Origin of the sequence: Dyadobacter sp. BE31 (assembly GCF_031457695.1) — a bacterium.
In the GTDB taxonomy this organism is placed as follows: Bacteria; Bacteroidota; Bacteroidia; order Cytophagales; family Spirosomataceae; genus Dyadobacter.
Genome location: NZ_JAVDXA010000002.1, coordinates 1326442 through 1557127, shown reverse-complemented (window position 1 = coordinate 1557127; position 230686 = coordinate 1326442). Strand labels below are relative to the sequence as shown.

The following is a 230686-nucleotide window of genomic DNA, read 5'->3' as shown; positions in this document are numbered from 1 at the left end:
GTCACGCTTTAATGCGGGGAGATCGGGATGGCTTGCGATTTTCCATGGCGTCACGTTTCAAACGGTAAAGTGACGGTCATAGTCATACGTTCCGAATTTTCGATGCCGCTGGCCGGCATCGAAACGAACATGAGCCTAAAATGACAGCGGAGAGCTGTTCTTACTGATTATTGAATTTTATATTCGCCTTTTTTATCCCTGTTTAAATTCCTGAAAAGTGCCGTCAGAATAAAAAATAAGCACTTTTTCGATCTTTTTCTCCGGCAAAACGACCGGCTTCTCTTTGGCGACAATCGGCTGTGCGGGCTGCGGAACGGAAACTACCTTTTTACGCGATTCTAAGACGGGTTCCGGAATCGCCACGGGAGTCGTTACCGGCAGCGGCTCGTCATCGAGGATCCAACTGATGCCCAGGTCGGGAAAACGCTTTACTATTTTCTGCACCATATCCAGACTTGGCTTGTTTCTCCCGGCAAGTATATGCGACATACTGGATCGCTGTATCCCTATTTCGTCAGCAAAGAGCGACGGGGTTATATTTTTGTCAACTAGTATCTGTTTTATCTTATCGGTGAGATCCATATGGTTGTTTACAAATGTGATTACAAAAGTAAATCGCGTAAACCAAAATTGCAATATAAATATGTAAACCATCGCAGCGATATGATTTAAATAAGTGAATTTGTTAAATTTATATAACTAAATAATTGCAACTAACACATATTTACATTCTTAAATACCTAATTCCGGGCAAAAAAATAAGTGCGGCACAAAGATTTCATGCCGCACTTAGATTGCGTTATTCGGATGTATTTCCCGGGAGCTACACCGCTACGCTATTGTCGCGAAGCGCGTCGTTCAGGGAAGTTTTGAGATCTGTGCTTGGTTTACGCTTGCCGATGATCAATGCACACGGCACGTGATAAGTACCCGCCGCGAATTCCTTAGGCAGTGTTCCAGGGATTACAACTGAGTCTTCTGGTACATATCCTTTATATTCGACAGGCTCGCTGCCGGTAACATCGATGATTTTCGAACTTCCTGTAATCGTTACCCCTGCGCCCAAAACGGCCCTTTTTCCTACACGGGCACCTTCTACCACGATACAACGAGAGCCAATGAATGCACCATCTTCAATAATTACAGGAGCCGCCTGGACTGGTTCGAGCACCCCTCCTATTCCTACCCCGCCACTCAGGTGAACGTTCTTGCCGATCTGTGCGCAGCTTCCTACGGTAGCCCAGGTATCAACCATTGTACCTTCATCTATGTAGGCGCCAATGTTAACGTACGATGGCATAAGCACCACGCCTTTGGAAATATAAGCACCATAGCGAGCCACAGCAGGCGGAACAACTCTTACGCCAAGCTGCTCGTAGCCGGATTTTAGTTTCATTTTATCATGGTATTCGAAAATCCCAACTTCGCTCACGTGCATTTGTTGGATTGGGAAGTAAAGAATGATCGCTTTTTTTAGCGCTTCATTAACAATCCATCCTCCATTAGCATCGGGTTCTGCCACGCGCAGTCTGCCTTTATCAACCTCCTCTATGATATCGCGAATAAAATTCTTTGCCGATTCTTCTTTCAGTAATTCCCGGTTTGCCCAGTAATTTTCAATTTGTTCAGTAAAATTCATGTTAAAGTATAGAGTTAATAATAATCATTTAATTGTATGTAAATCAATGAGTTATGAAGAATGGTGAAATAAAAATAACGAATTGATTTATCGTGCAAAAAGTAGCCTTGCGAGCAGGAACTACAACGCAATATTATAGGTTAATAACATAGAATCAAAGCAAAACAAATAGAATAAAACCGTGCTATATACTATTGTATTTAGTAAAATGAAACATAAAAATGCTAAATTTTCATGTAATCCAATACTAATTTACTAATTTGAATATCTTTTCTGCGAAGGCAGTCTAATTTGTTATATTTCCCGTATATACTTTTCATCCGCATACATTTTTATTAATATTGCGGCTGAAATAACCAATCTACCTCGATATGTCAAAAGTAAAAGTTGCAATCAACGGATTTGGCCGCATCGGTCGCCTTGTTTACCGTCAAATCTATAACATGGAGGGCATCGATATCGTAGCCATCAATGATTTGACAAGTCCAAAAGTGTTAGCACACCTCCTCAAATACGATACTGCACAAGGACGTTTCGATGCAGATGTTAAGTCTACCGACAATTCAGTTGTCGTAAATGGCGAAAACATCGTTATCTATGCACAACGCGATCCTTCGCAAATTCCCTGGGCTCAGCACGATGTTGATGTAGTTCTTGAATGTACTGGCTTCTTCACCAGCGCAGAATCTGCAAGCGCACACATCAAAGCGGGTGCTAAAAAAGTGGTTATCTCCGCTCCTGCTACCGGCGACCTGAAAACAATCGTTTTCAACGTAAACCACAACATCCTTGATGGATCTGAAACGATCATCAGCGGTGCTTCTTGTACAACCAACTGCCTTGCGCCGATGGCACAGGTGCTGGAAGAGAAATTTGGTATCGTAAACGGTTTGATGACTACCATCCACGCCTATACCAACGACCAGAACACCCAGGATGCTCCACACCCGAAAGGTGATTTGAGAAGAGCGAGAGCTGCTGCTCAGAACATTGTTCCTAACAGCACCGGTGCTGCAAAAGCGATCGGTCTTGTATTGCCTTCATTGAAAGGTAAACTCGACGGTTCTGCTCAGCGCGTTCCAACACTGACAGGTTCATTGACTGAATTAACAGTTGTTTTGGGTCGCGAAACCAGCGTTGAAGAAATCAATGCTGCCATGAAAGAAGCTGCCAACGAAAGCTACGGCTATACAGAGGACGAAATCGTGAGCAGCGATATCATCGGTATCAACTACGGTTCATTGTTCGACGCAACTCAGACTCGCGTACAGAAAGTAGGTGACGTTCAGCTTGTTAGAACTGTTTCATGGTACGACAACGAAATGTCTTACGTGTCTCAGCTTGTAAGAACTGTTTACTACTTCGCTGGCTTGATCCAGAAGTAATAACATACTTAATATGAAATGGCCCGTTCCGGCAAATGCTGGAACGGGCCATTTTCTTTATTGCTCACACTATACGAGCTCTGCTTTGATGTACTTAATGGTATATCCTTTTGCCGTGAAAATGCCTTCATAATGCGTGCGCACCCCATGATGCTCATCCAGCAAATGCGACTGGTACAAGTCGTACGTATGCTCTACAATACGGAAGTTGGGCGCCTCTGCGAGCGTCTGCAATGTGTATTCGTAAAGGAAATCGCTGTCGGTTTTGAGGAAGAACATGCCTCCTTCTTTCAAAAATGCCGCGTATTTGGCCAGGAAACTGGGGTTGGTGAGCCGGTATTTCTCGTTCCGGTCACGCACCTGAGGATCGGGATGAATGAGCCAAATCTCACTTAATTCTCCTTCCCCGAAAAACTCCTCCGAATATTGAATACCCGCCCGAAGAAACGCCACGTTCGACAAATTCTGTTCGGTAGCCAATGCACTCCCACGCGCGATCCGGTCACCCTTGATATCGACGCCGATGAAGTTCTTGTCCGGGAATTTCTTGCCCAATCCAATCGTGTATTCCCCCTTACCGCACGCCAGTTCCGCTACAATCGGGCTTTCGTTGTTAAAATATAGCTTATTCCAATTGCCTTTTATTTCCGAGTAGAGCGGTTTGCCCGCCTGAACTACATTTTCTGCCTGCTCACTAAACCTGTAATGATGTAACTTTCTTCTTGCCATTATACTTGTATGCTCTATAAACTTTCAATATCTGCGACTACAAAGGTACTACCACCGACGTAAATTGCATCAGTCGGCGACGAATCCCTGACAGCTTCTTCCAGCGCTTCGTTCACATTTCCGAAGGTCTTTCCCACCAAACCCTGTTCGAGGGCCCTGGATTGCAGTTCTTCCGCCTTTAATGCACGCATATTGGAAGGTTCGCAGAAGTAATAATCCGCATCCTTCGGAAACAGCGACAACATAGTCGAAATGTCCTTATCGCCCACAAAACCTACCACAAACCGCTTCCTTCCCTTGCAAACAGATTCAAATTGGGCCAAAGTCATGGTAAGACCGGCGGTATTGTGTGCCGTATCACAATAAACGTCAGGGTTTTGGCGCAATTGCTGCCATCGTCCTTTCAGACCGGTGATCGCGCTTACGGCTTGCAGCGCCCTTTTTACCGAATCGTCGGTTATTTTCCAGCCTTTTGAAACAAGCACATCTTTGGCAGCCCATACTCCGGCAATGTTCTTCAACTGGTACGAGCCGGTCAGGTCAGTCGCCAGGCCTTCCGAAACAATCCTTCGGGAAGCCTTTTCTACCACATCGACGAGCATTTTCCCCCCGGAGACTTTATCAAACTTCACTTCGAATGCATTGGACGCAAACGTCAACGGCGCATTCGCCGCCTCGGCAGCCGCAGTCATTACGTCACCAATCTCTGCATTCTGGTATTCACTGACTACCACCGGGATACCGTTCTTGATAATCCCTGCCTTTTCGCCGGCAATTTTGCCCAGCGTGTCGCCCAGGAATTGCATGTGGTCGAAACTGATATTGGTAATAACCGACAATTCCGGTGTGATCACATTCGTCGAATCCAGCCGCCCGCCCATACCCACCTCAATCACCGCTACGTCTACACGAGCTCTCTGGAAATAGGAAAAAGCCATAGCCACAGTCACTTCAAAGAAGGAAGGAGATAATCTATCAATGTTAGATTTCTGATCGGCAACAAACTCAACAATGAATTCTTCGGGTATACAGGCGCCATTTACACGTATGCGCTCGCGAAAATCCTTTAAATGAGGTGAAGTGTACAGTCCTACGCGGTATCCCGACTCTTGCAGGATCGCTGCAAGCATATGGGACGTGCTTCCCTTGCCGTTCGTGCCGGCGATATGGATGGTGGGATATTTATCCTGCGGATCGCCCAGGGCCTTACACAATTCCCTGGTAGTATGAAGGCCCGGCTTGAAAGCACGGGCCCCGATATTCTGAAAAACCGGCAATCTGTCGTACAGATATCCGATCGTTTCCTGATATGTCATTTAATTATTAACGTGAACGTATTTTAAAAGTGATAGTACCGATCGACTCATCCGGTACATTGGCCGATTTCGGCACGAAAGTGAGGTCTCTGACGGCGCTCTTGTATTTGTTGACGACCGCATAATCCGTAACGGTTGTCGCCTGCGTAATCACGCTTTTTACACGGCCATTTCTGTCGACCGTAATTTTGAAGGTAATATCGCCCGTAGCATCCGAATTATCGTCTACAACCGGTCTTCTGGACCAGCTCCAACCCGAGAGGTTAAGTCCCACGTTGGTTCCGCCGCCACCGCCTTCGCCTTTGTAGGTTTTGGCAAAGAGGCTGCCGGTTTTGGATCCTTTGTCGCCTACTCCTTCTGCGTCGTCGCCATTGTTGTTACCTCCAATACCGGTTTTCGTGCCATTGGTACCGTTGCTCCCCGACTTGCTACCGGATGATTTGCTGAATAATGCATCCTTGTTAACAGCCTTTTCAGGAGCTGGTTTTGACACTGGTGCGGAAGCATTCTCGCTACCCGTCGATTTTTTCACGTCAGTCTTCTCCGGGGCCTCCACCGGGCTCTCTACCTTCGAAGTGATCGCGGGCTTCTCAGCAACCGTTTTTGTGGGCTTTGGCGACTCTATTTTAGGCGGTGTAGGAGGTGTCGGCTTCGGTGTAGCAACCGATTTCACTTTTTTGACTTCTTCTGCATCCGCTTTCATGTTCTCTCTTACCTTGCTGTCATTGGGCTTATTGTACGTCTGCACGTCCCCTCTACCCACTTTGCTGGTTCCGTAGTTCACTTCCACAAACAACTCCATGGGTTCGACTTTCGGAAGTGATGAGCTAAGACGGATGAAAAAGAATATACCCAGCATAGCCGCGGTAATCCCAAAGGACCACGCCCATGATATTGCGATTCGTTGCCGGTCTTCTGCCTGTAATGTGATCATTTATCAAAAAATGGGTTTTCTTTCGGAAAACGTAAAAGTAGTAAAAAACGTATGCAACAAAAAAGGAGGCCAACTGACCTCCTTTCTGTATTTCCAGGTTTAGAACCTTATTTTTTCTTGAAAACCCAACCTGCTTCGCCGATAACTTTTTTCAGCTCGTTGGAAGCGCGGTAGGCATCCGATTCATTGTCAAACCCATCCACTGCAACCTTTACTTTCTTGCTGCGCTCGTCTCCGGGGATGATCAATGCTTTTGTAAATCCTTTCTCTGTGAGCTGCGCGAGCAAAACATTTGCCTGTTTGGTGCCTTTGAACGCACCGGCGATCACGTAAAACTTCGCCGACGATACTTCCACAGGTTTCGGCTCCGCAACGGCAGGCAACGTAGTCGGTACGGTTGTGGCGGTCTCTACTGTATTGGCAGGTGCTGAATCTACCGGCATTGAATCGACTTTCGCGGCAACCGCTTCGGTAACCGGCTCTGGTCTCGGTGACTCAACTTCCTCGTTCTTCACGATGGTCGTTTCAGCGGCCTCTTTACGGCTAAACATTTCCGAGAACGGGTTCAGCGTGCTCTTGATGTATTCATTCTCTGTATTGACCAGAAAAAAGCTCAATCCGCAAAGCAAACCCGCGATAACCGCTGCTGCCGCCCAGCCTGTCCAGCGACGTGGCCGTGCTTCGGTTTCCAGCTCAACCACTTCAACGTCGTCGTTGATGTATTGTGCCGAGTTTAATGCAGCTACCGGACGGGCCTGTGCCACAACTGCTTTGATCTTCTCAAAGCCATACCACTCGTCTTTAAAGTACTTACCGGTGTTAGGTTCGAACACCAGCTTGCCTTCAACATTCTGTTTGAACTCACCAATACCCGCAATGCTGGCTGCACCGTTGATGTCAAGGCCGGATCTCAGGCGATCGGTATACGCCCTGATATACTCCACTGCATCTGCATGCGTCACTTTCTCATGGCGCGAAATGTAGTTCGCCAGCAGGCCATCATCCAGTTTCAGATACTCATTAAACGCCAGTCTTTTGACAGGCGGCGCGAAAATACCCGAATTACCATCATAAACCGCTGGTACCTGATGCGAGAGCAAGGCACCGAAGCCGGGAATGATCACGAATTCGTATTCGCCTATGAGTTTCCGGATGACTGTTTCGACTGCTATCATGAAGCAAAGTTTGGTGTTAACTGAGCGAAGTTAAAAAGAAAAAGACAATCCCGCAATAAAGTTCAGGCCCTGCTGAGGGTAGTATTGATACCGCTGGTAACGTTTACCTAATACGTTGTTCAGGTTCACAAATGCAGAGAAGTTCCTGGTTAACAGGTAATCAATTTTAAGATTCAGATCTGCGATCACCGGTAGTTTGGTCACTTCTCCGGTCTGAAAATTTTTCGCTTTCAGGCCTCTCAGCATATAAAAATCCGCCGTTACAAAGAGCTTTTTACTGATCGTAAGAGCATTGAACCAGTTCAAAGTAAGGTCGGGGCGATGCCAAGGTTCTTCCACCTTATCCACGGCGTAGTCGAAGAAATTGGCTTTCAACGACGTTTTGAACAACTCATTGAAATTATAGCCGGCTTGCGCGGAAATCGTCAGCACTTTGGTTTTACCCGGATCGAAAATCGCCGAGAAACGGGAGGTATCGGACAGCGAGTTATTGTACGAATAGAAGTTTCGGTAAGAAGTGTAAGCCACCTTACCCTCGTAGTTGATACCTGTGCCGGTTTCGCCTTTAACACCTGCGCTGATATCCGAAGTCTTTTCGGTATTCATCACGAGCACGTTCGGCCCCAGCCATTGGTTTTCACTCAGCATGCTTTTTAGCGTATTCCGTACGATATCCCCATTCCAGCCTGCAAAAATATGCACACCCGAAATAGGGGTTACATCCAGATTTACAGCCGGAAACGCCTTTGTGCGATTAATGTCCAGCTGGCTATCCGTCTCGTTAACAGCGTTAATACCCGCCGAAACCGAGAACATATCGTTCACATACTTGAACGTAGGTTTAACACGGAAGAGGTTACGGTTGTAGGTAAAATAGTCGACACGTTGCGATACGTAAGCGTCGGCTTCCAGCAATGCAAAGAACGTTTCCGAAATGGGTACGGAAGCAGTTAGGTTAGTGCCCCAATCGATTTCCGACGCATTATAGCGGTCTTTCAGGCTGTTCAGGCTCGTTTTAACGGAGTAATCCACGAGTACAGAGGCGTCCGTATTCTCAAAGCCCAGGTTGAACCCAAACTGGTTGAGCGTCTGCCGGATCGTGTCCCGGTCCACTACCACACCTTCGGGCTGCGGCTTGTAGCCGTAGAAGTAGTAGTTTTTGCGGTCAAAGTTGAAGCCTGCATCGACTTTATACTTCTCGCGGATATACTTCCCGCCGATTTTAAAACCAGTGGCTGCATTAGCCGAATTTTTACCATCCACAGGACCATTAGCTGCCGAAAGGTGTTTCAGCTGCACGGTATAAGCGAGATCTTCCTTGGGCCTTCCACCCACAAACAACTCCCCCAGAAAACGGCCGTAGTTGCCACCGCCGGCCTTCACGTAGTTATTCAGCACATCGGGCTCGTCCTTGCGGCTCTGTTCGTCCGAAGATGCGGCTACCGCCGGTGTCAGTTTCGGGGAAGCGATATTGATTTCCGGGTCAATGATCTGGTAAGAAACCTTCTTTTTCCCGGTTTCGCCCTTTACAGGCTGCACTTTGTCGAAAACCCGGTCGGCCGGGGCAAATTCTATGCTTTTGTCTTTTAGAATCTCGTATGTCTGACTTTCAATCTCTCCTTTTTGCGCAACCGCGAACTGGGAAGAGAAGCCCAGCGCCAGCAAAAACAGGGAGGAACGTAATATCTTGGAATGCGTCATGGTAACGGGTTTTTCTGTTTAATGAAACCGTAATTCACGGGTTACTTTTCAATTTTGTTCAACTTCTCCTTGGCCATTTCAACCGCCTCCTTATCATCGGAATTCTCAATAATGGAGTTAAGCGTCGCCTTCGCCTGAACCTTCTCGTTCATGCCCACGTACACATCCGCAAGCAGAATGAACGAGCGTGCGCGCCAGAAGTCGTATCCCTCGAAATTTTTACCCATATCAATGATGGCAGTCTCCGCTTCCTTGTATTTCTTCTCTTTGTAGAGCACCATGGCCGACCAATAGGCTGCTTCCGCACCAAATTCATCCTTCGACGACGTCGACACTTTCTTAAACTCCTCACCGGCCTTTTTCAAATCACCTTTTTCATAAGGTACCTTTCCGAGGTAAAGGTGCGCCTTACCGAGACTGGCCGGAACGATATTACCCATATTGATGATCTCTTTCGCGTAGTAGAGCGTCGAGTCGTAGCTTTTCAGGGTGAAATAGGTGTCCATCAGGCCCGTCCATGCAGTTGCCTGGTCCTTCTTGTTTTCGGCATTGCGCGAAAGCACACGGAAGCTTGTTACCGCATTGTTGAAGTTACCGCGACCAATTTCCAGCTCAGCCGAACGCTGCGCCGCTGCTCCTACGAACTGCGAGCGATTTTGTTGAACCACTTTAGCGTAATACTGAAGTGCTTCATTCACGCGGTTAGTCTTGTCATACGATGACGCAATGAAGTACGTAGCATCGTACTGGTGCTTGCTGGCCGGGTAACTTTGCAGGAAAGCCTGCAATGCAGTAATCGCATTGTCGTATTTCTCTGCATAGTACAGGTTGCGCACGTTATCGAACTCCACACCTTCCAGTTTCTCGTTGCCCGGGTTATTTTTACGCACAACGCCCAGCACCTGGTTGAACTCTTCCGGACGCCCTACCGCCGAATAGCTCTCCTGGATACCTTCCAATGCACTTTCCGCAGATGGTGAATCGGAGTATTCGGTCAGGATCTTGCGAAAATCGACGATCGCCTGTTCGTACACCTGCAAGTTGTAATACGACTGCGCCCGACGCAGCAATGCAGCCGGAATGAGCGTACTTTTAGGCTTCTCGTTGATCATCCGGGTAAAGCCCTTCACCGCCGCCGAATAGCTCTGGTTCTGGAAATCGATGTCGGCGAGCTGGAAATAGGCATTGTCCAGGTGCTTCGACTGCGGATATTGGCTGATCAGCAATTCAAACTGCCGTTTCGCTTCTGCCTCGCGGTTCATGTACACATATGCGCGGGCCTTTTGAAACAATGCATAGTCCTTGTCTACCTTACCTTTCGCTGCTACCTGCTCATACGTGCGGATGGCCTCGTTGTAGTTTTTGGCAGCCAGGTAGCAGTCCGCGAGCCTTGCGTGCGCATCTTCGATCATATCTGCTTCCATTCCTTCGATGTTGTTGGTAAAATCGCGGAAATAGGGCAGCGCCTGGCTGTATTTTTTCTGGTTATAATAAATATAGCCCAAGGCATACAGGCTCTTCTTTGCATAAATACCTGCTTTCGGGTTCTTGGCGATCTGATTGTACAAGGTGGCCGCTTCGTCCACTCGCTTCAAACCGTATACCGACTCTGCCTTATAAAATGATGCCGAGTTGAAGAGCTCCACATCGATCGGGTATTTCAGCGACTTCTCGAACATCTCGATTGCCGGCTCAAAGCGTCCGGCATTGAAATCTGTCACACCCTGGTTGTACGTAAGCCTCTGATAGGTACTATTTATTTTAGTATTACGCGATTTCAGCCCCTCAATGTACTTTATAGCCGCCGAACTATTGCTGGCACTGGCATATCCTTCGGCCACCAACTCAGTCGCTTCTTCGGTATGCTTGCTTTCCGGGTACTTCGCCATGTAATTATTCAGCTCTTTTACGGCATCGGTGTTATTACCGAGTTCCAACTGCACTTTTGCATGGTTGTAGGTCGCTTCTTCCTTCACTACCTGGTTGAAGTCCAATGATGCAGCATTGCCAAACGACGTTAAAGCATTACTTAAATTAGTCGTCTTTAAGTTGCTGATTCCCAGTATATATGAAGCATATTGCGAAACAGAGTCCTTGCCATTCCCGATTGGCTTTAATGAGGCAATTGCGCCCTCAAAGTTATTATTTCGGAACTGCGCGTGACCGTAATGCAAAGCGACTGTCGGCGGTACTGCCCCCGGTTTCATGCGCTTGTAACGCTCGTACGCCTTTACCGCATTAGCATAATCTCCCTTCTCGTAATACACCTCTGCCACATACAATGCGACATCGTCCAATTTGGTGTTGCCCCGCTGTGCACCGAGAATCCGCTCGCCATAGGCAAGGAGCTCATCAAACTTTTTAAGCTGGTACAGCGAAGAAATGATCCAGTTAGGGGCCTCATTCTTATAATAGGGATGCTCCTCGATCCGCTTGAAATCCTGATAGGCTTCCTCGAAGTTATTTTTCTGGTAATTGATGACGCCGGCATAAAAGGAAGCATCACCCGCATTCTCAAAACCCGCCTCCGTCTTCACTTGATTGAACAATGGCAAAGCCAGATCGGGCTGCTTGCTATTATAATAGGACATCGCAAGCCGGTAGGTACTTTCAAGCTTCCCCGCCCCTGCCCCGGGCAGATTTACCGCCTTTTCGAGGTAGGTAATGGCCTTTTCGTAATTACCGCTTTCGTAATAATATTTACCCAAATCACTGTAAATAAGCTGCGCTTTGGGATGTTCCGCATGGTTCTTGACAAACCTGTCAACCTGCACTTCGGCCTCGGGGTAGTTCAGATAAAGGCCTGTTACAGCCACGTAATACTCGGCCGTAACCTTGTTGTAATCGCTCGTGCTGAGCAACTTATCCTGCGAATTCAGAAATTCGCCGAATTCCTGTCTCGCAGCCACGTAATTGGACTTTGCGTAATATTCGAGGCCGTTGCGAAAGTGTGCTTCCGGCTCCGTAATACTAAGCGTATTCTGGGCTACTACGGAAGACGCGCCTACACATACAAACATGCCGATGGTGGAGGCGCTGCGTTTAAAAACCATAGATACTGAGTTGGTGGAGTTTTGAATTAAGTTTTTGTGGTCTGCCATATCCTGATAAAAGAATATTTTGGTCCTCACTTACCGCTTAAAATTGTTTGCTATCTAACGAAAAGCGCTTTAAAACCGTATACGTCTGCTTGTCAGAAATACGCCGGAAGCGCTAAAAAAGCACATTATTCCGGATGAGTGTGCCATTGAAATCGTCGTGCATGGCGTCGAAACGGGAAGCGACGGCTTTCGTGAAAGCCTCGTCCATACAAGCTTCAAGCTCGTCGGTGGACGCAACTTCATAATCGTCGATTTTGTAAGTTTGCTCATACATTCCCGATTCGATCTTAATAATGTACTTGCTGTTCCATTGGTAAAGACCGATTTTGTAGCGAGGGTTAGGGATGTCCTTGATGTACCTCATAACTGGTGTTCTTACTATTACTAATTATATGTTATTCAAATTCAATAATTTAATACAGCTACTTTTTTTAGTACTAATATTACTAAACTGTACAAGCCAGAGCAAAAAAGATGCCGCTGATTTTTTCCTGAAAGGCAATCAGGCTCTCGGGCAAAAGAACTATGCCGAGGCATTGAGGCTGTACGACGAAGCGATTGCCAAAAATGCAGATTTTTCAGACGCCTATCTCAACAAGGGGATAACTTTGTTGAAATTGGGCCGGGTTGAAGATGCCTACGAGGTTTTGACAGAAGCGATCCGCATCGACCCTACGTTGACACAGGCAAATCTCGTGCGGTCGGAATCAGCACTCGATTTGGGGCGTTTGAAAGAAGCTCGGGAAGATTTATCGCAAATAGAAAAGCAATACCAGGACTCTACCCGCTTCCATCTGGTAAAAGGCAACCTGCTCGACGCCCAGGGTAACCCGTCACTTGCCATTCCTGAGTACGATGCTGCGCTCCGGTTAAGCAAAACCAATGTGGAAGCTTATGTGAACCGCGGTGCCGTGTATTACCGAATGGGATCCTATGCCGAGGCCCAGTCGGATTTTGAAACCGCCGTGGCCCTCGACCCCGCACAACCCCAGGCACTGAATAACCTCGGGCTTATTGCCTCAAAAAACAAGCGCTGGCCGCAAGCCATCGGATACTTCGATCAGGTGCTGAGCCGCGACCCAGCCGAGCCGTATTCACTCAATAACAAGGCTTACGCATTGCTGCAAACCGGCAAGGGAGAAGATGCACGTATATTGATCGAAAAGTCGCTGGATAAGCTGCCAAAGAACGGTTATGCGCTGCGCAACCTGGGAATCTATTATCAGCAGAAAGGAAATACCTCGGAGGCGCTGAATGCCTTCAATAAGGCTATTGAAATTGCCGAGCCTGTGGAAATGCTCTACGGATTGACCGGGCAGGCTTATATGGCACAAAAAAACACCTCAGAAGCTTGTAAAATATGGAAGCAGGGAGTCGTCTTGAAAGACTCCCTGGCGATGGCAGAGGCCGCTAAATATTGCCGCTAAACGAAACTGGCAGCTGTTTAATGTGCCGCACGTTTGAGCACCTTCCAGGCCTTCGTATTTTCGACGGGATCTGTAAACCCTTCCAGCAGGGCGATCCCGCCGAAATCCAGAAACTCCTTCACAATCGCTTCCGTACCCGCGAGGTCTGAAACCCGGAAATATGCAATCCCGGAATCTTCGCAGGTACGCCGTGCAGAGAACGCATGCCGCGTCTCAAAGAAAGTTTCGAGCTCCGGCAAACTTCCCGGGCCGTCGATCATCCGGAATATGTTCCCACCCGCATTGTTCAACACAACGATTTTCAGGTTCTGCGGCAAGTTGTCGATCAGCAGGCCATTCCGGTCGTAGAGAAACGCAACATCGCCCACTATCAGCAAGGTCGGTTGACCATTCAGTCTGGCCGCTCCAATGGCCGTACTCACACATCCATCGATCCCGCTCGTCCCTCTATTCGCAAACACGCCCGACCATTCATTTTCCGTCGCTAAAACATTGGCGTACCGCACAGACATACTGTTGGCTATATGTATCTGATATTCTATTCTTATATACTTAAACATCGTGTCTAACAAAGTTAAGTCATTGAACATTGATAGATTTTCAAGTGTTTCGTGCTTTTTTTGACGCGCTTTTCGCTCATTTTGAACCCAAAAACTGTAATATGAGGTGTCGTGCCCCAAGTCAGTATTCTCGACAAAAGACTGATAATCAAGTTTTTCGAACAAATTCTCAAAAAATGCGGTCGCTTTCCCGGGAATGTCCCTCGTTACCGACTGAAATGGATCCGCCAGGAATGCATCCTCGCTGATGTTCCAGTGGTATCTCGGCGGATTTTTCCGAATAAACTGCTTGAACTCCTTCGAAAGAAACGACATTCCGAACGTGATCAGCAAATCGGGCCGGAGATTTTCGGCGCCGTCAGCTCCCAGGAACAAATCGTGGTGGCGTATGATTTCTTTTCCGGATAGGTTGGCAATGCAGTCGCCGAGCACCGGGATTTGCCATTCTTCGGTAATCCGGTCCAGCACCGCATTCAACGCAGCATCAGGCTTGCCCTGGCCGCCTGCTATCAGGATTTTGGGAGCACTCTCCCATTCGTCGAGCAGCTCTTCCCAGACCGCCTGCGGCCACACCACTTCGTTTTCCTGCCTTTGGATAACCCTGACCTCACCGGAAGCGTTGAAAACCTCATCGGCAGCCGGATAGAATGGCTCGCGGATCGGCACATTGATATGCACTGGCCCATTCGGAGCCATTGACGCCAGGTTAATGGCCTCGTTCGTAACCCGGTTTATCGCCCATTTTACGTCGGAATGCTGATAATCAGGCGAAACTTCGAAAGAACGCTTCACATGCTGGCCGAAAATGCCTGTCTGGTAGATCGTCTGACCGTCATATTGGTGCTGCCACTCTTTCGGCCGGTCGGCGGTGAGTATCAGCAGCGGAATTTGCTGAAAAAATGCCTCAGAAACGGCCGGAGCGAAGTTATAGGCCGCGCTGCCCGAGGTACATATTAAAACCACCGGAGAATCGATTTGCTGGGCCATTCCGAGGGCGATGAAGCCCGCTGAGCGCTCGTCCATACACACATGCGCCCGAAAGCCCCCGTGACGCGCGAATGCGAGCGTGAGCGCGGCGCTGCGCGAGCCTGGTGAAATAACCACATGCCGGATGCCCTGCCGGTAGCAGATCTCGGCCATGTCGATCAAAGGTTGTAAAATAGCCATGAAAAAACGCCTGGTCTGAAAATGAAAATAGCCTCCCGAAAGAGGCTATTAAAGTAATTAGAAGGTTTGCATTGAAATATGCATTAACCCAAATAGGTTTTCAAAGCTTTGCTTCTGGAAACGTGGCGCAATCTGCGGATCGCTTTTTCCTTGATCTGGCGCACGCGCTCACGGGTGAGGTTAAACTTCTCCCCGATCTCTTCCAAAGTCATCGCATGCTCGCCATTCAGGCCGAAATACAGGGCGATTACGTCTGCTTCACGTTGTGTAAGCGTGCACAATGCACGTTGTACCTCTTTGCGGAGCGATTCATTTACCAGTCCTGAATCCGGTTTGTCTTCCAGGTCGTTTTCCAGAACGTCCAAAAGGCTGTTTTCCTCCCCTTGTACGAATGGCGCGTCCATGGACACGTGGCGACCGGAGATCTTCATGGTATCCACTACTTCGGAAGAAGATATTTCCAGTACTTCGGCCAACTCCTCAGGTGATGGTTCGCGTTCGAAACGCTGTTCCAGCTCAGAGAAAGTTTTTGAAATTTTATTCAGTGAACCTACACGGTTGAGGGGTAAACGTACGATACGTGACTGCTCAGCCAAAGCTTGCAGGATCGACTGACGAATCCACCAAACCGCATATGAAATGAATTTAAAACCCCTTGTTTCGTCAAAACGCTGTGCTGCCTTGATCAGACCGAGGTTTCCCTCGTTGATCAGGTCACCCAACGACAAGCCTTGATTTTGATATTGCTTTGCAACGGACACCACGAAACGGAGGTTCGCTTTGGTCAAACGTTCCAAAGCCAACTGATCCCCATCCCTGATTTTCTGAGCTAACGTCACCTCCTCATCCGGCGTTAGCAAATCCACCTTACCGATCTCCTGCAAATATTTATCTAATGACTGACTTTCACGGTTGGTAATTTGCTTACTGATCTTTAGCTGTCTCATCTATGTCTTTATTAAGTATGTTATATAACGACGTTTTTACCGTTCCTACCTGTTAGAACACTCAATTAATCTTTTTTGTTCTCAGGCTTTGGTAACAATACTTTGCGTGAAAGGCGGTATTTGCCGGTTTTCTTGTCGATTTCGACGAGCTTCACCTGCACCTCTTCTCCTACTTCCAGAACGCCGTCCATTTTTTCGAGGCGTTCCCACTTGATCTCGGAAATGTGCAACAAACCGTCTTTGCCTGGGAGGAATTCTACGAACGCTCCGAAAGGCATGATCGACTTAACTTTACCGGTATAGATTTCACCGATTTCAGGGACCAGAATGATGCCTTTAACCCGTGCAACTGCCTTATCCATGGAAGACTTATCGGCAGAGAATATACTTACGAAGCCTGCGCCATCTTTCTCTTCGATAGAGATCGTTGCGCCGGATTCTTTTTGAATGTCCTGAACCACTTTTCCGCCTGGTCCGATCACCGCACCGATCATCTCACGATCGATTTTGATCACGATCGCACGTGGTGTATGAGGTTTCAGGTCAGGACGGCTCTCGGTGATGGTTTTGTTCATTTCGCCGAGGATGTGCAGGCGGCCCGCTTTGGCTTGCATCAATGCTTCTGTCAACACTTCGAATGAAAGACCGTTCACTTTCATGTCCATCTGGCAGGCAGTGATACCTTCCGATGTTCCGGTTACTTTGAAGTCCATATCACCCAGGTGATCTTCGTCGCCGAGGATATCGGAAAGCACCGCGTATTTGCCGGTCGCCTCGTCGGAGATAAGGCCCATGGCGATACCCGATACAGGCGCTTTGATTTTCAGACCTGAGTCCATCAATGCAAGCGATCCTGCACAAACCGTCGCCATGGACGACGAACCGTTGGATTCGAGGATATCGGAAACGATACGGATCGTATATGGATTGTCTGCCTCAGGAGGAAGCACTTTTTTCAATGCGCGCAATGCAAGGTTACCGTGACCTACTTCACGACGGCCTGGACCACGGTTAGGTTTCACTTCGCCGGTTGAGAAGCCTGGGAAGTTATAATGCAAAAGGAATTTGCTGTAACCATATTTCAATGGGGTATCGACGATCTGCTCGTCCTGCTTGGTACCAAGCGTTACAGTGGTCAGAGATTGTGTTTCACCACGTGTAAACAATGCGGAGCCATGTGCATTCGGCAAATAATCCACTTCCGAAGCAATAGGTCTTACCTGATCAAGCTTACGGCCGTCGAGGCGGATCCTTTCGTCCAATACGAGGCGACGTGAAGCTTCCCAAACGAGGTCGTTGAAATAACGTTTCGCAAGGCCTTCATTGAACTCTGCCGCTTCTTCTTCGGTGATCGTAGTTTTGAATTCTTCCCAAACCGCTTTGAAACCGTCTTTTCTTACGTTTTTGTTGGTAGAACCCTGCTGCGCAACAGCATATATCTTAGGATAAGCAAATGCGCGAACGCGTGCTTCGAGCGCTTCGTCCGCAGGATCGCCTACGTATTCTCTTTTTTCTGTTTTGCCAACGGCCGCTTCGAATTCTTTCAAAGCAAGGCATTGGGTTTTGATAGCTTCGTGTGCGATTTTCAATGCTTCGATCACTTCCTCTTCGGAAACTTCGCTCATTTCACCTTCCACCATCGCGATGTCGTTATACGTCGCTCCTACCATCAGGTCGAGGGTTGCGTTCGCCAATGCAGTCGTTCCCGGGTTGATCACATATTCGCCGTCGATTTTCGCAACGCGAACTTCTGAAACCGGACCACCGAAAGGAATATCCGACGCCGCCAATGCAGCAGATGCCGCCAATGCAGCCAATGCGTCAGGCATTGCTTCTGCGTCGGCAGAGATCAAAAGAATGTTTACCTGTACTTCTGCGTGGTAATCGTCCGGGAACAATGGGCGCAATACACGGTCAACCAGGCGGCTTGTCAATACTTCGTGGTCGGACAATTTGCCCTCGCGGCGCTGGAAGCTTCCGGGGATACGTCCCGCAGAAGCGAATTTTTCCTGATAGTCGACAGACAATGGAAGGAAGTCGAGTCCTTCTTTAATATCCTTGTTAGCAACCACTGTCGCCAACAACATGGTGTTACCCAGTCTGACAACCACCGATCCGTCGGCTTGCTTCGCTAATTTTCCTGTTTCAATTGTGATTTCCCTGCCGTCCGGTAAGGTTATAGTCTTGGTAACTATATTAAAGAGCATAGAATATTTGATTTTTGTAGCTGTGAAACGCCATCCTGACGTCCCGGTAAGTTCTTGTTTTTTCCGCAAAAAATCAGGGAACTTTCACATATGTCAAGTTCCCTGATTTTGAAATTACTTACGTATGTTCAATTCGGCGATGATCGCACGGTAGCGATTGATGTCTTTTTTGTAAAGATAATCCAACAATCTTCTGCGCTTTCCTACCATTTTGAGGAGGCCCAGACGTGTATCATTATCTTTCTTGTGCGTTTTGAGGTGCTCGTTCAGATAATTGATACGGTACGTAAATAAAGCAATTTGTGATTCAGCAGAGCCGGTGTCACCGCTCTCCTTTTTAAAACCTTTCGATTCGAAGATCTCGCTCTTCTTTTCCGCGGTTAAATACATGATTGTAACAACAGATTAAAGTGATATGTAGTAATTACGGCACCTTGCCGCAAATAAGGTTGCAAAAGTAGGCTTTTTTAACCGCTTTTTAAAATAATTTAAATTAAATATCAGTGATAAGCTCCCTTTTGCCAAATCTACTTGCCCATTTGGACTTAATTCTTTTGAAGAACATCTGGTAAACGTCCTTATCGAACAGCCGCGAGTCGCTTCGGGCACGGTCGATGAAGTACATACCGGCCGCAAAAAGTGTGGTATTGGCCATCCATGCCCCTATCGGTACGGCTACTAACCCCTCCTTCACCCATTTATCCCCTTGGTTAGTCAATACGTACAATAGGATAAAAAACAGTATCGAAACCAGCACAGGTACCCCGAATCCGCCTTTCTTGATAATAGCCCCCAGCGGCGCACCGATCAGGAACATGATCAGGCAGGAAATTGCATTGGTGAACTTATGATGCCTTTCCAGTTCATATTTGCTCGCATCCTTCAATTTTGCCTGCAGGTAATCCTGCTGCGACTTGATGTAGCTCAGCATGCTGTTCGAGGCCGCTTTGGTATTCATCAGGATATCCTTTTTCAAACTGTCGGAAACAGGCTTCCCCAGCAGCGAGTCGATCCATTTCCCTGGCTTGATCGTCTTATCTGTGCCTTCGCGGTAATTGTAAGAATAATACTGCTGACTACCCGCTACGAGGTTCTTTTTGGTCTCCTCGTAGGAGGTACGCAATGAATCCGCCGTGGAGGTCAGGTCACTGATGTTCTTCATAAACTCGTGGTATTTGAACTGCCCCTCATCCGTACGCTTCATACCAAACGACGCAAGACTTTCTGTAAGGCGATAATGTCTGAACGATTGGCGGTTGAAATTGGAATAAGGCGTTTGCGTACCGGCAGGCGACGAAATGTATACAGGCCGTGAACTCCCGGATCCGTATTCGTCGGTATACCGTGTACCGTTGTACAATTCAATTACCAGGTAACGGTTCTCATTAATGGCATACATCCTTCCCGAATCGGCCAGGATAATCTCCGTATTACCCAGCTCATACGACCGGCTGTTGTGCTTGTAAATCACCATGCCGATCATCTTGCCGTTTTCGTGCTTTTCATCGACTTTGATGCTATACCCCGGCAAATCATTGTAGAAAATGCCTTCTTTGATCTTCAAAGTGGCCTTCGTTGTCTTAATATCATACAGCAGGCTATACCCTTTCAAGTTAGCCCAGGGCGAAACACGGTCGTTGAAAAAGAAGGAGAAAACGCTGATCCCGATCGCGACGATGAACATCGGCAACATGGCCCGTACAACAGAAATACCGGCACTTTTAATGGCCGTGAGCTCAAAAAATTCGCCCAGGTTCCCGAATGCCATCAGCGAGGACAGCAGCATGGCCAGCGGCAATGCCGTAGGCACTGTAATGAGGCTAAAAAAGAAGAATAGCTGTGCATAGTCTGTGACGTTCAGGTCCTTGGACACGAAGTCATCTATATAAAAGATCATGATCCGCATCAGGAAGACGAACACCACGACCGACATTGTAATCACAAATGGTCCCCAAAAGGACGTTAAAATAAGCTTGTCCAGCTTTTTCATCAACTACCTACTATTTCTCTTAAATTATCAATAAAACCCTCCCACAAAGAAGTCAGCTCATCACGGTCCTTATTGGACGAGTAGTCGATTATCCGCAAAAAGGTTGTCTGGGTTAACTCGCTTACTTCTAATTTTAGTTCCAGATGGTTATTGTCCAGATTATCTTCACTGGTATCCTCAAAATCGAAACGCACTGCTTTATTAATTCTCAGTCCTGTCTGCCGGGCAATGTGGCTGTCGCCGTCCCATTGGAAATCGAACCGGTGGTCGGGCAGCACAGTGACCTTCTCGGCAAACCATTGTTGGAGGCCCGAGGGCGTGGAAATATATGGAAAGAGAACTTTTGGGGAGGATCGCAATTCAAATTCTGTAACAAATTTATATTTTTCCATATGTGCTGAAATTAAAGGAGCCGCCTCGTTAGCGATCGCCTTATGTGCTGATTTAAAAGTTGTAATATAACATAAATCGACAATAAAAGCGTGCAAATTTAAATTTGTTGTTTTAAAAATATGCGAAATTTACGTTAAAAATGGGCAAATGGGTTGCATTGTAATATTCTTTAACATACTTTTGCACCACAATACGACGGCGGGGTAGCTCAGATGGTTAGAGCGTAGGATTCATAACCCTAAGGTCGGCAGTTCGATCCTGCTCCCCGCTACATTGTTGAAGACATCCTTCCGGATGTCTTTTTTCATTTCCGCACATTTTGCGCATTCTGCGAGAATTAAAATCGACGCGTTTGGGTTTACAGTAATTGGTAACACCACCGAATCACCTCAGAACTGTATGAAATTATTGATCCAATACCTGAGCAGGTACAAGGCCCTTATATTCCTGGCCCTGCTGATGGCCGCCATCAACCAAACTTTCTCCCTTCTTAACCCCTACATCCTCGGTAACTACCTCATTGACCCATACGCCAACAAGGCGGTAGAATTTCGTAACAAAGGGCTTGATAACGAGTTCTTCAAGGGCGTACTCATGGGCCTGCTGATGATCATCGGTGTAGCGATGGTATCCCGCATTGCCAAGGCGTTTCAGGATTACCTGGTGAATGTCGTGATCCAGAAATTCGGCGCTGCACTCTATACGGACGGGCTGCGGCATGCATTAAGGCTCCCTTTCCAGGATTTTGAGGACCAGCGCTCCGGCGAAACTCTTTCAGTGCTTCTGAAGGTCCGTGCCGATTGCGAGAAATTCATTCTGAACTTCGTTAACGTACTATTTTTCACGTCAGTAGGTATTGTTTTCGTAGTGGTAGTCGCATTCAGGCTCAGCCCCTGGCTCCCGCTGATCTACCTCATCGGTTCGGTGATACTGGCATTTCTGACGAGCGTGCTAAGCCGGAAGATCAAAACGATCCAGAAAAATATCGTGAAGGAAACGACCGCATTGGCCGGCTCCACGACCGAATCCCTGCGCAATATCGAGCTGGTGAAAAGCCTCGGACTCACCCAACAGGAAATCGGCCGGTTGAATACAACCACTTACAAAATCCTGAAACTGGAACTGAAAAAGGTAAAAAGTATCCGTTCGGTAAGTTTCATTCAGGGCACGTTCGTTAACTTTCTACAACAATGCGTGATGTTCGCGCTGCTGTTTTTCGTGTTCCGGGATAAAATTACCGTGGGACAAATGATGATGATGCAGTTCTACTCCTTCTTCATTTTCGGGCCGTTGCAGGAATTGGGCAATGTAATCCTCTCCTACCGCGAAGCCGAGGCGTCGCTCAACAACTTGCAAACGTTGCTGGCCCGCCCGGTAGAACACAAACCGGCTAATCCTGAGAGCATTAACGACATTAAAGATTTGCAGTTCGATCACGTGAAATTCCAGCACCAGTCGGCGAAACGGCCCGCTTTGGAGGACATTTCATTCGGCGTGAAGCGCGGTGAAACCATCGCATTCGTTGGACCATCGGGTTCCGGCAAAACCACTTTGGTGAAGCTGCTTGTGGGCTTGTACCAACCCATTGAAGGAAACGTGCTGTATAATGGTGTGAATGGAAAAGAAATCGATTTTGACGAAATCAGGCACAAAATTGGCTTTGTGACGCAGGATACGCAGCTTTTCTCGGGTACGATCAAGGAAAACCTGCTTTTCGTGAACCCGGAAGCGACGGACGAGATGATCAACGATGTGCTCATGAAGGCCGCTTGCTACAACTTGCTAGCCCGTGCGGAGAACGGCATCGACACCGTGATCGGCGAGGGCGGCTTGAAATTATCAGGCGGCGAACGCCAGCGCCTTTCGATCGCCCGTGCGCTCCTGCGTAACCCGCACCTGATCATTTTCGACGAAGCCACTTCTGCCCTGGATTCGCTCACCGAAGAAGAGATATCAAACACGATCCGCGACATCACCGACCAACGCCAGCATATCACCGTGATGATCGCACACAGGCTCTCGACGATCATGTACGCCGACCGCATTTACGTGCTCGAAAAAGGCCGCATCGTCGAAACCGGCAGCCACCACGCACTACTGGAAGAAAAAGGCCTCTACTACGCAATGTGGCGCCAGCAAATCGGCGAACGCAAAGACGAGACGGTACTTTCGGCGTGATAATGCGAAGCTCCTGCTTCGCACACACCATTTGAAGGCCTCCGGCCGGTCAGCACCCCGATAACGTCTCACGGTTCCGATCGGCCTAATTTTGAATGATTGAATAAATAGTCATGTTTTGTCAGATGTTGTCAAGTATTGCTTTAATTATTTTATCGAACAACTCCTGACCACTAATGACCTCCTGACTAATTTCATTCAATCATTCACTCATTCATCTACGCAAGAATCGGGTTTCAACAGGCTTTTCGGCAAGGTAATTTTGGTTTAAAAAATCAAAATACCCCTTGCAATGATCAACATCGAAAACCTTGACTGGCCTTCCATTCGCGAAAACCTTCACCGGCGCGGCTACGTGCAACTTACCAACGTCCTGGATGCCGGCGAATGCGACCAACTGATTGAGCAATACGATAATCCGACGCATTACCGCAAGACGATCGTCATGGAACGCTACCGGTTTGGGCTGGGTGAATACAAATACCTTTCCTATCCATTACCGGCAATTATCCAACGGCTACGCGAAAGCATATTTCCCAAACTGGTACCGGTGGCTAATCAATGGATGGAAGTCTTAAAAATGGGGAGTCCCTACCCCGCTGGTTTTGAAGATTTTCAGGACCTCTGTCGCGCCCAAGGACAAACCAAGCCGACCGTGCTGATTCTGAAATACGGCAAGGGAGGCCACAATACGCTGCATCAGGACCTTTACGGCGAATTATTCTTCCCCATACAAATGGTACTGTTCCTCAACGAGCCGGGCGAGGATTATACCGGCGGCGAGTTCGTGATGACCGAGCAAATTCCCCGCGCACAATCCAAAGCCATCGTTTTGAAACCACGAAAGGGCGATGCATTGCTTTTCACAACGAATTTCAGGCCTGTGAAAGGAAGCAAAGGCTATTACCGCGTTAATATGAAACACGGCGTGAGTGAAGTGCATAACGGGCAACGTTACACGCTGGGCATCATTTTCCACGATGCATTGAACTGAGCAAAGCGTGTGAATGCGCTATTTAACAATAACATTTTCAGCCAATCGCCCATTTGTAAATGATTCAGCACAGCGAAATAGGCCCGGAAAGCTTTGCGACAAGCCGGAAATTGAAAACGATGATTATCAGCCGGCAGATAACCTTTGCCGGCAATCGTAACCTGAAAATATACGGGTTATTATCCTGCGGTTCGGGAAAGCGGATGAAGCGCAGCAATCGGGTATTCTTCGCGGACGAGCGCGACGCGCTCACGCACGGGTACCGCCCGTGCGGGCATTGCATGCGCGAGGCTTATTGGAAATGGAAATCAGGCTAATGGTTTCACGGCAAGGCTGCGCCATAAATAGAAGGTAACGTACGTTTCCCAACCTGCATAGTCCCGGAAAAAGGCCTCTATTTTGTCCTTTTCACTACGTTCAGCAATGATACCGTGTCCTACGAGCGCATTCAGCAATCCCACATCGCCGTGCGGAATGCCTTCCGGCGCCCGAAACGACTTCATCAGCACATAATTCGCTGTCCAGACGCCAATACCCTTGTGCGCCACCAAAACCTTTTGCCGTGATTCAAAATCAGGCAGAGCCTCGATTAGCGAACGGCTGAGCGTACCCTCCACAAATGCACGGGCCGCGCCGATCACATACTCCGCTTTTTTCTGCGAAAACTGCATTTCACGCAGCACTCCCACCTCCGCATTAGCCAAAACTTCGGGCTCGGGAAAAATATGAAAAACCTGATTGTTCCATTCCATGTGCCGGCCATAGTACTCCACCATCCGCCGTTTCATTTTGTAAGCGAAAGTGAGGTTGATCTGCTGACCGATAATGGACCAGCAAAGCGCTTCAAACATGTCCGCAATCCCCATCAGCCGCAAGCCGGAGAAATCTTCCGTCATATAAGCCAGGCGACTGTCCTGCTTTAAATGCGTGTAAAACGGGGTGATATCACGGTCCATATCGAACCATTCGCGGACATAAGCGGTAACAAAATCACGGCATTCCGGATTTGAAACTCCTTCCAGCAGATCTATTTGCATAAAACAGTCACGTTCGCTTACCCGGAAAAGCACATCACCGTAGGGCGTCGCAATTGCTTTGAAAACTGTGGTGTCTGTCACCAAATGCAGGCAGTCATCATAATTGCGATTGAGAAACCACAGGCATTCCTGAAAGCTGAAAAGCGGGGCGATTGGAATTAAAATAGTTTGTTGATGCATGTCAAGCTTCATTTTGAATAGAATCGCGTAGCGATGTAATATTTGATAGAATCAAAGACGTACCACAACGCTACAATCCCGTCAGGGATGAATGATCGAATAAGGTTCTATTCAATCATTCAATGTACGATCTTGAAAACCAGTTCCCGTAGCAGCTCGCCTTCGGGAATATTGGTACCATCAAGTCCTTTCAAACGCCCGTCGCATTCGCGCAGGTAATGGATAATATTGGCCACTTTACCCATTGGGTAATTTCGCGCAGCCAGCAGATAATCTTTTACAAAATAGGGATTTACACCCAGCTCGGCGGCCAGGCCTTTTTCCGACTTGTCGCGTGCGGCGTGCGTGAGGAGCAGTTTGGAGAAAAAACCGAAAAGAATGATCAGCACCGGCGCCAGCGGATTATCCTTCGAATTGGAGGCAAAAAAAGCAGCTATCTGGTTCGCTTTCAGCACATCGCGGTGCATTAATGCCTTTTGAAATTCAAATACATTATATTCCTTACTGATCCCGACAAACTTCTCGACCGCCGCCGCATCGATACCCTCGTCCACGCGCAGGTTCACCATGATCTTCCGAATCTCGTTCGAAAGCCGTTTCAGATCGTTACCGATGTTATCTACAAGCATCTGAACCGCTTTCGGGCTGATTTTCACGCCCTCGTGCTGGCAGAATGCCCCTACCCAGTCGGGCAGCTTGTTGTCGTACATTTTTTTAGATTGCACCACCACTCCATTGGCATTGCAGGCTTTCAGGTAGGATTTCCGCTCGTCGGCATTGGCGTGGTAACAGAATACCAGCACCGTACTCGGCACGGGGTTCAATGCATAGTCTTCGAGGCGCTGCTGCTGTTCCTTCTGCTCAATGCCGTTCAGCCGATGCGCTTCTTTCACCAACACCAGCTGGCGCTCGGCCATGAATGGAAAGCGGCGCGCATAGCTCAGCACACCCGCCACATCGGTGTCTTTCCCGTAAAGCACGAACTGATTAAAACCCCGCTCAGACTCCGGAACTACCTTGTTTTCAAGTTCTTCGGCAATCGAATCGATGTAGTAAGGTTCATCTCCGTGCAGAAAATACAACGGACGAAACTTCTTGCTTCTGAGCTCTTTAAGGATAATATCGGGTGTTTGTGCCATGGATTTGCAGATTGGGACCTGAATAGCGTCCGGACGTCAAATTTACCGTTCCGCGTCGATTTATGCCGCGTTTTCAGCGATAAATTGACCAGCCTGCCGACGTAATTCCGGAAAGAAGGATAGGAATTTGGTGTAATAAAACGCTTCATTCGCCCGCAAATCGCTCACAGCCGCGGAGATAGGCACCAGAAATTCCGCGCGGCGTGATAGCCTCTTAAATGTAGTATCGATCCCGTCGAGCGTCGCATAAGTATTCAGCCAGTCCTGACGGATCATGGAGCGCACCATGGGCACCATCGTTTCCGGGATCAGGTGCTGGTTCCTTTCGATAACCGAGTACATCCGGTGGGCGTATATAAAAAGGGGTTCCTTATGGTAATGCTCGAAGTTTTTAGCCAGGAAGTAATCGAAGTAAATGTCCATTACAATGCCCGCCAATTTTCCCTGGGTAACAGCTGCTACATCTTTGGCTTCTGAAACTTCGGGATGGGTATCCGTAAACGAATCGATAAAACGGTGCAGTTTCAATCCGACCACATAGTCGGGGTTCCAGGTAGCGGTTTTTTCTTTGCTCAAACGCCCTTTTATGAAATCCCCGACATAATTGCCCATCATCACTCCCTCGTTCTCTCCCGACAGCAAAATATGCGCTAAAAAATTCATCTAAATGACATTTTGACAAAATTCCCGTACGTTTGTTCCCATACTCTTCCGGGGAACAATTCTTTTACAACAACCATTATTTTAATCAAACTAGCAAATGAAAGTCGAAAAAAATAGCGTTGTAGCGCTTACATATAGCCTCAGCATTCCGGACTCGGAAGGCGAAACGGATGTGGTGGAAGTGGTCACCGAAAACGACCCGATGTACTTTATCCACGGTATCAGCGGTTTGCCGGAAGGTTTCGAAAATCAAATCGAAGGCCTGTCGGCCGGCGATACTTTTGAATTTACCGTAGCTCCTGAAGAAGGTTATGGCGAATATGATGAAGAAGCGGTTGTAGACCTGCCTAAATCGGTATTCCAGAACAGCGAGGTGGACGAGAACGAACTGCTGCAAGTGGGCAACATCATTCCGATGACCAACGAAGAAGGCGAAAGACTTCACGGCCAGATCGTCGAGATCCACGACGACGTGGTGATCATGAATTTCAACCACCCGCTCGCGGGCAAAGAAATGCATTTTGCTGGCAAAATCCTGAGCGTCCGCGCGGCTACGCCTGAGGAGCTCGACCACGGGCATGTGCACGGGACCGGCGGGGTGCATCACCACTAATAATTTTGAATGATTGAATGACTGAATGACCGAATAACGTCTATTCAATCATTCAATCATTCAGTTATTCCCTTATACTGCTCCACCTCCACGCCGAATCTCCTCAGAAACTCCACGCCCTCTTCTACGGCAATGCCTTTATAGGCGGCATAGGAATGCAGAAAAATCACTTTTTTGATCTTCATCGTGTAAATCACCCGCGCGCAGGCAATGCAGGGTGCTAGCGTTACGAAAAGCGTTGATCCTTCGATATTTGAGCCGTTTTTTACAGCAAAAAGAATGGCGTTCTGCTCGGCGTGCAAGGCCAGAGAACAGCTGCCCTTCGCGTCGCGAGGACACCCTACTCCTGGAAATTCCTCATCGCAGTTGTGCGTACCCGCGGGGGGACCGTTATAACCGATAGAAATAATCCGTGTGTCCTTCGTTAGCACTGCACCGACCTGCGCTTTTATACAATGTGAACGCTTGGCAAGATTTTTTGCCAGGTCCATGTAAATGTCATCAAATTCCGGCCGCAAATTCGTTGTAGGTATTGTCATTCTCTTTTCAATCCAAATTTCAGGGTACAAACTTAGGGAAATGGCGGCTGGATTCAACGTAGTTTGAGAAGTATGACCCGAAGCATTGCCCTTCTTTTTTTAATGACCATGTTCCTTAGCCCGCTTTTCGCGCAGCAGGACAGGTCGGTTGTTACCCTTTCCAAAGATCCCGCCGGCCTTTTCAAGTCTTATAAATTCTTCATTCAGAACGTCGAAGACCAACGCCCGCAACCGGGTGCGTCACTGGGTAAGGTAATCGCACTGGGCAAGGAAATTCCGGCTGTACTGCCCGGAAAGGCTGAAAATGAGCTGTTCAGCTACTGGTCATACCTGGCGCCGAAGAAAGAGCAATCCTATTTACCGCTTTATATTACCATTAAAGAGCTGTCCGTGAATGAAAAGCGCATAGGCCCCAACCGGGTCACGGGGGAGGTTCGCCTGAATGTGCGGTTCCGATGGTACCGCGACATGCAACCTGTGGAGCTTACAGGTTATCAAACGGCAGCCAACTATACGCGGCCAGAAACAGCATTCACCCACGACAAACTGATCAAACAACTCGTAGATCAGGCATTAGGCCATTTTCAGAAGTGGATGGCCGCGAATGCGGGCAAAACACCGGCATTGGCTCGAAACCTGGTGCTCACATTTAAGGAAATTAACAATACCGCTTCGGAAGATACTGTCTTCTATTCGCCAAAACGGCCGCTGATCTGGGACGATTTCAAGGTGAGAAGCGCCAAACCCGGCAGCCGGTATGCGGCAGCGGTGTTTACGAGTTTCGGTTACGAAGGCCGCTCCTATCCGAAAGACGATGATCTGGTGGTGGAAATCGGGTTGAAAATATTTATGGTCAAAAGCATGTCGTGGGGTCGGCCCGAGTCGCGTAATGCGGGCACACTGCGTCATGAGCAGATCCATTTCGATATCACGAGGCTGGTGGTCGAAAAGTTTAAAGAACGCCTCAAAAAGGCTGAATTGACCATTGAAGACTACGACAGCGAGATCCAGTACCAGTTTCTCGAAGCATTCCGGGAAATGAACCGGGACCAGGAACGGTATGACGGCGAAACCGGCCACGGCCTGAATGACGGCATGCAAGCCGTCTGGGACAAAAAAATCGCACAACAGATTGAGGCGCTCTACTCCGTGCAATAGCATTTACGGCGCAGTAATGCGGATAATCTGCTGAATTTCGTGGCTTACCGCGTAATTTTTTACATTGAAATCAAATGCACGGGTATCCGCTGTAAAAGCCTTATCGCTCAAAAGATAAAGTCTGTTTCCCGATTTAAAGCTCAGTACCCGATGCTTCGGAACCTGAAAAACGACCGGACCAGTATTCCAATATACACTCAAACTACCTGCTATTGAAAAAGTTGCAAAAATAGTTACACCCACAACCGAAACCTTTAACCAACGCAGCGAACGTCCATGCCAGGCATACCAGATTGCGAAGAGAATCGAATACAGCAAAACAACCTCCAACTTGTTCAAATGCAGGTTTTCCAGCAAATGCCCCGGCAACACGCGCGGAATCGAGGCCGACCAGTCGGTAAGCTGAGCTGAGAAAGTTACTACATGCCCTACCAGCCAGCCCAGCCACGAAATTCCTGTAAGACTGATCAGCAGCAGCACCAGCGCGGCAGGCAGCAGAATATTCGTAAACACGACGACAAGCGGGTTTACAAGCCAGAAATAGGTCGGGAATTGATGAAAATAGAAAATACCGAGTGGAAATGTGGCGATCTGTGCCGCGAATGCCAGTGCAGTAACCTGCCAGATAAATTTTAAAACCCGGTTAGCAGGTTTCAAAATGCCGTAAATAGGCTCGAAAAAGAGAAAAATACCCGCCATGGCCAGATACGACAGCTGAAATCCGACGTCGTACAACGCGCACGGATCGAGCAGCAGGATAATCAACGCCGAAAACGCCAGTGTATTCATCGGGTTATGCGTTCTTTCGGAAACTTCGGCAATCACCAGCACCAGGCACATGAGCGCGGCACGCTGCACCGACGGTGGTAAGCCCGTCACCAGTGCATAAAAACCCAACAATGCAGCCATCAGAAACAGATAAAGCCATTTCCCAAACCGCCAACGTTTCACCCAGCCCAAAGCCATGCCGATCGCCAGAAAAATAATCGCCACGTGCATTCCGGAAACGGAAAGAATATGTACGGCGCCTGAAATCACGTAATCACCCACTTGTTCCGCTCCCAGGTCGTCGCGCCGCCCCAACAACATGGCCTTCACGAGCCCGTACGCGCTCTCATCGACCACGTACGCACGGAATTGATCATCCGCCCATGCCGATACGGCCTCGGGCCAATAAGCAGGGCTATTCCGCGAACTGGCGGAAATCCGTTTGTACGAACGATCATTTACAAATGCGGTGAAAAGAATGCCCCTGTTGCGCAAATATTGCGCATAATCAAACTGTCCGGGGTTTACCGGCGAAGCGGGGCGCTCCAGCCGTCCCCTCACGAGCAGCAAGTCGCCGGGCTGCGGAATGTCAGAAAGGCTATCCGGCAGATAAATCAACGCTTTCGCAGGGTAATTGATCCAATGATTTCCCAGCCCGAATTGTTTGGTATGAACTTCAAAACGAATGGAATTACTGCGTTTCTCGGGTATGGTGGTTACTTCGGCAGTATAAGTGTTGTATTCCAATGCATCAACCGAAGCAATTTGAGCATCCCTTTCCGCTTCGGCCCTTATTTTAAGTCCGGCTCCGAGCAGCAACATCCATGCTGCCAATCCGACTGCAAAACCGGTCGATCGGCCAAACCGGTACAGCAAAATACATCCAATCGTTACCAATACCAGCGCTGTTGAAACAAAAACAACCGGCGATATGCCGGTTGTACGCAATGCGTCGCCCGCCAATATGCCGGTTGCTAGGAATATTACTACGCTGACAAACGGAGCGCGTGATAGCATGGATGTTTATCGTACAACAAAACGTTTCGTAATGGTCTTATTAGCAGTCGTTACCTTAAAATAGTACAAACCGCTAGGAAAGTTTTTAACGTTGAGATAAGTACGGTTGACGGCGTCTTCCGTCACTTTTTGGCCCTTTTGGTTGTAAACGGACACGGTATAATTCTCGAAATTCGGCGTAAATATGTTGGTAGTGAGCGTTTCCCTAACCGGATTCGGATAAATCTCTACCAACAGCTCGTTGGTCGAAATCTTCGAATACTCTACCATCTTCGCGCGTCTCGGGCTGAGGGCCATTACCGCGTGCATCCGCTCCTTCTGGTCGTTGGTAAAAATGCTCATACAAACGTCGGGCGAGTAATCCATGTAATTTTCGATCATGTTACGCGTCACGAGTGTACCGCGGCATTGCGAATACACCGGCGAGCATGAAACATCCGTGGTTTCATTTTTGGTGTTGGCCGTAGGCGTATCATCGCAGTAATCGGTGCCGCAAGTGGCATCGCCCCAGATGTGGATCAGCCCCAGCCAGTGCCCTACCTCGTGCGTGGTAGTCCGGCCCAGGTTGTATATCCGGCTTGTGATTGCATCGGAATTGCGTCCGAAATAGCGGAAATCAATGATAACACCGTCGGTCAACGCATCGGTTTCTGTGTTTTCAGAAGTAGCAAGACCTGCCGTGCGGCTATTGATTTCCGTTACAACCGGAAACTGCGAAGTTCCCAGGTAGCGGTCGTTCAGCCGTGTTACCCAGATATTCAGGTAACGATTGGTAAACCAGGCAGGCGAAATGTTCGCCAGATCATCCGCATCGGTGATCGGGCTGAACTGCGACGTGGTATTATAGGTGCGCACCACCGACACCAGCCTGAAACGGATGCCCGTATCAACACCCAATGAATCGGTATAGAAGCCTTTGTAGCCGGATGTGTTGCCATAATCTTCGTTCAGCACGTCGATCTGGCTCTGTATCTGGGCATCGGAGATATTCCCGTTCCCAGCGCCCCCGATCACGTTGTCGGCCCGGTTGTGAACGACATGCACCACGACCGGAATCGTGATCACCTCGCTGGCGCTCGTACGTGCGCCAGCAGCGGAGCGTATGTAGTTTTGGATCGCCTGTTCCGATTGGATCCGCAGGTTTCTCAGGGCAGGATTTTGCAACAGCCGTACTGAGTCGCGTTCTGTGCTGGCACAGCGCGTAACGAGGGAATCCTGCGCCTTTCCGAGCGCAGAAACCAGCAACAGGCCGGCCAGCAACAGGCTACTTTTCCGATTTTTCATAAGCAGCAAGAATGTCCTTCACCAAACGGTGGCGTACGACGTCAGAACCGTCCAGTTCTACGAAACTGATCCCCTTAATCCCCTTCAAAACCGTCAGAGAGTCGATCAGACCCGATTTAAGGTTTTTCGGAAGGTCAATCTGCGACTTGTCACCGGTAATGATCGCCTTGGAGCTCGGGCCCATCCGGGTCAGGAACATCTTCATCTGCATCGGCGTGGTGTTCTGTGCCTCGTCGAGCAGGATGAATGCGTTGTTCAGTGTACGACCGCGCATGTAAGCAAGCGGCGCGATTTCGATTACCCGGCTTTCGAGGTACAATTTCAGCTTTTCCGGCGCAATCATATCATCGAGCGCGTCGTAGATCGGGCGCAGGTAAGGATCGATCTTCTCTTTCAAATCACCCGGCAAAAAACCCAGGTTTTCACCCGCTTCTACCGCCGGGCGCGTGATGATGATCTTGCGTACTTCCTTGTTTTTCAATGCCCGCACCGCAATGGCAACCGCGGTATAGGTTTTCCCGGTACCGGCCGGACCAATCGCGAATACGAGGTCGTATTTGCCGGCCTGCTCCACCAGCAGCTTCTGGTTGGGCGTTTTGGCTTTCACGACAAGCCCCTTGTTACCATAGAGGATCACGTCATCGTCGTCCTCGCCCGTAGCAACAGGCATTTTAGCGATGCCGTTCAGGTAGCCTTTGACGTTGTCGTTGGTTATCTTTCCATACTTCTGGTAATGCGCCAGAAGCGAGTCAATTACATCTGTGATTCGGATAATTTCGGGGGCAGTCCCCTGGATGCGGATCTCGTTTCCGCGTGAAATGATTTTACTTTCGGGGAAAGCAGCGGCAACTTCCTTGATATTCGAATTGTGAATGCCCAGAAAATCGACCATGGATACGTCTTCGAGTGTGATGATTTTTTCCAGCAAATGAGTCAGTGTTTAATGTTTCTCTATCGTTTGTAAAATTTAGTAATAATAACCAACATTTGTAAAACATAATCGTCGAAAAAACAATTAACCACCCAAATCCCGGGCGAAAAAATTAGCGTTTCCCGACCAAGTCTTTCATTATCAGACACGCACAAAAAAGTCGTGTGGCAGAAAAAAAATTATTGCGCCAAACTCCCCGCCACCGCTTTCGTTGAAGGCCTCCAATGATTAACTTTGTCTTAATATGGAAAACGAAAAGGCATCTAATAGCTACCCCAGGAGCGGCTCCAAAACCGGTAACGGCACCAAGCGGGCTTTTGCTCCGAGAACGCCATCCAACGATCAGAATTTCAGCAAATTACCACCCCAGGCCATCGACCTGGAAGAGGCGGTTTTGGGCGCTCTGATGATCGAAAAGGATGCTCTCACGGCGGTGGCGGATATCCTCCGCCCGGATAGTTTTTATAAGGAGTCGCACGTGCGCATTTACAGCGCGATCGTCACGCTCTTCGCCGACTCCGAGCCCATTGATATGCTCACGGTTACGGCCAAATTGCGCAGCACCGGAGAGCTGGAACTGGTCGGCGGGGCGTCGTACATTATGGAGCTGACGAGCAAAGTCAACTCCGCGGCCAACATCGAATTCCACGCCCGCATTATCTCGCAGGCTTATATCAAACGGGAGCTCATCAAAGTATCTTCCGAGATTCAGCGCGAGGCTTACGAAGATACAACCGACGTGTTCCGGTTGCTGGACAAAACGGAACAATCGCTTTTCGCGATTTCAGAGTCCAATATCAAGAAAAATTACGCCGACATGGGTGCGCTCATGCGCCAGGCGCTGGCCGAACTCGACCAGAAAAAGAATAATAAGGACGGTCTTACGGGTGTGCCATCCGGTTTCAGCGCGCTCGACAGGCTGACTTCCGGCTGGCAAAAGACGGAATTGATGATCCTCGCGGCACGTCCCGGTATGGGTAAAACGGCATTCGTCGTTTCCTCGCTGCGGAATGCGGCTGTGGATTTCAATATTCCGGTGGCGATATTCTCTTTGGAGATGTCCTCCGTGCAGCTCGTCAATCGTTTGATATCCGCGGAGGCCGAGATCGATAGTGAGAAAATCCGTAAAGGAAGCCTCGCGCCGCACGAATGGGAGCAGCTGCACCACCGTATTCACCGGCTTACCAATGCACCCATTTACATTGACGATACCCCTGCCCTTTCAGTCCTCGAACTGCGTGCCAAATGTCGCCGTCTGAAAGCGCAGCATGACATTCAGATGATCGTAATCGACTACTTGCAGCTCATGACCGGCGATACAGGCGGTAAAAGCCCGGGTAACCGTGAACAGGAAATTGCGATGATCTCACGATCGTTGAAAAACCTGGCGAAAGAGCTCGACGTGCCGGTCATCGCGCTGTCGCAGCTGAGCCGGGCCGTTGAAACGCGTGGCGGTGAAAAACGCCCGCAACTCTCCGATTTGAGGGAATCCGGTTCCATCGAGCAGGATGCGGATATGGTAATATTCCTTTACCGTCCTGAATATTACGGTATTACGGAAGACGAAGCAGGTAACTCGGTAGCGGGTGTAGGCGAGGTAATCCTGGCTAAAAACCGGGCGGGTTCGCTGGATACGATCCAGCTTCGCTTTATTGGTAAATACACCAAATTTGCCGATCTCGATTCAGGCTTCACGCCTGCCCCATTCTCGATCGACCGCCCGATCCAGACCTCGAACCCGATATCCTCTTTCGAAAGCCAGGCCAAGCCTACCGCACCAGCCATGGGCGGAACGCTCCGCAGCCGGGCAAATGACCTGAGCAATTTCGATTACAAGGGGCCGGATTCGGAGCCACCATTTTAGTAAGCTTTAAGCTGTAAGCGGTAGGCTATAAGCTTAGAGCTCATTCCTTACAGCTTACTGCTTATAGCTTAAAGCCCACCTCTTACCGCCCCTTCTTCACCAAAAGCGCCACATTCTCCACATGGTGCGTATTCGGGAACATATCTACGGGTTGTACGCGTGTTACTTCATAATCTTCCGCCATTAACGCCAGATCGCGCGCCTGTGTGGCTGTGTTGCAGCTCACGTACACGACGCGGTCGGGAGCGGCTTTCAGGATCGTTTCGATTACCGGCACGTCCATTCCGGCACGTGGCGGGTCGGTAATGATCACGTCCGGGCGCCCGTGCGTATGCAGGAAGCTCTCGTTCATAATCGCGCGCATATCGCCTGCGAAGAATGAGGTGTTGGTAATGCCGTTCAATTGGGAGTTGATGCGGGCGTCCTGCACGGCTGCCTCCACATATTCCACCCCTACCACTTTCTTCGCGCTGCGGGCTACAAAATTGGCAATAGTGCCTGTACCCGTATAAAGGTCATAAACCGATTCACTACCCGTGAGCTGCGCATACTCCCGCGCCACGCTGAACAGCTTGTAAGCCTGCTCCGAGTTCGTCTGATAGAAGGATTTCGGTCCGACAAGAAACGTGAGGTCCTCCATCGTTTCGCGGATTACCTTTTCACCTGCGTAATGGATCACTTCCTGGTCCTGGTAAGAGTCATTCCCTTTCAGGTTCACGATATAGTTCAGCGAAGTGATTTCAGGATGGTTTTGATGGAGAAATTCCATCACTTCCGTGATAATCTCATCGTTTTGCTCCCCGAATTGCACAATCACCATCACGTCGCCAGAATTGGCTGTACGGATGATCACGTTACGCATGACGCCTACATTAAAACGTACGTCGTAATAAGGGTACCCTTTTTCCTCCGAAAACCGGTGCAGCGAGTTCCGGATCGCGTTCGACGGGTCCGGTTGCAGGTGGCAATGGTCTACGGTAAATATTTTATCGAAACGCTTCGGTACGTGAAAGCCCAGTGCGGTTTTGGCAAAAGGCTGTCCCGAATCGAGCTGCTCCTTGGTTAGCCAGCGCCAATTTGAGAAAGTGAATTCCAACTTATTGCGGTAGTATTCGGTCTTAGGGGCAGCGATAATCTCGTTAATCTCAACATTCCTGATCTTTCCTATCCTTTCAAAATGATCCACTACCTGCTGCCTTTTGAACCTGAGCTGATGCTCGTAGCTGATATGCTGCCACTTACAGCCCCCGCACACCCCGAAATGTTCGCAATAGGGTTCCGTACGTAAAGCCGATTGGGAATGGATTTTGGTGACGATGGCCTCCTTCAACTTTTTCTTGGTACGAACCACCTGAAGATCGACGATGTCACCGGGAGCCACATTACCTTCCACAAAGATTACGCCGTCTTCCGATTTAAATATACATTTGCCTTCTGCCGCAAAATCGGTAATTTCAACGTACTCGTACTTGTTACTCTTAGACATTATTTCCTGTTTTAATTACTAATCCCAATATCCTATCGGATCAATTTTACTGCCGCATCATTCTCATGAAAAAACGGTTCATCTTATTTATTCTGATGCTGTTTGCCATTTGCGACGCCAGCGCCACACACATCGTTGGCGGGCAGCTCTTCATCACGCAAACCCAGGATCCCCGGTACAACTACAACATGGGCCTCACGATGTACTTCGATGCCCTCAATGGTAATCCCGGCGCAGAAGACCCGTTCGTCACAATTTATGTGTTCAGAAAGCGCGACAATGTGCTCATAGGCTCTCTTGAAGCCCCAAAAATAGAACGAAAATCGGTCAACTACGCAAACCCGCTCTGCGGAATCTCCACACTCCAGACGTGGCAGATCACTTACAGCGCCGCTGTACGACTTTTGCCGACTGATTTTGACGACGCCCAGGGCTATTATATGGTGTGGGACCGATGCTGTCGCAACGGTACCATTACGAACATTCAGGCACCCGGTGATGCCGGCAGCCTTTTCTACCTCGAATTCCCGCCGCTCTTCAAGAATAATGCCAATTTCAAAAACTCTTCCCCTGTTTTCCCTGAAATCCAGGGCGATTATGCCTGCGTAAATTCGCCGTTTCTGTTCAATTTCGGGGGTACCGACGCCGATGGTGACAGCCTGGTGTATTCGCTGATCACGCCCATGCAGGGTTTTGCCGACAAATCCAACCCCAGCGCTCCCGCCCGCGGCTCATCCAACTACCCGCGCCTGACGTGGATCGACGGTATTTCGGTGAGTAACATGATCCCGGGCCCTGATCCGCTGAAAGTCAACAAATCGACGGGGATGTTGTCGGTAACGGCCGGTTCTGTGGGCTTGTATGTGTTTGCCGTCCAGGTCGAAGAATATCGTAACGGCGTGAAAATCGGAATGCTTACCCGTGATTTTCAGCTCAAAGTGGTCGACTGCCCTAAAATGGATCCGCCGAAACTGTTGTTCAAACCCAAAGGAAAGAACACTTACTATACCGAAAACGAGATCATCACGATCAAAAAAGGTGATCCGGAGTGCTTTGAAGTAATGGTTACCGACCCAACCGTGAACCAGGTCGTAGCCGTGGATGGCCATGCGGTGAACAATTCGAAGGACTATTTTACGCTGCTACCTGCCCAATTCACTACCAGGGTCCCGAACGACACCCTGAAATTCCAGGTTTGTCTCGAAGAATGCTTCGTCACCTACGATAACCGCCCGATCAAGATCCAGCTCATCGCGCAGGACGGCAGCTGCCCGTTCCCGCTGACCGACACGCTGAATATCTACATTCGCCGCGAGAGCAGCGGAAATAATGCGCCTACCGTCACGACCTCGCTCGCTAGCGACTACGTACACGTGACCGCGGGCGTACCCGTGACGTTCGATGTCTACGGAAAAGATCCCGACAAGGATAACCTGGCGCTTTCCGGCCGCGGTCAGGATTTCAATATGAATGACCTGGGGATGGATTTCAAGCCAGCCAGCGGCCAGGCCAGCGTGCAGCAGAAATTCACCTGGATACCTCCCTGCAACGCCAAAAAGGGAGATACCCTCGCTGTGGATTTCAAGGTGGAAGATATGCGCTGCGAAGGTAATCCGATGCCCGTCTCAAAACCGGTGTATTTCATCGTCGATGAATCACCCAACCGGGCCCCGTCCGTGAAAACATCCCTGCCCGTTCAGGAAATCACTTACCAGATCGGCAGTTCGCAGGGCATTACCTTCGATGTGCTGGCAAGCGACCCCGACACGAATATGATCGTTCTGACGGCCGCCGGGCGTGGATTTGACATGAAGGATGCCGGAATGATTTTCGAGGCCAAAACGGGCGTAAAATCGGTCACTTCTCCTTACGCCTGGAATCCTGAATGCTCGGTGCTCAACGGCCAGCCCGAACAGACCTTCATGGTCGATTTCGTTACCCAGGACAAAAGCTGTGCTGCGGCCACCGACACCACTACGGTGAAGGTTACTATCAAGGATAATGGCACTACCCCATTCCCCGAGTTCCCGAATGTCATCACCCCGAATGGCGACGGCAAGAACGACTGCCTCGTGTTCGAGGAATTGCCGGCCGACAATTGCGATGACTATTTCAAAGACATCACCGTATTCAACCGCTGGGGCAAGCAGGTCTATTATTCCAAAGTAAGACCGAACAACTGGTGCCCCGATAAGATCTCCGGCGGCTACTATTACTTCCTCATACAGTACACCAAACGCTCTTACAAAGGAGGACTCACAGTACTTAAATAATTATTAATCAAGCAAATAGCCCGTAACATCTAATATGAATGTTACGGGCTATTTGTTTTAAATGATATGTACTAACAATACAAACTATAAGGATTTTATGTATTAAAAGCTATATACTTTTAATATTATTTAATTATATGAAAAGGGCGATGTTAGTTTTATACTTTTAGTACATTTCATAATAACACAGCATATGTAACATTAGATATGTATAATACTTTCAGTATTGAAAGTTAATACCATACGTTCCCCACTTTTAAAACTTTCCCCGCCCAAATGCAACGCTCACTCAATCCACTCGTCTTTTAAAAAGATAAATAAATGACAGTAAGTTAATAAAAAATCTTATTAATTTACCTGCCTCGTTGTCGCGTAGTATTTCTATCGATCTACTAATGTCTTCTACATTATTACAATAATTGCTCGTATCTCTAAATCTCTTTTGTATGAAGAAAATGTACCTTCTGCACAGCGCGTACTTGTTGCGCCTGCTGTGCCTGATCCTTGGGAGTTGTCTCACCCTCCATGCCCAAAACGTAAGGGTTACCGGGACGGTCACCTCCGCCTCCGACAACTTGGCGCTCGTGGGGATATCCGTCCTCGTAAAAGGCACTAATAACGGCACTACGTCCAATGCTACGGGTGAATACGCGATCAATGCGCCCACGGGCGGAACGCTTGTTTTCTCGTTCGTTGGTTTTGAAAAACAGGAAGTACAAGTCAACAACCAGAGCGTAATCAACGTGGTGCTGAAAGAAGATAATCAGCAGCTGAACGAAGTGGTGGTTACTGCGTTGGGTGTTAAACGTGAGAAAAAGCAGCTGGGCTACACCGTTTCCGAGATCGCCGGTGCAAAAATGGCCGCCACGAACGAATTGAGCCCCATCAGCGCATTGCAGGGACGCATCCCCGGCGTGCAGATCGACCAGGGCGCGGGCGGGCTAATGGGTAATACCAAAATCCTGATCCGCGGAAACTCTACGCTCGGCGTCAACAACCAGCCTATTTTCGTGGTCGACGGCGTGATCCTCGACAACGATGTGTACGACGGCAGCAGCGGCCCCCGCGACTTTGGTAATTCGCTTAAAAACCTCAATATGGAGGATTTTGAGAGCGTTTCGGTCTTGAAAGGTTCAGCCGCCGCCGCATTGTACGGCACCCGGGCGATTAACGGGGTGATCCTGATCACCACCAAAAAAGGCGCTCAGCGCAAAGGAATCGGTGTGAGCGTTTCGCAGACGTTCAATATGCAGAAACCCTACCGCGGCCCCGATTTCCAGAACGAGTACGGCGGTGGTACGGTAGGCGCATTCTTCACCGATACCCGCGACCCGAACTACAAACCGGACGAAAGCTGGACTACCAAGGTATTCCCTACCAACGCGCAGGGCCAACCATACATCGACCGGCAAATGAACCGTGAGCTGGAAAACTGGGGCCCGCGCTTCAACAATCAGCAAGTGGTTGATTATGACGGCAAAATGACGACATACCAGGCCTATCCGAACAACTACCTGGATGCATTCCAGACCGGAAAAGGCAGCCTGACGAACGTAGCGATCGACGGCGGCAACGAACGGTCGACGTTCCGGTTCTCCTACAACCGCGTGGACAGCCGTGGGATCAATTTCAAAAACAACCTCGATAAGAATGCATTTAACCTGCGCGCGACCCAGAACCTGAACAAATTCCTCGTCGCCGACGTCACCGCCGACTACACCACCACGGAGGGCACCAACCCGCCGTCGCTCAGCCTGAATAACTACATCTGGACTTTCCCGCGCAACTACGACACCCGATACTGGATGCAGCGCCAGAATTACATCGGCTACAAAGGTGGCCTGCGGAACGTGAGCGACGTGAGCGAGCCCAACCTAGTCCCCGGCGCCGATTACTGGTTTAATATCTTTGAAAACAATTACAGCCAGCGCGAACAAATGGTGCGCGGGCGCCTTGCATTGACCGCTACCGTTACGGACTGGCTCAAATTGCAGATAGAAGGCAATTTCAACAACCTGTACACCAAGAGCGAAATCAAGGAGCTGGGCCAGGGCGTAAACTTCACGGGCGGCCGCTACGCGCTCGGGCACTCGACGAAGCAAACGAATTTCATGAAATGGCTCGCAATTTTTAACAAACCCATCACGAAAGACCTGGATTTCAACGGCTACGTGGGCGGCGAGTCGCAGCAGTACAGCCTGTCGTTCAACAATGCGGAGACGGTTGGCGGGCTTTCCTACCCCGGCAATTTCTTCCTGGCCAACTCAGTACAATCGCAAAAATCGGAAGGCGGAATCAAAACGCGCCGCTCCTACAAGTCGCTGTATGCTAGTGCAGATTTTGCCTGGTGCGACCAGCTTTTCCTGCAAACTACCTGGCGCGGCGACTGGTCCTCGGCATTGACTTATTCCAACGGCTCCGGAAACAACTTTTACAATTATCCTTCGGCAAGCTTGTCCTGGATTTTTACGCAGTCGTTCCATTCTTCACTACCTAACTGGCTCAGTTATGGAAAGTTGAGGGGAAATCTGGCTGCATTGGGTGGCGATATCGAGCCATTCCTGCTCAATCCGGGCTTCAAATTCGGCGGGTATACCAATGCCGGCGGCTTCGGTGACCAGGCATTGTCGACATTCAGTGCCCAGTCGACCCTGCAAACCAACATCAAGCCGTTGCGGAAGATCGCCAAGGAAATTGGTTTGGAGGTGAAAGTGCTCAACAACCGCCTCGGGCTCGATTTGTCGGTATACCGCGATAATTCCCGCAACCAGCCTATCCCCATTTCAGCGGCCATTGAGACCGGCGTGAACAGCATTCTCATCAATGCGGGTAACATCCAGAACACCGGTATCGAGATCGCGCTTGATGCAACACCCATTAAAATCGGCGCTTTTTCCTGGAACAGCACGGTAACATTTTCACGTAACCGAAACAAAATCATAGAGTTGTACGGTAACCGCGAATACTACGCCCTGGCCGACGAATCGGGAGGCGGCAACGACCTGATCCCCTATGCCAAAGTGGGCGGCGCTTATGGTGTAATCCGCACCAAAATTGCCGCTGCGCGCTTCCAGGGTACCGATGCCGGCGACCCGCGTAATGGATTGCCGATCCTCTCGTGGCGGGGCGATGCGCGCGCGGCTTTTCCGGCACGCAGCAATGAATGGAAAGATGTGGGTGATATCAATGCAAAATTCCGCGGAGGATGGGATAATACATTCTCTTACAAAAGATTATCCCTTAATGTGTTGTTCGATGCCAAGATCGGCGGGGATATGATCATCACTTCGCTCCGTTACGGAACGCACACGGGCGTTTTCAAAAATTCGCTGCAAGGCCGCGATGCAGACCACGGCGGGATCGTGTTCCAAAGCAAGTTTGATGGTAAAACTTACGACGACGGCATTCTGCCCGAGGGCGTTTTTGCGGCAGGCCAGACCATCACGCAGCCCGACGGCTCGAATGTGAATGTGGGCGGAATGACTTTCAAGGAGGCTTACGACAAAGGACTGGTTGAACCCACCCATTTACCGCAATACAATTACCGCTACGGCTCGTTCTCGACCGCCGTCGGCGATTACTGGATTTCGGAAAACTCGTGGATTTCGCTGCGCCAGGTTTCGCTCAGCTACCAGGTCCCGCAATCGGTTTGCGAGAAAATCAAGCTCAATGCGTTGTCAATCAACCTTGTAGGGCGCGATTTACTTTACCTGTACAACACGTTACCGCTGAACTTCAACCCCGCATCAAACTTCTCGAACAGCACCGCCGTGCAGAAGGAAGTCGGTTTTATCCCGCCTATGACCCGCGCCCTGGGCGTTACCCTGCGCGCTGCATTCTGATGTAACCGGTTCATGTTCAGCCATTTTTAAAAGATATTCCCAATGAAAAATATATTAACAAAATGCGCCGCCGGTACCGTTCTCGCCACCGGCCTCCTGTGGGCGACTTCCTGCGAGAAGGATTTCGGCGATATCAATACCGACCCGAGCATTGTGATCACGCCCGATCCCAAGTTTCTTTTCACCCACTCGCTCAATAGTCTGGAATCGTACCAGGGTACCGAATGGATCTGGGAAAATCTGGAACAGCTCCTGCGCTTTTCGCAACACCTTACCACCGATCCCTATGAGCTTTCGACCAACATCAATTCCCGGTATTCGGCTTACTATTCGAATATTTTGCCGAATCTGGTCGAAATCCGCAAGCAAATAGACCTGAAACCCAACAAAGAACGGTTTCAGAAAATGCGCGCCGCTACGTACGTGGTGGGCGTGCTGCACGGGCTGCGCGTGACGGACATGAACGGATCTATCCCTTACACCCAGGCCATTAAAGCCCGCGATGAACAGAACTATACGCCTGAATATGACACGCAGAAGACCCTGTACGACACCTGGCTGGCCGAATTGAACGACGCGATTACCGCATTGAGCGCCAGCTCTGAGGACCAGGAAGGCTTCGGCAATGCGGACATTATCTACCACAGCGACTGGGTGAAGTGGGTGAAAGCGGCCAACACGCTCAAATTGCGTATTGCATTGCGCTATGAGGGCCAGGATAAGGCTAAAACGCAGCAGATTTACAAGGAAGTGGCCGATAATGCCATCGGTCCCATCGTGGAGGACGCCGACCAGTTTGCCTACCTCGACCCGGACTGGGGGCCGGTTGGCGGTGATGTCGATTACCGGAGCACACGTTTCGCTACGAAGTCGATTATAACGTTCCTGAAACAGACCAAAGACCCGCGGCTGGCTATCTATTTCAGCCCGAATGACCTAAGTAAGAACGCATTGGATTCACTCAAAAAGTACAACCAGGCTTTGCCGGCATTCATCGACCCGGCCGACCCGCAAATCCGTTTCCAGGGTGGCCCGGCCGATTGGACCACCAATCCGACCGTCGCGCAGTATTATAAAAACCCGCTCAACGCAGGTAGCAACAAATACGTGGTGATGTCGACGATCAACAAGGTATTCTTCGCGCCGACCCGCAACGGCGGCAAAGGGACCTTCCAGGACTACATGATCACGAGCGCAGAAGGCTGTTTTTACATCGCCGAATTGATTCAGAAAGGCTATGGTACGGGCTCGAAAATCACGGGAACGGCCGAGGATTGGTACAAAAAGGGCATTGCGTCGTCGATGCGTACGATGAACTCCATCGCGCAAGCGGCATTGTCCACCACCGGCTTGTCGGCCAACGCAGATGCTGAAATCGCCGCCTACCTCGCCCTACCACAGGTGAAACTGAACGGTACCAACGACCTGGAACGCATTTACATCCAGGAGTACCTGAACTTCATGCGCCTGCCTACGGAGGCGTTTACGTTCGTGCGCAGGACGGGTTATCCCAAAAACAACTCGACATATTACCCACGAGACGCGTTTAATGAGGCCATTCCGCGCCGCTACTGGGTCGACGAGCCCCCGCTGGGCACCAACAACGCGAACTGGCTCAAAGCGCAGACAGAGCAAGGATTTACGCCCAACGACCGCACCGCCGCCACACTGAACAGCCAACGTCTATGGTTTGACAAGAATAACCCGGCTTTCGGGCAGGGAATTTAGAGGGAGAAGGGAGGAAAGGGAGAAGGGAGGAAGGAGGATGGAGGCAGTGCGAGTAATGACAACAGAAGGCCCCGCTGGGGCCTTTTGTTGTGTTATAGCCTGTGCTGCTACAAACAGGGCATGCCTCCGGCATCTTGCGTCGCTCTCTGACAGTAACGTCGATTACTCATTATCAGCCGCAGAGCGGCTTCCTGTTTGTAGCAAACATACACCGAACCTAATGCCCGATCCCTGCGGATTCTCCCGCATCAGATGCCAATTTTTCTCCCCCATCCTCCCTTTCCTCCATCTTCCCTTTCCTCCATCCTCCCCCAAAAAATCCCCCCGCCACTTGCATTTCTCCCAAACGTTCCGCACCTTTGTACTGTAATAATAAAAGTTACAGTATGAATAGCGGTCGCTTTGCCATTTCGGTGCATATTCTGACATTATTGACCTTCGCGGAGGACGAGTGGACGTCGTCGGAATACCTGGCAGGGAGCATCAATATCAACCCGGTGCTCGTGCGGAAAGAGCTTAGCAACCTCCGCGAACGTGGCCTGGTGCTCAGTAAGGAAGGAAAATCAGGCGGAAGCAAGCTGGCCAAACCTGCTGATCAGATCTTCATGTCGGAAGTGTATGAGGCTGTGAAACAGAAAGATCTGCTTGGAAAGGGCATCAACTCCCCTAACCCGGCCTGCCCCGTGGGCCGCAATATCAACGACCACCTCGATAGCCTCTATGACGATGCGGAAAAGACTTTGCTCGCCAGCCTGGGAAAAGTATCGCTGGCTGAATTTTGCGGAAAGTTCAATTAATTTTTTTGCTCAAAACTGTAACATTTGTTATTTCAGAATAAAATATCCATCTCAAAAACAAATACTTATGAAAATCGCATTGATCGGCGCCACCGGATTTGTAGGCACCCACGTTTTGAAAGAACTTGTTTCACGCGGTCACCAGGTAACTGCTATTGCCCGCAATACCGGTAAAATCGACGCCAGCAACGAGCTCGTTACCGCCCAAGCCGCTGACGTCATGAATGCCGACGAAGTTGCCGCAGCCGTAAAAGGCCACGACGCGGTAATCAGTACGTTCAACGCAGGTTGGACGAACCCCAACATCTACAACGACTTCATCGCCGGCGCCAAAGCCATTCAGGCAGGCGTGAAGCAGGCGGGCGTAAAACGTTTCCTCACCGTGGGCGGCGCAGGAAGTCTGGAAATCAAGCCGGGATTGCAGCTGGTGGACACACCTACCTTCCCTGAGGCGTACAAGGCAGGTGCCACCGCCGCCCGCGATTACCTCAATTTACTCAAAACTGAAACCGAGCTGGATTGGACTTTTCTAAGTCCGGCCATCGAAATGTCCCCCGCACACCCAGGCGAGCGCACTGGTAAATACCGCACCGCACTCGACACTCCGGTGTTCGACGAGCAACATCACAGCAGGTTGTCGGTAGACGATACCGCAGTCGCTATTGTCGATGAGGTCGAGCAAGGAAACTTCATCCGCAAGCGATTTACAGCGGCTTATTAGGAGCGTACTTATAATAGGGTACTTTCGTATAGTACATATTATTAGTTAGACGCTAACGCTCCTGTTTATACATATTTAAAGTATCAAAAGTATAATTAATAGGATACATTAAAATTGTTATCACAAGTAACAAGGCTGATACTTTTCATACAAATGTAAAGTATCAGCCTTTTTACTTGTATGATTAATACTTCATCACATTGCCATTTAGTACTTTTATTACATATTATATTTTAAAAAGTATTATACATTCGATACGTACCTAATGTTTTCAAGTATAATTCTTTTAATACTTTCAATACTTGTTATATTTACAAGCATATTATAAGTATTAAAAGTCTAAAATATATCATCTAAACAGCCGTTGATTAACAGCTACTTAAACCGGAAAATAATTAATACCAGCCGATAGGTGCCACTGCTACTATTGCCACTCATTTTTCCATCCTCCCAGGCCACCGACAGCCCGCTGTCAGCATTAGCACCGATTTTTGACTAATTTTGCATTCCTAAAACCTGTCAAAATCATGGCTATAAATGAGACATTGTCAGCGGCAGACGAACTTGCCAAGCTGTCATCACACACATTAAAAGAAAAGACCGGGCGCAACTGGCCGGAATGGATCGAATGGCTCGACAACCTCAAATCCGACGGAAGGGCCCACAAGGACATCGTCACATTGCTCGAAGATCACGTTGAAAACGGCTGGTACCGGCAGAAAATCGCGCTGGGTTACCGGGAGGCGATCGGGCAGCGGCAGTTAGGGGAGCTCCTGTCCGGTTATGAAGTAGGCGTCTCCCGTACCTTCCCGATCCCCGTTCATAAAGCCTGGGAACTGATCGCCTCGGAAGAAGGGCTTTCGACCTGGCTCGGGCTGCTCGTCGACGGCTGCATAGGCATGGGCGAATCGTTCAAAACGCAGGACGGCATCATCGGCACCATTACCATCCTGGCCCCGGGCTCACATTTCCGGGTGGCGTGGAAACCCGAATACTGGCGATATAACTCAACATTACAAGTACGCGTAGTGGGTAGCAAAAGCAAGAGCGCCGGCAAAAGCGTCATCAGTTTTCATCATGAAAAACTGCCGAGGGCAGCCGACCGTGACGCGATGAAAAGGCACTGGCAAGAAAAACTATCCGATCTGGCTGAAATAATTAAGGGAAAATAAGGTTCTTTGTACCCCGATTTTACAGCCACCAATTATATAACCTAGATGAAGTTCCGTGTTGCCGGCCTATTATTACTTTTTATACTTTTAAGCCATTCTAACCTTTTCGCCCAGCGCTTCCTTATGGACCTTGTGGATACCACAAACCAAATGGGAAAAGGTATGCTTTCCATTTATGAGCGCTATAACCGAGTGAGAATCAGTGGCTACATCCAACCACAGTTCCAGGTTATTTCCAAAGAAGGCGCCGAGACATTTGCGGGTGGTAACTTCTCCGGCCTCTCGAATAACCGCTTCATGCTCCGCCGCGGGCGCCTGCGTGTAGACTACGCGCACCTGAACAAGAACAATGACCCTACCTCGTATTTCGTATTCCAGTTCGACGGAACCGAACGCGGCGTAGCGATCCGCGATTTTTGGGGCCGGTTTTATGAAAACAAGTTCAAGATATTTGCATTGACTACCGGGATGTTCGCGCGGCCATTCGGGCATGAGGTGAACCTTTCGTCAGCGAACCGCGAGTCGCCCGAGCGTGGACGCATGTCGCAGATCCTGATGAAGACCGAGCGCGACATCGGTGTAATGCTTACCGTTACCAGCCGCAAAACACAGGCTTGGCACCAGAAACTGAAATTCGACGTGGGCGTGTTCAATGGCCAGGGCATGTCGGGCCCGATGGATTACGACAGTCACAAGGATGTGATCAGCCGGCTGAGCCTCAAACCGACCACCATCCGCGCGTTGGGTCATGCGACCTTGTCGGCGGCAGTGTCGGGCTACGCAGGCGGCATTGTAAGCCAGTCCGATGTCCTCTACAAAACGGAACGCCGGGGCGGTGAATATCAGGCAGTACGAGACTCGGCGGCTGTAAACCTGCACAAGACCCGGCCCCGCAACTACGCCGGTGCAGATTTCCAGCTATCGTTCCCCAACAGGAAGGGAGAAACCGAATTCCGCGCAGAGTACATCAAAGGCCAGCAGACGGCGACTTTCGCCACCAGTGAGACGCCCGGCACTTATCCGGTCACCAACGGCCTGAAAGACCCGCTTTATTCCCGCAGCTTCGACGGTGCCTATTTCTATTTCCTGCAACACCTTGGCAGCCTGGACCACCAGTTTGTGGTGAAATACGACTGGTACGATCCCAATACCAAGATTTCGGGCAAGCAAATCTCGGCCGACAAGGGTTTCGGCAAGGCTGATCTTCGGTATAACACCCTGGGCATGGGATATGTGTATACGGCAAACGAATCACTGAAATTCGTATTCTACTATGAGTTCGTGCGGAATGAAAAGTCGGCGCTGGCGGGTTACGAAAGCGATGTATCCGATGATGTTTTCACAGCCCGCGTCCAGTACAATTTCTAAGCGCCGAATCGCTCCGACAGAATTTTCCTGCGGTAGGCAAAAATCGTATTCACTTCCCGGTTCACGATCATCCGGTCTACCAACCTTCCCAAAATGCCGAACGGCACCTTGTAATGCAGAATATCCTCCATCAGTACCCCGCCGTTTTGCTCGGTGAAGCGGTGCTGATGGTGCCAGAATGCGTACGGCCCGAAGCGCTGCTCATCTACAAAATATTGCTTGTCAACCACATGTGTAATTTCGGTGCACCATTTCAGGGGTATACCGAACAGCGGCCGTACAATGTACCGGATAATCTGTCCCGCATACATTTCCCCGCTGTGGTGTGACGAGGTCACTACGAATCCCATTTGTGAAGGGGTGATTTCCTTCAAATTGGCAGGGTTCGAGAAAAAAGCCCATGCCTCATCGAGGCTAATGGGCATCCATTGTTTAAAATATAGCTCGCGCATGTCAACTCATTTGACCTAATATACGTTAAATATGCAGCCAGCGATCAAAATCCGGGCCGGGCCGCGGCCGGGTCCTTTGGCATAGTTTTCTCAGCATTTATCACAGTACTAACTCCGAATAACATGAACAGAAAACAGCTCGCAACCACAACCATTTCTATCCATGCAAGCCCTTCTGCGGTTTGGAAGGCATTGGTAGAACCCGAACTCGTCAAAAAGTATTTTCATGGCACAGAAATGCGCTCGGATTTTGAGATTGGAAGCCCTATCACCTTCGAAGGCGAATGGCATGGCCAGCATTATGTTGATAAGGGCGAAATCCTGAGGATCACGCCCGAACGCGAGCTAAGCTACTCGTTCTGGAGTCCGCTATCGGGTACTGAGGATTTTGAGGATAATTATACTCACGTGACCTTCCATTTGTCCGACTATCACGAACACACGACGCTGGTGGTAACTCAGGACAACCTGGAAGACGACGATGCCGTCGTGAAAGCGGAGGGTAACTGGTTGAACGTGCTGCACGATCTGAAAAGGGTTGTGGAGGAAGAAAGGCTGCACGTCCTTTAAGGGCATTTCAATACAAAACCCGTTGGAGCTCGTCCAACGGGTTTTGTATTTTTCAAAGTTTCATCGACAAGGCGATCCGCTTTCTGCTAAGGTCTACCTCGGTCACCTTAACGGTGACGTGCTGCTGTAACTTCACCACTTCGTTCGGGTCCTTCACAAATTTGTCGGCCATCTGCGAAACGTGGACGAGGCCATCCTGTTTCACGCCCACATCGACAAACGCTCCGAATGCCGTAATGTTCGTCACGATTCCGGGCAGGATCATCCCGACCTTCAAATCTTCCGGCTTCCTTACAGAGGCATCGAACTCAAACTTCTTCATTTCCGCACGCGGGTCACGCGAGGGTTTTTCGAGCTCGGCGAGGATATCCTTCAAAGTGGGCAAGCCCACCGAGGCCGATACATACTTTTCAATTTTAACCTGGCGCCGCAAATCGGGTTTCTGCATTAAATCCTTCACCGTAGCACCCGCATCTTTGGCCATTTGCTCTACCAATTCGTAACGTTCCGGGTGTACTGCACTGTTATCCAACGGATTAGTGCCATTCTCAATGCGCAGAAAGCCTGCCGCCTGCTCAAATGCTTTCGCTCCGAGCCGCGGAACTTTCAATAATTGCTGCCTCGATTTGAAATTCCCATTTTTAGCCCGAAAATCCACGATATTCTGCGCCAGAGCCGGTCCAAGGCCGGAAACATAGCGCAACAAATGCTTGCTCGACGTGTTGAGATTTACGCCTACGGAATTCACGCAGCTTTCCACGACTACATCCAAAGCATTTCGCAATGAATTTTGGTCCACATCGTGCTGATACTGGCCTACACCGATTGACTTCGGATCGATCTTCACCAACTCTGCCAGCGGGTCCATCAGCCTCCGCCCGATCGATATCGAACCGCGGACAGTCACATCCTTGTCGGGGAACTCCTCGCGTGCGACCTCCGAAGCGGAATAAATAGACGCCCCCTGCTCGGATACCATAAACAACCCGATCTCCGCCGACTGTCCGGAACCATCCAGCAGCTTCTTGACAAAATCTTCCGTCTCGCGACCGGCAGTACCATTACCCACGGCGATCGCCTCGACTTTGAACTTCCTGATGAGCTCACTGATCCTGGCGCCTGCTTCTGAAGGTTTATCGAATGGATAAATGACATGATCGGCGATGAGGTTACCCTGGCTGTCGAGCACCACTACTTTGCAGCCCGTGCGGTAACCGGGGTCTATGGCCAGTACTGTTTTCTGGCCCAGGGGCGAAGCCAGCAGGAGCTGCCGGAGGTTCTCGGTGAACACCTGTATCGCGGCCACATCTGCTTTTTCCTTAGACAAGTTGGCAAATTCCGTTTCGATCGACGGTTTCAACAGCCGTTTGTAGCTGTCGCCGATCGCCAGTTCGAGCTGGTCCTTACAAGCCTCCGTACCGAACATAAACAGCCTGTCCAATGCTTCGAGCGCCGCATCTTCATCCGGCGAAATATCCACGCTCAGAATGCCCTCTTCTTCGCCTCTGCGCAGCGCGAGCAGCCTGTGCGAGGGTATTTTGGCCAAAGGCTCCGAAAACTCGAAATAATCGCGGTATTTAGCCCCTTCTTCCTCTTTCTTCTTCTTGACCTTGGAAGTAATAATGGCACCGCGCTGGAAAGTGTACCGCACTTTCGTCCGCGCTTCCTGGTTTTCGTTGATCCATTCGGCGATAATATCCCGGGCCCCTTGCAATGCGTCGCCGGCATTCGCCACCTGATCGTTCAGGAAGCTGGCTGCCTTGCCTTCGGGATCGCGCTCCTTGCCTTCGAAAATAAGCCTGGCAAGTGGTTCCAGCCCTTTCTCGATGGCGATCGTCGCGCGGGTTTTTCTCTTTTGTTTATAGGGAAGATAAAGGTCTTCCAGCTCGGTCATCGAAAACACGCCCTCGATCTTCTTTTTCAGCTCCGGCGTGAGTTTGCCTTGCTCTTCAATGCTCTTCAAAATGGCCTCCCGGCGCTTTTCGACTTCCTGCTGCTTCTGCCATGCCTCTTTGACGGCGCCTATCTGGACTTCGTCCAGCCCGCCGGTGGCTTCCTTGCGGTACCGCGCGATAAACGGCACCGTGGCGCCTTCCTCGAATAACGCGATGGTGTTCCTCGCCTGCTTGTCGCTGACGCCCGCCTGTTGTGCAATAAGGGTGTAGTTCATGTTTACTAATGAAATTGGAAACGGCAAATAAAGCGGATATTCACGGTTTTCAAAACTAAAATTAGCGACGAGGCCACGTACGCATTTTACCGTTTATATTTGGTGTAATTTAATCCTCATACCTAACCCCTTATCAAATGAAGTATCTATTCGGAAAGCCATTGGCTATCCTGGCCGTCGTGCTGAGCCTGCTCTCTGGCACACTTCCGGCATTCTCGCAACAAAAGCCCGCAATCAAAGTCATTGCTTTTTTTACGGGTAAAAATGACCGGGCACACATCAGTTTTGTAGGTGAAGCCCACAAACGTTTACCCCAACTCGGTGAAAAAAACGGGTTTACCTACGATTCGACGAGCAAGTGGGATAACCTCAACGCCGCGTTCCTGTCGAAATACCAGGTGGTGCTTTTCCTCGATACACGCCCAGAAAAACCCGAGCAGCGTGCAGCTTTCCAGAAATATATGGAAAACGGCGGCGGCTGGATCGGCTTTCATTTCGCCGCATTTGCATTGACGCCCTCCGCTTTCCCGCAAAACTGGGACTGGTACCATGATCAATTCCTCGGCTCGGGGCAGTACAAAAGCAACACCTGGCGCCCTACTTCGGCCATTTTGAAAGTTGAGAATCCCAAAAGCCCGGCTACCAAAGGATTAGGCAGCACCTTCAAAGCATCGCCCAACGAATGGTACCGATGGGAAAAGGATTTAACCCAAAATCCCGATATTGAAATACTCCTTTCGATCGATCCGGCGAGCTTTCCGCTCGGTACCGGGCCAAAACAGCACGAAATCTGGCACAGTGGTTATTACCCCGTCGCGTGGACCAATAAAAAGTACAAAATGCTCTACATGAATATGGGGCATAACGATATCGATTACGAGAATAAAACGAACAAGGAATTATCGTTTACCTTTGATAATGACGCACAGAATCAGTTCCTGGTGAACTCGATCCTCTGGCTCGCCAACCGCAAAAAGTAACCGACTATGGAAGACAGGCAGACCCGCAGTTTCGACAAAGGCCAAATGACCGGCACCACCTGGCAATGCGACGGCATCTTGCTGGGGCATGCCGTTTCGCGGTTCACGGAATTGTCGGGTTTTCACTCCAAAAGCGCCAATACCGACGTGGTACGCATGCATTTCGGCTTGAAAGGGGATTACATGTTTACCTACGATCAGCTTGGGAAGACATTCGACCTTGTCGGCGGACACCATAACATCATGTATTCCAGGGAGTTTGAAATGACCGTTCAGGCGAAGACGCTTGAAATTGAGACTTTCGGCATTCAGTTTCCCAAAGAAGTCTTTATTCAGTTCACCCAAAATGCCAGTGATGCGCTGAAACGCTTTTCAGAGGCGATAGTTATGGGCAAAAGTGCGATCTTGACCGAAAATTGGGGTACGATCGATTCGCCAATTCAGCAGGTAATCCAGCAAATTATCCACTGCAAGTATTCCGAAAACCTCAAAAAGCTGTTTCTGCTTTCCAAAAGCATTGAGCTGCTCGTGCTATGCGCGGACGCGTGCGAGGCTTCGGAACGCAAAACGGAGACATTTATCAAAACCAAAACCGACAAGGAGAAGATTATCGCTGTCCGCGATCTGATCAACGAACGCGTGCATTGCCCGCCTAATCTCTCCGAAATCGCACATCACGTGGGTTTGAACGAATACAAGCTGAAAAAAGGCTTCAAGGAGACGTTCAACAATACTATTTTCGGGTACCTCACCGACCAGCGCCTGCAACTCGCGAAGCAATACCTGCTCGACACCCAGCAAACGGCCGCGGAAATATCGACGCAGCTGGGCTACGCAACGCCGCAGCACTTCAACAATGCTTTCAAAAAGAAATTCGGCATCACTCCCTTTTCGGTTAGAAATAATCCGTAAAACGCAATCCAGTACGATACGGATGGGCGTAATATTGCCATTGTAAAATTTAGTCAGGCATGGTCAGGTGTTGTCAGGTGTGGTTACGTGTAGTTAGGAGTAGTCAGGAGTGGTCAAGTGTAGTCAGGGATAGTCAGGATTGGCGAGGCATGGTTGGAAGTAGTCAGGTACGGTCAGCATCCCTCAAATATAGTCAGGTGATCACTCCTAGCGAAGTCTGGTGTGGTCAGTACAATCACTAGCCATTTTCTAAAAGAATACCCGACAACACTTCACTTGACTACTTCTAAGCATTCTTGACCACTCCTGACTAAACCTGACAATACTTGACTATCACCTGACTACACTCGACAACACCTGACTACGCTTGACAATACCTGACTACACCTGACAACACCTGGCCAGACCTGAAAACACCTAACATTAAAAGTCATTCAAACAATGGAACCGCTATTCATTCAAAACGAAATTACCATCGATGCACCTGCTCCACGGGTGTGGGATGCGCTTGTGAATCCTGAGCAGACAAAACAGTATATGTTTGGTTGTGAGGCACTTTCCGACTGGAATGTCGGCAGCGAGCTGCTTTGGAAAGGCGAGCACGAAGGAAAAGAGATTATCTGGGTCAAGGGGGAAGTGCTGGAAATCGAGCCGGGAAAGTTTCTCCGCTACACGACCATAGATCCGCATTCCAACATCGACGATATTTCCGAAAATTACCTGCAAGTCACCTACGACCTCATTCCGCAGGGTGAAAAGACGCTTTTGAAAGTGTCGCAGGGCGATTACAGCATCGTTGCCGAAGGAGAGCGGCGTTATCAGGACTCGTACAACAACGGCGAAGGCTGGAATCCGATCCTGGTGGAAATTAAGAAACTCGTCGAGGCCCAGTAGCCGGCCTTTTCACGAAGAAAGGGTTGCCAGATACAGGCAACCCTTTCTTATTCAAGGATTTTGAGATTCTATTTCCCCAACTTCATCTTCACTAGTAGGCTCAGCGGGCGTCTTTTCGTCGATCCTAGATCCCGTATTGACCTCCGGAGCGTCGGTACCCGGCACATCGGGCGTCGGGTTCAACGGACCTGTATCGCGTGGCTTCTCCGGATAACTGGTTGCTGGTGGCTGGTCGTCAGGCATTTCCGCAATGGGAAATACTCCTGTATAATGTTCTTGAAAGTCCATGGTTTTGTTTGTTGTTTTTTGCGACCTGGAAAAAACCATGCCTTACACGGTTAGCGGAACTTGTTCGGGCCATTCTCGCTTCTTCCGTGAAAAGCGTCTTCATCAACCATGGCAGTACTGATTATTCTGATTGTCACATTTTTGGTAAGCCTGGGCATTACCTGGGCCGGTTCGGGCGAACCTGCCTACATTTTAAGCGGGAACATCGCCATGTGTGCAATGCTGCAATTCACGGCGTTGGGGCATTTCAAGTTTCCCGAGGGCATGAAAATGATGATTCCCCCATTTGTTCCTTTCAAAAAAGCGTTGGTTTTGATCACCGGCCTGATGGAAATCGCGGCGGGTGTCGCGCTCCTTTTTCCGGCGACGCGTTATGCGGCAGGCATCTTCCTGATCCTGTTTTTTATCGCATTGCTTCCTGCGAATATTTACGCAGCCAACCGTCACCTCGACTACCAGAAAGGCACCTACGACGGCAAAGGACCGGCCTATTTGTGGTTCCGCATTCCGATGCAGGTCTTTCTGATCGCCTGGGTCTGGTATTTTGCCGTTCAACCGGCAGTGTAATGCTATTTCCGTTCAAGTAGTGCCATGTAGAAGCCGTCGAAACCGTCGCGCGCAGGCGAGGTGCGATGTTCGGAAACAAACTGCCAGTCGGCCTTGTGGCGCTTCGTGAATGCCCGTACCTGCTCCTCCGACTCCGATGGCAGGATGCTGCATGTCGCGTACACCATTTTCCCGCCTTTCTTGACCATTTTCGAGTAGTTTTCCAGGATATCCGCCTGCACTTTGCGGATTTTGTCCAGAAATTCCGGTTTGAGTTTCCATTTGCTGTCGGGGTTTCTCCTTAAAACACCTAGTCCGGAACATGGGACGTCGAGCAGCAGGCGATCGGCGGTACCCGACAGATGGGCAATGGTTTTCTCGGAACTAATGAGCATCGTCGTCAGGTTGGTAACGCCATTTCGTGAAGCCCTCCGTTCCAACTCCTGCAATTTATGGTGCTCGATGTCCATGGAAAGGATAGAGCCGGTATTGCCGAGCAATGCAGCCAGGTGCAGGCTCTTACCACCCGCGCCAGCGCACGCATCGATCACGGACATGCCCGCGTGCACGTCCAGGTAAGGCCCAATGAGCTGCGATCCCGCGTCCTGAACCTCAAAAAAGCCATTTTTGAAGCTATCCAGCCCCGATATGTTCATGCGCTTTTTCAGCAGCAATGCCTCGGGCACGCCGGAGACGGTTTCGGTGATATCGAAGCCGAGTTGCTCCCTCACCGTGGCAATATCCGTTTTCAGCGAATTGACACGTAAAACCACCGGAGCCGTCTTGTTAAGCGCCGCCAGTTCGGCAGCCCATTCCTCCCCGACTTCCGATTCACCGATCTGGTCGATCCAGTCAGGCATCGACTGCGCAATCCTGCGGGTTTTTAGCCCTTCCTGATATCGCTCTCTCACCGATTGCGGGTTCAAACCTTCAAACTCGGGCCATTCTGGCAGGCTTTCCAGTACCTCGTGCCCGCCCAATTGCAAAGGTTTGATGAGCTGCCATGCGCCTGCCAGATGCCAGAAATCCTCACTTTCAGTCGCCTTCTCCACATGGGCAGCGTATTTCACCAGCCGCCACCAGCGCACGATTTCATACACGTTTTCGGCGATGAAAGCACGGTCGCGGGCACCCCATTTTTTATTGGATTTCAGCAATTGCTCAACGACGCGGTCGGCCTGCCGGTTTTTCACGAAAATATCCTGCAATGCCTCAACGGTGGCCGCAACAAGTCCTTTATAGAGTTTCAAAATTTCAGTTTCCAGGTAAAACAAGGAGACAAAATTGGTGAGGGATCGGCTAGAATGCAAATGCATGGCCCGCGGAACTGCAAACCGGGATCAATAGATGTTCTGAGGCAGATTGATCTCAAAATTGGTCCCGACACCCGGTTCCGAAGTAATATTGATCCGCCCGCCCAGGCTATCCACCAGGTGTTTTACCAGCGCCAATCCGAACCCGAAGCCTTGCTCGCCGCCTGTTCCGTCGGTCGACGACGCACTACCCGACAAGATCGCCCGAATGTTTTCTTCACTGATTCCCACGCCCGTGTCGCGCACCGAAATTTGCAGCACTGGTCTCGCCTGGTCGATCAGCAGGTGCAGGTCCACAGCTACTTCGCCGCCCGGCGGCGTGAATTTCATGGAATTGGATATGAGGTTACCCGTAATTTGAAGCAATTTGCTTTTTGAAAAATGGATATTCTCGGTCAATGGGCTCGTTTCCACCCGAAAACGGATGTTTTTGTGCTTGCCTTGTGGTCCGTAGAGCTTTTCGAGCTTGTCCTTGAAGATCATCAGCGTAAAGCCTTGCCCATTCGAAGCCGGCGGCACGTTGGCACCCGTTGCTTTTTCCCTGTGGGAATCCAGTATTTCTTCGGCCAGGTCGAGGATAGAATTGCCGCTTTTGTGAATGAGGTTAATGAATTCGAGAACCTCATCCATCCGGTTATGTTCTCCCTGATCACGGATAATCTGCGCGAGCCCAACGATCCCGCCCAGCGGCCCGCGTATGTCGTGTGCCACCTTTTTCTGTGTCTGCCCCGCTTCCAATAGCCTTGATTTCAGGTTTTCCAGCACCTTATGCGTTTTCAGACGGGCGACTATCTCGTCGGCAATGATTTTCAGCAGTTCTATCTTCTCCGGTTCGAGCGTTTTGCGTTCCTGGTCGAGTACGCACAATGCTCCGATTTGCAAGCCTTCGCTCGTTTTCAGCGGTATGCCATAATAATACTTCACATTGGGTTCGCTGGTCACATATATTTTATCCTTAAAGCGCTCATCCGCGCTCAAATCACCCACTTCAAAATGGTCGGACTCCATAATGGTATACTGGCAGACCGAATCTTCCCGGAGCATTTGCTCTATATCGAAGCCATAATTCGAAATCGTCCATTGGGTAAGTGAGTCGAGCAGGTTGACCAGCGATATTCTGGTGCCCGTAACCTTGGCGGCCAGCTTGGCCAAATCCTGGAATGTGATCTGATGATCCGAATAGTCGATATCCAACTCGGAGAGCGCCAGGAGACGCTCCATTTCATTGGCTGGTACAGGCGCATTGGGAGTACTCATAGATAAATGCAGTTTATATCCAATTCTACAAACATTAATGCAAAAAAGGGAACTAATTCTATAAAAAAACAATGCCGAAAACCGGTTGCGCCCATTGTTGCAGGCAGACAAAATCACCGCCGGATACAAATTTCCGGTCGGAACAACTTTTGCTGTATTCAACCGGAAACCCCGGATAGTGCCCGGCCGGCCAACGAGTGCCACCATGAGCCGGCCCGACGTATCTTGGAATAATTCTGTTTCGTAATTTGAGGAACTGTCGTATATTGTCACACCAACAATCGGAAATAATTGGACTCAACACCGCACGTCAATATAAGCAAGAATACATTAACAGTGTTAAGTACAAAATCTATCATTGTTAAATATAAAATCACTGATAGAAATATTTGATTTTACGGAAATTTGGCATTTTTGATTTTTACAATACTTAACACCGTAAAATTCTAGAAATTTTAAACTTGCATATTTTCAAGGCCTGTAAAACAGAAATAAACAACCCGACGGACGTCATCAGAATGTATAAAATACTTTTTACTATATTTTTTTTCGTGAGTTTCAACCCTGCCGGATCGCAAATTATTGTCGCAGATAAGATCGTTGGCGAGTGGATCAATGAAGAAAAAGATACCCGCATAGAGATTTATAAAAACGGGGAGGAATATTTCGGTCGCCTGCTGTGGTCGGAAGATCTCTTCGAAGCCGACGGAAAAACCTCCCGGAAGGACGTTCGCAATTCCAACGGAAAACTCCGCACCCGGAACCTGCTCCATGTGAACCTGCTAAACAACTTCGTCTTTAGCGAAGACCTTTGGGACGACGGCAAAATGTACGACCCCAAGAGCGGTAAGACCTATAACTGCCTGATCAAGCTACGCAAGGGAAAACTCGAAGTGCGAAGCTACGTGGGCATACCGCTGCTGGGCAGAAGTACCTACTGGGATCGCATTCCCTGACCCCCTACCCTGCCGGCGAACGTTACTATACTCGCAGAAAGGACATTTAAGGCCTCCAAAATGAATACAAACGGGCCTGCCTGTGTTATGCTTCAAATCACGTATTTATCGTATGAAGCATTTCAAACTGGGCATTCTCGATCAATCCGTCGTCAGACACGGGTCAACGGTCAGTGAAGCCATACAGGAAACCATAGCCACAGCAAAACTGGCCGAAGAACTTGGTTACAGCCGTTTCTGGGTTTCCGAGCACCACAATTCCACCTTTATTGCCGGCTCCACCCCGGAAGTCCTCATGGTCAAGCTGGCGGATGTAACGAGCCATATCCGCGTCGGATCGGGCGGGATTATGCTGCCCAACCACAGCGCATTGAAAGTGGCGGAGAACTTCCGCATGCTCGAAACGCTTTACCCAGGCCGCATTGACCTCGGCATGGGCCGTGCACCCGGCACCGACCGCATTACCTCCTCGCTCCTGAACCCATCCAACGATTTCAGCGAAACCAGCTACCTGCGCCAGCTCGAACATTTGCAGCATTTTTTCAGGGATACGGCCGGCACCGAGCGCGGGTTCATCTACGCCACGCCGCAGTCCACCACGATTCCCGAGCAGTGGATTCTTAGTTCCAGCGGCGGCAGCAGTAACATCGCCGCCCGTTTCGGAATGGGCCTGGCCGTAGCCAAGTTCATTAATGGCTTTGTGAAGCCGGATGTAGTAGAAGAATACAAATGCAATTTCCGCCCGTCGGACCAGCTCGAAAAACCCAAAGTGATCATTTCCGCATTCACCTTATGCGCCGAAACGGAAGAAAAGGCCGCCTTGATGCGTAAGATGATGGATTACGTACTGGTGGAGTTCGAACGCGGCAAATTCGGGCCATTCCCCGACCCTGAGATGGTACGCAAATACCAGTTCAATTTCGGCGAGCTGGACCGGATCCGATACAACAGCGGCCGGATCGTTTCCGGCACGCCGGAGTCGGTGAAAGAGCAACTGACAAAACTCGCGGTGGACTTTGAAGCGGACGAGATCATGGTATCGACCATGGCCGATACTTTTGAAAACCGTATCAAATCCTTTCAATTGATTTCGGAAGCATTTAATTTGAGAGAACCGGTTCTTTAAACTTAATTTGTGCCGGACATTCCTTCACCGACACTCATGAACCGTTTCGACCGCATTACAGCTATCCTGATCCAGCTTCAATCTCGTAAAATTGTCAAAGCCCAGGACCTGGCCGAACGCTTCGAGATCAGTTTGCGGACGGTGTACCGTGACATTAATTCGCTCGCGGAAGCGGGCGTACCCATCATAGGCGAGGCAGGCGTGGGCTATTCCATTATGGATGGCTACCGCCTGCCTCCCGTTATGTTCACCAAGGAAGAGGCACGTACATTCATTACCGCTGAGAAGCTAATGGAGAAGTTCACCGATTTTTCGACACAATCGCATTACCAGGCGGCGATGTACAAGATCAAGGCCGTGCTGAGAAGTACCGAAAAATCGATGGTGGAGAACCTCGAAAACCACATTGAAGTACGAAGCAGGCCGCGGGCATTTCACCAGCCCAACAGCAATACGCTCGACATCCTGCTCAATAGTATTTCGGAACGCAAGATTGCCAAAATCCTCTACGTGGCGTTAAGCGCCACCGAACCGGTGGAGCGGGTGATCGAGCCGGTGGGTATTTACCATGAAAACAATTATTGGTATACCATCGCCTTCTGCCACCTCCGTAACGATTACCGCAATTTCCGCTCCGACCGCATCCTGCAATGCGACATTACCGAGCGTCCGTTCCAGCACAAGCATGCCCCGCTGAAAGACTTCATGCACGATAGCTGGGAGAACGACAACATGCGCCTCGTGCGCGTGCGCGTGGACAAACGCGTGGCGCGCTACATTCGCGAGCAGCGCAACTACTACGGCTTCGCCTCCGAAATCGAGCATGACGATTACACAGAAATGACTTTCCTCAGCGCATCGCTCGAAGGCTTCGCCAGGTGGTACATGATGATTGCCCCGGAGGCATGCATTCTCGAACCCGAGGCGCTGAAAACGATCGTAAGACAGCTTTCCGAAAAAATTCTGGAAAATCTGAACCATTGATAAGAGCTGCTGACATAGGGCTGTCATAAGCATCGGTTTTCTTTGTATTGTACTTAAACAAAGAAGATATGTCAGCCACAATTGAAATTCCGACCGCAGAAAAAAGTTTGGCTTATGCGATGAAAAATTTCGCAGATTACAACCACTGGGCTAACTGCACTTTGGTGAACTGGTTGCGTACAAAACCGGCCGAAATCCTCGAAACTGAGCTGAAATCAAGCTTTACGACCATCCGGCTGACACTCATCCATATCCTTGAAACGCAGCGTTACTGGTACTCGATCCTGCATCCGGAGAGCCATTATAGCGGCCAGGATTTCGATGGAGACCTCGACTCGACATTTGATACGCTTATAGCGCAATCTCAGGAGCTTGCGGAATACGTTGAAACCCTCACTGCCGAACAAATCCAGAGCGAGACACTCGTGGAGAGTCCCTGGTTCCAATGCAACTTCCCCAACTTCGAATACATTATGCACGTCGTGAACCATACCACCTATCACCGCGGGCAGATCATCACCATGGGCCGCAACCTGGGTTTCACCGACGCCCCGATGACCGATTACAATTTTTATAATGTCATGGCTAAATAAATTGGCAGCACCGGAAACCCGCAGCGCCCGGTTTTTGTAATGCTGTTTATGAAACACATTCACATACTGGGCATTTCAGGCAGCCTGCGCGCCGACTCCACCAATACCATCATCCTAAAAACCTTGGGAAGCATCCTGCCTTCCGACATCACATTTGAAATTTTCGAAGGCCTGGACGAAATCGCGCATTTCTCTCCGGGCCTTTCTGATGCTGAGCCGGTGACCCGCTTCAAGGCCGCCATTGCCAAAGCCGACGCGGTGGTGATCTGCACGCCGGAATACGCGTTCGGCGTACCGGGCACGCTCAAAAATGCCCTGGACTGGACTGTCGGCACAGGCGACCTGAACGACAAGCCGGTGTCGGCCATCAGTGCCTCTCCGCTCAATTCCGGCGGTAACAATGCCCTGGCGTCGCTATTACTTACCCTGACCGCGCTTGGCACGAAAAAAAATGACGCTTCTGCGCTGTCCATTCCGAACGTCAAAGGGAAAATTACGGAAGGCCGTGTAACAGACGCACATACGCTCAACGAGCTCAGAATACAATGCACTAATCTGCTAGGCTTGATCGGGAGTTAGTGTCTCCTTATCAAAATCCAATTTATTATCCGGCAAGCAAAAGACTATAAATATCATAGAGTAATATCATTTAGTTTGATACATTTGGGTTTTATCCACCTTAAACGTTCTAACCAAATGAAATTTGAGACCTTGCAGCTTCATGCCGGACAACAGCCCGACCCAGTTACCAATTCACGGGCGGTGCCTTTGTACCAAACTACTTCCTACGTGTTTAACAATGCAGAGCATGCCGCTAACCTGTTCGCACTGAAAGAGTTTGGTAACATATACTCCCGCATTATGAACCCGACCAACGACGTTTTCGAGAAACGCGTGGCCGCGTTGGAAGGCGGCGTAGCTGCATTGGCCACCGCTTCGGGGCATTCGGCGCAGTTCCTGGCGATCAACAACATCACGACCGTCGGCGATAACTTCGTAACTACCTCGTTCCTGTACGGCGGTTCTTATAACCAGTTCAAAAATTCCTTCAAAAACATCGGCGTCGAAGCGCGTTTCGCCGATGGCGACGATGTGAGCAGCTTCGAAAAGCTCATCGACGACAAAACCAAGTTCATTTACCTCGAAACAATCGGTAACCCGAGCTATTCCGTACCCGATTTTGAGGCATTCTCGGCACTTGCAACGAAATACGACCTCCCGCTGATCGTCGATAACACATTCGGGGCAGCAGGCGCCATTTTTCAGCCCATTAAGCACGGTGCGCACGTGGTAGTGCAGTCGGCCACGAAATGGATCGGCGGCCATGGTACTTCCATTGGCGGGGTGATTGTCGATGCGGGTACCTACAACTGGGGTAACGGCAAGTTCCCGCAGTTCACAGAGCCTTCGCCGAGCTACCACGGCCTTGTTCTAAACGATGTTTTCGGTATCGGCGGACCATTCGGCAACATCCAGTTCATCATCCGCGCCCGGGTGGAAGGCTTGCGCGACTGGGGCCCATCTCTATCGCCATTCAACGGGTTTCTGTTCCTGCAAGGGCTTGAAACACTGTCGCTGAGGGTGGAACGTATTGCCGAAAACGCCTTGAAACTCGCGCAATGGCTGGAAAAACATCCGAAAGTGGAGAGTGTGAACTACATTGGTCTGGAAGGTAACAAGTACCACCAGCTGGCTAAAAAGTACCTCACACGTGGTTTTGGAGGGGTATTGTCGTTCTCGCTCAAAGGCGACAGGAAGACCGCCGAGCGCTTTGTCGATAACCTGCAACTGATCAGCAACCTGGCCAACGTAGGCGACGCCAAAACGCTGATCATCCACCCGGCATCTACTACGCACTCGCAATTATCCGATGCAGAACAGCTTTCAGCAGGCGTATTACCTACCCAGCTGCGTATTTCCGTAGGTATCGAGCATATCGACGATATCATCGCGGATGTGGAGCAGGCGATTGCTACGCTATAATGATTGAATGACCGAATGATTGAATGACTGAATGATTGAATAAATCGCGTAGCGATGTAATATTGGTAGTAAAAACGTTGAAGAAGGTTAGTCAAAATCCCGTTAGGGATGTAACAACAATGCTGGCGACGTCGCTAACCATTCGTTGTTGTTACATGCCCAATGGCATTTCCCGCAAAAAACAATCTCGCTTTTTGCTACCAATATTACAAGCCTAACGGCATTCCTCATGCAACCGCCTCCATTCAAAACCCATTCAATCATCCAATCATTCAATCATTCGGTCATTCAAAATTCACACCTTCACTCCATAATCCCCTCCAACGCGAACATAAACGCGAACTGCAAGGCGATCTCCTTCAAATAATCGAAGCGTCCCGAAGCGCCGCCGTGGCCGGCTTCCATATTCGTTTTGAGCAGCAGCACATTGTTGTCGGTTTTATGGGTTCGCAGGCGGGCTACCCATTTGGCAGGCTCGAAATACTGCACCTGACTGTCGTGCAAGCCAGTGGTAATGAGCATGTTGGGATATGCTTTTTTCTCCACGTTGTCATACGGGGAATAGGACTTCATATAGTCGTAGGCGTCCTTGTTTTTAGGGTTACCCCATTCATCAAACTCATTGGTTGTCAACGGAATGCTCTCGTCCAGCATGGTCGTTACCACATCCACAAACGGCACGTCGGCAATGATACCGCGCCACAGGTCGGGACGCATGTTGCTGATCGCCCCCATGAGCAAGCCGCCCGCACTGCCGCCTTCTGCGAACAAATGCTCCTTAGAAGTGTAATTTTCCTTAATCAGGTGTTCGGCACAGTCGATGAAATCGTTGAATGTGTTCTTTTTCTTGAACATTTTACCGTCCTCGTACCATTGCCGCCCCATTTCCTGCCCGCCGCGTATGTGTGCGATCGCGTATATGAACCCGCGGTTGAGCAGGCTCAGGCGCGTGCTGCTGAATGCGGCATCCATGCTGTTGCCATAAGAGCCATATGCGTAGAGCAAAAGCGGCGTTTCGGCGCTTTTTGGCGTACCTTTTTTGTACACCACCGAAATAGGTACCTTCACACCGTCGCGTACCGTCGCATACAAGCGTTCCGTCACATATTCCTCCGGATTGTAGCCTCCTACCACTTCCTGGCGCTTTTTCAGCTCCTTGTCGCGCGTTTCCATGTTGTAGTCGTACACCGAGCTCGGCGTGGTGAGCGAAGTGTAGATGTAACGCAGGTTCGAGCTGTTGTATTCCGGGTTCGAGCCGGCATATGCCGTGTAGGCGGGCTCGCCGAAATCCACGTAATGTTCCTTATTGGTATTGATATTGCGGATACGAAGCTGCAAAAGACCGTTTTTACGCTCGGTAATCACCAGATGGTCCTTGAAAACATCGATGCCTTCCAGCAGCACATCCGCGCGGTTGGGGATCACTTCTTTCCAGTTTTCGACACCCGTTTTACCTACCGGCGTTTCCATTAGTCTGAAATTCAGTGCATCCTTATTGGTCACGATCAGGAACTTATCACCCTGATGATCAACGTCATATAACACATCCTTCATCCGCGGCTGGAACACTTCGAACTTGCCTTCCGGCTTGTCGGCATCGAGGATCAGGTATTCCGACGACATGGTAGCCGAGGACGCGATCACAATGTATTTATCCGATTTCGTCTTCCCTACCCCTATATAATTGCTCTTGTCCTTCTCATTGTAAACCACCACGTCCTTTTTCGAATCCGTTCCGAGCGTGTGCCGCTTGATTTTCTCGCTCAGGAGCGTTTTGGGATTGGTGGCTGTGTAAAACAGGGTTTTGTTATCATTTCCCCATTCCGAGCCGCCACTGGCAGGGTAAATCTTGTCGGCAAAATGCTCGCCGGTTTCGAGGTTCTTAATGTAAAGCGTGTATTGCCTTCTGGAAACAGTGTCGACGCCGTAAGCCAGCAGCTTGTTATCCGGACTTACATTGAAACCGACCGCTGAATAATACGGATGCCCCTCCGCCATTTTATCGACGTCGAGCAGGATCTCTTCCGCGGCTTCGAGTGAACCTTTCTTGCGGCAATATTTAAAATACTGCTCCCCTTCCTCACTGCGGGTGTAGTACCAATACCCATTGCTGAACACCGGCACCGACTCGTCCTTCTCCTTGATCCGCCCCTTCATTTCCGAGAACAGTGCTTCCTGGAATTTCGCGGTACCCGCCATCATCGTGTCGGTATAGGCATTCTCGGCTTTCAGGTATTCCACGACTTTGTCGCTATCGGGGCCTTCCCGAAAGAAGTCGCCCATCCAGTAATATTCGTCATTTCGCTTGTCGCCATGCATTCCGGTTTCATGGTCTTTCATTGTTGCTACGGGAGGTGTGGCTCCCGGCCATTGATATGCTTGTTTCACGGGTTTGTTTTGGTTACACGAAAAAATGATAACAGCTAAAAGTAAGAAATTTTTCCTCATATGCAGGATTGGGTTATGGATGGCTGATTTTCAATTATTTACACATTTGATTAATGACCTGGTTAGTTTAATTAGTATAATACTTTTAATATGAATAGATTTTTTATAAGTACATATCTTTCAATTCTTTTCATACTTTTAAAAATACGATAGTACAGTACTTATAAAATGTTAAGTAATTATTTTAAATACTTACCTAATAATACTTTTAATAAGTAAAGTAATAATTTAAACCGTCTATCTTTTGATACTTTTTATATGTTTAGAAAATACTTACAGTATTAAACTTTCGATATGCCTGCATGGTGTGCGGATGAATAAATAGTATCATTCTTTTAAATTGTATAAAACATTTAATTAATACCATTAGTAACTACCTTTCTGTACTTCTCCTGTAAATCCATAAAAAAGCGCCTGCAAACCCCTTCCGTGGCGGTAGTTGCATTATATTTGAGTTTCGATCATAAACTTACCTCATGGAAAAACCCGTTCACAAGCTATTCCTTCTGGACGCTATGGCCTTGATTTACAGGGCGCATTTCGCGTTCATCAAGGCGCCACGCATCACTTCAAAAGGACTGAATACCAGCGCCGTTTTCGGCTTCACCAACACACTGCTCGAAGTACTGCAAAAAGAGAAACCCACCCACATCGGCGTTGCATTTGATACCGCCGCGCCTACCTTCCGCCATGTGCAGTTCGAGGCATATAAAGCCCAGCGCGAGGCACAGCCGGAGGATATTACCGTGGCGATCCCGCTCGTGAAGCGGCTGCTCCGCGGCATGTGCATTCCCATTCTCGAAATGGACGGGTACGAGGCCGACGATATCATCGGTACCATTGCCAAGGAAGCGTCGCGGGAAGGTTTCGAGGTTTTCATGATGACGCCTGATAAGGATTACGGGCAATTGGTCGAACAATACATACACATTTACAAGCCCGCATTCCTCGGCAAAGGCGCCGAAGTGCTCGGGGTTCAGGAAATACTCGACCGCTGGCAAATCCAGCGCATCGACCAGGTCATCGATATTCTCGGTTTGATGGGCGACGCCGTCGACAATATCCCGGGCATTCCGGGCGTGGGCGAAAAAACGGCCCAGAAACTCATCCAGGAGTATGATACGATCGAAAATCTGATCACACACGCCGATGAAATTAAGGGAAAACTCGGAGAAAAAGTACGCGAGAACTTCGATAAGGCCATTCTTAGCAAGCAACTTGCGACGATCGACTGCAAAGTACCTGTGCCATTCGACGCCGAAGACCTGACCGTCTGTGCGCCGAATGCAGAGCTCATCGCAGAACTGTTCGACGAACTGGAATTCAAAACGCTGAAAACCCGCATCCTGGGTGGTTCGGGCGGAACTCCTGCCGGATCCCTCGGAGCTCCCACTCCGGGCGCACGCACAGGCGCTACGCAAGCCCGCAAAGCCGCTTCCAAAGGTCAGCTCGACATTTTCGGCAATCCTACCGAAGAAATCGGCCAGCAGCCCGCAGTCGTCAGCAGTGATCTGGCCGACGGCGAGCTCACCGAAGACACCGAGGGAGTTCGTATTCCGACGTCGAAAAGGACTATCGACAATACTTTCCACCGGTACCACACCGTGGATACGCCCGAGCTCATGACGAGCCTCGCACATTACCTGGGCTTGCAGGAGGCATTTTGCTTCGATACCGAAACCACTTCCCTCGATACGACCGATGCCGAGCTCGTGGGCCTGTCGTTCTCCTACCTTGCCGGTGAGGCTTTTTACATTCCCGTACCGGCCGACCAGGCCAAAGCACAGGAAATTGTGGAGCATTTCCGCGGTGTTTTTGAGAACGAAAACATTGAAAAAATTGGTCAGAACATCAAGTATGACCTCCTTGTACTGAAAAATTACGGCATCGATGTCCGCGGGAAATTGAGCGACACCATGCTCGCGCATTATTTACTGCAACCGGATAAGCGCCACGGAATGGATATCCTGGCCGCTTCCTACCTCAACTACGAACCGGTGTCGATCACCGAACTGATCGGTAAAAAGGGCGGAAAACAGGGCAATATGCGCGATGTGGCGATCCCCGAAATCACGCAGTACGCGGGAGAAGACGCAGATATAACGTTCCAGCTCAACGCGATTTTCAGCAAAGAGCTGCCGAAAGTAAATGCGGCGAAGCTTTTCCATGAAGTGGAAATGCCGCTCACGAAGGTGCTGGCTTCCATGGAAAATACCGGTGTGAGGCTCGACATCAATGCATTAAGGGAAATGTCGGCCGTGCTGGAATCCGATCTACGCCAAACCGAATCGGAGATTTACGAAGCCGCGGGCCAGTCGTTCAATATCAGCTCTCCGAAGCAGCTTGGCGAGATACTGTTCGAGAAAATGAAGCTGATCGAAAAGCCTAAAAAGACTAAAACCGGGCAGTACGCCACAGGCGAAGAGATTCTCTCCGACCTGGAAGCGAACCATCTCATTGCCCGTAAAATACTGGATTACCGCGAGTTGCAGAAACTCAAATCGACCTACGTGGATGCATTACCGACGATGGTAAGCAGCCGCACAGGTCGCATTCACACCTCTTACAACCAGGCAGTTGCCGCAACCGGGCGTTTAAGCTCCACCAACCCGAACCTGCAAAACATCCCGATCCGCACGCCGCGCGGACGTGAGATCCGCAAGGCATTCGTACCCGATTCGGACGACTTCCAGATCCTTTCCGCGGATTATTCGCAGATCGAGCTGCGCATTATGGCGGCGTTTAGCGGCGATGCGAGTATGACGGAGGCCTTCAACCAGGGCCGCGATATTCACGCTACCACCGCCAGCAAGGTGTTTTCGGTGCCGCTGGATGAAGTGACGTCGGATATGCGCCGGAAGTCCAAAATGGTCAATTTCGGTATCATTTACGGCATTTCGGCATTCGGTCTCGCGCAGCGCCTGGGTATCCCGCGCGGGGAAGCGAGCGAAATCATCCGCGCCTATTTCGAGGAATTCCCGGCCGTGAAGGGCTATATGGATAAGGTCGTGAACGATGCCCGCGAGCGTGAATATGTGGAGACTATCCTCGGCCGCCGCCGGTACCTGCCCGATATCAATTCCCGCAACCAGACCAATCGCGGCTATGCCGAACGAAACGCGATCAACGCCCCGATCCAGGGCTCTGCGGCCGATATGATCAAGGTTGCGATGATCAACATCCACGATTTCATGGCGCAGGAAAAGCTCAAATCCCGCATGATCCTGCAAGTGCATGACGAATTGGTCTTCGACGCGCATTATAGCGAAATCGATTTACTGAAAGAGAAAGTGGACGAACTAATGCGCAATGCAATACCAATGGCCGTGAGAATGGAGACGGGAATTGGAGTTGGCGCCAACTGGCTGGAAGCGCATTGATTTTTGGGAGGAACGGAGGAAGGAGGAAAGGGAGGATGGAGGAAAGGGAGGATGGAGAAAAAGAAACCATAAAAAACTCTGAAGGGGAAGAAAGAGCGGATTAAATCCCCCTTTCCTCCCCTTTCTCCCTTTCCTCCCTTTCCTCCTTATTTCGCCACCCAAGTCCTAGTATTCAAATCATCCGTACCCTGGCGTTTCACCGCTTCTTCACGGTTGGCGCCGTTCAGTGATTGTTCCGACAATGGGTAAATGAAGCGCACCGGTACGCGGTTCTGGTTCAGGTTATCAGGGCCTGGTTTGATCTCCGGCATGCCTGTGCGGCGCCAGTCGAACCATGCTTCGAGGCCGTTGAAATAGTAAGCAATCCATTTTTGCAGGGCAATTTTGCCCAGTTTCTCTGCGCTCGTACCGGTATAAGCCACAGCAGGTTGTGTGAAATAAGACGCATCCGGTGTTACATTAATGCCGTACGACGACGGTACCACGCTTTTCCAGTAATCGAAATTGCTCTGGATGCCTTTGGTATAATAACCCTCCGCGGTACCCGTGGTAATCCAGCCCTTTTCACGCGCTTCGGCGAGGATAAACTGCAACTCCGAGTAGTTCATGATGATTCCGCGCGGTGCTGCGGGATCCGGCGGCGCCTGGCCGGGATCGTTGCACACAAGGCATGCGAATGTATACCCCACGCGCGAAACGCCCTGTGGACCACCGTTGTAGTTCAATGCAGGCACATCTCCGAGGCCATTGGGTACCCCCTCAATCACCGGTTTCCCTGCCGTTACCGACGATTGCGACGGGCGACCGAAAACCATCAGACGCGGGTCCTTCAATGCGGTAAGGCGGTCGCTGAGCGTCTTGCTCACCCGAAACTCGTCGAACGAACCTACACGTGCTCCGTAGAGCGTCCACTGGTTCGGGGCGGCGGCCAGGTATTTCAGTTCCGCATTGTCCTGGATTCCCTCGAATACCGGGTTTTTCGACGGATCAGCGAGGATCGCCTGCATATCGGCTTTCACGTCCTTCTGCTTTGAGATACGCATCAGGTAGCGCAGTCGAAGCGAGTTCGCGAGTTTCCGCCATTTAATCAGCGAACCTGTACCACCTCCGAATAGAATATCGCCTGAAACCGCCGTTGAGCTGTTTGCGAGGATATCGTTGGCGGCTTTGAGATCGGCCAGCACTCCGGCATAAACGCTCTCCTGTGTGTCGTATTTGGGCAAATAAACACCGTCCGTCTTGCCTTTGGTCGCCTCGGTGTAAGGAATATCGCCGTAAGCATCGGTTGCGAGGGCAAACATCCACGATTTCAGAATGAGCGCGATGCCCTTGTAGGCATTGGCGTCGTCGGTACCGACCCGGTCGAGGATGTTTTTAACATTGCGCATATTGCCGTACACGTTGTCCCAGATGCTGTTTTGCTGGCCCCACAGGTAGCGGTCCTCGTTCACGAACTGGATTTTGGCGTGGTGCTGCACCACGATGTTCCCGATGCCCCAGGCATCGTTCACCTGGCTGTTCACCATGTTCCGGATCACGCCGGCCAGGAGCAGGTCGGGCGTGACGTCGTTGGGAACATTGTTGTTGGTATTTACTTCCTCAAAGTCGTTGGTACATGCCCCCGCCGACAAGGTCAGCGCTGCCATGATGTATATCGGAATAAGCTTTTTCATTGTTTTCCAATTGAAATTTTACAGTTTGAAACTAACATTGAAACCATAGCTGCGGCTGGAAGGGATCGACATGTATTCGATACCCGGCAATGCAGTTCCGCCGTTGTAGGCCATTGTTTCGGGATCCACGTGGGGTACTTTCGACCACAATGCAAGGTTGCGCGCCACGAATGAAACCGTGATGTTTTTGAGCGGTGAATTGCCTAGCAGGCGGTTCGGGATCGAATAGCCCAGCTGCACTTCGCGCAATTTCACGAACGAGGCGTCATACATCACCCCTTCGGCAATATTGCGGCCGCCGGTGAAGGCAGTGTGCCACGCGCGGGCAGTCAGTTTCACATCGTTTTTGCTGAAAGAACCATCTGCATTCTGCACCACGCCGTCGCCGATCACCCCGTTGCCGGGTTTGCTCAGGTCATAGCCGTCTGCACGGCCTTCGAGCGTTTCTTTAATGATACCGCCTTCACGGCCAACTACTTGTGTTTCAGAGAAAATCTTACCTCCGTGGCGAACGTCAAACAAGAAGCTGAATTTCACATTCTTGTAATTGAACTGATTGGAAATACCTGCAAGCCAGTCGGGATTGTAGTTACCCATTTTCTGAACGTTGGTAGTGGGCACCGGGCGACCATCTTTGTAAACGATCTGTCCGACGTTCTGGCCGGTTGCGTCGTAATACGGCAACGAAGCGCTGGTGTTTTGTACACGCGCAAACGCGATCCCGTACATATCGCCCATGCGCTCGTTCACGCGTGCCTCGATGCTCACGCCCTTACTCGCCATCACGAAGTTGGTAATGCCGTCGGACAATTCGAGCACTTTGCTGCGGTTAGCCGAGAAGTTAATGCCGATATTCCATTTGAAATCATTGATTTCGACCGGAGTAACGTTCAACATTGTTTCAAAACCCCAGTTTTTGATCTCGCCCGCATTGAAGAAACGGCCATTGTAGCCCGTCGTTTGCGAAAGTGGTATTTGCAGGATCTGGTTTTTGGTTTTGCTTTGATAGTAGGTAAAATCCAGACCGACCCTATTCTTGAAAAAACGCAGGTCTGCACCGATTTCATAAGCAGTACTGATCTCCGGTTTCAGGTTCAGGTTGGCCAAACGATCTGTTTCACCGTAAATCTGCGAGCTTCCGAAAGGGGTGCTCGGGTTGAATGCCTGAGTAAATGTAAAGGGATCGGTATCATTACCTACCTGCGCGAAGCTGGCGCGGGCTTTGGCAAAAGAAATCACTTCCGGAAGCTTCACCATATCGCTCACTACGGCACTCAAAGCTACCGACGGATAGAAATACGAGTTGTTTTCGGTTCCGAACGCTTTCAACGCCGTAGGGAGCGTCAATGCGCTACTCCAGTCGTTACGCGCTGTGATGTCGAGGAACAGGTAATTGCGGAATGACACCGATGCCGAACCATACAAGCTGTTGATCCGCTTGCCCACCTTGCTTTGCGACGCCACCAGCGCGATGCGCGAGTTGGTAAGGTTGTAAATGCCCGGCAAGTTCAGCTGGCCTGCATTCTCCTCGTCATAAATCGAGCTCTGGCGGTTCTGGTTGCCGCCGAACGTCGCTGATACATTGAAATCCTTGTTAATATCTTTGTTGAACGACAACAGGAAGTCGGTGTTACGCTCCTCCGTATTCACTTTCACCTCGCGGTACTGTCCGAACGGGAAACGCTGCGTACTGAATGCGCGGCGATATTCGCGGCGCTCGTTGCCCCAGTCGGTGGCGGTGCGCACTTGCAGGCTCAGCCAGTCGGTGAAATCATATTTCAGGATTACGTTACCGATAATGCGGTTCACATCCTGTCCGTTGGTGTTTTCGTAAACCGTCAGGTACGGGTTGTCGTGGTAGTTGTAGTTCCATCCAAACTGGCGCCTGCCTTCCAGCCCGTTCATCCATAAACGTTCCATATCCGAAACCTTCACCGAGCGCGGCAGCCAGCAGTTGAATAGGTACATAATGCTCTCGGTACCGTAGCTGATCGACGGGCGGTTGCCGCTTGCGCTTTTGATGTAGCTCACGAATGTCTTCGCCGAAAACTTCTTCGTCAGGTTGTAACCCGCACTCAATGAGACAGTATGGCGTTTCAGATCCGTATTAGGTACGATACCCGTCTGGTCGAGATTGGTATACGACAAGCGGAAGCTGCCCTGGTCGTTGTTCCCGATCAGCGCGATATTGTTAGTCAGCGTACGACCGGTGCGGAGGAAGTTTTTCAATCCGTCTACGTCTGGTAACCAGGGAGTTGGAGTAATCACGCTTCCGGCAGGCGCATTCAGGTCACCGCCGAGGAAAGGAATTACCTGGCCGTTCAGCGTGCGCGGCGAGTTGTATTGCGGGTAGCTCTGGCCTTTGAATTCCGGTCCCCAGCCTTCGTCGGTACCATCCGTAAGACCGCCACCGGCTCCGTTCACAAATGCGAAATCGCCTCCGTTACCGTTGCCCTGGCCGTATTTGTTTTGATACTCAGGCAGTTTCAATGCGCGCTCGAAAGTAGTGTTGCTGTTTACTTCCACGCCGATACCCTTGTTGCCTTTGCCTGATTTGGTGGTGATGAGGATCACCCCGTTGGCAGCCCGCGAACCATAGAGCGCCGCGGCCGCTGGTCCTTTCAGTACGCTCATCGTTTCCACGTCGTCGGGATTAATGAAGCTCGCTCCATTCCCGAAATCGACTTCGAGGTTACCCTGGCCCGAACCGCCCGTGATGGAGTTGCTGATAGGCACCCCGTCGATCACGTACAGCGGCTGGTTTTTATTCAAATCCACAGACCGCTCACCCCGGATCGTCACGCGGGCGGAGCCGCCGATACCCGAAGGGCTCCCCACGACTGTTACACCGGCTACTTTACCGGCCAACTGGTTCACGATGTTGGTCTCACGTGCCGTCACAATGCTTTCGCCTTTCAGCTCCTGCACGGCGTAACCGAGCTTACGGACGTCTTTTTTGATACCCAAAGCCGTTACAACTACTTCCTGCAACTGCTTTTGATCGGCGTAAAGCGTCACATCCGCCACGGCGCGGCCGCCGACAGTCAGCTCATGCGAAACATAGCCCAGGAACGAAAACGTCAGCACTGCGCTGCTGCTTTTTACGGTGATCTGGTACTTCCCGTTCGAATCGGTGACCGTACCGTTGTTGGTCCCTTTTTCGATCACACTCACACCGGCGAGAGGCAGCTTGTCATCGTCGGAAGTTACCTGCCCGGTAACCACCGACTGGGCGACGCCTGCGTGGCAGTAGAGCAGCCCCGAGAGCATAAGCCCGGTGTACGCGCTTCTTCTGAAAATACTCAGCCGGAAGCATAAGTAGAATTTTTTGATCATGAGCACTTAGGTTGTTATAGGTGAGAAAAGAATGCAAGAGGCAAAATCCGCCTTGGAAAACGCAAAAATCCGCTTAAATACAATCCGTTATGTTAAGTATTTATTAACATAACATCAACAAATCCAGCGGCTTGGGTTACATCCCAAATAGCCTGTACCGGTTACTGATCAATGCTTGGAAATCTCACTAATTATCACTCCTGTCACGCCCTCCACACAAGCGCCGCGCCGTGCGCCCACATCGTGTCCCTTTAAATTTACAAAATCGCATTTATAAAAAAAGCAACCGCTCTTCGCCTTACCCGACTGTTCCTAAGCATTTTACGGAAATAGGGCTTGGAAACAGCTGCTGGCATGTTGTACTTTGAAATAATACATAAAAACCTTTGAAGAGAACTATTCGATCGGAACACATTGCGCAATTCGCACCGTCACTTCTCGAACCAGCAACAACCCTGGTCGCTATACGCCAGATAGTGCATATTCATCGCTGTTAAACTTTTGAGCACCTCCGGATGAAGCGTTTCCTATGCCCCAAACCCCTTCAAAAAATTCATACTATTTCCGGATATAATAGAACAAAAATACCGAACTTCGCTTTTTAATTGTAAACAATACACTTAATCGATTCCAATGCATCAATTGTTTCAGAAAGTCTCCCTGCTGTTCCTGGCTTGTCCGGCGATGGTGATGGGCCAGACAGCGAAGGGAAATTATTCTCCGCTTCCCCTCAAAGACCTCAGCGCATTTGAAAGCGCCTCCCCCAACTGGTCGATTCAAGGTGGCATTTCCATTCACCCTTCCGGCACAGCAAAGCCCAAAACACTGGCAGGTGACGGCGTACTCATCGGAAACGCCGGGACGGTGCTCACTACCAAACTGAAAGCAAGCGACCTGCGGCTCTACGTGGAGTTCAATGTCTCGCCCGGTGCCGAGGGGAATGTCATCCTGCCGGGCGGACAGAAAGTCAAGATTTCCGATAGCAGCAAGCAAAAAACCGCAGACGCATCGACATCCGGCTACATTGGCCAGTTCCCAAACCAGAACGCAGCTAAATCGGCCGGTCTCTGGCAGACGCTCGAAATCTCGTATGATGCATCCGTACAACACATTCCTAACTCCGCCCGCCTGAACACGCTTTCACTAAACGGCGTGACAGTGCTAGAAACAGTTTATCTTCCCAACTCCAAAGCGGCCACCGACGGCCAACCTATCGCATTCGAAGTTACCAAAGGCAGCATCGCTTTCCGTAATGTGGGTTACCAACTCCTTGCTAACCGCAAACCACTGTCGCTCAGCAACCTGAACTACAAGGTGTATGCCGATAAATGGGATGCCAAAGAATATAGCAAGCTCGATCACCAGGGCCAATCGCCCGTGCTAACACAGGAAGTCACCAACGGCATGCGTGAATTCCACCTCGTATACGAAGGCGATATCGACGTAACCGAGGCCGGAGACTATATTTTTACGACCATTTATTCCGGTCCTGTCCTTTCGCTCGATATCGACGGCAAAAACGTGGTATCATCGGGCGAAGCCACTTCGCAGGAAACGCACACGGGCTCTATTAACCTCACGCAGGGCAAACACAAATTAAAGGTCTACTACTCGCGCTTCCCGTGGCGCCAGCCTGCATTGGGGGTGCGCGTGGAGAAATCGGGCGTGCGTCCTTACGACCTGCACGCGCTGTCGTCCCTACCCGAGCCCGAACCTAAGCCATACATCAGCGTAACGCCCGAAATGCGGCCGGAAATGGTACGTTCGTTCATTCAGGTTGACGGCGAAAAAAACAAGCGTACGCACTGTATCTCCGTAGGAAGCCCCGATGGCTGGAACTACACCGTCGATTTGAACCGTGGCGCGCTGCTACAAGCATGGCGCGGGCAATTTGCCGACGTAACCGAAATGTGGTATGAGCGCGGCGAGCCGCAATTGCTTTTCCCGGCTGGCTTGAAGGTTCACGTTTCAGGTCGCAGCAGCGTGGCGGTACTTGACAATGCCAATGCAGCCTGGCCCGATTCTTCCAATATCAATTTCCTGGGTTACAAGATCGATCAGAAAGGTTACCCTGTGTTCCGCTATGCAATCGGCTCGGCTACCGTGAGTGATGAACTGGTGTCCGGCGGCAACAGCCTCTCGCGTACATTCCGCCTGGAAGGCACGCCCACCGGCACCCTGTACTCGCTGCTCGCGAGCGGAAAGCAGATCACCGAAATAGAGAAAGGACTTTACCAGATCGACGACCGCTTTTTTGTACAGGTTGATAAAAAGGCCAAAGCGGTAGTGCGCCCGGCTGGCGAGATGAAGGAGCTGATCCTTCCCGTTTCCAACGCGACGAGCTATTCAATGTTTTGGTAAAAACCTCATTATCTGATTTGTATCGATGAAAAATATTCTTTTAACTACCCTGATTACCGCCGGCTGCACCAGTGCATTTGCGCAGTCGAAGCCCAATAAAATCGACGATTACTACCGCATTATCACCATTCCCATTCCCGAGGACATCAAAATGGAAATCGGTGGTATGCAAGTACTGCCCGACGGCCGCCTGGCTACTTCTACCCGCCGCGGCGAAGTCTGGATGATCGGCAACCCGTACCTGAAAGGTGACGGAAAACCTTCATTCCACCGTTTCGCATCGGGCCTGCATGAGCCGCTCGGCTTGTACTACCGCGGAAAAGACTTCCTGGTGTCGCAGCGCGGCGAGGTTACCCGGCTGGAAGACACCGATAACGACGGCGTAGCGGACGTTTACGATTCATTCTCGAAGTGGCCGTTATCAGGTAACTACCACCAGTATTCCTACGGCCCGGTACCGATGCCGAACGGCGAAATGCTCGTTACCCTCAACCTCGACTGGGTTGGCCGCGGTGCGAGCCAGTCGAAATGGCGCGGATGGATGCTGAAACTGGGCCAGGATGGCAAGCTGACGCCCTGGGCGACAGGTTTGCGCTCCCCTTCCGGCTTCGGCTCGTATAAAGGCGATATTTTCTATACCGAAAACCAGGGCGACTGGGTAGGTTCCGGCCGCATGACGCACCTTGAAAAAGGCGATTTTGCGGGTAACCCGGCGGGCTTGCGTTGGAGTAAGGAAGAAGGATCGCCCGTGAAACTGACTCCCGAAGACGTACCGAGCACTGGCGAACCGCTTTACGATGTGGCTAAGAAGGTCCCCGGCCTGAAACCACCGGCTGTATGGTTCCCGCACACCCTGGTGGGCATCTCCACCTCGGATTTCAAAGAAGATATCACCAACGGCGCATTCGGGCCGTTTGCAGGGCAAATGTTCGTAGGTGACCAGGGCCATAGCATTATCACCCGTGTAGACCTCGAAAAAGTGAATGGCGTGTGGCAGGGAGCCGTTTTCCCCTTCCGTGAAGGGTTCATGTCGGGCATCCTGCGCCTCGAATGGGGCCTCGACGGCTCGATGTTCGTAGGCCAGACGAGCCGCGGGTGGTCGGCCACGGGTAAGGAAGAATTTGGTATCCAAAGACTCGTATGGACCGGCAAAATGCCGTTCGAAATGAAGACTGTACGCTCTACGCCCGACGGTTTTGAGATCACATTCACCAGCCCTGTCGATAAAAAGGCCGCTGCTGACCAGGATGCGTATAAAATGAACAGCTTCACCTACCGTTACCACCGCACCTACGGCAGCCCGATCATCAATACGGAGGAGGTGCCCATCAAAGGCATTATCGTGTCGGAAGACGGCCTTCGCGTACGCCTCGTGGTTGATCCTGCTTCATTGCGCAAAGGCTACATTCACGAAATCAAAACAGAAGGTGTAAAATCCCCGGATGGTAACAACCTGCTGCATACGACCGCCTATTACACGCTGAACGAGATCGCGAGCGGACAAACTGCCAATCCTTCACAATTCACCACCACCGTGAAAGCAGCGAATGCTGCCGCAATGGACCACAGTGCCCACACCATGCCCGCAACTGAAGCCGCCGCCAGCACATCGGCATCGGCCAAGCGTGTTACCGAAATGCCCGCCAGCTGGACCGACGGTCCCGACCAGGTGGTAACCATCGGTACGGTACCGGGTTTGAAATTCGATATTTCGGAAATCCAGGTGAAGGCGGGAAGCAAAATCAAAGTTGTGTTCAACAACAACGACGATATGCTGCATAACCTCGTCATTACCAAGCCCGGAGCGGCCAATGCAGTGGGTGAAGCAGGCTTGAACCTTGGTCTCAAAGGATCAGAACTGAATTACGTACCCAAAACCAATGACGTGCTCTTCCATACCAATATCGTGGAGCCTGAAAAATCGGAAGCGATCTATTTCACAGCTCCCAAACAGGCTGGCACCTACCAGTACGTCTGCACTTTCCCCGGCCATTACTCACTGATGCAGGGGAAACTGAAAGTTGTAAAATAATCCGCAACGCAACTGGCGCAAGCGGACTTCCAAAGGGGCGGTGTTTCGCCGCCCCTCTTTTGACTCCCCTAATATTTCCGAAACCGAATAATTACCGCCATTTCGCAAGGAGAATGCCACAAGCAGCCGCTTTGATTGGTATAATTCATTGATTTAATACAACATTGCCGTTACATTAAAGATTTGAATCAGGAAGAACACATATCGGATACCAACGAGCTGAATATCAGGCTCTGGCAGCGGTTTAAAGCCGGCGACGCGGAGGCGCTCGGGCAGCTCGCCCAAACGCATTACCGGGCACTGTACAACTATGCGACCAAGTTTTCGTCCGACCCCGACTTCATCCGCGATTCCATTCAGGAACTTTACCTCGAACTCTGGGAACGACGCAATTTTCTCTCTGAAACCGCATTTGTCAAATCCTACCTGCTCAAAGCACTCCGTCACAAGCTCATCAAGGAAAGCATACGCCTCAAACGCTTCCACGAGCCGCAAGTAGCCATTTTCGACACCGACCCGTCGGATCCGTCCATCGAAACGAACATCATCGAAGCGGAGCATATCCACTTTCAGAACGGCCACCTCAAACGCATCATTTCCCTCCTCTCTAAACGCCAGCAGGAGATCATCTACCTCCGTTTCTACCAAAACCTCGACAACGAAGACATCGCCAGCATTATGGGCCTCGGCCGCCAGAGCGTGTCCAACCTGCTCTACCGGACGCTGAAAGAGATCAAGGAGATATGGGCGCCTGCGGAGTTTTTTTGGTTGTTGCTGATATCCATTATTCATTGAGAGAATATGCGCGCTACATCCGAGTGCAAACGGGAAAACGCCATCTATCCGCTCGGCTATCTAACCATAGCTATCGCCATGCTATTTCCGGCACATTGCCGCGCTCAAACAACTGTCGGCCGTTTCGTGCGTGAAAATGCCCAGGCGGTGCACTCACTCAATTTCGATGAACCGTTCGCCGATCTCGAATCCGTTGGCAAAGCGATAGGAGACACAAGCATAGTAATGCTCGGCGAGCAGGCACATGGGGATGGCAGTACATTCCTCGCCAAATCGCGACTGATCAAATACCTGCACGTATGTGCTGGGTTTTACCTCATTGACCGGCTACTCCCAAACCATTTACCAAAAAACGCCATTCAGTATACCTATGCCTAAAAATGGGTTCGAATCATGGTTTGATCCCGGGATGAAATACGGGTTTCTCGATCTGAAAGCAGAAAACGCAGACTCCATGAAGAATACATTCTTCAACATGAAAGCCCGGGGCCACGGTGCGGTGGCGGCTCGATGGTTCAATGTCTTTGATGGAATATTCTATATCCGTGAAATGATACCTGCGCACCTCATACGGTAATCTCAAATGAAATTCCGCGAAGATCCAACTTTGTGCCAGTTACTAGCATAAGTCTCTTGATTTATGCTAGCTATCCGCCCCGGAGGGGCATCCTGTTTATAGAAAAGCCAATGTATAATAGCATTGCCCTGGCTCCGGAGGAGCCTCCTGTGCCGTTCAAGGATACTCCTCCGGAGTAGGTATGCCGATGTTGCCGGCTTCTATAAACAGTAGGCCGCTCTGCGGCCTCGACTACCCATCACCATCTCTGCTTCGATCACTCTAAACAAACAATGTCGTCAGGCTTTCAATATAGGTAGCCCTGGTGTGGTAACGACAATACATGGCACCCGCTATCTGGCGTTTCATCCCTATCGGGATTTTGCAATGCACTGAATATCCAAATACTACCGATATTACATCGCTACGCGATTCCTTCTATCCAATGGCACGGAGGTGAACTTCGTGCAAACTATTCGCGGGCTTCCGGCCGGGCCATACGCCACAGAGGATACCAAGCGACGTCGCCATATTATTGACCGACCGGAGGCCTACAAATAGTACACACAAATCAAGAGATTTGCGCGAGCTGTTCGGAAACACTGGGCAATACATATTTAAAACATATTAAGCATTTTAAACTTATTATACATTTTATACTTTTAAACCATACAACCCATTCTCCCTTTCCTCCTTCCTCCCTTTCCTCCCTCTTTATAACTTTTCAAAATTTTTTTTGACTTTTTTGGTTATCCCAACCAATAAAACTGACATACCATTGTAAAGAGCCTGCAAATGTTCTGAACTGTATGTTTTTGTTTTGCCAATGAGCTTACACCGAATCTTTACCGTGGAGGAACTGGCGACGGACGAATCGTTCCGGCGCTGGACAATGGCGCCCACCCCCGAACTCGATCGCTACTGGCAGCAGTGGCTGCAACAAAATCCGGATCGTGCGGGCGTGGCAGCACGTGCACGGGAGCTCGTGCAGGCTGTGCACGAAGTTTATAAGGATGATCTTTCGGACGATATGCTTCGGCACGAAATCGCAGAGATTACCCGCATTGCCGAAGAACGGAAAGCCGAAGGCCGTGTGCCGTTCTACCGGCGGGCGGTCTGGAGAGCTGCGGCAGTGCTCCTGCTTACGGGCGGGCTGAGCTGGCTTTATTATACTTCGCATAACACGATCACGCCGTCGGGAAAGGAGCAGGAAATCACATTGGAGAGCGAAATGCTGGTCAAAACCAATGCTACGGAAATGGAAATGACTGTGCTCCTGAGCGACAACAGCGTGGCTACCCTAGCGAAAGGCAGCAGCATACGGTATCCGAGGCAATTCACAGCCCAAGAGCGTCGCGTGTATCTGACGGGTGAGGCGTTTTTTGATGTAGCTAAAAACCCCGAGCAGCCATTCCTGGTATATACCAACGAAACGGTGACCAAAGTGCTTGGCACGAGCTTTCGTATCAAGGCATTTGAGGGTGATAATACCGAAATGGTCGCTGTTAAAACCGGGCGGGTGTCGGTATATGCCAAGAAGGAATATGAAACCTCGCAAGGATCCAAGCCCGCAGGTGTGATCCTGAATCCCAACCAGCAGGTGGTGTTTAATCGCAAGGAAAATAAGCTGGAAAAAGCTGCTATGGCCAATCCGGTGCTGCTGGCTGAATCTGCGGTGCAAAAAGACCAGGTGTTCGACGACAGGCCCGTCGCGGAAGCATTCGATGCGCTGGCAAAAATATACGGGATCAACATTGTGTACCAGCCCGAAACACTTTCCAACTGCATGATCAGCGCGCAGTTTAATGAAGAAAATCTAAAACAACGATTGAATGCAATATGCCAGGCGATTGATGCCGGCTATGATATGGAGGATGGTCGCGTTGTGATCCGTTCCAAAGGTTGTAACTGAGGGAACGTCAGGATTAGTCGGGCGTGGTCAGGATTAGTCAGGTGTGGTCAGGTGTGGTTAGGACTAGTCGAGATCAGTCAGGAATAGTCAGGATGTTTTAAAAGTTACATAAGGCTGCGTAAGTAGCAATTTCTAAATTCTAAACCCTTTTCAGGACTAAAATCAGCTACCATTAATCCCCGTTCTGCCTATGACATATTGTTGACGCTGCCTCCATTTTGAATGATAAAGAGCCAGTGATGATTGCGCCATCACCGGCCCTGCGCCTCCCCTCGCCCGGACTGGAATCTGTGGCGATACAGGAGCATTTTGTCCCATCATTTCAATCCTGAACAAAACTTTCAAAAGTATGAAAAAACACCGACATCTATCCCGGCTACTTTACAGGGCTATGAGAATATCACTTTACCAATTATTATTTGCCTTAATCTTTGCCACTGTGTCAGCAGCAGGCACTGTTGGGGCGCAGGATATTCTGAACCAGAAGATCACGATCCAGGTCAGCAACCTCGAAATGAAGACCGTCCTGACCAAACTCAACAAGCTGACACAGTTGCGTTTTACGTACAGCTCTTCATTGATCAAATCCCAGCGAAAGGTGTCGATCAATGCTGTCGACAGGCCTCTGGGCGACATTCTGGATGATCTTTTCAAATCTGCCAACATTACCTACAAGATTGAAGGCAAGCAGGTGGTGCTCATCAAAAATGCCGAACCTGGCAGCGCATTGCCCGAAATGATCCGCAGCGAGAGCAACATCGACCGGAACATTACCGGAAAGGTAACGGACGAAAAAGGCAATCCCCTGCCGGGCGTGAACATTGTGGTGAAAGGCACAAAAGTTGGAACCGCCACAAATGCCGAGGGCGCATTCCAGCTAAGTGTACCCGATGGCGGCGGCATGCTCGTGTTCTCGTCTGTGGGCTTCACCGCACAGGAGATACCGCTGGGTAACCAGTCGAACTACGATATTTCAATGACCCCCGACGTACGCAACCTCGAAATGGTGGTGGTAACGGCGCTGGGTATCAAGCGCGACGCTAAAAAACTCGGCTATTCGACGGCCACCGTCAATACCGAAGAACTGACTACCAACCGCACGACAAACCTCGGTAACAGCTTGCAGGGCAAAGTGGCCGGTTTGAATGTGACGCCGCCTGCGAGTGGTCCGGGTGGCTCTACCAAGATCCGTATCCGCGGCCAATCCTCTTTTGGCGGTAACAACTCCCCGTTGATCATTGTAAACGGCATTCCGATCAACAACAGCAGCGTTTCGGCGGGCGGCTCGAACGGAAACGGCACCGGTAACCCCACAGGCGGTTCTTCCGATGCGGGCGATGGCTTGCAAAGCATTAACCAGGACGATATCGAATCGATGACCGTACTGAAAGGTGCGGCCGCTGCTGCATTGTACGGCTTCCGCGCGAAGGATGGTGCGATCATTATCACCACTAAAAGCGGCAGCAAAACGACCGGTATCGGTGTGGAGCTCAATTCCAATTTCCAGGCCCAACAAGCCCTGGATTACACTGATTTTCAATACGAATACGGCCAGGGAGAGTTTGGAAAACGCCCTACCACCGTGGCAGAAGCGCAAAGCTCAGGCGTATTTGCATTCGGCGAAAAGCTCGACGGTGCCATGACGCCCCAATTCGACGGTAGCATGCAGCCCTACGTGGCACACAAGGACCGTATCAAGAAGTTTTATCGCACAGGAACCAGTTTTACCAATTCAGTTGCATTATCAGGTGGCAATGAAAAAGGAAATTTCCGCCTCTCTTTTGCGAATACCGATGCCAATGCGATCATGCCGAATTCGGCTTATCATAAAAAAATCTTCAACCTCGGGTTGAACTACAAATTTACCAAAAAGCTTTCCGCGCAACTGAACGCAAACTATTCCAACGAGTACAACAAGAACCCGCCCCAGATCGGTATCCAGGACATGAATGCGAACACCACCATTTATACCATGGCTACCAGCATCGACGCCGACTGGCTCAAAAACCGCAAGGACGCCAACGGCAACGAAATGCCCCTGGCGCGTTTTACCAACCGTAACAATCCCTACTGGGTAGCTTACGACCGCTTTGAAAACGTGCGTCGCGACCGGATTTTCGGCAACACGTCGTTACGGTATGATTTCACCGACTGGCTGTTCGTACAAGGTCGCATTGGTCAGGATTACTACACGCGTCCGTACAACTACAACCGCCCGACGGGTACGCGCTCGATCAGCGCAGTTACAACCGGCTTCAATGGATACTATTACCAGGATGTGTCGACATTCCGCGAGCGGAACATGGACATCCTCGTCGGTGCCAACCGGACATTCGGTGACTTCGGGATAGACATCACACTGGGCGGCAACCAAATGGTGCAGGTGAACGACAATATTTCGACGGCAGTGACCAACTTCTACGTACGCGACCTGTATACAATCGGCAACGGGCAAGTGAAAACCCCGAACTATGGATACAGCAAAAAGAAAGTGAATTCGATTTACGGTGCGGCAGAATTTTCTTACAGGAACTTCCTGTTCGTCAATATCACGGGCCGCAACGACTGGTTCTCGACGCTTAACCCCGGCTCCAACAGTTATCTCTACCCCTCTGTGAGCGGTAGCTTTGTGTTCAGTCAGGCATTCGAGAATGCGCCAAACTGGCTCACCTATGGAAAGCTGCGCGCAGCATATGCGGAAGTTGGAGGCGATACGGATCCATATTCGAACAACCTTTACTACGGGATCAATGCCAACCCCTTCAATGGTACGGCATTGGGCAACCTCCCTTCGACCGTCAGCCCGAATGCAAACCTCCGGCCGCTGAAAGTGAAAGAAACCGAAGTCGGTCTTGAAATGAAAACTTTCGACAGCCGCCTGAACCTGGACCTTTCGCTTTACCGCAAAAATACCGTGGATGAGATCCTTAACGTCGATATTTCCAACGCATCCGGTTTCAGCCAGACCAAGGTAAACGTCGGTAAGCTGCGGAATCAGGGTGTCGAGTTTTTGCTGACTATCGTGCCCGTTCGTAACGATAACTTCACCTGGGAAACCAGCTTTAATGGCAGCTACAACATCAGCAAGGTGATTGAGCTCGCCGACAAGCAGCAGCGTTTCGATGTCGGTACCGGAGAGTTTTTCGGGATTGTTTCCCACGAAGTCGGCAAACCGCTGGCGTCGCTGCGGGGCTTCGATTACAAGCGTGACGCACAAGGCCGCATCATTACCTCTGCCGGATTGCCGCAGCAGGGCAACATCGTGACTTTCGGCAGTGCCATCCCGAAATGGGTCGGTGCGTGGGTGAACACCATCAATGTAAAGGGCATTCGCATTGGTACACAAATCGATTTCAAGGCTGGTAACAAGATCCTCTCGAACTCCAACCTGAACTTCCTGCGTGAAGGACTCTCAAAATCCTCCCTGGTAGGTCGCGAAGGCGGCGTGCTCCTGGAAAGTGTCACAGCCACCGGTGAAGCTAACACCACCCGTGTAGAAGCCGAGCAATTTTACACCGCATACCGCAGCACAAACCTCGCCTCGCCTTTCGTGTACAATGGCGCTTTCGTGCGCTGGCGGACGCTCTCGATCGGCTACGATCTGTCACGTTTCCTGCGCGAAAAGACCTTCGTCAAAGGCCTGACGCTCTCTGCGATGTGCAACAACGTGCTGATGATCAAGAAGTATATCGACAACCTCGACCCCGAAGCACAGGTATCGGCCTCCGACAACCTGCAAGGTATCGAAACGCATACGCTTCCGACCACGCGGAGTTATGGGATTAATTTGAACATTAAATTGTGAGGGGGGGCCTGCGGCCGACCATTGACCATCGACCGCCGACTACGGAAAGGGAAGAATGGGAGAAAGGAGGAAAGGGACGAAACATTCACTCATTCACTCATTCACAATCAGACTATTCAGTCATTCAATCATTCAGTCATTAAAAACTATGAGACGACTATTCATATATGCCGGGGCGCTCGCAATGCTCATTGGCGCTAATTCCTGCGACAGCGGTTTTGAGGAGGTTAACAAAAACCCGGTCCTTGCTACGGAAATCGACCCTATTTATTTGTTTTCCAATGCTGAGTTCTCGTCGGCCATCGCCACGCAGAACTACCAGATGCAGATCGTACAGCAGATCAACACGCCTTATACCGGGGTTGTAGAGGGAGGGAACCACAACGCACTTTCCGATCCGAATTCGAATGCCAACTTCAACTCCCTGTATCTGCAAAACGGCCCGGTGAACCTGCTCACCACGGTTATCGCAAAAACGAAGGATGATCCGGCACGCAGCAACCTGTACAATATGTCGCGGATCTGGAAGGCTTATGTTTTTATGGTTTTGGTGGATACCTACGGAGATGTGCCTTATTCTCAGGCCGGGAAGGCGTTTCTGGAAGGAATTAATCTGCCTAAATACGATGACCAGAAAGCGATTTACCAGGACCTGATCAAAGAATTACAGGAAGGTACCAAAGCGCTGGATGCCAGTAAGCCCATTGAATCGGGTGACCTTTTCTTCAAAGGAAATATTGCGCAATGGAAAAAACTGGGAAATTCCCTGCTGTTGCGCGCGGGAATGCGGTATTCTAAAATTGACCCGGCCACAGCGAAGTCCGTGGTGGCCATTGCGCTTGACCCTGCCAATGGCGGCGTCCAAAGTTCCAACGCCGATAATGCCTACATAGCATTCAACAGCACATTCAACCATCCGCTGGCAGGCTATTTCCAGGGAACTGAGCGTGGCAATGTATATATGGGTAAAGCATTCATCGATTTCCTGAAAACTTCGGGTGATCCGCGCCTTCAGGTAATTGCCGTCAAATATGAGGCGCCTAGCAACCCGCTGGCCACCGCCGGTGCTGAGAATACGACACCTGCCGATCAGGACGGAATGCCGTACGGCTACAACGAGTCGACGATCGTCAACGCACCTGGCTTCCCGGGCAAGATCGGTTCTGCATTCAAATATTCGCAGATCAACCGTCGTACAGTCGGCAAAATTGACGCCCCTGAGTTTTTTATTACCTGGTCGCAAACCCTGCTATTACAAGCGGAAGTGGTACAGCGCGGCTGGGCAACGGGTAGCGTAAAGGAGCTTTACGAAGCTGGCGTGAAAGCGCACATGAGCCAGCTCCCCACCTACGATGTGCTTGCGACCATTCCGGCAGCGAGCCAGGAAGCGTACCTCACGGCAAACCCCTTTGTGCCGGCCAAGGCATTGGAGCAGATCAACAATCAGTACTGGATTTCCTCTTTCCTGAATGGCTCCGAAGCCTGGGCCAACTTCCGCAGAAGCGGCTTTCCGGCGCTGCCGATCAACAATTACCCGGGTAAAGACCCATCCGTCAAAGATTTCATCAAGAGATTGGTGTACCCCGTCCGTGAACGTTCCGTGAATGAAGCCAACTACAAGGAGGCTGTCGCCAGAATGGGCCCGGACGAGCTTGGAACACCCGTTTTTTGGGATAAATAATAATTAATACTAACCCTTAAATGTTCATTTATGCTTAAACAAACCTTGCTTGCGGGAGCGTTTGTGCTGGGAAGCGTCGCTTCCCATGCACAGGCGATCTCGCCAACTCCTGACCAGATTAAAGCTTACACTTCCGGGTGGAAGGGCGAACGCTCGCCCGACGGCCGCCCGCGCGTTTCGGACGCGATCCTGGCACGCCTGAAAAACATTTCGATGGAAGAAGCCTGGGGCGTGCTGCGCAACAAAGGCTACCACAACCAGTTTGAAGGCGAATGGCAGCTGATCCACAACGACAGCACCATGACAGGCCGCGTGGTAACGGCGCAATACATGCCCTCCCGCCCCGATTTGCAGGATCTGGTGAAAGAAACCGGTAAAAAGGAAGGCCGCGTGCAAACCGGCGGTACCAACTCCTGGCCGATCGACGTGCTCAAAGAAGGCGATGTGTACGTGGCCGACGGCTACGGCAAAATCGCCGACGGCACGCTCATCGGCGACAACCTGGGAAACTCCATTTATGCCAAATCCAAGCGCGGGGTGATCTTTTACGGCTCGGTACGCGATGTGGAAGGACTCAGCGAAATCAAAGGCTTCAATGCGTGGATCAAAGGCCAGGACCCTTCGTACATCCAGCAAATGATGCTCACGAACATCAACACACCGATCCGCATCGGTCGGGCGGTGGTGCTTCCGGGGGATGTGGTACTGGCTAAAAAGTACGGTACGATCTTCATCCCGGCGCATTTGGTGGAAGATCTGGTGATCACCTCAGAAGTAACGGCCCTGCGCGACGAGTTCGGGCACCTGCGCCTACGCGAGGGCAAGTATACGCCCGGGGAAATCGACACGAAATGGTCCGACGCGATCCAGAAGGACTTCCTCAACTGGGTAAACAACTACCCCGGCAAGCTGCCGATGACGAAGAAGGAGCTGGATGATTATTTGAAGGAGAGAAATTACTAACTGCTGTAAGCGATAAGCAATAGGCTATAAGCTATAAGCAGTAGGCTGTAAGTTGAACTAACGATTTCGCTTATAGCTTAAAGCTTACCGATTATTGCCTACCGCTTATAGCCTAAAGCTTAAAGCATCAAAAAAATGAAAAACATCTTAAAACAAATCATCGAATCCAATAAACAAGTTGAAAACGCTGAGAAAGCGGCCGCGGCGGCGGAAATGGCGAATCCGGCGACGAAGGACAGCCGTCGTAATTTCCTGCGAAAAACCGCGGTGGGCGGTATGGCATTAGGGGGCTTCATGGCGATGTCGACTGAGGATACCATTGCGCAGGCTACTTCCAAGGTGAGCCGTGCCTCGAAACCCTCGGAACTCAAAATCACCGATTTGCGGTATTGCATCGTGCAGAATGTGGGCCGCACGCCTATTATCCGCATTGATACTAACCAGGGCATTTACGGCCTCGGCGAGGTGCGCGACGGCGCCGACGAGCGTTATGCATTGTTCCTGAAAAGCCATTTGCTGGGTCAAAACCCCTGCAATGTGGAGCAACTGTTCAAATCGATCAAGCAGTTTGGTTACCACGGCCGCCAGGCGGGTGGTGTTTGCGGGGTAGAAATGGCTCTTTGGGACCTCTGCGGCAAAGCTTATGGCGTGCCGTGCTGGCAGCTGCTGGGAGGCCGTTACCGCGATAAAGTGCGTTTGTACGCAGATACGCCCGAATCGAACGATATCAACGAGTTTAAGCAAAAAATCAAATACCGTACCCAGGACCAGGGCTATACCTGGCTCAAAATGGATATTTCGATTGGCATGCTGCGAAATAGCGAAGGCGGTGTAGTGAACAACAAGTTCTGGGGCGGCGGCTTCTCGCAGTGGGCGGGCGATTACCATTCTTATGCCAATACCAAACACCCTTTCACGGCAATCCAGATCACCCCGAAAGGGCTGGACGAAATGGCGAAAGTGGTGGAAGAAGTACGCGGGGTGGTAGGCTACGAAATCCCGCTGTCGTCGGATCATTATGGCCATTTTGACTTAAACAATGGCATTCGCCTCGGTAAGGCACTCGATAAATACCGCCTCGCGTGGTTCGAAGATATGGTGCCCTGGGAGTACACCGACCAATGGAAAACCATTTCCGACGCGCTCGAAACGCCGACACTCACCGGCGAGGACATTTACCTCAAAGAAGGTTTCAAAGCGTTGATCGAGCAGCGCGCAGTGGATATCGTTCATCCCGACCTCGCATCATCGGGCGGGTTGCTCGAAACGAAACGCATTGGCGACTACGCGGAGGATCATGGCATTGCGATGGCGATGCACTTTGCAGGCACGCCCGTGAGCTTCATGGCCAACGTGCATTGCGCTGCCGCTACCCAGAACTTCCTGGCATTGGAGCACCACTCGGTGGATGTGCCCTGGTGGGAAAGCCTGGTGAAAACCACCGACGGCCGCAAGCTGATCGACAAGGGTTACGCGCCTGTCCCATTGGAAGCGCCCGGCCTGGGTATCGAGCTCGTGGACGAGGAGGTGAAAAAGCACCTGCATCCGAAGGACAAATCCTACTTCGCACCTACCCCCGACTGGAACGAAAAACGCTCACACGACCGCCTGTGGAGCTAGTTTTTTGAGAGATGGTAGGGCGCAAAGTCCTACCATCTTTCGGCTTAATTCAGTATTTTGCGCGCTTCACTCTCATATGTACTGATGAAGAACATTCGCAACGTACTATTTTACAGCATTACTATCGGAATTTTCTCGGCCCTGCTTTACTTCTTTATCCGACAGGGCACATTCCTTGAAAAAGCTGGTCAGATTACCCAAAAACAGACAACCACCTCTTCCTGGGAGCAATTTACAGATACCTTCGGGCATAACATCCACCACCCGCTCGCCACGCTCCTGCTTCAAATCATCACCATCATCATCGTTGCCCGTCTTTTCGGCTGGCTGTGCAAGGCTATTGGCCAGCCGACGGTAATCGGTGAAATCGCCGCGGGTATTTTCCTCGGGCCTTCGGTGCTGGGCATGTTCTATCCCGAAGTGTCAGCATTGATTTTCCCTACCACATCCCTTGGCAATTTGCAGTTTCTCAGCCAGGTAGGGCTCATTCTGTTCATGTTCATCATTGGCATGGAGCTCGATTTGAATGTGTTGAAAACCAAGGCGCAGGAAGCCATCGTCATCAGCCATGCGAGTATTATACTCCCATTTGCACTGGGCGTGGGCCTCGCATTGTATATGTACACCGACTTTGCCCCTGATGGAATCAGTTTCCTTTCCTTTTCGCTCTTCATTGGTATTGCGCTGAGTATCACCGCATTTCCTGTACTCGCGCGCATTGTACAGGAACGCGGGCTCTCGCGTACACGCCTGGGCATGATGGTGATCACCTGCGCCGCTACCGACGATATTACCGCCTGGTGTATCCTGGCAGCCGTGATCGCTATCGTGAAAGCCGGCGAATTTGTGAGCGCGATTTACACCATCCTCCTTGCGGCGGGTTACGTTATTGTGATGCTGAAAGTGGTAAAACCTCTGCTCAAACGCATCGGCGACCACTATGCCTATCGGGAAGGCCTCACGAAGCCGGTTGTGGCCGTGTTCTTCTTGATGCTGCTTCTATCGTCCTATTGTACCGAAATAATCGGCATTCACGCCCTTTTCGGGGCATTTATGGCCGGGGTAATTATGCCTGTTAACCAGCGCTTCCGTAACATTTTTATCGAAAAAGTGGAAGACGTTTCACTGGTGCTTTTGTTGCCGTTATTCTTTGTTTTTACAGGTCTGCGAACGCAGATAGGGCTCCTGAACGATCCGCACCTCTGGTGGATCACCGGGCTGATCATCGCCGCGGCCGTAACGGGAAAGTTCATCGGAAGTGCCGTAGCAGCCCGTTTTGTGAAGCAATCCTGGCGAGATAGTCTCATCATCGGGTCCCTCATGAATACCCGGGGCCTGATGGAGCTCGTCGTCCTCAATATTGGCTATGACATTGGTGTGCTTTCCCCTGAAATATTTGCGATGATGGTGATCATGGCACTGGCAACGACTTGTATGACAGGCCCGGCCCTCGACCTGATCGACAAATTTCTTCCCGGCCAGAAATGGGACGATCTCCATCCGGTACACGAGCCATCGCGCTTTTCGATCCTGATCGCATTTGCCAGCCCGCAAGGCGGCCGCAAAATGCTCCGCCTTGCTCATAAACTGGTTTCCAGACAGCCCGACGAGCAAGTCATCACGGCGTTACACCTTTCGCCTAGCAGTTACCTCAACCAGGTCAACACCGAAGAATACCAATACGAAACTTTCCGGCCGATCAATGAGGAGGCCCACGAGCTCAATACTACTTTCACATCCCTGTTCAAACCTTCGCAGAGCATCGAACACGACATTATCGAAATAGCCAACGATGGCGACTTCGATATGCTCATGATCGGTATCGGCAAGTCGGTTTTTGAAGGTACTTTTTTAGGCAAAATATTGGGTTTCACTTCCAAATTCGTGAGCCGCGAGCGCCTTTTTGATACCATTACCGGCAAAGAAAAGCTCTTTCATTCCGATGTATTCGACGAGCGCACGACGCACATTATCCGATCGGTGAAAGTGCCTGTCGGCATTCTCATTGAAAAAAGACTGGAACAGGTACAGAACGTTTTCATGCCGCTGTTCACGCCGGAGGACCGAAGCCTGCTTCCATTCGCCGAACGTCTTTCGGCCGTCAACGGACTGCGAATGACGATCATGGACCCGTCGCAGACCGTAAGCCAGCATGTGGAAACCGGCGTGGCGCTGGGTGCATTGCAGGAAAAATCGCCTGAAAACGTAACGATGCTTTATGAAAATGTGCTTGAAAAAGACTTTCTGCAAAGCCAGGACCTGATGGTGATCAGCCTCGACAGCTGGATCAAGGCCGTCGAATCGCACAGCGTGTGGCTCTCCAACTCCCCGTCCGTATTGATCATACGGAACTGAGGATCAGACTTTCCGGCTTTTTGAAGGCCGGAAAGTCACCGTTGCGGGTTTTTAAAAGGAATAATAAGTGTTTACTTTACAGTAGCGACGCTAGCATTCCACTTCTATGATCCCATTTCTAAGCCAAAACCGCTTCACGAAGTCCATTAACCCGCAAACGATCCTTTTTTTCTTTCATAACTTCTTCACGAATGTAGGTACCACGCTGGTGTATGTTTCCGCCAACGTGCTCCTGCTCGAAAACCATCCCGAATACTCGCTGCCGCTTGCCTACATCGCCGCTGCGCTTGCCGTGATGGCCTCCGGGAAGATTTATGAGTATTTCGAACACCATCTTTTGCTGAAAAAACTGAGCCTCGGCACAATGCTCTCATCCCTGTTTATGGTGGTGATCGTAATGGGCCTGCTGCTGGTCGGCCACGGCACAGCCACGGCTATCGCGGTGATGGTGGGATACCGGATCATTTATTTGCTTATCAACCTCGAATTCTGGGGCTTATCGGCATTGGTTTTCGACGTCCGGCAAAGCAAACGGCTGTTCAGCGTGATTGGCTCCGGCGATATGCCTGCGAAAGCATTGGGTGCCGTGCTGGCCGTGCTGATCCACTCGCCGTCGGTACTGGCCATTCTGCTGGCTATCTCACTGGTTTTCTTTGCATTGGCATTCTACACGCAGATCCTGACGTTCCGGCATACCGATATTCCGAACCCGCACCACGCCCGCACCCGTACGACGGAATCGGACTCGCGCATTATCCAGAAATACTTCGGCGGCAACAAGCTGCTTACCTCATTGTGCATCGGTATGGTCGCCATTGCGGCTACGGCCACGTGGATCGAGTACCATTTCTTTGTGAATGTGAAGTACAAATTCCACAGCCAGCACGACGTGATTTTCTTCGTCGGTTCGCTGCTGACGGCCACCTATGTGATTTCTACGTTCGTCAAAATGCTGTTTTCGAGCAAAACGGTGGAGCGTTTCGGCATCAAACTCACTTTGTACCTGCTGCCGCTGACGACCATCGCCATTTCGCTCGGACTGCTCATTTCGTCGTATTTCCGCAAAGATGAGCCCTCGCTGCTGGTGTATTACTGCATTGCCTACCTGCTTTTCGAGTTGGTAAGGCGGACGATTTTCGACCCGGTTTTCCTCGTTTTGTTCCAGCCGCTTTCCACCAAAACACGTTTGAAAGGCCACACGCTCGCAAAGGGGCTGTTTGAGCCGCTGGGGATGCTCATTGCCGGCGCATTGCTCTGGATTATCTATACGCAGCATTGGAGCGATATCAGCCTTACTTTCGACCTGTCGCTGCTGTTCGCGCTGAGCGCATTGGTGGTATTCCGCAAAACTTACCGCCATTATATGCAGGAACTGAAATCGGCGATCAGCAAGCGGTTTATCCGCAGCGGCGAGATGGCTTCTCCCGGCGAAGCATTGCCTATCATCACCGAGAACCTGCAAAGCGACCGCAAGGAAGAGGTCTTGAATGCGATTGACTGGCTGGCACGGAACAAGGTTTCGCTGTTCCGCAAACACGCCGACGAGCTTTTGAAAAGTCCGTTCGTACAGGTGCGACTTAAAACCCTGCAAACGCTTTCGACACTCGATAAACCGGAGCTCTCAGGCTCATTTATCCAATACATCGAAGACGAACCCGACGCCGCCTGCCAGGTACTGGCTGTGCGCCTCGCCTGCGCAAACGGGCGCCTGAACGAAGAGCAAACCGCCCGCTTCCTCGCCCACCACGACCTCGACATCGTGAAGGGTACCATTATCGGTTGCTGGGAAGCCGGAAAGGCCCTGCCGCTCATCCATGGCACCTTGCAACGGCTCTTCGGTTCGGAGCAGGAAAACGACCAGCTGGCGGCGCTCGACTGCCTGAAAGTAACCGGCATTAATTCCTACGAAAACTTGCTCAAAAGCTGCATCCACAACGGCTCGCAACGCGTGCGCAACTACGCGATCGAGGTGGCCGCAACTGTGGGCTCCCCTGCCCTGCTGCGCGATCTTCGCCTGGTGCTCACGGGTACACTTACGCCAGCGACCATTCACGCGATGATCAATTCCGGCGACCTTGGTATCCGCATTATCGAGGAATGGTTGCAGCAGGATGCCACCGGCGACCGCATCCGGACGTTCATTAAAACGGCTGAAAAAGGTAGGCATGAATTTATACTTCAAATACTTTTTAACCTTATTAAAAATATTTACCAGCATAAATTTTTAATTAATACTGAAAATATTGCCAATACTAGAAGGAAAGAAAGTGATATTCATATCGAAAATATCGATAGTTTCACCCATATAGCCGCATTAAAGGCCCTTAGCCATTACACTTTAATATCTGATTATAAAGAAGTTATTCCTGAATTTGTTGAAAAAGAGCTGATCCATGCAGGGCAACTGCTCAACGGAATGGATGCTTCCGAAAACGATATTACCTGGAACAATGCATTGGAGTACGAGCTCGAACTGACTGCGCAAAGACTGTTTTACCTCTTCATGATGCAGTATGATAAGGAAGCTGTGCAGAGTGCGTGGAAGGGAATCCGGCACGCGAGCAAGGAGAAACGCGCCAACTCGCTCGAACTGATCGAGAGCCTTTTGCCGCGTATGCTGTACCCATCGCTGCATGCCTTGTTCGAAAATATTTCCATCCAGAAAAAGCGCGACGCGCTGCGCCAGTACATGGGAACAGTGGATCCGGGACTGTCATTAATCACCACCATTCTTTCGCAGGAAGAGCGGTCGTTCACGACCTGGACCATCGCGCTCGCGGCTGGCAAATGCGACATTACCGAAGCCGATCTGATCCATCTTGAAAAGCTTGCCAACCATTCATCGCGCCTGGTGCGCGAGGCCGTACATGAACGATATGCAATCCTCGCCCTGCGCCCCGACCTTAAATTCTCGCTTAGAATCCCTATGAAACACGCCGAACCAACCCAGCAGATTTCCGAAATGGAAAGGGTGATCGTCCTTAAAAACACCCAGCTTTTCGCGCAGACGCCCGAAAACGTGCTCAGCTCCATTGCCCCGATTATGAAGGAAGTGACTTACAGCGACGGCCAGGAGATATTTGCCAAAGGCGACCTCGGCGATTCGATGTACATCATTTACACCGGCCAGGTAGGCATTTACGACGGCCCGAAACAGCTTGCGTTGTTCGATAAAGGCGAGATTTTCGGCGAGCTGGCATTGCTCGATACCGAGCCGCGTTCGGCCACAACCGTAGCCGAAACCGACGCGCTCGTGTTCCGTATCGACCAGGAAGATTTCTTTGAACTGATGGAGGAACGCGACGAAATCCTGCGTAACGTGCTGCGTATCCTATGCCAGCGTATCCGCGTGCAGAACGAAAAAATGCGCCAGTTATAAGGCGCGAGCGCTATTTTTGAGGTGTTGGAGATGCCGTTGTTTGGCGGCATCCCGACGCTTCCGTTCCGAAGCCGTCCAATACGAATGCGCTTCCAGAAACCTGACCTGCACCGCATCCCACGCAGGAATATCCTCCACCATATCTCTCACCCTCAATTCCTCGAACAAAGTAGCCGCTATCGGCTCGAAATCGTCGCGGCCAAGGTAATCCAGGTCGGCGTCGCAAATGATCCTTTCCAGCGCATTTTTGGGGCTTTGCGGGATCTTTGTAGCCATAATCATCCCGCATATGGTACCAATCTGGGTTTCTGTGTAGCCCAATCCGGGCAAAACCTCCCGTGCGAGTGCGCAGCCTGCTTCCTCGTGGCCCTGGTAGGTGCTCATAAACCCGCTGTCGTGGTAGAGAGCGGCCGTACGAAGCAGCGCCAGCGACTCTTCGTCGGTGATGCCCTCCAAAGCCGCTATTTCGGCCGATGCCTGCACGACATCGAGCGTGTGGTGGGTACCATGGTAAAAAAGCGTAGGATCCAGCCCTTTTTCCAGCCGTTCGAGCACATATTGTTCAGCCTTATCGATTTGCATGGCTATTCGAGCACTTCGTAGATCAATACCGGGTTCGACTTGTTTTTGAGGTTTACCTCGCCCACCAGGCTACATTTAAATGCCTCTTTCAGCTTCTCATAGGCCGAATCCGGCACTACTACCTGCCCTGGTTTGGCGATGGATTGCAGGCGCTGGGCTACGTTCACGACGTCGCCGATCACCGTGTAATCCAGCCGTTTCAAGGCCGCCGAACCGATATTCCCGGACACCATTTCGCCTGAGTTAATGCCTATCGAAACCTTCGGAAAGTAGCCCGACTGGTCGGACAGTTCTTCTTTAAAACCATTGATATGATTGCGGACCGCCAGCGAGGATTCGACCGCGCGGTCGAGGTGATACTCACCCCGGAAAACGGCCATTACCGCGTCGCCCATAAACTTATCGACGTGCCCGCCCTGGGCGATGATCTCTTTCACCATGACATCGAAATACTTGTTGATCAGCTTCACCACGCGGTCGGGCTGCTCTTTCTCCGAAATGGCCGTAAAGCCGCACATATCCATGAAAACGACCGTTCCTTCGATGTTTTCGCTCGTCATAAGCGACTTTTCGAACGTCTCCTGGGTCATGAATTGCAGCACGGAGGCATCGACGTACATCCGCAGGATATCATTTTCACGAACCGCTTTCAACGTGTCTTTCAGCTGCGCCACATATTGCAGCGTTTTCTCCATCGTAACCTCCAAATCGCGGAAATCAATTGGCTTTGTAAGGAAGTCGAATGCGCCGCGGTTCATCGCGGTGCGGATATTGTCCATATCGCCATAAGCCGACACGATCACCGATTTCAGGATCGGGCTAAGTTCGCCGAGGCGTACGAGCAGCGTCAGGCCGTCCATTTCGGGCATATTGATGTCGCTCAAAACCATGTCGACGTCAGGATGCTCAGCCAGCATTTCGAGCGCTTGCAGGCCGTTTTCAGCAAAAACAAATTCATATTGCTGTTCGCGGATCTGCCGCCTGAACTTCTGCTTGATCAGCAGTTGCAGGTCGGCCTCGTCGTCCACTACGAGTATTTTGGCTTTCATAACAGGAGTAGTTTCTCTTTCAATTCGTTAAAATTGACGGGTTTCGTCAGGAAATCGTCGGCACCGAGCTGCATGGCCTGGTCGTGGTTAGCAGCATCGCCGTACGCCGTGATCATCATCACTTGCGGCGGTGCGGAAGGGTGATCGGCCCGGATTTTTTTCAGCAGTTCGATCCCGCTCATGCCGGGCATATTGATGTCCGAGAGGATCATGACCACCTCCGACGGATGGTTTTGCATAAATTGCAGCGCTTCCTCGCCCGAAAATGCGAACGAAAACTCGAATTGCCCGCCGCGGATCTCCCGGCGAAACTTCTGCTCAAAAAGCGATTTAACGTCTTCTTCGTCGTCTACAACCAGTATTTTCATATTCATTTAGGAGTGATCAGGCAATTGGTATCGTAATGCGGAACTCCGTTTTCTCGCCCTCTACGGTATCCACTTCCAGCACGCCGCCGTGCCCGTTGGTAATGATGTCGTAGCTCATCGAAAGCCCCAAACCGGTACCCTGCCCGGTTGGCTTGGTGGTGAAAAACGGCTGGAATATCTTCGCTTTCACATGCTCCGGCATACCCGTTCCATTGTCCGAAACCCTGATATATAGTTTGTTATCAAATTTCTTGGTACTGATTTTCACCTCCGGTTTGTAATCGCCCAGTTGCCCTGCTTCGGTCAGCTTTCGCTTTTTCTCCGCCACGGCGTAGAATGCATTGGTAAAAAGGTTGAGAAATACGCGGCCCAAATCCTGCGGCAATACATTGACCGTCCCGATCGTCCCATCAAAATCGGTCACCAATGCTGCATTAAACTCCTTGTCCTTCGCGCGCAGGCCGTGGTATGCGAGGCGCATATACTCGTCCGCGAGGGCATTCACGTCCACAGGTTCCTTCTCGCCCGACGACGCCCGCGAGTGTTGCAACATTCCTTTCACGATGGAATCGGCACGTTTACCGTGGTGCGTGATCTTCTGCTGATTCTGGCTCAGATCGCCGATAATGCCTTTAATATATTCCTTATCGTTATCATCGATATTGGTTTTTTCGATCTCTTCTTCCAGCTCCTGGCAAAGTTCCACGGAGACCTCCGAGAAGTTGTTCACGAAGTTTAGCGGGTTCTGGATCTCGTGCGCGATTCCGGCGGTAAGCTCGCCCAAAGATGCCATTTTCTCGCTCTGTATCAACTGGTTCTGGGTAGCCTTCAACTCTTCGATGGTCTTTTGCAGCTCTTCCTTTTGCTGGGTGAGTTCCTGCGTGCGCTCTGCCACGAGGTATTCGAGCGACAACTTCGTTTCCTTGGCAATCTGTTCTTCGCGTAACCGCTCTTCCCGCTCCTGCGTTAAAACCTTCTGCTGCTTCCGGGCGTAAAACCAGATGACAAAACAGAAAATGAATGCGAACGAAAGCGCGATCTGGAAAAACTGGTCATAACTATTGTAAAATTTGGGAAATACCTGCTCGAAGAAATCGCTCACCATTGATACCCCAACAAACGGCAGCACCGATTGCGCAGTGGACCGGATCGACTTGAAGTCGTCGTTTTGGTTAAAAAACCTCACTAACCCGAGCAATCCCAGGTTCCATATCCACCCAAACCAATCGGGCGACTCCGCTATGTAGTACGTCGCAATCAGAGAAAAGACGATGATACGCGCATACTTGAAAAAGTTATCCCATTTGGATGCGTGCTCCGTATGCTGTATCACGGAGTGCGCATATTGGATCAGAAAGAAGGCTACGATGAAATGCATGTAGAAATTTTGTAATAGTAGTTCTATTTTACTATTATTCCCTATTGGTTGGCAAAGTACTTATTTTCTCTCAAAATCCAGTTCAGTGCTCAAATGCCGCTTTTACCTCACGCTCTAATTTATTTATAATCGAATTTTAATGATTTTATAAAACAGTTTTAATACCATTTTTAGCACGACTGAGAACCTTTGCCCGCAGGTAATTCAAACTAAACGAACATGTGCTATCCAGTTTTAAAGCGGGTTCTCATCCTGGTTCTGGTGGGAATAGCGTCGGCAAGGGCTCAGACAACCTACAATTTGCAGCAAGCCCTGCAAACGGCAAAGTCCAATAACCCCATTCTCAAACGCGAGCAATTTAATGTCGACGTCTCGCAGGCCGACATTACCACGGCGCAGCTCCGCCCCAACCTCATATTGAACAACCAGTCGTTGCAGCTGGTCCAATCTTCCAAGTTCCCTGAAAACACCGGGTGGTTCAACGGCGCCAACCGGCAGATCTGGTGGCAGGTAACCAAGCCTTTTCAGTTGCCTGTACAGAGAGAGAACAAGATTAATTTTGCACAGCAAAACGTCAGGCTTACCCAAAAGCAATATGCCGATACGGAACGCCATCTGTTTCAGACAGTTGCGCAGAAATGGCTGGACGTCTGGGCCGCCCGCAAGCAACTCGATTTATTGGGTACTGCGAAGGCCAATGTGGACTCATTGGCGAATATCAACCGGTTGCGCCTGAAAAACCAGGTGATCACCACCACCGACCTCGCCCGTACCGAGCTGCTCGCGAACCAATACGACATTCAACTCAAATCCGCGTCGCAGGAATATCGCAACGAGCTTTCAAACCTGAAATTCCTGATCGGCGTACAGGACTCGATCCAGATCGACACCACCGACCAGTTCGCATTTGCATTCCCCGACCGGATGGACGCCATTGTGGAGCAGGCAATGCAGAACCGCACCGACATCCAGGCCATCAAGTCTACAATGGACGTGGCCGACGCCAACATCAAGTTACAGAAATCGAGTGCATTGCCGGTACCTGAACTGGGGCTCATTTACAACCCGCAGAACAAAGCGCACTACATGGGCGTCTACGGGACCATCGAAATACCCATTTTTTCGAGAAACCAGGGGGAGATTAAAAAATCGCAGGTGTTGAAACAACAGGCCGAACAAGCCCTGCGCGCCACCGAGACGCAAGCACAGACCGAAATCCTTACCGCTTACAAAAGCTATATCACCCAAAAACAGAACTTGCAGAATTTCAATCAGTTACTAACTCAATCCCAAACAATTCTTAACAGTGTTAAATATTCTTACCTCCGTGGCGGGACGACGATTATCGACTTCCTGGAAGCCCAGCGCAGCTGGCTCGATACGCAGCAGCAGTATTACGACGTACTCGGCCAGTATCGCCAGAGCTATATCGACCTCCTTTACGCATCCGGAATGATCAATCAAATCGCGCAATAATCATGAAGAACATACTCGTTTGCACCTGCCTGGCCATGACTTTGATAGCAGGCTGCAAGAATAAAGCTGCCAACAAGCCCGTACCGGACAACTCGTCGCCGGTCGTGAATGCTTCGGGCACCAAAATATCCTTTCCGCTGGCCGAAAGCTCGAATTTTTTCCAGACTGAAAAAATTTCGAGCTCCTCGCTCATGGCGAATGTAACCGCGCCGGCGAAAGTATCTGCCACCGTTCTCCACTCGAATGAAGGTGCTTCGGGCAACATTGTGCTATTCGACAACCCCGAGCTGGCCGGTAACTATACCCAGCTTTTGCAGCATTTGACGATGATTAATCAGATCCAGAACATCAATATCCGTCAGCGCAAAACCGAACTTTCCCGCATCAAGGATTTGCAGGAACACGGCGCGGCCACCGGGAAGGACCTGCTCGAATCGCAAACCGCGCTGTCGATGGAGGAAACCAACCTGATCAACGAGCGTGCCGCCATTATCGAGCATGAAACCAAGTTGAAAGCCGGTGGTTTTGAACCGAAACAGCTTCGCACCGCGCCCGCAGGCACCGCCTACATCATATGCGACGTACCCGAGAGCGACATCAGCCAGGTGAAAAAAGGCGGCAAATGTACCATTCAGTTCACTGCTTTTCCGAACGAAGATTTCACGGGTACCATCGACGACATCGCCGACCTCGTAGACCAGACCACCCGGATGATCAAGCTGCGTGTGAACATCAACAACTCCAACGGCAAGCTGAAAGCGGGGATGTTCGGCACAGTTGCATTTGGTTTGAGTGAAGGTAAAAAACTCAGTATCAATAAAGATGCATTGGTAACTGTGCAGGGCCGTAACTATGTGTTCCTGAAAACCGCTCCGCAGGTTTTCGAGCGCCGCGAGGTCAATATCGGCGACCAGATCGGTGACAGGATAGTCGCATTCAGCGGCCTGAAAGAGGGCGATGATGTGGTGACCAAGGGCGTCATGCAACTCAAAGGTTTATCGTTCGGCTACTAACCCCCTCCCGGATATGCTTCAAGCCCAGATCTTCATCAGTGCCGATCACTGGAAGGACGAAATTCCGCTGTTTGAATACATCATGCAGTTTTTGGTTAAACAAAAAGTGCAGGGAGCGACCGTGTACCGTGGCCGCCTCGGCTTCGACGGCAAGCACCTGAGCCGCCCCAACGACCTGTTCAGTTTCGACGAAACGCCCATGGTCATTTCCTTCATAGATGAGGAAGAAAAAGTTAAATCCGCATTGACATTGCTTCGGAAAGAGGTGAAAAGCGGGTTTATAGTCACCAACCATGTAGACAAGTGGATTTAAAATGATCAAGAACCTGCTTTTTTTCAGCCTTCGCAACCGGTGGGTCGTGATCGCTGTGAGCGTAGTGCTGATGGCCGCCGGCTACTGGTGCTTCACGCAGCTCAAAATAGAGGCTTACCCTGATATCGCCGATACCAACGTGATCGTAGTAGCTCAATATCCCGGCCGCGCCGCCGAGGAGGTGGAGCAACAGGTTACTGTTCCCATTGAAAGGGCCCTGCAAAACACCCCAAACGTGCTCGACAGACGCAGCCGGACGATCTTCGGGCTGTCGGTAGTGCAGCTTACATTTAAAGACGGGACAGACGATTATTTCGCCCGTCAGCAAGTTACCGAACGGCTCGCTTCTGCTGAGTTGCCGGACGGCGTTGCACCCGAACTGGCACCATTATCGACTGCCGTGGGGGAAATCCTCCGTTATGTAGTGGAAGCACCGCCGAGTTACAGCCCTACCCAGCTCCGCGATTTGCAGGATTGGGTGATCAAACCCGCATTGCTGCAAGTACCCGGCATTGCCGACGTGACTACTTTCGGCGGTCCTTTGAAGCAATTCCACATCATTACCTCGCCTGAAAAGCTGGTGAAATACGGCCTGTCGATGCAGAATGTGATCGACGCGATCAACGCCAACAACCAGAATACCGGCGGTAATGTGATCGCCCGTGGCGGCCAGGGCTTCGCCATCCGCGGACTCGGGGCCATTAAGAATGAGCAGGATATTCAGAATATTGTGCTGAAATCCGACAATGGAGTTCCTGTATTTGTACGGGATGTCGCCACTGTCGAAATCACTCCGCCGCCGCCAAGCGGGGTTATGGGTTACACCATCACGGCTGACAAAGTGGACGTTAGCAGCGGTGTGGAGGGTATTATCCTGCTTCGCCGCTACGAAAACCCCAGCGAAGTATTGAAGGTATTGAAAGAAAGGATCGCCGACCTCGAAGCCAGCGAATTGCCCGAAGGCGTACACCTGAAACCGCTTTACGACCGCAGCTTCCTGATCGATCACTCACTGGAAACTGTGGCGCATACCCTGTTCGAAGGTATTTCGATCGTAGTAATACTCCTGATCTTCTTCCTGGGCAGCATCCGCAGCGCATTGGTGGTGGCCCTCACCATTCCGTTCTCTTTGCTGTTCGCATTTATATTAATGCGCCTGACAGGCATTCCTGCGAACCTGCTTTCCCTCGGTGCCATCGACTTCGGTATCATCGTCGACGGAGCGTGTGTAATGGCTGAGCATTTGATCCGCAAATACCGGACCGCCAGCCCGGAAGAAAAGCAGCAGGGCATTGTGAAAATCACACTACTGTCGGCGCAGGAAGTGGGCCGGGAGATCTTCTTCTCGGTGACCATCATCATCCTTGCGTACATGCCCATCCTGCTCATGACGCGCGTAGAAGGCAAGCTCTTCTCTCCTATGGCATTGACGCTCGCCTTCGCCGTAATCGGTTCCATGCTGGCGGCGCTGACGTTCATCCCTGTGCTCATTTCATTTGCCTATAAAAAAGCATTGGCCGACCCCGAGAAGCCGATGAAAGAGCATAAGAACTTTGTATTGGATTTCCTTACAAATTCTTATTCCAAAGCGCTGGGCGGCTTTTTGAAGAACTACAAAGCGACGGTGCTCGTTGGTTTCAGCATCGTGACCGTGCTCGTGTTGTTCGGGATTAAACTGGGGACCGAGTTTTTGCCGACACTCGATGAGGGCTCGATATTCCTTCGTGGTAACTTCCCGGCGGGCATTACCATTCAGGAAAATGCCAGCTATGCGCCTAAAATCCGGAAAATTATTGCCAAATACCCGCAAATATCGTTTGTGATCACGCAAACCGGCCGCAACGACGACGGTACCGACCCATTCCCTGCCAACCGGAACGAAATCCTCGTTGGTTTGAAGGATTACGACCTTTGGAGCCACACGATCACCAAAAAGGAACTGGTAGAAAAGATCAAAGCCGACCTGCAAGCGCAGCTTCCAGCCGTGGCATTCTCTTCCGGCCAGCCGATTATCGACCAGGTAATGGAGATCGTCACCGGTAGCGCGGCCGATTTGGCAGTGTCCGTGGTAGGCGACGATTTGAATATGATGCGCAAAAAAGCGGAAGCTATTGCCAAAATCGTGAAAGCTACGCCTGGTGCCGACAACGTCAATATCGAACAGGAAGGTCCTCAGGAACAGCTCGCTATCAACATTAACCGGCAGGCCGCAGCCCGTTTCGGTATCAATGTGGCCGATATTCAGAACATGATCGAAGCAGCTATCGGCGGCAAGACCATTTCGACGCTCTATGACGGTACCAAACGGTATGATATCGTGATCCGCTTCCTGCCCAAATACCGCAACTCGATCGACGCGATCAAGAGTGTGCAGGTACCTTCGCTCACGGGCGCCCTCATACCCATGAGTCAGCTGGCCGATATTCATTTCATTGAAGGTCAGACGAATATCTATCGCTACGGCAGCAAACGGATGGTGACCGTCCGCACCAACATCCGCGGCCGCGACCAGGGAGGTTTTGTGAAGGAATTGCAGCGTAAGCTCAATGCACAAGTTCACGTGCCGAAAGGTTACAGCATCATTTACGGCGGTCAGTACGAAAACCTCGAACGCGCCGGTAAACAGCTGGCATTCACCATTCCGCTCACCATCGTGATGGTGTTCCTGTTCCTCTTTATGCTGTTCAAAAACCTCCCGCACACGATGGTAACGATGAGTTGTATCCTTTTTGCGCTCGGCGGCGGCATTGTGGCATTGCTGATGCGTGGATATTACTTCAACGTATCGGCCGGCGTAGGTTTTGTAAGCATATTCGGTATTTCGGTAATGGCCGGGGTGTTGCTCGTGTCCGCACTGAACCGGACCGCGCAAGCGCACGAAAACGACCTTGCGACCCATGTTCTGGAAGCGTCTTCCGAGCAGCTGCGGGCTATGCTGTCCATTCTGGTGGTGGCGATTATCGGTCTGGTACCAGCCGCTATTTCCTCCGGCATCGGATCCGACGTTCAACGCCCGCTCGCAACGGTAATTATCGGCGGTTTGACCAGCACATTGCTCTTTGCCCCCATACTCATTCCGCCGCTGTATTTATGGAGCGAAAAACGCCGCAAACCGCAGAAGCCGAGGGAAGTTTTGGAGTTGGAATAGGGTCCTTGAAGATGTATTTTTGTTTTAATTGAAACTAAAAACACATCACTATGGCAACAAAAGACCCTGTTTCCGAAGCTAAGCGCTATGTTGAGAATGCGCGCACTATTTTGCGGGAAAAGGCGATCAAAGAGGACGATTTGTACACTGATCGGAAGTATGTTAAACTCGCAGGACATGCGGCCTACACCGGGGTACTGGTAGCACTCGACGGCTTTTTTGGAATCAAAACCAAGAAACGGAAGGACGTTAGCTGGTATAAAGAGCAATTAGCCACAATTGACAAAAAATTGCTCGGCAATTTTGTGAACGCCTACGAACTCCTGCATTTGTACATGGGTTATGACGGCACACAAGATGTTGTGGTCGCGCGAAGAGGTCTCGAACGCGCCGACGAAATCATCCATTGGGTTGAGCAGCGAACAACCACTTGCTAATTATTCGATTGCCGACGAATAAATAGCACGCTGAATTTGTAGTTGGAAATGTGCATAAACCGCAGGAGTCCAGGGGCATTTAGGGTTTGGAGTAGAATCTCCGGACGATGTATTTTTGTTTTAATTAAAATCTAAAACACATCACTATGGCAACAAAAGACCCTATTTCCGAAGCTAAACGCTATGTTGAAAATGCGCGCACTATTTTGCGGGAAAAAGCAGTTAAGGAAGATGATCTTTACTCCGACCGGAAGTACGTAAAATTGGCTGGTCACGCCGCCTACACCGGTGTACTGCTAGCCCTTGACGGCCTCTTCGGTATTAAAAGCAAAGGCAGAAAGGACATTAACTGGTATCGCGACCAGGTAGCGAGAACGGACAAAAAGTTGCTTACTAACTTTATGAGTGCGTATGAATTATTGCACCTATCCATGAGCTATGACGGTAACCGGGAAGTCTCAACTGCCCAATCCGGCCTGAAACGCGCCGACGAAATCATCCATTGGGTTGAGCAGCGAACAACCACTTGCTAATTAATCGATTGCCGACGAATAAATAGCACGCTGAATTTGTAGTTGGAAATGTGCATAAACCGCAGGAGTCCAGGGACATTTAGGGTTTGGAATAGCATCTCGGGACGATGTATTTTTGTTTTAATTAAAATCTAAAACACATCACTATGGCAACAAAAGACCCTATTTCCGAAGCTAAACGCTATGTTGAGAATGCGCGCACTATTTTGCGGGAAAAGGCGATCAAGCAAGACTATCTGTATACCGATCGAAAGTATGTGAAAATGGCAGGACATACCGCTTACACCGGTGTACTACTTGCTTTGGACGGTTTATTCGGCATCAAAGAAAAAGGCAGAAAGGACATCAATTGGTATCGCGACCAGGTAGCCCGGACGGACAAAAAGTTGCTTACTAATTTTATGAGTGCTTATGAATTGCTACATCTGTCGATGAGTTACGACGGAAACCTGGACGTGTCAACGGCCAAGTCTGGTCTGTGGCATGCCGACGAAATCATCCAATGGGTTGAGCAGCGAACTGCCACTTGCTAATTAATCGATTGCCGATAAAAAAGTGAAGCCGGATCCAGCTATGGGTCCGGCTTCATTGTTCTACACGCTCAGTATTTATGCCTTATAATAATTATCGCGTGGATAAAACGGCTGTTTTTAGTTAAATTTCCTAAGTCGTATGTCCTAAGCGGAACACGACATACTCAACTATACACTTTAAACTATCCCGCAATGAAGCAAACACTCTACCTCCTCTCCTTCATGCTCTTCGCCGGCTTTATCTCCGCCGCACAAGCGCCCAATTCCATTCCGGGCGAGTACCATTTGCAGGGTGTGATGGAAACTGCTTCTGCGCTCCTTCTCAAACCCGACAGCACCTTCGAGCTCTACTTTTCTTATGGTGCTATGGACCGCCAGGGAAATGGAAAATGGCAATTCCAGGACGGGAAAATCATTCTCAACAGTCGTCCGAGACCAGAGCGCGATTTCGCGCTGGTAACGAGTAAGATCGCCTCCGACGACTTCACCACTATCAAAATTGTCGACAGCAATGCGCAGATCCTGCCGTTCTTTGAGACACTGATCAAGACCTCAGGAGGCGAAAAATACGGTAAAATGAACCAGGAAGGCATCTTTCAAATACCGAAGACTAAAACGACCGGTATCGACCTGTTCTTCACCCTGGCGCCCGAACGTTACACTTCGTTTCCGGTTGAATCGGACGACAATTATTTCGAATTCCGCATTGAACCCTGGATCATCGAGATTTTCGTTGAAAATATCGTGCTTAAACCCGAGAAAGACGGTCTGGTAGGCGAGCATCCACTCCTCAAAGGCGACGCATTTTCGTACGAGAAAATGAAATGATCACACGTACTGCCTGTCCCCGACCAGATTGATATCTTTCACTTCGAGGATATTCTTGTCATAGCCGTACTTCGTGACGTTAATCATCGCCTTTGCGACCTGCGTGAGCGTAGAAACGCCGTTTGGAAAAATTGCTTTCACGATGGGGTACATCCACCCGATGTATTTGTACAAACTCAGCAGGTTTTTTTGCCCTTCCGTTGCCTTCATAAAGCCTGGTCGAAATGCAAATACCTGATCGAAAGGAAGTTTTTGCAGATCATTCTCGGTTTTACCTTTCACCCTGGCCCACATCAGGCTTCCCTTTTCCGTGCTGTCGGTGCTGGCTCCCGAAACATAACAAAACGTCATGTCCGGGTTCAGGCGGCTCATTACACCGGCCACATGCATGGTGAGGTCGTAGGTAATGCGCCGGTATTCGGGCTCTTTCATTCCCACCGAGGACGTACCCAGGCAGAAATAGCAGGCATTATAGCCCTTCAACTCGCGCTCGATCGGGGAAATATCGTAGAAGTCCTTGTGCACGACCTCTTTAAGCTTCGGATGGCTCATCCCGAGCGGGCGGCGGTTGATTATGAGTACCGATTCCACGTCCGGGTTTTCCAGACATTCCAGCAGTACCCCCTCACCCACCATGCCGGTCGTACCGGTAATGATTGCCCTTACTTTTCCTTCAACGGCCATAGTTTGTTGGATTTGAAATGCTTTAATGCCGCAAGATAAGGATATTTCAAAGTCAATCAGGCGTCGAAATTCGTTGAAACGGACACTGATTTCCAGTTTTCCAGCTCATTCGAAAATGCAGTGATTTTTGCATTGGCCATACCGAATGCATCCTCGCCCAACACCAGGTGCAACGGAGGGTTGGCTTTGCCTGCTATGCGGATCATCGCGTCGGCCGCTTTGGCAGGATCACCGGGCTGCTGGCCGTTGATCTGCTGCTGGTGCAATGCTTCCGAATCGCGCACCTTCTGGTAATCGGCAATGCTGTTTTTAGGAGTTACGAACGATCCTGCGGTAAGGAAATCGGTGCGGAAGTACCCCGGCTCAACGATCGTCACCTTCACACCAAAATCCGCTACCTCGGCCGCCAATGATTCCGACAAGCCGTTAACCGCAAATTTAGTGGCGCAATAGATCCCGAAGCCTGGAAATGCCCCTGTGATACCCGCGATCGACGAAATATTGAGAATATGCCCCGATTCCTGCGCTCGCAAATGCGGCATCACGGCGCGGATTACATTTAATGTCCCAAACACGTTCACATCGAAATTACCACGCGATTCGGCGTCGGACAGCTCTTCCAGGCTCCCTGCCAGGCCGTACCCTGCATTGTTCACGACCACGTCTATACGACCGAATGCAGCCAGCGTATCGGCAATCGCCTTTCCAACGCTCTGTTCGTCTGTTAATGAAACGCTGAGGGGCAAAAACTGCGCCTCTGTACTTCCTACTGCGGTTTTCAGTTCATCGATGGAGCGTGATGTGGCGGCTACCGCGAAACCATTAGCCAATAATTTTTGCACAAGTGCCAGTCCCAGGCCTTTGGAGGCGCCGGTAACAAACCATACTTTTCTGTTTTCCATTGTTCTTTGTTGATTGTTTTAATATGACAAAGGTATAATGGCAGCCGCGCCGGGGCATTGCGCAGTTCAAACAGATACTTGCGAAATTCAAACAATCCGGAATGCAGACGGGGTAAAGTTGGTTTGCTTTTTGAAAAAATTGTTGAAATGCGAAGGTTCTTCGAAGCCGAGACAGTAGCTGATCTCCGAAATATTCCAGTTGGTGTGCCGCAAAAGTGCTTTCGCTTCGGAAGCAAGCCGTTCGGCGATATGCGTGGTCGTTGTTTTACCGGTTGTTTCGCGGATAGCGCGGTTCAGATGGTTGACATGTACTGATAGATGCTGCGCAAAATCGTTCGCGGAGCGCAATGTAAACCGCTGAGACGGCGCTTCAATCGGGAACTGGCGTTCCAGCAATTCGGTAAACACGGCGGTAATCCGCGAGTTTGCGTTAGGGTGCTGGTACAATGCTTCGCTTGGCTGCATTTTAAGCGCATAATGCGCCAGTTCGGTTACGTAGTTCCTTAGCAGGTCGTATTTAAAAGGATAATCGGAGGCGATTTCTTCCAGCATTTTCTCAAAAATCTGACTTACATGGGCATCCTGATCGTCGTTAAGAATGTAGGACGGCTTTCCGCCCACTGCGAACATGGGTAAATCGGCTACATTGCCGCGCAGCTTTTCAGAGAAAAAACCTTCCTTGAAAATGCAGAAATATCCCGTAACAGTGTCACAGGCCGCTTCCCAGGTATAAGGTACCGTCGGATTGAAAAACATCAGCGCCGTTCCGTCGAGTTCGAGGCTTTTGTCGGCGTAATGGTAGAGGTTTTTGCCCCGTATCAGCGCGATCTTGTAAAAGTCCCTGCGGCTGTATCGCGCAGGCACGGGGTTCACAAGTAAGTTTTCGCCCATCGGGAACACGTTGAAATGTCCGATGTCCTGCTGCAAATTTTCAGGCAGCCAATTGAACTTGTATTGATAAAATTCTTCGAGTGATTCCGGTTTTTCCATGCGGCGAAGTTACGAAAATCAAATAGAAAAGACCATGGACCGTAGACAATAGACCATCGTCGGCGGTCGGCGGTCATATTTTATCGCTCGATTAATTCACACATCACCCGTTTGTAAAACAGTACTTTTCCCTAATTTAGATTTTTGAACAAAACTTTTTACCTGAAACCATTCACACACCACACTCCAATCCATACACATTTTCTTCAATGAAACCTTTCAGTCCACTGCTTACCGAGCATCTTGAAAACGGCACACTAGTTTGTCCTTTATGTTTGTCCCCCCTAAATATCGTTGACGAAAGCATCTACTGCACCAATACCACGTGCTCGCATTCGACCACCGAAATACCCCTGATTCAGAAGAAGATACCTATACTCGTCAATTTCAACGAAACCATCCTGAGCAAAGACGCACTACTTGCTACCGGCGGAGAGAGCCTCATCCCCCGCAGCGGCAACAAATACGATACAATCAAAAGGATTTTCTGGGGAAGCGACGGCAAAACGAAGCGAAACCTGGCTCAATTCCTGGAAACTCTTCCCAAACAACCGGGCAAAAAACCCACCGTACTCATCATTGGCGGCGGCGCAGTAGGGAACGGCGCTGCTGGCATGTACGATGCCAAGGATATTAACATACTTTCATTCGACATTTACGCCTCCTCCAACACCGATTTCATCGCCGACGGCCATTCCCTGCCCATTGCCGATAACAGCATCGACGGTATCTGGATCCAGGCGGTACTCGAACACGTCATGTACCCGCAACGCGTGGTAGCGGAAATCTACCGTGTGCTCAAACCCGGCGGTATCGTTTACGCGGAAACGCCGTTTCAGCAGCACGTACACGAAGGTCCCTACGACTTCACCCGCTTCACCGAAAGCGGCCATCGCCTGCTGTTCAAAGATTTCAAATTGCTGGATTCGGGCTTCCTGACCGGCATCGGAACCGTGCTGCTCTGGAATGTGCGGTATGCTGCCTGGGGACTTACACGCAGCAAAAAAGCAGCTATTGTTATTGCGATGGCATTTGGCTGGATCAGGTTTTTCGACCATCTCGTGCCCGATTCATTTAATGTAGATACCGCGAGCGGGGTTTATTTCCTCGGCAGAAAGGACCCGAACCACAAGTTCAGCGACAAGGATATTGTAGCACATTACAAAGGGTTTCAGAGGAAGTGATTTTTTGATCGTTGACGGCCTACCGCTGACCGCCGATTGGATTCGGTCGTCAGCGGTAGGTTAATTTATAGTATCAATCATCTTCCGCGCCTCCGCAAGCTCCTCCTCTCTGAGCGCGATGAGTTCTTTCATCAACTCCTTTATCTCAGCTATTACTTCCCAGGCTTCTTTCTTGACCTCGTCCCAAAATGGCTCCATTTCAGCCCTATCTTCCTCCGATACGGAGTTATACCACCCGAAAAATGTCGATTTGATTTCCGGAATTTCAGAGGTATCAGCCGCCCTGATTTGCGACATATATGCATCAAGGCGATTCCTTAGTTCTGCTCTCATGCGCTTTAAGATAAATTCTGTAGTATTTTCAACATATCCCTCAACCTCACCGCCTCTGCGCGGACTTCTTCGAATTTAGCATCGCTTATTTTCGTCGCCGTCGACGACATCAGATTTTCCAGAAAATCTAATCTGTTTCTGAGTCTCTCGGTCAATTCAGCTTGCCGGCTTTTTCGTTTCATGTCATAGTGTGTAAAGCTTAAAGTTAGGCTTTTCGGGAAGAAAACTCAACTGAGAAACAGTAACTTCCATCACCAATGATCCTGCGGTGATCAAACCTCATTTCCAAGCTCTATTCCGGTCCGTTAGGTAAGCCAACCCCAGCACAATCACCTGCAACACCACGAACGAGCCGAGCAATGCGGGAATAGAATCATCCGGCGGCGGGCCGAACATATTGAAGATTTCGGCGATCACGAAAAAGGCGATCAGGGAGAACAAGCCCCATTTTCCCTTGCCGTTAACCGCGCGGGTGTTTTTAATGTAAATCCAAACGCCTGCGATGAAGATCACCGATTCCGTTAAAACAGTCAACGGCAATGAGTTCCACATGCCCATTCCGAATTTTTCACCACCAAACGGCGTCAGCGGGAGGTCGGGACCATGTACTACTAGATCGAGAAACCAGTGACTGAGTACTGCTAGGCCAATAACGATGGCGCTTCGCATATCTTTTTGCAACAACCAATAAATACCGCCGCAGATAAGGCCCCACACCACGCCCATCATGAGGCTATGTGTGTAGGGATAATGGACAAATTCAAATGGCGTCACCTCCGTAAAGCCCGGACGGATCTTCACTTGCTCGACATCTAGCATGAGCAGGAACGGCCAGAGGATATCGACAAACTCTACGGCGACGAAGAGCGCCAGGAGCGAAACTTTGGGAGCGACTTTCTTAGCCCCGAATGCTAAACCATAATGACCTAGAAACATAACACAAGTGGTTGATTAATGACCCTACAAAGGTATCTGGGCCATTTTCGTACACACTTGACCTAGATCAAGAAATCAGTTGAGTTGCTTCCGGCGAATGCGGCTGATGGTTTCGGGCGTCATGCCAAGCATCGAGGCGATGTATTGCAGCGGTACCTGTGTGAAAATATCCCGGTGACTTTCAAAAAGGAGGTTATAACGCTGCTCTGCGGTCATGGACAGGAAGGAAAATACACGATCTTCGAGCGTAGTGAAGCAATGTGCGATGAAGAGCTTTTCCGTAACGGGCCATTTGGGAACATAGTCGCCCAGGCGGTCGTAGTCCTGCTTTTCGATGGTGTACACGGCCGTGTCGGTAAGCGCCTGGATGTTCCAGCGGGAGGGATTGGCAAACACAAGGCTCGACAGGTCGGTCACAAAATAGCCCTGCGTACAGATCCATTGCGTCACTTCCCTATCCTCCAAATCTACATAGACCCGCAGCAGGCCCGATTTGATAAAGCTGAGCTTGTTGCAAAGTTTCCCTGTTTTGAGATAGTAATCGCCTTTTTTCAGTATTTCGGGTTTGAAAAAAGACGAGACTTTGACCAGTTCGGTCTGGTCGAAATCGAAGTAGGTTTGCAGGTAATGTTCAAGATCCGTCATAATGCGCTGAAATCGGCCGTAAATGTAGCAAAGAACGGCCTCCGCGCACGGTCGTTATCGTACAAAAGTGTCCGAATGTGAACGAAAGATTTTCATCAAGCAAACACAAGCATCTGTAAAACAATAAATTATATTTTTGGCATATGTTTTATACAATGTACTATGCAATACAATGTACCGTCTATTAGCCATGAAAATTGAATTTTTGAAAAACTCGCACTCAGCTCCATTCCTATGTTAAAAAACTATTTTAAAATCGCCTGGCGAAACCTTGTCCGTAACCGGGTGTTCTCCGCTATTAATATCGCCGGGCTGGCTATCGGCCTCGCTTCCTGCATGCTGATCAGCCTGTACGTGATCGATGAGCTGAGCTTCGACCGTTTTCACGAGAAAGCAACCCGCATTGTGCGAACCACATTCAAGGGGACCATGCAGGGCGGAATTATCAACGAATCGCACGTAATGCCTCCCACCGCGGCAGCGTTGAAGGCCGACTACCCCGAGGTGCTCGAATCCACCCGGCTCCGGCAGGGCGGAAAGCCGCTGGTCCTGCTTAACAACCAGCTTTACAACGATGAAAGGCTGGCCTTTGTCGACTCCAACTTCTTCTCGGTGTTCACATTGCCTTTCGTTGCGGGTGATCCCAAAAGCGCATTACTGGAACCGAATACCATTGTTTTGTCTGAAACAGCCGCCCGGAAATACTTCGGAAAAACCGATGTGGTGGGCAAAATCATCACTTTCAAAGACTGGAACAAAACCCTCCGCGTAACCGGCGTGATGAAGGATATCCCTTCCAATTCGCACTTCCGGTTCGATATGCTGGGTTCGATGGCGTCCGTCGACGAGGCAAAAGCGAATTCCTGGATGACTTCCGAATTCTTCACTTACCTGGTTCTGCCTGAAGGTTACGATTATAAAAAGCTTGAAGCGAAACTGCCCGCGACGGTCGACAAGTACATGAGCCCCCAGCTCAAACAATCGATGGGCGTTACAACGGCCGAATTCCGCAAGCAGGGTAACAACCTTGAACTCCGCCTGCAACCGCTTACAGACATCCATTTGCATTCCGATTTCCAATACGACCTCGATGTAAACGGCGATATTACGTACGTCTACATTTTCGGCGCCGTAGCGGTAATGATGCTCCTCATTGCATGCATCAATTTCATGAACCTCTCCACCGCAGGCTCGTCCAAGCGCGCACGTGAGGTAGGTGTACGTAAAGTAATGGGCTCAGAAAAAAGCGAACTGGTAGGCCAGTTTCTTACCGAATCCATTTTGCTGACGTCGCTCGCGCTGGTACTTGCCGTTCTGCTAAGCATTATCGCATTACCCGTTTTCAATGAATTATCGGGCAAAAATCTCTCGCTGAAATGGGATGCCGTTCCGGGCCTGATCCCGGCGCTGATCGGCTTTGGCCTCTTCGTCGGAATATTCGCAGGCAGCTACCCCGCGTTTTTCCTGTCGTCGTTCAAGCCTATTACCGTACTGAAAGGGGCCTCGTCCGTCATCAAGCTGTCCTCTTCGGGCAGAAGTTTCAATCTAAGGAGCGGATTAGTTGTATTTCAATTCTTTATGTCGATTATTCTCATCGTCGGCACAACGGTGGTTTTCCAGCAATTGCAATTTATCCGCAACAAAAAACTGGGTTATAACAAAGATCAGGTGATCGTGATCCCTACGTGGTCGCTGGGCAAAAACACGGAAGCATTCCGCGACGGGCTCACGCACGATTCACGTGTTGAGAATGTCAGTCTGTCGGGGTATGTACCCGCCGGACCTTCCGACAACAACAATTTCACGGTGAATCCAGATGGCAAAACCGACCGGATGGTGAAAACGCTTCGTTATGAAGTCGATTACAACTACCTCGCCACCCTCGGCATGGAAATGGCCCGCGGCCGCAACTTTTCCAAGGAATATGGAACGGATTCAACCGGGATTATCATCAACGAAACGGCCGTCAGGACCTTCGGCTGGACGCCCGGCAACGCGTTAGACCGGACCATTACCCGCAACGACAACCAGGGAAATAAAGCTACCTACCATGTCATCGGTGTCGTGAAAGACTTTCATTTTCGCTCCATGCACGAACGGATCGGCCCGCTTGTGATGACATTGAACAATGGCTGGGGCTGGATGATGGTTAAAACCCGCAGCGCGGAGGTATCGGGATTATTAGCCTCGATGAAAAACAGCTGGGACGGGTTCCATCCGGACATGCCTTTCAGTTACAACTTCCTGGATGAGCGCTTCAACGAAACTTACAAGGCCGAGCAGAAAACCGGTCAGATACTGGGCACATTCGCCGGGCTGACCATCTTTGTTGCATGTCTGGGCCTGTTTGGGCTCGCCACATTCACCGCCGAGCAGCGCACCAAGGAAATAGGCGTGCGAAAAGTACTCGGTGCGTCGGTAGCAGGCATTATCGCATTGCTTTCGAAGGACTTCCTCAAACTCGTCATGATCGCATTGCTCATCGCCACACCCGCAGCCTGGTGGCTGATGGACCGGTGGTTGCAGGAATTTGCTTATAAAATCGACGTTACCTGGTGGGTGTTCGCATTGGCAGGCGTAGTCGCGGTGCTGGTCGCATTGTGCACGATTTCCTACCAGTCGGTCAAAGCAGCGTTGATGAACCCCATCGAGTCGCTTCGTTCAGAATAGCCGATGGATCGAAATAAACTATTTGAATTGTAAATAGTTATTACATTAGAACCCGGGTCGTGTGCATGTTTGCTCCGGCCCGGGTTTGCTGTTTTATTCCAAACCATTGAGCTCAAATGGAGGCTACGATCCGCTGCAAAATCACCCGGCATATTCACGTTTTCCAGCCCGGCAATACTGTCGAGGTACGGCGGCGCATTCTGGAAAAATCGGAAAACCAGCCGGAATCGGGATATTTTATTCCGGATACCGGCGACGGAACGCCGGGGATTGTCCCGCTCGACGCCGCCGAGCCGCTGAGCGATCACGCGCCGATGGAAGATGCATATTATGGCAAATGCGTGTTGACGAGCGTCTCGAATATCTGGATGGATAATACCGAAAAAACCGACGAGGGCCAGGCAGGCAGCATCAAGCCGGTAAATGTGCGGGTCGTGCATTATCCCGACTGCCAGCAGATCGTATTCCACATGCCTCAATACGCCTGGGATGCAGGGACTTTCCGGCTCACGAATGCCTGCTCGCAGGAAGTGATCGAAGAAAAGCCCGTGCGTGAGCGCCTCAACGGAGGCACCATGATACTAACCAACACATTACCCTACCCGCCCGGCTTTTACACCATCGAAGCCGGCTGGCCCGATGGCTGGACGCACCGCATTCAGTTCATCAAGTTTACCGAAGGTTTCCCCAAAGCCCCATACGGAAAAGCGCCTGCCAATATCTACCACGCCATCCGAAACGAGGAAGTGCATTTGCTGCCACCGCCCGAAGAGCCTCCTGCCCCGGAAAATACGACATACGGCACCAGAACACCCGAGTATCTGCCCGGCCGCGAGTCAGGATATGCCTCACCGGCGTGCAGCCTGCACATGATGTACGACCGCGACGACGAGCGGTCGCGCGACTACAATGGCCTTGAAACCAGCCGTGGTATTGATGTAGATAAATTTAAAAAGGAAATTATGAGCCGCTTTTTCCCCAGGTTGGAATACACGCAGGACGGCCGTGGCGGCAGCATTTATTACACGGAGGGCGCGATCAAAATCCAGTTCGGCTGGGAATTCGGCGGAGGCAATGCGGTGGTGATCCTGTTTATTCCTGAAACAAAATACTGGGAAGCGCAGACCGGGACGCCACTTTTCCGCCGTGACGAAATCCTGAAATTCCTTTGCGAACAGGTAATCCGCGACCAGGCGCCCGGCTGCACCTACAAGATTTACGATAATTCAATCAGTATTCTGCGTTAAGCCTTTGGAATGGTTATTGATGTAAATGTGCCTTCATCAAACCAATAACCACCATGGCAGAGAACTCAGAAACGATCGAAATCCTGAACGATCTGGTCCTGATCAACAACGACAGGATCGCGGGCTATGAAAAAGCGGAAGCCGAAGCGGGCGAACTCGAAAACGACCTCAGGGCTATGTTTCATAACCTTGCCGACGAAAGCCGGGCCAATGTACTAGATCTGAAGTCCCACGTAACAAGGCTTGGAGGCGAGCCGGCCACAGGTACGATGCTTTCGGGGAAGTTGTATCGCGTGTGGATGGATATCCGGGCCACATTCACCTCCGACAACCGCCGCGCCGTCCTTGAAAACGCCGAAATGGGTGAAGACGCAGCGAAAAAGGCGTACGAAGAGGCATTGAAGTCCGACAACCTCCCTGCCGATATCCGCCAGCTGATCCTCAGCCAGTATACCGCCATCCAGGCTGCCCACGACACCGTCAAAACCGAGCGCGACCGCCAGCGCGATGTCTCCAAATATCCACTCACAACTTAACGAGGCCCCGGAAGGGGCTTTTTATTTTTCAGATAATCAATCAGTTAAAAACTTTTTTAACTTTTTTCCTAAATTCCTGTAACCTTTCCCATTCCCGGGAGTTACCACATCAAAATCACGAAAATAAAGCGCAGAGCCTTGAATACCCTAACCGACAACTCGCTGATGCTCCGGGTCAAAACCGGGGACCTGGATAAGATGGGCCTGCTCTTCGAACGGTACAACCGGCCGCTTTTCGGATTCTTTTACCACATGACGCATAAGGCCGACCTCAGCGAGGACCTCGTCCAGAATGTGTTTTACCGGATGCTCAAATACCGGCACACGTTTACCGGGGACGGCGAGTTCAGGACGTGGATGTACCACTTGGCCCGGAACGTCCTCAACGATTCGGTGAAGCAAAACAGGTCGTTCAATTTTTACGATGTGAACGAGGTGGCCGACCGGCTCGAAGGCGGAATGCGCGCCGACGAGAACCTGGAAAGGCAGCAGGAAAACGCCGTTCTGCACGAAGCAATGGGTGCATTAAGCCCCGAATACCGCGAGGTGCTGATACTGAGCAGGTTTCAGGAGATGAAATACGATGAAATAGCCAAAGTACTGAATATCAACGAAGGAACGGTGAAGGTGCGGGTACACAGGGCATTGGGAGAATTGAAGAAAAGGTTTTTTACAAATGAAAGACGATAAGGAAATGAACTGCGAATATACCAGAGGCAAGCTGACCGAATGGCTCAACAACAACCTCGAAAAAAGCGAGCAAATGGAGGTTAACCGCCACCTGGCCGAGTGCATGAGCTGCCAGGAAGCGTTCGCGGCCGACAAGCAGATCTGGGATAGCATGGCGAAAATCAGGATTCCTGAGCCCAAAGAAGCAATGCGTACCAATTTTTACACCATGCTCGACGAGTTCAAGGAGGCGGAAAAAGCAGCGGCGCGGTTCTCGTTCCAAAGCATGATGGAGAGCATACGCGAGTTTGTATTGCCCCAATGGACGGTGCAAGTCGGATTCAGCCTGCTGCTGGTGGGGCTAGGCTGGGTAATCGGCAACCGGACGAGCCGCAGCAAGGTTGATGCCGTCGCCTACCAGCAGCGCATCGAGACACTGGCGAGCCAGGTACAGGACATGAAGAGCACGATGATGCTTTCGCTGCTTGAAAATCCTTCGGCCACTGAGCGGCTCCGGGCGGTGGGATACACCAGTGAGATCACGCATGCCGACGATCGCATCTTAGAAGCGCTGTTTACCACCTTAAACAACGATCCTAACGTAAATGTGCGGCTCGTTACGCTCGAAGCGCTCACGCAATACGCCGGTGACGCCTCCGTACGGGAAGGATTGGTGAAATCCCTCGCATTACAGGATTCACCGATGGTGCAGGTGGCCCTGGCGGATGTGATGGTCAAATTGCAGGAAAAACGCTCGGTGAAGGCATTGAAAACATTGCTGCAAAAAGAAGACCTGAACGACCTCGTCAAAGTCAAAATCGAACAGACAATCAAAGACCTTTCATAAACCTTAATCAACTATTAGCCATGAAGTATTTTGCAATCCCCCTGCTGGCGGGAGCAGTGCTCTGCTGTACCCAGGCCCCGGCGCAGAAGCTGGAACACAACGAGCACGTCAGTAAGGAATTTACGATCAGCGCCGGCCAGGCGGCCAAAAATGTGCTGGCCATTTACAACATCAACGGGTTCATCAAAGTGGAGGGCTACAATGGTGATAAAGTGGTACTTGAAATCGATAAAAAGATCAGGGCCAAAACACAGGAAGGGCTCGACGAGGGCAAATCCGAATTCAAACTCGAAATCGAACAGGAGGCCGACAGCATTATCGCCTACATCGCCAACCCTTTCGATTCGCGGCCTAACCATAGTCGCCGGAACTGGGACGGCCCAAAAATCAAATACGATTTCGAGCTGGATTTCACGGTAAAAGTGCCCTACTCGCTCAATTTGCACGTTTCCACGGTGAATGGCGGCGATATCAATGTGAACGACGTGACCGGCTCGCTGGGCGTACGCAATGTGAATGGAGCCATCAAAGTCGTGAATGCCAAAGGCGCTGCAAACATGCACACGATCAACGGCAACGTCGAAGTGAATTACGTCTCGCTCCCATCCGGAGAATCGGATTTCAAAACGCTCAATGGCGACGTCAAGATCAGTTACCCGGCCGCACTGGCTGTCGACTGCCAGTTCAAGACGTTCAACGGCGATTTTTACACCGATTTTCCTAACGTCGAAAGACTTCCGGTGAAGGTGGTGAAAAACGCGGAGAACCGCGAAAACAAGACCGTTTACAAGCTGAGTACGGAAACGTTTATCCGCATCGGCAGCGGCGGCCCTACCTATAAGTTCGAAACATTCAATGGCAATATCTATCTTAAAAAACAATCATAGCAAAATGAAGACCCCGCGCATTCTTGCCCTCGCAGCGTTCACAGCATTTACCGCCATTTCGGCACCATTGCTGGCCCAGGGCGAATTGAAAGAACAACTTACGATCCCCCTGAGCGACCCGGCCAAGCCCGGCTCACTGAAAGTACACCTCATTACCGGTACAATCCGTGTAACGGGTTACACCGGCAACCAGGTGGTGATCGATGCCAGTACCAGGCAACCGGAGAAAGCCGAAAAACCGAAGGAAGTGGACGGCATGAAGCGCATTTCCAAAAATGGCGGCCTGGACATCTCGGCTACCGAGGAAAACAATGTCGTGAACGTGAGCTCCAAACTGTTCAATACCAAAATGGAACTGGTGATTAAGGTACCGGCGAAGTTCTCGCTGAATGTGGGCACGATCAACGACGGCGACATCCTGATCGAGAATGTGGACGGCGAAATGGAGATCACCAACGTGAATGGCGACATCCGCCTCACCAACGTATCGGGCTCGGCCGTGGCCAACACGGTGAACGGCCTGCTGAAAGCAAACTTCAAAACCGTGTCCGCTAAATCGCCGATGGCATTCTCGACACTCAACGGCAATGTCGACATTACCCTGCCGCCCACCGCCAAGTTCGATATCAAGGCCAAATCCGATCGGGGCGAAATTTACAGCGACTTCGATGTGGACATCGACAAAGCCGTGCAGCAGGCGACCAAGACTGCCAAGGACGGCATGTACAAGGTCAGCATCGAAGATTGGGTAAAAGGCAAAGTCAACGGTGGCGGCAGCGAGATCATGATGAAGAACATGAATGGAAATATCTACGTCAGGAAAGCGAAATAGTATTTCCTGAGCATTGCCCCACGCCTCTGGCAGATCGTCTGCCAGAGGCGTTTTTTTGAGGGGTATTTTTTAAAACTCCCGGTACATGGCGGTTATTCGATAGTCCCACCGAGCTCCACAAGCATTCGCTGCAACTCATCCAGCTTTTTGGATTTTACCGAGGTCATGATCTGCTCGGTCGTAGCCTCCGCCGTCGCGATGGCTTCGAGGTAAATCTTCTTCCCGGCGTTAGCCAGCTTCACATACGACACCCGTGCGTCGCGACTGTTGGCCTCCCGTTTCACATACCCCAGTTTCTCCAAAGGCGACAGCATTCTGGTAATCCCCGAGGCCGTTAAACCCACCTTCTCGGCCACATCCGTACGCCGCAATTTCTCATCCTGTGCATTCGCCAGATGGTGCAAAATCATGAATTCATTCAGGCTTATACTATGATTTTGAAGCCTCGCATCGAAGCGTTTCGCGGTAATTGTCTGGATAATAGTCAGGTTTAAAAACAGTTTCAGTTCCGGAGAAATGGTTGACATAAATTTGAAATATATTTGATTTATAGTTGATATATATTTGAGTAGTCAAGTATTATGCAATAATATATACAATCTAAATCTCTGGCAAACAATTGGTTGATTATTTTAATATTTACAAAAAAGAGCGTTTACATCTGCTTAAATATCAAACAGGTGTGCGCAACCTCATTGCTGACCGAGCCATTGTTGTCGCGTACCTACGGCACGCCGGGGAATGCTAGGAAACTTGATGCGCTACCAATATCACATGCCTAGCGGCATTTCAAAAGTGACCGCGCAAGTCGCGTAGCGACGTAATATTGGTAGCAACAGGAAGCCAACGTAATTGTGAAAATCCCGTCAGGGATGCAACAACAATTCCCCGCGGCTGAACTATAATTGTCGCACGCCAAACACCCTTAACAGCTCTTGACTATTACCTGCCCACACCTGACAATAAAAAAGCCCACGACACCAAATGCCGCGGGCTGAAATCCTGATAAAGACTGGTTTAATTAGCTCTTGCCAATTGTACTTCCAGACGAATGTCTACATTGCGGTCGTTGCCATTGTAACGCGAGTTATACCCGCCGGTACCAATGCCCACTCCCATGCCGCCGCCCATACCGATACCGCCCCCAAGGCCGATACCGATGCGCGGACTGAAACCTGAATTGGACGATGATTGCCCGTCGACCTTGATGCTCATTCCCATCATGCCGGTCTCGCGCGCATTCACATTCATGAGCGCGAAGGGAATTGCGATTTGCTCGGTGAGTTCGCCGTCGCGATCCATGGAGATATGCGATTTAATGCTGCCATCCGGACGCACAAGGTCGATCAGATGCTGGCCGTCACGGTCTTTCCAAACAGCCTCTTTATTGTACGAATCCAAGAGCAGTCCAAGGCCAAGACTGTTCGGTAAATCGGTTTCGACGCGGCGTAATGCCTTGCGATCTTCCTTCATTACCACCGGAAATGTGAGCGCGTAACCTTCCTTCTTCTGCCCCTCGGGACTGAAAGCAATTTTCAGGCCGCTGCTCAATATGTTCTGGATCGTGTTGGGATCTTTTGTTTTGAGCGTGATGTACACGTACTGGTCATCGTTGATGATTCCGTATCTGAGGCGCGACCGCTGGTCCTGCTGGTCGGGTTTGATTTCATCTACATAAGAGAACGGCGCATTCCATTTGGATGCATAAGGCATCGTTTTGGAAGAACTGCAACCGCCCAGGGCTATTAACAGCAGCAATGACCAACTGTTTCTGATCGTTTTCATTTGTTGTTTTATCAATTAGAATTACTCTTTCTACAACGAAATCCGGCAATTAATCATTACGAAAAGTTGCCGCAAATCGTTGCACTTTAAACCTCGGACACGTTTGCGGGTGCGATGGTTGAAAGCAGCAAGTCTATTTTCTGATGCAGCTTCTCCGGTTCGAACGGCTTCGAAAGCGTATCGTTCATCCCTGCTTCCAGCGCTTGCGATATCTCTTCGGGCAATACCGTGGCCGAAAGGGAAAGAATCGGTGTTGTAATGTGCAGCTCCTCGCGCGCCACGCGGGCCGCCTGGAAACCGTCCATTTCGGGCATGCGGGTATCCATGATGATCAAGTCGAAAAGCTCTTCCCTGAGCTGCTCCACAGCCTCTTTTCCATTGCCTACGATTACGGCATTAAGCTGCCAGGCTTTGAGGTATTTTTTCAAAAGCAATGCGTTAATCGGGTTGTCCTCCGCCACGAGCACCTTCTTGCCATCAAATGAAGGCAGATTTTGGAACGAAACAACCGGCTTGCCGTTCCCCGACTTTTCATTTGCATCCGGGACGATCAAGGTGAAGAAAAACTGGCTGCCATGATGAAAACGGCTGTTTACTTCCAGTTCGCTGCCCATCAGGCGCACGAGTTTCTGCGAAATCGTCAGTCCGAGGCCGGTACCGCCATATTGATGCGACGTATTCTCGGAAGCCTGACCATACTCCGAGAAAATATTGGTTAAATGCTCGTCCGACATCCCTATGCCCGTATCCTCCACCGCGAAGCGTATGCGGTGCCCGGCCGGTGTTTCGGCGAGGTGTTCCATTTTTACCGTCACACTGCCTTTTTCGGTGAATTTCAATGCATTGCCGATCAGGTTCAGCAAAATCTGGTTCAGGCGCATGCCGTCCACCGTAACGCATTCGGGAATCCGGCTGTCGATTTCCAGCCGCAGTTCCAGCTTCTTTTCGTCGGCTTTAAATTGCATCAAATCAATGATCTGCTTGCCCAGTACCCGCAAGTCGGTAGACGTAGGAATAATCGAAAATTTGCCCTCGTCAATTTTGGATATATCCAGAATGTCGTTCAGGATATTCAGCAACGATCCGGACGACTGCCGGAGCATGTTTACCAGCTCTTCCTGGCTGTCGCTGAGTTCTGTCGCCGAAAGCAGGTTACCCAAGCCGATAATGCCATTCAGCGGCGTTCTGATTTCATGGCTCATATTGGCCAGGAACGACTCCTTTGTTTTACGTGCTTTTTCAGCCTGCGCCTGCGCGTATATCAGCGCCAATTCGTGTGCTTTCCGTTTCTCCACATCGTGCAGGTTTACAAAAAGCAGCCGGTTCTTATACATAATCCTCAATTCCAGCCAAACAGGTTGCCGCAGCCGTCCGTAAAACTGGTCCTCTACCACAATGGTCTCGCCGCCCACGAAACTCCGCTTCACGAGCACTTCCCGCAGGCCTGATTTCACCGGATCTACCAGCAAATCGAGCATCGATGTCCGGATCAGCGACGCCGGTGCAATGCCCAGGATCGTCTCCACCGATGGATTGATCGACAATATCGAGCCCGTATCCGGCTCCACCGTGGCAATGATATCCGGTGAATTCAGGACGATCGTCGCATAGTTTTCGAGCAGCTTGTTCTTCTCCCGTATTTCACGCTGGCTGCGCGCCAGTTTGATGAGCGAATCCACTTTCGCGTTGGTAATATAAGGGTCGAGCGGCTTATAGAGGTAATCGATAGCACCCGTTTTGAGGCCGCGTACGGCATAAGTGGTTTCTTTTGAAATAGCCGTCACGAAAACGATCAGGATCTCACGGGTCTTCGGGTTGGAATAAAGTGTCTCGGCAAACTCAAAACCATCCATTCCGGGCATCTGAACATCCACCAGCGCCACGGCAATCTCATTTTCCCAGACAATTCGGAGCGCTTCATTGGTCGATGTCGTAGCGTAAATGTCAATATCGTCCCGGTTCAGGATCGCTTTGAGTGAGATCAGGTTCTCCTCCCTGTCGTCCAGCAGCAAAATCTTTGTATTCTCCATGGGTTATTCGTTGAGTAGCTATTGTAGGATATCGTTGATTATCGAAAAAAGGTTTCCGCCGGTCATCACCCGATGTTTTTCATAAGCCAAAATAGCCTGTTCAGGCATGCGCGGGGACTCTGCCTCGGCCGGGTTCTGCACATATGTCGGGAAGCCTTTCTCCGCCAGTGTTTTCATGCCCAAAGCGCCGTCAGCACTGGAACCGGAAAACAGCATGGCCGCTTTTACGGAAATACCCGAAGCGGCAGCGGAAATGAACGTAGCATCGATGGATGGTCTTGAAAAAAAATCCTTGTCGGTACAGTCGTAGTAGAACCGCCGGTCGGGGCCTATCAGCAAATGGTAATCGGGGTAAGCGAAATAAATGGAATTAGTCTCGATCAGATCCAGATGATACGGCTCGCTCATGGCTACATTGGTCTTGTTTTTAAATATTTCGGGCAAAACGGCCGTGCTGGATTTGCCACGGTGCAGCACGAAAATCAATGCGAAGGACAACGGGTTTCTCACCAGCCGGATTATCTCCTCAAAGATCGCAAAGCTGCCCGATGACCCGCCGATCAGTACCAAATTGAGTGAACCATTGTCCTTTGCCATACTCATCTGATCTTCTGATAAATATTCAATGTGCTGTCAATGACCTTGAAGTTTTCTTCCAGACCTGAGTAGCGCAGTGTTTCGCGTTTTCCCAGACAAAGAAAACCCAACATACTGAGACTGTCATACAAAAGCCTGAACACTTTTTGCCTCAGTTCGAGCGTAAAGTAGATCATCACATTCCGGCAGCTGACGAACTGGAACTCGTTGAACACGCCGTCGCCCGTGAGGTCATGCATCGAAAACACGATATTACGCCGCAGTTCGGGCAGCATGGCCGCCTTGTTGTAAGCGACATGGTAATAATCCGACAGCGAATGCTTGCCGCCAGCCGCCAGGTAGTTCTCCGAGAACGTCCGCACATTCCCGAGCGTGAATATGCCCTCGCGAGCGGCCGTGAGCGCCTTGTTGCTCAGGTCGGTAGCGTAAATCAGGGAACGGTTCAGAAAACCCGCCTCTTTGAGAAAAATCGCCAGCGAATAGGCCTCTTCACCCGACGCGCAACCGGCTACCCAAAAGCGCAGCGTCGGGTACGATTCGAGGTAGGTAAACACCTCCGCCTTCACTTTCATAAAGAAGTCCGCGTCGCGGAACATCTCCGAATAGTTGACGGTCAACTCCTGGATAAGGCCATACACCACGTTTCCGCCCTGCTCAATGTACGCGAGCAGCTGCGGGAAGTCCATCTTATGGGTGGTTAAATACCTGCTCGCCCGGCGCAGCAACGACGGCCTCGCATAACCCGAAAAATCGAATCCCGATATCTTCCTGATCCGCACAATGAGCATTTCCAGCTCGGAGTATTCCATCAGCACCATAATTACGCAGCTTGTAACCAGACCTTGATCAGCGAAAGCAGCTTGTCAACATCCACGGGTTTTGAAATATAGTCATTGGCACCGGCTTCGAGGCATTGCTCGCGGTCGCCCTGCATGGCCTTGGCGGTCACGGCAATGATGGGGATATTGGCCCACCTCGGCACCTGCCTGATCCGGCGCGTAGCCTCGATACCATCCATTTCGGGCATCATCACATCCATCAATATCAGCTCAATGTCCGGATTATCTTCCAGTTTATAGATCGCCTCCTTGCCGTTTGTAGCGATTTCAATGCTGAAACCGGCGTCTTCCAGCACGGCACTCAATGCGAAAATGTTGCGCATATCGTCGTCGGCAAGCAGCAATTTCTTACCCGTGAAGAGCTGCGATGCATTCACGACCGCATTGCTGAACGACTCTTTCGGCGTTTCCGGCTCCTGCGTTTTCGGCTGGATCTTTTTAAGGAAAAGCTTCACCTCGTCGAGCAGGCGTTCGTTGGATTTCTTCGTTTTGATCACCACCGGGTGCGCATACTTCATCACACGCCCCAAATCGGCCTGGGTAAGGTCTTCGGCCGTATTCACGACTACCGGCAGTTCGTTCCATTGCGGGTTTTCTTTGATTTTGTCCAAAAGATCCAGCCCGTTCATATCCGCCAGCCGCACGTCCAGGATAATGCCATCCACACGTTCCGTTTCGAGGATCGACAGTGCTTCGGCAGCCGAATAGGCATAAAGCACGAAAATGTTATTGCTCACCAGGAAATCGCCGAGGTATTGGCTCTGATAGGCGTCGTCCTCGACAAGCAGGATGCGTTGCTGGTCAAGGTCTTTGCCTTCCAGCTTCAAAGCGGTGAATATCTGTTGGGCCGACCGCTCGTCCACCGGCTTTTGCATGAAACCGATCGCTCCGTTTTTGAGCATATCGTCATTAAAATAGTCTCCCGAAGACACCGTGTGCACGGGAATCAAGCGCGTGCGGGGATCCCCCTTCAACTCTTTCAACACTGCTTCACCCGGCATATCCGGCAAATGCATATCGAGAATAATGGCGGTCGGATTGAATGTGCCGACCATATCGAGTGCTTGGCGGCCGTTGCTCGCTATCTGCACGGCAAAACCACTTGCCTGCGCTTTGGCGGCCATATCTGCGGCAAAAACGTCGTCGTCCTCGATCAGCAGCAAACGGCGCGACTTGCCGTTTTCCGAAACCAGCCGTTTGGATTCCTGCGGTTGCGGCTTTACCGTTTCAGCTACGGTTTCCACCGCAGCCACGGCGGTTTGCTCGTCCGCTTCGGTCAGGTAAGGGATTTTCAATGTAAATACAGATCCCTCGCCCGGGACGCTTTTCAAAGAAATCGACCCGTTGAACAGGCCGGCCAGTTCGCGGCTGATCGACAATCCAAGCCCTGTACCGCCATACTTACGGCTCGTAGAGCCATCGGCTTGCTGGAATGCCTCAAAGATCGACGCCTGCTTGTCCAGCGGAATGCCGATGCCGGTATCGGCCACTTCGAAATGCAGCTGACCATCTTCCTGCGAAATCAGAAGGGAAACCTTGCCGGGTGCCGATGTGAATTTCACCGCATTCGAAATCAGGTTGCGCAAGATCTGCAACAGGCGGGTATGGTCTGTAAACAGCGTCGCCGGGCAAGAAGCCGTCTTTTCCACCTGCAATACAAGCCCCTTATTCTCCGCTATTTTCTGGAAAGTGCTTCTTACCTCGGTCAGAATAGATTCGGTACTGATATTTTCATGTATAAGCTCTATTTTTCCCGCCTCCACCTTGGCCAGGTCGAGGATATCGTTGATCAGCGTCAGCAGATCGTTTCCGGAATTGTAAATCACCGAAGCATAGCGCTCCTCCTCTTCGTTTAGTCGCGAACCCTTATTTTCGCCCAGAATGCGTGACAAAATCAGGATGCTATTCAGCGGCGTACGCAATTCGTGGCTCATATTGGCCAGGAACTCGCTTTTGAAACGCCCGCTCCTTTCGAGCTCGTCGGCTTTGATCTGGATCTGGTCGCGCGCCTCTTCAATCGTACTCTTCTGTTCTTCAAGCATGAATGCCTTTTCTTCCAGCTCGGTGTTGATTTGCTTCAATTCCTCCTGCTGTACGCGTAATTCTTCTTCCGAAACCTGCAAAAGCGAAGTTTGCCTTGTGAGTTCCTCATTGGTAACCCGCAGCTCTTCCTGCTGGCTTTCCAGCTCCTCCGCCTGTAATTGCGTTTTTTCCAGCAGTTCGTTGGCCGTCTCCCTCGCACGCGCAGCCATAATTGCCACCGCGACGTTGTCCGAAATCATATCAAGTAATTTGACAACCTTAGCGCCGGGATCTTTCAGATAACCCACCTCGATCACCCCGGCGGTACTCCCGTCAAATGTGATATTTTTCATTAATACCAGTCCGGGTGCCGAGTTGCCCGTGGCCGTCCTGACCTGCAAATAACCGGCTGCCACATCCAGGCGTTTGACATTGCCCCCGTCCGCTGCAAATTGCCCGAGTATACCCTCGCCGAACGGGATAAAGGATGGTGCCGCATCCGGTGCCGAAACGCCATGCACGGCCGACCGTTCGAGCATGTCGCCCGAGCGTGTAACCAGGTACATAGCGGATACCTGCGACTCCGTCACTTCCGCCAGCTTGCTCAGCAACCGCTCCGAAAGTTGAGTTAATGTAGGTTCGCCTCGAACGGCGCTGGATACTTCCATGGCTGCATTCAATATCCAGTTTTTTTCCTGGTCTTCTACCCCCAGCTGTTCCAGTTTATGGTTAGCCAGCTGCATAGCACGCTCGCCGGCGCGTTGGGCGAGGTATGTTTTGCGGATAAAATAGTACAGCAAAAGGATCACCAGGAAAAACACCGACGAACCAATCACAATGTATTGCTTGGCACGTGCAGAGCTGGTCGAAGCCACTTGCTCCCGCTCGGCCAGAAGGCCTTCTTCCAGATTTTCGATCCGCCGGAAGCTGAATTCGATTCTGGAAGAAATTTCCTTTCCTTCTAAAACAATGCGTTGGATGGTATCAATGCTGTATTTATCCGTTTTCAGGATCTCATATTGGCGATTCATCAACTCCACTCTCGATTCAAGGAGATCGGACAGGGAATCCACCCTCTCACTTTGTATTTTATTGTCCTTGACCAGCTTCTGCAACGTTTCGACATCCTTCCATATGTCGTTGGATGCTTGCAGATAGTTTGCTTCGAACGCGCGGTTACCGGTGATAGCAAAGCCGCGGACGTTCGCCTCGGCGGTCAGCAACCGGTTTTTAACAGAAGTTGACACACGCATTACCTCCCTCGTGTGATCCACCCAGCCGGTGTTTTCCTGTTGCAGGAGAATAGCGTTGTAGGACACATATCCGACGACGAGTACTAAAAGAATTGAAAATGAGATTCCCAGTAAAACCTGGCGCTGAAAAGTAAGTTGCATAAACGTTGAATATCAAGTAAAAATACTACTAAAAGAAGATTGGAGGACTATATTTCTACATTTCTACCCATTCAACCAGTTCGTCTTCCAGGGTGATCAGCACTCCGCGCGAGGGTTTTCCATTCTCCGAAAAGGTTTTGATCAGTTTCTTTAAATGCCTGCGCGGTTCATCGGCGCTGTTCCCGCCTACGAACGACATGAAAATATACTCCCCGCCCGGCCGCTGAACGACCCTGTCTATATGCAGCATTTTCCCGCCCGGCACCAGCAGTTCTTTATTGATCTGAATATGGTTTTCGTCCTGATAAAGCACTTGTAATGAGGGGTCTTGCAACAAAGAAATCGTCAGATTTTCGATCTCGCGCGTCTCCTTCCGGGTAAATATCCCCTCTCCTACAAGCTTCTCCAATGCTAAGGGAAGGTCTGAAATGGTTTTTAGCCTTGTGAGCAAATACCGCATTTTTTGCAGGCGGTCGTGCCTCGGCTCGAAGGTCTGTACATCGAAAATGCGGTCGGCCATCCGGCGCAGGCGCAGCGACTCGGTACGGTCGTTGCTTAATATGTTTTTCAAAACAAAAGAACCCGCTCCCGCGCTCACGTGCGCGTGCCGGAGCGTGCCGGAAGCGGCTGAAATGACATACTTCGAAATCGTTTCATCCCAGGCGGGTGTAAAACCTTCCTGGTTCAGATAGTCACGCAGCCAGTGGTTGATCTGCTGCCCCGACTCCCACCTGCGCTCCCGCTTCGCAAGCACGTACAAGCGCTGCACAGGGCGCGTGAAAGCCACATAGAGCAAGTTCAGGTTTTCGATCAGCGTCCGCATGCGTTCCTCGCGATATTGTTCTCCTACCACCGTGTTTTCAAGCTCTTTCACGACCGAAACCATCGAGCTCCGCAATTTGGCATTGGTATAATGCGGCTTATCTTCCAACCGGATCTCCTCATAATCAACCTCATCCATATCTACCCAAAGCCGGTCGAGGCGGGCATTCGGCGTTACTTTCCATTGCGCATACGGGATGATTACCACGGGATATTCCAGTCCTTTCGACTTGTGAATGGTGGTAATGCGAATGGCATCGGTAGCATCCGGCACCGTGATCGAAAACTTGTATTTAGCTGATTCCCAATAGTTCAGAAAATCGCCGAGGTGGTTACTCTTCCGGTTGCCAAATTCCAGCACCACATCCAGGAAGCGGAACAGGTATTCGCTTTCGAGTTGCTGTTTGAAGAGCCCGAATTGCTGCATCAGCAGCTCCGTAAGCTCAAACACCGACACCTGCCGCATTTTGAACGAGGTAATGGCAATATCCCATTTCCTGAAATATTCGAGGAAACTGTCCAGCCCGCGCTCCTCGCAAAGCACCCTGATCTCCTCGTATTCGTGCGGTGCCGGGTTCTGGCGGCGGATCACCTGGTGAAACAGGTAAGCAGCTTCGTACCGCGCCAGCCGGTGGTCCGAGCTATGCAGCACTTTCATGAACGAAATAATGAAATGCACCGACCGCGAATAGGCCAGCGACAATGCGTCGTCGGAAATGAGAGGGAAACCGGCCTCTTTCAAAGTATTGGCCAGCGTAGTGGCCTCTTTTTTCTTTCTGCACAAAATGGCCATATCCCGCCAATGGTAGCCTTCCTCGCGGAGTGCACGGACCAGTTCCAGCGCTCTTCGGGAAATCGGGTCAGAAGACGATTCTTCGGCACCTTCCTCCGCAGCCTCATTCATTTCGAGAAACTCGATTTCCACATGGCCGCCTTCGCTCACGCCGTCCGGTATCTCCTGGCTGAAATGCTCGTCGTACACCTCGCGGATGAGCGGGTATTCGCCGCCTAGCGAGTCGGCAATGAAGCCGAAGAACTTGTTATTAAACTCCGTAACCTCCCGGAAGCTGCGCCGGTTGGTTTTGAGATGATTGATATGCAGGTAGTTGTCTAATGCAAACAGCCGTTCGTCATTAAACGGGCTATTGCCGAGAATGCTGCCCAGCCGCATCACCTGGTTTTGCGCCAAATGCAATATCAAATCCATATCCCCACCCCGGAACCGGTAAATCGACTGCTTCGCATCGCCGACGATCAGGTTGAAATAGCCGCTGGATAATGCATTCTCGATCAGCGGCAGCAGGTTCGCGAATTGCAATTTGGAAGTATCCTGAAATTCATCGACCAGAATGTGGTTGTATTTTTCGCCTAACCGCTCAAAAATGAACGGTACCGGCTCACGGGCCACGATATCGACAATCTTCCGGTTAAAATCCGAGATATGGACCTGGTTGTTCTGTTTCAACAATGCGTCGAACTCCTTCCGGATTTCTCCCAGCAGCGAGAGGTTGTAAATGTGCCTGTCGAGCTGGTTGTACAATGTAATTTTCCCGGTTTCGGCCGAGCGTATGTTTTCGATCTGATGATAATAGTTTTCCAGATCGGTGCGAAGGCGTTCTATTTCGTCGCGGATCGGCGCGGGGGTTTTGGCACCATACCACACGCCTTCGCCGATGGTTTTGTAAACATAAGAATTGGGTTCCATCCACAGCTTTTTGCCCTCCGCGCGGTCGCGGAAATAGCCGTAAATGCCCCTGCCGCTTTGGTGGAAGTCCTTTTCACTCAGGTAGGTCGACTGGATCAGTTCAAACGCATTCTTCGCATCCTTAGTCATCATTTCCTCGCGCCCGCGTACGAACTCGCGCATTTGCCTGCGTACAGCGATCCAGTCCTCCATTTTGAGGTCTTCTACCCGCTTCATTTGCATATAGCTCTGCTCGCTGAGCAAAGTCCCTGCCGTATCGCGGATCTGCATCGGTAACGCGCCCCAATTTTTGCCTTCTTCGGCATTCTCCCGGTAGTATTTTTCGACAATGTCGGTCAGCACCTCCTCGCCCTCCTGCCCGATGCGGGCCAGCAGCCGGTCCACGGCGTCGTCCAGCAAATCGCTGTCGAGCTGTGTTTCGAATACGAACGGGATGCCTAGTTCATCGGTAAAACTGCTGATGAGCCGCTGCGTAAACTTATCGATGGTCATCACGGAAAAGTCCGAATAACGATGCAGAATTTGCCCGAAAACCATTTGCGCTCGGGCGGCGATGAGCTGGCAAGCACCTGAGAAAAGCTCCGCGTTATGCTCGGTATCGGGGTACATTTCGATTACCACATCGCGCATCATCGGGTGCGGTTTCGTGTCGTTTTCGGTGTAAGCCGAGAATGTCCGCAGCATCAGCAGAATGCGGTCCTTCATTTCGTTGGCAGCCGCATTGGTAAACGTCACAGCCAGAATATGCCTGAAATACAATTCCGAATTGGAATGCAGGGCCAGTTTGAGGTATTCTTTGGTGAGGGTGTAGGTTTTACCCGAGCCTGCTGATGAACTGTAAACTTTAAACACTTTGTGCTGATGTATGGTGAAGCGAATGAGAACCGCAGATCAAATTAAACAAAAAAAGCAGGCTTGCGCCTGCTTTTCGTATGCTTTTGAAAGAAGTATCGCTTAAAGATTGAAGCGAAGACCGGCCGAGATATTGGGGCTCAGGAAGAACGGCTTTCTCAGCAGCTCCACGTACGTTCCCCCTTCCAGGAACACTGAGATCCGGTTATCGGGGATGTAGTATTCAAAACCACCCAACGCCGAACCGCCCAGGGTAAGGTTTTTCTCGTAGTCACCATTCAGGCGTTTCGGGTACGCGCGGCGGTTGTTGATCTGCCCGCCAATGCCGTAATACACGTGCACAGCCTCCGAGTTGAACAATGGCGTGTGCCATAAATAATGCATTTGGAGCGAAATACCGGTGTTTTTGTAAATCCCGTTGTCGCCGCGGTACTTGCGGTCGTTACCGAGGATCCCCCCAAAAGTACCGACAGTCACGTCGATGGCATGGATGTTGTTGAAGTACTTCCGGATGTTGACACCGGTGGGTTCACCGAGTTTGAAACCAACCGCCCAGTTGTCGTATTGGGCGTGTGCCATTCCGAAGCAAAGTGCGCAAATAAATGTTAAGGCTAATTTCTTCATAGTTAATTAAATCGGGGAAATGTTCCTGGAACGCTGAAACACCAGCTATACGATAACGTTCTGAGGCTGGAATTTCTTTAATGATTCGATCAAAACTTCGTTTTCTTCTTTTGTACCAATGGTAATGCGCAGGCATCCTTCGCATAAATGTACCCGCGAACGGTCGCGCACGATGATCGTCTCCCGGATCAGATAGTCCATCACGCCCTTCGCATCTTCGAATTGCACGAGCAGGAAGTTGGCGTCCGTAGGATGGATTTTAACCACGATCGGCAAGCTTTGCAGCTTCTCAGCCAGCACGTCGCGCTGTTCGAGAATATCGGCCACCATTTTGTCCTTTTTCTCAATACCGTTCAGGCCTTCGAGCAATGCCTGTTGTGCCGGCAAGCTGATATTGTAAGGCGGTTTGATTTTGTTCAGAATGCGGATCAGTTCGGGTGAAGCGAAACACATCCCTACGCGGATACCTGCAAGCCCCCAGGCTTTCGAGAATGTCTGCAATACCACCAGGTTGGGATATTTGTCCAGGTGCTGGATCCAGGAAGGCTCGTCGGTGAAGTCAATATATGCTTCATCCACAACCACCAATCCACTGAAATTTTCCAGAATGGTCTGGATGGCGTCGTACTGCATGACATTGCCCGTCGGGTTATTCGGCGAGCAGATCCAGATGATCTTCGTCTGTGGCGTTACCGCATTCAAAACGGCTTCTGTATCGATCTGGTAATCATTCGTGAGCGATACCTTGTCGATTTTCACGTCGTGGATCGAAGCGCTTACCTCGTACATGCCGTACGTGGGCGGCAGGATAATCACATGGTCATGCCCGGGTGTACACGTAGCGCGTGTGAGCAAATCGATCGGTTCGTCGCTGCCGTTTCCGAGGAAGATACGGTCGGGGCTCACCTGCTTGATCGGGCTCAGTTTCTGCTTGATTTCGGCCTGGTAAGGATCGGGATAACGGTTGTAGTTTTCACCGGTCACCGAACCGTAAGGGTTTTCATTCGCATCCAGGAAAATACCCACATGGCCGGTATACTCGTCTCTTGCGGATGAATACGGGGCCAGCGTGAGGATGTGCGGGCGAAGGATTTTGGTTAAATCGAAACTGTTATTCATACTATCGGAAATTACGGCGATTGCCGTGTGTGGATTCTAAATCTTTTTGAAGAGCCTTTTATCGAAATTCAGCGGCTCTATGTCGGTAATGCGGAGAGAAAGAACGTCGGGATGCATCGGATTGACGAGGTAGTTTTGCTCGGCCTTCACCACCACCGAAGGTACTTTCAGTAAAAGGCTGTTACCCGCTTTCAGCCACGAATCGCCTATTCCTTTGCTCCATTGCTCATCTTCCGACCATTCGGGCACCAGCGACGGCGCGGTTACGCTCACAATATCATCGGGGATTTCCAGGGAAACAATCACGTAATTCGGGGGCGTCACGGTTTTATGCCAGTGCACGAGCACTTCCAGCATGGCCAGCGAGCGGTGGGAAGAAGTATACAGCATGGCGTTTCTCGGGGTGTTCCATCGTCCCCCGTTGTAGAAAGCCCCTATTCCACTCAAATCATCCTGATATTCCGATCTTGTTATCCTGAATAGCTCCATTAAGCGAAAATACCGTGTTCCATGCGCCCTAATTCGGTCTTGACCAGCTCTATACCCGCATGGGTCCGTAAAAAGCTGATCGGTCTCTCACTACCCAGCGCAGGCACCTCGTTGTTCAGCCAATCGAGGAAATATTCTTTACCCAAAACCCGGTTCCCTACTGAAAACAGATCGGCCAGGGCGATCAGATGATCGGAAACTACATTGCTAAGCAGATCAATATCATTGTAACGCTGCAAATTCCTTGAAGTAACAGGCAACAGCGCTATCACATCTTTAATATCCATCCCGATAGAATCAGCCAGATGCTGAATAGAAGCTTTCGGAACGCCGTTTTCGGCCAGGTAAGCCAGGTCGAAGTCATTTTTCACAGCATGTTTGAGGGTTTCATAACCTCCCAAACGTTCGTTAACCATGTATGCTGTCATCTTTCTGTAATTTTAAGGCCGTTGAAATTTGTCCTCTAATTTAGGACAAATTTCCCGGCTCTGAAATTTTTCACAAAAGATTTTTCAATCGGATGCTCACGGCATTCTTATGGGCATCGAGCGATTCGGCAGCGGCCATGGCTTCCACGGTCGGTCCGATGTTGCGGATACCTTCCTCAGTAATGTGCTGAACCGTGATTTTTTTCACAAAACTATCGACCGAAACGCCGCTATAAGCCCGCGCATAGCCATTGGTAGGCAATGTGTGGTTGGTACCCGAAGCATAATCCCCGCACGACTCAGGCGTGTAGTTGCCCAGGAAAATCGAGCCGGCATTGTAAATCTTTTCGGTCACCTCTTCCGCGTTGGCAATACTGAGGATCAAGTGTTCCGCCGCATATTGGTTCAGCATTTCAATGGCTTCGTCCTCGGTCTCGACGAGGATCGCCTTGCTGTTCGCCATCGCCTGCGCGGCAATGTCCCTGCGGGGAAGCACTTCCAGCTGCTCCGCCAATGCGATATTCACCGAGGCAAGCAGTTTTTTACTGGTAGAAACGAGTAAAACCTGGCTGTCGGCGCCGTGTTCGGCCTGAGAAAGCAAATCGGCCGCTACGAAACAAGGTAATGCGGTATCGTCCGCCAAAATCGCCACTTCCGAAGGTCCGGCAGGCATATCAATCGCCACGCCTTCTTTGCTTACCAGCATTTTGGCAGTAGTAACATACTGGTTTCCAGGGCCAAATATCTTGTAAACCTTAGGAACGCTCTCTGTACCATAAGCCATCGCAGCAATCGCCTGCGCACCACCAATACGAAATGCCTTGGTAACACCCACCAGTTTAGCCGCGTACAAAATCGCCGGGTGATCGGACGGCGTACAAAGCACAACCTCCTTGCAACCGGCAATTTGTGCCGGAATACCCAGCATCAATACTGTGCTGAACAATGGGGCCGAACCGCCCGGAATATAAATCCCCACCTTCTCGATCCCCACGCTTTTGCGCCAACAGGTAACGCCGGGCATGGTTTCCACCTTCTCGGGCGCTTGCAGCTGCCCTTTGTGGAATTTGTAGATATTCTCGTAGGCCTGCCCGATCGCCACTTTCAATGCATCGTCCAGCTTGTCGCCCGCTTCGGCAATGTCCTTTTCCGAAAATGCGAGGTCGGTCAGTTCGACTTTGTCAAATTTCAGGGCGAGGGCTTTAATACCCGCGTCGCCTTCATTTTTTACCTGTTCGAGCACGGGCAGTACCCGCGCTTCGATATCCTTGGCTTCCAGAACGGGCCTGGCCAGCAATGCAGGCCATTGTTCCCTTTCCGGAAATGGAATGATATTCATAATGTCAGAATCAAAACCCCGTACTTAAACAATCATTTTCTCGATCGGGATCACCAGAATCCCCTCTGCACCGGCCTGGCGGATCTTTTCGATGTTCTCCCAGAACTCGTTCTCGTTGATCACCGAATGCAGCGAGCACCAGCCTTCCGTCGCCAATGGCAGGATCGTCGGAGAACGCATGCCCGGCAGGAACTTGGTGATATTCTCCACCGCGTCCACAGGGCAGTTGAGCAAAATATATTTGTTGTTCTTCGCCACCTGCACCGATTTGATACGGAACAAAAGTTGATCCAGCAAATCCTGCTGCACCGGCGAAAGATGCTTGCTGGCGATCATTACGGCTTCCGAGCGGAAAATCGTTTCCACTTCTTTCAAACCGTTGCTCAGCAAAGTGCTGCCCGAGCTTACGATATCGCAAACGGCATCGGCCAAACCAATGCTCGGCGCGATCTCCACCGATCCGCTGATCTCGTGGATATCAGCCGTAACATCATGAGATTTAAGATATTGTTCCAGCAAACGCGGGTAAGTAGTCGCAATGCTTTTGCCTTGCAGGTCCTGCACGCCGTTGTACTCCGCCTCACGCAAAACACCGATCGACAACCGGCATTTCGAAAAGCCCAGCTTGTGAACGGTGTCCACATCCTTGCACGACTCTTCCGAAACGTTCTCCCCTACAATCCCCAGATGCGCCACGCCGTCTTCCACATAACCGGGAATATCGTCGTCACGGAGGAAAAGAATCTCCGCTGGAAAGTTCGTAGCATCGGTTTTAAGCTTACCGGCACCGTTATCGAAACGAATGCCGCATTCTTTGATCAGTTTTAAAGAATCTTCACTAAGTCTGCCCGATTTCTGGATAGCAATTCTTAAAATATTATCATTCATAAAGTTATAGGATGCTCACGCAGCCGTTTGTCGGTATTGAATTAGGGTTATTGGTCTTCCCGGTTGAGCAAAGTTATGATATCTTCCGTTTTCAGTTTCTGCTGCTCGCCGGTTTTCATGTTTTTCAAAGTCAGCAAACCCGACTGGATTTCGTCCGAACCAATTAAAACAACAAATGGAATGCTCTTGCGATCGGCATAATCCAGCTGCTTTTTCAGCTTCACCGAATCCGGATAGATCTCCGAGTTAATACCCGCTTTCCGGAACTTCGGCAAAATCGAGAGGCCATAGGTAAATGCCTCTTCATCGAAATTGGAAATCATTACTTTGGTACTCGTCTTCTGACTTTCCGGGAAGAGGTTCAGTTCTTCCATTACGTCATAAATACGGTCGACACCGAGCGAAATGCCCACGCCCGAAATACCCGGTACACCGAAAGTGCCCGTCAGGTTATCGTAGCGGCCACCACCCGAAATGCTGCCGATCTGCACATGATGCGCCTTCACTTCGAAAATCGCGCCCGTATAATACGAGAGCCCGCGTGCAAGCGTGACGTCGAACTCGATCTTTGCATTTTCCAATCCCAGGATCTTCACCATCGCCCACACCTCTTCCAGCTCCTGAATACCTTTCAATGCAACCTCCGATTCGGCCAGCCAGCTTTTCAGCTCGGTAAATGGATCTTCGTCGGCCGACAGGCTGAAAATCGGTTCGAGCTTCTCGATACTATCAGAAGCGAAACCGCGTTCGAGGAGTTCCTCAACGACCTTTTCTTTCCCGATTTTATCCAATTTATCAATCGCCACACAAAGCGGCCCTTCCATTCCGTGTGCACCGATCATGTCGGCAATGCCGGTCAGGATTTTACGGTTATTGATCTTTACGGTAAAGTCTTGAATACCCAATGCAGGCAGGATATCATGCAAAAGCATCACGATTTCCGCTTCGCAAAGCAGCGAATCGGTACCCACCACGTCGGCATCGCATTGGTAAAACTCCCGATAACGGCCTTTCTGCGGGCGATCGGCACGCCAAACGGGTTGGATCTGGTACCGCTTGAACGGCATGGCCAGCGTACCGCGGTTCATCACCACGTAGCGCGCGAAAGGCACGGTAAGGTCATAACGTAAGCCTTTTTCGGAGATTTTCGTCGTTAATGGCTTGGAACCCGCCTGCCAGTCGGCTTCGGTAAGCTTGCCGCTGAAATCGCCCGAGTTTAGGATTTTAAATAAAAGCTGGTCGCCCTCTTCGCCGTATTTCCCCATCAGTACCGACAGGTTTTCGAATGCGGGAGTTTCTAATGGCAGGAAGCCGTATCGTTGGAAAGAGCGTCGGATGGTGTCGAAAATGAAAGTACGCTTTGCCATTTGCTCCGGACCAAAGTCACGGGTTCCGCGGGCAAGAGATGGTTTACTCATTATAATAATGCTATCGATTTCGGCTGTTAATAGCCTATGAAACCGTAAAGTTAGGAGAGGTTATGCAATATTTATGACTATTGCGTGCATTATTTGCGTTAAAATGCTTAATTTTGCGGCTCTTTCACAAAACAAACTTTTACAATGGGAGTTACGGAATTAAAACGTAAAGGTCGCAGAAACAAAGCAGTTGCTAACAACCGCACTGCTAAAATCAAAAACCTTCTACGCAAACCAGAAGTGCGCAATGTTGACGTTGAGGCTATCAAGGCTCAATTCGAAGCAAATAAAAAATAATCAAGCCTCTTCGGAATGCTATCCAACTAGTCCTGTCAATCTGTTTTGGTAGGGCTTTTTGCTTTTTTGGAGGATTTGCTTTTTCCCGAAGCGGCTTTCAGATTGACCTTCCGCAGCAGCTGGCGCATACTACGGCGCGTTTCGCGGCGGACATCGAGCAGGATACGGAAACGGAGCGCTTCACCGAACATGATCAGCCCGCCGTTGATTAATGCGAGACTGTAAAGGCCTAAAACGACCCAAACCTGCGTAGGCTCACCAATGCGTCGCTGATGCGCCGCTTCGCTGAGCACGGTAAGACCAAAACTGAACAACAACAAGCCTAGTGGAGCTAGAATCATCCATTTCGTGCGTGTCGACATTCTTTTTATCAGTCGCTTACCAGGTGGTTTCGGGTCAATCGAGGGGATCATTTATTCAGGCTATTCGATGTTATGATCCTAAAATTATTAATTTTTAGTTAATTGGTTTAATGAAATCCATCATTAGTTTAGTTCTGCGCTACATTCCGCGTCCCTACCTCCAACTCGTCGGACATTGGGCAGCGCGGGGACTCAGCATCTTCTATATCGGCAACAAGGTGGAATGCCCGGTGTGCAACAGCAAATACCGCAAGTTCCTCCCCTACGGCCGCAATACATCGAGTCGCGAAAATGCACTGTGCCCCAGCTGCCTGTCGCTCGAACGCCACCGCCTGATGGCGCTCTACATGAAGCGTAAAACCAATTTCTATACCGCTAACCTCAAAGTACTGCACGTAGCGCCCGAGTACTGCTTCATCGACCGTTTCGAGCAGATGAAAAACCTGGATTACATTACCGCCGACATCGAGTCACCCCTCGCGAAGGTGAAAATGGACATTCACCAAATCCCTTTCCCTGAAAATACATTCGACGTCGCTATTTGCAACCACGTGATGGAGCACGTAGACGACTATATTCTCGCCATGAGCGAATTGCACCGCGTACTGAAACCTGGGGGCTGGGCATTGATCCAATCCCCGCAGGACATGAAATACGAGGTAACCTACGAAGACCCGACGATCACCGATCCGAAGGAACGTGAAATCCACTTCCTCCAAAACGACCACCTGCGCCTCTTCGGCCGGAATTATGGCCGTGAACTCGAAAAAGGCGGTTTCAAAGTGACCGAGGACCGGTTCGTGATGGATGAGTTGAGCAAGGCGGAAGTGCAGCGGTATTCATTGCCTGGCGAGGAGATTGTGTATTTCTGTCAGAAATAGTCAGGTCAGGAATGGTCAAGTGTAGTTAGTTGTGGTCATTCATTGTCAGGAGTAGTCAGGTGTGGTCATGTTTTGTCATTCATTGTCAGGAGTAGTCAATGATTGTCAATAGCTGTGAAATAATCAGTGACTGTATTAAGGATTGATATAATTGATATAAATGAAAGAGGCAGCTTCTTGCGAAACTGCCTCTTTCATTTATAAACTCTTAACTATTCTTGACTAAATCTGACCACACATGACAATCAATGACTATTCCTCCTGACCACACTTGACAATTCCTGACAACACCTGACAATCAATGGCTACACCTGACCAAATCACGACGGATACTCAATCGCCGCCCCCGTCTCCCGGTGCGATTTGTTTTCCCAGAGCCGCTTCCATCCTTCCTGTACAAAGCCGATTCCATAGCCAAAAAGCTGCGTAAATGCTGCTCCAATGCTCAGAAATGCCACTTCCACGCTCTTCGTTTTGCGCAATGCGTCGATGAACAGCAAGGCCACGTAAATGCCCAGGAGCCACAATCCAAGGTAAAAGAACGGCTCGAAAATGAAGTACCACAGCGGAATGCTGCAAACGCCGAGCGTGAACAGTAGCGGGAATGTATGCACGAGTTTCAGCTCGTCGGGGTAGTAGCGGGCGATGTTGATGCGTGCCCGTCCGAAGAATTTGAGCTGCCTGAAAAATGCCCCGAATTGCGTGCGGCGTTTGTGGTAAATAAATGCCTCGGGAATCAATGCGGATTTAAACCCGAGCCGCAGCGCCGCAATACTGAACAGGATATCCTCGCCCATCCGGCTTGTCAGGAACCCACCCGTGCGCTCCCACACCTTACGCGAGAGGCCCATATTGAAGCTCCTCGGGTGGAATGTACCGCCCATATTGTTCTTCTTGCCCCGAATACCGCCGGTCGTAAATACCGACGTCATCGAGTAACTAATGGCCTTCTGAATGGGCGTAAATGACGGATGGTCCGTATCCGGCCCGCCGTAGAGGTCTACATAATCGGTATTTAGGCGGTTCTCCACGATGGCGAGGTAGTTCGGTTCAATCAACGCATCCGAATCCAACAATATGAAGTAATCGCCCGCAGCGCGCTCGAAACCGTGATTCCGGGCAAAGCCCTGACCGCCGTTTTCTTTGTAATGGTAATGGATGTCGAGCTTGTCCGCGAAAGACGCTACCACTGCATCCGCTTTGATTTTGGAACCGTCTTCTACGATTATTACCTCGAAATTACGGTAAGTCTGCCGTGTGAGGCACGTCAGAAGTTCCTCCAACTCGTCGGGGCGGTTGTAAACGGGGATGATGATCGAGTAGCGGCGTGAGTTCAATTTTAATTTTGAATGATTGAATGACTGAATGACTGAATGACTGAATAAAATTATTCGGTCATTCAGTCATTCAAAATTAATGTATTTCGACTCGGACGATGAGCAAATGGCGACACGATTGAATGCCGTTAGGCATGTAATATCGGTAGCTCGACATCATCAACACCGGTTTTTGAAATGCCCCTGGGCATGTAACAACAAATCGTTTGCATTAACCACCGACATTGTTGTTGCATCCCTGACGGGATTTTAAAACTGCTTCATCTTTCAAATGCTACCAATATTACAACGCGATTAGGCTGTTGTTTCTAACAATGCTTCTTCATTCGCTGCGATGATCCGATCCAAATGCGCGTCCGTCAGCGCCGTCGACAGGAACATCGCCTCAAACTGGCTTGGCCCCATGTAAATGCCTCTGTTCAGCATCGCATGGAAATACTTACCGAAAAGCGGCAGGTCTGAAGACTTGGCCGACGGGAAATCGGTTACCGCATTCGGTGTGAAGAACAGCGTATACATGGAACCGATATGGTTCAAGGTGTATTTCAAACCCAACTTTTCCATTGAATTACGGAAACCGGTTGCCAACTTGTTACCCGCATTTTCGAGTTGGGTATACACTTCGGGATGCTCATTCAAATAAGTAAGCATCGTGTAGCCCGCTGCCATCGCGATTGGGTTGCCGGAAAGCGTACCAGCTTGGTAAACCGGACCGGCCGGCGAGACGTAGTTCATAATCTCTGCCTTGCCGCCATAGGCGCCCACAGGCATTCCTCCACCTATTATTTTTCCTAACGTTGTTAAATCCGGCGTAATTCCGAATCTTTCCTGCGCTCCGCCCTTCGAAAGACGGAAGCCGGTCATGACTTCGTCAAGGATCAGTACAATGCCTTCTTCATCGCAAATGCGGCGTAAACCTTGTAAAAAGCCCTCTTTCGGAAGCACGCAACCCATATTACCTACTACCGGTTCGAGGATCAGCGCGGCGATCTGCCCTTTGTTGGCATCCACGAGCTGCTGCACGGCTTCGAGGTCGTTATAAGGGGCGGTCAGCGTATCGTTGGCAACACCTTTGGTCACGCCCGGGCTATCCGGCGTGCCGAACGTTACTGCACCACTGCCCGCTGCAATCAGGAAGCTATCGCCGTGGCCGTGGTAGCAGCCTTCGAATTTGATGATTTTATCGCGTCCCGTGTACCCGCGTGCGACGCGTATGGCCGACATCGTGGCTTCGGTACCGGAGTTCACCATCCGCACTTTCTCGATCGACGGCACCATGGACACGATCAGTTCCGCGATCTCCACTTCCCTGCGCGTAGGTGCGCCGAAAGAAAATGAATGCTGGATCGCGTCCGAAACAGCTTTCTGGATCAGTTCATGCCCGTGGCCGAGGATCATCGGCCCCCAGGAGTTGATCAGCTCGATGTATTCGTTGCCGTCCTCGTCGTAGATGTAAGGCCCTTTGGCCGATTTAATGAATATTGGAGTACCGCCTACTGCGCGGAATGCGCGTACAGGCGAGTTCACGCCTCCTGGAATATAATTTTGTGCTTTTGCGAAAAGTTGCTGGCTGGTTGAAGTATTCATTCTGTTAAAAAAGGTTGGTATTATCTGTCCACAGGCACCCATTTGGAGCCGCTGTATTTCAGGACAGGTGTAATCTGGTTTTCGTTCGCTTTGGTATAATCAAAGCCCGAGAGCAGGTATTCCTCACTACCGAATTTCCGCGATTGCAGACCGGCAGGAAGCTTGTCCCTGTATTTGGAAAGCATCCGCGCGAAGAAAAGCAGCTGGTCGTAGCCCTGGTAGGAATATACCGAAGGGAAAGTACTGGTTTTGGCATAATAATTCTTCTGGAATATGCGGATCGTCTCCTTCTCGCGATCCACATAATCCGCATCGAGCAATGTTAACCGCGTGCCGTAGCGCGACAATCTCGACTGTTGGGTATTGAAGCTCGTCGAAGTCGCCAGAACCGGCAGCGTATTCAATTTACGGCCGTTCAAAACTTCGATCAGGTTCCCGCCCGATTCGCCATCCGACGAAAACAATGCGATATGCGCCGGTTTGTTGGTTTCAAATGAAGGTACTTTGCTTTCCAGCGATTCGCGGTCGGGCTGGATGCGGGTAATGGACATTACTTTCCCGCCTTTGGCTTTCCATTCGGTAGCGTAGGAAGCGGCCATGACGGAATCCTTGGCAGTGTTACCGTAGTAAATTACGGTGTTAAGGCCGGGCGAAAGGGTACGCATCCACTGGGCAGCTTTCTGGGTCTGATAGCTAATGGAAGGATGGCCGAGGTAAATGTTTCCGCTTTTCAGCAAGGCGCCGTCGGTCGACAGCGGATTGAGCATAATGGCGTTGCTTCCGGAAACAAAATCGGCTGCCACATCAAAAGTACCGGGATACAATGGCCCGATGATCATGTCTGAAAGCTGGAAATTCTTGTTATCAGCAATGGCCTGCATGCTTTTGGCATCGTTGCTTACATCGTAAGCCCACAGGTTTACAGTGATTCCCTCCGTTTGAAGCTGCTCTTTCGCCACGGTCAGGCCCAGGTAGTAATCGTAAGCAAACTGGTTCGAACGACGTTTGGAAGTGTGGAACTCATCCAGCCGGAACGGCAGCAGTACCGCCACATCCAGGTAACCTTTCGTCCATTGCGTGTCCGACTTCGGGGTGCTGCGCTTCGGCGCCTCTTCTACCTTTTCATTTTTGCGGAATTTGAATTGCTTGTCCAGCTGCTCGGCATAAGCCAGGTCGCCTTGCGCAGGTGTGCGGGCGGCCTGAATGGATTGGTAAACCATCAATGCAATGTCTCGGTCGGAAGGATATTGCTTTTGCAGGTCTTTCAGTTTCAGGAAATCCCTGATAGCGCCCAAATGATGCTGCTTCAATGCCTGCACATCTTTGTTCAGGGAAGATTCCTTAATTCTGGCTAACTGGTCGAGGCCGTCGTTGATCTGCCCGTTGGCGAGGCTTACCGCGCCCAGCAGGTAATACACATCATTGATCTTATTCCAACCCGGATACCGGCTCTGCAATTGCAGCAGCATCGGTTTGGCATCCTTATAACGTTTCAGCTGGTAGGCGCTCAATGCATAATAATAATGCGCATAAGGCGAATAGGCCGTTTTCGCATTCACGCTCGTCATGGGATAGAACTTCTCCATCGCCATCGCGTATTTACCTTGTTTGTAATCTGCCAGGGCCGACCGGTACCTGCTTTCCGCCTGGGCGTTGCTCTGCCCGAATGACGGCTGGTACAAGCCGATAGAAACTGTCAAAATCAAAAAAAAGATAACTCTCATCAGGATTTCGGGGTCAAGATTGTGGTGATCTTTTAGCTGCAAAAATCAGCCCAAAATGGAAAAAAACGGGCAATATCCCAACTGGAACATTGCCCTTTATTATTACGATCTGAAAAACCTTTTATTTCTTTTTGGTCTTTTTCTCTAATTCAGCCTGCTTCTTTTTCGCCTCTTCCGCAGCCTGCAAAGACTTTTCAAGATACTTCTGGAATTTGTTCTGCTTCTTCTCGCCGGTAGCGTTCTTCTTGCGGTTCTCTTCGAGGATGTTCTTGATTTTATCCTCATTGACGAAGCGCTTGATGAGCAGCTGCTGCGCGATGGTAACGATGTTTGAAACAAAATAATAGAATGTCAAACCAGCCGGGAAAGAGTTCAGGATGAACATGAACATCAGCGGCATCACATAACCCAGCGCCTTCATATTCACCGGACCTGGCTGGGTTGGCGTGTTCTGGTTGTTGTAGTAGGCATAACCAATGCTGGACGCCGTCATCAGGATCGTGAACAAGCTGATGTGGTTACCGATGCCGAAAGGCACATTGAACGGCAGCTTGAAGAACGAGTCGTAAGTCGAAAGGTCGCTTGCCCAGAGGAACGATTGCTGGCGCAGCTCAATCAGGTTCGGGAAGAGGAAGAAGAGCGAGAACAGGATCGGCATGGTGGCCAGTACCGGTACACATCCGCTCAGCGGGCTCACGCCTACCTGCTGGTAAAGCTTCATTTGCTCCTGCTGCTGCTTCGCGATATCGTCTTTGTTCGCCTCGCGGATCTGTTCCAGCTCAGGCGCCAGGATCCGCATTTTCGCCATGCTGATGTACGATTTGTAAGTCAGCGGTGTCAGCAACGTTTTAACAAACAGTACCAGGAGAATGATCAGCAAGCCATAGTTGCTCACAAATCCTTCGAGCAGGTTGAAAAGCGGAACGAGGAAAAACTTGTTGATCGGTTTCAGGAATGCATAACCGAGGTACACGTTCTGGTCGAAGTTCTCCGCCTTTACTTTGTCTACAATGTGGTATTCGTTAGGTCCGAGGTAAAACTGGAAGTTCGCCTCCCCTTTCTGAACAGCGGCCGTCGGGATACCCGCGAAGATGTTCATGTTTTTCACGATCACCGAGTCTTCTGCATTCACATTCGCACGCATGGTAACGTTCGTGAGCGGTTGTTTTTCCGCAATCAGACCTGCGAGGAAGTATTTATGCTTAATGGTAAACCACTTAACGGGGTCAGCCGTTTTTTCCTCTTCATTGGAAGTGGGGCTCGTAGGAAGGCTTTTCAGCTCGTCCGTGTAGTAGTTAACGGTAACCACTTCACGGTTTTTCTTCATATCGTTTTCCAGTTGCAACAGGTCGTTATCCCAGTGGAACTCTACCGACTTATTGGCTGGCAATGCACCATTCACCTTGATGCCGTAATCGATCACATAACCGCTTCCGCGTACAACGTAAGTCTGCTCTACGGTCTGGTTATTTTTCAGTGTCGCCCGGTAAGTGATCACCGCCGAATCGCCCTCAGCGAGTGTACGGTCCTGCGCATCGGTGGTGAAAGTCTGGTTGGTCAGTCTCACATCCCCGGTTTGCGTCGGCAAATCGATCTGGAAATTGTTGTGTTTTTCGGCAATCAGGTAAAGTGGTTTCTGATCGTAGGTTTTGTAGTTTTTCAACATTACCTCTTTCATTACCCCACCCTTGTTGGTGAATACCACGCGGGCGTCCTTCGTTTCGATTACCAGGTCCTTTTGAGGAACAACAGTGGAATCAACTGATTGTGAGGAATTTTGGGTAGTATCCGAAGCGACAGACGCAGGCTTGGCAGCCGCTTTCTTCACCTCCGCTACCGGCGTGGGTTCCACAGGTTTCGGAACCAGTACCTGGTAGCCTATCAGCATCAGCATGATCAAGACCAGGCCGATTACAAAATTTTTATCCATTATTTACTTTAAATTGTTGAAATAACATACCGCTTGTAAGGCGGCAAAGGTAACAAGTTTTTTCGCTTAACAGGCCTTAAAATGTGATCAGTGGGAAACTGATGTCAGGGCTCCTACGGATCTTTTCTGCGTAGAATAGGCCAATGCCGCAGCCACGAAATTCACGAAGATCGGATGCGGGTTCATCACCGTGCTTTTCAGCTCAGGGTGGAACTGTACGCCGATATAGAATGGGTGCGAAGGCATTTCCACCATTTCAACCAGGTTGTTGTCGGGATTGATACCGGTAGCTACCAGACCTTTTTCATCGAATTCTTTGAGATACTTATTGTTGAACTCGTAGCGGTGGCGGTGACGCTCGCTGATATTGGTCTTGCCGTAGATTTTGTGGGCCAATGTGTCTTTTTTGATGCGGCACGGATAAGCGCCCAAACGCATGGTACCTCCTTTGTTGGAAACATCCTTCTGATCTTTCATCAGGTGGATCACCGGATGTGAAGTGGTTGCATCCATTTCAACCGAATGCGCATTCTCCCAGCCGATCACGTTACGCGCGTATTCGATCACGGCCATTTGCATACCGAGGCAGATACCGAAGAAAGGAATGTTGTTTTCACGTACATACTGGATCGCGGCAATCTTGCCCTCGATACCACGCTCGCCGAAGCCCGGAGCAACGAGTACACCATCCAGGTTTTCCAGTTTTTCCACCGCATTCTCTGCCGTAAGGCTTTCGGAGTGGATCCATTCTATATTCACCTTGCATTCGTTGGCTGCACCGGCATGGATAAACGACTCCACGATCGATTTATACGCGTCGTGCAGTTCCACATATTTACCTACCAAACCAATGCGAACCGAGTCGATCGGGTTTTTCAGGCGGGAAAGGAAGGTCTTCCACGATTCGAGGTCCACGTCCTTGTCATTATAAATGTCGAGCATATATAATGCACGCTGGTCAAGGCGCTCTTTCAGCATCAGCAAAGGCACAGCGTAAATGGTATCTGCGTCCATCGCTTCAATCACCGAGTTCACCTGCACGTTACAGAACAATGCAATTTTCTTGCGGATGTCATAAGGCAGCGGGTGCTCGGTGCGGCACACGAGGATATCCGGCTGGATACCCGATTCCTGCAACATTCTTACCGAGTGTTGGGTCGGCTTGGTTTTCAGCTCGCCGGCGGAGTTCAGGTAAGGGATCAATGTAAGGTGGATTACGAGCGTGTCTTGCTCATCCATTTCGAATTTCACCTGACGAACCGCTTCCAGGAACGGCAGGGACTCGATATCCCCCACGCAACCACCGATTTCCGTAATCACAATATCGTAATCGCCGGACTGGCCCAGCAACAGCATGTTTCTTTTCAGCTCGTCGGTAATGTGCGGAACCACCTGTACGGTTTTTCCAAGGAAGTCGCCGCGACGCTCGGCGGTAATAACGTTGTGGTAGATACGCCCTGTTGTAACGTTGTTGGCTTGTGAAGTGCGAACGTTCAGGAAACGCTCATAATGCCCAAGGTCGAGATCGGTTTCGGCTCCATCGTCTGTTACGTAGCATTCACCGTGCTCGTAAGGGTTCATGGTTCCCGGATCGATGTTGAGATACGGGTCAAATTTTTGGATTGTGACTGAGAGGCCTCTCGCTTGTAGTAATTTAGCTAGTGATGAGGCAATGATTCCCTTGCCAAGTGAAGATGTAACACCGCCCGTAACGAAAATGTACTTAGCGGTCTTTCGTGCTTTGGAAGCCATAAGACTTTGCTGTTTTTCTATGATTACGGGATACAAAGATACAGGATTATTAGAAGAATCTAAGCGGGGCCTGTTTAAATATTTAGCTGGAAAACAGTAAGACCTTGGAAGTCTGGCGAGTTATCAAATATAATTTTTTCAAAATATAAATTTCTATTTTGCACTTGTTCCAAACCACTAAAACCTTAATGGAAATGCTAAAAAAGCTATTACTCCTTCCCGCATTGCTATTTTGCGGCGCCACTGCCTGGGCGCAAACGGCCGCGGATCCGAACAAACCGCTCAACATTATCGTCTTCGGTGCCCACCCCGACGACTGCGATCTCGGCGCCGGCGGCATTGCCTCCATCTATTCCTCGATGGGCCACAAAGTAAAGTTCGTTTCCCTTACCAACGGCGACAAAGGTCACCAGGATATCGGCGGCGGAGAATTGGCTAATCGCCGCTACAAAGAAGCACAGGAAGCTGCACGCCGCTGGGGAATCCAATACGACATTCTCGACAACCACGACGGCGAGCTCTTCCCTACTCTCGAAAACCGCCTCGCAGTGATCCGTAAAATCCGCGAATGGAATGCCGACGTGGTGATAGCGCCGCGTACGAACGATTACCATCCCGACCACCGCAATACAGGCGTGGTGGTGCAGGATGCCGCGTACCTGGTAATTGTGCCGAACATTTTAAGCAGTGTGCCTCCGCTCACGAAGAACCCGGTTTTCCTCTATTTCCGGGATCGTTTTCAAAGACCGAACCCGTTCCGCCCGGATATTGCCATCGATATCACCGAAACCCTTGCTAAAAAAGTGGACGGATTGGATGCACACGTTTCCCAATTTTATGAGTGGCTCCCTTGGACAAATGGTGATCTTGCTAACGTCCCCAAAGATGTCGTCGAGCGCAAAAAGTGGCTCCTCACATCCATGGAAAGACGCTCTTCCGTGACCCCGGAAATCAAGGCATCGCTCGAAAAATGGTACGGTACGGAGAAGGCCGAGAAGGTAAAATATGTAGAGGTTTTCGAAATCACCGAGTACGGGAAGCAGCCGAATGCAGAGGAAGTGAGGAGGTTGTTTCCGATGCTGCCGAAGAATTAATTTTGAATGACTGAATGATTGAATGACCGAATATTTTGGGAGAAAACTATTCAGTCATTCAATCATTCGGTCATTCAATCATTAGTACATTTCCGCGAATCGCTTCAAGCCACAAGTAACCGACACTCACAAATCAGTTTACTCTTACTACGATAACCTGTCTTTGAAACTTTCGTAGCCGTAAGAGCGTACAAGCTGAAATTTTTGGTCAGCTTTCCATATACCGATGGACGGTAAATTAACGCCGTTAAATGTTGTCGTCTTCACCATGGTATAGTGGATCATATCCTCAAATATGATTCTATCGCCAATTTCAAGGGACTTATCGAACGAATAGTCGCCCATGTAGTCGCCTGCGAGACAGGTCATTCCTCCCAGTCTGTAAGTCGGTTTTCCTTCCACCGGCTCCTGGTATGCACCGCGGATAGCGGGCTTGTAAGGCATCTCCAATGTGTCCGGCATATGCGCCGCGAAAGAGGTATCCAGGATAGCCACGTCGATGCCCTGGCTATCGAGCACATCGAGCACGGTCGTGTACAATATTCCGGTGCGCCAGGCGATGGCAGAACCCGGTTCGAGGATTACTTCCAGGTTGTACTTTTCCTCGATAGTACTAACTAATTTGATTAGCTTACTAATATCATATCCTTCTCTTGTCATGAGGTGACCGCCCCCCATGTTGAGCCACTTGGCCTGATGCAGCAAATCGCCGAACCTTTCCTCCAATGCGGCAAGCGTGCGCTCCAAAGTGTCGCTGCCATTTTCGCACAGCGTATGAAAGTGAATGCCGTCGATCCCTACGGGAAGCTCGTCGGGCAGCTTGTCGCGCGTAACGCCCAGGCGCGAGCCCGGTACGCACGGGTTATACATGTCCGTGGCCACCTCCGAATACTGCGGGTTCACGCGGATACCGCACGAGAGCGTCTTACCGGGATTGGCCGCCTTGTATGCCTCTACCCTGCCCTGGAACCGCTCCCATTGGCTGAGCGAATTAAAAGTAATGTGGCTGCTGCGCTGCATAATCTCCTCAAACTCGCTGTCGAGATAGGCAGGCATATAGGTATGCGACTGGTAGCCCATAAAATCGTTGATCAGCTTCACCTCATTGAGCGAGCTGGCCGTAGCTCCGGAAAGGTATTCTTTCACAATTGGGAAAGCGCTGTACATGGAGAAACCTTTGAGCGCGAGGATAATCTGGCATCCCGCCGCCTTCTGGACCGAGTCGATCAATTCGAGGTTCTTGCGGAGCAACTCCTCTTCCAATACGAAACAGGGAGACGGAATTTCTTTAAAATCAATAGCCATTTGCTATAAATGAGTGTTGGTAGAATCTTCTTGCATGCAATGATTGCATAATTTTGTACACAAAACTATAAGTTTGAGTTTCCAAATCATGACCATTTTTCACACAGCCCGCTAGCCTGCCTATGTCCTTCCTTGTTTTAGATATTGAAATGACCGGGCCCGAGCCGGGTTGGAACGAGATTATCCAGATCGGAGCGGAGTTTTTTGACGACAACTGGCGCTCGCTCGGAACGTACCTGCAAAATGTGTATCCGGAGAATGAGGAGGCATTTTCAGTAAAATCGGAGGAAGTACACGGCTTGTCGCTCGACGATCTGGAAGACGCGCCGATGATTTACGACGTGCTTCCTGAATTTGAAAAATGGATCAAAAAACTGAACGTCGGCAAACCCAGTCTCGCGAATGTGGTCATTTGCGGCCAGAGCGTAATCAACGACATCAACTTCCTGCGCTTCGCCTACCGCAACGAAAAAATGAAATGGGGCTTCTCCAACAAGCAGCTCGACCTCCACACGGTTTCCTACCTGTTCTTCCAAATCCTCGAAAAAAACGGCAAACAAGTGCCGCGCTCGCTCAGCCTCGGCTCGGTGGCAAGCTATTTTGGGTTCGAGCGGGAGGAGGAAACGCACAATGCATTGGAAGACGCCCGCCTTACTGCCAAATGCTTTAAAGAATTTTTCAAGCTCATCGACCACGTCAAACTCATATGATCGATTACAACCCCAAAGAGTGGTTTCGTTACATTTTCTATTTCCAGAAGGCCGATACCGTGCGCAAACTCGCGCCGATGATCCTTACCATGGCGGCCTATTCCAGCGTGGTCGCGTACATTATCATCATACACTTCAAAATTACCGAGAACAACGACCTGAAAAACATCTCCCTCATGCACTCGCTGCTGGGCTTTGTAATTTCTATGCTGCTCGTGTTCCGGACCAACACCGCCTATGACCGCTGGTGGGAAGGGCGCAAGCAATGGGGATCGCTCGTGAACGGCAGCCGCAACCTCGCATTGAAACTGGCGGCGCTGATCGGCCCGGAACATGCCGCGGAGCGCGAGTTTTTTACCAAGATGATCCCGAACTACGCATTCGCATTGAAAAACCATTTGCGGAACACCTACATTTCGGAAGAGTTCGACGATTCGGCACTTTTTAAGAAATCAGCCCTGATCGCGACGGATCATGTTCCCAACCAGATCGCCGCCGCATTGTTTGCCAAAGTGATCGAGCTGCAAAGAAACGGTGCATTACTCCCCGAGCATACCATTATATTGAACCATGAGCTCGAAGGCTTTACGAATATCTGCGGCGCCTGCGAGCGGATTAAGAATACCCCTATTCCGCTGTCTTACAGCTCATTCATCAAGAAATTCATCTTCATTTACTGCCTCACGCTGCCCATCGGGTATGTGTTTAGCCTGCATTTCCTCGTCATTCCGTTCGTGATGTTCGTATTCTACATCCTCGCGAGCCTGGAAGTAATCGCCGAGGAAATCGAAGACCCGTTTGGCGACGACAGCAACGACCTGCCCATGGAGCGCATATGCAAAGGCATTCACACAACGACCCGCGCATTGCTCAAATAGTCCTGAAATCCCGGAATCATTAGAAACTAATTAGAAACTGATTAAAATCTAAAATTTTTCCGGGATTTTCACAGGATCGCATTTAAAGTGAGTTTTGGCCCCTGCTCAACTTTTTTGTAAAAATCGGTTTCCACCGCACCCTGATTTTCCCACTCGCTTCATTTTCGCTTAACATTGGCGTGCAATAGCACCCTTTTTCTTCAAAAAACTCAATTTTTGAAGTTATTAGAACATTTGGCAATACCTCTTTCTGTTGGTAATTTCAATTCAACCCCCTCCCCCATAGGCGGTCCGGAAGGGGGTTATTAATCAGAATAAACGATTACCAATATGAAAAAAACCACATTTTTAATCGCCATATTATTTGTCGGATTGTTCACCGTCGCAGCTCGTGCGCAGTCGATTGTAGATCCGGGAATTTCCGTTTATAACTACAAGCATCCGAACAAAGCAGCACAAGCCAAAGCTGCCGGCAAGGATCAGAAAACCATACGCGTTGCGAACATGAGAACCGTCGAGCGCTTCGGCAAGTACCAGACGAAGTACGCGAGCACTACGCCCAAGTATGCGCCGCGGCCCGCTGCACTCGTGGTAACCCGCGAATACAAGCCGGAAGGAGTGGAAATCAACCCGCTCACCTCGCCGAGAAATTACAAAACCCCCACTATCAGTGTGACCAAGGATACGGCGCAAATGGCTGAATATTATAATACGCCGGATAAGGTTTATCCGACGCAAGATTAACCATTGTATAGTTGCACAAAAACGCCGGCTTCCATGAGGCCGGCGTTTTTTTATTCCAAAATCGATCCAAATAATTATTAAAAAGGTCGAATTAAGGCAATTAGGAATTTTTTAGGCTTTTTTTGTCTGTTTTAAACGAGCGATTTTTACGCCTTTAAAAAACTAAATTCTTTCCGATCAGAATGCTAACGCGCTGAAAAATAATTTGCTACATGGTTGAATTTTATAATTCAATGTTTGAAATGCATATGAATTGTAAAAAAGCTTGCTGGTAATTTTGAAACAAGTCCTAGTAACCTGTTTCTTAATTAACCTTCTAATGAATCCTAAACCACTCATTTTGGTAGCATTGCTCGCGTACGTCGCGGGCCTGGGTAATGCGGCGTCTTCGCAGCCCATCCGTATTTCCGATCCCGGCATTTCGAGCCACAACTACAAGCATCCCAACAAAGCGGCGGCGGCGCCTAAGGCCAGGCTGGTTGTCGAATCCTCTGCTCCGGCGCTTGCCGCCCGCTTTGCTACCCTGAACGTCGGGCGCCCCGAAAACGACCCGACGCCCAAATATGCGCCCCGCGAAGTGCGGTTCGTCATCTTCACGCGCCAGCGTACCCAGCGGAACGCGATCAACCCGCTCATCTCGACCCGCAACTACAAAACAGGTAATGGTGTGCATACGATCAAGCCCGTTCCGGAAGAAGAATGGATCTGCGGTACGATGTAATTATAACAAATGCTACCCATTGCCAGCCGGTGCCTTATGCACCGGCTTTTCCCGTTGAAAGTGGTTTAACCGGGAAAATTTATGACGATACCAAGCGTCTCTCCTATTTAATTAATTTTTAACCCCCTGGCTTTGTAGCCAATATTTGAATTTCATAATTTCAGCTCATGATACCGAATGAGACCGTAGCGCATTTTTACCAGACGCACCCCGCTGCGAAAGGGCTAAAAGGTCCGGACAAAACGACCGGGGACGAAGGTCATTTCAACGTCTTCTCCCGTGTGTTCTGCAACAAATACACGTCCTATGCGAGAAGGGATTTCTACAAGATCTCGCTCATTCTCGGAAAAGGGAAAATTACCTACGGCAACCAGGAGATCGAAATCAACCGCAACGCGCTGGTTTTCTTCAACCGTAATGTGCCCTATTCCTGGCAGGCACTGTCGGAAGAGCAGTCGGGTTATTTCTGTTTGTTTACCGACCAGTTCCTAAGCACGATCAACCGTTCGGCGACGGTTTCCAACTGCCCGATCCTGCGCACGGACTCTATTCCCGTTTATTTTATCAATGAAGAGCAGCAGGAATACCTGCTCAGTATATTTGGTAAAATGCAGGCGGATATCGAATCCAATTACGTGCACAAGTACGACCTCATGCGCAACTACGTGAATGTGCTCGCGCACGAGGCCATGAAAATGCAGCCCTCGGAGGTGAGCGATGTGCATGTGAATGGCTCAGCGAAGCTGTCGTCGCAATTTCACGAGCTGCTCGAACGCCAGTTCCCGATCGAATCCCCTGAGCATAAGCTCAAACTGAAAACCGCCAAGGATTACGCCACCAGGCTCGGCGTGCATGTGAACCACCTCAACAGGGCGCTGAAAGAAATCACCGGAAAAACTACCACCGAACACATTATCGACCGCGTACTGGCGCAGTCCAAGGTAATGCTCCGGCATTCCAACTGGAGCGTCGCGGAGATCGCGTTCTGCCTCGGTTTTGAGTATCCTGCCTATTTCAATAACCTTTTCAAGAAACAAATAGGTACTACCCCCAAATCCTACCGCGTGCACGAACGCTAGGGATGTTTGAATTTTATAAGATATTGTTTGAAAGTAATAAACATTGCCACAGGACGTCGGACTACCTTTGCGAAGCAATCCGACGGGCCTGGCGGACCACCGCAGTGGCGGACCACCGCAGTGGCGGACCACCGCAATGGCATCCAGTCTTTTGACCCCACACACACGCCCCGGTTCAGTTGCCATATAATTCTGAATGCAAATGACATCGAAGAAGTATTTCCCCTCCCTGTTTCTGACCCTCTCGCTGGTCGGAGCCGGTGAAAAACTGAGTGCCCAAACGCTTACCTTACAACAAGCCGTGGAAACGGCAGTCTCCAACTACGGAAGCATCAAAGCCAAGAATAACTACCTGAGCGCCTCCAAAGCGACGGTCCTTCAAAGCAAGAAAGAATATCTTCCCAACCTCAACGTATCGGCCCAGCAGGACTATGGTACGATCAACGGCCAGAACGGCCCGCTGTACGGCCTCGGCTTGTCGGTGGCCTCGTCCGGGCTGCCGTTGCCCCAGCAGAACTGGAATTCGGCATTCGGGGCACTGTACCTGACGAACATTAACTGGGATTTCTTCGCATTCGGCCGCGCACGTGAGCGTATCAATGTGGCACAGCAGGTTGTGAACCGTGACCAGGCCGATCTCGAACAGGAGCAGTTTCAGCACAGCGTGCGTGTGGCAGCAGCTTATCTCAACCTCCTTGCCGCCCAGCGCCTGATTCGCTCCTGGGAAAACAACCTGGAACGTGCCAATGCATTGAAGACCGTCGTGGTTACCCGCGCCAAAAACGGGTTGATACCCGGAGTGGACTCCTCCCTGGCCAATGCGGAAGTTTCGAATGCGAAGATCAGCATTACCCAGGCAAGAGATTTTGAACAGGAACAAGCCAACACACTGGCGAAGCTCATGGGCATTACCGACCAGCGTTTTCAGCTCGATACCATGCTCCTCGCCCGCATACCACGCACGATCGCCGATTCGGCAAATAAGACCGAAAACCACCCGCTGTTGAAGTTCTACGCAAACCGCATCGCAGTAAGTGAGCAGCAGACCAAGTACTTCCACACCCTGGGGATGCCGACATTCTCACTATTCGGAGTGTTTCAGGGACGCGGCGCGGGTTTCTCGTCGACCTACGCCCAGGACCAGACTGCCTATACCCATAATTATTTCGAAGGCATCAAGCCCGTCAGGGCGAATTACCTGCTCGGTATCGGAGCTACCTGGAACATGACCAGCGTCCTGCGCACTCGCCAGCAAGTGATGTCGCAGAAGTTTGTTTCCAATGCATTGAAAGAAGAATACGACCTGGCCGATCAGCAGCTGAAAAACCAGCTCATTCTTTCGGAAACGAAGATCAGCAATGCGATCGCCAATTACCGTGAGGCGCCCGTGCAGGTACAATCGGCTTCCGATGCCTATTTGCAGAAAAGTGTTTTGTACAAAAACGGCCTGAGCAATATCGTGGACATGACGCAAGCCCTCTACGTCCTGAACCGCGCTGAAACCAGCCGGGACATTGCCGCTACGAATATCTGGCAGGCGGTGCTGCTCAAAGCGGCGGCAAGTGGCGACATCGGCGTATTTCTGAACCAGTAGCCTTGTGAGGTTAATAGTCAGAGGTGGTCATTTGTTGTCAGGAATGGTCAGGAATTGTCAAGGGTAGTCAGGAATTGTCAAGGGTAGTCAGGTTTTGTCATGAATGGTCAGGAGTCGGCATTGGTAATGGCATGTGTATGACGATTTATTTTCTCTCAATTACGCATTACCACAACCACACCTGAAAAGATCTGACCACACCTGACAATACTTGACCACAAATGACAATCCCTGACCACACCTGACAATACCTGACAACAAATGACAAAAATCGCGCAGCGATACAGTACCGTAACATCTTACATTTCAGTAACATGGATTTAATACGTTTTGCATTACGTAAACCGATCACCATCATGGTGATAGTCGCCGGTTTATTCTTTTTTGGTATCGATGCCGTGCGGAAGATCAAGGTCGATATTTTCCCGAAACTGGATTTGCCGGTGATGTACATCGCTCACCCGTTCGGGGGGTACACGCCCGACCAAATGGAGACCTTCTTTGCCAAGCAATATATCAACATCCTCCTCTATGTAAACGGTATCAAAAGCATTGAAACGAAGAACGTCCAGGGCCTAACCCTGATGAAGGTGAACTTCTACCCCGGTACCAACATGGCGCAGGCCTCGGCAGAGCTGAGTGCATTCACCAACCGTGCGCAGGCCATTTTCCCGCCGGGCTCCAACCCGCCGTTCATTATCCGCTTCGATGCGTCGACATTGCCGGTGGGCCAGTTGGTATTGAGCTCTGAAAAACGTAGCAACAACGAACTGCTCGACCTCGCGAACGTTTACGTTCGCTCGACGTTTACCTCGATCCCGGGCCTTGTTTCGGCGCCTCCGTTCGGCGGCAACATCCGTACGGTCGTGATTAAGGCCGATCCCGAGCTGCTGCGTGCACATAACCTGACACCCGACCAATTGGTGGAAGCGTTGCGGGTGAACAATCAGACCGCGCCTTCGGGCAACGTACGCATTGGTGATAAGAACTACATTACCCCCACCAACACGACCATTCACACCGTGAAGGAATTTGAAGATATCCCGCTCTTCAAAGGCGGTGTGCAGAACCTCTACCTGCGGGATGTGGCGACGGTAGAAGACGGTGCCGACATTACCTCCGGTTACGGACTCGTGAACGGGAAGCGCTCGGTATATCTGAGTATTGCCAAAAGCGCCGATGCCTCCACCTGGGAAGTAGTTCAAAACCTAAAAAAGGCTATTCCGCGCATCCAGAGCACATTGCCGGAAGATGTCAAAATAAGCTATGAATTCGATCAGTCGACTTATGTAATGAACTCGGTGAAGAGCTTGCTCACGGAAGGCGCCATCGGTGCTATCCTGACGGGGCTTATGGTGCTCCTCTTCCTCGGCGACCCGCGGGGTGCATTGATCGTGATCCTAACTATCCCGACGTCCATTATCGCCGGCGTTTTGTTCCTGAATCTCTTCGGACAAACGATTAATATTATGACATTGAGCGGCCTGGCACTCGCGATCGGTATCCTTGTGGATGAAAGTACGGTCACGATCGAGAACATCCACCAGCACTTTGACATGGGCAAACCCAAGTCGCTGGCCATTTGGGATGCCTGTAAGGAAATCGCATTCCCCAAATTGCTGATCCTCTTCTGTATCCTGGCCGTATTTGCACCTGCATTCACGATGGGCGGTATTCCGGGGTCTCTGTTCCTGCCGCTGGCGTTGGCGATCGGTTTCAGTATGATCGTTTCGTACTTCCTCGCGCAGACATTTGTGCCGGTTATGGCCAACTGGATCATGAAAGTGAAGCACCACAAAAAGGCCGACGGTTCCGAAATGACCGACGCAGAAGAGTTTGCCGCATCGGGCCTCAGCAAAGACCCCGACGCGCAGAAAGAAGCGTTGGTCCACCGCGCCGACGCCGATCAGAATGGTAAAATCAGCGCATTCGAACGCATTCGGGCGCGGTTTATGCGGTTCATCAACCGGGTAATGCCTCTCCGGAAGCCGATAGTAGTCGCCTACCTGATCATCACTACGGCGTTGGCCGCATTCTTGCTAAGCCATATTGGAAAGGATGTTTTACCCAAAGTGAATGGCAGCCAGTTCCAGGTGCGGCTGCGTGCACCGGAAGGTACGCGTATCGAGCGCACGGAGGAAAAAACGTTGAAAACGATCGATATTATTAAGAAAATCGTGGGACCGCAAAATGTATCGGTTACATCGGCATACGTAGGCCAGCACCCGGCATTATTTTCGGTAAACCCTATTTACCTTTTTATGGCGGGCCCGCAGGAGGCGGTTTTGCAGGTGGGCTTGCACGAAGAATTCCACACGAACCTGGATGAATTGAAAGAAAAGATCCGGCGCGAGGTAAAACAGGCGATCCCGGACCTGACGATGTCTTTCGAACCGATTGAATTGACCGACAAAATCCTCAGCCAGGGCTCCCCTACGCCCATCGAGGTGCGGATGTCGGGAAGAAGCAAAAAGCTGAACGAAGAATATGCACAGAAGGTAATCGCGAAGTTGAAGGAAATCAGCTATTTGCGGGATATTCAACTGGGGCAATCCAACAAATACCCGGCCATTAAAATTGAAGTCGACCGGATGCGGGCCGCGCAGCTCGGTGTGGATATGAATGATGTTTCGAGATCGCTGATCGCTTCGACGTCCTCGTCACGCTACACCGACAAAAATATCTGGGTTGACGAAAAAGGAGGTTTCAGCTACTCCGTGCAGGTGCAAGTTCCGGAAAGCAAAATGAACAGCGTGCAGGAAATGAGTGAAATTCCCCTGCTTCGCAACAGTAATCGTCCCGTCCTGGGTGATATCGCCACCATTACGCCCGATACCACCTACGGCGAGAACGACAACCTCGGCGCCATGCCTGTACTTTCGGTCACCGCTAATTTGAACAATACCGACCTGGGCATAGCGCAGGCTGACGTGAGAAAAGCATTGGCCTCCCTCGGAGAACTCCCGCGCGGGCTGACCGTTGAGCTGGTAGGTTTGAGCCAGACATTGACAGACACATTGGACAGCCTTCAAAACGGCCTCATAGTTGCCATTGTGGTGATATTCCTGATGCTGGCGGCTAACTTCCAGTCGTTTAAAGTATCGGCGATCGTACTGGCGACAGTACCGGCGGTAATCCTCGGCTCGCTTGCCTTGCTGATGGTAACCGGTTCTACATTGAACCTTCAAAGCTATATGGGCATTATTATGTCCGTGGGGGTATCGATTTCGAATGCGGTACTTTTGATTACCAATGCCGAGCAGTTGCGCAAGCACAGCGGCAATGCCATTGAAGCCGCGAAAGAATCGGCCGGTCTCCGCCTCCGCCCTATCGTGATGACCGCCGTCGCGATGGTGGTAGGGATGATCCCGATGGCGAGCGGGCTTGGCGAAGCAGGTGATCAGTCGTCGCCGCTGGGCCGTGCGGTGATCGGCGGGCTGATCGCCTCCACATTCGCTGCATTGTTCATTCTCCCGCTCGTATTTGCGTGGGGACAAGGCAAGGCGTCGACGCAAAGCGTTTCCCTCGATCCGGAGGATGAAGAAAGCAAGTATTATGTTCCAATGACCCGTTAATCACAACATCGAACCTATCCGACTATGAGACATATTCATCAAATCGCCATGACCGTACTCGTTGCAGGCGCAGCGACGGTCCTGCAAAGCTGCGGTTCGTCACGGGCCGAAGAAGAGGAAAGTAAGAAAGCGGCGGCCGAAGCGAGTGCGGGCGCTGCCGTGGTGGATGCATTCCCGCTTAAAAAAGAGCAACTCGTATCGAATATCCAGATCCCCGGCGAGCTGATCGCCTACCAGCAGGTGGATATTTACGCGAAAGTGAGCAGTTTTGTCAAAAAACTCCATGTGGATGTAGGTAGCGAAGTGCGCGAAGGCCAGCTTTTGGCTACGATGGAAGCGCCTGAGCTTACCTCTCAGCTCATCACGAGCGAGTCGCGCCTGAAATCGTTCGAAGCCATTTACCAGGCCAGCAAAGCCAATTACGAACGTCTGCTCGAAACGAGCAAAACGCCGGGTACCGTTTCGCAAAACGACCTGGATGTAGCGCTTGCCAAACAGCGCTCCGACCTCGCTCAACTGGACGCTGCACGTTCTGCCAGCCGCGAAATCACCGATACCCGCAACTACCTCGAAATACGGGCGCCATTCAGCGGGATCATCTCCGCACGTAATGTGAGCACGGGCGCCTACGTGGGGCCGTCCGGCAAAGGCTCGGAGTTCCCGCTTTTCACGTTGGTAGAGCAACGTAAGCTACGTCTGGTAGTGAGTGTGCCCGAGCAATATACCAGCTATCTCAAAAATCAAAGCCAGGTTACATTCAAAGTGAAGTCGCTTCCCAACCAGAATTTCCCTGCCAAAGTAAGCCGCCTTGCGGGCGCACTGGATGCGCGTTTACGCTCGCAGCGCACGGAAATGGATGTGATTAACAGTGATAGAAAACTTTTACCTGGTATGATTACCGAAGTTTCGATCCCCTTGTCGGGCGATGTGAACACTTTTGCCGTTCCGAGAACGGCCGTGCTGAATTCTACTCAAGGTACCTATGTGATTAAGGTGGTAGACAAGCGGGCGGTTTGGGTGCCCGTGAAAACAGGCAGCAGCAGTACTGAAAAAACAGAGATTTTCGGTGATGTTAAAGAAGGCGATGTGCTTGTGAAAGTAGCCAATGAAGAGATCCGCGACAATTCTGATTTGAAAAATGTGAAGCAGGAAGCTATCTAGCCGCGTCAGCGCAGGGCAGTTTTGCCCTCATTCAATACAATTCTTAGTTTAAAACCTGCAAGATCGGTCTTTACCTCACGGCAAAGGCCGTTTTTGTAGGAATACACCCCCTCCTTCCCATCCGGCAGCGTTACGCCGTACCGGCCCTCAGAGAGCTTCCGGATGTTGCACATCTTGCCATAGCGTTCGGAATAGACCTCCGTGATATTGACTGGCTCCTTGTAATACAGGCCGGTAATAGTGCTGATGATGGGTTTATTCACCACCACATTGGGCTTGTCGCTCACGTCCTCTCCCGAGAACAATACTTCGTAAAGTGATTTGGAACTGGTTTTGGTCAACGTTTTCTCTTTGAGATCACCGTTGACGTGGTGCGCACAGGTGGCAGAGACAAGCTTGCCCTGTACATAATTGGTTTGGGTCGAGTATGACCCTTTGTAAAACATCACTTTAAAGTCGGACTCGATCCGGTGCGTTTCCGTATTGTCCACGCCCTTTTCATCGAATACCTTCAAAGACCCGATCGTACGGCCCGCTACGATCACATCGTAGACATTCTGTGCCCTGGCGGCAGAAACAGCGAGCATTAAACACCCGATCAATACGAATCCCGATACACGCATCATCCCTCTTGTTTTGTTTCCCAATCCTGTGCAATCTCCTAATAACTCCATTATTTCTGTTCCTATTGCCCTTGAACAAAGATTATCAAGCCATTAACTTACTGCAATGCCCTGGAAGAGTGGTGACCGTTCGGGAAAAAGGGGGATAAAATGCCACACCGCTTAGTGAACGGCATTTGATCCCCCCCAATGCTTAAAACCGGCCGAATTTCAGGGTCAGGTTGTAAGAAACATTGCTCAAATCACTGTCGGTAAGGCCATTGCCTTTTGCATTAAATGCTTTACGGTAGGAAACACCGGGACTGAACCGCATCCATTTCAACAAATTAAACTCCACCTGCACACCCGGTTCCATCACGAAAAAGCATTTCGCATCGTCGTTGTCGTGGCGATCGTCCCAATCGTCCCAATCCCAGTCGTCTACATCGTGGCGATCGTATTGCAGCGTGAAACCGGCGCCGGTCAGCAAATTGGCCGTGACATGCACCCTGCGCGTCGATGCGAATACATACTCGGTCATTAATCCGAACTGACCATATTGGTAAGTCATTTTACGAGCGGGGAAATTCTGTTCCAAAGCTGGTACCGGAATGTAGTTGGTGGTAGCGGAAGCTCCTACCCCTAACAGAAACCGCTGATTAATGAACCAGCCGCCGTACAGCTCGGCCATATTTGCGTAATCGCCATTGATTTTCGTAAACTTATTTGAAATGGCCGCATAGCCACCGGAGCGGTAAATGCCCCGGCTTTGAAAGATCGTTTGGTTATCTTGCGCAAACGTGCTGACAGTAGCACCAAGGCCCAAGATGAAGGTGAGTGATAAAAGAGTCCTTTTCATAATCGCTAAGTTGTTTCTTCCGAGACAACCGGCCCCCTCGATCCCCCTATGCCGACTTTATTTTTTATTAAAATCGTTATTTCACCGCTGAAAAATCGAGCTGCTGTATCAGCGCGGGGTTTTCGGGCGAGAGCGTAAAATACACGCGGATGTCGCCTGATGTGCCTTTCAACATAAATGTGCCTCTCAGCTGATTTTCAGCCACCATTTCCGTTGAACCCGTAATAGTTCCCGCTTTGGCAAGCAACGCATCCAGCTCCCTGCGGCGGTGCGACACGGAGCGGTCGGGGAAAAAGTTCTCTGCAAAAATGCCGCTCTGTTCGGCATTCTGCCAGGTCGGAAGGAGTTTGACGAGCTGGTCTTTCCGTTGTTTTAAAACGTTCGATACGGCAACGGTCAGGGGTTTCAGCCCCGCCAACGCGATTACCGTATCCAGAACAGCCGTATTGATTGTGGCCATGCCCGCATACGTGCGGTTCGCGTGGGCGATAATCCCTATGCCGTATTCGGGCAGAATCTGCCATTGGCTCCCAAATCCCGGCAAGCCACCGGTATGCCCGATCCCCGTCCTACCCTCACAATCTTTGCTCCAACGCAATCCGTATCCGTAAGCAGAGGCCATCGCACACGCGCGCCCGCCCGGGTACTTGTACGAGGCATTCAAGCTGTTGAAATTCCAGGGCATTTGCATTTCCCGCACATCGCTGCGAAGTACCGGGCCACCTTCCGCGGCGGAAGAAGGCGGCCACGCCGATAAATGGAAGGCTACATATTTGCTGAAATCATCGATAGAAGTTATTAACCCGCCCATGGCGCCATAAGTGCCGTCGTGTTCGAGTTCCTCTTCCTTCCACACATCATCTTCGTACCGGTAACCGTGCGCCAACAGGTTTTTCGGGGCAAGTGTGTATTCCCAAATCGTGTTGTTCATGCCCAGCGGTTTGAAAATAACCTCATTAATGTACTGCTGATAAGGTTTGCCCGAAACATTGGAGATGATCTTGCCCAACATCGCAAAGCCCAGATTACTGTATTCATACGTCACACCGGGCACATTGGAGAAGGAAATGCCTTTGGAGATCAATGCGATCAGCTGCTCGTCCTTCGTATCGAGCTGGCGGTCTCCCCACGGGTTGTCCTCGGGAAAGCCGGCCATGTGGGTAAGCAGGTGCCGGATGGTAATCGCAGGCGCATCTTTCGTCAGCGATGGCATGTTTTTCAATTCGGGAATATAAAGGTATGCGGGGTCGTCGAGCTTCAATTTCCCCTCCTTCCGCAGCGCCAGAATGCCCATCGCCGTGACGCTCTTGGACATGGATGCAATGCGAAAAAGGGATTGGGGCGTCGCTTTTGTAGAAGTTGCGATCTCCGAAAATCCCTGCCCACCCGAAACGAGCAGCTTGCCATCCACTACCAACCCGAAGGCCAGCCCGGGGAAATGGTTTTTCTCCGCATAATCGCGGTAGAGCTTCTCAATGACGGGAAACGTAGCGCTGATTTTATCGAGCCGCTCCTGCGGGACGGTTTGTGACCAGGTTTGTAATGCAACTAAACTAAGGAGTGAAGTGAAAATGACGCGCATCAGGCAGTGAACGGGTTGGTTAGGTGATTGGGTGAAGTTAAAAAACAGTCACCGTTTTGCCTACTATTTTACTTATAACCACCTCTTCCCACGCCGTGCAATCAGTAAAATGCAACGATTCTTAGTTTTGTACAACACATACTTTTTAATTTAATTTAAAAAATACAATTCCCATGAATTAAATGATTGCCAGATGCGTTAAATTTGCATTACCAGAAGTTTATAACTGCACATAATGCAATTTTTAAGCTTCTGACCCTTAAATCGAAAAAATTAAAAAAATTATATAAAGATATTACTAATCACACGTCATGAATTACTCGATTTTCGCTCCTTCCGATTCCAGACGATATTTAAGATGGGCCGTCGCGGCCTTCTTCTTCGTACAAGGACTCAGCTTCGCCGCCTGGGCAAGCCGTATCCCGGACATTAAAAACATGCTCCACCTTACAGAAGGTGGTCTTGGAACTGTGCTTTTGGCCCTCCCGTTGGGCTTAATGGCCAGCCTTCCGATCTCAGGCTGGATGGTAACCCATTACGGCAGCAAGAAAATGGTGCTGATCGGTGCTGTTCTCTATGCTATCACGCTGACATTCATCGGTTTCGTAACCCGCACCGAGCAGCTCGTCATTGCATTGTTTGCATTCGGGCTGTGGGGCAACCTCACCAACATTGCCGTCAATACCCAGGCAGTGGCGGTAGAACAGGTTTATGGCAAATCCATTATGGCATCTTTTCACGGCCTGTGGAGCCTTGCAGGCTTCGTGAGCGCGATGATCGGTTCACTGTTCATTTCGGTACATATCCCTCCTCATATCCACTTCATCGTCATCGCGTTGATCGCGTTTGCGATCATTTTCACGGCGTACAAGCATACGATGCCTGATACCGAGAAAGAGGCGGGCGAAGACCAACCGATGTTCGTAAAGCCCGACCGTGATCTTCTGATTCTTGGTTTGATCGGCTTCTGTGCGATGGTCTGCGAAGGCGCCATGTTCGATTGGAGCGGCGTTTATTTTCAGGAGGCCGTTCATGTGCCGGCTTCGATGACCACCCTGGGTTATGTGGCTTTTATGGGTACCATGACCGGCGGACGTTTTGCGGGTGACTGGTTGGCCAACCGTCTCGGACGTCGTAAAATGCTGCAATTGAGCGGTACATTAATGGGTACGGGCCTGGCTATCGCAGTTGCATTCCCGACGCTGATCACTGCTACATTGGGCTTTCTGTTGGTAGGTTTTGGTGTATCATCGGTTGTTCCGCTGGTTTACAGCGCAACCGGACGTTCTAAAACCATGTCGGCTGGAATGGCACTGGCTGCGGTATCTTCCATCAGCTTCATTGGCTTCCTGATCGGCCCGCCGTTGATCGGTATCGTGGCGCAGTTCGCCAACCTCCGTTGGTCGTTCGCGATCGTAGGCGTACTGGCAACGCTGACGGCCTATTTATCGACCAAAGCCCGTCTGATCGACTAAGACCTACTGGTACATATTTTTCAATGCTGAAAGAGGATAGCGGTAACGTTATCCTCTTTTCGTTTTTAAAGCGCAAAACCTATGAAAAAACTTAGCCTGGGCATTGGCCTGCTATTCCTATCCCTCACCGCCGTAAATGCACAAAATGACACATTGCGGCCGCTGGACATGAATCTGGAAGCATATACCTACCCTTTCCCCGTCGACTACCTCGAATGGGAATCACAGGGCGAAAAGCTTCGTATGGCGTACATGGATGTGCGGCCCGCGCAGGCGAACGGGCGGGCGGTCATGCTTCTGCACGGGAAGAATTTCAACGGGGCATATTGGGAGGAAACGGCCAAGGCACTCGCCGATAAGGGTTTTCGGGTGATCATACCCGATCAGATCGGCTTTGGCAAATCGACCAAACCAATGCATTATCAGTACTCATTTCATGACCTGGCTGCCAACACCAAAAAGATCCTCGACAAGCTGGGTATTGGTAAAATAGCGGTTCTCGGGCATTCGATGGGTGGAATGCTGGCAACGCGTTTCACACTGATGTATCCGGAAATGGTTGAAAAATTTATCCTCGAAAACCCGATCGGCCTCGAAGATTACAAGGTAAAGGTGCCGTTCCAGCCCGTCAACAAATGGTATATGAGCGAACTGAAAAGCGATTTCAATTCCATTAAAAACTACCAGCTGAACAGCTACTATGACGGCAAATGGAAGGACTCGTACACCAAATGGGCAAACCTGCTGGCCGGCTGGACGCTCGGCAAGGACTATCCCAGAGTGGCCTGGAACAGCGCATTGACTTACGATATGATCTACACCCAACCCGTTTGCTACGAGTTCGGTTTGGTTAAGGCGCCTACACTGCTCATCATCGGCCAGCGCGACCGGAGTGCCGTAGGCAAGAACCTGGCGCCTGAGAATGTACGAAAAACGCTCGGAAATTATCCGGAACTCGGTAGACAAACTAAGGCAAAGATCCCTAATAGTGAGCTGGTAGAACTCGATAATATCGGACATTTACCGCATATCGAGGATTTCAGCAGGTTTATTACGCCGCTGTTACGATTTCTGGAAAAGCCATAACTGAATGTTTATATTTGTAAATAATATTAAATTTATAAATATAAACCCTTTAAAGTATAAATGCCGCACAGATCGTTAGCCGTGCGGCATTTGCGCCAACTTTGTCGTTACATGCCTAACGGCATTTTCGATACCTATTAACTATCATCGATGCTACCAACTATTACATCGCTACGCGATTAAGCTCTTCCACAATCCAGTGCCGTCAGGGACGTAACATTGGTAGAGACGTCGGCAATTACTTAACGTTTGCATGCCCTCAGGCATGCAACTGCAAAGTGAAGGTGTTTAAGTCTCCGAAGGCATATCCTGCTTTCTCTATATAGATCGATCCACTTACAAACTCTTGGAATCAAGCCATTTACCCTAAAAACTGACTAACGTAGCTACGGCTCGTAAGAATGGCGCTTTTTACATCCGTAATATTGCCTTCATATGCCTTGTCTTCTACTTCAATCACGACGGGGCCGCGATAGCGCACGTCTGTGAGGGCTGCGAAGAAGCCCCGCCAGTTCACATCTCCAAGGCCGGGAAGCTTGGGTGAATGGTACTCCAACGGATTAGCCAGAATTCCTACATTGTTTAATTTATTTTTATAAACTTTCGCATCCTTCAAATGAACGTGGTGCAAACGTGATTTATAATTATAAATTGGCAATAATTCGTCCATCATCTGCCAGATCATGTGTGACGGATCGTAGTTTAAGCCAAACAACGGATCCGGGATGATTTCGAACATCCGGTCCCACACAGCTGGGCTGATCGCGAGGTTCTTCCCTCCCGGCCATTCATCGTCGGTGAAGAACATGGGGCAGTTTTCAATACCGATTTTCACGTTGTTTTCCTCGGCTACTTTCACGATCGCAGGCCATACATCGGCGAAGCGGGCCAGGTTATCTTTAATGCTTTTGGAAGGATCACGGCCGATGAAAGTGGTTACAACAGGGATATCGAGCTTCGCAGCTCCGCGGATTACCTGCTTAATGTGTTCTATATAGTATTCCGAGCGGTTCGGATCGGGATCGAGCGGATTGGGATAGTAACCCAGTGCCGAAATGAAGACCCCCGCGTCTTTCAGATTGTGCTTGATGGCCGATACCTTCTGGTCGGTGAGGTTGTTGACGTCGATATGGGTCACGCCCGCGTACCGGCGGCTGTCGGCATTATCGGCCGGCCAGCACATCATTTCTACACATGAAAAGCCATTATTTCCAGCAAATTGAACGACGTGTTCAAAGCCGAAATCGGCCAGGATTGCACTATTAAAACCTAATTTGAGCATAAGGACTTAGTTTTTTGGCAAACATCAACAAAAAACGAGCGGGTTTCAAGGATTACCGGAATTTCCCATCCAAAATTTCCGCGGCTTCATCCACGCAGGATACCACTGGTAAATATCGCCCCCTATGAAATCCTGCGAATTTTAGTAATATTGATCCGACAAAAACAATGAACCTTAACACTTTATCACTTATGGCAGACTCTGAACCGGGTATTGGTAAAAAGATACTCAGCTTTTTTATCAAAGACGCCGACGAAACCGCACCGGCGGCACAAGCTCCCAAGCCGGCAGCCGCAAGCCCCGCTCCCGAACCGTCGAAACCGGCACCTGCAACTGTTACGAATGCAGCAGGGACAGGCCAGATTGACAAGAAGTTTACAGAGCATTTTGTCAACCTCCTCGAAAAAGCCAACCTGCCCGGTCCCGATTATTTCGAATACAAACAGGCGCTTCAAAGCATGGAGGGGCTAGGTTTGGGTGAAGAAAAGCAGTTCCAGGCAGCTTGGGCGAGCTTCAAGGCCATGGGTGGTGCAAAGGATACCACCGTTCTCAAAACTTCCGCCGATCAGTATCTCACTATCCTGGTCAAAGACCGCGAGTCGTTCCTGAAAGATGTCGAAAAGGCAATTAAAGAACGGGTGGGCGCATTGCAGGACGAGCATCAGAAACTGGAACAAACGAATGCGGCCTATGCTCAGCAAATCGTTGATTTACAAAAGAAAATCGATGATAATAAGAACCGTTTGGGACAAATTGCTGGCGAAGTGTCGGAGCAGACGGCCAAAATCAATACCAATAAGGACAGCTTCGAGGTCACCTATGTAAGTTTTGTAGACCAGATCCAGTCCGACCTAGCGAAAATCAACCAATATCTTCAATAAAACCTGACAACTAAATCACAATGGCAACACCAGATTTCACCCAGATCGGCGGCTCGCAGGAGGATAACTCCAAGAAGTCCTATTGGAGCCGACCGGAAGGCATTACATCCCTCCTTTTCCTGGGAGGCGTAGGGGCTGTGGCGCTCTATTTCTGGAATAAAATCGCGGCTTTCCTGATCGAAGTAACTCAAAACACGCTGTACCTCGGCTTCCTGATGGCCATACTGGCGCTGGTGATTTTTCTGCTGACGAGCAAAGACGTGCGCACGGCGGCGTTCTTTCTGTTCAAATCGCTGATGCGAAGTATTACCGGGCTCATTATCAAGCTGGATCCGATCGCGATCATGAAGATTTACGTCGATGATTTGAAAGAGAAACGGGAAAAAATGCAGGGGCAGATCAACACGCTGGCAGGCCAGTTGGTGAAGCTGAACAAGAATATCAACGAAAATAACGAGCGTATCAAGCAGAAGTTCGCGGAAGCCAACAAGGCAAGCACCATGCTGGACCGCCCTGGCATGAAGGAAACCGCATCGCTCGCAACGATTGAAGGCGCCGGTTTGCAGGAAATGAATGAGAAGCTGCTCCCATTGCAGCGGAATATGAAGACTGTGCTGGAATTTATGGAAAAAGTAAACAAGAGCGCAGATTACATTATTAAAGAGACAGAAATAAAGGTTAAACTCAAAGAGGCGGAATATAGAATTGTAAAGGAGAGCTCCAATGCATTGCGTACGGCAATCAGTATTTTCAAGGGTAATCCTGATAAAAAGTTCTATTTCGACGAGTCGATGGAATACATTCAGGACGATATGAGCCAGAAACTGGGCGAAATGAAACGTGCGATGGATTTGTCTCTGGATTTTATCAATGGCGTGGATGTGCAGAACGGACTGCTTTCCGATAAAGGCCAGGCCATGCTGGAAGCTTACAACTCGGGCCAGTTCAAACTGATCCAATTGGATTCGCCAGCGCCGGCTACCCGTTCGATAGATACGCCGAAAGATTCGAGCTATAAAGGCTTACTGGATTGATAATTCTTCATTTATTCGCTTCATATTTCTCATTTTACACATCGTAACTACATGAAAAGACTAACAGTTGCCGGCCGGTTGATCATCACCGCGCTCATTTTGGGGGCTATTTTCGTCGGGTACAAGTACCTGGGCGGACAAAAAGCCCTCAACCAAATGGCCGAAGATCAGGCGCAAACCCCTCAGACAGAAGCCACCACCGGCGAGGCTGAAAGCACGGCGTCGGATCCGGGGACTTCATCGAACAGCGAAGCCACGGCCTCGGGCGAGAGCGCGGCATTCACCTACACGCCACCCGCGCCTGTGGACGGAAAACTCCGGGGCGTTGTGGAACTTGGTGCAAGCGGTTTCAACTCATTTATCATCACTGTTGATAAGGAAAAACGCTGGAAACTTGAAAAATCGGAGTTTGGCAACAGCCTGGTAACCGAAAATATGGCGACCGACGAGGATGTGCGCATTGGCCTTAAAAAGTATATAGGTACCATGCTCGATTACGGAGTGGGCAGCAAGGACATTCATTTCGTGGTGAGCTCAGGTGCTGCAAAAGCGGAGGTAACTACTAAGATCACCCGCGTTTTGAAGTCACTGGGCTATGTTGTAAACCAGGTTACTCCGGAACAGGAAGGCCAGCTGGCACTTAAATCCGTATTACCTGCCGAATATGCGGACAAGGCATTCGTGGTGGATATTGGATCGGGCAACACCAAGATTTCGTGGATCAGCGGTGGTAAAATCTCTGCCTTGGAATCCTATGGAGCCAAATACTTCCAGGACGGCACCGACGATTCGAAAGTATACCAGGAGGTGAGCGCCAAAGCGAAGCAAGTACCTGCTAACCTGCGTAATACATGCTTCATCATCGGCGGGGTACCTTTCGAAATGGCCAAGGAAGTTCGCAAAGGCAAGGAACGCTACACTACATTGAGCGCTCCGCTGGCTTACACCAAACTGACCAATGCCAAATCCAAAGCCGGAGTTAACATTTATAAAGCCGTAACCGACGCCACCGGCTGCCAGCAATTCGTATTCGACTGGGACGCTAATTTTACGATCGGTTTTTTGCTTGGGCTTTAATTGAAGGGAGGAAGGAGGATGGAGGAAAGGGAGGACGGAAAATCTCCCTTTTCTCCCCTTCCTCCCTTTCCCCCCTTTCCTCCATTCTCCCTTTCAAAAAAATGACGCTACAACAATTCTTCGCCTCTATTTCATCCAATCCGTGGCCTGCGGTAGTTTACTTTTTGATATTGCCCTTTACGGCTTGGGTGGTGGGGATGGCGGCGGATGGGAGCCGGGACATTCAATTCTGGGGCATCGTTTATGCGATTCTTGTTTATGCCGTTTGCATTCCCGGCATTTTCGCAGTTACCCTCAACATTTACCTTTTCCTCTTCGAGCGCCAGAGCATTTGGCAAGCCAACATCGTTTTGCAGTATTTGCCCATCATTTCCATGGCAATTACCCTCATGTTGATTAAAAGCAAGATCCCATTCTCCCTGATTCCCGGTTTTGGGAAAATTTCAGGATTTCTTACCTTAATCGCCGCGCTCATCGGTGTAATGTGGTTTTTCGACAGAATCCACTTAGTAGCATTCACTTACGTTCCATTTTCGGTCATTTTAATCGGTTTTGTACTCACTCTGCTAGCCATCAGGTTTGCATGGAGCAAATTGTTCTGAACAACGGCACGTATATTCAAATCTCCGTCAGCGACGAGCAGAAGCTTTTTGCCCGTCAGCTGGTGAACCACTCGATAATTCATCATCACATCTCGAACATTTGGGATAAAAATGAAGACCGCCTCGCGCAGACGCGTATGATGCGCTTCACAGGTACGCTCGGGGAAGTCGTATTCGCGGACTGCTACCACCTTCCCCGCCCTACCCGCTCCTTCGGCGCCACCGACGGCCAGGACTGGGGCCAAGATTTCCTCATCCGCTCCGACACCGAAGATTTCGCCGTCGACATCAAATCTATGAAGCGCCGTTCCGGCATTCTCGCTGGCGACTATGTTTTGAACATACCCTCTTCGCAACTTCACAAACCCGGCTCCAAGACCTCGCATTACTTCTGCATCTCCTTCCACCAATCCGAAACCGACGGCACCATTGCTTCATTGCTCGGTTTTATTGACAAGCAGGCATTGGAAAATGGCAGGACCGGAACACTGTTCCGTGCCGGTACAAAGCGCACCCGGGCCGATGGCACCGCCTTTACATTCAACGAATCGACCTACGAAGTGCTGTTTTCGGACATCGCGCCGCCGGTGGTAACTAATTCGCTCCGCAGGATAAAAGGATTCAGATTGTGTGAATTGAAATGAATACTTTGGTTGTATTCTTTATCAAATACTTTCGTCAACTATGGAAAATCCAAAGAACTCAGCGCAAGGCATGCGCGAAACAGATCACAATCAGAAGCCATATCCCGAACTCGAAGATGGTCCTGTCATGAAGTTTGAAGACTTCAAAGCTCCGTACCATCAAACTCCATTAACCGAACTGACCGAGCGAGAGGAATTCAGGCAATCATTGCCCTTTCTCATGATCGGATGGGCCAGGGCACCGATAAGCAATATGTCCGACGACGATCTCAGGCTGGTGAGGTACGCTGAGAAATATGGCCTATGAGGCTTTTCCTCGACACCAACGGATTGATCGATCATGCGCTGGAAAGGAAGACCGGTCAACCACTTGAAGTCGCCTACATTCTATTCAAAGCACGAAAAGATCAGATTCCTGTTTTCATTTCACCCGGTTCATTGTATACTTTTGCATATATCATGAACAAAAACGGGATTAAAGGCACAGCATTACGTGCCCGACTGGATGCTTATCTTTCCTTTTTAAACATTAGTGTTTCAGACAAATTGGTATTCACCAAAGGTTTGACCGCTGGTTTCAAGGACATTGAGGATTCCTTTCAGTATGCATGTGCAGCAGCAGAGCAGTGCGACTATCTGATCACGACCAATGTGTCGGATTTTGAGCCTTATGCCGAAAATCTCCGGGTGCTGACACCATCACAGTTCGTGACCAAAATGCTCCATAAGAAACGCGGGATCGACTTCTAAATGGCTTCACAAACTCGCACGTATGCGCGCAAGAAATTGCTGGGCCAGGTTTACACGCCTCTTCATATCGTTGACAAAATACTGGGGCATTGCGGCTTTTATGAGACCGATTTAACCGAAAAACGCATGCTCGACCCGGCGTGCGGCGATGGGCGCTTTCTGGTTCCCATGGCGGAATTTATCATTCGCAACACTCCGGCTGATCAGATAGCCGGGAAACTGCAACAGCTGCATGGCTGGGATATCGATCAAAAAGCATTGCAGCAATGCCGTGAAAACCTGGACGCACTGACAGCTCCATTGGGTATCGAGGTCAACTGGAATTTGCGGAAATGTGATGCATTGAAGCAATGGCGATCCAGGGAAAAATTTGACCTGATCGTGGGTAATCCGCCTTATATCCGCATCCAGCATTTGCCTCAGGCTCAGCGGAAGTATATCCAAAAGCACTATTCATTTTGCAGCGCGGGATCGACAGACGCATTTATCGCTTTCTTTCAACTAGCCGCCAAGCTGCTGGCTGATAATGGAATATGCGCGATGATCACGCCCAATTCGTACCTGGTCTCAGAATCGGGCGGGCCGCTGCGAAAGTATTTCTATAAAAAAAGAAACCTGCGCCACATCACTAATTACCGTACAGTTCCGGTTTTTGGAGCGGCGTCCACCTACCCTGCTATCACGATTTTTGGCGGTGAGCCTGCCGACCATTTCCGGTTCGAGCATTGCGTGAATAATCGTTTTGAATATGAAGGCCGCGATATTCCGCACACCGAATTGCAGATTGACATTCCCTGGCAGCTTTCTGTTCAAGCCCTGACAGCACAGGAAGGACGGCGCCTCGGTGACATTTGTAAAATTTCCGTTGGATTGACAACACTCGCGGATGGTTGCTATCTCTTCCAGATTATCAGCGAAAAGAATGGTTTGGTGTATGCCAAAAACAAAAACGGCTTCTTCACGCATCTTGAAAAGGACGTACTTAAACCGATCATCAAAGGCTCCAAGTTGAAAAGTGCGGACGATGCGGTTACGGAATATATTTTATTTCCCTACCAAAAAGACGAGTCTGATAAACAGCGTATTATCCCGGAAGAGACTCTCAAAAATGATTTTCCCCAAACATATTCCTACCTGCTTAAAGTAAAATCCGAACTGGATCGTCGTGATAACGGGAAGCCAAACGCGGTGGCATGGTACGCATTCGGCCGGGCGCAGGGACTGGATAATGCATTTGGCAAGAAGATTATTTTCTCGCCGATGAACCGCGAACCGAATTTCATCTTGTATGAAAATCCGGATGTGACGGTTTATTCAGGTTATTTTATTAAATATGATGGTGATTATCAAACCTTGCTGGAACAGCTCAATTCCCAACGGATGGCCGATTTTGTCGCCATTGCGGGCCGGGATTTCCAAGGCGGGTACAAGGGTTATAATAAAAAGGTAATCGAAAATTTTATTGTCACCAATCACTCCTGAAACCATGAATATTAATGCTGCTATCGACCGTTTAAACTGGCTCTGCGATCATATTCCAGCGCTCATCCAGGCCATTCCAGCCGGTGAATTCGAAAGTAAGCCCGCGCCCGAAAAATGGAGCAAAAAAGAAATCCTGGGGCATTTGATCGATAGCGCGGCCAATAACCATCAGCGATTTATCCGGATTCAGTCGGAGGATGAGCCGGTGATTTTCTATAACCAAAATGATTGGGTCGGATTGAGTCGGTATAATCTGATGGAAACGGAACAGGTCATCGCCACCTGGAAGTATTACAACCTGCATTTGGCTGCGATTGCCAAAGTTATCCCCACTCAAAACCTCTCCCGAAACGGCGTGGGAAGAGACGGTCAAAAGCACACCCTCAAATGGTATTTTGACGATTACGTCGACCATATGGAGCACCATTTGCGTCAAATAGTAACTTATTAATCAATTCAATAGCCAAATATTTAGTCTAAAAGATTTATAAATAAACGAACGTTCATTTATATTTACGCCATGAAAAACAATATGACCATTGAGAATCAGGGACGCTAACAAGGAAGCACTAATCCGCGAGAAGGCTATTGAACTAATCGTCAACCATGGCTTCGACGGGTTAAGTATGCACAAACTCGCCAAGGCAGCGGGGGTATCGGTCGCTACGATTTACATTTATTTCAAGGACCGCGAGGATCTTATACAGCAGGTTTACACCGATGAATCGCGTAAAATGACGGAGGCAACATTGCTGAACTTCGACCCGGATGCGCATTTTGATGAGGGATTGAAGCGGCAATGGATAAATCGCATGACCTATTGCCTCAAAAATCCGTACAGTATGACGTTTATGGAGCAGGTGAAGCATTCGCCACTAGTTGATCGTTCGACCGTTGATACGCGTTTTTTGCAGGCAATGCAGCGATTTGTACACAATGCGATCGACCGGAAGGAAATTATGCCACTGCCGGTAGAAATATACTGGTCGATAGCCTTTGCCCCGCTCTACCAGCTCGTCAAGTTCCATATCGCGGGCAAAAGCATGCCCGGACGCCCTCCATTTGTATTCGATGAAGAGAAAATCAACCTGACACTCGGATTGGTATTAAAAGCTCTAAAACCTTAATGAAAAGCTGAAACCGGTCCGCATCCTATTTTGTTTGCCATGAACGATCACAGTATCACCGAAGCGTTTGTGCTGGTTTTCAAGACCAACATCAATAACCTCAGACAAGTCAAATCGATTGCCCCGACGCTCGACAATTGCCCCGATATCCTGAAATGGAACGTCGACCTGGCCGATATCGACAAAGTGTTGCGCATCGAGGCCACACACGGGCAATGCGGGCGCGTGATCGAGCTGGTGACGCGCGCAGGCTACGCATGCGAAGAATTAACAGACTAAAATTTACAAATTCAAACTCTATGTCCGAAACCAAACCCACGTTTACCGGCTATGAAAAGTTCATCATAGCCCTTTTAGCCACTTTGCAGTTTACAGTTGTACTCGATTTCATGGTGCTATCACCATTGGGCTACATCCTGCTCGACAAATTATCCATCACCACCAGCCAGTTCGGTCTGGTCGTGTCCGCCTACGCATTCAGCGCGGGCGCTTCGGGTTTGCTTACCGCCGGTTTCGCCGACAAATTCGACCGGAAAAAGCTGCTGCTTTTCTTTTATGTCGGCTTCCTGGTCGGCACGTTCTTTTGCGGGATCGCGCCTACCTACCATTTATTGCTGGCGGCGCGCATATTCACAGGCATTTTCGGCGGTGTGATCGGCTCCATTAGTTTTGCCATTATCACCGATCTGTTCGCGATCAATGTCCGCGGACGGGTGATGGGATTTGTACAAATGGCTTTCGCGAGCAGCCAGGTTTTGGGCATTCCGATCGGACTTTACCTGGCCAACCAATTCAGCTGGCATGCACCGTTCCTGATGATCGTAGGGCTCGGGCTGATCGTCGGCATTCTCATCGTTACCCGGATGAAGCCCATCGACGCGCACTTGAAGAACCCGCAGAAGGGTAACGCATTTCAGCACCTGGCCAAAACCCTGGCCCGTCCCGACTACCTCCAAGGCTTCGCGGCCACAGCGCTGCTTGCCACCGGCGGATTTATGCTTATGCCATTCGGTACTGCTTTCGGCGTGCACAACCTGGGCATCGCCGAAGGATCGCTCCCAACATTGTATATGGTGACCGGCATTTCAATGCTCGTGTTTAGCCCGATGATCGGGAAGCTGAGCGACAAAGCCGGCAAGTACAAGGTGTTCCTGATGGGCTCGACAGTGACCTGCATCATGACCCTCATTTATTGTAATCTCAGCGTGACGCCTCTCTGGATTATCATCGGTTTAAACGTCCTGCTCTTCATCGGAATTACCGGCCGGATGATCTCCGCCTCGGCGCTTATGACGGCAGTTCCCGACCCGCAGGACCGCGGCGCTTACATGGGCATCAACTCGTCGATCCAGCAAATCGCCGGCGGCCTCGCTTCATTGCTCGCCGGGTTTATTGTCTCGGAAACGAGTACCGGCTTCATTGAAAACTACCCGCTGCTGGGCGATGTGGTTGTGTTCGCGGTAATCGTTACGGCATTGCTGATGTACCGTATTCATAAATATGTAGCGGCGAAATTGGCGGCAGTAGCACCTGCAAATGCACCTAATCCGGCGGTGTAAAAGTTTTTTTAGGGATTTTATCGTCACCCTGAGTGAGGTCGAAGGTCAAATGCGATGGTAATCTCGCATTATGCGCCGGCTCCGCTCAGGGTGACGGCATTTTATAGCATTCTTATTATCAAACTATTATAAAATAATTACAAAAAAATTCTTTTAATACTTTTTATTCATTTAAAATGATTGATACATTTACCACGACAAAAACTTTTACGACTTTTTATTTATAAGGAATAGGGATAAAAATATTTTACGTTTATTTACGTATCGGACGTGAAATAAACTATTAACTTTTTATACTTATAATACTTTTAAATGAAAATCATCAGTATTGTCAACAACAAAGGTGGTGTGGGAAAGACTACATCTGCCCAGAGTATTGCTGCCGGTCTCAGCAAATTTGCCAATGCAAGAGTGCTGGTAATTGACCTGGATGCGCAAGCCAGTCTTACCAAGAGTTTCGGCATTCAGCATGCCGGTCTTAAAAAAGACAGCGGCTCGTTCATCACCGGCGAATACGAATTTGATGAGATCGTCAAGCGAGTTGGAGACATTGATGTTTTACCCGGATCAGCCGAGATGATCCACCGGGAAGACACGATCAAGTCGGCGCCCGTTTTTCCTTTCAACCTGAAAATTGCATTGGAAAAAGTAAAGGACCGTTACGACTTTGTGATCATCGACTGCCCTCCTGCCCTCTACGGAAATACGAGGCTGGCATTGGTTTCCTGCCACCAGTATTATGTACCGTTGCAGGCAGAGTTTTTGAGCTACGAGGGTTTGCGCAACTTTCTGGTGTACTCGGCGGAGATTAAGAAGATCAGCCCAAGCACCAACCTCGGCGGCGTGTTTGCAACGCGCTACAACCCGAAGATCAGGAAGAAGATCAGCCACGAGTTGATCATGGCAACGCGGGAGCAACTGGGCGAAGTTTTCATGGAAGCGTACATCCGCGATAACATCGCATTGTCGGAAGCGCAGGCCAACGGAACGACGATCTTTGATTACGCACCCACCAGCAACGGAGCCGAAGACTATTATAAGTTAACCAAAGAAATACTGGAACGAATAAATAACTGACACGTATGGCAAAGGAAAGGAAGTTTGATTTTGCGCCACTACCGCTACCCGAAGTACAGGAAGAGCCCACAGTAACAATCACCCCGGCATCCACGGCCGAAGTCATTGACGGGGCCCCTACCAAAGTGACCTTCGATTGTGATTTTGTGCTGATGGAAAATATGAAGGATTACGGCTACTGGGAAGGTCTCACGCAAAAGGACATCATCATCGAATCCTTAAAGCTGTATTTCCAGGACAAAGAAATCCGTCCCCGCCCCGATAAGATACGCAACCGGACGAAAGTAGGCCGCAAGCCGAAATCGGCACTGGTATAAAAAGAGAAAGTCTCCTGAGAAGGAGACTTTTTTTGTTGCATTGCATTACTGCTTGAAGATCTTCCCAGTTACTTGCCGCTTACCATTGGTAAACTTATAAATGTAAAGTCCCGCAGCGCCTTCCAGCCGGATTTCCATTTGCTGCTTAAACAAACGGCTGAGCAACTTCCCGCCCGATTGATCGAATAGTGTAAAAAGCGATTCCCCGGGTAATATTGTTTCTACCGCTACCCTATCTTTTGCCGGGTTGGGCGAAACTGTGATCCATTGTTTCGGATCGGCCGGTACAGACAGAATGGGGTCGACCTGAACCACCGTATCCAAAGTTTTCGAGCATCCCTTATCGTCCGTGACTTTTACCCGATATGTACCTGCCTGGTTAAGCGCCACATTCCGAAACGTAGCGTCTGGCGCATCAGCATGAAAAAGCCTTGGTCCTGCCCACTCATATTTCACTCCTCCGGATGCATGAAGTTCAACTGTTGCGCCAACCGTGTACGGACCGCCATTGTCGACCGTCGCATTCGGCAGCGGCAGTACCGTTACTGTCGCTTCTGCCCGCATGGATGGACTTCTGGCAAATTCGCAGGACGCGGAATATGTATTCGTTTGAGCAGGAGCCACGGTCAATGAATTACCCACTGTCCCATCCGCCCAGCTTACCTTGCCCGGACAGCCAAAAGCGGTAAGTTTGATGGTATCGCCGGCACAAGTCACCGCTTTCGGTGTCGCGACTTTCAATGCCGGCGGAAGAGACGACCGCAGCGACCAACTAATCGTTTTCGTCCGCAATTGGCGTGCATTGTCATTTCGACTTAGTGCGGTAGAGTCAAAAACAGTCACCGTAAGTGTTGACCAGTCCGTAACCTCGTCCGGCTTCAAAACGACATGGTCGGCATTGTCTGCGATCAACATGCCATTGAGACGCCATTCGGTTTGGAGACTGTTGGGCTCCGGCCTGACCAAATCGAGTTTGAAAGTGGCGCCCGCATCCAGGTTGATCGCATTTGCATTGCCAGGCGTAAACCGGTCTATGGGATTTACCAGACTAAAAATCCGCTCGACAATGGCTTCTGTACAGACGGCGCAAAATGGCTTACCGAGATAGGCCATAGAGCATTCGCCAGACGTAGGCCGGCACCAATGCGAGGCTTCATCACTACCATATTGATAAATGGAAATCGGGGGATAGTTAAGCCAGTTCCGCCATTTAACCGGTCCCGGCATTTCCTGAGAAGTCATATTGGGCGCTTCCCTCCCAAATACGGCATCATTCCAGCTTTCATCGGCAAGGTTTGCGAAGGTATGCCCTACCTCGTGCCTGCCGGTTTCATTCGGTATTCCGTGCAATGTAAATATCGCCGCACTTCCGCCCGAACCACCGAAGTACGAACTGTTGGCCAGCATGATCACAAGGTTCTGTTCGGGAAGATGGCTTTCAAGCAATGCACGATAGACATCCAAATTTGTGATTGTCATCAGCCGCTGCACGTATGAGCCAAAAGACACCCCAAAAAATGTATTTTTGGTTTCAACAGGCTGCCCGGGAACTGCATCCACCGCCGTGCCAGGATTTGTGATCCCGCTTTCGTGCGACGGAGTTTGAATGGCAAAAAAATTAAAGTAGTCTCGATAGCGAACAAATGGCTCACACTCGCGAAGAAAATCGGTAAATTTTCTGGCCTCGGCAGTAAATTTGGGCATTTCCGCCTCCGTAAACCCGTCACCCAGAATGACTACATTAATGCGGTTGCCCCGTGGTCCTGTTTTGTAGAGTGTGTCAACCTGATAATGCTGGGAAAAAGCGCAGAAGGCCGGGCATAGCAGCCCAAGCAACAGAAATAATCTTTTCATAAACTGTATTTATAGTGTGTTACTAATAATCAATCGAAAGCATCAGCCTTCATTGCACAGCCACTTTCCCCGAAACCTCTCTACCTCCATTTGAAAACCGGTACGGGTATACCCCCGCAGCCATATTCAGTTTAATATTCGTTTTCTTCTCAAAAGATTTCGAGAGCATTTCCCGGCCGGCCTGATCGTAGAGTTTGATCATTGATTTGCCGCCAAACCGGGTTTCAACAGAAAGAAAATCCCGTGCGGGGTTCGGTGAAACGGTAACGACAGCCTCCGGCACGGTTGGTACCGACAGGATCGGGTCGATCTTCACATCTGTCTGTGCCGTTTTGGAACATCCGTATGCATCTGTTACCGTCACTTCATAGATACCGGCATTATCCAGCGCAGCATCGTGCAGAAAAACATGCGAAAGCGTAGATGCAAACGATTTTGGTCCATTCCAAAGGTAACGAATGCCCCCCGTTGCCGTAAGCTCTATGGTACCACCCACCACATAGGGCCCACCATTTACCGCCGCCGCGGCCGGCAGCGGCATGACGTGAACTGGAAGCTCGACCGTCTGAGTGGGCGCTCCTTCTACTTTGCAGAAAGCAGAATAGGTGGTTGTCTGTTCGGGCTTTACTTTTATGGATCTTCCGGTCACCCCGCCTGTCCAGCTTAATGTGCCCTGGCAACCGTAGGCTGTGAGCGTAACTTCCTCCCCGATGCAGATCGTATCTTTTGAAGCCTTTGCCCGGAACACATTCGGAGTATTAGATTTAAGGGTCCATTCCAACTTTCGCGTACGATCGGCTCTGGCGCCGTCATACCGGCTGGCAGCCGTTGTGTCGAAAACAGACGCTGCCACAACAGCACCGTCGGGCGCCTGCTCGGGTGTGAGCGTGAGCTGTGAACCTGTGGCAGAGAGTAGTTCGCCATTTACAGTCCATTGTACCTGTAATGTGTTGGGACTCGGTGCAAGAAGGCCCACTTTAAAGGTTTGCGCGTCATTGACTGTCACTGTACTTCCGGGCGTGGGTTCCGCGTTTTCCACGGGGTTAACCTGTTTCAGCAGTGTTTCTACTGTTGCTTCCCTACAAACAGCACAGAATTCCTGATTTAAATACTCCATCAGGCAGGTTCCGTTTGCAGGTTTATGCCAAAGCGCAGCATCCCCGGTTTCCCCATGCTTGTAAATACCTATCCCGGCTTGATTCAGCCAGTTCTTCCATTTCACAAGGGCCGGGTTGCTTTCCTTCGTCATATTCGGGGCCTCCCATCCGTAGCCCGGGCCTGCCCAATATTCGTCGTTGAGATGCGAAAAAGTATGGCCGATTTCATGGACGCCGATCGTATTCGCCTGCGTATGAAGCGTGTGCACGGATATGCTCCCGCCCGAGCCTCCGTAAAAAGGAGTATTAACCAGCACTACTACCAAATCATACATCGGAAACTGGTTGGCAAGCAGCGCATAGAGCACATCATATTTCGAGATTGTCACCAACCGGTGGATGGAACTACCGAACGTGGAGCCGAAAAATGTGTTTTTTACACCAACCGGCTGGTCTTTATAAGCATCGGGAGCCGTACCCGGGTTTGTCACGCCGCTTTCTACGGATGGCGTACGTATGGCGAAAAAGTTGAAATAGTTGCGATAATGCAGATAAGGATCATAGCCCAGGAAGAAGTCAGCAAAGTTTTTGGCTTCCGTCGCGAATTTGGGAAGCTCCTGCTGTGTAAAACCGTCTCCAAGAATCACAACATTGATCCGGTTATCCAACGGCCCGGTTTTGTACAGGGTATCTACCTGGTATACCTGACCGAAACTGGCGGCAGCAACGCAAATGGCATACAATGTGGTAAAAATTCTTTTCATGGCTAGTTGAAACTGAGCGTATAGATTTTCACAGAACCTTTTTCGGGTGTGACACTGAAAAGTTCCAAACGGTTGAGCCCCGAATCCAGCGGCATGCGGATCATGAGCGTACCTTCATTAGCCCGCATTTCTTCGCGCCGCATGTGACCCGACGGGTCACTCACTTCCACAGATCTGTGCAGCGGGTGCTCAAACACCATTTCCCGCTCCAATGCACTGGTGGAATACCTGGGGATAGCCTTGATTTGAACCGGAAAATGGACGGGATATGCAAGATTTTTCATGCGCCCGTTGGCCACACTGGCGCTCGCCAGTTCAACGTGCTCATTTCCTCCGGGCTTGCCGGAAATACGAAAATTCAGAAACAAAAGGTGGTCGGACGACCGGGTATCATAATTAGGGAGATCCCTGACTACCAGCACAGAACGTCCCGACTTGCAACCGAACATCAGCAAGCCGACGAGCGCAATGGCGGCCGTGGGTAAAAAACGCAGCATGTGTAATTTGAATAAAGCTGTACGTGAATCAATGTACAGCTTTATTAACGAATTTCACAGTATCCGCATTACTTCTTCCATTTCACGAATGGCTATCAAAATGTCCTCTTCCGCCGTTCGGTAATTCACAAACGCAGCTCGTATTGCCGGTTCACCCGATAACAAAGTAGGGGTCATGAAAACTTTTCCGCGGCGATTCAATCGGTCCAGGAAAACGGGCATCCTTTCGCGGCCGGATTTCAGGCGAAAACAAACCACGTTCAACCTGACAGGCGCCAGCAATTCAAAGTATTCGCTGGATTGAATGTAAGTACCAAACGCCTGCGCGCGGGCAATGCTGTTCTGCACGATCCACTCAAACCCGTTCCGTCCGTAGGCGGTGAGACTGAACCATGCAGGCAATGCCCGGAACCGGCGCGAGTTTTCGGGAAGGAAGTTGAGGTAGGAAAAATTCTCCGACGGATCACCCAGGTACGGGGCATTTGAGTTCTGAAATGTACTCACTTGCAGGCGGCTATGCTCTTTTCTAACCAGTGAGACCGCACTGTCATAAGGCACGTTCAACCATTTATGGCAGTCGATGGTAATGCTGTCAGCCTGCTCCCATCCCGCCAGTAAATGCTCCTGGGCTGGCAGACAAGCGGCAAACCCTCCGAATGCGGCGTCAATATGCAGCCAGAAGGGATACTTTTGTTTCAATGCTACAATGGCCTTGATGTCGTCGAAATCCACGGTATTAACAGTTCCGGCGCTGCAATTGACGATAATGGGCCGATACTGATGCTCGATAAGTTTTTGTTCAAAATCCGCCAGATCCATGGCCTCACGGCCCTCCGACACCTGAATACGCACCACATTATTACTGCCGATGCCCAGCATACCCAGCGATTTGACCACCGACGAATGCGGCGTGGCCGCCATTACCACGAGGTCACCAGATACGCCCTCTCGCGAAACATCACGACCCGATCGCTCACCGGCCCATTGTCTCGCAACGGCCAATCCTGTGAAATTGGACATGGTAGCGCCTGTCACAAAACCGCCGTTGAAATCCTCCGGCAAATGCAGTAGCTGACATAACAGCCGGATCGTCTCCTTTTCAAGAATCGCCGAAACGTCCCCGGCGCCTTGTGTACTTTGCGTATTTTGATCATAAACAGCTGTAAGCCAGTCACCCGCAATAGCAGCCGGGGTTGCCCCTCCCGTTACAAACCCCCAGTACCGGGGCCCCGGACTGGCAACCATCAGTTTTTCATAGTGCTTTCTAAAAACTTCCAGACTGCCCGCGGCACCGATGCCTGCATCCAAAAGATCAGCAGCAGTCACCGTCTGATCGTCAATATAGGTGGGCTTTTCGGCGATATTTTCCAGAAAATCCAGACTGGCACTGGTAACCTCATCCAATATTGGTTTCAGGTTATTCAATTCATTTTCAAACAATTCTAACATAAACTATCCATGATAATGCGCCTTCACCAAACTGATTCTGCCGGACTCATCGAGTTCCATCATCTCGGCGGCCATCCTGTCGCTGACGCTTTTGTAGTATAAAATCACCGAATCCGCGCCCGTAAGTACCTCACGTAGCTCAAAATGCAGATCCGTGTAAACGCCGAGGGCTTTCCCGAAATACTTTTCCAGTTCATCCTTTCTCGAAATTACTCCCTGGTCATTCATGCCCAACTTGATGATGTAGGGAGAATAAAACCGGATGTTGTCGGAATACAGCGCCATGATGGCGGGAAGGTCATGGCGATTCCAGGCATCAATCCATTGCACTGCAAAGGATTGAGCTGCTTGTTCTGTCAAATGCATATGGCTTATTGTTGTGCCGCCTGTACTTGCGTGATCCAGCGGCGGTGGTAGTTAATGTGTCCCAAATGCCAGGAAAGGTGCGCCAGCAAATGCGTAAGAACAAGGCGCACAGACTGTTCCGGAAAGAGGTTTACCACATCATGAGGATACTCCTCGTCCATCCTTTGTTCATCCAGCGTACCCAGCGTACCGACGACGATTTCATGAAGCCGATCGAGTTCCGAAAGCATTTGCATTTGGGTAAGTGTCTTTTGATTGAATTCCGCCTCGCGGTCGCGCACGTAGGGGTACCCGCCCAGCGTAAGGCCCACGTAGGTACGTAAGTTGCCGATCAGGTGCTGGCAGAGATTTCCACCCGGGTTGATCGTCCCCGGCAGTTTTACCCACAATGCGGCTTCCGAATGGTATTGTTCAATTTCTTTCCGGAGTTTTTTGAGATCCCGGCTGAACAAGGTGATGAATATGTCGCTATTCATGACTGTTTATCAAGGTTAATGTGTTTTTTCGCTTTTGGAGCTGATACCCCCGGTTGACCAGGAAAACCCCACTCAGCGTCACCGTGAAGGCCAGGGCAGTAAGCCAGGTGATCTTTTCATCCAATATTAAAAAGCCTAATACCAAAGCTACCAGCGGATTAATGTACGCATAAATCGACACCAATCCTGCGGGCAGTCTGGACATGGCAAACAGATACGAAGCATAAGCGAGAATGGAGCCGAAGAAAATCAGGTATACCAATGCCATAATGGATTGCGGCCGCATCGCGGGCAGATTTGTCCAGTCGTCGTTGAATGCACTCAGCGTCAGCAATCCCACCCCACCGGCTATCATCTGGATCGCAGCATTGAAAAACGAATCTGTTTTTCCCGGAAAACTCTTGGTATACAACCCTCCCAAACACCACGACACGCATGACGCCAGCGTAACGCATATCCCCAGGAATGAGCTCCGGTTGGTCAGGTAGTCGAGGTTATCCCTGAAAACCAGCATCACGCCTGCCAGTCCCAGCATCATACCCGTTGCTACATGGGCATTGATACGCTCCTCTCTTCGTGCCAGCATGTTGATCAAGATCGTAAAAATCGGAACCGTCGCATAAAGTAGCGCCGCCAAACCACTGGGAATAAACTGTACACACCAGCCCACCAGCCCCGTACCGAAGGTTAGCATACAAAAACCGGGAACGAGCTGCAACCGGATATCCGCCCAGGTCCAGCGGAACGATCTGTTCCTGAGCACCAGAAATAACAGCAGTAACGCGCCCGCCACCAAATTCCGGAAACCCATAAAGAAGAGGGCCGGAAAGCCCGTCACCCCGATACGCGCGGCCAGGTAGGTGGTACCCCAAAAGAAACACACCAGTGCTAATGCGAAATATGCCGTCAGATTGCTTTTCATAGCCGTTTTACATTGAACGCCACAAAATTCCCGGTCTTAAATTTAATAAAACAGATTCACTTTTGTTATTTTGAAGCATAACAGATAAAAAAGTCAATATTTATGGTTGAGGAACCTGTCCGGGAAGATTTTCTCTATTCACAAATCGCCGACCGCCTTGCGGCGCAGATCGAAAAAGGCATTCTGAAAGCTGGTGATAAGCTGATTTCATTACGGGCGCTGAGCAAAGAGCAGGGCATCAGCCTCAGTACGGCGTATAAGGCTTATGTGGAGCTGGAAAACAAAGGCATTATCGAAGCTCGACCGAAATCGGGCTACTTTGTGCGTTTTTCGCCCCTTAATACCCCGGAAAGGCTTCATAACACGCCTCCCCGGCCGCTGATCGAAAAGGCGAATGTGGATGAAATGATCCGGACGGTGTACAAAACCATGACGTACGAGCGGATAGTCCGCCTGTCGGTAGCCGCGCCTGCCGCCGAATTGATTCCCGAAGCCAAGCTGAACAAGGCGATGATTGAGGCGCTCAGGAAAAGTCCGAATAGCTGCACACAATATGACGAGGTACAGGGAAACCTTGCATTGCGGAAACAGATCGCCAAGTATGCATTCAACTGGAAAGGAAATGTAAGCGAGGACGAGGTCGTTACCACCCAGGGCTGCATGGAGGCACTGATTTTCTGCCTCAAAGCCGTCACCGAGCCGGGCGACACCGTGGCGATCGAGAACCCGATTTACTTTGGTATATTCAATATTATGAAGAGCCTGGGCCTGAAAATCCTCGAAATCCCGTGCCATCCCGATGAAGGAGCGGACCTGGAATACCTGGAAAGGGCATTAGAAACGATCCCCGTCAAGGCGGTGCTTTTCGTGCCCAATTTCTCCAATCCCACCGGTGCGCTCATGCCAGATTACCGGAAGAAAAAGCTTGTCGAAATGCTGGCTCCCCGGCAAATCCCGCTGATCGAGGATGACATTTATGGCGAAATGTATTTCGGCAAAACCAGACCGGGCACTTGCAAAAGCTACGATAAAAATGGCTTGGTTATGCTCTGCGGATCGGTTTCCAAAACGCTGGCACCGGGTTACCGCGTCGGCTGGTGCCTTCCGGGGAAATTCAAAGACAAGGTGCTGAGCAGCAAGATCACGCATACGGTTTCGTCCGCCGCACCCACGCAGGCAGCCGTGGCCAACTTCTTCGAAACGGGTCGTTATGATTTGCATATGAGGCATTTACGTAAAGCCCTTCATACGCAATGCCTGCGCTACGTGCAGGCGATCAGCGATTATTTCCCTTCGGACACCCGGCTCGTCAGGCCGCAGGGCGGTTACGTCTTATGGATCGAACTCAACAAGCGTGTGAATGCATTCGAGCTCTTTGAAAGCGCCATTCAGGAAAGCATCAGCATTGCCCCCGGCCAGATTTTCAGCACCGACGCCCGGTTCAGCAACTACATCCGCATCAGCTTCGGCGCACCTTACAATGCAGCCATCGATGCCAGTTTAAGGAAATTGGGAGATATGATCAGGATACAGAGTAACGAGGCCCTACCAGGCAAACATTTTTCTTAGCACGCTTAAAACTTGCTGTGACGTAGCGGGATCCAGTTGCCCTATTTTCTTCGTTAATCTTACTTTATCGATGGCTCGCATTTGATCCAACGCAATTTGCCCCTCGCGTCCATCGACATAACAGTCGATGCGCGTCGGATAGTTGCGGATGGTAGACGTTAATGGAGCTATGATGACTGTTTTGAGATGGCCATTCATTTCATCAGGGGAAACGACAAGACATGGCCTGGTTTTCTTGATTTCACTGCCCAGAGTAGGATCCAGTGACGCGAAATAGATTTCGAATCTTTGGATTACCATGTCCATTCCGAATCGTCAAATGCATTTGGGACATCGTCCATCAGATTTTCGACGTCACTCGTCGCAGCGTCCTCAGCAGCCAGCCGGAACTGTTCCGCCCATCCATCACGCGGGTTTGTGGTAGCAGGAAAAATCATGATAGCATTCCCTTTGATCTCGACATTGACATACTCCTCAATATCTACTTGATCCAGCATGGCTTTGGAAAGCAAAATTCCCTGGGAATTTCCGATCCGTCGAATTTTGGTCAGCATAGTACAAAGTTATAATTTGTTATAACAATTCAAAATCCCAACCTGTTCCAATGCACAAGTGGCTGATCAATAGTTCACAAACAATCGCAACAATATTGCAATTACCTGATTTTCAGTACCTGTAACCCTGTTGCACGGGTTTGAGACCTACCTTTGTAATGATCCTGCGGCGGGTTAGCCGCATTAGGCAGGTCTTTGTATTTGAATGATTGCATTATGAAACTCGACGAAAATACCTCCGCTCACACGCACGACGATTGCTGCTCAACGAAACCCGATGAGCATGGCAAACATAATGGACATACCCACAACCATCGGCATGATCATAGTCACGACCACGACCACGATCATGACCACGACCACGGCGACCATAGCCATGGAACGGACGGAGACGCCGGCATTCTCAAAAGTCGGTGGATGCTCTGGCTCAGCCTGGCGATACTGGCGGTGTTTCTCATTTTGACCTATATAGCAAAAATTGAACTGCCGCGCGTAGCCGAAATCTCTATGATGCTGGTGGCGTATGTGCTGGCCGGAAATAAAACAGTCGCGCTGGCATTCCGAAAAGCAAGCCGGGGCGATTTTTTCAATGAATTCACCCTCATGACCATCGCTACCTTCGGCGCTTTTTATATCGGGGAGTTCAGCGAAGGGGTTGCTGTGATGATTTTTTACGAAATCGGAGAACTCTTTCAGGACATTGCCGTAAGCCGCTCCAAACGCTCTATTAAGGCATTGCTCGACATCCGCCCGGACACCGTCACCGTGCTCCGCGACGACAAACCCCTGCAAGTCACGCCCGACGAAGTTCGGATCGGCGAAAAAATATTGGTAAAGGCCGGTGAAAAAGTGGCGCTGGACGGCGAAATGGTCTCTGAATCAGGCATATTCAACACCGCTGCATTAACCGGCGAGCCCAAACCGCAGATTATCGAAAAAGGTCAGCGAGCACTGGCCGGTATGATCTCGATTGAAAAGTCGGTCGAAATCGAGGTGAAAGCACTTTTCAAAGATTCCAAACTTTCCCGGATACTGGAAATGGTACAGGAGGCGAGCGCCCGCAAAGCTCCTACCCAGCTGCTGATCAGCCGTCTCGCGCGCGTATACACGCCCACGGTCTTTTTACTCGCATTGCTGATCGTCGTCATTCCAGCGCTCTTTGTGGCCGATTACAATTTTGACCAGTGGCTCTACCGCGGCATGGTTTTCCTGGTGATCGCCTGCCCGTGTGCATTGACGATCTCTATTCCGCTGGGCTATTTCGGCGGCATAGGGCTCGCTTCACGCAATGGAATTTTGGTCAAAGGAGCTAATTTTCTGGATGTTATCACTAAAATCGACACGGTGGTTTCGGATAAAACGGGTACGCTTACCAAAGGTGTTTTTAAAGTTCAGAAAATAGAGACAAGCATTGCCAAGGATGATTTTATGCGCATTGCAGCTTCTTTGGAAAGCTACTCCACGCACCCCGTCGCCAAAGCGGTGGTGGCCGCCGCTGACGCAACTGCATTGACCAAGCCCCTCGATGTGGAGGAAATTGCGGGACACGGCCTCAAAGGTACTGTTGATGGCAAAGCCGTGCTCGCCGGTAACACCAAACTCCTCGACAAGCATTTGATTAAGTACCCCGCCGAGCTTGCTTCCCTGGTGGAAACACTCGTGGTGGTTGCGATCGATAACAGCTACGCGGGCTATTTCCTGATTGCCGACGAAATCAAGGAGGACGCTGCCACGGCTGTTGCTGAATTGAAAACTCTCGGCATTTCGACAATCATGTTGTCGGGCGATAAGGAAGCCGTCGTAGGCAAGGTTGCGGGGGAACTGGGCATTGCCCAAAGCCACGGTGGATTACTGCCGGAAGATAAGGTGAGAATCGTGCAAGAGCTTAAAGATCAGGGCAAACGCATTGCATTCGTGGGCGACGGCGTGAACGATGCCCCCGTGATCGCGCTCGCCGACGCGGGCATAGCCATGGGTGCGCTCGGCTCCGACGCCACCATCGAAACGGCCGATATAGTGATTCAGAACGACCAGCCATCGCGCATCGCCGCGGCGGTGAAGATCGGTAAAATCACAAAATCCGTTGTTTACCAGAACATTTCACTCGCTATGGGGGTTAAAATTGCAGTGATGGTGCTCGGTGCGGGCGGCGTTGCCACGCTCTGGGAAGCCGTTTTCGCGGACGTCGGCGTTGCACTGCTCGCCATTTTGAATGCCTACCGTATTCAGGGAAAGAAAATATAATTGGCTGCATTACTTAAATATCATGGGAAAGCAACTGGACCGGATCACTCCGGAATTGGAGTCATTCATCCACAAACAGCACATCTACTTTGTTGCCACAGCGGCGGAAACAGGCACGGTGAACCTCTCGCCCAAGGGAATGGACTCGCTTCGCATTCTTGGCCCTAACCGCGTCATGTGGCTGAACGTAACCGGCAGCGGCAACGAAACGGCGGCACATTTACTGCTGAATGACCGCATTACCATCATGTTTTGCGCATTCGAAGGCAAGCCGCTTATCCTGCGCCTGTACGGGCACGGCAAGGCTTACCATCCCGCCGACGCCGAATGGCACGAATACTACCCGCTCTTTACTCCACTCGAAGGTGCGCGGCAGTTGATAGACATACAAGTAGACCTCGTCCAGACCTCATGCGGCATGGCTGTGCCGTTCATGGACTATAACCGCGAACGGGACGAGCTAAACGCGTGGGCCAGGAAACAAGGGCCGGACGGCATTCACAACTATTGGGCAAGGAAAAACATGGCCAGCATCGATGGTTTCGACACGGGCATCTTTGCCTCCACCCCTTCGGATGCGGGCAAATAAACACGCAGCAAGTACAACAGTACTGAACCTGCTGCGTGTCTCAACACAGGTTTCCTTACACAAACGAATGATCGAATGCGAAAAACCAATCCGGTTTTTCCGATAGTACACAGCTTCAAAGGCGACTCAGGGCCCCCGATAAATCAGCGAAACCTACCGTAAAATAATTCTTCAAACGACTGGAACGGGAGTAATACCTGCCACCTTTTCGAGGGCGATGGTGACCCTTTCGATGCGGTCGACGTTACCGCGACTACTGTCCGAAACTGCCTGTGCCACTGAGGTTAAGTAATCACCTCCCAGCTTGGTGTTGAAGAATGGGTCCGCTTCCGCGAGCACGCCCCTCCAACTTTTACCGACAATGTTTCTGGACTTAATGAACCTGACTAACAGGCGCTCCTTAATGGATAATCCACCATACTCGGAGACTCGGGCTTGCAGCTCAATCATGAGATCGTTATAGGGTGTGTAGAAAAATTGTAATTTGCGCTTTACAGTTGCTGTAAAGCATACCGTATTCAAAAGTACAGAATAATTATACAAACGTCAAGTAATTTTATATTAAACTTATAACTAATGTCAATTGTTGGCGAAAGAATAAGAAAATGCCGCGAATTGGCGGGTTGGAACCAGCATAAGCTGGCCAAGGCTTTGAAAAAATCTGGCAAAGCCGTGATATCAAACTGGGAAAACGGGAGAAACGATCCTTCGCTGGCCGAGCTTCGGATGATGGCGGAACTCTTCGATACAACGGTGGCCCAACTCGTGGGCGAAGTACCGATGTTCGAAGAGCCCCGCGAACAGTATATCATGATCAAGAAGGACGACCTGATCGATCTTCAGCGCAAGGCGCTCGAACTCGAAGCCGACCGGATCAATACCCTGAAAGAACAGTTGGAACAAGCCCAGAAAGGCGATGAACCCGACGAGGAACCTGCGTCATAGCGCCAGGTTCTGCTGAAACAACGACCGGAAACCCAACGCACAGGCACAGCTGGTGACGATCAGCAAGATCCACAAAGCGCTGTACCCCCAATGCCCGGCCACGTAGGCTCCTATGACGGGACCGATGATCTGCGCAACAGCCTGGGACACCGAATAGGCGGCCGAATATTTGCCCCTGTTCAGGTCGCTGGCGCGGTTCATAACGAACGTACTCAGGTAAGGGAATGCCAGCATTTCGCCCGTTGTGAACAGCACGACCGTCGCAATAGCCAGGATTACCGGCAGAACATGCGGCACGATGAGTGCCAGGAATGCTATCGCACTAAAAAGCGGGCCCGACACCATGTAAAAGTAATCGGGTTTCCGGTTGGCCAGATTTTGCACCAGCACCATTTCGAAGAGGGCGATGATCAGCCCATTCATGCCCAGCATAATCCCGATGGTGGATTCTCCTATGCCCATTTCCTCTTTCCAATACACGGGCACAAGCCTGAACAGCACCACAAAGCACAGCATATAAAGCGTAACCATTACGAGGAAACGTACAAAAAATGCATCCTTCCAGGGAGAAGCCGTACTTACATTGGCCTCAACGGGAAGGTCGTTTTTCGTAACGTGCTTTCTTTTAGGCAAGAGTACCACAATGAGCAGACCGGCCAGCACATATACTACACCGTCAACCCAGAACAGCAGGTGATAGTTAATCGCTGCCAGCAACCCTCCCACTCCGGTACCAAAGCCGAAACCAATATTGGTAGCAAGGCGGTTGAGCGCGTACGAGCGTATGAGGTTTTCAGGTGTAGAGTAGGCCGCGATGGCCGTTTGGTTCGCCGGCTTGAATGCTTCCACAAAAAAACTAAGGACGACTATCAGCATGCAAAGCAACCCGAAATCGGTTACAAAGCTGAATAGGGTAAAGAATACCCCGCTCAATATCAGGCTGCCGATCTGCACGGGCTGGAAACCCAGCTTATCCGTCAAGTAGCCGCCCGCCATCGCGCCCAGCACCGAGCCTACCCCGAACAGTGTAATGATAAGCCCGGCGTCCTCGATACTCCGGTGGAGGCTTTGGGTGATATACATACTCATAAACGGCACGGCCATATACCCGCAACGGTTCACCAAAATTACGAGGCTCAGCAACCAGGTCTCCCTGCTGAGGCCTGTAAACGATACCCTGTAAGCATCAATAACTTTCCTGATCATAGCAAATCCTTGATAATCTTTACGCTTTCTTCCAGTTCTCCCGGATCAGAAGAAGCGAATCCGAGGCGTATATAGTTCCTGAACTGTGCGGGATATCCGGCAACTTTTCCATTGGCAAAATACAAATCCCTTTGCGCGGCCCTTTCCGCGAGCCTGGCAATATCAATTTTCGGGTCAAAGCGCGTCCATACGGCCATCCCGCCATCGGGAATTTCGAAGCTGATATGATCGGATAGCTCATGCTTTAACATTTCGCAAAACAAATCACGGCGCTGTTTGTAAACCCGCACCGATTTCCGCAAATGCCGTTGAATAACTCCGGTTTGAAGGAGCTCAGCGATGGCATTTTCAAGCATAGTATCCCCTTGCCTGTCAATAATGCGCCGCAGCGAAGCCAGGTGCGCGATCACATCTTCCGGCCCTACCAGATAGCCGACGCGAAATGCGGGCGAAATCGTTTTTGTGAATGATCCGCAGTAAAGTACCATTCCGGCCTGATCAGCACCGAAAAGCGGCAATAACGGCTTGCTCAGATAATGGAAATCATAGTCATAATCATCCTCAAAAATCACAAATCCGTATTTCTCAGCAAGTTTCAGAAGCTTGATCCGGCGATCGGGCCGCAATGCAACGGTGGTAGGATACTGATGATGGGAAGTAACATATACCATGCGTACCGGCTGCTTCAAACATATTTCTTCCAGGGCATCGATATCCATACCGTGCTCATCCACAGGAACATGACAAATATTGGCACCCGCCTGGATAAAGTTCATCGAGGCGCCGAACCACCCTGGCGAATCGGTGACGACGCAATCGCCGGATTTCACCAGGCTCGTGACAGCCAGGTACATACCCATGATCATACCTCTCACGATCAATATATTAGCCGGTGAAGTTTTCAGACCGCGCGTCTCGTTCAAATGGGCCGACAGCTCCTGCCTCAGCCAGTTTGTACCGCTTGTTTCGCCATAACCGAGGCGCGCGTAGGCGTTACCATGCAGCAACTGGCTCCGATATGCCCGCGACAAGTCTTCCAGGGGCGCAAGCCTCGGGTCCGGAAATCCGTCGTCGAGATGGAGCCGCGAGCCGGCTTTCAGCACTGCGCGGTTTAAATGGGCTGGCTTTTCAAACTGAAAACCCGCTTTTTTAAGCGGATCCCTGTCTGCCGCTATTTCCACCAGCAATGGAAGCGGTCGCAAATCGGGCAGGTTACGGGCCACAAATGTGCCATTTCCGGTCTGGCTTTCCAGCCATCCCTGGGCTAGCAACTCATCGTATGCCTGCACTACTGTCCTTCGATGTACTTTCAAAATGGCCGACAACTGCCTGGTACTCAACAACCGGTAGCCCGATTGCAATGTACCGTTCTTGATCAGCGACATCAGCTGGTTGGCGATTTGCAGGTATACCGGCTGCTTCCCCCCCTTGTCGGGGGTGATCAGCGTAGACAGCACATTCATCATAATTGGACTACCACTATTTAAAATATTGGATTAGAGAGATAGGCCAATTAAGCTATAATTTTGAAGAAAAACAACGCCGATGAGCACACCACCACCCTATCTCGTACCCAGCCGGGCGGCCAAACGCACGCATTACGAACATGAAACGATTTCCGCAATCCTGGACGAGGCACTGTTTTGCACTATTAGCTATGCAGTGGACAACAAGCCGTTCTCCATTCCGACGGCTTTTGTCCGCTATGAAGACAAAATTTACATTCACGGCTCCGTTGGCAGCCATTTCATCAGAACAATCGAAACGGGAATACCGGTTTGTATTTCCGTCATGCTGACCGACTCGCTCGTCGTTGCGAAATCGGCATTCAGCCACTCGGTCAATTACCGGTCGGTGATTATTTTTTCCAAAGCGGAAAAGATCGAAGATATCGAAACAAAACGGGCGGCATTTGAATGGCTTACCAATAAAATAGTACCGGACAGCTGGGATTACCTCCGTCCGATGACCGACAGCGAGGTAAGAAAAACGACTGCGCTGGCATTCTCCTTCGACGAAGCCTCAGCCAAAATGCGCGACGGTATGCCGAAAGACGAGCCGGAAGATCAGGAACTGCCTATTTGGTCGGGCCTCATTCCCCTGCAAACTTTACGGGGAAAGCCGGTTGCCGATGAATCGAGCCAAAATATTCCACTTCCTCAACATTTAAGTTAACCGCATGCAACTTTGATACCGGTTTGAGCATCTTTTGGGCAAATTCACCTGCAATATCACACCCAAATGTTGCACTTCATGTCAGGAAAGGAAATATTCGACCGGTATCAACTGGCGGCATTAAAGAACGGCCTGGGTTCTCACGAATTCAATTACGGGAACATACTGTACCAGGCGCTGCGCATCGAGGGGGAAGAAAAGGTTTTTCAAATGCTTGAACTGGCCGAAAATACGGGTAAACGCATCGCACTCGCTTATTCCGCACTGCATACCGAAAGCGGCGGCGAGCCGAATATGGTGATCCTCGTCTGATAGTTGGGCATTCATAAAATTTCCCCACTTTAAAACACCCGATTCCTTTTGATTTGCGGGCATCCGTGCCGAATTTTGGCGTCTACGAATGCCTCATTGAATTTGCAAATTATATGGAATTTCTCGTCGTTATCGCCTTTTTCGGCTATATCTACTACCTGCGCAATTACGCCGACCTGCGTACACCCAGTGAAAAGGAAGCCGCGGCGCTCGCCGAAGGAATAAAGCTGTATGAAAACGGGCAAACCGACGAAGCCTTTGCCTATTTTGATTCCAGGATCAGGCAAAAACCTAAGTCATGCATTGCCTATCTGTATCGGGGCTTGTGCCAGAAAGAGCTTCAAAATCCCGACGCGGCAATCGCCGACATACAAGCGGGGTTAAGCTACGATGATCAGGTCTTCTCGCTTTACCTCGAACTTGGAAAGCTATATCTCGACCAAAACCAACCCGCCGAAGCGCTGGTTGCACTGAACAAGGCCGTGGCATTGTCGGAAGAAACCAGTACCGATGCTTATCACTGGCGCGCAAATGCATTCACTCAGCTCGGCCGAGAAGCAGAGGCGGCCCGAGACGCTGCGCATGAAATCGAATTGAAGGAGATTTTGTTGAGCAATCCCAAAGCATCGCATGCCGCCAAAGCCCCGTTTTTTGATAAAAGACTGGCTATCAACATGGTGATGATCGTCCTGACGAGTGCATTGCTCGTGTATGTCATCAAAAATGCGGAGAGCATTCACCTGCCCTATCTTGTCGCCGTTTTTGCGGCAATCTGTATCGGCTTTGTTGAACCTTACAAAGGCTGGCTGCTGGCCATTATGCAGTGCATCCTCCTGGCAACGGGCTATTTCCTGCTTACTTCTCCCCCTGGGGACCAGGCGCGGCAGGAGCTGGAAAATTTTAGCCTCTACGGCTCGATGATCCTGACCTTCGCCGCCAGTTTTTTAGGAGGCTTTTTGAAGCGGGCCTTGAATATGAAGTAGATAGCTAACAAACCCGGTATCCACTTGCCGCTCGCGCCGCACTATCTGCGAATGGAAATCCTTTTGGAAATCATGGACCCATCCCAGCATGTGATTACCAGGGAGTAAAGCCCGCGCTTCAAATGCGACACATCGACCGTGCCGTTCTGTTTTTCCTTCAACGAGATCGCCTGCCCTGAGCGCGTCCAGGCTACGATTGTGGCTACTTCCATCCTCGACATACCGGAGATCCGAACTTCGTCCGCGGCCGGGTTAGGAGAAATAGTGACCTCTCGCTTCAAATCTTCTGTTTTTTTCATGTTGGGATGCAAGTGGGTGTCCGGCACATTTGAATCTGTGCTTTTGAATAATCCCTTGCAATTTGAAAATACCACCCGCCCCTGTCAAATACGTTGTTCAAACGGCGGGCAGGCAATGACCAAACGGAAGCATAAAAAAAGCGCAGCCCGATAAATCAGGCCGCGCACGCGTAAAAAGTCAAGGTAGTAATTGTCTTATTTGGCCAAAACCAGTAGTGAGAACCCGCCTACCGCTTTTACCGCCAGCTCCGGACTAACCGTGTATAACACCTTCCTAAAAGAGTTGACGACCTTTCCATTAAAATTGTGCTTGCCATAATTCAATTCAAGCTCCGAAAGCGTATAAAACCAATCTACTACTTCCAAACCACAATCTTTCAGCGTGTTGATAGCCATTTCGCGCGTAAAGTGATGAATATGGCCTACTGAATGCCTTAGCTTCATTAAATGGCCCGTAAATGCGGCCAGCGCTGAAAAATCAAGCGGAATATGGAAAATCTTGTATTCCGCATGACGGGCGCTTTTTCTGATAAAATCGAAGTAGTTCTCGACATGCTCGAACACGTCGATCATCAGCAGGAGATCGAACTTTTCGTTTGTCTGCAACAGATCATCGTTGAAGAATTTCAAACGGTCTTTTTCCCGCGACTTGCAAAACTCGTACGCATCCGGCGAAATATCGTAGCCATAAAGCTTCACAGCCTTATCTTCCCAGCGGTCATGGATTTGATTAAGGATTTCCCCTGCCCCACATCCGATCTCTACGATGGATTTGGGATGCAGGTTATTCTTTTTCAGCATTTTGATAATCTGAGTGGCCTTCCAGGGCGAATCTTCAATATGCCAGCTGGGGTTGGCACTCAGGTAATCAGATGAAGCATTTACATAATCCATAGTTCTGTGCGAGTTGTTGAGTTTTAAATACCAAGTTCGTACCAAAGACTAGCAAAGTTAGTCACGAATTGAAATTACCCCCTGTTAAATGTGTAAAATGCTTGGCTCAGTTATTGTTAGGTGAAAAAATAAAAATAATGGCTTATGAATACGCAACAACAAGAACTTGAAGACAAAATCCTCGCGAAAAGGCAACAGATCGATTTTGAGCGTACCAACCTCGAAGAAACTATCGCGTTCTCGTCCGAAAACCGTGAGAACCCCGACGTTATGGAAGAAACAAAGAATTTCGACGACCCCGCACAAAATGCAGCCGACAGCGCGGAAATGAAGTCGCTGAGAGCTGCGGAACGGGAACTGGAAGACTTGCTGCGTCAGCTGGAAGCATTAAAGGGTAAGTAAATGCTCACTCCAACGAAAGGACAGGCACAGACACTTCCACATTCGTGGAATCTGATTCTTTACCGCTCACTTTCCCGATCCCGAAATCGCCACGGTTCACTTTAAACTTCCCGTAAAACAGGTGCTGATCACCGGCACTTGTGAACGCGAACGGGATCGATATCTCTTTTTTTATTCCTCTCAATTCGAGCTCTCCACGGACGACGAAACCGGTATCGGTCCGGCTTACCGCTTTCGATACAAAATAAATACGCGGATGTTTCTCTGCGTCGAACCACTTCTCACTTCTCGCATGCTTGTTTTTGAGCTCTATCCCGGTGTCGATCGAGGCAGCATCCACGGACACCTCGAAATGGGAATCGTCCGGATGCAGGGGATCAAAACGGATATTCCCCTCCATTTTCCGGAAAAAACCATGCGCATACTTTCCGTCGAACCTGATCTGATAGCCGTCCGCAATGCGCCACCCCACCACCATAGCGAAGGCATATCCGCTCATTACCAACAAACTGATCACTGTTAAATATTTTCTCATTGCTATTTTTGACATTATCAGGCCACTATCCTCTTATTTTTGATCATGGACGGATTCACGCCGCGGTATTTTTTGAATGCCACTGAAAAGTGGTGTGCATGTTCATAGCCCAGCAGGTCCGACACCTCCTCCACGGAGCGTGACGCGTCCAGCAACAGCTGCTCGGCGTAGTCCATCCGGAGTTTACGCAGGTAACCAAAAACGGTAGTACCGAACAATTCCCTGAATCCCTTTTTAACTTTAAACTCATTCAAAAGGCAAATCCGCGACAGCTCGGCAAGTGAGAATTCTTCCAGGAAATGCGTATCCAGGAAGTATTTCAGTTGAAACAGCTTGTCTTTATCCGCGGCCGAAATACTGTCGGCTTGCTGCGGCCCGCGGAACTGTTCGACCTGCAATGCCAGCAGTTCCAGTATTTTGGATTGGATCATAAGGTTGCCAGCGGCCCCGGTTTGTCTGCATTGTTTCACTTCGCGGATGATGCTTTGCATGCGCGGCGTGGTATCCGCGGTGCCGGTAATGCCTGAAAACGGCCTGTTATAAAGTAAATTCTTCTGAACACGCTCGCTCCAATGGTCGTCGCAGCCTATAATGTTCGCAAAAAATGCCTTATCAAGACTGATATGGAACATTTCGAGGGACTCATTTGCTCCGACCCGGTTGATATCGCCGCCCTCGGGCGAAAAAACCAGGTTATGCTTGCCCGGCCGCATGTTCAGATCACGTGACAGTCCTTCGAAAGTGGTATCAAGCTTTCCTGCCATGTGGAAATTGATATTGATCGTGTCCACAGGGGTGCTGTCATAGAGGACCACATCCTCTTGCGACGTCCAATGCAGGTTCATCACATGCATATACGGGAAAAGCAGGCTTCGGAACTTCATCTCTCCCACCTTCGGGTGATACCGGGTCATAACGTCATCCCGGTTATTCATTCGCGCGCCCGGAATAACCGATTGCGGATTAGGGACCGGATTAAAATCAAGAATGTCGGCGGAATGAATGAGCGTAGCCATAGGACGGAACGGTTTGAACACAACACGAAAATACACCCGCACCTGCCTCCTGCCTGCTTCCTACTGAGTAAACGGCCCAATTAATCGACGAAATCCGTTTGTCGTAGATTTTAATCCGCTTTGCGTAGGTCCTTGCGGCATCGCCCTCCTCATTTTTGCCAAAAACTTCAAAGCCATGATCAGAAAAATCTTCAAATGGACAGGCATTTTCCTGGCCGGAATCGTGCTCGCAGCGATTTCAACTTACACTTACATGTCGGTTGCGATGAAAAACCGCATGACTAAGACCTATGTATTTGAAAAAGAAATCATTGAAATCCCGACCGACAGTGCTGCCATCGCCCGCGGAAAGCATTTGGTAGCGATTAAAGGTTGCCAGGATTGCCATGGGAACAACCTGGAAGGCAAAGTCATGAACGACGACGGCGCCATTGGTCGGCTCGTTGCAGGAAATCTCACGCATGGGAAGGGTGGTTTACCCGCCAGCTATGACGTTTCCGACTGGCTTGCGGCGCTACGGCACGGCGTTCACCAGGATGGTAAGCCGCTTCTTTTTATGCCTTCCCATGAAACGACATTACTCTCCGCGCAGGATATGGCCGCGCTCATCGCCTACTGCCGCCAGATTCCCAAAGTGGATAATACCCTTCCCGCGAATGACCTCGGCCCGGTAGCCGTTATCATGAGTTACCTTGGCAAAATGCCGCTCCTGTCCGTCGAAAAAATCGATCACAACAAACCGATGGTGGCCCGGGCCGATTCGACAGAGGGAGCAGCACAAGGAAAATACCTGGCCGTGTCGTGTTCAGGATGTCACCGCGAGAATTTCAAAGGGGGCGAACCGCTCGCACCGGGTTTTCCACCCGTGCCCGACATTACCCGGACAGGCCATGTCGGCAAATGGACCAAAGCGCAGTTCATCGCGACGCTTACCTCCGGCAAAACACCCGAAGGCCACGTGCTTAAAAATGAAGATATGCCGTGGAAAATGACTGCGCAGTACACGCGCGGCGAGCTTTCTTCGCTCTATGATTTCCTGCAATCTATCCAATAAACGACCGGGCCGGACTTTTCGAAGTCCGGCCCGGCGCTGGTGTTATTCCTCCCCTGTCGCTATGGGTCTTTCCGTTCGCGACCATTCACTCCACGAGCCCACGTACAGGCTCGCGCCGTGCATGCCTGCCTCCGCCAGCGCGAGCAGCGTGTGGCACGCTGTTACGCCCGAACCGCAATGCACGATCACCTTGCGTGGGTCCTTGTCCGCCAATGCTTCCTTGTATTTCGCAGCGAGGTCCGCAGGCGACATAAATTCGCCCTTTTCATCCAGATTGGAAGTATAAGGTATATTGACCGCCCCGGGAATGTGGCCCGCCACCAGGTCTATCGGTTCACTTTCACCCAGGTAGCGGTAATGCTCGCGGACATCGATCACCATTGACTCAGGATCGGCAGCGGCAAGCGCCACGTCTTCGGCATCCACCAGCGGCATTTGCCATCCTTTGATCGGGTATTCCTCCAAAGCGTGCAGGGAAGCTGCTTTTTGTGTTAAATCGATACCAGCTTCCGAGATCGCATCGAGTCCCCCGCTTACCACGAATACCTTCTCATGCCCGGCTGCTTTGAGCATCCACCAGAAGCGTGCAGCCGCATTAGCACCTTTCTTATCGTCATATACAACAACCGTAGAAGAAGGGCTGATGCCCAAAATCCCCAAAAAACGCCCGAAATCATTAGGCTCAGGCAGCGGGTGCCGGCCACCGTTCGACGGGTCGCCTGTCTTCTCCGACAAGTCGGTTTCAAGGTCCACAAACTGCGCGTTTTTGAGGTGCGCTTGGTTGTACCGTTCCAGAGCATCGGTACCTCCCCGTGCATCGATCACGATCGGGTCTTCATTTTCCAGAATGGTTTTGAGCTGGTCTGTTGTAATGATATTCATGTCCGGGTCATTTGAAAAAACTTTGGTAAATAAACTCACTTTTGATAAGTTTTTCCCAATCTCAGCAACCTATTGGGAAAGATTTGACTTTTTATGGAGAAAATTTTTCTTGAAACGATCAGGGCGCATCAGCGGATCATTTTTAAGGTAAGCAGGATGTACCGCAACACGCCGGAGGACCAGCAGGACCTTTTTCAGGAAATCGTGTACCAGCTCTGGCGCGCTTTCCCCGGGTTTCGGCATGAATCGAAGATTACCACCTGGATTTACCGCATCGCGCTGAATACTGCCATGGCCGCATACCGAAAGCAGCGACCACCCATTTCCCTTTCCGAGCATCCACCCGACCTCGCCGATACATCCGACACCATTTCCGAGCGGGAAGAATGGCTCTTCCGCGCATTGCGCACGCTGAGCGAATCGGAACGGGCGCTCATTTCCCTCTACCTCGAAGATTACTCCTATGCTGAAATCGCCTCGGTAACAGGCATTTCCGAAAACTATGTGGGCGTGAAGCTCAATCGCATTAAAGAAAAACTTAAAACACTTTCAACTTCAAAAAACTGATGAATATCGATGATCTGAAATCAGAATGGCAAAGCGCCGGCCAGGAATCGCTTTCCGAAAAGGAACTGGCGATGATGACGCGTGTCCGCAACCACCCTTCACTTCGCAAATTGCGGATCAAATTCATGACGGAGATAGTAGCCCTTACCGCTTTCCTGTTTCTCTTTTATGACGGCCTCGACGGGGCTCAAAAGCCTTTGATAGTTAATATCCTATTGATTATCAGCATTACAATTTACATTATTAATAATGCATTGAGCTATTATCACATCCAGAATCCGCTGGTAAGCGGGAATTTCCGGGAGGCGCTGGCAAAACAGGTACATTCATTAAAAAGGCTGGCGGTGTTTTCGCTGACCTCATCGGTTGTGTATGCGGCTACCCTTTTGCTCTTCCTGACTTATCAAACGGCTTTCACGCAGCGCAAATACATCATTTTGAGTGCATTAATCGTCACATTCTCTTTGCTATTCTACTACTCCTGGATCAGCTGGCAAAGAAAAATTACCCATTTCAGGCAGTTGGAAGCAGATTTTTGACATTTTAGCGGGATTATCAATTATCCATGCCATGATTTGCCAGGAATTTACAGAAAACGACATCGCTTTCCTCCCCGCCCTCGAACCTGAGGGCTGGGGCGATATCCGCCCCCGGTTCGAGTTTTTTTTAAAATCGGACTGCTGCAAGCCGATCAAGATCGTCGAAGACGGCCGGCCCGTTGCGGTGGGTACCTCCATTTTTCATGGCGATACGGTCTGGCTTGCGTGTATCATCACCCACGGGGAATATCGCAACAGAGGCCTCGGGAGCGCTATCACACGCCATTTAATCGGCAGCGTCGACCGGAACCGCTATCCTGCCATCTACCTCGATGCGACGGAATTTGGTTATCCGGTGTATTTGAAACAGGGTTTTGAAGTGGAATGCCAGTACGCGCATTTACGTCGGGAAGGCGATGCACCCGAATTGCAGCCTTCTCCGCTGATCCGTCCGTTTACCGAGGATTTTCGGGATGCAGCTTACGCGATCGACCGGATGGTGTCCGGCGAAGAGAGGCGCGGTGTCATGGGTGAATTTTTGACCGACTCCTTTATATATGTGGATTCCGACGAGGTATTGCAAGGCGTATATCTCCCCTCTTGGAGTGACGGACCGATCGTCGCAACGAATGATGCTGCGGGCTTTGCCCTTATGCAATTTCGCGCTGCGTCCAGGCCGTTTGCGATCTTGCCTATGGGCAATACTGCCGGGTTGAAATTCTTGCAAGAACAGGACTTCCATATGCGAAAGACCTCCCGCCGGATGGTACTGGGGCCAAAGAGAGTCTGGCATCCCGAGCATCTTTACAACCGCATCAGCGGCGCATTGGGTTGATCAGCGCAGGACGAGCTCACTGATTTTCGAAAATTCGGTGTGCGGGGCCATCGCCCGGACGATCCCTTTGCGATCCACCAATATGAAATAGGGCGTCTCGCTGATCTTGTAGCGGTGATTGAAACCATACGATTCCGGAACGGGAATGAAACCGCAGTTCCGTTTCGGGATCGCTTCCAGGCATTCTTCCTCCGTATTGAGCGTCGTACCGAGGGAAATTATGTCGATACCCTTCTTTTTATTTTCATCCACAAAATTGGAAATCACTTTCGTGCTGGCGAGCGTGTAGAGCGGCTTTTCGTAGCGTACCCAGAAGCCGAGCAGAATATACTTCCCCCGCAGTTTTTCCGAATCATATTCCCGCCCGTCCAGCCCGCGCATCACAAAAGGTGCGATAGGTTCGCCTATTTCGGGCATCAGGTCGGGATTGTTCATCACGGAGCCATCTTGCTGAACGTACAGCTGGCTCTTTTTGATGATTTCAAAGGATGATGCCTTTCCATATTTATCAAATACCGGCTGGGTTTTGTATTGTCCTGGACTACGTTTGAGCATATTATCGTAAGTCTCGTAACTGATCCGCTTGCCCGTGGCGTGATCGATAATGGGGGTATCGCGGTTCATGACGAACTGCTGACTCACCTTCCCGTTATAGCGTGTTACCTTCGGCTCGTCGGATTGACAAAACGCTGAAAATCTGACAGATCCGACAACTGCCAGCAAACAAATGGAAAATTTGGGTAAACGACTCACAAACATTCTGCCTCAAAAGATTGTATCAGTATCAAATTATTGATATTTTCATGCACAAATAATCATTAGACATGACCTCCTAATAACTGGTAATTGCCATTCGATATTTTAGGTCGATTTAACTAATTGCAAATTTACGTATGTACGAGCGGATCCGTGAGAAGTTGGGGATTCTGGCTGATGCTGCAAAATACGATGTGTCATGCTCATCGAGCGGCAGCAACCGGAAAAATGAGAACAAGGGAATTGGGGATTCGGAAGGAACGGGGATCTGTCACACCTACACCGAGGACGGCCGATGCGTATCACTCTTAAAAATACTGCTTACCAACCACTGCATTTACGACTGTGCATTCTGCGTTTCGCGGCGCAGTAACGATATCAAGCGGGCCGCATTCACCGTGGAAGAAGTGGTGGAACTGACAATGAATTTCTACCGGCGCAACTACATCGAAGGGCTGTTCCTAAGCTCCGGCATTTTCAAGGATGCCGATTATACAATGGAAAGGCTCGTTCGCATTGTAAAAAAGCTGCGACAGGAAGAGCGGTTCAACGGTTACATCCATTTAAAAACGATCCCCGGAGCGAGCGACGAGCTACTGCGCGAGGCAGGTATGTACGCAGACCGCATGAGTATCAACCTCGAAATGCCTACCGAAACGGGCTTGAAACTGCTTGCCCCCGAAAAGTCGCACGCCGAGGTGAAAAAGCCTTTGAAGTACATTCAAAACAACATTACCCAGTTTGAAAGCGAAAAAGCGCTGATCAAAAGTGTTCCGAAATTCGTGCCGGCCGGGCAGAGCACGCAGATCGTCGTGGGGGCCACGCCTGAGTCGGACAAAGAGATTTTGTACACGGCTAATGCGTTCTATCAGAATTTTTCCCTGAAACGGGTTTACTACTCGGGCTATATTCCGATCAGCAACGATGTGCGGCTGCCGGTAATCGGCTCCCAGCCACCGCTGATTCGGGAAAACAGGTTGTACCAGGCCGACTGGCTGATGCGTTTCTACGGTTTTAAAGTCCAGGAAATCCTCAACGACATTCATCCGAACCTCGAAGCGGACGTCGACCCGAAACTAAGCTGGGCATTGCGTAACCTCGACCAGTTCCCTATCGACATTAACACAGCCGATTACTTCATGATCCTGCGCGTGCCGGGCATTGGTGTGAGTTCAGCATTGAAAATTGTTCAGGCGCGCAAATTTAACCGGCTGTATGAAAGCCATTTACGGAAACTCGGCATTGCATTTCGCAAGGCAAGGCATTTCATACGGTATGCCGACAGCCCCGTTCAACTCAAAGAATATGAAGCGGGACATATCAAAGGGCTGATCCTTTCGGAAAGCAAAAGCAAATACCAGAAAAACCCGCTTAACCAGTTATCTCTGTTCTGATGGAGCTTTATATTTTCGACGGCTCGCTGGAAGGGTTGCTGACAGCCGTTTTCGAATGCTACCAGCGAAAATCGCAGGCAGTGAAGCTCGTGTCCGAAGCACTTCACGTTCCGGATGTTTTCGATCCGGGCTACCGGGTGATTTCCGACCGCGAAAAAGGCAAGCGGGTTTGGAAAGGGCTTTGTAAAAAATTGGGAAAGGAGTGGCAGTTCCGGTTTTACAAGGCGTTCCTTTCCGAACAGCCGGAAGTTTACCAGCATTTGTTCAATTTTGCCCGATATGTGATCGACCACCCGGCCGGTGTATGTGAAAACTTCGCACAGCCCGATGTGCTGGCCATTTCCCAGACCGCCCAGAAAGTCCATCGCGAAAAACACCGGATGGAGGCATTCGTACGGTTTCAGAAAACGGGCGACGGCATTTACTATGCCCATATCGAGCCTGATTTTGATGTGCTCCCACTTCTCACCGAGCATTTCCAGAACCGCTACGCCGACCAGCGCTGGATTATTTATGATTTAAAAAGAAAATACGGCCTTTACTACGACCTCGAAAAAACCGAGGAAATCGAGCTCGACGCTGCCCCGCAAATGTCGGTCACTAACGCGCTTCCCTCCGGCCTGCTCGACCCGAAAGAACAGCTCTATACAATGCTTTGGCAGGACTATTTCAAAAGCACCAACATCCAGGCGCGCAAAAACACGCGTTTGCACGTGCGGCACGTCCCCCGTCGCTATTGGAAATACCTTTCGGAGAAGCAGGGATAGATTTCACTGATAATCAATATTTTTTTGTGCATGTCGCCACGGTTAACATAGCCGGTCGTGTCTCGGAAAATGTAGCCAATCCAAGTTTAGATTGGCTTTTCCAACGATCCCGTTGGAATGTCCATTCAACCACATTTCCCTGCATGCTATGAAAACCTTTACGTTCGTCATTTGCATTCTGCTCTCAGCGATTGCCTCCTATGCCGTAGCGCCTGCGGGCGGTTATGCGGGTAATTCATCCAAATTTACTACTGCCGTACGCCGGGTTGCAGAACCGTTTACCATTTGTCTTGAAGCTGAAAATGCCAACAGTAACGCTCCTATCTCGCCGGATCCGAATGCTTCCGGTGGCCTGACCCGGGGCGACCGCGATTCGTCGGATTATTGGGTAACCTATCAAACGGACGTTCCGATAACCGGCAAATATCTCGTTACCCTGCGGTACTATGCCGAGCAAAATTCGCTGGTGAATGTTGATGTTAACAATGGTACCATTGAACAAATGGAGCTTCCCGCTTCAAATTCCTGGAACATTGTCTGGCGCGAGCATACCTTTGAGGTGGAGCTGCATGCAGGTAATAACTGGATTCGCATCATGGAGTTACCGGGATACAACGTCAGACAGGATAAGGCCTGCTGGACAGAAAACGGCCCTACCGACCCTAACTGCGACTTTGATGTATTTGCATCGGTATCCGATCCTACGCCGCAATGTTCGGAAACTGTTACGTTTACCGCGCAATGCGGCGGCCCCAATTGTGAGGGCCTAACGTACAGCTGGACAGGCGGGGGACTTAATTTTACGGGCAATCCTGCTTCGGTGTCTGCACCTGCGGTAGCCGCAGCATATAATTATTGGGTAACCGCCAGCAAGGAAGGTTGCGGGCCTATGACCTCAAAGGTTTTAGTTACCGTTAACTGCGACCCGAACCCTATTGAACCGTTCAGCTCCTGTGTGGAAGCGGAAAATTCGAATAGTGACGGGGAAATCACCGACGATCCGAATGCATCAAATGGCAAGACCCGTGGCACCCAGAACGGTCCGAGTTATTTTGTTGAATATCAAGTCAACGGTGTAAAGGCAACAGGGCCGCATCAGGTGACACTGCGCTATTACTCCACACAGCCTACCGGCATTGCGATCAGCGTCAACGGAGAGGAAACTGCACCATTGACGGGCTTGGCCGCGTCCGGTTCGTGGAATGTCGTATGGGCTGAGAAAACCTACAATTTCACCTTGAAGGAGGGGAATAATAAAATCCGAATTTGGAGCGGGTTTGGTTACCCCGTTATCCGCCAGGACAGAATTTGTGTGATCGGAAGCGGCGGGACCGGCAACCCGCCAACCTGCGATTTCAATATCACGGCCTCTGCATCGACGCTTACCCCGGCCTGTTCGACGACCGTATTCGCTGGTGCTGGCTGCACTGGCTCCGATTGCCCGTCGGTATCCTATGAATGGCACGGGCAGGGTACAAATTCAACATTTGCTTCCGCTACTATTTTGCCTCCTTATACCAACGGCACCTTTACGTACACATTAACTGCTACCAAGAATGGGTGTGAGCCAGTTGTCCGAAATCTCGATATTACCGTCACCGGATGCGAGCCTTCAGGACCTTTCGGCTTGTGCCGGGAAGCCGAGTGGTCGGCCAGTAACGGCCCCACCAGCAACGATCCGAACGCGTCGAACGGACAAACCAAAGGTGCCCAAAACAATTATGACTACTATGTCGACTACTTTTTGCCGGATGTGCCAGCCTCTGGGCTTTATCCGGTGACGTTGCGTTATTATGCGGAGCCAAACGCGCAAGTAAGCGTATCCGTGAATGGAAATATTGCGATTCCAACATTGCAATTGCCCCCTACTCATAGCTGGAATATCGTATGGCGCGAAGAGACATTCTACGTCAATTTGCCAGTCGGCAACAATACGGTCCGCATTCAGGGTTTGCCAGGAGCGGCTGTCCGTCAGGACAAGATTTGTGTCGGAAATATATCAGGCAATGCACGGATGGCCGCACCGGAGTTTATTTCAACAACACCCGACCTACCATCGCTCCAAGCCTACCCCAACCCCGCTCCCGGAGAGTTCAAAGCCAGTTTCCATTTGAAAACCGGTGAAGCTGCAACCATCCGCGTCACCGACGTACAGGGTAAGGTTTGGCATACGCGGAGCGTCAAAGGCAAGGGCTCGCACGAAGAGCGCATCAGCCTCGGCAATGCCCCCGCAGGCATTTACCTGCTGCAAGTGAAGAAACCGGATTCGGTGGAAACGAAAAAGATTTTATTCACGCGTTAATGCAAAAGCGGTTGCCTGAGATCAGGCAACCGCTTTTTGGTTATTTCCATTTGCTTCCCAGCCAGGCCTTTCGGAATGCCTGCATATCGGCCGAAACCGTTTGCCCCGCCTCCTCGAACGTAACTACCTGCAAACGCGGGTTTTCGGCGAGTTCAAGCATTGCCGACTTCTGCTCGTCGCGGTGTTTATATTCCACTGCAACCTGGTCGCCGGGTTTATGTGTTTTCAGTATGGAAGTCAATTCATCGTTTTTCGATACCAATCTTCCGTCCACTTTCAGGATTTCATCGTCGATGTCCAGTCCGGCTTTGTAGAGTGGGCTTCCGATGATGGTATTTGCCGTGATGGTGAGCCCTGCACCCTCTTTATAGCGCACATCGCCGATCCACGCTTGTCCTTCAAACTGTTTTTTCAGCAACAATCCCGCCCTGGCGAGCAACGGCGCATAGTCCAGCGACTCGTGCCCATTGATATATTTTGCAAAAAACTGCTGCGCAAATGCCTTGTCTTTGGTGTACGCGGCCAAAACCGATTCCAGGTCAGCCACATTATAGGCAATCTCGGGTTTACCATGTTTTGCCCAAACAGCCTTCATAAAATCATCGAGGTTCAGCCCCTTGCCTCTCAATTGAAGATCCAACGCGAGCGCCACCGAGGCTCCATAAGGATAGTAGGAAGTATAAATGTTCGGATAATTCGTCTTGTCGATCGCTACGCCTGCGTCTACAAAAACGGCATTGCTGCTGGCCTGCACAGGCGAAATGCGCTTTGCTCCGGCCGTGTTTTCCTTGGTATTGACGAGGGATGTCAGCGTTCGGCAATACTCTTCCAGAGAATCGAATCCGGCTCTTTCAAGAAGCAGGTCACCATAATATTGGGTAAATCCTTCGGCAAACCAGAGCTCAAAACTCATATTGCTCTTTTCAAAGTTGAAGGGTTCAAGGGTTTTCGGACGAATGCGCTCGACGTTCCAGGTATGGAAGAACTCGTGCGAGAACACGCCCAGCAGGTTGTCGGAACCGTCAAATGCGACCGGCAAGGTGATCATCGTGCTATTGCGGTGCTCCATGCCGTCGCCTTTTACATAGGGATTAATGCTGGCCAGAAAAGTGTAATTCCCGTTATCAAACACCGGAAATTCGCCGAAAACCATCCGCGCCTCCTCGGTAATGCGTTTTATTTTTCCGGCAAACGCGGTAGCAAGTGAATCGCTTCCCCTCGCCTCCAATGCAAGCCTGAACTGCGACGGCTTGCTATCCGCATTAGGCACCGTCCATTCCTTGATCGTGAGCTGGCCGATTTTAGTAGGCGAATCCATGAAGTACTGCAAATCGGGAGCAGTGAAAACGTTCGCTTCGCCGGTTGCTTTGAGTTGCGTGGCGATCGTCCAGGAATTAGGTTTCGGCAGGTTGAATGCGACGGTTATCGGCGCTTTTTCCAGCTCCTTTACCCACATAAATGTAGCCGGCATATTGAAATGCACGCTGCTGGCGTCGATTCCCGCGTAGGTACCGTCGGGGTGGTTGGCATATAAAGTGTATTCTACCCTCACAAAACCATTGGGGGCGGCGATTTTGTATACGTCACCATCCACGCGCTGCACCGGCACCGGTTTGCCCGATTTGTCGAATGCCGCCACGTCGTAGATATTCTTCCCGTACTCGTGCGTCGCATACCTGCCCGGGGACGAGCGCGACATCCTGAAAAGCAGTTCCTTCTGAGGCGCATCCGTTACGCTCAGCGCAATGCGGGCTTCATGGTGAACGATATTGGGAAACGATACATCATAGCGGATCGACTGCGCGAAGGCGTACGAGCATAATAGGGGCGTGGCAAGCAATGCGGCCAGTTTTTTCATGGACTGATTAAATGATTTTGAAGTGACAATGCACCAATTTAACCCAATAACCGAACATTTGAAGCGCCCATATACCTACTAACCCGATTATTGCTTAATTTTTCCGGTTCAAATCCCATTAAACCTTTAAATAGTATCGACCTTTCATGAAGAAACTGTTCCTTCCGCTCGCCCTGACCCTCGCTATCACCTCACAACACGCTTACAGCCAAACAAAAGCGCTTTTCAACGGAAAAGACCTGAAAGGATGGCACATTGATGTGCCCGAAATGGATAAAGACCCGAAGGCTGTGAACCCGTTCCTCGTGCGCAATGGCCTGCTCGTGAGCCTGGGAACGCCCGGCGGGCACCTCATCACGGACGCGCAGTATGAGAACTTCCGGTTTACGTATCAATACCGCTTTGCAGGCAAGCCGGGCAATTGCGGTGCGCTGGTATTCGTTTCCAAGCCGCGCGATTTGTATGATATGTTTCCCAAATCCATCGAAGTGCAAATGATGCACCAGAATGCAGGTGATTTCTGGTGTATTCAGGAGGATATTACCGTGCCCGACATGGAGAAACGCCGCGGGCCTAAGGAAAAATGGGGCGTGAACGGCGATAAGCTCCGCCGCATTCCCAACCTCACCGACGGCACCGAAAAGCCTTTGGGCGAATGGAATTCGATGGTGATAGAATGTGTTAAGAATTCAATTAAAGTATGGCTCAATGGGGTGCTGGTCAACTACGGCTATGACGCGACGGCTTCAAAAGGCCAGATCGCATTGCAGTCCGAGGGATCCGAAGTTGAGTTCAAGGATATTAAACTGACGCCGATTAAAGCGCTTTCCAAATAATGAACCTTAAATCAAACCGTCTGGTCCGGAATATCGCGATTGTCGTGGTGCTGATCGCCAATATTGGCTGTGATCAGATCTCGAAAAGCGTGGTGAGGGAGAATGTGGGTTTTTATCAGACGATCCACGTGATCAAGGACTACGTCACCATTACCTACGTCGAAAATACGGGCGCATTCCTGAGCATAGGAAGCTCGCTACCCGATTCGATCAAGATATTCGTGTTGTCCGTCATCCCGCTGATCGCCCTGCTATTCGGCATTATCTACCTGTTGACCAAAAAGAACCTGACCTGGCTCAGCGCGCTTGCATTGAGTTTTGCCATTGGCGGCGGCATCGGTAACATTTACGACCGCCTCGTCCACGGCTCGGTCACCGATTTCATGCATATCAATTTCGGGTTATTTCAAACCGGCATATTCAACATGGCCGACGTGTCGATCATGACGGGGATGTTTATCTTTCTCTACCAGTCATATAGCAGACAAAAGTCGAGGTTTCCCGGGATTTGAGGTAACATTTGAAATGCGGCGGCGCAGTTCGTCCACATTGCAGTTCATCAACATTAATGCGTGGCGCCGTTTTTGTTGTTACATGCCCGACGCCATTTTCCGATTGTGCCTAACCATTTTGTTACAAATATTACGCGCCGCTGACGCTTAGCGCAGAGATTTATAGTACCGCCACTACATAGCATTGGTACCAAACAATACACCGACAAGCGCCAGCGGCGCGTAATATTTGTAGTCGTAATGCGATCACGTTTTGTTCGCATCGCAAGTGCCGTTAGGCACGGAACATTGGTAGCAACCCGCCGCATTCATCACGGATTTAAATGCCGTCAGGCATGTAGCAGTCATGCAAAAGAAGGCCCCGGCGGAGTATCGCTACAAACAGGTTGCCCCTCGGGGTATTTCGATCCCATATTTCAAACCTGGACGATTGCATTTCACGCTAAAAACAAAAATGGCTCCCGATGATCGGGAGCCATTTTTACATTTTGGAATAATATGTACTACTGAGCGCCAACCGATTTGCGGATGATATTCAATGCAGAACCTGCTTTGAACCATTCGATCTGCTGGGCATTGTAGGTATGGTTTACAGGGAATTCTTCGGTTGTGCCGTCGTTGTGGTGCAACACGACCGTCAGAGGCTGTCCTTCCGCAAATGTTTCCAGGCCGAGGATGTCAATTGTATCGTCCTCCTGGATTTTATCGTAATCTGCTGTGTTCACGAACGTCAGCGCCAGCATACCTTGCTTTTTCAGGTTGGTTTCGTGGATACGTGCGAACGATTTGGTCAAAATCGCGCGTACACCCAGGAAACGAGGCTCCATTGCCGCGTGCTCGCGTGATGAACCTTCCCCGTAGTTTTCGTCACCTACCACGATTGTACCGATGCCGTGTGCCTTGTAGTCACGCTGCACCGCCGGCACTTCCGAATACTGGTTGGTAAGCTGGTTTTTGATCGTGTTGGTTTTCTCGTTGTAGTAGTTAACCGCACCGATCAGCATGTTGTTCGAGATATTATCCAGGTGTCCGCGGTATTTCAACCATGGACCGGCCATTGAAATATGGTCGGTGGTACACTTGCCTTTTGCCTTAATGAGGAGTTTCAACCCGGTAAGGTCCGTGCCTTCCCACGCAGGGAATGGTTCGAGCAGTTGCAGGCGGTCCGAAGTAGGGCTTACCAAAACCTGAACCTGGCTGCCGTCTTCCGCGGGAGCCTGGTAGCCGGCATCCTCCACTGCAAAACCTTTGGTAGGTAATTCCAAGCCGGTCGGTTCGTCGAGCAATACCTCTTCGCCGTCGGTGTTCACAAGCTTGTCTACGCGCGGATCGAAAGTAAGGCGCCCGGCAATAGCCATAGCGGTTACGATCTCAGGCGAGGCAACAAAAGAGTGCGTATTAGGGTTACCATCCGCACGTTTCGAGAAGTTGCGGTTGAATGAGGTGATGATCGAGTTTTTCTCGCCTTTCTCCGCACCGTGACGCGCCCATTGGCCGATACAAGGCCCGCAAGCGTTCGCCAGCACTACCCCACCGATTTTCTCGAACGTATCCAGAAAACCATCGCGCTCCACCGTGTACCGTACCTGTTCTGAACCAGGTGTAATGGTATATTCAGAAGTAACCTGCAATTTCTTGTCAACTGCCTGCCGGGCCAGAGACGCTGCACGGCTTACGTCTTCATAAGAAGAGTTGGTGCACGATCCGATCAGACCTACCGAAAGTACTTCCGGCCAACCGTTTTCCTTTACCGCCGTAGCGAATTTGGAAAGCGGCCATGCCAGGTCCGGTGTAAACGGACCGTTGATATGCGGCTCCAAAGTGGAAAGGTCCAGTTCGAGAAGCTGATCGTAGTAAGATGCGGGATCTGCATACACTTCATCATCAGAACGAAGGTATTCTTTGATCTTATCCGCTGCGTCGGCCACATCGGCGCGCTCTGTTGCCCTTAGGTAAGCAGCACTTTTCTCGTCGTAAGCGAAGATTGAAGTGGTAGCACCGATTTCCGCACCCATGTTACAGATCGTGCCCTTGCCGGTAGCAGACAGGCTTTCGGCACCTTCGCCGAAATATTCCACCACGTAGCCGGTTCCACCTTTTACGGTGAGCTGGCCTGCAACCCAGAGGATCACGTCTTTCGCAGCTGTCCATCCGCTCAGTTTGCCGGTCAGTTTCACACCGATCAGTTTCGGCATTTTCAACTCCCAGGCCAAACCGGACATCACGTCGCTCGCATCCGCACCGCCGACGCCGATCGCGATCATACCTAACCCGCCCGCATTAGGCGTGTGGGAATCGGTACCGATCATCATGCCGCCGGGGAAAGCGTAGTTTTCAAGTACCACCTGGTGGATGATACCTGCACCTGCACGCCAGAAACCGATTCCGTATTTGTTGGAAACGGAGGAAAGGAAATCATATACTTCTTTATTCTTGTCTACCGCATTCTTCAAATCCTGCGCGGCACCCACTTCCGCCTGAATCAGGTGGTCGCAGTGCACGGTAGATGGAACGGCAACTTTCGGGCGACCGGCCTGCATGAATTGCAGCAGCGCCATTTGCGCCGTAGCATCCTGCATTGCCACACGGTCCGGAGCGAAATCCACGTACGACTTGCCACGTTCGTGGCTTTGCGTGGCCGTTCCTTCCCACAAGTGGGAGTATAAAATTTTCTCTGACAACGTCAAAGGCCGTCCTACTACTTTACGGGCGGCATTTACTCTTTCTTCCATGCGGGCATAAACGCCCTTAATCATATCTAAGTCAAACGCCATAGCTCTTAAATTAATGATTACACATTCACGGTTTCAACAATTGAAACACTAATTACTATCTGCTTAGTGCCTTGACAGGAGGTGCGAACTTGGTCAGGTCAATACCCACCACAGCAGCCTTATATTCGTCCACATTAGGAATGCGGCCGAGGATTGCCGACAGCACCACAACAGGTGTGGACGCGAGCAGGGACTCTCCTTTTTTACGATCCGAATCTTCCACAACCCTTCCCTGGAAGAGGCGCGTAGAAGTCGCCAATACGGTATCTCCTTTGGCAGCTTTTTCCTGGTTACCCATGCAAAGGTTACAGCCGGGGCGTTCCAGGTACATCATGTTTTCGTATTCGGTGCGTGCTGCCACTTTCGGTGCATTGTCGTCGAATTCGAAACCGGAGTATTTCTGCAACACATCCCAGTCGCCCTCACTTTTCAGCTCTTCAATGATATTATAGGTAGGTGCAGCCACCACAAGCGGTGCATGGAACTCCACTTTCCCCTGTTGTTCTTCCAGGTTTTTGAGCATTTGAGAAACAATCTTCAAATCGCCTTTGTGAACCATGCAGGAACCTACAAAGCCAAGATCTACCTTTTTATCGTCGCCATAGAAAGAGATAGGACGGATCGTATCGTGGGTATATCTTTTGGAAACATCTTTGTTATTAACATCCGGATCCGCAATCATAGGTTCTACGATCACATCGAGGTCAATCACTACTTCCGCGTAATATTTTGCATTCGCATCCGGCGTAAGCGCTGGCTTTTCACCTGATTTAATTTCCGCAATACGCTTGTCCGCCTTGTTGATCAAGCCCTGAAGAACCTGCTTGTGGTTGTCCATGCCTTTATCGATCATGATCTGGATTCTGTTTTTCGCGATTTCCAGCGATTCGATCAGCGTATCGTCTTCCGAAATACAGATAGAAGCCTTAGCCTTCATTTCAGCAGTCCAGTCGGTGAATGTAAATGCCTGGTCGGCTGGCAGTGTTCCGATGTGCACCTCGATAATGCGGCCCTGGAATACGTTCTCTCCGCCAAATTGCTGCAACATCTGTGCCTGGGTAGCATGCACCACATCACGGAAATCCATGTGCTCCTTCATATCACCCTTGAAAGTCACTTTCACGGATTCGGGGATCGGCATGGATGCCTCACCGGTAGCCAATGCCAATGCAACAGTTCCTGAGTCGGCACCGAATGCAACACCTTTGGACATCCTTGTGTGCGAGTCGCCACCGATGATGATCGCCCATTCGTCCACCGTAATATCATTCAATACCTTGTGAATTACGTCGGTCATCGAGTGATACTCTCCTTTCGGGTCACGGGCAGTGATGAGACCGAAATCGTTCATGAACTTCATCAGTTTCGGAATATTGGCTTGCGCTTTTTTATCCCAAACCGACGCCGTGTGACAGCCCGACTGGTATGCACCATCTACGATCGGCGAAATAACCGTCGCCGCCATCGATTCCAGTTCCTGTGCCGTCATCAATCCCGTCGTATCTTGTGAACCGACGATGTTAACTTCTACGCGAACGTCAGAACCTGCATGCAAAACCTTACCAGGCGTGGTACCAACCGCATTTCTGTTGAAGATTTTTTCAACCGCAGTCAAACCTTGTCCTTCATTGGAAATCTCTTTGGAAGGAGCAAACACCGGTGTTGGTTCAATGCCCAGGATTTTCGCCGCGACAGTCTGGATTTTTTTACCAAATACGATTGCGTATGATCCGCCGGCTCTGATAAATTCTTTTTTCTGCGGCGTAAGGGCTTTCGAAATGTCGATCAGCTCCTTTTCGCCATTATAAAGTTTCTTTGTTTGCGTATTGATCGTCAAAACAGTACCTGTCGCTACGGAGTAAACTTCCTCCAAAACAGGGTCACCATTCTCATTACGAACCACATTACCGTCCGCATCCACCTTTTTAACCCAGTTTTTGAGGTCGATACCGATACCGCCGGTAACGTCTACTGTGGTGAGGAAGATCGGAGAAATACCATTTGTACCACCCACGATCGGCGCGATATTGACAAACGGCACATATGGGCTTGCCTGTTTACCGGTCCAAAGTGCCACGTTGTTCACGCCCGACATCCGGGATGAGCCTACACCCATGGTACCTTTTTCGGCGATCAGCATGACGCTTTTGCCAGGATGTTGTGCCTGCAAAGCCTTGATTTCCTGCTGTGCCTGAGGGGTGATCATGCATTGGCCGTGCAGTTCGCGGTCGGAACGGGAGTGGGCCTGGTTACCGGGAGAAAGCAAATCGGTAGAAATGTCGCCTTCACCTGCAATGAACGTAACGACCTGGATTTCTTCGGGAAGTTCGGGAAGCTTGGTGAAGAACTCAGCCTTCGCGTAGCTTTCCAGAATGTCTTTTGCGATTTCGTTGCCGTTTTTGAATGCCTCTTTCAGGCGGTCGGTGTCGGCATCGTAAAGGAAAACCTGTGTTTTGAGCACCTCTCCCGCTGATTTCGCGATAGAAGCGTCGTCGCCCAATGCAAGGTCAAGCAATACTTCAATGGAAGGACCACCTTTCATGTGAGACAACAGCTCAAATGCGAAGGCGGGTGATATTTCTGCTACTACGGATTCCCCCAGGATGATCTCCTTCAAAAACCTGGCTTTCACACCAGCTGCACTAGTAGTTCCTGGTAAGGTGTTGTAAATGAAAAATTTAAGAGAGTCTTCCCGATGGGCGTTTGCTGTATCTTTGATCTGTGCGATGATTTCTCCCAGCAATTCGGCACCATCAATCGGCTTCGGGTGAAGCCCCTGGGTCTTTCTTTCTTCAATCTCGTTAATGTAGTCCTGATAGATATTCATGATGAAATCTTTTCAATGTTAAAGGCAATATCTGTTGTCAATAAAACGGGCGAAAGTACGAAATTACAGAATATACGGAGGCATTCCGTCCGATTTTCCCTACTATTTAAAACCAGTATATTCTAGCCGTACACTTAAATAACCCCCGTCCAATTTTTTTTGTTCTGACAACCTGTATATTGAAGAAATAATTTGAAATACCCCCTTCGGGAGGTGCTGTAACGCGTTCTGTTTTTCAATCAGCTTTTATTTGCGCTTTGATTTTTTCTCGGATTGTGCCCTATATTTGGACATTCAAAGTGCTACCAGGTCCCTTAAATCGAAAGTTATGTCAAAAAATCTGGTGATCGTAGAGTCACCGGCGAAGGCCAAAACCATTGAAAGTTACCTTGGGCAGGATTTCACTGTCAAGTCCAGTTTCGGACATGTCCGTGACCTCCCGGAACACGATATGGGTGTTGATGTTGAGCATGGTTTCCAACCCTCTTACGAAATCTCCTCCGATAAAGTCAAAGTCATTTCAGAGCTCAAAAAACTGGCAAAAGATGCAGAAGTATGGCTCGCGACCGATGATGACCGCGAGGGAGAAGCTATTTCCTGGCATTTGAAAGAGGCTCTCGGGCTTCCCGACAATACCAAGCGGATCGTATTTCGTGAGATTACCAAAACCGCTCTGCGGAATGCCATCGAAAAACCGCGGACCATCGACACAGCCCTGGTAGACGCCCAACAGGCACGTCGTATCCTCGACCGCCTCGTGGGTTACGAACTTTCACCGGTACTTTGGAAAAAGATCCGCATTGGTAAATCGAACCTTTCGGCCGGCCGGGTACAATCGGTGGCCGTACGTATAATAGTAGAGCGGGAAAGGGAAATCGATGCTTTCAAAAGCAAAAGCAGTTTTAAGGTGACAGCGCATTTCGACCTCGGCAACGGGAAAGTATTGAATGCGGAACTCGCCAAAAACTTCCCTACCGAACAGGAAGCTTATCAGTTTCTGGAAAAATGTATCGGGGCCGAGTTCTCGATCCGTAATCTTGAAGTTAAACCTGCTAAAAAAACACCTGCACCGCCATTTACAACTTCTACACTACAACAGGAAGCATCCCGCAAGCTGAGTTTTTCGGTAGCGCAGACGATGACCGTCGCACAGCGCCTGTACGAAGCCGGTAAGATTTCTTACATGCGTACCGACTCTACCAACCTGTCGGAAGAAGCGCTTGATAAGTCAAAGCAGCAGATCACGAAAGAATATGGGGACGAATATTATAATCGCCGTATATTCAAAACCAAGTCCGAATCGGCGCAAGAGGCGCACGAAGCGATCCGCCCTACCGATTTCTCTACGCTGGTAGGCAGCAGCGATCGCAACGAGCAGCGCCTGTACGAACTGATCTGGAAACGTGCCATCGCATCGCAGATGTCGGACGCCCAATTGGAGCGTACCACCGCCACGATCGGCATTTCGACCACGTCGGAAGAGCTGGTAGCACAAGGTGAAGTGATCAAATTCGAAGGGTTCCTGAAAGTATACCTCGAGTCGAGCGATGACGAAGGTGATGAAGAACAAAAAGGAATGCTTCCGCCGTTGAACATCGGGCAGGTGTTAAAACTGGCTGATATGAAGGCAACAGAGCGATTTACCCGTAACCCGCCGCGCTATACCGAGGCGAGCCTGGTGAAAAAACTCGAAGAAATGGGGATCGGACGCCCGTCTACGTACGCGCCGACGATCTCGACAATCCTGAAACGGGAATACATTGTTAAAGAGGACCGTCAGGGTTTCGAAAGAGAATTCAAGGAAATGACCCTTGCCAATGATCAGATCAAGAGCAAGGTCAATAAAGAAGTATATGGTTCGGAAAAGGCTAAACTCTTCCCTACCAGCACTGGGATGGTGGTCAACGACTTCCTCGTGAGCCATTTCCAGGATATCGTCGATTATTCGTTCACGGCGAGCGTGGAAAAGGATTTTGACCACATTGCCGAAGGCCAACTGGGCTGGCAGCAGATGATCAAGGACTTTTATACGCCGTTTCAGAAGAAGGTCGCCGAAGCGCGCGAAGAAGCGATCGATAAGAGCCTTACAACCCGCGAACTGGGAGAAGATCCGGCCACGGGCAAGAAAGTGTCGGTAAGGATCGGGAAATATGGCCCTTATGTGCAGATCGGCGACGTGGAAGACGAAGAAAAGCCGCGTTTCGCAAGCTTGCAGAAGGGCCAGCTGATGGAAACCATCACTTTGGACGAGGCATTTGAACTGTTCAAACTGCCCCGCCAGGTTGGGTTCTTCGAAGACAAGGACATGGTTGTGAACGTCGGCAAATTCGGTCCGTACGTAAAGCACGACGGCAAGTACTACTCGCTGGCTAAAACGGACGATCCGATGGCGGTCACCGAGGAACGTTTGATTGAAATTATTGAAGAAAAGCGCTTGCAGGATTCCAACCGCACGATCAAGGAATTTGCGGAAGATCCCGAGGCAAAGGTTCTGAATGGCCGGTACGGGCCTTACATTGCCTTTGGAAAGAAGAATGTAAAAATCCCGAAAGGTACCGAGCCGGCATCGCTGACCTACGACCAGGTATTGAAACTGGCCGCCGAAACACCGGACAAGCCGGCGGGACGCGGAGCCAAAAAACCAGCCGCGGCGAAGGCCACCGCTGCAAAGGCACCGGCGGCCAAGAAGCCTGCTGCTAAAAAAGCAACAAAAAAAGGTTAACACACATAAAACGAAGAAGCCCATGAAAAAACTGGTTGTACTTTCCGGAGCAGGGATCAGCGCTGAGAGCGGGATCAGTACTTTTAGAGATAATAATGGGCTTTGGGATAATTACCGCATCGAGGACGTCGCTACGCCCGAAGCCTGGATTCGCAACCAGGAGCTCGTGCTGGATTTCTACAACCAGCGCAGGAAACAGGCCGCGGATGTGAAGCCTAATGCGGCACATTACGCCCTGGCGGAGCTGGAAAAGCATTTCGATGTAACAATCGTAACGCAGAACGTCGATAACCTGCATGAACTCGCGGGCTCCTCCAAAGTGATCCATTTGCATGGGGAACTTTTCAAATCGCGAAGCACGAAAGATCCTAAGCTCGTGTATGATATGACGGGCTGGGAGCTGAAAACGGGCGATTTGTGCGAATTGGGCAGCCAGCTGCGGCCGCATATCGTGTGGTTTGGCGAAGAGGTACCCATGATGGAAGTGGCCGTGGATGTGACCGAACAGGCGGATATGTTCCTGGTGATCGGCACGTCCCTCGCGGTTTACCCCGCTGCCGGGCTCGTGCATTATGTTCCTATCGGCAAGCGTATTTACATTGTAGATCCGAACAAACCGGACATAACCTTGAAATCCAACATGGTTTTCATCCAGGAAAAAGCCACGACCGGAATGCAAACTTTGATCAAGAAATATTTACTACCTGAATAATAATGCAACTACTCGACGGGAAAGCTATTTCTTCCCAAATAAAATCTGAAATCAAGGCCGAGGTTGAACAATGGGTCGCCGGCGGTGGTAAGAAACCGCATTTGGCCGCGATACTCGTAGGCCAGGATGGCGCCAGCGAAACTTACGTGGCTTCCAAAATCCGCAGCTGCGAAGAAATCGGGTTCACCTCTACCCTGCTGCGTTTCGAAGCGGACATTACCGAGGCGCAACTCCTCGAAGCGGTAGAATCGCTGAATAATGATCCCGATGTAGACGGTTTTATCGTACAGCTGCCGCTACCAAAACACATTTCTGAAAACACAGTGATGGAAGCCGTGAACCCTGCGAAAGACGTGGACGGTTTCCACCCGATTAACGTCGGCAGAATGTGCAAAGGACTGCCTGCTTACATTTCCGCTACGCCCTTTGGCATCCTCGAAATGCTGATCCGGGCCGGAATCGAAACGAGCGGCAAGCATTGCGTGGTAATCGGCCGCAGCCAGATCGTAGGCTTGCCGATGAGCATTCTCATGCAGCGCAATACCTACCCGGGTAACTGTACCGTGACGATCACGCACAGCAAAACACAAAACCTGAAAGAGATCTGCCAGTCGGCCGACATACTGATCGTCGCGTTGGGCCGGCCGGAATTCGTGAAGGCCGATTATATCAAAGAAGGTGCCGTCGTAGTGGACGTGGGCATTACCCGCGTGGCCGACGCCACCAAAAAGAGCGGTTTCTCGATCAAGGGCGACGTCGATTTCAACGACGTGGCACCTAAATCGAGCTACATTACACCCGTGCCGGGCGGTGTAGGTCTGATGACCATCTGCGGTTTGCTGACCAACACGTTTAAGGCGGCTAAGAAGGAAATTTATAAATAGGCCGTCAGCTGTCGGCAATCGGCTGTCGGCCCTTGGCAAAATGCAGATTTAAAAGAGCCGAAAGCCGACGGCCGATTGCCGAAGTAAAAAAGCCGGATCATCGGGATTTGCTTAAATCCTGGCGATCCGGCTTTTTTATGTTAAAATTTTAAAAAAGTAGGTAAGAAAGTTGCTCAATTCGTTTTTTACTAAAAGATTTGTCAATTGGTAGGCAGTTTGAACGGATCGGTTGTACTATGAGCATCGTCAGCAACAACATCAAGTATCTCAGAAGGCTGAACGGCCTGACGCAGGAACAGTTTGCCCGTAAGATATCGATCAAGAGATCGTTACTGGGTGCTTACGAGGAAGCCAGGGCCAATCCCAACCTTACTAATCTCAAAAACATGGCCGCCGCATTCGGCGTTAGCGTGGATAATTTGCTAAAAAACGATTTGCGAAAACTAAGGGAAACACCCGAAATGTCGCTTCCGCTGACAACCTCGCGGCAAATGACGGTTTCGCATTCGGGCACGATGCCCCAGCCCACGCCTACGCGCACGCCCGGGTACACGGAGCCGCAGCCACTGTCTAAAATCATTGAAACATACCAGCAGCCCGAACAGCCATTAAGGCAAGTTTCGCGGCAGATCAATTTGAAACCCATTAGCGGAGAAACTCCTCAGCCAGACGTGGCCCGGCCAAACGTGGCCCAACCGAATGCGGTCCGACCGAACGCGGCTCAGCAGGAGGTATTTCACCAGCCAGCCTATCAGCAGCCAGCTTCTCACAGCCCTGCCACGATGCAGCCGCAACCGGCACCTCAGCCAGGCGCAGGTTTGCCTACATTCAACAACCAATACCAGACCCCGCAATTCAATGCGGCGGTGGAGCAGCCCGCGCAGCACTTCCCTACTATTCAATGGGTAGCGCGCAACAAACAGGCCGAATACATAGCCCATTTTCAGAATCCGGGTTATCTAAACTCGCTGCCACTTTTCCAGTTGCCTAATCTGCCATCGGGCTATTACCGTGCATTTGAAAGCGGCGAGGACTTCACCTACCCCGGCTCCATACTCGTGGGGACTTTCATTCGCAATTGGTATGATATCAAGGACGGTATGCAGTATGTCTTCCTGCTCAGAAACCATGGATTGATTTACAGAAATGTATTCAATCAGGTGAAGACGGCGGGTGTGTTGCTGCTTACGTCGGACAATGCAGAGATTGCGGAGCTGGAAGTTCCTTTGCAGGATGTGCTGGAAGTGTGGGAAGTAAAGGCTTTCGTAAGCGCGCAAATGCCTGTGCCCCAGCCTTCACTCGAACGGGTGGCTCAACTCGTGGATGAGTTGCAAATGGAGCTGAGCCAGTACCGTCAGTAATCGTTACTTCGAAAGCGTATTGAACAACGCCTCGATCTTCGCGAGGTCTTTACTTTTGGAGGTGGTTTCCAAAACCGCAACACCCATTTGATACCACAGGCCATCTCCTGCTGTAAGGTATTTACCGCGTTTAGTCGGGCGGTTTTCAGATGCATTATCGGCTACAAATTCAGCTTTGTAAACTGTATCCATTATTTTTTGCAATTGATCCCAATGCAGTTTACGGGCGGTACCGCCATTTTTGCTTAATGTAAATTCCTTCTTTCCGAACGACGCTTTTAAATCAATAACGGTTTTGCTGTCATCGATATCCAGATAAGTCAGTTCAAAAGGTTTTTCACGACCCGCAGTTTCGAAGATCGCCTGCATCATTTCCTGCAAGAAGTAAGACCAGCGCTCTTTATCAACCGGGTAAATCGTAACGTACTTGCCGTTCTCTTCCAGTTCTATTTCAATAAAATCTTCGTACTCACTCTCCTCGCGTTTGCGAATGGTTTTAGAACTGGTGAAAATCTCCTGAAACTCGTTAATCCAAATCGCCGGCAATGCGCCCTTCCATTTATAGTCGTCATCCTTGGAAAAACCTTCATCGTAAATTTCGTCGTCTGTCAGTTCTAAGCGGTCGTTGTAAATAATGTCGAAATCTACACGCAGGTCCTCAGCCGACTGAATATCCAGTTTCAAAGTGTAGAAATGGGCAAACGGGGCCGGAACTACCGGAGCTGTCTGATAGCGAACAATATACTGACCGGGTATTTGAAGATTTTTATCCATTCGGAATATTTAAAAACTGTTGAAATGTGGCGCGCTTGTCTACTTTGTCGGTAGCTGTTTTGGCAAACGCTTTTGCAAAGTAAATATGTTTCGGGTTCTCATAGGTCGAAACACGGCTTCTAATTTCTGCCGGGAGTTTCTCATCGGGCATATTATCCAATGCATTTTCGACCACCAGCACGAGCTTCTGTCCCAGTTTTTCATCGGGTTCCCACCAGCAGAAAAATGCATTGGGAATACCCAAATCATGAAAAACCCGCGCGATCTGTTGATCTGTCTGGTCCAGCACAATTTTCACACCGCCGGAATTGATCACATTATCCGCCCGCCCTATCCATTGAAATCCGCCTTCCACGAGTTGCACCAGATCATTGGTCTGCACCTTTTGCCCGCTGGTAACAGCCCCGGATACAAACAGGCAGCCCCGCTCGTCCGTACCAAAGGCAATTCCAGGCAGAAACACATATGAATCGCTCGCATCCGGCCCGTTCAATGCCTTCAAAGCGACGTGGGAAACGGTTTCGGTCATACCGTAGCTTTGGAAAACGGGGACGTTCAGGGCTTTGATCCTGCCCGCCAATGCCAGATTCACCGGCGCCCCGCCGAGGAGTATTTTACCCAGCTTACGCACATGGTCGGCCGTCGCCGGACTTTCCAGGATCGCCTGCAATTGCATCGGCACCATGGCCACAAAGTCGAAATCCACGGTATCCAGGCCATTCAGCGGGTTCGACGTAGGCTCTGTGACGGTCAGTTCCCAGCCCAGCTCCAATCCCCGGACGAGCATCATCAGCCCCGCAATATAGCCCACATTCAGGCACACGAGCGCGCGCGTCCCGCTCCCGAGCGCAAGGGCCTTGCCCGTCATAGCCGCACTCGCTTCCAGTTGCTTGCGCGTGACGGTAATAGGTTTGGGCATGCCTGTGGAGCCGGAGGTATGGAGCACAAACTCCCTGTCGCCTTCAAGCCACCTTCCCATAAAGTCGTAAGCCTGTGCGAAATAGGGATTTCGCGGCCTTTTCTGCGTTTGCCAATGCGTTTTGCCCGTTGTCCAGATCATACCTGTAATTTCTGCGGATTCATTGTTCCGGGTTGCGAATAGCCCGTTTTTAATGCGGTGGAAAGTTATTCATTTGTTTTTGAACCTAACCCAAACAATGAGTAATTTCGCGCATTCGGGCAATACTTAACGGTGACATTTCCCGCCAGGCGTTGCCATTTATTCCAATCTTACCAATCTGATTTATGTCCAGTACAGTTCAATGGGAAACCATTAAAGAATACGAAGAAATTCTCTTTACACTTCACGAAGGAATTGCCAAAATCAGCATCAACCGCCCGCACAAGCATAACGCATTTACACCGCTTACGGTCACTGAAATGATCGATGCGATGCACATTTGCCGCGAAGATCCCCGGATCGACGTCATTATCCTGACCGGCGAAGGCGGCAAAGCATTCTGCTCCGGCGGCGACCAGTCGGTACGCGGCCACGGCGGCTACATCGGCGACGACCACGTACCACGCCTGAACGTGCTCGACTTGCAAAAAATGATCCGCTCAATTCCCAAAGCCGTAATCGCGATGGTGGCCGGCTGGGCGATCGGCGGCGGCCACGTGCTGCACGTGATCTGCGATATTTCGATCGCAGCCGACAATGCACGTTTCGGACAAACCGGCCCGAAAGTCGGCAGCTTCGATGGCGGCTTCGGCGCATCGTACCTTGCCCGCGTGGTAGGCCAGAAAAAAGCACGCGAAATTTGGTTCCTCTGCGACCAGTACGACGCCGATGAAGCATTGCAAATGGGCCTTGTGAATAAAGTGGTTCCCTTAGAGCAACTGGAAACAGTGACTCTGGAATGGGCGAAAAAAATTCAGGAAAAAAGCCCGTTGTCTATCCGTATGCTCAAAAGCGCATTCAATGCGGAACTCGACGGACAAGCAGGTATCCAGGAGCTGGCAGGCAATGCAACACTGCTTTACTACCTCAGTGAGGAAGCGAAAGAAGGACAGCGCTCGTTTTTGGAGAAAAGAAAGCCGGATTTCAGCAAATTCCCGAAATTCCCTTGATTTAGTCGGGAAAGATTAACATTTTAACTCATATCATTACAAATACTCACTGAATGAACCATTGGCTTGTAAAATCAGAACCATTTAAATACTCCTGGGACCACCTCGTTGCCGAGGGGGAAGGCATGTGGGATGGCGTCCGCAACTACGCCGCCCGCAATAACCTGATGGCAATGAAAGTGGGCGATCCCGTGCTGTTCTACCACAGCAATGAGGGCAAGGAGGTCGTTGGGCTTGCCAAGGTTTCAAAGGAACATTACCCCGACCCTACTACCGAAGAACCGGGATGGGTGGTGGTGAACCTCGTTCCCGTTGAGAAGTTCCCGAACACCGTTACGCTTGCGCAGATCAAGAAGGACGAGCTCCTCAAACAAATGGACCTCGTCCGTTTGTCGCGACTGTCGGTCGTACCGGTCAAACGCGAAGAATTCGACCATATCGTTGCTTTGGCACATGACAAAAAATAAGCGATCCGTTTTTCGGCTGGTCTTACCGTTACTTTTCCTGGGCGTCCTCGGTGCGCCGGTTTTCGCCCAGGGAGTGAAGCGGATTGAACTTCCCTTGCCCGGTAACACGGCCTACCAGGCTGTTCCGCTCGGCAAACAGGGCGTACTGCTCATTTCCAAGCCCGACAAGGGCACGTTCAATGTCCAGAAATTCGACACGAACCTCGAACGGGTGTGGTCTATCGACGGCCCGATCGAATCGAACCTCGATTACATCGCATCCTCCTACGACGGGCAGGCCGTATTCCTGCTTTTCAGCAAGTACCGGAGCTCTTTGTATCAAATTGTGAAGGTGAATGTCGGCCCCGGCTTCGTGGAGACTTTTACTATTAATACCGTCGATCGTTTTGAGATCACAGATTTCAAAACGATGGGCTATTCCGTTTTTATGGCAGGTATGGTACGTAATGAGCCGGTGTTGATCTACACCCAGCTTACTACGCAGCAAACCAGGGTGTTACCTTCGGCCATTAAAGGCTCTAACGCCATTCAGACGGTCGAAGTGGATACGGCGCAGCATTTGGTGAATGTTTGTTTCGCGGTAAAAAAAGGCCGTCAGACCAAAATCGTGGCGCGTTCCTACGAAGAAACCGGCGAGCTTTACACGCAGGTCAGCGTAGATCCGGAAGATGATTTCTCCTTACTCAGCGGCCGTTTGCAGGTTTTGAACGACTCTGTTCGCATTGTGATCGGCACTTATGGCTACCGCAATATGCAGAGCAGCACCGTAGCGGCCTCGCAGGGATTGTACATCAGCAAGATCGTCGGCGACGAAACGGTTTTCACCAAGTACCACAGTTTTACCGATTTCAAAAACTTCTTCAACTTCCTGAGTGAACGCCAGCAGGAGAAGATGGAAAAACGTATCAGAAAGAAAAAGGAAAGCGGCGACGACCTGAAACTGAATTACCGGCTGCTTGTACACGATATTGTACCGAAAACCAATAATTTCCTCCTGGTAGCGGAAGTATTCTATCCTGAATACCGCTATCAAAACCCCAGCATGATGGGCGGTTTCAATTACGGATACGGCGGATACGGTTACCCGTTCGGAATGGGCCTCTATAATCCCTATCTCTGGAATCCGATGTACGGCGGCAGGGGTTATAACCAACAGGTGTTCGATGGTTTTACATATACGCACGCGGTCGTTGCGGATGTGGACCAGAACGGTAACCTGCTTTGGGATAACAGCATTAGTTTCGACAACGTAAAAAGTATGGAATTGAAGGAAAAGATCAAGGTCCAGTCCTTTACTAATGGTAATTCCAAACTGATTTACAGCCATAACGGCGCCATTCGCAGCAAGATCATCAAAGGCAACCAGGTGATCGACAGCGACCGCGTCATCCCGAATGAGACTTACGTGGAAGGCGACAAAGTGCGTAAAACCAGCACCGACGATATCGACTACTGGTACGACAATTTCTACCTGGCATGGGGCGAACAACGCATTGTCAACGCAGCAGGTGATCCGAACACGAGGGGGAGGCGGAATGTGTTTTATTTGAACAAGATTGCTTATTAGGACTTCGGCTGTCGGCCGTCAGCTGTCGGCCCTTAAGCCTCCGGGAGCACTTTCATAATCTACAACTTAAAAAAGGCCGACGGCCGAAAGCCGAAAGCCGAAGTAAAACTTTGATACTACTTTCACCAGACCAACATACCGACTACCAACTGATCGACAGCGGCGGATTTGAGAAACTCGAAAAATTCGGGCCGTACGTGCTCTCGCGGCCTGAGCCGCAGGCTATCTGGGACAAGTCGCTTTCGGAAGCAGAATGGGACAAGCGCTCGAATGCTGTTTTCAAAAAGGATAAAAACTCACAAGACAAGGGCCAGTGGATTACCAAAGGCGATATGCCGGACAAATGGGTGTTCCAATACCGCACCAAAGAGTTGCATTTGCGCACGAAACTGGCATTGTCGTCCTTCAAGCACGTAGGCGTGTTTCCCGAGCAGGCTACCAACTGGGATTTCATCTCCCGGACTTTGAAGCAAATGCCGGAGGAAAAACCGTCGGTACTCAATCTGTTTGCCTATACCGGCATTGCCTCGCTGGCGGCGAAATCGGCCGGCGCGGATGTAACGCACGTGGATTCGGTGAAGCAGGTGATCAGCTGGTCGCGGGAAAATATGGACCTGAGCGGGCTGAGCAACATCCGATGGGTGGTGGAAGATGCATTGAAATTCGTGCAGCGCGAAGTGCGCCGCGGTAACAAATACAATGGGCTGATCCTCGATCCACCCGCATACGGGCGCGGACCGGATGGCGAAAAATGGCTGTTGGAAGAAAGTTTGAATGAACTACTCCGGCTCTGTGCACAGTTATTAAAGGAAAAGAACTTCTTTTTTATCATTAACCTGTACTCGCTGGGTTTCTCTGCGTTAATCGTGGAGAACCTGATTAAAGCACATTTCGGAACGGAGATCAAACACGAGTTCGGTGAATTGTTCATCCCCGATTCCTTTGGCAAAAAGCTGCCGCTGGGCGTATTTTCGCGTTTTTCAGACCAGAATGTTTAGAGGCGAATGAAGTGTGACAATCTGAAATATTTACCATTTGCAGTAATCATTGCGCTGGCCGGGCTCGAACAGTCGTGCCAGAGCGACGCGCGCACGTCCACGCGCATTCCGCCGGTGATCAAAAAAGGCAAAGCACAATGGCAGAACGACGCATTGCTCTCGCTCACGGACCTGATCAACCGCGGCATCGATTCCGACGTGAATTATTTCAAAAGGGCGCGTATTTACTTCGAGCGCGAACAGTATTCGGAAGCGCTGGATGATATTAACGAGTCGATTTACGAGCAGGATAATGTAAGCGAGTACTTCCTCCTGCGCGGGAAAATCAACCGCGAGCTAGGCAAGATCGACAATGCGCTGGAAGACGCGCAACGCGCCGAGGCATTGCAGCAAAGCAGTCCTGAACTGTATGTGCTGCTGGCGGATATTTTGCAGGCTAAAAATCGCTTCGGCGAGGCGGCCGGCTATCTGAACCAGGCATTGCGGATGGCACCATATGATGGCTCTGCCTACTATGTAAAAGGCATGTTGCAAGCCAAGCAGGGCGATTCACTGGCGAGCTTGTCAAGCCTGAACTACGCCATGAACGTCAATCCGCGGCTGCTGCGTGCTTACGAGCAGGGTACGATGATCAATCTCAAATTGAAAAACACAGCCGAAGCGCTTGCTATCAACGAAAGAGCGCTGAAACGCTTCCCCGAGCGGGCAAGCCTGTTTTTCGGAAGAGGGGAAATCCTGAATGCGTTGGCACAGCCCGACACCGCATTGATATTTTATCAAAAAGCGGTAGCCATCCAGC

The 230686-nt window shown here is 50.3% G+C and carries 196 protein-coding genes and 1 tRNA gene (1 of these 197 cut by a window edge); 108 read left to right on the top strand and 89 right to left on the bottom strand.

Annotated features, from left to right (window positions below; genetic code table 11):
• Nucleotides 1-192 precede the first annotated feature (192 nt).
• Together J2Y43_RS15150 and J2Y43_RS15145 are read right to left on the bottom strand one after the other, a co-directional pair.
• Nucleotides 193-582 carry a helix-turn-helix transcriptional regulator gene (locus J2Y43_RS15150; RefSeq protein ID WP_309984030.1) on the bottom strand — a complete coding sequence of 130 codons (390 nt, stop codon included), beginning with the start codon at nucleotides 580-582 and terminating at the stop codon, nucleotides 193-195.
• A gap of 241 nt (nucleotides 583-823) precedes the next feature.
• Nucleotides 824-1639, bottom strand: a complete 816-nt coding sequence (locus J2Y43_RS15145) for a 2,3,4,5-tetrahydropyridine-2,6-dicarboxylate N-succinyltransferase (protein ID WP_223409647.1) — start codon at nucleotides 1637-1639, stop codon at nucleotides 824-826.
• 371 nt (nucleotides 1640-2010) lie between these two features.
• Between J2Y43_RS15145 and gap the strand changes: the two genes are divergently transcribed.
• Nucleotides 2011-3024, top strand: a complete 1014-nt coding sequence (gap, locus tag J2Y43_RS15140) for a type I glyceraldehyde-3-phosphate dehydrogenase (RefSeq protein ID WP_309984026.1) — start codon at nucleotides 2011-2013, stop codon at nucleotides 3022-3024.
• A gap of 69 nt (nucleotides 3025-3093) precedes the next feature.
• On the opposite strand, the gene trmB is transcribed toward gap, so the two are convergent.
• From trmB to J2Y43_RS15105, 7 genes are all read right to left on the bottom strand, one after another.
• Complete coding sequence (gene trmB, locus J2Y43_RS15135) at nucleotides 3094-3753, bottom strand: tRNA (guanosine(46)-N7)-methyltransferase TrmB (protein WP_309984024.1); 660 nt, start codon at nucleotides 3751-3753, stop codon at nucleotides 3094-3096.
• Nucleotides 3754-3767: 14 nt separating this feature from the next.
• Nucleotides 3768-5069 (bottom strand): folylpolyglutamate synthase/dihydrofolate synthase family protein, encoded by a 1302-nt coding sequence (locus J2Y43_RS15130; protein WP_309984022.1) that lies wholly within the window; start codon nucleotides 5067-5069, stop codon nucleotides 3768-3770.
• Between the two features lie 7 nt (nucleotides 5070-5076).
• Nucleotides 5077-6003 (bottom strand): hypothetical protein, encoded by a 927-nt coding sequence (locus J2Y43_RS15125; RefSeq protein WP_309984020.1) that lies wholly within the window; start codon nucleotides 6001-6003, stop codon nucleotides 5077-5079.
• A gap of 107 nt (nucleotides 6004-6110) precedes the next feature.
• The gene (locus J2Y43_RS15120; protein ID WP_309984018.1) at nucleotides 6111-7178 is read right to left on the bottom strand and encodes an SPOR domain-containing protein; all 1068 of its coding nucleotides are present in this window, start codon (nucleotides 7176-7178) and stop codon (nucleotides 6111-6113) included.
• A 30-nt stretch (nucleotides 7179-7208) separates the two neighbouring features.
• Entirely contained in the window at nucleotides 7209-8879 is a 1671-nt protein-coding gene (locus J2Y43_RS15115) for a TonB-dependent receptor (RefSeq protein WP_309984016.1), read from the bottom strand.
• 41 nt (nucleotides 8880-8920) lie between these two features.
• Nucleotides 8921-11932 (bottom strand): tetratricopeptide repeat protein, encoded by a 3012-nt coding sequence (locus tag J2Y43_RS15110; protein WP_309984014.1) that lies wholly within the window; start codon nucleotides 11930-11932, stop codon nucleotides 8921-8923.
• A 160-nt stretch (nucleotides 11933-12092) separates the two neighbouring features.
• Nucleotides 12093-12344: a hypothetical protein gene (locus J2Y43_RS15105; protein ID WP_309984011.1), complete on the bottom strand. Its 252-nt coding sequence runs from the start codon at nucleotides 12342-12344 to the stop codon at nucleotides 12093-12095.
• Between the two features lie 28 nt (nucleotides 12345-12372).
• Between J2Y43_RS15105 and J2Y43_RS15100 the strand changes: the two genes are divergently transcribed.
• Nucleotides 12373-13407, top strand: coding sequence for a tetratricopeptide repeat protein (locus J2Y43_RS15100; RefSeq protein WP_309984009.1), 1035 nt, complete (start codon nucleotides 12373-12375; stop codon nucleotides 13405-13407).
• A gap of 17 nt (nucleotides 13408-13424) precedes the next feature.
• Here the strand turns inward: J2Y43_RS15100 and menD are convergent, their stop codons facing one another.
• From menD to J2Y43_RS15070, 6 genes are all read right to left on the bottom strand, one after another.
• Complete coding sequence (gene menD / locus J2Y43_RS15095; RefSeq protein WP_309984007.1) at nucleotides 13425-15134, bottom strand: 2-succinyl-5-enolpyruvyl-6-hydroxy-3-cyclohexene-1-carboxylic-acid synthase; 1710 nt, start codon at nucleotides 15132-15134, stop codon at nucleotides 13425-13427.
• 83 nt (nucleotides 15135-15217) lie between these two features.
• Nucleotides 15218-16081, bottom strand: coding sequence for an RNA polymerase sigma factor RpoD/SigA (locus J2Y43_RS15090; protein WP_015810559.1), 864 nt, complete (start codon nucleotides 16079-16081; stop codon nucleotides 15218-15220).
• Between the two features lie 65 nt (nucleotides 16082-16146).
• A complete protein-coding gene (gene pnp, locus J2Y43_RS15085) occupies nucleotides 16147-18288 on the bottom strand; it encodes a polyribonucleotide nucleotidyltransferase (protein ID WP_309983994.1) in 2142 nt (713 codons plus the stop codon).
• 114 nt (nucleotides 18289-18402) lie between these two features.
• Nucleotides 18403-18678, bottom strand: a complete 276-nt coding sequence (rpsO, locus tag J2Y43_RS15080) for a 30S ribosomal protein S15 (RefSeq protein ID WP_031527901.1) — start codon at nucleotides 18676-18678, stop codon at nucleotides 18403-18405.
• A 103-nt stretch (nucleotides 18679-18781) separates the two neighbouring features.
• Entirely contained in the window at nucleotides 18782-20278 is a 1497-nt protein-coding gene (locus J2Y43_RS15075; RefSeq protein ID WP_309983988.1) for an LptF/LptG family permease, read from the bottom strand.
• Nucleotides 20278-20670, bottom strand: coding sequence for an START-like domain-containing protein (locus J2Y43_RS15070; protein WP_223409614.1), 393 nt, complete (start codon nucleotides 20668-20670; stop codon nucleotides 20278-20280). Before J2Y43_RS15070 ends, J2Y43_RS15075 begins: the two co-directional genes overlap by 1 nt.
• 198 nt (nucleotides 20671-20868) lie before the next feature.
• Between J2Y43_RS15070 and J2Y43_RS15065 the strand changes: the two genes are divergently transcribed.
• The 4 genes from J2Y43_RS15065 to J2Y43_RS15050 all read left to right on the top strand — a co-directional run bounded on the left by J2Y43_RS15065 (nucleotide 20869) and on the right by J2Y43_RS15050 (nucleotide 24160).
• Nucleotides 20869-20942: transfer RNA gene (locus tag J2Y43_RS15065), tRNA-Met, on the top strand.
• Between the two features lie 128 nt (nucleotides 20943-21070).
• The gene (locus tag J2Y43_RS15060; RefSeq protein ID WP_309983985.1) at nucleotides 21071-22849 is read left to right on the top strand and encodes an ABC transporter ATP-binding protein; all 1779 of its coding nucleotides are present in this window, start codon (nucleotides 21071-21073) and stop codon (nucleotides 22847-22849) included.
• Nucleotides 22850-23141: 292 nt separating this feature from the next.
• Complete coding sequence (locus tag J2Y43_RS15055) at nucleotides 23142-23843, top strand: 2OG-Fe(II) oxygenase (protein WP_309983983.1); 702 nt, start codon at nucleotides 23142-23144, stop codon at nucleotides 23841-23843.
• A gap of 59 nt (nucleotides 23844-23902) precedes the next feature.
• Nucleotides 23903-24160 carry an Ada metal-binding domain-containing protein gene (locus J2Y43_RS15050; protein ID WP_309983982.1) on the top strand — a complete coding sequence of 86 codons (258 nt, stop codon included), beginning with the start codon at nucleotides 23903-23905 and terminating at the stop codon, nucleotides 24158-24160.
• Here the strand turns inward: J2Y43_RS15050 and J2Y43_RS15045 are convergent.
• The 3 genes from J2Y43_RS15045 to J2Y43_RS15035 form a co-directional block, all read right to left on the bottom strand.
• The gene (locus J2Y43_RS15045) at nucleotides 24152-25060 is read right to left on the bottom strand and encodes a DNA glycosylase (protein ID WP_309983980.1); all 909 of its coding nucleotides are present in this window, start codon (nucleotides 25058-25060) and stop codon (nucleotides 24152-24154) included. The genes J2Y43_RS15050 and J2Y43_RS15045 overlap by 9 nt on opposite strands.
• 119 nt (nucleotides 25061-25179) lie before the next feature.
• Complete coding sequence (gene holA / locus J2Y43_RS15040) at nucleotides 25180-26199, bottom strand: DNA polymerase III subunit delta (protein ID WP_309983978.1); 1020 nt, start codon at nucleotides 26197-26199, stop codon at nucleotides 25180-25182.
• 60 nt (nucleotides 26200-26259) lie between these two features.
• The gene (locus J2Y43_RS15035) at nucleotides 26260-26862 is read right to left on the bottom strand and encodes an acyl carrier protein phosphodiesterase (RefSeq protein ID WP_309983976.1); all 603 of its coding nucleotides are present in this window, start codon (nucleotides 26860-26862) and stop codon (nucleotides 26260-26262) included.
• A gap of 97 nt (nucleotides 26863-26959) precedes the next feature.
• On the opposite strand from J2Y43_RS15035, the gene J2Y43_RS15030 reads away from it, so the two are divergent.
• Nucleotides 26960-27475: an FKBP-type peptidyl-prolyl cis-trans isomerase gene (locus J2Y43_RS15030; protein WP_309983974.1), complete on the top strand. Its 516-nt coding sequence runs from the start codon at nucleotides 26960-26962 to the stop codon at nucleotides 27473-27475.
• Between the two features lie 56 nt (nucleotides 27476-27531).
• Here J2Y43_RS15030 and J2Y43_RS15025 read toward each other — a convergent pair whose 3' ends face one another.
• Nucleotides 27532-28014, bottom strand: a complete 483-nt coding sequence (locus tag J2Y43_RS15025; protein WP_309983972.1) for a dCMP deaminase family protein — start codon at nucleotides 28012-28014, stop codon at nucleotides 27532-27534.
• 72 nt (nucleotides 28015-28086) lie between these two features.
• Between J2Y43_RS15025 and J2Y43_RS15020 the strand changes: the two genes are divergently transcribed.
• Entirely contained in the window at nucleotides 28087-29172 is a 1086-nt protein-coding gene (locus J2Y43_RS15020; RefSeq protein ID WP_309983969.1) for a hypothetical protein, read from the top strand.
• Between the two features lie 3 nt (nucleotides 29173-29175).
• Here J2Y43_RS15020 and J2Y43_RS15015 read toward each other — a convergent pair whose 3' ends face one another.
• From J2Y43_RS15015 to J2Y43_RS15005, 3 genes are read right to left on the bottom strand one after another with little or no spacing between them, the layout of a single operon-like run.
• Nucleotides 29176-30957, bottom strand: coding sequence for a ComEC/Rec2 family competence protein (locus tag J2Y43_RS15015; RefSeq protein WP_309983967.1), 1782 nt, complete (start codon nucleotides 30955-30957; stop codon nucleotides 29176-29178).
• A 6-nt stretch (nucleotides 30958-30963) separates the two neighbouring features.
• A complete protein-coding gene (locus tag J2Y43_RS15010) occupies nucleotides 30964-32241 on the bottom strand; it encodes a T9SS type A sorting domain-containing protein (protein ID WP_309983966.1) in 1278 nt (425 codons plus the stop codon).
• Nucleotides 32222-33169, bottom strand: coding sequence for a PhoH family protein (locus J2Y43_RS15005; RefSeq protein WP_106598177.1), 948 nt, complete (start codon nucleotides 33167-33169; stop codon nucleotides 32222-32224). The genes J2Y43_RS15010 and J2Y43_RS15005 overlap by 20 nt, the downstream gene beginning before the upstream one ends.
• A 247-nt stretch (nucleotides 33170-33416) precedes the next feature.
• Between J2Y43_RS15005 and dnaB the strand changes: the two genes are divergently transcribed.
• Nucleotides 33417-35036, top strand: coding sequence for a replicative DNA helicase (dnaB, locus tag J2Y43_RS15000; protein ID WP_309983963.1), 1620 nt, complete (start codon nucleotides 33417-33419; stop codon nucleotides 35034-35036).
• An 82-nt stretch (nucleotides 35037-35118) separates the two neighbouring features.
• Here dnaB and rlmD read toward each other — a convergent pair whose 3' ends face one another.
• Nucleotides 35119-36522 carry a 23S rRNA (uracil(1939)-C(5))-methyltransferase RlmD gene (gene rlmD, locus J2Y43_RS14995; protein WP_309983961.1) on the bottom strand — a complete coding sequence of 468 codons (1404 nt, stop codon included), beginning with the start codon at nucleotides 36520-36522 and terminating at the stop codon, nucleotides 35119-35121.
• A gap of 65 nt (nucleotides 36523-36587) precedes the next feature.
• On the opposite strand from rlmD, the gene J2Y43_RS14990 reads away from it, so the two are divergent.
• The 7 genes from J2Y43_RS14990 to J2Y43_RS14960 all read left to right on the top strand — a co-directional run bounded on the left by J2Y43_RS14990 (nucleotide 36588) and on the right by J2Y43_RS14960 (nucleotide 48423).
• A complete protein-coding gene (locus tag J2Y43_RS14990; protein ID WP_309983958.1) occupies nucleotides 36588-38795 on the top strand; it encodes a gliding motility-associated C-terminal domain-containing protein in 2208 nt (735 codons plus the stop codon).
• Between the two features lie 446 nt (nucleotides 38796-39241).
• The gene (locus J2Y43_RS14985) at nucleotides 39242-42637 is read left to right on the top strand and encodes a SusC/RagA family TonB-linked outer membrane protein (RefSeq protein WP_309983956.1); all 3396 of its coding nucleotides are present in this window, start codon (nucleotides 39242-39244) and stop codon (nucleotides 42635-42637) included.
• Between the two features lie 42 nt (nucleotides 42638-42679).
• A complete protein-coding gene (locus tag J2Y43_RS14980; RefSeq protein ID WP_309983954.1) occupies nucleotides 42680-44365 on the top strand; it encodes a SusD/RagB family nutrient-binding outer membrane lipoprotein in 1686 nt (561 codons plus the stop codon).
• 386 nt (nucleotides 44366-44751) lie between these two features.
• Nucleotides 44752-45162 (top strand): Rrf2 family transcriptional regulator, encoded by a 411-nt coding sequence (locus tag J2Y43_RS14975; RefSeq protein WP_309983952.1) that lies wholly within the window; start codon nucleotides 44752-44754, stop codon nucleotides 45160-45162.
• Nucleotides 45163-45229: 67 nt separating this feature from the next.
• Nucleotides 45230-45883, top strand: coding sequence for an NAD(P)-dependent oxidoreductase (locus tag J2Y43_RS14970; RefSeq protein WP_309983949.1), 654 nt, complete (start codon nucleotides 45230-45232; stop codon nucleotides 45881-45883).
• 527 nt (nucleotides 45884-46410) lie between these two features.
• Nucleotides 46411-47055: a hypothetical protein gene (locus J2Y43_RS14965; RefSeq protein ID WP_309983947.1), complete on the top strand. Its 645-nt coding sequence runs from the start codon at nucleotides 46411-46413 to the stop codon at nucleotides 47053-47055.
• A 162-nt stretch (nucleotides 47056-47217) separates the two neighbouring features.
• Entirely contained in the window at nucleotides 47218-48423 is a 1206-nt protein-coding gene (locus J2Y43_RS14960) for a porin (protein ID WP_309983945.1), read from the top strand.
• On the opposite strand, the gene J2Y43_RS14955 is transcribed toward J2Y43_RS14960, so the two are convergent.
• Nucleotides 48420-48875, bottom strand: coding sequence for an SRPBCC family protein (locus J2Y43_RS14955; RefSeq protein ID WP_309983943.1), 456 nt, complete (start codon nucleotides 48873-48875; stop codon nucleotides 48420-48422). The two genes, J2Y43_RS14960 and J2Y43_RS14955, sit on opposite strands and share 4 nt — an antisense overlap.
• 123 nt (nucleotides 48876-48998) lie before the next feature.
• Between J2Y43_RS14955 and J2Y43_RS14950 the strand changes: the two genes are divergently transcribed.
• A complete protein-coding gene (locus tag J2Y43_RS14950) occupies nucleotides 48999-49445 on the top strand; it encodes an SRPBCC domain-containing protein (RefSeq protein ID WP_309983941.1) in 447 nt (148 codons plus the stop codon).
• A 52-nt stretch (nucleotides 49446-49497) separates the two neighbouring features.
• Here J2Y43_RS14950 and J2Y43_RS14945 read toward each other — a convergent pair whose 3' ends face one another.
• Complete coding sequence (locus tag J2Y43_RS14945; protein WP_309983938.1) at nucleotides 49498-51615, bottom strand: Tex family protein; 2118 nt, start codon at nucleotides 51613-51615, stop codon at nucleotides 49498-49500.
• A gap of 137 nt (nucleotides 51616-51752) precedes the next feature.
• On the opposite strand from J2Y43_RS14945, the gene J2Y43_RS14940 reads away from it, so the two are divergent.
• The 3 genes from J2Y43_RS14940 to J2Y43_RS14930 all read left to right on the top strand — a co-directional run bounded on the left by J2Y43_RS14940 (nucleotide 51753) and on the right by J2Y43_RS14930 (nucleotide 54401).
• The gene (locus J2Y43_RS14940) at nucleotides 51753-52595 is read left to right on the top strand and encodes a ThuA domain-containing protein (RefSeq protein ID WP_309983936.1); all 843 of its coding nucleotides are present in this window, start codon (nucleotides 51753-51755) and stop codon (nucleotides 52593-52595) included.
• Between the two features lie 6 nt (nucleotides 52596-52601).
• Nucleotides 52602-53507: an AraC family transcriptional regulator gene (locus J2Y43_RS14935; protein ID WP_309983934.1), complete on the top strand. Its 906-nt coding sequence runs from the start codon at nucleotides 52602-52604 to the stop codon at nucleotides 53505-53507.
• A gap of 441 nt (nucleotides 53508-53948) precedes the next feature.
• Nucleotides 53949-54401 carry an SRPBCC domain-containing protein gene (locus tag J2Y43_RS14930; protein WP_309983931.1) on the top strand — a complete coding sequence of 151 codons (453 nt, stop codon included), beginning with the start codon at nucleotides 53949-53951 and terminating at the stop codon, nucleotides 54399-54401.
• A gap of 51 nt (nucleotides 54402-54452) precedes the next feature.
• Here the strand turns inward: J2Y43_RS14930 and J2Y43_RS14925 are convergent, their stop codons facing one another.
• Nucleotides 54453-54689, bottom strand: a complete 237-nt coding sequence (locus J2Y43_RS14925) for a hypothetical protein (RefSeq protein WP_309983929.1) — start codon at nucleotides 54687-54689, stop codon at nucleotides 54453-54455.
• A gap of 108 nt (nucleotides 54690-54797) precedes the next feature.
• Here J2Y43_RS14925 and J2Y43_RS14920 point away from each other — a divergent pair, with 108 nt between their 5' ends.
• Nucleotides 54798-55256 carry a hypothetical protein gene (locus tag J2Y43_RS14920; RefSeq protein WP_309983927.1) on the top strand — a complete coding sequence of 153 codons (459 nt, stop codon included), beginning with the start codon at nucleotides 54798-54800 and terminating at the stop codon, nucleotides 55254-55256.
• Between the two features lie 2 nt (nucleotides 55257-55258).
• On the opposite strand, the gene J2Y43_RS14915 is transcribed toward J2Y43_RS14920, so the two are convergent.
• Together J2Y43_RS14915 and J2Y43_RS14910 are read right to left on the bottom strand one after the other, a co-directional pair.
• On the bottom strand, nucleotides 55259-56485 hold the full coding sequence (locus tag J2Y43_RS14915; RefSeq protein WP_309983925.1) for a methyltransferase domain-containing protein: 1227 nt from the start codon (nucleotides 56483-56485) through the stop codon (nucleotides 55259-55261).
• A gap of 90 nt (nucleotides 56486-56575) precedes the next feature.
• Entirely contained in the window at nucleotides 56576-57805 is a 1230-nt protein-coding gene (locus J2Y43_RS14910; protein WP_309983923.1) for a GAF domain-containing sensor histidine kinase, read from the bottom strand.
• A gap of 551 nt (nucleotides 57806-58356) precedes the next feature.
• On the opposite strand from J2Y43_RS14910, the gene J2Y43_RS14905 reads away from it, so the two are divergent.
• The 6 genes from J2Y43_RS14905 to J2Y43_RS14880 all read left to right on the top strand — a co-directional run bounded on the left by J2Y43_RS14905 (nucleotide 58357) and on the right by J2Y43_RS14880 (nucleotide 63447).
• The gene (locus J2Y43_RS14905) at nucleotides 58357-58761 is read left to right on the top strand and encodes a DUF2147 domain-containing protein (protein WP_309983920.1); all 405 of its coding nucleotides are present in this window, start codon (nucleotides 58357-58359) and stop codon (nucleotides 58759-58761) included.
• 112 nt (nucleotides 58762-58873) lie between these two features.
• Nucleotides 58874-59887 (top strand): LLM class flavin-dependent oxidoreductase, encoded by a 1014-nt coding sequence (locus tag J2Y43_RS14900; protein ID WP_309983918.1) that lies wholly within the window; start codon nucleotides 58874-58876, stop codon nucleotides 59885-59887.
• Between the two features lie 36 nt (nucleotides 59888-59923).
• Nucleotides 59924-60871 carry a YafY family protein gene (locus J2Y43_RS14895; RefSeq protein ID WP_309983916.1) on the top strand — a complete coding sequence of 316 codons (948 nt, stop codon included), beginning with the start codon at nucleotides 59924-59926 and terminating at the stop codon, nucleotides 60869-60871.
• 68 nt (nucleotides 60872-60939) lie between these two features.
• Nucleotides 60940-61464, top strand: coding sequence for a DinB family protein (locus J2Y43_RS14890; RefSeq protein WP_309983913.1), 525 nt, complete (start codon nucleotides 60940-60942; stop codon nucleotides 61462-61464).
• Nucleotides 61465-61512: 48 nt separating this feature from the next.
• Nucleotides 61513-62043 carry an NAD(P)H-dependent oxidoreductase gene (locus J2Y43_RS14885; RefSeq protein ID WP_309983911.1) on the top strand — a complete coding sequence of 177 codons (531 nt, stop codon included), beginning with the start codon at nucleotides 61513-61515 and terminating at the stop codon, nucleotides 62041-62043.
• 117 nt (nucleotides 62044-62160) lie between these two features.
• Complete coding sequence (locus J2Y43_RS14880; protein ID WP_309983909.1) at nucleotides 62161-63447, top strand: O-acetylhomoserine aminocarboxypropyltransferase/cysteine synthase; 1287 nt, start codon at nucleotides 62161-62163, stop codon at nucleotides 63445-63447.
• A gap of 303 nt (nucleotides 63448-63750) precedes the next feature.
• On the opposite strand, the gene J2Y43_RS14875 is transcribed toward J2Y43_RS14880, so the two are convergent.
• Complete coding sequence (locus J2Y43_RS14875) at nucleotides 63751-65787, bottom strand: S9 family peptidase (protein WP_309984273.1); 2037 nt, start codon at nucleotides 65785-65787, stop codon at nucleotides 63751-63753.
• Nucleotides 65788-66371: 584 nt separating this feature from the next.
• On the opposite strand from J2Y43_RS14875, the gene polA reads away from it, so the two are divergent.
• The gene (gene polA / locus J2Y43_RS14870) at nucleotides 66372-69275 is read left to right on the top strand and encodes a DNA polymerase I (protein WP_309983907.1); all 2904 of its coding nucleotides are present in this window, start codon (nucleotides 66372-66374) and stop codon (nucleotides 69273-69275) included.
• A gap of 146 nt (nucleotides 69276-69421) precedes the next feature.
• Here the strand turns inward: polA and J2Y43_RS14865 are convergent, their stop codons facing one another.
• Complete coding sequence (locus tag J2Y43_RS14865; RefSeq protein ID WP_309983905.1) at nucleotides 69422-70948, bottom strand: SusD/RagB family nutrient-binding outer membrane lipoprotein; 1527 nt, start codon at nucleotides 70946-70948, stop codon at nucleotides 69422-69424.
• A gap of 18 nt (nucleotides 70949-70966) precedes the next feature.
• Nucleotides 70967-74284 carry a SusC/RagA family TonB-linked outer membrane protein gene (locus J2Y43_RS14860; protein ID WP_309983903.1) on the bottom strand — a complete coding sequence of 1106 codons (3318 nt, stop codon included), beginning with the start codon at nucleotides 74282-74284 and terminating at the stop codon, nucleotides 70967-70969.
• A gap of 633 nt (nucleotides 74285-74917) precedes the next feature.
• On the opposite strand from J2Y43_RS14860, the gene J2Y43_RS14855 reads away from it, so the two are divergent.
• The 11 genes from J2Y43_RS14855 to J2Y43_RS14805 all read left to right on the top strand — a co-directional run bounded on the left by J2Y43_RS14855 (nucleotide 74918) and on the right by J2Y43_RS14805 (nucleotide 95743).
• On the top strand, nucleotides 74918-76645 hold the full coding sequence (locus tag J2Y43_RS14855; protein ID WP_309983900.1) for a family 16 glycoside hydrolase: 1728 nt from the start codon (nucleotides 74918-74920) through the stop codon (nucleotides 76643-76645).
• Between the two features lie 25 nt (nucleotides 76646-76670).
• The gene (locus tag J2Y43_RS14850) at nucleotides 76671-78677 is read left to right on the top strand and encodes a plastocyanin/azurin family copper-binding protein (RefSeq protein ID WP_309983898.1); all 2007 of its coding nucleotides are present in this window, start codon (nucleotides 76671-76673) and stop codon (nucleotides 78675-78677) included.
• 183 nt (nucleotides 78678-78860) lie between these two features.
• On the top strand, nucleotides 78861-79472 hold the full coding sequence (locus tag J2Y43_RS14845) for a sigma-70 family RNA polymerase sigma factor (RefSeq protein WP_309983896.1): 612 nt from the start codon (nucleotides 78861-78863) through the stop codon (nucleotides 79470-79472).
• A gap of 6 nt (nucleotides 79473-79478) precedes the next feature.
• Nucleotides 79479-79850, top strand: a complete 372-nt coding sequence (locus J2Y43_RS14840; RefSeq protein WP_309983894.1) for a hypothetical protein — start codon at nucleotides 79479-79481, stop codon at nucleotides 79848-79850.
• A gap of 1004 nt (nucleotides 79851-80854) precedes the next feature.
• Complete coding sequence (locus J2Y43_RS14835; protein WP_309983892.1) at nucleotides 80855-81940, top strand: FecR domain-containing protein; 1086 nt, start codon at nucleotides 80855-80857, stop codon at nucleotides 81938-81940.
• A 439-nt stretch (nucleotides 81941-82379) separates the two neighbouring features.
• The gene (locus tag J2Y43_RS14830; RefSeq protein WP_309983888.1) at nucleotides 82380-85745 is read left to right on the top strand and encodes a SusC/RagA family TonB-linked outer membrane protein; all 3366 of its coding nucleotides are present in this window, start codon (nucleotides 82380-82382) and stop codon (nucleotides 85743-85745) included.
• A gap of 148 nt (nucleotides 85746-85893) precedes the next feature.
• Complete coding sequence (locus J2Y43_RS14825; protein ID WP_309983885.1) at nucleotides 85894-87426, top strand: SusD/RagB family nutrient-binding outer membrane lipoprotein; 1533 nt, start codon at nucleotides 85894-85896, stop codon at nucleotides 87424-87426.
• Between the two features lie 30 nt (nucleotides 87427-87456).
• On the top strand, nucleotides 87457-88389 hold the full coding sequence (locus tag J2Y43_RS14820) for an RraA family protein (protein WP_309983883.1): 933 nt from the start codon (nucleotides 87457-87459) through the stop codon (nucleotides 88387-88389).
• 135 nt (nucleotides 88390-88524) lie between these two features.
• Entirely contained in the window at nucleotides 88525-90009 is a 1485-nt protein-coding gene (locus J2Y43_RS14815) for a mandelate racemase/muconate lactonizing enzyme family protein (protein ID WP_309983881.1), read from the top strand.
• An 84-nt stretch (nucleotides 90010-90093) separates the two neighbouring features.
• Complete coding sequence (locus J2Y43_RS14810; RefSeq protein ID WP_309983878.1) at nucleotides 90094-92364, top strand: cation:proton antiporter; 2271 nt, start codon at nucleotides 90094-90096, stop codon at nucleotides 92362-92364.
• Between the two features lie 106 nt (nucleotides 92365-92470).
• Nucleotides 92471-95743, top strand: coding sequence for a cyclic nucleotide-binding domain-containing protein (locus J2Y43_RS14805; RefSeq protein ID WP_309983876.1), 3273 nt, complete (start codon nucleotides 92471-92473; stop codon nucleotides 95741-95743).
• On the opposite strand, the gene J2Y43_RS14800 is transcribed toward J2Y43_RS14805, so the two are convergent.
• Genes J2Y43_RS14800 through J2Y43_RS14785 form a run of 4 tightly spaced genes read right to left on the bottom strand, consistent with a single transcriptional unit; the run spans nucleotide 95738 to nucleotide 99120 of the window.
• On the bottom strand, nucleotides 95738-96325 hold the full coding sequence (locus J2Y43_RS14800) for an HD domain-containing protein (protein ID WP_309983873.1): 588 nt from the start codon (nucleotides 96323-96325) through the stop codon (nucleotides 95738-95740). The genes J2Y43_RS14805 and J2Y43_RS14800 overlap by 6 nt on opposite strands.
• 2 nt (nucleotides 96326-96327) lie before the next feature.
• Nucleotides 96328-97374, bottom strand: a complete 1047-nt coding sequence (locus J2Y43_RS14795; RefSeq protein WP_223401407.1) for an adenylate/guanylate cyclase domain-containing response regulator — start codon at nucleotides 97372-97374, stop codon at nucleotides 96328-96330.
• Nucleotides 97371-97742, bottom strand: a complete 372-nt coding sequence (locus J2Y43_RS14790; protein ID WP_309983870.1) for a response regulator — start codon at nucleotides 97740-97742, stop codon at nucleotides 97371-97373. The genes J2Y43_RS14795 and J2Y43_RS14790 overlap by 4 nt, the downstream gene beginning before the upstream one ends.
• A gap of 16 nt (nucleotides 97743-97758) precedes the next feature.
• Nucleotides 97759-99120 (bottom strand): ATP-binding protein, encoded by a 1362-nt coding sequence (locus J2Y43_RS14785; protein WP_309983868.1) that lies wholly within the window; start codon nucleotides 99118-99120, stop codon nucleotides 97759-97761.
• Nucleotides 99121-99339: 219 nt separating this feature from the next.
• On the opposite strand from J2Y43_RS14785, the gene J2Y43_RS14780 reads away from it, so the two are divergent.
• The 8 genes from J2Y43_RS14780 to J2Y43_RS14745 all read left to right on the top strand — a co-directional run bounded on the left by J2Y43_RS14780 (nucleotide 99340) and on the right by J2Y43_RS14745 (nucleotide 107401).
• Nucleotides 99340-100596: a TolC family protein gene (locus J2Y43_RS14780; protein WP_309983866.1), complete on the top strand. Its 1257-nt coding sequence runs from the start codon at nucleotides 99340-99342 to the stop codon at nucleotides 100594-100596.
• Between the two features lie 2 nt (nucleotides 100597-100598).
• Entirely contained in the window at nucleotides 100599-101609 is a 1011-nt protein-coding gene (locus tag J2Y43_RS14775) for an efflux RND transporter periplasmic adaptor subunit (protein WP_309983863.1), read from the top strand.
• Nucleotides 101610-101622: 13 nt separating this feature from the next.
• Nucleotides 101623-101922 carry a DUF190 domain-containing protein gene (locus J2Y43_RS14770; RefSeq protein ID WP_106598220.1) on the top strand — a complete coding sequence of 100 codons (300 nt, stop codon included), beginning with the start codon at nucleotides 101623-101625 and terminating at the stop codon, nucleotides 101920-101922.
• A gap of 1 nt (nucleotide 101923) precedes the next feature.
• Nucleotides 101924-105070: a CusA/CzcA family heavy metal efflux RND transporter gene (locus J2Y43_RS14765; protein ID WP_309983861.1), complete on the top strand. Its 3147-nt coding sequence runs from the start codon at nucleotides 101924-101926 to the stop codon at nucleotides 105068-105070.
• Between the two features lie 50 nt (nucleotides 105071-105120).
• Entirely contained in the window at nucleotides 105121-105507 is a 387-nt protein-coding gene (locus J2Y43_RS14760) for a DUF5618 family protein (RefSeq protein WP_309983859.1), read from the top strand.
• 146 nt (nucleotides 105508-105653) lie between these two features.
• The gene (locus J2Y43_RS14755) at nucleotides 105654-106040 is read left to right on the top strand and encodes a DUF5618 family protein (protein ID WP_309983857.1); all 387 of its coding nucleotides are present in this window, start codon (nucleotides 105654-105656) and stop codon (nucleotides 106038-106040) included.
• A 146-nt stretch (nucleotides 106041-106186) separates the two neighbouring features.
• Nucleotides 106187-106573, top strand: a complete 387-nt coding sequence (locus tag J2Y43_RS14750) for a DUF5618 family protein (protein ID WP_309983855.1) — start codon at nucleotides 106187-106189, stop codon at nucleotides 106571-106573.
• Nucleotides 106574-106765: 192 nt separating this feature from the next.
• Nucleotides 106766-107401, top strand: a complete 636-nt coding sequence (locus tag J2Y43_RS14745; protein ID WP_309983853.1) for a hypothetical protein — start codon at nucleotides 106766-106768, stop codon at nucleotides 107399-107401.
• Here the strand turns inward: J2Y43_RS14745 and J2Y43_RS14740 are convergent, their stop codons facing one another.
• The 3 genes from J2Y43_RS14740 to J2Y43_RS14730 form a co-directional block, all read right to left on the bottom strand.
• Complete coding sequence (locus J2Y43_RS14740) at nucleotides 107402-108085, bottom strand: NAD-dependent epimerase/dehydratase family protein (RefSeq protein WP_309983851.1); 684 nt, start codon at nucleotides 108083-108085, stop codon at nucleotides 107402-107404.
• A gap of 56 nt (nucleotides 108086-108141) precedes the next feature.
• Nucleotides 108142-108987 (bottom strand): oxidoreductase, encoded by an 846-nt coding sequence (locus tag J2Y43_RS14735; protein WP_309983849.1) that lies wholly within the window; start codon nucleotides 108985-108987, stop codon nucleotides 108142-108144.
• 87 nt (nucleotides 108988-109074) lie between these two features.
• A complete protein-coding gene (locus J2Y43_RS14730) occupies nucleotides 109075-109977 on the bottom strand; it encodes a helix-turn-helix transcriptional regulator (RefSeq protein ID WP_309983847.1) in 903 nt (300 codons plus the stop codon).
• Between the two features lie 275 nt (nucleotides 109978-110252).
• Between J2Y43_RS14730 and J2Y43_RS14725 the strand changes: the two genes are divergently transcribed.
• A complete protein-coding gene (locus J2Y43_RS14725) occupies nucleotides 110253-111161 on the top strand; it encodes a methyltransferase domain-containing protein (RefSeq protein ID WP_309983845.1) in 909 nt (302 codons plus the stop codon).
• A gap of 60 nt (nucleotides 111162-111221) precedes the next feature.
• On the opposite strand, the gene J2Y43_RS14720 is transcribed toward J2Y43_RS14725, so the two are convergent.
• From J2Y43_RS14720 to J2Y43_RS14710, 3 genes are all read right to left on the bottom strand, one after another.
• Complete coding sequence (locus J2Y43_RS14720) at nucleotides 111222-111494, bottom strand: hypothetical protein (protein WP_309983843.1); 273 nt, start codon at nucleotides 111492-111494, stop codon at nucleotides 111222-111224.
• A gap of 279 nt (nucleotides 111495-111773) precedes the next feature.
• Nucleotides 111774-112430, bottom strand: coding sequence for a metal-dependent hydrolase (locus J2Y43_RS14715; protein WP_309983841.1), 657 nt, complete (start codon nucleotides 112428-112430; stop codon nucleotides 111774-111776).
• Between the two features lie 75 nt (nucleotides 112431-112505).
• The gene (locus J2Y43_RS14710) at nucleotides 112506-113075 is read right to left on the bottom strand and encodes a Crp/Fnr family transcriptional regulator (protein ID WP_309983840.1); all 570 of its coding nucleotides are present in this window, start codon (nucleotides 113073-113075) and stop codon (nucleotides 112506-112508) included.
• A gap of 234 nt (nucleotides 113076-113309) precedes the next feature.
• Between J2Y43_RS14710 and J2Y43_RS14705 the strand changes: the two genes are divergently transcribed.
• The 7 genes from J2Y43_RS14705 to J2Y43_RS14675 all read left to right on the top strand — a co-directional run bounded on the left by J2Y43_RS14705 (nucleotide 113310) and on the right by J2Y43_RS14675 (nucleotide 120763).
• On the top strand, nucleotides 113310-115745 hold the full coding sequence (locus J2Y43_RS14705; RefSeq protein ID WP_309983838.1) for an ABC transporter permease: 2436 nt from the start codon (nucleotides 113310-113312) through the stop codon (nucleotides 115743-115745).
• 116 nt (nucleotides 115746-115861) lie between these two features.
• On the top strand, nucleotides 115862-116992 hold the full coding sequence (locus J2Y43_RS14700) for a hypothetical protein (protein ID WP_309983836.1): 1131 nt from the start codon (nucleotides 115862-115864) through the stop codon (nucleotides 116990-116992).
• A gap of 53 nt (nucleotides 116993-117045) precedes the next feature.
• On the top strand, nucleotides 117046-117528 hold the full coding sequence (locus J2Y43_RS14695; RefSeq protein WP_309983834.1) for a PA2169 family four-helix-bundle protein: 483 nt from the start codon (nucleotides 117046-117048) through the stop codon (nucleotides 117526-117528).
• Nucleotides 117529-117693: 165 nt separating this feature from the next.
• Nucleotides 117694-118218, top strand: a complete 525-nt coding sequence (locus tag J2Y43_RS14690) for a sigma-70 family RNA polymerase sigma factor (RefSeq protein WP_309984272.1) — start codon at nucleotides 117694-117696, stop codon at nucleotides 118216-118218.
• Entirely contained in the window at nucleotides 118205-119044 is an 840-nt protein-coding gene (locus J2Y43_RS14685; protein ID WP_309983832.1) for a HEAT repeat domain-containing protein, read from the top strand. Before J2Y43_RS14690 ends, J2Y43_RS14685 begins: the two co-directional genes overlap by 14 nt.
• Before the next feature lie 20 nt (nucleotides 119045-119064).
• Entirely contained in the window at nucleotides 119065-119931 is an 867-nt protein-coding gene (locus tag J2Y43_RS14680; protein ID WP_309983830.1) for a DUF4097 family beta strand repeat-containing protein, read from the top strand.
• Between the two features lie 4 nt (nucleotides 119932-119935).
• Nucleotides 119936-120763, top strand: a complete 828-nt coding sequence (locus J2Y43_RS14675) for a DUF4097 family beta strand repeat-containing protein (protein ID WP_309983828.1) — start codon at nucleotides 119936-119938, stop codon at nucleotides 120761-120763.
• Between the two features lie 92 nt (nucleotides 120764-120855).
• Here the strand turns inward: J2Y43_RS14675 and J2Y43_RS14670 are convergent, their stop codons facing one another.
• From J2Y43_RS14670 to hisS, 14 genes are all read right to left on the bottom strand, one after another.
• A complete protein-coding gene (locus J2Y43_RS14670) occupies nucleotides 120856-121290 on the bottom strand; it encodes a transcriptional regulator, SarA/Rot family (RefSeq protein WP_309983826.1) in 435 nt (144 codons plus the stop codon).
• A 490-nt stretch (nucleotides 121291-121780) separates the two neighbouring features.
• Nucleotides 121781-122548, bottom strand: a complete 768-nt coding sequence (locus J2Y43_RS14665; protein WP_090152644.1) for a hypothetical protein — start codon at nucleotides 122546-122548, stop codon at nucleotides 121781-121783.
• Nucleotides 122549-122634: 86 nt separating this feature from the next.
• Nucleotides 122635-124578, bottom strand: a complete 1944-nt coding sequence (locus J2Y43_RS14660; protein ID WP_309983823.1) for a response regulator — start codon at nucleotides 124576-124578, stop codon at nucleotides 122635-122637.
• Between the two features lie 18 nt (nucleotides 124579-124596).
• On the bottom strand, nucleotides 124597-125175 hold the full coding sequence (locus J2Y43_RS14655) for a chemotaxis protein CheB (protein ID WP_309983821.1): 579 nt from the start codon (nucleotides 125173-125175) through the stop codon (nucleotides 124597-124599).
• A gap of 2 nt (nucleotides 125176-125177) precedes the next feature.
• Entirely contained in the window at nucleotides 125178-125984 is an 807-nt protein-coding gene (locus J2Y43_RS14650; protein WP_309983819.1) for a CheR family methyltransferase, read from the bottom strand.
• An 11-nt stretch (nucleotides 125985-125995) separates the two neighbouring features.
• The gene (locus J2Y43_RS14645) at nucleotides 125996-129430 is read right to left on the bottom strand and encodes a response regulator (protein WP_309983818.1); all 3435 of its coding nucleotides are present in this window, start codon (nucleotides 129428-129430) and stop codon (nucleotides 125996-125998) included.
• Nucleotides 129431-129485: 55 nt separating this feature from the next.
• Nucleotides 129486-132809, bottom strand: coding sequence for a UvrD-helicase domain-containing protein (locus tag J2Y43_RS14640; protein WP_309983816.1), 3324 nt, complete (start codon nucleotides 132807-132809; stop codon nucleotides 129486-129488).
• A gap of 102 nt (nucleotides 132810-132911) precedes the next feature.
• Complete coding sequence (locus tag J2Y43_RS14635) at nucleotides 132912-133433, bottom strand: hypothetical protein (RefSeq protein ID WP_223401438.1); 522 nt, start codon at nucleotides 133431-133433, stop codon at nucleotides 132912-132914.
• A 45-nt stretch (nucleotides 133434-133478) separates the two neighbouring features.
• Entirely contained in the window at nucleotides 133479-134552 is a 1074-nt protein-coding gene (gene hisC, locus J2Y43_RS14630; protein WP_309983811.1) for a histidinol-phosphate transaminase, read from the bottom strand.
• Nucleotides 134553-134588: 36 nt separating this feature from the next.
• On the bottom strand, nucleotides 134589-135041 hold the full coding sequence (locus J2Y43_RS14625; protein WP_309983809.1) for an RES family NAD+ phosphorylase: 453 nt from the start codon (nucleotides 135039-135041) through the stop codon (nucleotides 134589-134591).
• The gene (locus J2Y43_RS14620) at nucleotides 135041-135469 is read right to left on the bottom strand and encodes an antitoxin Xre/MbcA/ParS toxin-binding domain-containing protein (protein WP_309983807.1); all 429 of its coding nucleotides are present in this window, start codon (nucleotides 135467-135469) and stop codon (nucleotides 135041-135043) included. The genes J2Y43_RS14625 and J2Y43_RS14620 overlap by 1 nt, the downstream gene beginning before the upstream one ends.
• Before the next feature lie 70 nt (nucleotides 135470-135539).
• Nucleotides 135540-136808 carry a histidinol dehydrogenase gene (hisD, locus tag J2Y43_RS14615; RefSeq protein ID WP_309983806.1) on the bottom strand — a complete coding sequence of 423 codons (1269 nt, stop codon included), beginning with the start codon at nucleotides 136806-136808 and terminating at the stop codon, nucleotides 135540-135542.
• Between the two features lie 24 nt (nucleotides 136809-136832).
• On the bottom strand, nucleotides 136833-137696 hold the full coding sequence (gene hisG, locus J2Y43_RS14610; RefSeq protein WP_223401443.1) for an ATP phosphoribosyltransferase: 864 nt from the start codon (nucleotides 137694-137696) through the stop codon (nucleotides 136833-136835).
• A 47-nt stretch (nucleotides 137697-137743) separates the two neighbouring features.
• Complete coding sequence (gene hisS / locus J2Y43_RS14605) at nucleotides 137744-139114, bottom strand: histidine--tRNA ligase (RefSeq protein WP_309983804.1); 1371 nt, start codon at nucleotides 139112-139114, stop codon at nucleotides 137744-137746.
• 144 nt (nucleotides 139115-139258) lie between these two features.
• Here hisS and J2Y43_RS14600 point away from each other — a divergent pair, with 144 nt between their 5' ends.
• Nucleotides 139259-139411 (top strand): hypothetical protein, encoded by a 153-nt coding sequence (locus tag J2Y43_RS14600; RefSeq protein ID WP_015810647.1) that lies wholly within the window; start codon nucleotides 139259-139261, stop codon nucleotides 139409-139411.
• Between the two features lie 35 nt (nucleotides 139412-139446).
• On the opposite strand, the gene J2Y43_RS14595 is transcribed toward J2Y43_RS14600, so the two are convergent.
• Nucleotides 139447-139773 carry a hypothetical protein gene (locus tag J2Y43_RS14595; protein ID WP_223401445.1) on the bottom strand — a complete coding sequence of 109 codons (327 nt, stop codon included), beginning with the start codon at nucleotides 139771-139773 and terminating at the stop codon, nucleotides 139447-139449.
• Nucleotides 139774-139883: 110 nt separating this feature from the next.
• Between J2Y43_RS14595 and J2Y43_RS14590 the strand changes: the two genes are divergently transcribed.
• The gene (locus J2Y43_RS14590; protein WP_309983798.1) at nucleotides 139884-140654 is read left to right on the top strand and encodes a class I SAM-dependent methyltransferase; all 771 of its coding nucleotides are present in this window, start codon (nucleotides 139884-139886) and stop codon (nucleotides 140652-140654) included.
• A gap of 320 nt (nucleotides 140655-140974) precedes the next feature.
• Here the strand turns inward: J2Y43_RS14590 and J2Y43_RS14585 are convergent, their stop codons facing one another.
• From J2Y43_RS14585 to J2Y43_RS14565, 5 genes are all read right to left on the bottom strand, one after another.
• The gene (locus J2Y43_RS14585; protein WP_309983796.1) at nucleotides 140975-141991 is read right to left on the bottom strand and encodes a glycosyltransferase; all 1017 of its coding nucleotides are present in this window, start codon (nucleotides 141989-141991) and stop codon (nucleotides 140975-140977) included.
• Nucleotides 141992-142285: 294 nt separating this feature from the next.
• Nucleotides 142286-143578 (bottom strand): glutamate-1-semialdehyde 2,1-aminomutase, encoded by a 1293-nt coding sequence (hemL, locus tag J2Y43_RS14580; protein WP_309983794.1) that lies wholly within the window; start codon nucleotides 143576-143578, stop codon nucleotides 142286-142288.
• Between the two features lie 20 nt (nucleotides 143579-143598).
• Nucleotides 143599-145302: an ABC transporter substrate-binding protein gene (locus J2Y43_RS14575; protein ID WP_309983791.1), complete on the bottom strand. Its 1704-nt coding sequence runs from the start codon at nucleotides 145300-145302 to the stop codon at nucleotides 143599-143601.
• A 121-nt stretch (nucleotides 145303-145423) separates the two neighbouring features.
• Complete coding sequence (gene yidC / locus J2Y43_RS14570; protein WP_309983789.1) at nucleotides 145424-147232, bottom strand: membrane protein insertase YidC; 1809 nt, start codon at nucleotides 147230-147232, stop codon at nucleotides 145424-145426.
• Nucleotides 147233-147319: 87 nt separating this feature from the next.
• Complete coding sequence (locus J2Y43_RS14565; RefSeq protein WP_309983787.1) at nucleotides 147320-148984, bottom strand: CTP synthase; 1665 nt, start codon at nucleotides 148982-148984, stop codon at nucleotides 147320-147322.
• 194 nt (nucleotides 148985-149178) lie between these two features.
• Here J2Y43_RS14565 and J2Y43_RS14560 point away from each other — a divergent pair, with 194 nt between their 5' ends.
• Nucleotides 149179-150078: a PIG-L family deacetylase gene (locus tag J2Y43_RS14560; RefSeq protein ID WP_309983785.1), complete on the top strand. Its 900-nt coding sequence runs from the start codon at nucleotides 149179-149181 to the stop codon at nucleotides 150076-150078.
• Between the two features lie 147 nt (nucleotides 150079-150225).
• On the opposite strand, the gene nspC is transcribed toward J2Y43_RS14560, so the two are convergent.
• A complete protein-coding gene (gene nspC / locus J2Y43_RS14555; RefSeq protein ID WP_309983783.1) occupies nucleotides 150226-151383 on the bottom strand; it encodes a carboxynorspermidine decarboxylase in 1158 nt (385 codons plus the stop codon).
• Nucleotides 151384-151505: 122 nt separating this feature from the next.
• On the opposite strand from nspC, the gene J2Y43_RS14550 reads away from it, so the two are divergent.
• From J2Y43_RS14550 to J2Y43_RS14515, 8 genes are all read left to right on the top strand, one after another.
• The gene (locus J2Y43_RS14550) at nucleotides 151506-152093 is read left to right on the top strand and encodes a 3'-5' exonuclease (protein WP_223408939.1); all 588 of its coding nucleotides are present in this window, start codon (nucleotides 151506-151508) and stop codon (nucleotides 152091-152093) included.
• Nucleotides 152090-152971: a bestrophin family ion channel gene (locus J2Y43_RS14545; RefSeq protein ID WP_309983781.1), complete on the top strand. Its 882-nt coding sequence runs from the start codon at nucleotides 152090-152092 to the stop codon at nucleotides 152969-152971. Before J2Y43_RS14550 ends, J2Y43_RS14545 begins: the two co-directional genes overlap by 4 nt.
• A 330-nt stretch (nucleotides 152972-153301) precedes the next feature.
• The gene (locus J2Y43_RS14540; RefSeq protein ID WP_309983779.1) at nucleotides 153302-153715 is read left to right on the top strand and encodes a hypothetical protein; all 414 of its coding nucleotides are present in this window, start codon (nucleotides 153302-153304) and stop codon (nucleotides 153713-153715) included.
• Nucleotides 153716-154034: 319 nt separating this feature from the next.
• A complete protein-coding gene (locus tag J2Y43_RS14535) occupies nucleotides 154035-154436 on the top strand; it encodes a hypothetical protein (RefSeq protein ID WP_309983777.1) in 402 nt (133 codons plus the stop codon).
• 167 nt (nucleotides 154437-154603) lie between these two features.
• Complete coding sequence (locus J2Y43_RS14530; RefSeq protein WP_106598263.1) at nucleotides 154604-155515, top strand: AraC family transcriptional regulator; 912 nt, start codon at nucleotides 154604-154606, stop codon at nucleotides 155513-155515.
• Nucleotides 155516-155717: 202 nt separating this feature from the next.
• On the top strand, nucleotides 155718-157109 hold the full coding sequence (locus J2Y43_RS14525; protein ID WP_309983775.1) for a TolC family protein: 1392 nt from the start codon (nucleotides 155718-155720) through the stop codon (nucleotides 157107-157109).
• A 314-nt stretch (nucleotides 157110-157423) separates the two neighbouring features.
• Nucleotides 157424-160684 (top strand): efflux RND transporter permease subunit, encoded by a 3261-nt coding sequence (locus tag J2Y43_RS14520; protein WP_309983773.1) that lies wholly within the window; start codon nucleotides 157424-157426, stop codon nucleotides 160682-160684.
• Between the two features lie 24 nt (nucleotides 160685-160708).
• Nucleotides 160709-161845, top strand: coding sequence for an efflux RND transporter periplasmic adaptor subunit (locus J2Y43_RS14515; RefSeq protein WP_309983771.1), 1137 nt, complete (start codon nucleotides 160709-160711; stop codon nucleotides 161843-161845).
• Between the two features lie 5 nt (nucleotides 161846-161850).
• Here J2Y43_RS14515 and J2Y43_RS14510 read toward each other — a convergent pair whose 3' ends face one another.
• The 3 genes from J2Y43_RS14510 to J2Y43_RS14500 form a co-directional block, all read right to left on the bottom strand.
• Entirely contained in the window at nucleotides 161851-162471 is a 621-nt protein-coding gene (locus tag J2Y43_RS14510; RefSeq protein ID WP_309983769.1) for a DUF6134 family protein, read from the bottom strand.
• A 190-nt stretch (nucleotides 162472-162661) separates the two neighbouring features.
• Complete coding sequence (locus J2Y43_RS14505) at nucleotides 162662-163306, bottom strand: hypothetical protein (protein ID WP_309983767.1); 645 nt, start codon at nucleotides 163304-163306, stop codon at nucleotides 162662-162664.
• A 76-nt stretch (nucleotides 163307-163382) separates the two neighbouring features.
• Nucleotides 163383-164888, bottom strand: coding sequence for a serine hydrolase domain-containing protein (locus J2Y43_RS14500; protein ID WP_309983765.1), 1506 nt, complete (start codon nucleotides 164886-164888; stop codon nucleotides 163383-163385).
• A 311-nt stretch (nucleotides 164889-165199) separates the two neighbouring features.
• On the opposite strand from J2Y43_RS14500, the gene J2Y43_RS14495 reads away from it, so the two are divergent.
• Together J2Y43_RS14495 and J2Y43_RS14490 are read left to right on the top strand one after the other, a co-directional pair.
• The gene (locus J2Y43_RS14495) at nucleotides 165200-166363 is read left to right on the top strand and encodes an MFS transporter (RefSeq protein WP_309983763.1); all 1164 of its coding nucleotides are present in this window, start codon (nucleotides 165200-165202) and stop codon (nucleotides 166361-166363) included.
• A gap of 81 nt (nucleotides 166364-166444) precedes the next feature.
• Nucleotides 166445-167449: an alpha/beta hydrolase gene (locus tag J2Y43_RS14490; RefSeq protein WP_309983761.1), complete on the top strand. Its 1005-nt coding sequence runs from the start codon at nucleotides 166445-166447 to the stop codon at nucleotides 167447-167449.
• 361 nt (nucleotides 167450-167810) lie between these two features.
• Here J2Y43_RS14490 and J2Y43_RS14485 read toward each other — a convergent pair whose 3' ends face one another.
• Nucleotides 167811-168731 carry a sugar phosphate isomerase/epimerase family protein gene (locus J2Y43_RS14485; protein WP_309983758.1) on the bottom strand — a complete coding sequence of 307 codons (921 nt, stop codon included), beginning with the start codon at nucleotides 168729-168731 and terminating at the stop codon, nucleotides 167811-167813.
• 191 nt (nucleotides 168732-168922) lie between these two features.
• Here J2Y43_RS14485 and J2Y43_RS14480 point away from each other — a divergent pair, with 191 nt between their 5' ends.
• From J2Y43_RS14480 to J2Y43_RS14415, 14 genes are all read left to right on the top strand, one after another.
• The gene (locus J2Y43_RS14480) at nucleotides 168923-169612 is read left to right on the top strand and encodes a hypothetical protein (RefSeq protein ID WP_309983756.1); all 690 of its coding nucleotides are present in this window, start codon (nucleotides 168923-168925) and stop codon (nucleotides 169610-169612) included.
• A gap of 20 nt (nucleotides 169613-169632) precedes the next feature.
• Entirely contained in the window at nucleotides 169633-170646 is a 1014-nt protein-coding gene (locus J2Y43_RS14475; RefSeq protein WP_223408969.1) for a hypothetical protein, read from the top strand.
• A gap of 51 nt (nucleotides 170647-170697) precedes the next feature.
• Nucleotides 170698-171723: a hypothetical protein gene (locus J2Y43_RS14470; protein WP_309983754.1), complete on the top strand. Its 1026-nt coding sequence runs from the start codon at nucleotides 170698-170700 to the stop codon at nucleotides 171721-171723.
• Between the two features lie 101 nt (nucleotides 171724-171824).
• The gene (locus tag J2Y43_RS14465; protein ID WP_309983752.1) at nucleotides 171825-172325 is read left to right on the top strand and encodes a hypothetical protein; all 501 of its coding nucleotides are present in this window, start codon (nucleotides 171825-171827) and stop codon (nucleotides 172323-172325) included.
• Nucleotides 172307-172969, top strand: coding sequence for a hypothetical protein (locus tag J2Y43_RS14460; RefSeq protein ID WP_309983750.1), 663 nt, complete (start codon nucleotides 172307-172309; stop codon nucleotides 172967-172969). Before J2Y43_RS14465 ends, J2Y43_RS14460 begins: the two co-directional genes overlap by 19 nt.
• A gap of 40 nt (nucleotides 172970-173009) precedes the next feature.
• The gene (locus J2Y43_RS14455; protein WP_310226530.1) at nucleotides 173010-173276 is read left to right on the top strand and encodes a hypothetical protein; all 267 of its coding nucleotides are present in this window, start codon (nucleotides 173010-173012) and stop codon (nucleotides 173274-173276) included.
• On the top strand, nucleotides 173273-173719 hold the full coding sequence (locus J2Y43_RS14450) for a PIN domain-containing protein (protein ID WP_309983746.1): 447 nt from the start codon (nucleotides 173273-173275) through the stop codon (nucleotides 173717-173719). The genes J2Y43_RS14455 and J2Y43_RS14450 overlap by 4 nt, the downstream gene beginning before the upstream one ends.
• On the top strand, nucleotides 173720-175201 hold the full coding sequence (locus tag J2Y43_RS14445) for an Eco57I restriction-modification methylase domain-containing protein (RefSeq protein WP_309983743.1): 1482 nt from the start codon (nucleotides 173720-173722) through the stop codon (nucleotides 175199-175201). It abuts the gene before it with no gap.
• A 4-nt stretch (nucleotides 175202-175205) separates the two neighbouring features.
• Nucleotides 175206-175652, top strand: coding sequence for a DinB family protein (locus J2Y43_RS14440; RefSeq protein ID WP_309983741.1), 447 nt, complete (start codon nucleotides 175206-175208; stop codon nucleotides 175650-175652).
• Between the two features lie 88 nt (nucleotides 175653-175740).
• Nucleotides 175741-176328 carry a TetR/AcrR family transcriptional regulator gene (locus J2Y43_RS14435; RefSeq protein WP_309983739.1) on the top strand — a complete coding sequence of 196 codons (588 nt, stop codon included), beginning with the start codon at nucleotides 175741-175743 and terminating at the stop codon, nucleotides 176326-176328.
• Between the two features lie 39 nt (nucleotides 176329-176367).
• Nucleotides 176368-176607 carry a hypothetical protein gene (locus J2Y43_RS14430; RefSeq protein ID WP_309983737.1) on the top strand — a complete coding sequence of 80 codons (240 nt, stop codon included), beginning with the start codon at nucleotides 176368-176370 and terminating at the stop codon, nucleotides 176605-176607.
• Between the two features lie 20 nt (nucleotides 176608-176627).
• Complete coding sequence (locus J2Y43_RS14425; protein ID WP_309983735.1) at nucleotides 176628-177887, top strand: MFS transporter; 1260 nt, start codon at nucleotides 176628-176630, stop codon at nucleotides 177885-177887.
• 312 nt (nucleotides 177888-178199) lie between these two features.
• Nucleotides 178200-178964 (top strand): ParA family protein, encoded by a 765-nt coding sequence (locus J2Y43_RS14420; RefSeq protein ID WP_223408986.1) that lies wholly within the window; start codon nucleotides 178200-178202, stop codon nucleotides 178962-178964.
• A 5-nt stretch (nucleotides 178965-178969) separates the two neighbouring features.
• Entirely contained in the window at nucleotides 178970-179281 is a 312-nt protein-coding gene (locus J2Y43_RS14415) for a hypothetical protein (RefSeq protein ID WP_309983732.1), read from the top strand.
• Between the two features lie 45 nt (nucleotides 179282-179326).
• Here the strand turns inward: J2Y43_RS14415 and J2Y43_RS14410 are convergent, their stop codons facing one another.
• From J2Y43_RS14410 to J2Y43_RS14380, 7 genes are read right to left on the bottom strand one after another with little or no spacing between them, the layout of a single operon-like run.
• Entirely contained in the window at nucleotides 179327-181135 is a 1809-nt protein-coding gene (locus tag J2Y43_RS14410) for a M64 family metallopeptidase (RefSeq protein ID WP_309983730.1), read from the bottom strand.
• Between the two features lie 49 nt (nucleotides 181136-181184).
• On the bottom strand, nucleotides 181185-182996 hold the full coding sequence (locus tag J2Y43_RS14405; protein WP_309983728.1) for a M64 family metallopeptidase: 1812 nt from the start codon (nucleotides 182994-182996) through the stop codon (nucleotides 181185-181187).
• 2 nt (nucleotides 182997-182998) lie between these two features.
• Complete coding sequence (locus J2Y43_RS14400) at nucleotides 182999-183493, bottom strand: hypothetical protein (RefSeq protein WP_309983726.1); 495 nt, start codon at nucleotides 183491-183493, stop codon at nucleotides 182999-183001.
• Nucleotides 183494-183547: 54 nt separating this feature from the next.
• Nucleotides 183548-184942, bottom strand: a complete 1395-nt coding sequence (locus tag J2Y43_RS14395; RefSeq protein WP_309983724.1) for a pyridoxal-dependent decarboxylase — start codon at nucleotides 184940-184942, stop codon at nucleotides 183548-183550.
• 3 nt (nucleotides 184943-184945) lie between these two features.
• A complete protein-coding gene (locus J2Y43_RS14390) occupies nucleotides 184946-185308 on the bottom strand; it encodes a nuclear transport factor 2 family protein (RefSeq protein ID WP_309983722.1) in 363 nt (120 codons plus the stop codon).
• A 5-nt stretch (nucleotides 185309-185313) separates the two neighbouring features.
• Nucleotides 185314-185784, bottom strand: a complete 471-nt coding sequence (locus tag J2Y43_RS14385) for a DUF1572 family protein (protein WP_309983720.1) — start codon at nucleotides 185782-185784, stop codon at nucleotides 185314-185316.
• Complete coding sequence (locus tag J2Y43_RS14380) at nucleotides 185777-186706, bottom strand: EamA family transporter (protein WP_309983718.1); 930 nt, start codon at nucleotides 186704-186706, stop codon at nucleotides 185777-185779. Before J2Y43_RS14380 ends, J2Y43_RS14385 begins: the two co-directional genes overlap by 8 nt.
• A 102-nt stretch (nucleotides 186707-186808) precedes the next feature.
• Between J2Y43_RS14380 and J2Y43_RS14375 the strand changes: the two genes are divergently transcribed.
• Nucleotides 186809-188275, top strand: a complete 1467-nt coding sequence (locus J2Y43_RS14375; protein WP_309983716.1) for a PLP-dependent aminotransferase family protein — start codon at nucleotides 186809-186811, stop codon at nucleotides 188273-188275.
• On the opposite strand, the gene J2Y43_RS14370 is transcribed toward J2Y43_RS14375, so the two are convergent.
• Both J2Y43_RS14370 and J2Y43_RS14365 read right to left on the bottom strand, forming a co-directional pair.
• Nucleotides 188252-188575, bottom strand: coding sequence for a type II toxin-antitoxin system PemK/MazF family toxin (locus J2Y43_RS14370; RefSeq protein WP_309983715.1), 324 nt, complete (start codon nucleotides 188573-188575; stop codon nucleotides 188252-188254). The two genes, J2Y43_RS14375 and J2Y43_RS14370, sit on opposite strands and share 24 nt — an antisense overlap.
• Nucleotides 188569-188829, bottom strand: a complete 261-nt coding sequence (locus J2Y43_RS14365) for a hypothetical protein (protein ID WP_309983713.1) — start codon at nucleotides 188827-188829, stop codon at nucleotides 188569-188571. The genes J2Y43_RS14370 and J2Y43_RS14365 overlap by 7 nt, the downstream gene beginning before the upstream one ends.
• 216 nt (nucleotides 188830-189045) lie before the next feature.
• Between J2Y43_RS14365 and J2Y43_RS14360 the strand changes: the two genes are divergently transcribed.
• Together J2Y43_RS14360 and J2Y43_RS14355 are read left to right on the top strand one after the other, a co-directional pair.
• On the top strand, nucleotides 189046-191073 hold the full coding sequence (locus tag J2Y43_RS14360; protein ID WP_309983712.1) for a heavy metal translocating P-type ATPase: 2028 nt from the start codon (nucleotides 189046-189048) through the stop codon (nucleotides 191071-191073).
• A 22-nt stretch (nucleotides 191074-191095) separates the two neighbouring features.
• Entirely contained in the window at nucleotides 191096-191662 is a 567-nt protein-coding gene (locus J2Y43_RS14355) for a pyridoxamine 5'-phosphate oxidase family protein (RefSeq protein WP_309983710.1), read from the top strand.
• Between the two features lie 171 nt (nucleotides 191663-191833).
• Here J2Y43_RS14355 and J2Y43_RS14350 read toward each other — a convergent pair whose 3' ends face one another.
• Nucleotides 191834-192112 carry a hypothetical protein gene (locus tag J2Y43_RS14350; protein WP_223409005.1) on the bottom strand — a complete coding sequence of 93 codons (279 nt, stop codon included), beginning with the start codon at nucleotides 192110-192112 and terminating at the stop codon, nucleotides 191834-191836.
• A gap of 126 nt (nucleotides 192113-192238) precedes the next feature.
• On the opposite strand from J2Y43_RS14350, the gene J2Y43_RS14345 reads away from it, so the two are divergent.
• Nucleotides 192239-192607 (top strand): helix-turn-helix transcriptional regulator, encoded by a 369-nt coding sequence (locus tag J2Y43_RS14345; protein WP_309983707.1) that lies wholly within the window; start codon nucleotides 192239-192241, stop codon nucleotides 192605-192607.
• On the opposite strand, the gene J2Y43_RS14340 is transcribed toward J2Y43_RS14345, so the two are convergent.
• Nucleotides 192602-193813, bottom strand: coding sequence for an MFS transporter (locus J2Y43_RS14340; RefSeq protein ID WP_309983705.1), 1212 nt, complete (start codon nucleotides 193811-193813; stop codon nucleotides 192602-192604). The genes J2Y43_RS14345 and J2Y43_RS14340 overlap by 6 nt on opposite strands.
• Nucleotides 193810-195279 carry a PLP-dependent aminotransferase family protein gene (locus tag J2Y43_RS14335; RefSeq protein WP_309983703.1) on the bottom strand — a complete coding sequence of 490 codons (1470 nt, stop codon included), beginning with the start codon at nucleotides 195277-195279 and terminating at the stop codon, nucleotides 193810-193812. The genes J2Y43_RS14340 and J2Y43_RS14335 overlap by 4 nt, the downstream gene beginning before the upstream one ends.
• Before the next feature lie 79 nt (nucleotides 195280-195358).
• Here J2Y43_RS14335 and J2Y43_RS14330 point away from each other — a divergent pair, with 79 nt between their 5' ends.
• From J2Y43_RS14330 to J2Y43_RS14320, 3 genes are all read left to right on the top strand, one after another.
• Complete coding sequence (locus J2Y43_RS14330; RefSeq protein WP_309983701.1) at nucleotides 195359-195988, top strand: pyridoxamine 5'-phosphate oxidase family protein; 630 nt, start codon at nucleotides 195359-195361, stop codon at nucleotides 195986-195988.
• 78 nt (nucleotides 195989-196066) lie between these two features.
• Nucleotides 196067-196300: a hypothetical protein gene (locus tag J2Y43_RS14325; protein WP_309983699.1), complete on the top strand. Its 234-nt coding sequence runs from the start codon at nucleotides 196067-196069 to the stop codon at nucleotides 196298-196300.
• A 113-nt stretch (nucleotides 196301-196413) separates the two neighbouring features.
• Entirely contained in the window at nucleotides 196414-197283 is an 870-nt protein-coding gene (locus tag J2Y43_RS14320; protein WP_309983698.1) for a tetratricopeptide repeat protein, read from the top strand.
• 41 nt (nucleotides 197284-197324) lie between these two features.
• Here the strand turns inward: J2Y43_RS14320 and J2Y43_RS14315 are convergent, their stop codons facing one another.
• Both J2Y43_RS14315 and J2Y43_RS14310 read right to left on the bottom strand, forming a co-directional pair.
• Nucleotides 197325-197582, bottom strand: coding sequence for a T9SS type A sorting domain-containing protein (locus J2Y43_RS14315; RefSeq protein WP_309983696.1), 258 nt, complete (start codon nucleotides 197580-197582; stop codon nucleotides 197325-197327).
• Between the two features lie 195 nt (nucleotides 197583-197777).
• Nucleotides 197778-198476, bottom strand: coding sequence for a bifunctional 2-polyprenyl-6-hydroxyphenol methylase/3-demethylubiquinol 3-O-methyltransferase UbiG (locus J2Y43_RS14310; protein WP_223409022.1), 699 nt, complete (start codon nucleotides 198474-198476; stop codon nucleotides 197778-197780).
• A gap of 144 nt (nucleotides 198477-198620) precedes the next feature.
• Between J2Y43_RS14310 and J2Y43_RS14305 the strand changes: the two genes are divergently transcribed.
• Nucleotides 198621-198878 (top strand): hypothetical protein, encoded by a 258-nt coding sequence (locus J2Y43_RS14305; protein WP_309983693.1) that lies wholly within the window; start codon nucleotides 198621-198623, stop codon nucleotides 198876-198878.
• A 4-nt stretch (nucleotides 198879-198882) separates the two neighbouring features.
• Here J2Y43_RS14305 and J2Y43_RS14300 read toward each other — a convergent pair whose 3' ends face one another.
• Entirely contained in the window at nucleotides 198883-199413 is a 531-nt protein-coding gene (locus J2Y43_RS14300) for a YceI family protein (RefSeq protein WP_309983691.1), read from the bottom strand.
• A gap of 17 nt (nucleotides 199414-199430) precedes the next feature.
• On the bottom strand, nucleotides 199431-200429 hold the full coding sequence (locus tag J2Y43_RS14295; RefSeq protein WP_309983689.1) for an AraC family transcriptional regulator: 999 nt from the start codon (nucleotides 200427-200429) through the stop codon (nucleotides 199431-199433).
• A 175-nt stretch (nucleotides 200430-200604) separates the two neighbouring features.
• On the opposite strand from J2Y43_RS14295, the gene J2Y43_RS14290 reads away from it, so the two are divergent.
• Complete coding sequence (locus J2Y43_RS14290; RefSeq protein ID WP_309983687.1) at nucleotides 200605-201483, top strand: c-type cytochrome; 879 nt, start codon at nucleotides 200605-200607, stop codon at nucleotides 201481-201483.
• Nucleotides 201484-201525: 42 nt separating this feature from the next.
• Here J2Y43_RS14290 and J2Y43_RS14285 read toward each other — a convergent pair whose 3' ends face one another.
• On the bottom strand, nucleotides 201526-202365 hold the full coding sequence (locus J2Y43_RS14285; protein ID WP_309983685.1) for a sulfurtransferase: 840 nt from the start codon (nucleotides 202363-202365) through the stop codon (nucleotides 201526-201528).
• A 93-nt stretch (nucleotides 202366-202458) separates the two neighbouring features.
• Between J2Y43_RS14285 and J2Y43_RS14280 the strand changes: the two genes are divergently transcribed.
• Genes J2Y43_RS14280 through J2Y43_RS14270 form a run of 3 tightly spaced genes read left to right on the top strand, consistent with a single transcriptional unit; the run spans nucleotide 202459 to nucleotide 204306 of the window.
• Nucleotides 202459-202932: a sigma-70 family RNA polymerase sigma factor gene (locus tag J2Y43_RS14280; protein WP_309983683.1), complete on the top strand. Its 474-nt coding sequence runs from the start codon at nucleotides 202459-202461 to the stop codon at nucleotides 202930-202932.
• Nucleotides 202932-203471, top strand: coding sequence for a hypothetical protein (locus J2Y43_RS14275; protein ID WP_309983680.1), 540 nt, complete (start codon nucleotides 202932-202934; stop codon nucleotides 203469-203471). The genes J2Y43_RS14280 and J2Y43_RS14275 overlap by 1 nt, the downstream gene beginning before the upstream one ends.
• Nucleotides 203472-203502: 31 nt before the next feature.
• Complete coding sequence (locus tag J2Y43_RS14270) at nucleotides 203503-204306, top strand: GNAT family N-acetyltransferase (protein ID WP_309983677.1); 804 nt, start codon at nucleotides 203503-203505, stop codon at nucleotides 204304-204306.
• Here the strand turns inward: J2Y43_RS14270 and J2Y43_RS14265 are convergent, their stop codons facing one another.
• Nucleotides 204307-205029 carry a thioredoxin family protein gene (locus J2Y43_RS14265; protein ID WP_309983675.1) on the bottom strand — a complete coding sequence of 241 codons (723 nt, stop codon included), beginning with the start codon at nucleotides 205027-205029 and terminating at the stop codon, nucleotides 204307-204309. It lies immediately after the preceding gene.
• A 170-nt stretch (nucleotides 205030-205199) separates the two neighbouring features.
• Between J2Y43_RS14265 and J2Y43_RS14260 the strand changes: the two genes are divergently transcribed.
• The 3 genes from J2Y43_RS14260 to J2Y43_RS14250 all read left to right on the top strand — a co-directional run bounded on the left by J2Y43_RS14260 (nucleotide 205200) and on the right by J2Y43_RS14250 (nucleotide 209525).
• Nucleotides 205200-206456: a putative DNA modification/repair radical SAM protein gene (locus J2Y43_RS14260; protein ID WP_309983673.1), complete on the top strand. Its 1257-nt coding sequence runs from the start codon at nucleotides 205200-205202 to the stop codon at nucleotides 206454-206456.
• Nucleotides 206456-207223, top strand: coding sequence for a TIGR03915 family putative DNA repair protein (locus J2Y43_RS14255; RefSeq protein WP_309983671.1), 768 nt, complete (start codon nucleotides 206456-206458; stop codon nucleotides 207221-207223). The genes J2Y43_RS14260 and J2Y43_RS14255 overlap by 1 nt, the downstream gene beginning before the upstream one ends.
• 148 nt (nucleotides 207224-207371) lie before the next feature.
• Complete coding sequence (locus J2Y43_RS14250; RefSeq protein WP_309983670.1) at nucleotides 207372-209525, top strand: T9SS type A sorting domain-containing protein; 2154 nt, start codon at nucleotides 207372-207374, stop codon at nucleotides 209523-209525.
• A gap of 40 nt (nucleotides 209526-209565) precedes the next feature.
• On the opposite strand, the gene J2Y43_RS14245 is transcribed toward J2Y43_RS14250, so the two are convergent.
• Nucleotides 209566-211383, bottom strand: a complete 1818-nt coding sequence (locus J2Y43_RS14245) for a PDZ domain-containing protein (protein WP_309983667.1) — start codon at nucleotides 211381-211383, stop codon at nucleotides 209566-209568.
• A 146-nt stretch (nucleotides 211384-211529) separates the two neighbouring features.
• Here J2Y43_RS14245 and J2Y43_RS14240 point away from each other — a divergent pair, with 146 nt between their 5' ends.
• Nucleotides 211530-212219 carry a DUF1080 domain-containing protein gene (locus J2Y43_RS14240; protein WP_223409049.1) on the top strand — a complete coding sequence of 230 codons (690 nt, stop codon included), beginning with the start codon at nucleotides 211530-211532 and terminating at the stop codon, nucleotides 212217-212219.
• Nucleotides 212219-212731 (top strand): signal peptidase II, encoded by a 513-nt coding sequence (lspA, locus tag J2Y43_RS14235; protein WP_309983664.1) that lies wholly within the window; start codon nucleotides 212219-212221, stop codon nucleotides 212729-212731. The genes J2Y43_RS14240 and lspA overlap by 1 nt, the downstream gene beginning before the upstream one ends.
• A gap of 503 nt (nucleotides 212732-213234) precedes the next feature.
• On the opposite strand, the gene J2Y43_RS14230 is transcribed toward lspA, so the two are convergent.
• Both J2Y43_RS14230 and J2Y43_RS14225 read right to left on the bottom strand, forming a co-directional pair.
• Complete coding sequence (locus tag J2Y43_RS14230) at nucleotides 213235-215505, bottom strand: aconitate hydratase (RefSeq protein ID WP_309983662.1); 2271 nt, start codon at nucleotides 215503-215505, stop codon at nucleotides 213235-213237.
• A 55-nt stretch (nucleotides 215506-215560) separates the two neighbouring features.
• Complete coding sequence (locus J2Y43_RS14225) at nucleotides 215561-218332, bottom strand: bifunctional aconitate hydratase 2/2-methylisocitrate dehydratase (protein WP_309983660.1); 2772 nt, start codon at nucleotides 218330-218332, stop codon at nucleotides 215561-215563.
• Nucleotides 218333-218660: 328 nt separating this feature from the next.
• Here J2Y43_RS14225 and topA point away from each other — a divergent pair, with 328 nt between their 5' ends.
• From topA to J2Y43_RS14205, 4 genes are all read left to right on the top strand, one after another.
• Nucleotides 218661-221054: a type I DNA topoisomerase gene (gene topA, locus J2Y43_RS14220; protein WP_309983658.1), complete on the top strand. Its 2394-nt coding sequence runs from the start codon at nucleotides 218661-218663 to the stop codon at nucleotides 221052-221054.
• Between the two features lie 22 nt (nucleotides 221055-221076).
• The gene (locus J2Y43_RS14215) at nucleotides 221077-221766 is read left to right on the top strand and encodes an NAD-dependent deacylase (protein ID WP_309983656.1); all 690 of its coding nucleotides are present in this window, start codon (nucleotides 221077-221079) and stop codon (nucleotides 221764-221766) included.
• Nucleotides 221767-221768: 2 nt separating this feature from the next.
• Entirely contained in the window at nucleotides 221769-222650 is an 882-nt protein-coding gene (locus J2Y43_RS14210) for a bifunctional 5,10-methylenetetrahydrofolate dehydrogenase/5,10-methenyltetrahydrofolate cyclohydrolase (protein ID WP_106598327.1), read from the top strand.
• A gap of 236 nt (nucleotides 222651-222886) precedes the next feature.
• Nucleotides 222887-224011, top strand: coding sequence for a helix-turn-helix domain-containing protein (locus J2Y43_RS14205; protein ID WP_309983654.1), 1125 nt, complete (start codon nucleotides 222887-222889; stop codon nucleotides 224009-224011).
• A 3-nt stretch (nucleotides 224012-224014) separates the two neighbouring features.
• Here J2Y43_RS14205 and J2Y43_RS14200 read toward each other — a convergent pair whose 3' ends face one another.
• Both J2Y43_RS14200 and J2Y43_RS14195 read right to left on the bottom strand, forming a co-directional pair.
• Nucleotides 224015-224785, bottom strand: a complete 771-nt coding sequence (locus J2Y43_RS14200; RefSeq protein WP_309983652.1) for a hypothetical protein — start codon at nucleotides 224783-224785, stop codon at nucleotides 224015-224017.
• A complete protein-coding gene (locus J2Y43_RS14195) occupies nucleotides 224778-225845 on the bottom strand; it encodes an AMP-binding protein (RefSeq protein WP_309983651.1) in 1068 nt (355 codons plus the stop codon). The genes J2Y43_RS14200 and J2Y43_RS14195 overlap by 8 nt, the downstream gene beginning before the upstream one ends.
• A gap of 185 nt (nucleotides 225846-226030) precedes the next feature.
• On the opposite strand from J2Y43_RS14195, the gene menB reads away from it, so the two are divergent.
• From menB to J2Y43_RS14170, 5 genes are all read left to right on the top strand, one after another.
• The gene (gene menB / locus J2Y43_RS14190; RefSeq protein ID WP_106598331.1) at nucleotides 226031-226855 is read left to right on the top strand and encodes a 1,4-dihydroxy-2-naphthoyl-CoA synthase; all 825 of its coding nucleotides are present in this window, start codon (nucleotides 226031-226033) and stop codon (nucleotides 226853-226855) included.
• Nucleotides 226856-226908: 53 nt separating this feature from the next.
• Nucleotides 226909-227322: an EVE domain-containing protein gene (locus tag J2Y43_RS14185; RefSeq protein ID WP_309983649.1), complete on the top strand. Its 414-nt coding sequence runs from the start codon at nucleotides 226909-226911 to the stop codon at nucleotides 227320-227322.
• Nucleotides 227309-228889, top strand: a complete 1581-nt coding sequence (locus J2Y43_RS14180) for a hypothetical protein (protein ID WP_309983647.1) — start codon at nucleotides 227309-227311, stop codon at nucleotides 228887-228889. The genes J2Y43_RS14185 and J2Y43_RS14180 overlap by 14 nt, the downstream gene beginning before the upstream one ends.
• A gap of 110 nt (nucleotides 228890-228999) precedes the next feature.
• Nucleotides 229000-229887 (top strand): class I SAM-dependent methyltransferase, encoded by an 888-nt coding sequence (locus J2Y43_RS14175; RefSeq protein WP_309983645.1) that lies wholly within the window; start codon nucleotides 229000-229002, stop codon nucleotides 229885-229887.
• A gap of 6 nt (nucleotides 229888-229893) precedes the next feature.
• Nucleotides 229894-230686, top strand: the 5' portion of a protein-coding gene (locus tag J2Y43_RS14170) for a tetratricopeptide repeat protein (RefSeq protein WP_309983643.1). Its footprint extends 407 nt past the window's final position; only the first 793 of its 1200 coding nucleotides appear in the window; the start codon lies at nucleotides 229894-229896; its stop codon lies off the right edge, out of view.

What these genes read in the sequence shown, in the direction of transcription:
- J2Y43_RS14880 (WP_309983909.1), top strand. Translation starts at nt 62,161, where the DNA reads ATGAAATTTGAGACCTTGCAGCTTCATGCCGGACAACAGCCCGACCCA.
- J2Y43_RS14755 (WP_309983857.1), top strand. Translation starts at nt 105,654, where the DNA reads ATGGCAACAAAAGACCCTATTTCCGAAGCTAAACGCTATGTTGAAAAT.
- J2Y43_RS14550 (WP_223408939.1), top strand. Translation starts at nt 151,506, where the DNA reads ATGTCCTTCCTTGTTTTAGATATTGAAATGACCGGGCCCGAGCCGGGT.
- J2Y43_RS14390 (WP_309983722.1), bottom strand. Translation starts at nt 185,308, where the DNA reads ATGCATTTGACAGAACAAGCAGCTCAATCCTTTGCAGTGCAATGGATT.
- J2Y43_RS14865 (WP_309983905.1), bottom strand. Translation starts at nt 70,948, where the DNA reads ATGAAAAAGCTTATTCCGATATACATCATGGCAGCGCTGACCTTGTCG.
- J2Y43_RS14900 (WP_309983918.1), top strand. Translation starts at nt 58,874, where the DNA reads ATGAAGCATTTCAAACTGGGCATTCTCGATCAATCCGTCGTCAGACAC.
- J2Y43_RS14575 (WP_309983791.1), bottom strand. Translation starts at nt 145,302, where the DNA reads ATGAGAGTTATCTTTTTTTTGATTTTGACAGTTTCTATCGGCTTGTAC.
- J2Y43_RS14280 (WP_309983683.1), top strand. Translation starts at nt 202,459, where the DNA reads ATGGAGAAAATTTTTCTTGAAACGATCAGGGCGCATCAGCGGATCATT.
- J2Y43_RS14350 (WP_223409005.1), bottom strand. Translation starts at nt 192,112, where the DNA reads ATGATTGAGCTGCAAGCCCGAGTCTCCGAGTATGGTGGATTATCCATT.
- J2Y43_RS15025 (WP_309983972.1), bottom strand. Translation starts at nt 28,014, where the DNA reads ATGACAATACCTACAACGAATTTGCGGCCGGAATTTGATGACATTTAC.
- J2Y43_RS14320 (WP_309983698.1), top strand. Translation starts at nt 196,414, where the DNA reads ATGGAATTTCTCGTCGTTATCGCCTTTTTCGGCTATATCTACTACCTG.
- J2Y43_RS14850 (WP_309983898.1), top strand. Translation starts at nt 76,671, where the DNA reads ATGAAAAATATTCTTTTAACTACCCTGATTACCGCCGGCTGCACCAGT.
- J2Y43_RS14260 (WP_309983673.1), top strand. Translation starts at nt 205,200, where the DNA reads ATGTACGAGCGGATCCGTGAGAAGTTGGGGATTCTGGCTGATGCTGCA.
- J2Y43_RS14200 (WP_309983652.1), bottom strand. Translation starts at nt 224,785, where the DNA reads ATGGATAAAAATCTTCAAATACCCGGTCAGTATATTGTTCGCTATCAG.
- J2Y43_RS14250 (WP_309983670.1), top strand. Translation starts at nt 207,372, where the DNA reads ATGAAAACCTTTACGTTCGTCATTTGCATTCTGCTCTCAGCGATTGCC.
- J2Y43_RS14645 (WP_309983818.1), bottom strand. Translation starts at nt 129,430, where the DNA reads ATGCAACTTACTTTTCAGCGCCAGGTTTTACTGGGAATCTCATTTTCA.
- rpsO (WP_031527901.1), bottom strand. Translation starts at nt 18,678, where the DNA reads ATGTATTTAACCGCGGAAAAGAAGAGCGAGATCTTCGAATCGAAAGGT.
- J2Y43_RS14465 (WP_309983752.1), top strand. Translation starts at nt 171,825, where the DNA reads ATGACGCTACAACAATTCTTCGCCTCTATTTCATCCAATCCGTGGCCT.
- J2Y43_RS14840 (WP_309983894.1), top strand. Translation starts at nt 79,479, where the DNA reads ATGCGCGCTACATCCGAGTGCAAACGGGAAAACGCCATCTATCCGCTC.
- J2Y43_RS14195 (WP_309983651.1), bottom strand. Translation starts at nt 225,845, where the DNA reads ATGATCTGGACAACGGGCAAAACGCATTGGCAAACGCAGAAAAGGCCG.
- J2Y43_RS15020 (WP_309983969.1), top strand. Translation starts at nt 28,087, where the DNA reads ATGACCCGAAGCATTGCCCTTCTTTTTTTAATGACCATGTTCCTTAGC.
- J2Y43_RS14745 (WP_309983853.1), top strand. Translation starts at nt 106,766, where the DNA reads ATGAAGCAAACACTCTACCTCCTCTCCTTCATGCTCTTCGCCGGCTTT.
- J2Y43_RS14700 (WP_309983836.1), top strand. Translation starts at nt 115,862, where the DNA reads ATGGAGGCTACGATCCGCTGCAAAATCACCCGGCATATTCACGTTTTC.
- J2Y43_RS14395 (WP_309983724.1), bottom strand. Translation starts at nt 184,942, where the DNA reads ATGTTAGAATTGTTTGAAAATGAATTGAATAACCTGAAACCAATATTG.
- J2Y43_RS15045 (WP_309983980.1), bottom strand. Translation starts at nt 25,060, where the DNA reads ATGCATCAACAAACTATTTTAATTCCAATCGCCCCGCTTTTCAGCTTT.
- J2Y43_RS14690 (WP_309984272.1), top strand. Translation starts at nt 117,694, where the DNA reads ATGCTCCGGGTCAAAACCGGGGACCTGGATAAGATGGGCCTGCTCTTC.
- J2Y43_RS14470 (WP_309983754.1), top strand. Translation starts at nt 170,698, where the DNA reads ATGAAAAGACTAACAGTTGCCGGCCGGTTGATCATCACCGCGCTCATT.
- J2Y43_RS14445 (WP_309983743.1), top strand. Translation starts at nt 173,720, where the DNA reads ATGGCTTCACAAACTCGCACGTATGCGCGCAAGAAATTGCTGGGCCAG.
- J2Y43_RS14325 (WP_309983699.1), top strand. Translation starts at nt 196,067, where the DNA reads ATGTCAGGAAAGGAAATATTCGACCGGTATCAACTGGCGGCATTAAAG.
- J2Y43_RS14775 (WP_309983863.1), top strand. Translation starts at nt 100,599, where the DNA reads ATGAAGAACATACTCGTTTGCACCTGCCTGGCCATGACTTTGATAGCA.
- J2Y43_RS14950 (WP_309983941.1), top strand. Translation starts at nt 48,999, where the DNA reads ATGAACAGAAAACAGCTCGCAACCACAACCATTTCTATCCATGCAAGC.
- J2Y43_RS14210 (WP_106598327.1), top strand. Translation starts at nt 221,769, where the DNA reads ATGCAACTACTCGACGGGAAAGCTATTTCTTCCCAAATAAAATCTGAA.
- J2Y43_RS15055 (WP_309983983.1), top strand. Translation starts at nt 23,142, where the DNA reads ATGATCAACATCGAAAACCTTGACTGGCCTTCCATTCGCGAAAACCTT.
- J2Y43_RS14420 (WP_223408986.1), top strand. Translation starts at nt 178,200, where the DNA reads ATGAAAATCATCAGTATTGTCAACAACAAAGGTGGTGTGGGAAAGACT.
- J2Y43_RS14560 (WP_309983785.1), top strand. Translation starts at nt 149,179, where the DNA reads ATGCTAAAAAAGCTATTACTCCTTCCCGCATTGCTATTTTGCGGCGCC.
- J2Y43_RS14230 (WP_309983662.1), bottom strand. Translation starts at nt 215,505, where the DNA reads ATGGCGTTTGACTTAGATATGATTAAGGGCGTTTATGCCCGCATGGAA.
- J2Y43_RS14980 (WP_309983954.1), top strand. Translation starts at nt 42,680, where the DNA reads ATGAAAAATATATTAACAAAATGCGCCGCCGGTACCGTTCTCGCCACC.
- J2Y43_RS14855 (WP_309983900.1), top strand. Translation starts at nt 74,918, where the DNA reads ATGCATCAATTGTTTCAGAAAGTCTCCCTGCTGTTCCTGGCTTGTCCG.
- J2Y43_RS14365 (WP_309983713.1), bottom strand. Translation starts at nt 188,829, where the DNA reads ATGCTGACCAAAATTCGACGGATCGGAAATTCCCAGGGAATTTTGCTT.
- J2Y43_RS14945 (WP_309983938.1), bottom strand. Translation starts at nt 51,615, where the DNA reads ATGAACTACACCCTTATTGCACAACAGGCGGGCGTCAGCGACAAGCAG.
- J2Y43_RS14730 (WP_309983847.1), bottom strand. Translation starts at nt 109,977, where the DNA reads ATGGAAAAACCGGAATCACTCGAAGAATTTTATCAATACAAGTTCAAT.
- J2Y43_RS14380 (WP_309983718.1), bottom strand. Translation starts at nt 186,706, where the DNA reads ATGAAAAGCAATCTGACGGCATATTTCGCATTAGCACTGGTGTGTTTC.
- J2Y43_RS14705 (WP_309983838.1), top strand. Translation starts at nt 113,310, where the DNA reads ATGTTAAAAAACTATTTTAAAATCGCCTGGCGAAACCTTGTCCGTAAC.
- J2Y43_RS14410 (WP_309983730.1), bottom strand. Translation starts at nt 181,135, where the DNA reads ATGAAAAGATTATTTCTGTTGCTTGGGCTGCTATGCCCGGCCTTCTGC.
- J2Y43_RS14930 (WP_309983931.1), top strand. Translation starts at nt 53,949, where the DNA reads ATGGAACCGCTATTCATTCAAAACGAAATTACCATCGATGCACCTGCT.
- J2Y43_RS15105 (WP_309984011.1), bottom strand. Translation starts at nt 12,344, where the DNA reads ATGAGGTACATCAAGGACATCCCTAACCCTCGCTACAAAATCGGTCTT.
- J2Y43_RS14925 (WP_309983929.1), bottom strand. Translation starts at nt 54,689, where the DNA reads ATGGACTTTCAAGAACATTATACAGGAGTATTTCCCATTGCGGAAATG.
- J2Y43_RS14425 (WP_309983735.1), top strand. Translation starts at nt 176,628, where the DNA reads ATGTCCGAAACCAAACCCACGTTTACCGGCTATGAAAAGTTCATCATA.
- J2Y43_RS14595 (WP_223401445.1), bottom strand. Translation starts at nt 139,773, where the DNA reads ATGTCGACACGCACGAAATGGATGATTCTAGCTCCACTAGGCTTGTTG.
- J2Y43_RS14515 (WP_309983771.1), top strand. Translation starts at nt 160,709, where the DNA reads ATGAGACATATTCATCAAATCGCCATGACCGTACTCGTTGCAGGCGCA.
- lspA (WP_309983664.1), top strand. Translation starts at nt 212,219, where the DNA reads ATGAACCTTAAATCAAACCGTCTGGTCCGGAATATCGCGATTGTCGTG.
- J2Y43_RS14500 (WP_309983765.1), bottom strand. Translation starts at nt 164,888, where the DNA reads ATGCGCGTCATTTTCACTTCACTCCTTAGTTTAGTTGCATTACAAACC.
- J2Y43_RS15100 (WP_309984009.1), top strand. Translation starts at nt 12,373, where the DNA reads ATGTTATTCAAATTCAATAATTTAATACAGCTACTTTTTTTAGTACTA.
- J2Y43_RS14875 (WP_309984273.1), bottom strand. Translation starts at nt 65,787, where the DNA reads ATGAAAGACCATGAAACCGGAATGCATGGCGACAAGCGAAATGACGAA.
- J2Y43_RS14670 (WP_309983826.1), bottom strand. Translation starts at nt 121,290, where the DNA reads ATGTCAACCATTTCTCCGGAACTGAAACTGTTTTTAAACCTGACTATT.
- J2Y43_RS14495 (WP_309983763.1), top strand. Translation starts at nt 165,200, where the DNA reads ATGAATTACTCGATTTTCGCTCCTTCCGATTCCAGACGATATTTAAGA.
- J2Y43_RS14890 (WP_309983913.1), top strand. Translation starts at nt 60,940, where the DNA reads ATGTCAGCCACAATTGAAATTCCGACCGCAGAAAAAAGTTTGGCTTAT.
- J2Y43_RS14800 (WP_309983873.1), bottom strand. Translation starts at nt 96,325, where the DNA reads ATGCAAATCGATAAGGCTGAACAATATGTGCTCGAACGGCTGGAAAAA.
- hemL (WP_309983794.1), bottom strand. Translation starts at nt 143,578, where the DNA reads ATGAATACTTCAACCAGCCAGCAACTTTTCGCAAAAGCACAAAATTAT.
- J2Y43_RS14295 (WP_309983689.1), bottom strand. Translation starts at nt 200,429, where the DNA reads ATGGCTACGCTCATTCATTCCGCCGACATTCTTGATTTTAATCCGGTC.
- J2Y43_RS14440 (WP_309983741.1), top strand. Translation starts at nt 175,206, where the DNA reads ATGAATATTAATGCTGCTATCGACCGTTTAAACTGGCTCTGCGATCAT.
- J2Y43_RS14750 (WP_309983855.1), top strand. Translation starts at nt 106,187, where the DNA reads ATGGCAACAAAAGACCCTATTTCCGAAGCTAAACGCTATGTTGAGAAT.
- J2Y43_RS14940 (WP_309983936.1), top strand. Translation starts at nt 51,753, where the DNA reads ATGAAGTATCTATTCGGAAAGCCATTGGCTATCCTGGCCGTCGTGCTG.
- J2Y43_RS14225 (WP_309983660.1), bottom strand. Translation starts at nt 218,332, where the DNA reads ATGAATATCTATCAGGACTACATTAACGAGATTGAAGAAAGAAAGACC.
- J2Y43_RS15150 (WP_309984030.1), bottom strand. Translation starts at nt 582, where the DNA reads ATGGATCTCACCGATAAGATAAAACAGATACTAGTTGACAAAAATATA.
- J2Y43_RS14590 (WP_309983798.1), top strand. Translation starts at nt 139,884, where the DNA reads ATGAAATCCATCATTAGTTTAGTTCTGCGCTACATTCCGCGTCCCTAC.
- J2Y43_RS14780 (WP_309983866.1), top strand. Translation starts at nt 99,340, where the DNA reads ATGTGCTATCCAGTTTTAAAGCGGGTTCTCATCCTGGTTCTGGTGGGA.
- J2Y43_RS14415 (WP_309983732.1), top strand. Translation starts at nt 178,970, where the DNA reads ATGGCAAAGGAAAGGAAGTTTGATTTTGCGCCACTACCGCTACCCGAA.
- J2Y43_RS14790 (WP_309983870.1), bottom strand. Translation starts at nt 97,742, where the DNA reads ATGAAAATACTGGTTGTAGACGACGAAGAAGACGTTAAATCGCTTTTT.
- J2Y43_RS14300 (WP_309983691.1), bottom strand. Translation starts at nt 199,413, where the DNA reads ATGAGAAAATATTTAACAGTGATCAGTTTGTTGGTAATGAGCGGATAT.
- J2Y43_RS14505 (WP_309983767.1), bottom strand. Translation starts at nt 163,306, where the DNA reads ATGAAAAGGACTCTTTTATCACTCACCTTCATCTTGGGCCTTGGTGCT.
- nspC (WP_309983783.1), bottom strand. Translation starts at nt 151,383, where the DNA reads ATGGCTATTGATTTTAAAGAAATTCCGTCTCCCTGTTTCGTATTGGAA.
- J2Y43_RS15050 (WP_309983982.1), top strand. Translation starts at nt 23,903, where the DNA reads ATGATTCAGCACAGCGAAATAGGCCCGGAAAGCTTTGCGACAAGCCGG.
- J2Y43_RS14820 (WP_309983883.1), top strand. Translation starts at nt 87,457, where the DNA reads ATGCTTAAACAAACCTTGCTTGCGGGAGCGTTTGTGCTGGGAAGCGTC.
- J2Y43_RS15010 (WP_309983966.1), bottom strand. Translation starts at nt 32,241, where the DNA reads ATGAAAAATCGGAAAAGTAGCCTGTTGCTGGCCGGCCTGTTGCTGGTT.
- J2Y43_RS15090 (WP_015810559.1), bottom strand. Translation starts at nt 16,081, where the DNA reads ATGAGACAGCTAAAGATCAGTAAGCAAATTACCAACCGTGAAAGTCAG.
- J2Y43_RS14805 (WP_309983876.1), top strand. Translation starts at nt 92,471, where the DNA reads ATGATCCCATTTCTAAGCCAAAACCGCTTCACGAAGTCCATTAACCCG.
- J2Y43_RS14675 (WP_309983828.1), top strand. Translation starts at nt 119,936, where the DNA reads ATGAAGACCCCGCGCATTCTTGCCCTCGCAGCGTTCACAGCATTTACC.
- J2Y43_RS14475 (WP_223408969.1), top strand. Translation starts at nt 169,633, where the DNA reads ATGGCAACACCAGATTTCACCCAGATCGGCGGCTCGCAGGAGGATAAC.
- J2Y43_RS14810 (WP_309983878.1), top strand. Translation starts at nt 90,094, where the DNA reads ATGAAGAACATTCGCAACGTACTATTTTACAGCATTACTATCGGAATT.
- J2Y43_RS15030 (WP_309983974.1), top strand. Translation starts at nt 26,960, where the DNA reads ATGAAAGTCGAAAAAAATAGCGTTGTAGCGCTTACATATAGCCTCAGC.
- J2Y43_RS14490 (WP_309983761.1), top strand. Translation starts at nt 166,445, where the DNA reads ATGAAAAAACTTAGCCTGGGCATTGGCCTGCTATTCCTATCCCTCACC.
- J2Y43_RS15120 (WP_309984018.1), bottom strand. Translation starts at nt 7,178, where the DNA reads ATGATAGCAGTCGAAACAGTCATCCGGAAACTCATAGGCGAATACGAA.
- J2Y43_RS14335 (WP_309983703.1), bottom strand. Translation starts at nt 195,279, where the DNA reads ATGATGAATGTGCTGTCTACGCTGATCACCCCCGACAAGGGGGGGAAG.
- J2Y43_RS14430 (WP_309983737.1), top strand. Translation starts at nt 176,368, where the DNA reads ATGAACGATCACAGTATCACCGAAGCGTTTGTGCTGGTTTTCAAGACC.
- J2Y43_RS14540 (WP_309983779.1), top strand. Translation starts at nt 153,302, where the DNA reads ATGAAAAAAACCACATTTTTAATCGCCATATTATTTGTCGGATTGTTC.
- J2Y43_RS14935 (WP_309983934.1), top strand. Translation starts at nt 52,602, where the DNA reads ATGGAAGACAGGCAGACCCGCAGTTTCGACAAAGGCCAAATGACCGGC.
- J2Y43_RS14975 (WP_309983952.1), top strand. Translation starts at nt 44,752, where the DNA reads ATGAATAGCGGTCGCTTTGCCATTTCGGTGCATATTCTGACATTATTG.
- J2Y43_RS14345 (WP_309983707.1), top strand. Translation starts at nt 192,239, where the DNA reads ATGTCAATTGTTGGCGAAAGAATAAGAAAATGCCGCGAATTGGCGGGT.
- menB (WP_106598331.1), top strand. Translation starts at nt 226,031, where the DNA reads ATGTCCAGTACAGTTCAATGGGAAACCATTAAAGAATACGAAGAAATT.
- J2Y43_RS14955 (WP_309983943.1), bottom strand. Translation starts at nt 48,875, where the DNA reads ATGCGCGAGCTATATTTTAAACAATGGATGCCCATTAGCCTCGATGAG.
- J2Y43_RS14245 (WP_309983667.1), bottom strand. Translation starts at nt 211,383, where the DNA reads ATGAAAAAACTGGCCGCATTGCTTGCCACGCCCCTATTATGCTCGTAC.
- J2Y43_RS15035 (WP_309983976.1), bottom strand. Translation starts at nt 26,862, where the DNA reads ATGAATTTTTTAGCGCATATTTTGCTGTCGGGAGAGAACGAGGGAGTG.
- J2Y43_RS14530 (WP_106598263.1), top strand. Translation starts at nt 154,604, where the DNA reads ATGATACCGAATGAGACCGTAGCGCATTTTTACCAGACGCACCCCGCT.
- hisG (WP_223401443.1), bottom strand. Translation starts at nt 137,696, where the DNA reads ATGAATGATAATATTTTAAGAATTGCTATCCAGAAATCGGGCAGACTT.
- J2Y43_RS14315 (WP_309983696.1), bottom strand. Translation starts at nt 197,582, where the DNA reads ATGAAAAAAACAGAAGATTTGAAGCGAGAGGTCACTATTTCTCCTAAC.
- J2Y43_RS14355 (WP_309983710.1), top strand. Translation starts at nt 191,096, where the DNA reads ATGGGAAAGCAACTGGACCGGATCACTCCGGAATTGGAGTCATTCATC.
- pnp (WP_309983994.1), bottom strand. Translation starts at nt 18,288, where the DNA reads ATGCTCTTTAATATAGTTACCAAGACTATAACCTTACCGGACGGCAGG.
- J2Y43_RS14710 (WP_309983840.1), bottom strand. Translation starts at nt 113,075, where the DNA reads ATGACGGATCTTGAACATTACCTGCAAACCTACTTCGATTTCGACCAG.
- J2Y43_RS14910 (WP_309983923.1), bottom strand. Translation starts at nt 57,805, where the DNA reads ATGAGTACTCCCAATGCGCCTGTACCAGCCAATGAAATGGAGCGTCTC.
- J2Y43_RS14450 (WP_309983746.1), top strand. Translation starts at nt 173,273, where the DNA reads ATGAGGCTTTTCCTCGACACCAACGGATTGATCGATCATGCGCTGGAA.
- J2Y43_RS14665 (WP_090152644.1), bottom strand. Translation starts at nt 122,548, where the DNA reads ATGAAAACGATCAGAAACAGTTGGTCATTGCTGCTGTTAATAGCCCTG.
- J2Y43_RS14310 (WP_223409022.1), bottom strand. Translation starts at nt 198,476, where the DNA reads ATGGATTATGTAAATGCTTCATCTGATTACCTGAGTGCCAACCCCAGC.
- J2Y43_RS14460 (WP_309983750.1), top strand. Translation starts at nt 172,307, where the DNA reads ATGGAGCAAATTGTTCTGAACAACGGCACGTATATTCAAATCTCCGTC.
- J2Y43_RS14205 (WP_309983654.1), top strand. Translation starts at nt 222,887, where the DNA reads ATGAGCATCGTCAGCAACAACATCAAGTATCTCAGAAGGCTGAACGGC.
- holA (WP_309983978.1), bottom strand. Translation starts at nt 26,199, where the DNA reads ATGGCACAAACACCCGATATTATCCTTAAAGAGCTCAGAAGCAAGAAG.
- J2Y43_RS14970 (WP_309983949.1), top strand. Translation starts at nt 45,230, where the DNA reads ATGAAAATCGCATTGATCGGCGCCACCGGATTTGTAGGCACCCACGTT.
- J2Y43_RS14400 (WP_309983726.1), bottom strand. Translation starts at nt 183,493, where the DNA reads ATGCTGCGTTTTTTACCCACGGCCGCCATTGCGCTCGTCGGCTTGCTG.
- J2Y43_RS14660 (WP_309983823.1), bottom strand. Translation starts at nt 124,578, where the DNA reads ATGGAGAATACAAAGATTTTGCTGCTGGACGACAGGGAGGAGAACCTG.
- J2Y43_RS14330 (WP_309983701.1), top strand. Translation starts at nt 195,359, where the DNA reads ATGAGCACACCACCACCCTATCTCGTACCCAGCCGGGCGGCCAAACGC.
- hisD (WP_309983806.1), bottom strand. Translation starts at nt 136,808, where the DNA reads ATGAATATCATTCCATTTCCGGAAAGGGAACAATGGCCTGCATTGCTG.
- J2Y43_RS14770 (WP_106598220.1), top strand. Translation starts at nt 101,623, where the DNA reads ATGCTTCAAGCCCAGATCTTCATCAGTGCCGATCACTGGAAGGACGAA.
- J2Y43_RS14735 (WP_309983849.1), bottom strand. Translation starts at nt 108,987, where the DNA reads ATGGAAAACAGAAAAGTATGGTTTGTTACCGGCGCCTCCAAAGGCCTG.
- hisC (WP_309983811.1), bottom strand. Translation starts at nt 134,552, where the DNA reads ATGAATAACAGTTTCGATTTAACCAAAATCCTTCGCCCGCACATCCTC.
- J2Y43_RS14885 (WP_309983911.1), top strand. Translation starts at nt 61,513, where the DNA reads ATGAAACACATTCACATACTGGGCATTTCAGGCAGCCTGCGCGCCGAC.
- J2Y43_RS15115 (WP_309984016.1), bottom strand. Translation starts at nt 8,879, where the DNA reads ATGACGCATTCCAAGATATTACGTTCCTCCCTGTTTTTGCTGGCGCTG.
- yidC (WP_309983789.1), bottom strand. Translation starts at nt 147,232, where the DNA reads ATGGATAAAAATTTTGTAATCGGCCTGGTCTTGATCATGCTGATGCTG.
- J2Y43_RS14655 (WP_309983821.1), bottom strand. Translation starts at nt 125,175, where the DNA reads ATGGCAAAGGACAATGGTTCACTCAATTTGGTACTGATCGGCGGGTCA.
- J2Y43_RS14765 (WP_309983861.1), top strand. Translation starts at nt 101,924, where the DNA reads ATGATCAAGAACCTGCTTTTTTTCAGCCTTCGCAACCGGTGGGTCGTG.
- J2Y43_RS14740 (WP_309983851.1), bottom strand. Translation starts at nt 108,085, where the DNA reads ATGGCCGTTGAAGGAAAAGTAAGGGCAATCATTACCGGTACGACCGGC.
- hisS (WP_309983804.1), bottom strand. Translation starts at nt 139,114, where the DNA reads ATGAGTAAACCATCTCTTGCCCGCGGAACCCGTGACTTTGGTCCGGAG.
- J2Y43_RS14385 (WP_309983720.1), bottom strand. Translation starts at nt 185,784, where the DNA reads ATGAATAGCGACATATTCATCACCTTGTTCAGCCGGGATCTCAAAAAA.
- J2Y43_RS14785 (WP_309983868.1), bottom strand. Translation starts at nt 99,120, where the DNA reads ATGCATTTCATCGTAGCCTTCTTTCTGATCCAATATGCGCACTCCGTG.
- J2Y43_RS14255 (WP_309983671.1), top strand. Translation starts at nt 206,456, where the DNA reads ATGGAGCTTTATATTTTCGACGGCTCGCTGGAAGGGTTGCTGACAGCC.
- J2Y43_RS15075 (WP_309983988.1), bottom strand. Translation starts at nt 20,278, where the DNA reads ATGAAAAAGCTGGACAAGCTTATTTTAACGTCCTTTTGGGGACCATTT.
- J2Y43_RS14510 (WP_309983769.1), bottom strand. Translation starts at nt 162,471, where the DNA reads ATGATGCGTGTATCGGGATTCGTATTGATCGGGTGTTTAATGCTCGCT.
- J2Y43_RS14635 (WP_223401438.1), bottom strand. Translation starts at nt 133,433, where the DNA reads ATGAAGAAATTAGCCTTAACATTTATTTGCGCACTTTGCTTCGGAATG.
- J2Y43_RS14525 (WP_309983775.1), top strand. Translation starts at nt 155,718, where the DNA reads ATGACATCGAAGAAGTATTTCCCCTCCCTGTTTCTGACCCTCTCGCTG.
- J2Y43_RS15070 (WP_223409614.1), bottom strand. Translation starts at nt 20,670, where the DNA reads ATGGAAAAATATAAATTTGTTACAGAATTTGAATTGCGATCCTCCCCA.
- J2Y43_RS14545 (WP_309983781.1), top strand. Translation starts at nt 152,090, where the DNA reads ATGATCGATTACAACCCCAAAGAGTGGTTTCGTTACATTTTCTATTTC.
- J2Y43_RS14860 (WP_309983903.1), bottom strand. Translation starts at nt 74,284, where the DNA reads ATGATCAAAAAATTCTACTTATGCTTCCGGCTGAGTATTTTCAGAAGA.
- J2Y43_RS14455 (WP_310226530.1), top strand. Translation starts at nt 173,010, where the DNA reads ATGGAAAATCCAAAGAACTCAGCGCAAGGCATGCGCGAAACAGATCAC.
- J2Y43_RS14340 (WP_309983705.1), bottom strand. Translation starts at nt 193,813, where the DNA reads ATGATCAGGAAAGTTATTGATGCTTACAGGGTATCGTTTACAGGCCTC.
- J2Y43_RS14825 (WP_309983885.1), top strand. Translation starts at nt 85,894, where the DNA reads ATGAGACGACTATTCATATATGCCGGGGCGCTCGCAATGCTCATTGGC.
- J2Y43_RS14960 (WP_309983945.1), top strand. Translation starts at nt 47,218, where the DNA reads ATGCTTTCCATTTATGAGCGCTATAACCGAGTGAGAATCAGTGGCTAC.
- J2Y43_RS14985 (WP_309983956.1), top strand. Translation starts at nt 39,242, where the DNA reads ATGAAGAAAATGTACCTTCTGCACAGCGCGTACTTGTTGCGCCTGCTG.
- J2Y43_RS14685 (WP_309983832.1), top strand. Translation starts at nt 118,205, where the DNA reads ATGAAAGACGATAAGGAAATGAACTGCGAATATACCAGAGGCAAGCTG.
- J2Y43_RS14695 (WP_309983834.1), top strand. Translation starts at nt 117,046, where the DNA reads ATGGCAGAGAACTCAGAAACGATCGAAATCCTGAACGATCTGGTCCTG.
- J2Y43_RS14370 (WP_309983715.1), bottom strand. Translation starts at nt 188,575, where the DNA reads ATGGTAATCCAAAGATTCGAAATCTATTTCGCGTCACTGGATCCTACT.
- J2Y43_RS14270 (WP_309983677.1), top strand. Translation starts at nt 203,503, where the DNA reads ATGATTTGCCAGGAATTTACAGAAAACGACATCGCTTTCCTCCCCGCC.
- topA (WP_309983658.1), top strand. Translation starts at nt 218,661, where the DNA reads ATGTCAAAAAATCTGGTGATCGTAGAGTCACCGGCGAAGGCCAAAACC.
- J2Y43_RS14480 (WP_309983756.1), top strand. Translation starts at nt 168,923, where the DNA reads ATGGCAGACTCTGAACCGGGTATTGGTAAAAAGATACTCAGCTTTTTT.
- trmB (WP_309984024.1), bottom strand. Translation starts at nt 3,753, where the DNA reads ATGGCAAGAAGAAAGTTACATCATTACAGGTTTAGTGAGCAGGCAGAA.
- J2Y43_RS14965 (WP_309983947.1), top strand. Translation starts at nt 46,411, where the DNA reads ATGGCTATAAATGAGACATTGTCAGCGGCAGACGAACTTGCCAAGCTG.
- J2Y43_RS15145 (WP_223409647.1), bottom strand. Translation starts at nt 1,639, where the DNA reads ATGAATTTTACTGAACAAATTGAAAATTACTGGGCAAACCGGGAATTA.
- J2Y43_RS14215 (WP_309983656.1), top strand. Translation starts at nt 221,077, where the DNA reads ATGAAAAAACTGGTTGTACTTTCCGGAGCAGGGATCAGCGCTGAGAGC.
- J2Y43_RS14520 (WP_309983773.1), top strand. Translation starts at nt 157,424, where the DNA reads ATGGATTTAATACGTTTTGCATTACGTAAACCGATCACCATCATGGTG.
- J2Y43_RS14795 (WP_223401407.1), bottom strand. Translation starts at nt 97,374, where the DNA reads ATGAAAGCCAAAATACTCGTAGTGGACGACGAGGCCGACCTGCAACTG.
- J2Y43_RS14625 (WP_309983809.1), bottom strand. Translation starts at nt 135,041, where the DNA reads ATGGAGCTATTCAGGATAACAAGATCGGAATATCAGGATGATTTGAGT.
- J2Y43_RS14990 (WP_309983958.1), top strand. Translation starts at nt 36,588, where the DNA reads ATGAAAAAACGGTTCATCTTATTTATTCTGATGCTGTTTGCCATTTGC.
- J2Y43_RS15110 (WP_309984014.1), bottom strand. Translation starts at nt 11,932, where the DNA reads ATGGTTTTTAAACGCAGCGCCTCCACCATCGGCATGTTTGTATGTGTA.
- gap (WP_309984026.1), top strand. Translation starts at nt 2,011, where the DNA reads ATGTCAAAAGTAAAAGTTGCAATCAACGGATTTGGCCGCATCGGTCGC.
- J2Y43_RS14180 (WP_309983647.1), top strand. Translation starts at nt 227,309, where the DNA reads ATGACAAAAAATAAGCGATCCGTTTTTCGGCTGGTCTTACCGTTACTT.
- J2Y43_RS14815 (WP_309983881.1), top strand. Translation starts at nt 88,525, where the DNA reads ATGAAAAACATCTTAAAACAAATCATCGAATCCAATAAACAAGTTGAA.
- J2Y43_RS14305 (WP_309983693.1), top strand. Translation starts at nt 198,621, where the DNA reads ATGAATACGCAACAACAAGAACTTGAAGACAAAATCCTCGCGAAAAGG.
- polA (WP_309983907.1), top strand. Translation starts at nt 66,372, where the DNA reads ATGGAAAAACCCGTTCACAAGCTATTCCTTCTGGACGCTATGGCCTTG.
- J2Y43_RS14485 (WP_309983758.1), bottom strand. Translation starts at nt 168,731, where the DNA reads ATGCTCAAATTAGGTTTTAATAGTGCAATCCTGGCCGATTTCGGCTTT.
- J2Y43_RS14835 (WP_309983892.1), top strand. Translation starts at nt 80,855, where the DNA reads ATGAGCTTACACCGAATCTTTACCGTGGAGGAACTGGCGACGGACGAA.
- rlmD (WP_309983961.1), bottom strand. Translation starts at nt 36,522, where the DNA reads ATGTCTAAGAGTAACAAGTACGAGTACGTTGAAATTACCGATTTTGCG.
- J2Y43_RS14895 (WP_309983916.1), top strand. Translation starts at nt 59,924, where the DNA reads ATGAACCGTTTCGACCGCATTACAGCTATCCTGATCCAGCTTCAATCT.
- J2Y43_RS14275 (WP_309983680.1), top strand. Translation starts at nt 202,932, where the DNA reads ATGAATATCGATGATCTGAAATCAGAATGGCAAAGCGCCGGCCAGGAA.
- J2Y43_RS14290 (WP_309983687.1), top strand. Translation starts at nt 200,605, where the DNA reads ATGATCAGAAAAATCTTCAAATGGACAGGCATTTTCCTGGCCGGAATC.
- J2Y43_RS14715 (WP_309983841.1), bottom strand. Translation starts at nt 112,430, where the DNA reads ATGTTTCTAGGTCATTATGGTTTAGCATTCGGGGCTAAGAAAGTCGCT.
- dnaB (WP_309983963.1), top strand. Translation starts at nt 33,417, where the DNA reads ATGGAAAACGAAAAGGCATCTAATAGCTACCCCAGGAGCGGCTCCAAA.
- J2Y43_RS14285 (WP_309983685.1), bottom strand. Translation starts at nt 202,365, where the DNA reads ATGAATATCATTACAACAGACCAGCTCAAAACCATTCTGGAAAATGAA.
- J2Y43_RS15015 (WP_309983967.1), bottom strand. Translation starts at nt 30,957, where the DNA reads ATGCTATCACGCGCTCCGTTTGTCAGCGTAGTAATATTCCTAGCAACC.
- J2Y43_RS15130 (WP_309984022.1), bottom strand. Translation starts at nt 5,069, where the DNA reads ATGACATATCAGGAAACGATCGGATATCTGTACGACAGATTGCCGGTT.
- J2Y43_RS14405 (WP_309983728.1), bottom strand. Translation starts at nt 182,996, where the DNA reads ATGAAAAGAATTTTTACCACATTGTATGCCATTTGCGTTGCTGCCGCC.
- J2Y43_RS14375 (WP_309983716.1), top strand. Translation starts at nt 186,809, where the DNA reads ATGGTTGAGGAACCTGTCCGGGAAGATTTTCTCTATTCACAAATCGCC.
- J2Y43_RS14600 (WP_015810647.1), top strand. Translation starts at nt 139,259, where the DNA reads ATGGGAGTTACGGAATTAAAACGTAAAGGTCGCAGAAACAAAGCAGTT.
- J2Y43_RS14760 (WP_309983859.1), top strand. Translation starts at nt 105,121, where the DNA reads ATGGCAACAAAAGACCCTGTTTCCGAAGCTAAGCGCTATGTTGAGAAT.
- menD (WP_309984007.1), bottom strand. Translation starts at nt 15,134, where the DNA reads ATGGCTATTTTACAACCTTTGATCGACATGGCCGAGATCTGCTACCGG.
- J2Y43_RS14535 (WP_309983777.1), top strand. Translation starts at nt 154,035, where the DNA reads ATGAATCCTAAACCACTCATTTTGGTAGCATTGCTCGCGTACGTCGCG.
- J2Y43_RS14620 (WP_309983807.1), bottom strand. Translation starts at nt 135,469, where the DNA reads ATGACAGCATACATGGTTAACGAACGTTTGGGAGGTTATGAAACCCTC.
- J2Y43_RS15060 (WP_309983985.1), top strand. Translation starts at nt 21,071, where the DNA reads ATGAAATTATTGATCCAATACCTGAGCAGGTACAAGGCCCTTATATTC.
- J2Y43_RS14920 (WP_309983927.1), top strand. Translation starts at nt 54,798, where the DNA reads ATGGCAGTACTGATTATTCTGATTGTCACATTTTTGGTAAGCCTGGGC.
- J2Y43_RS14185 (WP_309983649.1), top strand. Translation starts at nt 226,909, where the DNA reads ATGAACCATTGGCTTGTAAAATCAGAACCATTTAAATACTCCTGGGAC.
- J2Y43_RS14720 (WP_309983843.1), bottom strand. Translation starts at nt 111,494, where the DNA reads ATGAGAGCAGAACTAAGGAATCGCCTTGATGCATATATGTCGCAAATC.
- J2Y43_RS15125 (WP_309984020.1), bottom strand. Translation starts at nt 6,003, where the DNA reads ATGATCACATTACAGGCAGAAGACCGGCAACGAATCGCAATATCATGG.
- J2Y43_RS14240 (WP_223409049.1), top strand. Translation starts at nt 211,530, where the DNA reads ATGAAGAAACTGTTCCTTCCGCTCGCCCTGACCCTCGCTATCACCTCA.
- J2Y43_RS14360 (WP_309983712.1), top strand. Translation starts at nt 189,046, where the DNA reads ATGAAACTCGACGAAAATACCTCCGCTCACACGCACGACGATTGCTGC.
- J2Y43_RS14650 (WP_309983819.1), bottom strand. Translation starts at nt 125,984, where the DNA reads ATGGAATACTCCGAGCTGGAAATGCTCATTGTGCGGATCAGGAAGATA.
- J2Y43_RS14680 (WP_309983830.1), top strand. Translation starts at nt 119,065, where the DNA reads ATGAAGTATTTTGCAATCCCCCTGCTGGCGGGAGCAGTGCTCTGCTGT.
- J2Y43_RS14565 (WP_309983787.1), bottom strand. Translation starts at nt 148,984, where the DNA reads ATGGCTTCCAAAGCACGAAAGACCGCTAAGTACATTTTCGTTACGGGC.